The sequence below is a fragment of the Acinetobacter sp. Tr-809 genome (assembly GCF_011753255.1).
Taxonomy (GTDB): domain Bacteria; phylum Pseudomonadota; class Gammaproteobacteria; order Pseudomonadales; family Moraxellaceae; genus Acinetobacter.
In genome coordinates this window covers 115,344-346,029 of the sequence record NZ_VWVZ01000004.1, presented here as the reverse complement: position 1 = coordinate 346,029, position 230,686 = coordinate 115,344, and the positions used below count along the sequence as shown (strand labels likewise).

Genomic DNA, 230,686 nt, shown 5'->3' with positions numbered 1-230,686 from the left:
CACCTTGAATACCCAGAGAATGATGATAAACCACAGGCGCTAGCATATCTTCGCGCTTGGCCATCTGAATCACATAGCCCCCCGTTAAGCACTGCCCTAACATACCTAAACGACCATTTGATCTATGATCGGTCTTTAAAGCATCTAACAAGACATGAATTTCTTGATTAACTTCACTGTCCGCTGCATTGATACGTCCTGCTTTGCTCACCATTGCCCGAATACAGTACTTCACTGCGCCACCACTAAATAGATTAGGCACATAAACCAAATAGCCACGATCAGCCAAATCTTGTGCATCTTCTCGATAGGCATCGAGGATACCAAATAACTCGTGTAGCAATAATATAGCTGGTGCTTTTTCAGAGCTATGTTTAGGTGCATACACTTCAACTTCTATTTGACGTGTCGGTAATGTGATTGTTTTTATTTCCATTGCAGTCATCCGTTACATTCGAATGATTTCCATACTATTTCTGACAATACTGATTGTCAAATAAAAAAGAATGTCTGACGACATCCTTTTTTATTCATTAAATTTGTAGATTAAATACTGAGTAAACTGTTCAATGTTTCAGCTACATTTTTAGATTTTACTTTAGGTTGCAATGCCTTAAGTGCTTGTTGAACCTGACTACGCTGTGGTTCAGCTAAGGTGTACCAACGTGATAGCACTTGTAATAAACGCGAACCTAAAATTGGGTTTTTCTCATCCAGATAAGCTGCAAGCTCAATAAAATGATCAACACCAAAGCTCCACGTATTGACTGGATTTGCAGCCAGACCACCACTCACAGCACGGATACGGTTTGGTGTACCCAAATCATAATCCGCATGTTTGGTAAGATACTGAATGGTTTCCGCTGTCGCACATGGATTCGAAGCTTGGATGCTAAACCATTGATCTAAAGACAAGGCTTCATCTTTAAAGCGGTTATAGAAATCAGCCAATGCTGCTTGGGCTTGTGGTGCATCATTCCAGACCAAAACACGTAATGCACCTAAACGTTCAGACATATTACCTGTTTGTTGATATTGGCTATCAGCCAGATCAAATACGGACTCATCACCTTGACGTGCCAACATATTCAAGGTGATATTTTTCAATGAACGCACGCCCATTGCCAAAGAAAACTCTTTTTGCTGGTCAGGATCTAAGGCTAAATAGGTCTCTTTCCAGAACGAACCTAGGTCACGCGCTAAACGATCCAGCACCGCTTCACGCTTTTCACGAATCAGTTCAGGCTCATAATCTTGATCAATACGGCTACCTAAATAGTTTTCGCTTGGTACATCAAATAAACGCGATGCCAATAACGGATCTTTATTCACTAAGTCTGGCAAGGTATTTTTAATTGCCTGAATATAGGTGTCCACCTTATGGTCTTCTAAAAGAATACGTTCCAATAAAGTTTGTGTCGCTTGCCATTGGTTAAAGCCATTGGTTTCGTGCTGAATCAAGAAGGCAAGATCATCATTGGAATAATCAAAAACTAAATTCACAGGGGCAGAAAAATTACGCAATAACGAAGCCACAGGTTGCTCTGTCACCCCTGTAAATTCAATTGTTGCTTCATCTTGATCAAATAAATACACACCATCTTTGACCTCATTCACAAACAGATCAGTACTGTGCAAGGTATATTGTTCACCGGTATTGGCATTAAATAATGCGAGAGCCACAGGAATTGGTACGGCTTTGAGGTTTGGATATTTTGGATGTGCTTTCAAGCTTTGTTTAAAGCTTAAACGATAAGTCTGTGCAGCAGCATCATATTCACCCGTAGCTTCTAACTTTGGTGTACCAGGTTGGTTATACCAGGTGAGGAAGTTAGATAGATCAACACCTGAACCTGCGCTCAATGCCGCAACCCAATCTTCAACTGTGACCGCTTGCCCATCATGGCGTAGGAAATATTCATCTGTGCCTTGACGGTATTTTTCTTTACCCAATAACGTTGCCATCATACGGTTGATTTCAGCACCCTTCTCATACACTGTCGCGGTATAGAAGTTGTTGATTTCGACAAAATGGTCTGGACGTGGCGGATGAGACAATGGGCCTGCATCTTCTGGAAATTGATGCGACTTTAATACCGCAACATCATCAATACGTTGTACCGCTGCTGATTGTAAATCTTCAGAGAAAGACTGATCACGGAAAACCGTTAGACCTTCTTTTAGACACAATTGGAACCAGTCACGGCAGGTAATACGGTTACCTGTCCAGTTATGGAAATATTCATGTGCAATAACTGACTGTACTCGCATGATCGCAGCATCAGTGGTGTATTCTTCATCAGCAAGCACACAAGACGTATTAAAGATATTTAAACCTTTATTTTCCATTGCACCCATGTTGAACTGACTGACCGCGACAATCATGTAGTTATCGAGATCGTAAGGACGACCATAGTGTTCTTCGTCCCAACGCATTGAATGCTTTAACGCCTCCATTGCGATGTGACATTTCGGAATATCTTTCTCGATTGCATAAATTTCTAAAGCAACATCACGACCTTCCGAAGTGGTATAACGATCTTTAAGTACCGCCAAATCACCAATCACACAGGCAAATAAATAGCTTGGTTTTTTGGTCGGATCTTGCCAGATCGCAAAATGACGACCTTCACCAGCTTCACCTGTTTCCAATAAGTTACCATTAGCAAGTAAAACTGGATATTTTTTATCGGCTTCTACACGCGTGGTAAATTCAGCCAATACATCAGGACGGTCTGGATAAAAGGTAATTTTACGAAAACCTTCTGGTTCATTTTGAGTGACAAATAAATCACCAGCCTTATATAAACCTTCAAGTTGAGTATTCGATTCCGGATGAATGATCACTTGCGTTTGTACAATGACCTGATCTGGTGCATCAGTGATCAGCAATTGTTCACTATCTAGGTCATATTGCCCAGCACTCAGAACTTGACCATTCAGTTGAATCGATTTTAGTTCCAGATCACGACCTAACAGAACCAATGCACCTGCTGTCTGACGTTTCATCACCAGTGTTGAGTCTACAAGCGTATGATCATCATAGACTTGAATATCTAAGTTAATTGATTCAACCAAGAATGCTGGCTTTTGGTAGTCTTTTAAATAAATCGTTTGATCTGCTTGTACAGGGGGCTGAGCCGCAATATTCATCGGTATTCCTTATCTTTCATCATGTCGTTTAGATGGTCTTGTTGGCAAGACTTCTTGATTAGTCGATCATACGCCAACTTACAAAACCTGTCTTTAGAGCCACGTACCAGTTTTAAGAATTTTATTGGGTTTACTTTTCACGTTTTCAAATTTATTTAGCAAATGGCATGCCGTTTAGACAAAATTACAACATAGTTTTCCATTCTTAAATAAATGCTACAGAATCGAATGGGTTTTATCGCTCAACTTACATTTTTTTCCCGAGTTTTACATTTTGTGCACGGTTATTGCTTAACCTAATATGCCAATGTAGGTAAATACAATAAAACGCACGAGGGTAAAGACGATGGAATTAAAAGCACACCTATATCGTTTAGAAAATATCAAAGCGATCCATGACCTCGCTAAAGCTGGTGTGGATCATCATGTAATTTCAGTTTTTTTAACAGCAGAGGGAATTGAACTGACAACTTTAGAAGTAACCAATATTGTCAATACATACGATGCGCTTGGTAAAGAAAAACTACCAAGCAAGAAAGTACAAGCACTTATTAATGCAAAAAAAATCGGTCAGGAGGACGAAAACTTGCCATGCCCTGTTTAACACTCACTTTAACCATAAAAAAACCTCGAAGCGAATTCGAGGTTTTTTTTATAAATATTCGATTATGGTGTTGCGTTATCAGTACGTAGCCAAACGACAGTACGACCCAGTGCTGAAACGCCCATATAGCCGCGCATGCGTAAACGTTTACCTTCGCCAGTGACGACACCTTTACCTTTGTAGATACGACCTGAAGTCGGTTCTAATACACGCCCATCGATATAAGAGTCAGGTTTATTTGGATCTTCTTTAAAGCCTGATAAAATTTCTAGCCCAAGAATTGGCTTATTGGTATTCGGTGCAGCACATTTGGTGCAATTGGTGAGCGCAATACCATGTGAGTTTGGATAGCGATAAACAATCTTCCCATGATAACGGCCGTCATTTCCTTTACGGATTTCTACGATTGAGAGTTGTTCACCAGTACGTTCTTCGATACTTTTCCAGTACCCTTCAATAGAAGCTGCGAAAGTCATTGCGCTTGCACAAGCAATAGTGAGCCCCATGATTCCGTTCATGAGCATACGATTTAGCATATCAACCCCGTCTTAAAAAAAGTAACCTATTCATCTTTATAGGTTTAATGCACGGAAATTATCACACTTTTACCCAAGTTACACTGTACGCTAGCGTTCATTTGTATAAGAAGTAGCTAATCTAGCTGCTTGATTTCACAGCATCTTGTACATTCTTTAGCTTAAATAAAAAAGCCCAAACGAGTCGTTTAGGCTTTCTTAAAAAAACAACGACTATTTAAGGATTCGCACTGTCGGTACGAATCCAGACTTGGGTGCGTCCCAATGCTGAAATTCCCATATAACCACGCATACGCAGACGCTTTCCATCCGAACTCAGTTGCGCTTTTCCTTTATAGATATTACCTGTTTTAGGCTCTAATACCCGACCATCAATATATTGATTTGGATTCTTAGGGTCTTCTTTCAATCCCCACGCAATTTGTAGCCCTTGAATCGGTTTATTTTTAAAAGGTTCAGGACATTTCACACAGTTGGTGAGTACCGTCCCACCACCTAAAACGGGATAACGATAAACAATCGTTCCTGTATAGGTGTTATCTGGTTTTTTCTTAATTTCTACGATTGAAAGCTGCTCGCCAGTACGATCATCAATACTTTTCCAAAATCCTTCAGGCGTAGAGGCAAAACTAAGCGTCGTGAATACAGTCAAAGAAATGCCCATGATTCCTTTCATGAGTGTGTTTTTTTGCATAATAAGCTCCGTAATGCAAAATCGATCCATCTATCCCTTCATTTTTATGCGAATGTATAGAAACAGTCAACACAAGCAAAAGATATTTAATTGTTTAAAATCAAATAAAATTTTAATCAATTCACACAATTAAAAATAAATGATTAAGGATTGGCACTGTCCTTGCGAATCCACACCACAGTCCGACCTAAAGCAGAAATTCCCACATAACCACGCATATGCAAACGTTTACCATCGGCCGTCAAACGTGCTTTACCTTTATACACTTTGCCAGTTTTGCTTTCGACTATTCGACCATTGATAAAGCTATCGGGCTTTTTCGGGTCTTCAACCAGCCCTGTTAATACTTCTAAGCCCAGTCGTGGCTTTCCAGTATAGGGTGGCGGGCAATTCACACAATGTGTGACCACAACGCCTTGTGCATTCGGATAAATATAAACAATTTTGCCACGATAGGTATTGTCAGGGGCTTTTCTTATTTCAATGATGGTCAGTTGTTCTCCAGTTCGATCATCAATACTACGCCAATACCCTTCGATTGGATCTGCGTATGTGAAAATACTGCTCAAACACATCATTATGCCAATAACAGATTGTATCCAAATCCGATTATTCATGTTTTCCCCTTTGCTTTAACTTTGTTCAATTCATATTGAGTTATGATTCTAATTGGCGCAGAAATTTACCATAATTTAAAAAATAGCAAAGTTATAGGATTATCTTTTATATAAAATTCAGTCAATTAAGTCTCATTTTGTTCTTAATTTTTATCTATATATAATCTTTGCATCACTCCTAGGATTGAGCATGTATAATTCTCTATTTAACGGTTATAGGCTTAATATCAATGGATTTACAGATTCTACAAAAACAGTTAGATGAAAGTAGCCATTGCCCCCTATGCCAAGCCTCTATGTTTTGGGTTGAGGCTGAACAATACAACCAAGAGTTTCAATTTCACGAATGCAGCCACTGCCAGCATCGTGTCTTTAAAAGTGATAGCAAACTGAATTGTCACTGCGCCCAATGTACAGCCTTGCGGAAAAAACAGACCCAACAAACAATTTTGCAAGAGCAACGTAAATATAAAATCAAAGACGAAGTGATTTATAGCCTGAATCAACTTAGTTTTTTACATAAATTATTCTTACTCAGCTTGCTAGACAGCTATGCACGTGAGGATGTACAACATGATGAGCTGATTCATTGGCAGAATATTAAATATCGAGAATTTACCCCCAACTACTTATTTCAGAACCATTTGGTTCAAGAATTACTTAAATTGGGAGTATTTAAGCCAAAAGATACGGCTTTGGAAACGGAACATTATTATTTGAATATCCGTCTGGATGGTTATTCAGACCCTAGCTTGTTTAGCATAACTCAGCAATTACGCCATTGGTTCTATGAAAACCTGAGTCAAGGTATTCCATTTAAAAGCACCGATGAAGTCAAAGATGCACTTTACCTTGTGCTCTATCAAGAAATTGTGCAGTTTATGCAGTTCTATTGTCGGACTTGGGGCATTCAAATTGCGGGCAATCGGCCATTTCAAGCCTTTTGCTACCGTTTAATGGAAGGTTTGGCTGTAGGTCAAATTTTTTATTTGATTCAAACCGCTTTAGAATATTTACATAAACAAAATGCTTTGCAGCCAAGAAATGATAAGTTTATCAATACCAACTTATTAAAAAAGACCTTGGAACAATATCGTGAGCGTGCTTTAGCTGAGCGATGGGAAACCACCACCTTACCAAGACCTTATACCATTCCATTTAGTAAAATGAGTGAAGTCCTGCTGTTTAAATTTTTGGGTTATGACGAAAGTATATTTATTCAGCCAGTTTGGAAATCTTGGCGAAAAATCGAACCTCGCTTAAGTTTCTACTCGGTTAAACGTTGTATGTACTGCGGCTCAAATGATTTGATCGTGGATTATGATGCGACAGATTATGTGTCATTGATTTGTCGCAGATGCAAGCATCAAGATCATTATTTCACTCGCTAAGATATCGATATTAAGGATGTGCCATGTCACACAAACAACAACTGATTGATCAAGTCATCGACGCCTGGCGTGCCTTACAACAACAAACACCGTTAGTGCAATGCATGACCAATAGCGTTGCCAACAATTATGTGGCGAATATCTTACTTGCAGCAGGCGCCTCGCCTGCCATGATTGATAATCCATTTGAGGCTGAAGACTTCACCAAAATCAGTGCTGCCTTAAGTATCAATATTGGAACACCGACGACAGAACAGACTCAAGCCATGTTAATTTCGGCTCAAACAGCCCAACAACATCAGGTCCCTTGGGTGCTAGACCCTGTTGGTTATGGCGCAGTGTTAAAGTGGCGTAGTGAAACGGTCAATCTATTATTAGAATTTCAACCCAACATTATTCGTGGCAATGCCTCTGAGATCAGTACCTTAGCAGGCAGTCAGATTCAGTCTAAAGGCGTGGATAGTACTTTGAATAGCCATGATGTCTATACGCAAGCAAAAAGCCTATTGCAGCATACTGAATGCGTTGCTATTTCTGGTGAATCAGACTTTATCATCTCCAAACAACTCGATGCTGTGATTCAAGTCAATGGTGGCTGTTATTTACAACCAAAAATTACCGCAACAGGTTGTGCTTTAGGTGCATTAACCGCTGCCTATCATGCTGTCAGCAATCCGAGCATTGCTGCACTTGCCTCACATATCCATTTTGCCATAGCAGGTAAGCTTGCCTATGAGCATGCGCAAACGGTGGGGAGCTTTAATGTGGCATTTCTTGATTATGTGCATATGCTGGATGACAATTTAATCCAGCAATATGTGGATATTGAAATCCTTTAAGCTGCAATTCTGCGAAATAAAAAACACATCAAAAGATGTGTTTTTTATTATCAAGTTTCATGATCACAATACAAATAAGTCACCTTAGCCACCTAAAAACCAATTACTTTTTCATAATGCTGTGGGTCAAGACGATTCATTAACACTGCAACAATCACCACCATACTCAAATGCCAAATCCATCCTGCATTATAAGTTCCCGTTATGTCATGCAATACTGCAAGCCACCAAGGTGCAATCGCAGCCAGTAGGAATCCTCCACCTTGCATCAAAGCTGAAAGTTGTCCTGCATGTGAGGGATCAGGCAAATGATCGAGTACCACAATCATCAATAAAGCAAAACAGCCACCCAATCCCATACCTACGGTTATGGCCCAAACATAAGCAAAGGTATCTGGCACAAAAGCCAAACCCGCAAAGCCAATCAATTGCAAGATCAGGGTTAAAGCTATCCAAATTCGACGATCTTTGTTTTTACGCGATAAATACGGTAAAACGAGCGCAGCACTGGCCTGACTAAGTGTTAGCGCAGCCATCAAATTCCCACTCGCAGTGGCAGTCCAACCATGTACTTGAAATGCAGGTGCAAGCCACGCAACAATCGAGCTATAGCCTCCATTAATCAAACCAAAACAGCAGATCAGCAACCATGTTCTTGGCTGTTTTAATAACAATATCACCGACGGCATTTTTTTATGCGGAGATACAGATTTGGTCAGGAAATAACTTGCGAATAACAGCGCAAGGAATGCAGGTAACACAAAAATAGAAAGACCAACTTTCCAATCACCACTAATACTGGTCACCATCGGGGCTAGCACGGCTCCCAGTGCCCCACCACCCATCAGCATGGCTGAGTACAGCCCCATCATTGGGCTGAGATGATCACGAAACTCTCTTTTAATCAAACTTGGAAAAACCGCTTGAACAACAGCGACACCAAAACCAATGATGGCAGCGGTTAAAATTAGAACCCATCCATTTACAGCAACAAAACGTAAGCCACACCCCAAGCCAATCAGGATCAATGCCCCAACAATGGCACGACGTTCGCCAAGCAGCTTTTGTAGAACTGGACCAACAAAGGCAACGAGCCCCATAAGCAGCATCGGCACTAAAGTTAATAATGCAATACCTTGCAAACTCAAACCCGTACTTGTCCGAATTTGACTAGCAACAGGTCCAACACTGGTCATAAATGGACGAAGGTTCAATCCAACCAAGGCAACCGTTGTCACCAAAAATATTCGGTTATTTTGCATATTCATCTTTTCTATCACACTGCTTAGGTCATGGATTTCCAGTAAGCATATAAATCTGGTTTTTCTTCTATTCGGACTGGAATATAGCGAATATTCATCGACTGCTCTGCAAAGGGTTTAGCAAGATCAGCATAAATCGCTGCTGTTGATAACCCAAACGGTTCACCATCTTCATTCGAATGTGCATAGCTCACCGCCTGAATCCCAGCTAAACGCATGGCTGCCATACACATCGGACAAGGCTGCCCACTGGCAAATATGACACAGCCTTCAAGATTGGCTGTACCCAAACGTTGGCTTGCAGCACGGATTGCCAGTAACTCAGCATGTGCTGTAGGATCGTTGCTTTTTAAAATCTCATTCACACCAGTGGCAATAACTGCTCCATCTTTCACCACTACTGCAGCAAAAGGACGACCTCCTTGCTGACAATTTTGATAGGCCAATTCTATGGTCTGACGTAGAAAATCTGTTGCTTGTTCCATCTTAATGTTCCATAAATCTTGGTTTCGCACCTGCAGCTAATAATGCTTTCTCAATATGTGTATAGCCACGAGCATGTGCATGTTCAAGCGGTGTAATTCCATCACCATCAGCAATATTGACATTGGCTCCCGCTGCAATCAGTAAATCGACAATCTGCTGATACGGTTGAGTACCATTACCTAAAATGATCGCTTCCAATAGAGCCGTCCAGCCTAAGTTATTGATGTGATCAACATCGATACCCGCTGCGATCAGCCTACGTACAGTATCCACATGCCCTCGTTCGGCGGCTGGAATCAACGCTGTACCACCATAGCGGTTGGTACTTTTTAGATCAGCGCCATGCTGCAAAGTCATATTCAATATTTTTAAATAGCCACGCGCGCCAGCATAAAGATAAGGACTGTCTTGAATGCGATCTTTGGCATTGACATCCGCACCTGCATCAATCAGAAATTGTGCAGCGTGAACATTGTTAGCACGTGTTGCGATCATTAAAGCGGTTGAGCCTGAAGCATCACGTGCATCAATCTGAATATTTTTAGCGAGTAATTGTTGAATCTGTGTCACATCATTGCGCGCAGCAGCAGTATGTAAGGCATCTTCTTGCATAGGATCTCCCGAAGTTGCATGACTACATGCCGTCACCGCTAGTGTAAATACAGCTGACATTAATGATTTGTGCATATACAAACTCCAAGAATTCGTCCTGACAAATGAAATGGATTGAATGAACAATTGCGCTTAGGATAATAAGATTTATTGATATTTAAAAATTAAATTAATTAATCAAATGTATTAAGATAATGAATAGTTAACTGATTCAAATCGCTTACCACACATGTGTTCAAGGGTTGCTTTCTATGTTCGATCCACGCTTACTCCGAGCCTTCGTCACTATTTTCGAAGCTGGTAGCTTTACCTTAGCTGCTGAACGCTTGCATATGACCCAATCCACGGTCAGTCAGCAACTCGCCAGATTAGAAGAGTCTGTGGGCAAACAATTGATTGATCGAAATGCACGCCCCCTACAACTCACAAGCTCAGGTGAATATTTAATCAGTTATGCACGGCGGATTCTAGCTTTACAACAAGAGGCTGAAAATATTCTAGGCGATCCAGCAGGTACCATTCCGATTCGAATCGGCTTGCCAGAAGATATAATGAATACCGACATGGCTTTGGCGTTGAGCGCATTTAGTAAGGAAAATCGTACTGTCAGACTGGATGTGACAGCAGGATTAAGCCGTGATCTCATGGAACGCTATCGCAGCGGACAGTTTGATATTGTGGTTGTCAAAGAAATGGCTGCAAGCTCTGATTACCATGCAACATTTCCAGAAGAAATTGCATGGTTTGAAAGCATCGATCACAGCAAACAATGGACTGACCCAATCCCATTGGTGACCTTCCCACAAGGTGGATTGTACCGTGAGGAAATGTTCGAACGTATTGAGCGCGAACGCAAACATTGGTATATCGCTTTTACCAGTAACAGTTTGGCAAGTGTACTGGTTGGCGTTGAAACAGGTTTAGGTTTATCGCTCTTGCCTGTAGCAACAACAAAAGGACATCGGGTTCGTGAACACCTTCCTTTAGGCAAGACACCCAGCATGGCTGTTTCAATCTATGCGTGGGACAAAGATGGTCTCATCTCAAAATTACTGCAACAGATGACCGCTGTGCTTCAACAGCGTTTTGACCAATCAAAAATTGAATAACAACAGCGGATAAACCATCAATTAAACGCAAATTAAACAGCGAATAACTGTCTTTAAATGCCAAGCAATATGCTTGATGTGCCAAAAGCTGCTGTCATGGCACAAGAAGTTAAATCCTATCCTCTACTGTCAAGACTGTGCCAATAGCGCTGATTACTATCGATTGAAATAGACATCTTTGATAAGTAGGTCAGCATGGCAAAACAGACAGAGAAACGATATCGCCAATATTGTCGTAATAACCTGATTTTTAATGTGATTGATTCTGGTCCCATGGATGGAAACCCCGTTATTCTCTTACATGGTTTTCCAGAAACTGCACAAAGTTGGCAAGCGACCAGTGAAATCCTCAATCAGCATAACTTCCGCACCTTTGCCATTGAACAACGTGGTTATAGCTTAACCGCTGCTCCAAAAGGTCGTTTCCAATATTCGATTGATGAGTTGGTTGCCGATGTCAAAGCTTTTATTGATTTGTTAGGAAAGCCTGTATACGTCATTGGTCATGACTGGGGTTCGATCGTTGCTTGTGAGTTAGCACTGCAATATCCAGAATTGGTAAAGCATCTGACTTTAGTTTCTGTGCCGCACACAGGTGCATTTTTAAAGTCGATGCTCAGCAGTACCCAAATCTTCACCTCATATTATATCGGCTTTTTCCAACTGCCTTTTATTCCTGAACTGCTCTTTAAACGAGCGAAATCGCTCAGTCATTTGTTGTTAAAAAATTCTGGCATGAGTGCCGAGCAAATCATCGACTTCAACCAACATTTTATTCAGGAAAACCGTATTGGCACAGCCATTAATTGGTATCGCAGTATGCCGTTGGCACCGATTCGTTCAAGCTTTAAAAAAGTAAAAGTACCTACCCTGTTTGTGTGGGGAAATAAAGATATCGCCATCGGTAAGAAAAGTGCAGAACTGAATAAACAGTTTTTTACTGGCCAATATCAAGAAGTCCATATGAATGCAACACATTGGATTCCTGCTCAAAATGCCGAGCAACTCAGCCATTATTTTATGAATGCCGTGAACTAAGGAGAAGTGTTATGCATCCCCAACAACGACTCGAAAATCATTATCTGCAACAACGTCGCGTGCAATTCGATTTTAGTAATACGCCAGAGCATTGGATCTATGACAATCCTTTTGCTACCCATTTAATTAATGCTGTTCATCTCATTTTGCCCGTAGGTGAACTGTGGATGTGCCGTTCTTTTAATGAAGCACTTCCCTACGTCAAAGATGAGAAGCTACGTGCCGACGTAAAAGGTTTTGTGCATCAGGAAGCGCATCATGCCTCTGCGCACAAGGTAGCCCAAGAATATTTACGCCATTATGACTATGACATCGATGGGTTTCTTATTTCTTTAGACAATATCTTTAAACAAATCAATACTGCGCCTTTGGGCTTAAGCCTTTCCAGTTCCTTAGAGTACCGTTGGCTTACCATTCGCGTCGGTATCGCCGCTGCGGTTGAACATTTCACGACGATGTTAGGCACATGGTGTCTCGATGATCAACCATGGCAAAATAAAACTGCTGATGAAATGATGTCTGACTTAATGACATGGCATTTGGCAGAAGAAGTTGAGCATCGAAGTGTGGCTTTCGATTTATATATGCATTTATGTGGCGAAAATAACAAAGCCTTTGCCTACCTGCAACGCCAAACGATTATGCTGGCAGTTGCTCCTCTATTCACCTTTGCCATTTATCATTGCTTTAAGAAGCTGGCACAACAAGACCAGCACGCAGATCCTTATAAAAATTACGGACTGATTCGGGCGTTAAGATATACAGCGATTGAAAATACGCGCAGTAAACAAGTGCCGAGTTTTTTCGCGATGATTTCTAGCTTAAGACACTGGGTTAAACCGAACTATCACCCTTATCATGAGGGAGATACCAACAAAGCATTACAGGTGTTAAATCATTCTCCTGCGGTACAAGCCTTAACTAAACTCCGCGCCTGTTAATGTATTGAATCTGAAACTTTCCTCTTTTTAGACACTTATTCAGTGCGTTTTTTTCGGCTAAGCAATGTAAAAAGGCCTTATACAATATAAGGCCTTTCAATATCATCTACTTGCGAAGGTATAACAATCACTATCAAATTCAGCCATATCATTTTCCATGTATTGCATGGTCCATGGATAATTGGCAACGTTCACTTGCTTGCTATCGAGATAATAACTCGCGCATCCACCTTGATTAAATACAGTGCCATTCAGTTTATTTTGCAGTTTCTGATTAAATTTCCCCTCTGCAAATGCACTGATTTCAAAACTACCCAATTGATTATCCTGAACAAAACGAATTGCTTTAATCGCATAGTCAATTTGATTTTCTGCCGCTGTAATTAATGAGTTATAGCTAATACTATTGGGCCCAAGTAACATAAATGCATTCGGCAAGTCTTTAACTACACAGCCCTTAAAAGCTTGTACTGTATTTTTTTGCCAAACATCATCCAATAAATCTCCGCTTTTAGTAATGATCCGTTTGGCAATCGGTGGTTTTGCCACTTCGAAACCTGTTCCCCAAACAATGATATCGACTTGAACTTCTTGACCATCAACCAAAATCCCATTCGGTGTAATTTCCTTTACGCCTTGATCAATCAGCTCCACATTGTTTGCAGCCAGTGCTGGATAATAAGTATTTGAAAATAAAATCCGTTTACATCCCAAAGTGAATTTTGGTCTGACTTTCTCGCGTAAAACGGGGTCCTGAATCTGATAATGCATCCAGTGAATCAAACCCTTGCCTAAGACCTCCAAGGTTTGCGGTTGATTGACACTTGAACTAAACAGATCCATGGAAACACTGGTCAATTTACGGATGGAGCTCAGCGTAAATGGTACTTTTTGCTGTAGATTTTTGGAGCTGTTGTTAATGACCATATTGGGTTTTGGAATCACCCATGGTGCCGTTCGTTGAAACACATACAGTTGCTTCACAATGGGCTGAATCGCAGGAATAATCTGTATTGCAGATGCACCTGTACCAATCACGGCAACACGCTTGTTACTCAGATCAACTGAATGATCCCACTGTGCAGAATGGAAAATATGTCCTTGAAAATGATCTAAACCAATCACATCAGGTGTGGTGGGTTCACTTAGAGGACCTGTGGCAAAAAAGATAAATTTCGCCTTATATTTTCCATTGCTGGTTTCAATCAGCCAAGCTTGTTGCTGCTGTGACCAAGCAGCTTGACGTAGCTCGGTATTGAATAAAATATGCTGATCCATGTTAAAGCGTCTTGCGACATCTTTAATATAATGCTGTATCTCTTTCTGTTTTGCGAAAATATGACTCCAATTGGGATTCGGTGCAAATGAATAAGAATAAATAGAAGATGGTACATCACACTCACAACCTGGATAGGTATTCTCTCGCCAAACACCACCCACCTCATTTGATTTCTCAATAATAATAAAATTATTCATTTTTTCTTTCTGAAGCTTTACTCCTGCTGCAATGCCTGAAAACCCTGCACCAATAATCACAACATCCAGAGCATAATCGTCCACAACAGTATCTTGATCTAAATCTGACATTTCCCACTCCAAACTGATAAAACCTTGTCAGTAGAATCTTTCAACCCTTTTCAAATGGATTAAAAGACATATCTATGGAAAATAATGAGATTCGACTATAAAGGCTTGACCGTGGATGCCAGCTTGAAATAACCAAAGTCAAATGAAAGAGTTATGGTTAAATTATGGTTTATTTTATTGATTCTTAATAAGAGCTTTTGAGATCAAAGCGCATGATTCTGTCCTTTGATGATACAAAAATTTTAAATTGCATCAGCTAAGATAAAAACGTAAATCAACAACGTGATCGCTGCGATGATTTATCTGTAATTGGGTTAAAGGATTTGACTTCGAAACGAGCAGAGCAATTATGACTGAAATTCCAAGTATTCCATCGGTTCTGTTAGAACTCATCGACAAGTATCTACAGCAACACAATATTTCGAATAATCAACTCCATGAACTCACCCAACAATATGCCAATCAATCGAGAATGCCATTACATAAATGGTGGAGTCTGCTTGAACACATCTATCAGCAACATCCAATGCCTGTGTTAGGACATTATATTGGTGAACTCTCAGAACCGCATCATATCCATATATTAGGTTACTTAGCATTATCCAGCCCGAACCTGATCAGCTTTCTGAATTGTTTTAAGAATTTCCAACCACTGTTGCAAAACTCAGCTTCATTTTCCATTGTGCAAAAAGAAGATCGCTTTTGTATGTGCTGGACACCCGTGGTGCATAAAAACTCTCAACTTTCGAATGAAGTGCTGCTTTCAGGTGTCTTGAGTACCATCCGTAAGATCTTGCAGCGACCTGAGATTTGCCCCTTAGAAATCGAATTTTCTGCCACTGCACCTGTTGATATCACACTCTATGCAGCAGTGTATGGCTGCCCCGTCAGTTTCAATTCAGATGTATTAAGATTATGGTTACCGCTTGAAATCCTACATCTACCCATTCCAAGTCGTGATCCACATCTTAAAAAACTCTTAGATCAGCAAGCAGAAGCACTACTCAAGAGCATTCCCAATCCTGATACTTTCTTAAAAGATTTACAGCTACTCATCGTTAGTATGCTCAAGATTGGTGAACCCTCTGCTGAGAATATTGCCAAACAGATGAATCTATCGCTAAGAAGCTTTTATCGCAAGCTGACTAGCTATAATTTGCAATACAGCGATCTGGTTAAAAGCATTCGTATAGAACTGGCAAAAAGCTATTTGGTCAAATCAGAGCTGTCTCTCACTGAAATTGCACTGCTACTCGGTTATGCCGAACAAAGTGCTTTTAGCCGTGCCTTTAAACAATGGGAACACCTGACACCATCTGAATATCGAAAAAGCCATCTCAGCTAAAAACCTCTCAAAAGCAAAAAGAGTAAATCATGGGCATGACTCACTCCTTCTAAAAAAGTACCAATTGGAAATTTAGAAACTAAAGCCAATATTTAAATTAATGCGGTATAACCATTGATCGCTATAGGGTGAAACCGTTGAGGTATAACCTGTGGCATTGGAAGCCCCGCCAATAATATTGGAGTTTTTACCCCAGGTATAATCAGCCCACACCATAAACGGCGAAGCAATAAACATCATCCCTGTGGTATTCATTTGTGAAGCCGACCAGTCATCACGTTTCTTGTCCATATAACTATAATCATTATAAAAACGGATGGCTTTGAGTTTGCCCATATCCTGCACAGGCAAGGTATAAGCGAGGTTTAAACTGGCAACGGTGGCTTCTGACGCAATGAAATATGCAGGTGTAAAGCCATTATTGCCCATCAAGGTCACATCATTGCTAACCCCTTCTGGATTTTTGGCATCATATTGATAATGAATCACAGAGCTTTGTAGATTAAAGCGTTTGTAATTATTATCGCTGTGCAAACCGACTGCATAATATTGGCCATTTTTATCGGTGGTTTTATTATACAATTGTGCAATAGCTCCTGACACACCAAATTCTTGCTTACCAAAATCAGTTTCTAATTTACGTACAATACGTGTGTTAAATTGATGACGCTTTTCATTTTGATAGGCTTTTTGGGTGGGAAACGCATTATCGGCCAAATCATCATAGGTGGCACTTTCAGGTGAGTAACGCAGACTGGTATCTAGCATTTGCGGATAATAACCCAGTTTAATATCCCAATCCTTGTTATTAAAATTCCAGTTCAAACCAGGTGCAATGTTGTTGCCATAGCCCAAGAAAAATGGAATATGATAGGTCCAGCCATTTTGTGGATAAGGGTAAATTGTAAAAGGTTTATACACCAGACCAGCTTCGATACTATTATTTTGATCAAGCTTATAGCCGACATAAGCTTTCTCAATCGAGCGTTTCTCTTGATCCTGAAACAGATAACTGGCATTAAAATAAGCGTCGTCAAATTTACCTTTTAGATCTACCCTGAAAATATCAAAATAAAGTTTACCAAAACCGCCATTGGGCCCTTCCCAATTTTCATAACGTTGGTTGAGTCGCACCACGCCACCGAGTTTTACCGAATCCGTTCCGTCTTCACTTTTCCATTCTAGGGCTGAGCTTTGTGCAAAAACATGGGATGTGGTACCCAAATAAAATACAGCAAGCATCGCGACCATTGATGTCTTTTTCATATTTACTTCCTTTGCTTTCGTTCCAACGATCCTGTTGGCTAGTTTTTTGTTTTACCTATAAAACATAGTTTTTATCGTTTTATGAGCAAAAAAATTTGCTCATAAAACGGTCTTCACATCAGCACGGACTGCCAATGCTCAGGGGGATTAGTACAATTTTTTCTGTGGTGGACCAGCAAAGTTTAATGGCCCAATTGAATGCATATCCAGCTCGATCACACTTGGCCCTTGAAAATCAACGGCTTCTTGAATCACGGTCTTGAATTCATCTGCACTGCCCACTTTCCAACTTTTCACACCCATTGCTTCACCTAGAACCTTATAGTCGGGGGTATGCAATTCATTGAAATACTGGCGACCGCCGAAGTAATTCTTTTGAATGCCACGCATCACGCCATAGCCACCGTCATTCATGATCATCAGCACCATATTGGTATTTTCCTGTGCCATGGTTGCGATTTCACCAATGCCTAACATCAAACCGCCATCACCGACCAAGCCAATGACTTTCTTGTCGGGATTGGCAATCGATGCACCAATCGCCGTTGCCAGACCTAGACCAATTGCACCTGCTAGAGAATGAATATTCTGGTTTGGTGCCTGTACTGGGAATAAACGGCTGCCCCAGGTACTGCCAGACATAGTAATGTCGCGTACAAAAATACCGTCTTGTGGTAATGCGGCACGTAAGTGATCGCAGATTAAAGCGTACTGATCTAACTGGGTACGAAGCGCATCGATTGCTGCCTGTTTTGCCTTCACCACAGCTGCATCATAATCTGCATCGACTTTTGAGATACCTTGTAAGCCCGTCAATACGCGTTGCAACACATCTTTGGCATCACCACAAATAAAGTTGCGAACTTTGTAATTACGCTGCTGCGCCACTGGATTGGCATCAATCTGGATAATATTGTCAGGGAACTGCACTGAATAGGTCTTGGTTTCATTACTACGTAAACGCGAACCCACCACTACCAATAGATCAGCCTCTTTAAGTAACTGCTCAACGCCAGCCGAGTTATGGAATGCACCTAAACTACGAGGATGATCATCTGCCAACACGCCACGTGCATGTGTTGATGACACTACAGGAATCCCAAGATCAGCAATGGCTTTGACTTCCGCAACGCTATTCAAGGTACCGCCACCAATCCAGAATACAGGACGTTTGGCTTTCTTCAGTTCTTCAACGATTAAGTCGACTTCGACCTGTTCAGCTTGTGGTAATTCAAGGGCTTTTACTGGACCTAAGTTCAGCGGCAAATCGATTTCTGCTGCTTGCACATCAATCGGTAACTCAACACTGACTGGTCCCATCGGTACTGTAGTGGCTACACGAATCGCTTCACGAATCACACCCACTGCATTGTCAGGGCTGGTAATACGAAATGCTGCCTTGCTTGATGCACGTAAGAAGGTGAGCTGATCTTTGGTTTCATGAATAAAACTGGCATCACGATCCAAGTATTCACGCTCCACCTGTCCCGTTAAATGCAACACTGGACTGCCTGCATTCATTGCCTCAATCAGTGAACCGACCGCATTCCCCGCACCCGCGCCTGTACTGGTAAGCGCCACACCGAGTCCTTTAAAACGGGAGTGACCATCAGCCATCGTAACTGCGCCCGCTTCACCGCGTGCCGCCACAAAACGAATTTTTTCACGACGACCAACTGCATCTGCGATCGGTAAGTTATGGATCGAAATCACCCCATAAATGCTGTCTACTTGATGTGCTTCTAAAACACGGGCGATAGCTTCGCCTACATTTACACGTTCTGTCATTGCTATATTCCTCAAAAACTTTTCATTCCATGAATGTATTAATTCGCCCAAGGATTTGGCTGCTCGCTTAATCCCATATAGATGCTTTTTTGTTGCATATAAGACAAAATGCCTAATCGACCTTTTTCACGCCCGATCCCACTTTCTTTAAAACCACCAAATGGTGCTGAAATCGAGAATTTTTTGTAGGTATTGATCCAGACCGTACCGACTTCTAAAGCACGGGCAATTTGCCATGCCTTTCGATAGTTTTCAGTCCAGATGCCTGCGGCAAGCCCAAAACAGCTGTCATTGGCTTGCTGAATCAAATCAGCTTCATCGTCATATTTCATCACCACCAACACAGGGCCAAAAATCTCTTCCTGACAGGTTTGTGCTGAATTGCTTAAACCCGTGATAATGGTTGGCAAGTAATAGCTCCCTTTGGCAAACTCACCTTCGGTTAAGGCATGACCACCCACAAGGACTTGACCACCTTCTTGTTTCGCCAGCTGTACATAGTCATCGACAGAAGCCAAATGTTTCGGATTAATCAAAGAACCGAGATGTACACCCGCAGTTTCAGGATGTCCAACATGCAAGCCTTTGGTGATCTCAACCAAACGACTTAGAAATTGATCATAGATGCTGCTGTGCACGAATAGACGTGAGCCTGCAATACAGGCTTGTCCAGCCGAACTAAAGATGCCGTAAGCCACACCTTTCGCTGCCAATTCGATATCTGCATCTGGCAACACAATCGTTGGAGACTTTCCACCAAGCTCTAAAGATGTGGTGATCAGTTTGTCAGCTGCTAAATGTGCCAGATGACGACCCGTAGTGGTTCCACCCGTAAATGAAATCTTACGCACTAGAGGATGCTTCACGATCGCATCACCAATCACCGAACCACGCCCAACTAGGACACTCAATAAACCTTTCGGTAGGCCTGCTTCTTCAAAGATTTTGGCGAGTTCCAATGCGATCAAAGAAGTGACTTCTGCTGGTTTTAGAATCACCGCATTACCACCCGCAAGTGCAGGTGCTAATTTCTGTACTTCACTGGCAATCGGTGAATTCCACGGGGTAATTGCAGCGACCACGCCCACAGGTTCATGCACACTCATGGTCATAAAATCTGCGGCACGTTGCGTGGTTAGCTCATCATTCAAGGTTTCGCAGGCTGCTGCTACATAACGCGCTGTTGCTGCTGCACTCATGGTCAAGGCGCGGGTTTCAGCCAACGGCTTGCCATTATCACGGGTTTGTAGTTTTGAAAGCTCATCCACACGCGCTTCAATAATGTCGGCCACTTTATATAAAATACGGGCACGTTCATGTGGCATGCTGTTGCGCCACTCGGCTTTGCGCCAAGCCGCATCTGCCTTTTCAATGGCTTCATTGACATCGTCTAAACTCGCCGTTGAAATTTCAGCATTCACCGATTGATCTGCTGGAAATAAACTTTGAATCGTAGCACCTTTGCCTAATCGCCATTCACCAGCGATATAAATTTCCTTTACCATGATCAAATCCTTTTAAATCTGAATTGCTTCAACACTATTGCGGCAAGCGCGAATCACACTTAATGCAGCCAAGGTTGAGGTTTTCGGGTTACTCGCCAATGGCACACCCACCAATTCAATGGTCATTTCACCGAACACACCTTCTGCCACAATGGTGTGCTTGTTTTTGTTGATGCTCGGATCAACCGTCAACTCAACCATGGTGTCATCCATACCCAATCCAGCCAGTGCAATCGTGGCTGCTACATTGGCATTGGCTGGAAACTTCAAAGCTGCTTCTCTGGCTGTACCACGGAAAAAAACCGTTGCTTCGCTAACCTGATCAAGGTCCACCAATTGTTCCGCATAACTGCCACGCCAGCTTTTTGGACTTTTGCAGCCCTTATAAGTAACCTTTTCCAGACCACCTTCTTTGGCCGCAGAGATCCCATCAATCCCTGCAATTGCACCCGCTAAAAGGTGCAAATGCGCATCGTGTTGTTCTGCGGTTAATTTCAGTTGAATTAAAAATTCGTTATCCGCCAAAGTGCCCACTGAAATCAGGCCAATGGTCCAGCCTTTTTCGAGAACTTTTTGCGCGTGTTCTTTCACCGCAGCCTGGCCTGCCACTTCAATCACGTAGTCAGGTGTCCCCTGACATTCATCAATTGAAGAAATCACCTGTACATCAGCAGCAACCTGCGCCTGTACTTTTTCGATACTGCGAGCAGGTACCACAATCCATTTAAGTTGCAGGTCTTGAGGCATGTGGGCATACACTTCTGCCGCCATCGCACCGAAACCAATCATCATCAACTGTTTCATGTGAACACCTTATAAATGTTTGTTAAATCCACCAGAGACATCGAGTGTCGAAGCTGTGGTATACGAAGCTAAAGGTGATGCCAAGAACACCAAGGCACGTGCTGGTTCTTCTGGCTTGCCTAGACGTTGCATTGGAATGCCACGGTTTTTGGCGATATTGCCTGTCCACTGTTCCCATGTTGCATTTGGATCAGAACGGGTTTCAAAACGGCGTTTCCATTGTGCTGATTCCACCATGCCCAAAAGAATTGAATTGACACGAACACCGTACTGGGTAAATTCATGTGCCAGTGAATGGGTTAGATTCAGCAATGCTGCACGTGCAGATGAAGTTGCGATCATGTGTGGTTCAGGTTGCAGTGCCAGCAAAGAATTGACATTGGTAATCGACCCGCATGCCGAATGTTTTAAATCGTTTAAAAATGCCCGTACTGGATGTAATACACTGAAATACTTCAGTTCAATTTCTTTCATCCAGTCTTCATCTTGGGTATTTTCAAAATTAGACACACGCCCCTGACCTGCGTTATTGATCAGCATGTCGACATTGCCCAGATTTTGGTTTACCTGTTGTGCAAAGCGTTTTACATCTTCTTTATCCAAAACATTGCAGATACTGGTGAAGATATTGGCATGCGGATATTTTTCTAAAATATATAGTTTTGATGAAGCTAGACGTTGCTCATCTCGACCGCACCATGCCACCTTGGCACCTTCTGCAACTAAAATTTCGACTGCAGCCAAACCAATGCCTGACGAGCCACCTGTGACAACTGCTACTTTTCCTTCAACTTGGAAGCTCATATCCATATCTCTCGTTTAAGTCTTAATGTACCGATAGAACAATGTCGTTAAACTGTTCAGGTTGATCGACATAACTCAAATGACCTGCATCTGTAATGAGATGACATCGGCTCAATTGCATTTCTACAGCAAGCTCCTTGATCGCTTGTGCAGGTGTAATTCCATCCTTGTTACCCGCAATCACCACACACGGAACAGTCAGTTCTGTTAAATAATTTCGAATTTCGTCATAGGCCAACAAATAAGATGCTCGGGTAAAACCATCTAATGTTAGTTGCCCCATCACCTCACTGACCAAAGCCAGTGCCAGAGGGTCTTGTTTATAAATCAAATGCGGTCCACGGCTGGCAGCCATGCCTGCATTGCCTAAGCTTTTCAACATATCTGGGCGTTTTTGATAGACCTGTGCTTTGGTATCTTCATCGGAACGTTGGTAGCCTTGTGCTACGTTGGCAAGCACTAAAGTCTGTACCCGTTCAGGATAAAGATGGGCAACCGCACTGGCCTGTAAGGCACCCAATGAATGACCAATTACAACGGCTTTTGCAATGTTCAATGCATCCATCAATCCCAATACTCGCTCCGCATAATCGGCTGCATTGGGTTGATCTGTGTTTAAACCATCGGATAAGCCATAACCAGGTGCATCCCAAGCAATCACATGGAAATGCTGACCAAGTGTCTCTAGCTGATTGATCCAAGAAGCAGAACCCGAGCTAATCCCATGCAATAAAATCAGCGGTTGGCCTTGACCTGCCTCACGATAGGCTTGCATCTGACCATTTACTGCAATAGTTTTGACTGGGTATATGGCTAAGCGCTCAATCAGTGTCATCATTTCATTCCTTTTATTTGGCTTAAATCATTCGAATTAACGTTTGATTTGAGACAATGGATGCTCAGGTGGATAGTTCGGAATTGTCGGTTTTCCTGCACCCAACATCACACACATCAAGGCATCTTCCTGACCTGGATTAAATAAGCCACGATAAATACCCGGTGGAATCGAAATCAGATCACGCTCTTTCAGTCTGGTCTCGAACTTTTCACCGTTATGTTCAATGAACAGGTCAATCTCGCCACGTAACATGAAAAACACTTCTTCTACATCGTGATGAATATGCAAAGGTCCTTCACACTGTGCAGGTAAAACCATGGTTGAGAAGGTAAAGTTTTCTGCTGGAACCGTATTACCATCATTGACTACACCAGTCGCACCAGTACCCATATAACGCATTTGTGCACGACGATATTTCGGGTCGTAGTCCGCTTGGAACTTCAAAGCATCGAAATCATATTTACGTGTTTCAAAGCGTGCGATTCGTGTATTCAACCAGTCTTGTAAATTTGTACCTTCAGGTTGTGTCCATGATTCGAATTGTTGAGTAGTCATGTTTTAACTCCTAGGCTTTTGTTCAATAGTTTGATTAATAACGTTTCAATAAAGGAAGCAAGAAGAACGATCCAATCACAGCGACGGCTGCCAAGAAGGTAATTCCTAAATTAAAACTATGTGTTTGCATCACGATATAACCGATCAGAACAGGTGCAATTGCACTGGCAAAATTCCCCATCCCGTTGAAAATTCCACCCGCAGTTGCACCAACATCGGCAGTTGTTACACGGGCAAGTAAAGCGAATACTGCTGCGACACCAAAGCCCCAAGCCATTGCGCTTAAAGACATTGCCGCGATCACGAGAATCGGGTCAGTCATAATGACCATGACATACATAAAGATGCCTGCCACCAATAAGCCACTGAAGACCTGAATCGCACGGCGACCTAACTTGTCCGAAAGGAAAGCACCAATCACTTCACCAATCAGCATGGCAATGAATGGCAAGCTGGAATAAACACCGAACTCTTTCAGGTTAAAGCCCTTGTCCTGAATCAAATAAGAAGGTACCCAGCTATTTAAACCCCATAGATAGGTCATCAAGGCAATATTGAAAATACACACCAACCAAAATGCGCGGTTCTGTAGTAGTACCTTGGTGTTATGAATGTGCCCTTTGAAATTGACGCGTTTGCTGGTCGATTCCAATTCAATGGTTTTCTTAAGTTGTAAATGACGTAAACCAAATGCAATCGCAAGTAATGCAATGACTGTTAAACCTGCCATAACAAAGAATGTGGTATGCCAATCATGCTTTGCCAAGACTGCTGCGGTAATTGGAAAACCAAGGAATGCACCGATCGGGGTTCCTAATAAGAACATGGTCGAAGCTCGTGCTTGCTGGTGGTCGGTATAGGTTTGCTTCACAATGGCATAGGCCAGTGCAAACAATGGTCCCTCAGCCAGACCAAGCAAAACGCGCAAGATCAACATGCCTGTATAGTTGGTGGTAAAACCCATACAAAACATGAGCAAACCCCATGATGCGACGCTCCAAAACAGCATTTTCTTCGGGTTAAAAATATCGCCCAAGAAGCTCAAAAATACCGAAGAGAAACCATAAGCCAACAAGAAGCTGGTCATCAGCCATCCGAGTTTTGCCTTGTCTTCCGCAATTCCCATGGCACCTTGGAAGTGCGGGTCAGCAAATAACACTGCGATACTAATTTTGTCGAAGAATGCCAGAACGACACATACCATCAGGACGAAAGCAGGAACCCAATGCTTTAATCCACTTTTCTCTTCATTACTCATACTTCATTCCTTCGATTGAGTCATGAACCGGATCTAGGGTCTGTTGACATTTCATAGATACTTGAGACAACAGACCCTAAGGTTTATGGTTTTAATTTCATTACATTAAATTCAGGGTCTGCTAATAGTTTTGGGTCTAACTCGGTATTGGATTGCATCCAACGCTTTGCCAGCTTGACCAGTTTTGAATCATTAATAGCAATCATGTTGAGTAAACGGTTTTGATCATCTAAGTACAAATAACTGCATTGATCATCACCGCTTTTTCGAACCACGATCTGCTCGGTTTTTTCAGCTTGATAGGTGCCCAATATCTGAATATTAAAGTGATACTGATCTGACCATAACCATGGAATATCGCTATATTCAGTCTCTATTCCCAGCATTGATTTTGCAGCGGCAATCGCCTGATTCTGTGCATTTGCCCATGACTGGATGCAATAGCCAAGCCCGGGATGAATTGCAACATCACCTGCGGCATAAATATCCTGATCAGAAGTTTGACCAAAACCATTCACCACAATGCCATCTTTCACATCCAAGCCTGCATTCACGCCAAGCTCTTTGGCAATATCAGCACCAGCCCCAACCACAACACAGTCAAATAACTCACTCACATTGGGATGATTGACCACTTCAACTTTTTGCTGACCCGCTTCAATCAAATGCAGATTTTTACTATCTAAATGAATCTGGGTACCCTGCTGCTCATGCATGTTTTTTAGAAAAGCAGATACGTCAGGACTGACGCTACGTGCACACAGACGATCACCATATTCAAAAATATGAACTTCTTTACCTTGTTTACGTGCGGTCGCTGCAATTTCCAAACCGATCCAGCCACCACCAATCACGGCTAACTTTTGCGAATGCTGCAAGATTTCGGCTAAACGCTCACAATCCTGAACATTACGTAAAGTCACCACATTGGGAATAAACTGCCACGTATTCACAGGAACACGGGCACGGCTACCTGTGGCGATCAACAATTTGTCATACGGTAAAACCTGACCGCTTTCTAGAACCACTTGTTTCTGCTGGCGATCGACTTGCGTTGCCACCGCTGGCTTATGCCATTGGATATTAAAGTCCTGCACCTGTTCTGGAGAAAACAGATGTAGGCTTTCATAGCTCGCTTCTTTAGATAACACTTGTTTTGACAAGGGTGGGCGTTCGTAAAACACACGGTCTTCATTTGAGACCACATGAATTTCACCTGAATATCCATTTTGGCGCAAAGTACTGACTGCCCACCCCGCTGCTTGTCCTGCACCAACAATTACGATTCTGTCCATAGCTTATTCTCCCTGCTGATCTGTACTTATGCAGGTTTGACTTGACGACGAGTATGATCATCTAAACCACCTTCAATCGCCCATTCTGTAAAGAGTTCCAGACGATGTTCTTCGATGCGTGGCTGCCATTCTTCGGTCAGGTAGTCATCGTTGGTGTAATACTCAAACGCACCACCAAGCGGTGAATTGACATACCAGAAGTAAGCTGAAGAAATCGGATGACGTCCCGGGCCAATGAAAGTCGACCAATCAGAACGGTTCATATGCAATCCACCACCAATCACCTCATGGATATCACGCACCACGAAGGCGACGTGATTGAGTCCAGCAGGTTTATTTGGCACCGAAAGCAAGAACAGATCATGGTGGAAACCTTTACCGCGACAGCGTAAGAATGCACCACGATTGCGATAAGCATCAGATAGGAAGAAACCCAGTTTTTCGATATAGAACTGTTCAGTCTTTGCTAAATCTGGGGTAAAAAACACCACATGACCAATCGCAACAGGTTGTCCTTTTTCATATACAGGACTTGCTGCATTGACACGTTGTACATTGCCGTATTGGTTAATGCCTTCAGTTTGCAAAGCCGGCAGCTCTTGCGTAAAACTCTTTTGAAAACGGATGGTCATACCATTCGGATCTATGCATTGCACCATATCCGTACTGGCTTGATAACCCTCTACATCATTCAGACGGAGTGCTAAATTTGCCAAATCTTGTGCCGCATCATCTAGCCCCCAAGTCACTTCACGTAGCGTTGAACCTGACTCGATTGCTTTAGGTAAGCGGATATCATCGCAATCAAATAAATAGATCTTGCTGCCATTTTGTGTCTGGTAAAGATCAGTCCCTTCAATATCCGACTGGCTTTGCTTGAGACCAAAATCTGCCAAGAACTTATTCGAAGCAGCTCTGTCCTCAACACCAAACTTTAAAATCTCAATCCCTGTAATCATGAGATCACTCCTTAATTAAAGACAAAACCACCATTTACTGGGATATTTTGTCCTGTCACAAACGAGGACAAATCTGATAGTAAATAAAGGGCTGTTCCGTTCAAATCCTGTGGTAATTGCTGACGTTGAATCGCACGACCATTCACATATAAATCATGGCGTTCTTGCGGCACATAAGCAGTTGCTTCAACCAAAGTTAATCCTGGTGACAACGTGTTAATACAGATATTGAATGGCCCAAGTTCCCTTGCCATCGAACGAGTCATTGCAGTCAACGCGCCTTTGCTTGCCACATAGGCGATAAGATTCGGTGCACCCCATAAGGCGGTATCTGAAGCGACGTTGATGATCTTGCCTGTATGCGACTCCTTGAGATAAGGTACACATGCCTTGGTCACCAACCACGTGCCTTTCACATTAATGTTCATGACGCGATCCCACAGATCCTCGTCATAATCCATCATGCTTTTACCACCCACATTGGTTGCAAGTGCAGCACAATTCACTAACCCATCGATGCCACCTAAATGCTCAGCAGCCTGTTGAACCGCCTGTTCAATTGAGTTCGCATTTGCAAGGTCAATGGTTACTGCATCAACTTTTAAGCCTTGTACCTGTAAGGTAGTGGCCTCTTTTTGCACCAAATCAGACAAAATATCAGCCATCACCACATGCGCACCTGATTCTGCAATGGCCTGAGCAAAGTCTCGTCCCAAGCCTCTTGCCGCACCTGTGACAAGGACTTTTTTACCCTGCAACAATGCGACATTAACCATGAACTTCTTCCTGCATTTCAATACGGTTTGAGCTATTGAGTGCTGCAATTTTCTTTAACTGTTTTTCCGCTTCTTTTTTCATTAAGCGGCGTAAACGAGATAGACCGACATCATGTTGATAGAGGAATTCGTGTTGACGTGCATTCGGTGCAAGATGTTCTAAAATAATCCGATCTTGCTCCAACACATCCCAGTGCAATTTTTCTAAATGGTTACGGTAAAGGAAACGCCAAACATTACGTTGCCAGCCACTAACTTTACGACAGCGCCAGAAGAACACACGGGTATTTTTCTCATCAATTGGCGTTGCATAACCAACAATCCAGAACTCGCCACCTGGGCCAAAATCCTTACGATACGGAATCGAAAGACGTAGCCAGCTTGCACCTGTATTGGCATATTCAACCCAGTCAAAATTGACACCGACTTGACCTTCTTTTTCAAAAATAAAGCCATTTGAAGTTGAACGGTGTTTCATTTCCGCAGTACGATCACCCTCTGCCATTGAGTGTGATGTGCAATGCAAATAACTACCGTGCATCGGGTCCATCACATTATCAATTGCGTACTGATGATTTACTTTCCAGTCCGCCTGACATAAAAATGAGCTCCACTCTTCACTTGCCAATTGTTCTGGAAAGTCAAGAGGTTTAGGTGTTTCATTGGCATCAATGCCAAACCACATAAAAATCGCACCATGTTGCTCAATCACTGGATAACTTTTTACACATGAGCTGCCTTTCATTGGACAATCATGTACCGCAGGCACATCTTCCACCACGCCATCATGACGGACTTCGACACCGTGATACCAGCAAGCCACACGATTGCCCAGATTCCAACCTAAAGAAAGACGTGCGCCACGATGCGGGCAGCGATCTTCTAAAGCATGCACCTGACCTTCCGCATCACGCCAAACCACGATATTTTCACCTAAACGGGTAATACCGACTGGATTCGCCGCGACTTCCCAGCTTGCTAACACTGGATGCCACTGATCACGTAAACCTAAATCTAAATATTCTTCTACACTCGGTGCCACTGATACTGCTGCGTTCATCACTATTCTTCCTTGAATTAATAACCTAAACGTTGCATTTCTTCTGAAAAAGTTTCAGAAGTCCAAAGCTCACCAGATTCACAACGGAAGCCTTGTTGATTTAAAGACTGCACTAAATCACCAAGTTCTGTTACACCTGCTGCAAAGGCTTTAATTAAGTACTGAACAAAATCTTGCTCATAGACCGTTGGCGCTTTATACCGTGTCTGCCAAACCAGAAGCTCAGCTTGACCTGGTATCTGAATATTGTTAATCCCTGCTTCAGTCGCTGGCGTGGCATGAATCCAGTTCGCTAGCTTCTTATTAAATGTTTCCATGAGATTCCATCCTTATAAATAAGACTTATAGTTGAATTTGAACGTCCTGCCCTTCAACACGTACTGGATAGGTACATAGGTCACGACATCCTGGTCCACTTTTCAACTCACCTGTTTGAATATCAAAAATGGCCTCATGTAACGGACATTCCACGGTTTGATCTTCAATAAAGCCTTCTGTTAATAAGGCAAAGGCATGTGGGCAAACATTCTCGATGGCAAAGTAATTATCATCGATGAAAAATACGCCAATTTTCTTACCATCGACTTCTATGGCTTTCGGCTCGTCTTCGGTAACGTCGTCTTGCTGACAAACTGAGATCCAACTCATCCTTGCATCCTCATTTGTTTTATATATAAAACAATATTTGATATAACAAACTTTAATAAAGAATACTCCTATGCTGTTTTTTATGTCAAACACTATATTTTGTTTAAATTCATATATTTGATATTTATTACACATTCTTTTACGTTTTACTTTGGAAATTTTGTTTTATATATAAAACTATCTTTTCATTATGCTTTGCAGTTAGAATAGAATCCTAAGAAAATTAAATTTTTATGATTTGCGTTTTTTGTAGGAAAATTAAACTGATGAATTCAAGCATTGAAACAGACTCTCAAGAATCTGAACTCACAAAAAATGATGATCGCTATTTAGTCCCTGGCTTAGTGCGTGGCTTGGCAATTTTGCAAGCCTTTAATCAACAAACCCAAGAAATGACCATTACCGAGATTGCCGAAGTTCTCGATGTCAACCGGTCTAGTGCATTTCGACTTATCTATACTTTGGAGTCTTGTGGCTTTCTACGTAAAGCTTCACAAAAGACCTATGCACTCGATTCAAAGGTCATGGAACTTGGTTTTAATAGTTTGTCGAAACAGTCCTTATTAGATTTAGCCACACCATTGATGAAAGAACTGCGTGATCAAACCCAACTGGCGGTGCATTTATCCATCTTGGAAGGCACGTATATTGTCTTTATCAACAACATTCAATCGAATGGCACATTTACCAGCAATATTGGTTTAGGCACACGCTGGCCTGCACACGCCACCGTGATTGGACAAATGATGTTGGCCGATCTCAGCGAAACTGAAATTCGTGACCGTTATAAAAACTTTAATCAATGGGATACATTCTCAGAACTTACACCTAAAAACCTCAAGGAGCTGTTACAACGCCTCAGTTTTGTCAAAACACAACGCTCTATGGTCAGTTGGGGGCATTACAATCATGATATGGCGGCATGTGCTGCACCAATTTTTAAACAATCTACTCATAAAATGGCAGCTGTGTTATCTGTGAGTTGTCCTTTAGGCAGTTATGATGAACATTATTTTAGAAATGAAATTGCAGATACAGTGATTCAAAGTGCAGATAAGATTTCTCAATTTATCTATTAAGGGATAACAAAAAAGCAGCTTTTGCTGCTTTTTTAGATTTTCAGACTTCAATCATCAGGCTTGATCTGTCTTTAATTTATTTTTTAAACGTTTATCCATCGCATCAAACAAAGGACGTGACAAATTCATCATCCATGTGGGTACGGTATTCAATACCGCATTGGCAACCAAACCTGTTTTACTGCTGACACGATAGGATTTTTCTTGAATCGCTTTTACAATCCAGCCTGCAGCAGCAGGTGTATCCAACATTTTCATGTGTTTGTAGATTGCGGTCTTGGATGACATTGGTGTTCTGACCATTGGAAAATACACAATACTGACGTCAATACCTTTACCTTTGAGTTCCATGGATAATGAACGGGAAAAGGACTCGAGTGCAGATTTACTGGCCAGATAAGCCGAGAATAATGGAATTGGCACTTGAGTAGACATGGTCGAGATATTGACAATATGCCCTGCACCATTGGCTAAGAAATGTGGCAATAAACCCAGCGTCAAATTCACTGCTGCAAAATAATTAATCTGCATGGTACGCGTATAGTCGTGCAGGCGATCAAGCGATTCAAGAATCGGACGGCGAATGGAACGGGCTGCATTATTGACTAAAACATCCACTTGCTTATGCTCTGATAAAATCTGAGTGATACAGCTTTGCGCTTGTTCTAGCTGGGTCAAATCAGCTGGATAAATAGAAACTCGCCCACCTTGTGCCTGAATGCTACTCTGAATGCGTTGCAGCTCATCTAGCCGACGTGCAATGAGGCAAACTATAGCACCTGCTTGCGCCAGTTGTATGGCAGCTTGTTCTCCGATCCCACTTGAAGCACCTGTAATAATGATGGTTTTATCCTTTAAATCCATTGTTTTCTTCCTAAAATATTCTGTTTTGATCATCTAACCATTATTAGACAACATCGTGGCTTAGTACCTTTTTTACGATTTTTTGAATAGCCAAATGACCTTGAAGGCCCCTATTTGGCAGGCTTCAATCTGAACTTGATTCATAACTGCTGTAATAATCAGCCCACATTTTACTAGCATATGTAACTGTATGAATGTTATTTCTGTAAGCTTGGCTATTGAGCATTACAGTCAAAGGTGTACGGTAAATGTCTACGAGTATCAATTTTTCTGAGTGAAGCCTTCCTCAATAGTAACAGTGAGTAAGATTTTGAGAATTTTATATGCGACACCCTCTATCAAATAGATTTTATTTTTCTATTGAATATAGCTTAAACGAACAAACTTAAGTATTAATTAAATTAAAGATCATAATTTCCCAACTATGATTACAACCACTTTAAAGCACACCATTACTTATTAAGATAAATATTGTTAGTTTTTATTTTTATAAAATAATGAATTAATCTCAAAACAAATATAGACCACCAACAATATTTTTTATTTTAATTTTATAAATTTTCACAATTACAACCCAACCAAAACTCCATTACATTAAATAATTAGCACTCGCAAACCCCAAACATATTATACACAAAATACACTGGCGCATCTTCCGGATAAACATCAGTATCTTTAACTGTAAATAAAAGACCATTACTTAGTATCATCAGGACATCATCATTTCGGCTTACAACTGAACCCTTATATATTATTTCAGTTACTTTACCCATATTATCAGCTTCCTTTTGTATAAAGAAAACTTTTCGACCTAATTTAATATTGCTTGGAACAATTCGCTTATACAAACCACATTTCTTGCAAACCCACTTCTTCACTATCAACTCTCAAAACAAAAGAGTTATTATATTAAAAACACAACCAACTGAGTGAACACAAAAAACCTAATAAATTAACAATATAGTCTTTATTCACATATCAAAAACGCTCCAAACTCCAAACCAAAATTAAGATGTGAACACACAAAGACAATCCATCAAATATAAAAATATCATATAGATTAAAATTTAATTATAAAAAATTAGTAGACATAATCAGGCCTAAATAAAAACCTCATAAACTATAATAATATCCCACCCATAATATCCTCAAGAATTTCAATAAAAACAATGTAAGTACTAAATTAAAAAAGCATCCGCACTATTTACTCCATTTTGCCGTTATATCCGAGATCTGTTTTTATATGAGTTTAATCATGATACTGGGCTGCATCTGGTGCTTAAATTAGCTGATCATGCCAATAGTGTTGCAATCTCTGCACTCGCACTTTCTCGCAGGGATCAATGTTCACCCATTGTCACAATATTATTCAGGTGTCGATACCCCCATTCAATCGGGTATATTGCTAGGATTTGCCTGTGTTCAAGAACAGGACATGACTTTTGCTTTTAGTATTTTAGGTCAATGCTCGATTGAAAATGATGTTGAGCTTTTCCCCAGAGCCGTTGATCGCAGTAGAACAGCACTTGGTTTAGAAGGTCTAGGCAACACCCCTTGTATGGATTCACACCTCAACCAAGTGAAACTGAATCAGCATTTCAATCCAAATTAAAAACAAAGATCTAAACTGACTTTGACTCGATCTAAAACAATTAAAGTCCGATAGGTTTTTACATCCTGATTGTCTGCAAAATGCTTTCTTACTGAAGCTTCAAAGTGAGATAAGTTATTGGAGATCATAATCATGATAAAAGACACACCACCATTGACGAAATAGCATTGCTGGATTTCTTCAACTGCCGCAAAGTATTGCTTTGCTCGATCCATTACGATTGAGCGATCTTCACTTAAACGGACCTCAATAATTGATGTCACTTTTTCCCCAAAACGCTTTGGATTCAGTACCGCACAATTTTTTTCAATGATCGACTCCTGTTCCATTCGAATAATACGCCGTTGTACCGATGCCTGAGACAATCCGATTTGTTCAGAAATCTGACGATGTGAGGTCTTATTGTCCTGCTGCAATATTCTTAAAATTGCATAGTCAAAATGATCGAGTGAAATTTCTGCCATGAATTAATTCCTCATTTTTCTTCGATAATAGAGTGAATTACTCATCCACTTCAATCAATAAGCACTATTTAATCATCATTCTAGAACTAAAATCTCATGATCAATCCATTGGTCACCAACATGATTCATTCTGCACACAATAAGCAAGAATTTGCCTTAGCCGCAGCATGCCTATCGCTTGCCTCGGTACAAATTGGGGCAGCGATTGCCAAAACTCTATTTCCGATCTTTGGTGCCGAAGGGGTTGCATTGATTCGTTTAAGTTTCTCAGCCCTATTGTTATGGATGATTTTCAAACCTTGGCGCAACGTCAACAGCCAGATGGATTGGAAAAATCTGATCATTTATGGACTGATTCTGAGTTTAATGAATCTTTTGATCTATAAGGCTTTTTCCCATTTATCGATTGGTATTGCTATTTCAATTGAAGTCTTGGGTCCACTCACCGTTGCCATTTTGATGTCAAAGCAGAGGCAGGATTTACTATGGGGTGCTTTGTCGTTTGTGGGGCTAATGCTGTTACCGCTAGGCAATGCCAATCAGAATTTTAGTTATATCGGCATGTTTTATGCGCTTGCCGCAGCATTCTGTTGGGGCATGTATATCATTTACGGTACGAAAGTCGCAAAAGGCGGCAGCAATACAGTGGCAATTGGCATGTTGGTCGCAACTTTATTTGCGCTGCCCTTTGGCATTTCTGATCTGAATCAGCTATTTCATTCTTATTGGATTTTACTGCTCTGTGTTTTAGTGTCGCTACTTTCCAGTACCATTCCATTCTTGTTAGATATTTTTGCAATGAAAAAACTAGAACCAAAAGTGTTTGGAATTTTACTAAGTGCCTCTCCTGCTGTCAGTGCCCTTGCAGGTTGGCTGATCTTGAATGAGCATCTTAATTCTTATCAAATCCTGGGTATTGCCATCATTATGCTCTCATGTGCGGGTTGCTCCTATTTCTCTTATAAAAACAATAAGGACTAACCGTCAAAGCATAGCTCTTATCATGATATTGGATAAGTTTAGATGGAGCGCTACTACTCGATTACTTTTCTTGTTTCGGGTGACGATCAGTCCACAAAGCATCACAATAAAGGTTGCACTCGAAGATAAAGTGGTTTCAAAGTCGATGAACTAGGCCCATCGACTTTGTTTTATAATTAATGATGTATTGCTATGCTTCGCCTGTTTCAGCAATGTCTGTTGCTGGATTGACCGTACTTCTACTGCCACTATCCGACTCATGCCGTTTCAGCACCAACACCGCAAAAATCGCAATAATCGCTGGGATGGCAATCATGACAAAGTTCAACTTATGCGGTAAGCCTAAGGTCAGTAGCATCCCTGTTAAAATCGGTCCAACGATGGCACCAATTCTTCCAACCGCAGACGCACAACCAATGCCTGTCGAACGCACACTCAATGGATAGTATTGGGCCACATAACTATAAAGTAAGATAGATGTACCAATGGTTGCAGCCCCTGCAATCGTCACCAAACCATATAAAATATAGGCTGGGGAGTTATAGCCTAGCCCGACCAAGGCAAATACCCCTGCTACAAACATAGTTAAAATCACAGGCTTTAAGTGGAATTTATCTGAAAGTATGCCACCAAAAATTGCCCCAATCATGGCCCCAACATTCAGTGCCAGTAAGAATAAAATACTTTTACCCAATGAATAGCCTGCTGCCAGCATCAATTTTGGCAACCAACTACTCAATGCATAGACCATCAACAAACACATAAAGAATAATAGCCAGAACATCAAGGTACTTAATGCACGACCGTGTTGAAATAAGGCTTTGGCAGAACTGCCTGTATCCAGATGATCCTCATTCAAGCATAAACGCGTCTCACTGCTGAATGCCTGTTCTGGTGCAAGTTTCTGAATAATGGCATGGGCTTGCTCGGTCTTGCCGCTTTTCACCAAAAAGGTCAATGACTCAGGTAAGAACTTCCATAAAATCGGTAACAACAACAATGGAATACCGGCAATCAAGAACATGATTTGCCAACCTTGGCTTTCGACTAAATAACTGCCCAACAATGCCGAAATAATTCCACCAATGGCATAGCCACTAAACATACTGCCAACTAAAGTGCTGCGTATCCGTTTCGGTGCATATTCAGAGGTCAAAGCTACCAGATTCGGCATCACCCCACCAATGCCTAAACCCGCTAAAAACCGTAAAATACCAAACTCAAAAGGCGTCGATGCAAAAGCGCCCCAGAAAGTAAAACCGCTAAAAAAAGTCACGCAGATCAAGATCACTTTTTTGCGACCAATTTTATCTGCCAAAGCCCCGAATAGCATGGCACCAAACATCATGCCACATAAGGCAGTACTAGCCAGCATACCTGCCTGTACCGCGGTGAGTGACCACTCCTGCATCAATACAGGTAAAACCACACCATAAATAACCAGATCATAACCGTCAAAAATAATAATCAGTAAGCACCAAAGCAAAATGCTCCAGTGAAAAGGGGTAAATTTTGCCTGGTCAATAATTGCATTGACATTCAACGTCGATGTTGCCATTTCATCATCTCCTCTATGAGATAAATTCTTGTTCATTTTTAAAACGACATACTGCACCCTAAAGAAAAAACAGATTATTCAAGGTCTTGATTAAAAATCGTAACTCGCCATCATATTGAAGCGGTTATCAATCCCGTTACGGCCGTCAAAGGTTTCGCGCTCGCCATAGACATACTCCACGCCCAAGGTAATCGGTTTATACGGGCTGTACATGGCATTGATCCAACCCTGCCAAAGCTGCTTGTTTTGAGTTGCATTATTTTTTTGAATTTCAGCAAAAGTATTGTCATCCTTGGCTTTCATATAGCCATAGCCCAAGGTTGAGCGAAGCTTCGAATTAAACTGATGGGTTAGACCTGCTGAAATGGTGTCGAATTCATTGCTCTGAATATGATTTTTATCATCAATTACATAGCTGTTATTGCTCCAAAGTAGGAAGCGGCCATCACCTTTAACATGGTAATAATCGGCTTTTAAGAAAGTTTGTGGTGTCAGCTGATATTTACCCCCTAGGCCTACACCCCATGCCCATTCCTCATCATTACTGGTCTTTTTCTCGGCCATAAAAGTACGACCTGACAACAGTGAACCATTGACAAATTTATGGTTCAACCGCCCAACTAAAGCAGGCAAACGCATTTCATTATCAGGGTCGGAAGTTGCGGTATATTTAGGATCTTCAATCGCGACAGCAAAACTGGTATTGGCTGATAAATTATCGCTATAACGTACCAACGGAGAGCGTTGTAATGCGCCACCGACATAGGTTCCCGCATCAATGGTTTCTGGATAATATTCAGGCGCAATAAAAGTGGACCAAGTCTGACCAATCAACCATTTATCAAAGGTTAAATAGGCATGACGAATACGGAATTGATCGCGTGTGCTGCCACCAAAGAAATCCGTTTCCAGCTTGCCGCCAACATCGCCTGCCGCCGTCGGTGTTTTAAAATTCAAACCTAAACGGGTGACGTTGACGGTTGAATGCAAGCGGTCTTTTTGCTGAGCTTCCTCGGCAGTATGTTCTAGTGGTACGCCACTGATATTGTTATACATGGTCGATGCACCTTTGGCCTGATACGAGGCATCAGCACGGATATAACCATATAAATTCACTTCAGCCCCACCTTTGCTGATGTTCAATTTTGGGGCTTGTGTTTCAGTTACTTGTGGCGAAGCAGCAACCGCGACTTGAGCCGTCGATTGAGAAGAAACAGGTTGCTTTACATATTGTTGCAGCATGGCGCGCAACTCTTGTACTTCTTGTCTAAGCTGTGCAATTTCAGCACTCTCAGTTCCCGAATAAGCAGAGGACATAGCCGTTAAAACTGCCGCAGCCAGCATGCTTTTTTGTACCGTTAAAATAAGCTTTTTCATTAAAATCAATTTCCTTTTCGGCTGATCTTAAAACCCGTTTTAAGATCATTCTTTGTTTGTGTTGTTCCTTTGTCGTACCGATGTACCACATCACATTTTTTATTCTAAAAACTTCAAAGCATTGATTTATCTAGTTTTCACCTCCTATTTAAATAAATAGCCACTTTTTTTAAAGACAACACAACCTAGCAGCGGCAATTGCAGCCACTGTTAAAAACTTCAGTTAAAAGCTAAAAATTAAGTTGCTGTTCTAATGTTGAATTCCTTGTTGAGTGAAAACTGCCTTACCAGAATGTTCCGAGGTCAAGATATCCTCTTGTTTTTTCTGAGCAATCAGTCCTTGATAAGTTAAAACTTGGCTAAAGCAACGCGCCTGTTCAAAACCTGTGCACTGAAGTAGTTGCTGATAAGCGTCAAAAGAGAGCGTGAAAAAATCTTGCTCTAAACGTTCCATCATGGCTTGGCTCTGCTCGACACTCAGGCCATTGTTCTGACACAGCAGTGGCAAAGCTTTGAATTGTTGAGGAGCTTCACAGGCCATCAGGTCATAGGTCATGAGCAACCCATCCGCTTTTAATCGCTGTGATATTTCAGCAAAGAAACTCGGTTTAAGCGCATGCGGCACAAAATGCGCAACTAAAATTGACAAGGCCGCATCAAATTTTGGCTGTGTAGGTAATGCTGCTGTTTCGCCATGAACAAATTGCACCCGCTCGGACTGACCCAGTCCCTGAATCAAGGCTTGTGCTTTCTGCAACATACTCAAAGAAGGATCAACAGCCGTAAAGCGCCAAGTTGGATGTCTGTTCAGTAGATATTCAAGCTCATAGCCTGTGCCACAACCGACAATTAAAATCTCTGCGTCTGCACTTAAAGCTGACTGTAAAATCGCATCCACTTGTTGATGCATCAGCTCATAACCTGGAATCAGACGACGAATATGATCGTCATAGCGTTCCACCACTTTTTGACTGTTAAAATCTTTCGCCATTTGATCCTCTACTTTTAAGTCTTAAACAGTCAGCATTGCATCAACAGATAACTGCTTTATAGAAGGTTTACTCGCTTCAATACTCAAACCCAATTTTTGAAATAAAGCGTGATCACGATTTTCGCCCGCATTGGCAGTGGTCAACAGTTTTTCACCCGAAAAAATAGAATTGGCACCTGCCATAAATGCTAGAGCTTGATCTGAATCGGTTAATGCTTCACGGCCTGCGGAGAGTCGAATATAACTTTTGGGCATAATTAATCGTGCCACCGCAATGGTCCGAATCCACTCAACAACATCCAGTTTTTCGACTTGAGCCAACGGTGTTCCTTCAATCGGTACCAACATATTGATGGGCACGGATTCTGGATGTAGTGGCAAAGTCGCTAACTCGTGTAAAAGACCAATCCGATCCTCGCGGCTTTCACCTAAACCGACAATCCCACCACTACAGACTTTCAAGCCTGCCTGACGAACATGGTCTAAGGTATCCAGTCGATCATCAAAGGTTCGGGTGCTGATAATGTGGGAATAATATTCCCGCGAGGTATCCAGATTATGGTTGTAATAATCTAGACCAGCATCTTTTAAACGCTCCGCCTGAGAAGCATTCAGCATGCCCAAGGTCATACAGGTTTCCAGTCCCAAAGCTTTGACCTCACGCACCATGTCCAGTACATAAGGCATATCGCGCTCGTGTGGATTGCGCCATGCGGCTCCCATACAAAAACGAGATGCACCTGAGGCTTTAGACTTTTGTGCCTCTTGAATGACTTTCTCGACGGCAATGCGTTTTTCTGCTTCCAGTTTTGAATCATAACGTGCTGATTGCGAACAATACTTGCAATCTTCTGGACATTTCCCAGTCTTAATAGACAGCAAAGTACTGACCTGAATCGTATTCGCAGCAAAATACTGTCGGTGTAACTGTTGTGCCTGAGACAGCAAATCTAATAAAGGCTGCTCATACACAGCCTGTATTTCTGCACGTGACCAATCATTTCTAATCTTCATTTATTGATCCTGACATTCTATATTTAGACAACCACGACATCAAAGCTCCTCCTCAGTCTCAATACACTGAGGAGGAATACAGTTTTAATCAAAAATTTCAGTAGTCAAATTCAGTTCTACCCGCATGATTTCCTGCAATTTAAATTTCTGTGCTTTGCCTGATGCGGTCATTGGGAACTCATCAAAAAACTTAACGTAACGTGGCACTTTATTATGTGAAATATGCTCTTTGCAGAAGCTGCGGATAGTGTCTTCATTGCTTTGATGATGTTCATGCAAAATAATGCAGGCGCAGAGTTCCTCACCATAACGCATGTCGGGTAGACCAATCACTTGCACATCACAGACATCGGGATGGGTATATAAAAAGTCTTCGATTTCTTTAGGAAACAGGTTTTCACCGCCGCGAATGACGACATCTTTAATCCGACCTTTGATTTTGACAAAGCCTTCACTGTCCATTTCAGCGATATCCCCAGTATGCATCCAGCCTGCAGTGTCGATGACTTCTTTGGTTTTTTCAGGCTCATCCCAATACCCCGCCATTACGGAATAACCACGTACACAAAGTTCACCCAGTGTTCCTTGTGGCACAATTTCGTCTTCTAAATCGACAATTTTAACTTCTAAATGTGGATGAACATGTCCCACTGTGCTAACGCGTTTATCAATTGAATCATCAATATAACTCTGCACACTGACTGGAGAGGTTTCGGTCATGCCATAACAGATGGTGATTTCTGACATATGCATACGGTCAATCACACGCTGCATGATTTCTCTCGGACATGGACTACCTGCCATAATGCCCGTACGTAAACTGCTCAAATCAAATTCAGCAAATTGCTCATGTTCCAAAATGGCAATAAACATGGTCGGCACACCATAAGCTGCCGTACATTTTTCCTGCTCAATGGTTTTTAAGGTTTCCAATGGATTAAATACAGAAGCAGGATAAACCATGGTTGCACCATGCGTGATACAAGCCAGATTGCCCATCACCATGCCAAAACAATGGAATAAAGGGACTGAGATACAGACTCGATCTTGGGGGGTTAATCCAATCCCTTCACCGACAAAATAACCATTATTCAAAATATTATGATGCGTCAACATGGTCCCTTTCGGATTGCCTGTTGTGCCTGAGGTAAATTGGATATTAATGGTTTCATCAAACTGCAACTGCTTGGCTAAGCGTTGCAACTCATCAAGCTGAGATTGATTTGGGGTTTCGAGTAAATCGCTAAAACGATGAATACCAGTATGCTGCTGCTCATCAATTTTAATGACATATTTTAAATGTGGTAACCGAGCTGCATTCAATACCTTATCAGGGCTGGATGCTAATTCTGGGGCAATCTTGCACAGCAATTCTTGATAATCTGTGGTCTTGAATTGTGAGGCGATAACCAAGCCTTTGCAGGAGACTTTATTGAGTACATATTCCAGTTCATGACTTTTATAGGCGGTATTTAAGTTCACCAAAATGATGCCTGCTTTAAATGCGGCAAATTGGGTCACGGTCCATTCCACACAGTTGGGCGACCAGATCGCCAATCGATCCCCTTTTTTCAAACCCAGCTTGAGCAGACTACAGGCAAATGCATTCACTTCATGCTGTAGCGCTTTATAGCTTAAGCGTCGGTTCTGATGTGAACTGACAATCGCCTCTTGCTCAGCATATTGCTGGCAGACTTGATCAAATTTATCTCCAATCGTCATCCCCAACAGGGGCTGCGAACTGGTTCCAGAGGCATAGCTTAACCGTACATGTTGCATTGAATCATTCTCCTTGATTCTTTTTTAATTCTGTTCTTACCTGATCTAATTGTTGTAACTGCAACTACTTTTCAAACTGCCTGTTATTGTGATGTTAAACCGTTTTGTCTGCCCTACTTTTTCTGTACTGCATCCACACAAAAGTCAGCAATCTGTTTGGAAAAATAGTCTTTATGCGCATGATCAAACTTGGTATTTTGCGCTGGATCCAACGGTTCGACCACCACATAGGTCATCGCCCCAACCACACACATGGCTGTTGTGTTTAAGTCATCCAAAACAAATTCACCACTTGCATTTCCATCCGCAAGGATTTTTTTAATACTTTGTTTAATCAACTGCTTTACCCGAAAACGCTCATGTTCAACAGTTGAATCCACTGGTTCAAACATAAGTGCATATGCCAGCTGCGGACTATTCAAGGCCCGTTTTACAAAGGTCGCGACTGCCTTATGCAATTTTTGTTGTGCTGTCAGATCACTTTCTGTGATGGCATCAATCACCAACAGCTCGGTATTGATGGCTTCTGACAAGACTTCAATTAACACCTGACTTTTATTGTCAAAGTAGCGATAAACCAGACCACTTGAGACCCCTGCTTGCTCAGCAATGGTTTGTATCTGTGCGTCTTTGAACCCTCCCTCTGAAATTAATTTTCTGGCTGAACTCAAAATCGATTTACGATTTTGCTCCATCCGCTCCTGCATTAAAGTTGATCGTTTATAGCTCATAAATTTTATTCTCTAACAAATAAAGTGAATTGTAAATCATTTTATGAATCACTATTCACTTTTTTAAAAATTCATTGTAAGGTAGTTCCTAAGCACACACAACAACGCTTAATGGAACAACAAATATAATCACTGGGATGACAACATAATGAACCTACGTAGCTTGAACTTTGGTCTGGATGAAACGTTAATTGCTCTACAAGATTCGGTTGCTGCATTTTGTGCAAAGGAAATTGCACCAATCGCTCAACAAGTCGATCAGGACAATGTCTTCCCTGCTCATCTTTGGAAAAAATTTGGTGATATGGGGCTGATGGGCTTAACCGTTTCTGAGGAATATGGTGGCACCAATCTAGGCTATCTGGCACATATCATCGTGTTGCAAGAAATTTCGCGCGCATCCGCATCTATTGGTCTTTCTTACGGTGCGCATTCTAACTTGTGTATTAACCAGATCAACCGTAACGGCAGTGAGCAACAAAAGCACAAGTATTTACCCAAGCTGATTTCAGGTGACTTTGTCGGTGCCTTAGCGATGTCTGAACCCAATGCTGGTTCGGATGTGGTCAGTATGAAACTCCGTGCTGAACAAAAAGGCGATCATTTTGTTCTCAATGGTTCAAAAATGTGGATCACCAATGGCGGTGATGCTGATGTACTGGTTGTTTATGCCAAAACTGATCCACATGCGGGTGCCAAAGGCATGACTGCCTTCCTGATTGAAAAAGACATGCCCGGTTTTAGTCATGGTAAGCACCTAGATAAGTTGGGTATGCGTGGCTCTAATACATATCCGTTGTTTTTTGACAATGTTGAAGTACCTGCTGAAAACGTACTCGGTGGTGTTGGCAACGGTGCCAAAGTACTAATGAGTGGTCTGGACTATGAACGTGCAGTTTTAAGTGCTGGCCCTTTAGGCATTATGGACGCCTGTTTGGATGTGGTGATTCCCTACCTACATGAACGTGAACAATTCGGTCAGGCCTTGGGTGAATTTCAATTGATGCAAGGCAAACTGGCGGATATGTATTCCACTTGGCTGGCTTGTAAAGCCTTGGTTTATGCGGTTGGTGCAGCCTGTGACAAAGCCGACCATGACCGTAGCTTACGTAAAGATGCTGCCAGCGCGATTTTATATGCAGCAGAAAAAGCCACGTGGATGGCAGGCGAAACCATTCAAACGCTCGGTGGTAATGGGTATATCAATGAATTTTCGGCTGGTCGTTTATGGCGTGATGCCAAACTTTATGAAATTGGTGCAGGAACTTCGGAAATTCGCCGCATGCTGATTGGCCGCGAACTGTTTAATGAAACCAAATAATAACCATAATTCAGGATGCAGCTTATGAACCAATTACACAGCAAAATTAATGTTCGAAGTGAAGACTTCAAAACCAATCAACACGCCATGCAAACATTGGTCAGCGATCTGAAACAAGTGGCACAAAAAGTCGCACTTGGTGGTGGTGAAAATGCCCGGCAAAAACATTTGGCCAGAGGCAAACTTTTACCACGCGATCGTATTGATCAACTGATTGATGTCGGCACTGCTTTTTTAGAAATTGGTCAGTTGGCTGCTTACAAGGTATATGAAGATGACATTCCTGCTGCGGGTGTGATTGCAGGTATTGGTCAAGTCAATGGTGTAACCTGCATGATCGTCGCCAATGATGCAACCGTCAAAGGTGGCACCTATTATCCATTGACAGTAAAAAAGCATTTACGTGCGCAGGAAATTGCTGAGCAAAATCACTTGCCGTGTATTTATCTCGTCGATTCAGGCGGTGCATTCTTACCGATGCAAGATGAGGTATTTCCTGATCGAGATCATTTCGGGCGTATCTTTTATAATCAGGCACGTATGTCGAGCCAAGGTATCGCCCAAATTGCGGTAGTGATGGGCAGCTGTACCGCTGGTGGTGCTTATGTCCCTGCCATGTCGGATGAAACGATTATTGTCCGTAATCAAGGTACGATTTTCCTCGGTGGTCCGCCATTGGTCAAAGCCGCGACAGGTGAAGTGGTCAGCAGTGAAGATTTGGGTGGTGGTGATGTACATACCCGCCTGTCAGGGGTTGCCGATCATTTGGCTGAAAATGATGAACACGCGCTTGCGATTGCCCGTAACATCGTCGCCAATCTGAATAAAAAGCCCAATGAATTAAACAAACAGATTGATGAACCACTATTTGATGCCAACGAACTCTATGGCGTAGTGCCAAGTGATGCGCGTAAACCTTTCGATGTCCGTGAAGTGATTGCCCGCATCGTAGACGGCTCGCGCTTTGATGAATTTAAAGCACGTTTTGGCTCAACTCTGATCACAGGTTTTGCTTCTTTGTACGGTATGCCTGTTGGCATCATTGCCAATAACGGTATTCTCTTTTCCGAATCTGCACAAAAAGGCGCTCACTTTATCGAGCTGTGCACTCAGCGCAATATCCCATTGCTGTTTATCCAAAACATCACTGGCTTTATGGTTGGCCGCCAATACGAAAATGAAGGCATTGCCAAGCATGGTGCTAAATTGGTAATGGCAGTTGCTACAGCCAATGTACCGAAACTCACCCTGATTATTGGAGGGTCTTTTGGTGCAGGTAACTATGGCATGTGCGGACGTGCTTATTCACCACGCTTTTTATGGACATGGCCAAACTCACGTATTTCGGTGATGGGTGGTGAACAGGCTGCCAGTGTGTTATCAACCTTGAAACGCGATCAGATTGAGCAAAAAGGCACGCAATGGTCAGCACAGGAAGAAGATCAATTTAAACAACCGATTCGTGAACAATATGAGCACCAAGGGCATCCATATTATGCCTCTGCCCGCCTCTGGGATGACGGTGTGATTGACCCTGCTCAAACCCGTCATGTGCTGGGTCTAAGTCTTGCTGCTGCGCTGAATGCACCAATTCAACCGACCAAGTTCGGCGTGTTCCGCATGTAAGAGGTGTTTATGAGCTATCAATTTTTACAACTGGAACAACAAGGTCAAGTGGCCTATGTGTGGCTAAACCGACCAGAACTGCACAATGCCTTTAATACTACGGTGATTGAAGAATTACATACCTGCTTTACCAGCCTCAACACACGAGATGATGTGCGTGTAGTGGTCTTGGCAGGACGTGGCAAAAGTTTCTCAGCAGGTGCCGACCTGAACTGGATGAAACAAGCTGGTCAAGCCTCTTCAGCAGAAAACGAAGCCGATGCGCTCAAACTTGCACAGATGCTCAATGCACTCGCGACCTTAAAGCAACCGACACTTGCTCGTGTGCATGGTATTGCCTTTGGTGGTGGCATGGGTTTGGCCTCGGCTTGTGATATTTGTATTGCCAGTACCGATGCCAAATTTGCCACTTCGGAAGTTCGACTCGGTCTTGCGCCATCCACTATCAGTCCCTATGTGATTCGTGCCATTGGTGCTCGACAAGCTTCTCGTTACTTCTTAACAGCTGAACGCATTTCAGCACGGGAAGCCAAACAGATTGGCTTGGCTCATGAAGTCGCAGATGCAGAAGACTTAGACCAAAAAGTTCAAGAGATTATCGATACACTGTTACTCGGTGGACCACAGGCACAGGCTGCATCGAAACAGTTGATTCAGATGGTCAGCCACCAAACTATGAGTGATGATTTGCTCAAGCAAACAGCACAACATATTGCTCAAGTTCGTCAAGGCAGCGAAGCCAAAGAAGGACTGAATGCCTTTTTAAATAAACAACAACCTGCGTGGACTTCCACCTCCCAATAACAACAATTCAGGACGATCACAATGTTTGAAAAGATTTTAATTGCGAACCGTGGCGAGATTGCCTGCCGTGTGATTCGTACTGCAAAAAAACTCGGTATTGCAACGGTTGCGGTGTATTCAGATGCAGATGCCCATGCACAGCATGTCAAAATGGCTGATGAAGCGATTTATATTGGGCAATCACCTGCCACACAAAGCTATTTACAGGTGGATCGTATTATTCAGGCGGCGATTGATACGGGCAGCCAAGCGATTCACCCAGGTTACGGCTTCTTGTCCGAAAATGACCAATTTGCCCTCGCTTGCCAACAACACAATATTTGCTTTATTGGCCCGCCAGTAGACGCCATTTTAGCTATGGGTCTCAAAGCCACCTCTAAAGCCTTGATGGAAAAAGCAGGTGTGCCATTAACACCAGGTTATCACGGAACCAATCAAGAGGCTGAGTTTTTAAAACAGCAAGCCGATGCAATTGGTTATCCAGTACTGATCAAAGCCAGTGCTGGCGGTGGTGGTAAAGGCATGAGCTTGGTTGAGCGTAGCGAGGATTTCTTGCAATCCTTAGCCTCATGTAAACGTGAAGCCAAGTCTAGCTTTGGCAATGATGATGTCCTGATTGAACGTTATGTGATTCAACCGCGTCATATTGAAGTACAAGTCTTTGGTGACACGCATGGCAATTATGTGCATCTGTTTGAACGGGACTGTTCAGTACAACGTCGTCATCAAAAAGTACTTGAAGAAGCCCCTGCACCGCAAATGCCTGCTGAGAAACTGGATGCCATGCGCCAAGCGGCAATTGATGCTGCCCGTGCGGTGGATTATGTCGGTGCGGGTACAGTGGAGTTTATTGTGGAACAGGATGGTACTGCCTATTTCATGGAAATGAATACCCGTCTACAAGTCGAACATCCTGTCACCGAAATGATTACTGGTGAAGATCTAGTGGAATGGCAACTGCGTGTCGCCGATGGTGAACCGCTACCAAAACTGCAACATCAATTGCAGATTCATGGTCATGCCCTTGAAGCACGTATTTACGCTGAAGAACCTGAAAAGGGCTTTTTACCTGCCATCGGCAAAATTGACTACCTACACTACCCAACGCAAAACCAATCTGTTCGTGTTGACAGCGGCATTGTTGAAGGTGATGAAATCACCACCTATTACGACCCAATGATTGCCAAATTGATTGTATGGGGCAAAAACCGTGAAGCGGCTTTAATCCAAATGCAGCATGCCTTAAGTCAATTCCATGTCGATGGCTTAGGGAACAACATTGCCTTTCTGGAAAAGATTGTACGCTGTGATTCATTTAAACAGGCCAAACTGGATACCAACCTGATTCAGCGTGAACATGATTTTTTGTTCTCTCCTGAACAGATTAAGCCTGAGTTGGTGGTCGCCACAGCCTTTATCGAATTTTTAAGTAAACTTAATAGTAACCGCTCTAGCCAAAAACAGTTATGGCAAGCACAACCGCTATGGCGTTTAAATATTGCCTTTAAGCAAACCGTCAAACTGAACTATCTAGATCAGAATATTCAAATCAAGATCAGTTCGGCAGAACACGGTTTTAATGCAGAATATAACGGCGAAAGTTACCAGATTTCTGGACAATTGCTGGATGCGCATACAGCGGTGATTCATCTCAATGGTACCCAGCAAAAACTGTCTTTCAACCAGAGTCCGCAAGGCATTACCCTATTCCATACGGGACAAAGTCATAAATTTGCCTATATTCGCCAAGATTATCATCAAGACGATAGCCAAGCAGATCAAGGCCACCTCAAAGCACCCATGCCGGGTGTGGTAACACAGGTTCTGGTCGGTGCTAATCATAATGTAAAAAAAGACGATATCCTGATGACACTTGAAGCCATGAAAATGGAATACACCATCCGCGCACCACAAGATGGCGTGATTGTTGATGCCTATTTCCAAGTCGGTGATCAGGTGAAAGCTGGCGATGAACTGGTGGAATTTCAGCCTTTACAGGAGGAAGTTGCATGAGTGAGTTTGTCAAAATCGTGGAAGTTGGACCCCGAGATGGTCTGCAAAACGAAAAACAGGCGTTGACCGTCGAGCAACGGTTAAACTTCATTCATGATCTGATAAATGCAGGACTAAAATCAATTGAAGTCGGTTCCTGTGTATCTGCCAAATGGGTGCCGCAAATGGCACAAAGCGATGAGTTGTTTAAGCAGCTGCCACAAGGTACTGATCTGAATTTAAGCCTGCTCACCCCCAATATCAAAGGTTTTGAGGCTGCTCAGGCGGTGGGATGCAAGGAGGTTGCGGTATTTACCGCAGCTTCTGAAAGCTTTACCCGTAAAAATATCAACTGCTCAATCGACGAGAGCTTTGAAAAATTCGCTGATGTGCTAAGTGCAGCCAAAGCACAGCATATCCGTGTGCGTGGTTATGTCTCTTGTATCGTGGATTGTCCTTATGAAGGTGCGATTGCACCAGAGCAAGTGCTAAAGGTGGTTAAACGACTCTATGACATGGGCTGCTATGAAGTCTCTTTGGGTGAGACCATCGGTACCGCCACACCTGATCGAGTTAAAAAAGTTTGGCAAACCTGTCTGGCAGAAATTGATAGCAAGGTTTTGGCAGGTCATTTCCACAACACCTACGGCATGGCGATTGCCAATATTTATCAGTCCTTACAACAAGGCATTCGTGTGTTTGATTCTTCTCTTGCTGGACTGGGTGGCTGCCCTTATGCCAAAGGCGCTTCAGGCAATGTCTCGACCGAAGATCTGTTCTATTTGCTATCGCATATGGGCTTTGAAACAGGCATTAATTTAGAAAAACTGATGCAGGCCAGCCAAAATATTAGCCATGTACTCAACCGAAAAAGTTTGTCGAATTATGCCAATGCATATTGGCAAACAAAGTGTGCTTAGTGATACCTAGATTCCGATTCACTGATCATTTGGCAACAAGCTTAATCAATGAAGCTTGCTCAGCTGATTAGGTCTCACCTTTTTCTCGTTCCATGTAGATATTGGGACGAGACTCGTCTATGCGATTTATTTCAATATGATAGAGCTCTTTCAATAGTCAAAAATAATCAATAATTGGTGTTGAAAGTCCCTTCTCCATTGGTGTTGGTGATGAGGACTATAAGTCCGCAAGAGGATGAGGGGGATTCTTATAAATCCTCTCCCTAGCCCTCTCCTTTAAAAAGGAGAGGGAACTTTCATTGCGAATTCAATACAGCTCAAAAATGACTTATACAAGAACTCTAATAATTATCTCTGTACAAAATGCCTCCTTTTAAAGAAGCATTTTTTATTTTAATCCTTGTTATTCTTTTTCTAACGCTCTCTCAGATTAGTTATAAAAAATAATCCGTATCTTGCTGTATTTTTGGCGAAATATGCTGCTCGACCCACTCCAGCCATGCCCGTGTTTTTGCATCCACAAAATGACGCGATGGCAATAAGGTATACACCCCGATATCAGGTGATCGCCAAGCAGGTAAAATACGACGCAGTCGCCCTGCCCGAATCGCATCAATCGATGAGAAAGTCGGTAATAAGGCAATGCCCATATCCTGCTGTACCACATCCAGCAACAATTCAGGGGTGTCAGCAATCAACGGTCCATTAATATCAATCTGATAAGAGCAGCTGTTTTCACTGACTAGATGCCATTGTGGGGTAATTGAGGGATTGACCAAGCGTAAGCAGGCATGCTTTTGCAAATCATCCAAGGATTGAGGCTCCCCATATTTTTCTAAATATGCAGGTGATGCACATAGCACCGAAAAGATGGTACCAATTCGACGTGCCACAAACCGTGAATCTGCCAATGACTCGGTGAGATATAGACTGACATCAATGCCCTTACCTAATAAATCAGGCACATTTTGCGAAGTCCGATATTCAACCGTCAGGTCGGGATAGGTTTGACAGAATTCTGCCATCATTGGTGCCAGATAATGATGGCCAAAACTGGCCATACTCAACACCCGCAATCGCCCTTGTGGTCTGGCGGCCATGCCCATGGCTTGTGCTTCAGATTCCTCCACCATCGCCAGTACTTGGCGACACTGCTCGGCATAGGTTTCACCAATCTCGGTCAAGGCATGCTGGCGGGTTGATCGTTGTAGTAGTTTTGTACCTAAACGCCCTTCTAATTCGCTAATTAATCGCGAAACTTGCGCAGTTGTCAGTTCCATCTGTTCAGCGGCAGCCGTGAAACTCCCGCTATCAATCACTTTCAGGAAGGCATGCATTGCATGTAACAGTCCACCATCAAGATTTTTGCGCATAACGTAAATATCTTTTTCTAAATTACGCATTGTTGCACCAGTCTGGATCAACCACAATGACAAATATGTACATTGATTGAGCAGTTTTTTTTAGCGAACGCCGCTGATCAATCTTTTTAAAATATGTACTTACTCCAAATATTCAACCGGATGTTGAAAAAAGAAAGTAGTCAAAACTACACACAATTCTAAGGAGACATAAATGAATATAGCGACAAAAGTTACTCCAAAAATGATCGCTACTAAAGATGTATCACTGGACGATAAATATATCAGTGATCACGGTTCAGCCTACATGACAGGCATACAAGCACTGGTTCGGTTACCTCTAGCACAGACTCGCCGTGATGAATTGAACGGGTTGCACACTGCCGGTTTTATTTCAGGTTATCGCGGTTCCCCTGTTGGGAATTATGATAATTTCCTTTGGCAAATTGGAGGCATACTCAAAGATCATCATGTCGTCTTTCAACCTGGTATCAATGAAGACCTTGCAGCGACTGCCATTTGGGGCACGCAACAAGCCAATCTTGCAGGTCAAGGCAAGTATGATGGTGTGAGCGCATGGTGGTATGGTAAAGGCCCAGGTGTAGACCGCTCAGGTGATGTACTCCGCCATGCCAACCTTGCAGGAACTGCCAAACATAGTGGCGTAGTTGCCCTGTTTGGTGATGACCATTCCTGTAAATCGTCTACCGTTCCTCATCAATCCGAACATGTGATGATGGGTTGTGGCATTCCAATTTTCTATCCAACTTCAGTTCAACATATTCTCGATTTGGGTGTGCATGCCATTGCCATGTCACGTTTTGCTGGGGTTTGGACCTCAATGAAACTGGTCAGTGAAATTGTTGAGACTTCGGCTTCAGTCATTGTCGATCTAGATCGTGTCACACCTGTTTTACCTGAAATCGAGTTGCCTGCCGACGGCATCCATATACGCTGGCCAGATCATGGCATCCAACAAGAACAACGGCTGTATCAATATCGCTTACCTGCAGTATTGGCCTATGCCCGCGCCAATCAACTGAATCAGATTACATGGCCATGTGAGCATGCCCGTGTCGGCATTGCTGCCAGTGGTAAAGGTTATCTGGATACGATTGAAGCCTTGCGCATTCTCAGCATTGAAAATGAAACAGCGCAACAACTTGGTCTGCGGGTCTATCAAGTCGGTTTAATCTGGCCTTTGGAACCACAAGGTCTACGTGAATTTGCTGAGGGTTTACAAGAACTGATTGTGGTCGAAGAAAAACGTCCGATTCTGGAAGCACAAATTAAAGATGAATTATATTCTCTGCCTGATGAGCAACGTCCACATGTGATCGGCAAAGCGATCCATGGTAAAGGTGAATGGAGTACCTCATTTGAAGAAGCACCGCTGATTGGGCATTACGAGTTCCAACCAGAACCGATTGCCAAAATGCTGGCAGCACGATTTTTACAGTTGGATTTGCCTGAAAGCTTAAGACAGCAAATCCAGAGTCGTGTTGATTTACTGCATAAAGCTGAGCAAGAATCACGCCGCGTACTGGATTTGGCCGAGCGTAAACCGTATTTCTGTAGCGGTTGTCCACACAATACCTCAACCGTCGTACCAGAAGGCAGTCGTGCACTAGGCGGCATCGGTTGCCACTATATTGCAGTGTCACTGGATCGCGGCACCGAAACCTTCTCGCAAATGGGTGGTGAAGGAGTGAGTTGGGCGGGTGCCTCGCACTTTACCAATGAAAAGCATATTTTTGCCAATCTTGGTGATGGTACCTATTTCCACTCAGGCTATTTGGCGATTCGACAAGCCATTGCTGCCAATATCAATATCACCTATAAAATCCTCTATAACGATGCGGTTGCCATGACCGGTGGTCAGCATGTCGATGGACATTTAAGTGTCGCGCAACTGACCCGCCAGCTGGATGCAGAAGGCATTCAAAAACAGGTCATTGTGACCGATGAGCCTGAGTTGATCCATGCTGAAGAACACCTTGCACCGCATGTCGAAATCCGTCATCGCAATGACCTCGATGCCGTGCAACGTGAGTTACGTGATATTTCTGGTGTGACCGCTTTAATCTATGTGCAAACCTGCGCCAGCGAAAAACGTCGTCGCCGTAAACGTGATGCTTACCCAGATCCTGCTGAACGCCTCTATATCAATAGTGATATCTGTGAAAGTTGTGGTGATTGTTCTAAAAAATCAAATTGCCTGTCGATTGAGCCTGTAGAAACCGCTTTGGGCACCAAACGTCAGATTAACCAAAGCAGCTGTAATAAAGATTTCACCTGTGTTGAAGGTTTCTGCCCAAGCTTTGTCACCGTGCATACCCGTGATATGAAACGTCCCGCAAAATTTGAAGGTTTTGCGACAGGTTGGCCTGAACGTCCTTTGATTCCTCAACTGATTGATACACCAAATCGTATTATGGTCGGTGGCGTTGGCGGTACAGGTGTGGTCACCGTTGGGGCTTTACTGGGGATGGCTGCACATCTGGAAGGTAAAGCAACCCGTGTGATGGACATGGCTGGACTGGCGCAAAAAGGCGGTACGGTTTATTCCTATATTCAAATTGCCGCAGACGATGCACAAATTTCATCGACCAAAATCCCTGAACATCAATGTGATCTATTGATTGGTGCCGATGCCATTGTGGCGGGTAGCAAAGCTGCGCTATCACGCTTAAAACAAGATGCGATGGTCATTGTCAATGAAGATGGTTCACCCACCTCTGACTTTATTAACAAACGTGACTGGTATGCACCGATTCATGATTTAATTGATCGTCTGCGTGGCCGTGTCCACAAAGAAAATCTGCTCTCCTTACCTGCTGCACGAATCGCAACACAGGTTCTAGGTGATGCGATCTATGCCAATCAACTGCTCTTAGGGATGGCATGGCAATCAGGACAAATTCCACTGTTACGTGAAAGTATTGAAAAAGCGATTCAACTGAATGGTACGGCAATTGATAAAAACCTTGAAGCCTTCCGTATTGGATGTCACCTTGCCAGTGATCCGAGCCTAATTACCCGTTTACTCGACAGCTTGCCAAAAAGTAATGCACCGCAAACACTGGCTGAACTGATCCATGATCGCACAATACGTTTGCAAGACTATTGGAATGAAGCCTATGCCAATCAATATCGTATGTTGTTGGAACAGGTTGCTAAATTACTACCTGAAGCACTGGCAAAAACCATAGCCACTCAACTGTATCGTGTTATGGCGTATAAAGATGAATATGAAGTTGCACGTTTACTGACAGGCACTAACTTTAAGAAGTCCATTGAATCGCAATTTGGTCTTGGTGTACGTTTATCCTATCATCTCGCTCCACCGACACTGGGGACCAATGTACGTAAACGTATCTTCGGTTATTGGATGCGTTTTCCAATGATGTTACTTGCTCGTTTACAATGGCTGCGCGAAAGTTTCTTTGATCCATTTGCACGTCAACAAGAACGTCAACATGAGCATGCATGGCGTGATCGCTACATCGCCTTTGTTGAAACTCTGATCTCATCACCAAACAGCTATAATCTGGCTGTTGCTGAACAGATAGCTGAACTACCTGCTGAAGTCCGTGGCTTTGGGCATATCAAAATGCAAGCCATGCAAGGTGCAAACCAACGCTGGGATGAACTTTCAAGCAAGCTTATCAATAAACCTTAATGATTCATTCAACCGCTGGCTGAGCCGATCCAATACAAAAGATCGCTCAGTCAGAGCTCATCCCAATTTGTTTCTATCCCAATCGAGTACTGTACTTTGATTAAATTGAACAAAACGATGCAATTCAAGCTCTAATGCCTGCAAAAATTCATCGCGATCCTGCATATTGGGATCTTCTAAATGCAAACTGATCACTTCTAATCTTTTTTCGCTGCGATGCACTTTACAATCGATGCGGCCCACCAAACGATCAGCATAAAGCAGTGGTAAGCAAAAATAACCATATTGCCGTTTCGCGGCTGGTACATAACATTCAATGCGGTAATCAAATCCAAACAAGCTACTTAAGCGCTCTCGATGAATGACCAGATTATCGAATGGAGACAATATTTTTACCTCAGCAGCGATCGTTGGTTCATCCTCCAACACCGCACTGGCAACATAAACAGTTTGTCCATTCTCAAGTTTGAAAACTTGGAACACACCAGCATCAATCTGCTCATCGAGTAATTTACGCATGATTTCACGTAAATCCTTATTGGTTTTCAAATGCAGCAGTTGCTTCCAGGTAAATACACCGTGCGCGCGTATGGTGGTCTTTAATAAATACTGCGCATATTCCTGTAATGTTGGCGTGCTTAAATCAATGCCTTGCGGTATGCAACGTTCAGTCAGATCATAGACTTTTTCCATGCCATTACGCTCACAGATCATTAAATCGCCTTGCATAAACAACTGCTCAAGCGCCTTGCGACTTGGTCCAGCGTTCCACCAACCTGCTGATCCTTCCCGCTTACCTTTCTCCATATGTCTGAGCCGTATGCTGCCCTCTGCTTTCACCTGCACCAGAATCTCATCCATCAGTTTCTGATCACCCCTGAAATAACGGCTTTCTCCATTACGAATTGCATTCATTAATGGCATGGCATAGCGATAATCTTGCATTGGTAAATAAGAGGCTGCATGTGCCCAGTGTTCAAAAATCTGTTTCTCTTTTACCAGTTGATTTAGATGAGACAATTGATAATCCGGTACCCGACTCCACAGCACATGATGATGGGCACGCTCCACAACGGAAATGGTATCAATTTGCACATAACCGAGATGCTCAATGGCCTTCTGGGTTCCAGATATACCCTCACCAAAGCTATTATTTTTTTCTAAACCTTGCTGCGATAAAGCTAAGCGTTTTAATAATGAAATCATAATCTTATCATGTCTATTTTTTGCAGCCATCGAGATAAATAGATGCAGAATAAAAATTGTTAATACAGCTAAATTAGCACAGGAGTGTGGGTTTCTTAATTATTTTCCTTGTAAATAAAAACGTGGAGCAGCGCCCAAAGAACGTCTAAAAGCAGCAGTAAAAGCACTACTGCTGCTATAACCCAGTTCCATGGCTACACTGGTAATAGATTGCCCCAATTCCATTCGAGTCAACGCATTGAGTAAGCAGGCCTGTTGTCGCCAATTGCTAAAACTCATCCCCGTTTGTTGCCTAAAAATTCGGGTGAAATTACGACGACTCATCCCGACCTGTGCTGCAATTTTATCCAGATCAAAATCTAAGCTCGGTGCTTTTAATAATTGCAGGCATAGCGCAGCTAAACGAGGCTCTTGAGGTAAGGGGGCATTTAATGGCAGCTCTGGCATGAGTGCAATTTCTTCAATGATTAATCGCATTAAATAATCATCTCTTCCTCCAAAGTCATATTCAGCGGGGAGATCAACTGCTGTCGACAATAGTTCATGTAATAAGGGAGAGACATTGATCACTGCGCAGTGCATCGGTAAATCTGCCTGCATTGCCGCTTCTGGAAGAATATAGGCACTGCGTGTTTTAGTGATTCCACCCATATGCACTTCATGGTCAATCCCAGCTGGAATCCAAAGCGCACGTTTCGGTGGAACCACCCAGCTTCCCGTATGGGTGATCACCGTAAGTACGCCTGTAATGGCATATAGACATTGACCTCTGTTATGGCGATGACTCGGCAACAGATGACCATCTGGATAGTCATTGCCCGTTGCCATCACATTACGCGGTACATCCTGAAAATCATTGACCTGAATATTGCGCATTGCCTTCATCCCTGAAAATGGCCTGAACTCGATACTATCTGTCCCAAATATGATTGTGGGCCGATTTCTGTTCAGTTTAGGATAAACGCACTGAAAAACAAACCTCTTTCAGCATCACCATTTAAGCTGATACAACGTGTTGGAGCAATCATGGCAAGCAATACAGGCACTCTTGAAAATGCATTTCCACAAGCGCAATTCCCACCAAATGATCAACCCCAAAAGTTCGTATTACGCGTTGTCGGCGCAGTTGCGTTTGCCCATCTATTAAATGATTCGATTCAAGCTGTGGTGACTGCAAGTTATCCAATGCTAAAAGCCGAGTTTTCATTAAGTTTTGCTGAAATTGGCTGGATTGCCTTGGTTTATCAGATTACGGCATCCTTGTTACAACCATGGATTGGTCTCTATACCGATAAACATCCAAAGCCCTATTTGCTGCCCGCAGGCATGGTTGCGACACTCATCGGTATTGGATTAATGGCAATTGCAGGCAGTTTTCAAAGTTTACTCTTTGCTGCCGCCTTGATTGGGGTTGGCTCATCGACCTTCCACCCTGAAGCCTCTCGTATCGCACGTACAGCCTCAGGTGGGCGTTTTGGTACAGCCCAATCCATGTTTCAGGTTGGTGGTAATACGGGTTCTGCGATCGGTCCATTAATGGCTGCGGCTGTCATTATTCCCAATGGACAAGGGGCAATAGGCTTATTTGTTTTGGTTGCTGCCTTAGCCATATTTGTTTTATTACGTGTCACCAAATGGTTAGTCAAACAAGCACCTGTACAACGCGCTGCCAGTCAAAAGGCGATATCGAGCTTGACCCGTAAACAAGTGATTCAGGCAATGGCCGTGATCTGTGTTTTAATGTTTGCCAAATTTATCTATATCGCTGCCATTACCAATTATTTTACTTTCTATCTAATCGAACGCTTTAATGTTTCCATTCAAACCTCTCAGCTGTATCTATTTATATTTTTAGGTGCAGTAGCACTGGGTACTTTTGCTGGAGGTCCAGTTGGAGACCGGATTGGACGTAAAGCAGTTATTTGGGTGTCATTCTTGGGTATTGCCCCATTTGCGCTGATGTTGCCTTATGTCGGCTTAACTGGCACAGCAATATTGGTCATTATTATTGGTTTAGTGATGTCTTCAGCATTTTCTGCCTTGGTGGTCTATGCACAAGAAGCGGTACCTGGCCGTGTCGGAATGGTTGCGGGTCTGATGTTTGGTCTGATGTTTGGTATTGGTGGAATTGGCGCAGCAGGTCTTGGTCATTTAGCCGATACGCATGGGATTGTCTGGGTATATAAACTCTGCTCTTTCCTACCATTATTAGGTTTTATGACTGCATTTTTACCGAATACCAAAAAATAATTATTTCCTCAGCAGATATGCGATGTACAACTACCACAGCGTATCTGCTTAATCTTCATACAATCTTGTACCCTTGATATTTTTAGTGCTAAAATTTTCAACAAATGAGTGGATTGTTAAATCCATTCATTTCCATTGTTACGATAAAAAAACCGCGAAAAATTGATGTCTTTTTTGATTTTATAAAAGAATGCATCAACACATATCCCTATCTTTAAGATTCGGTCAGCGTTCATCAGGGCTTGAGTTGTTATCAGGCATCGTTAACAGGTTCTCACAGTATTTCTGTGCCTGCTTTTTCGATAGGACGCTTTATGAATCGCTCTCTATTTATTATTTTTTCGACCATTGCTTTAGACGCAATCGGAATCGGGCTTATTTTTCCAATTTTACCCGCTTTACTTCAAGATATTACCCATAATCACCAAACTGCGCTGTACATCGGTCTGCTCGGTAGTCTCTATGCCGCTATGCAATTTATCTTTTCCCCCATTCTCGGTGCATTAAGTGATAAGTTTGGACGGCGCCCAATTCTGCTGCTGTCACTGGCAGGTTCAGCCGTGAATTATCTGTTCTTGACCTTTTCACATAGCATCATACTGCTATTGATCGGGCGAATCATTGCTGGCATGAGCAGTGCCAATATGTCTGTTGCTTCTGCTTATCTGGTAGATATCTCAAAACCTGAGCAACGCGCAAAATACTTTGGCTTAATCAGTGCGATGTTCGGTACTGGTTTTATCATTGGGCCAGTCCTAGGTGGTTTGCTTGGTGAATATTGGCTCAGACTTCCCTTCCTCGTTGCAGCCATACTGACAGCACTTAATTTTTTAGTGGCTTACTGGGTCTTAGTTGAATCGAAAACAGCAGATCTCTCTAAAAAGTCTGTAGCAACACTCAATCCATTTAAAATCTTTGCTTCGCTTCGGTCGATCCCAAATGTTCTGCCCTTAATTGCCACCTTTTTTATCTTCAGTGCCACAGGTGAAGCATATTCAGTTTGCTGGGCTTTATGGGGACATGCCGCCTTTCAATGGAATGGCATTTGGATTGGTCTTTCTTTGGGAATGTTTGGTTTATGCCAAATGTTGGTTCAGGCTTTTATTCCTCAGCATGCCTCAAAATACTTCGGTAATCGAAATACAATCTTGATTGGTATCAGCTGTAGTTGTATCGCATTAGGGGTTATGGCCTTTGCTCAACAAGGCTGGATGATTTTTACCATCATGCCAATTTTTGCCCTCGGCAGTATTGGTACACCCTCTTTACAAGCCTTAGCTTCACAAAAAGTCTCGCCTGAACAGCAAGGTCAATTTCAAGGCATTATTACATCGACTATTAGTTTGGCTTCAATGTTTGCACCGTTATTGTTCTCAACCTTGTATTTACAATTCCAGTCCGACTGGCCAGGTGCAATCTGGTTAAGCGTGGTCATGATTTACATCCTATCCCTACCTATCGTGCTTCGTAGCATAAAGCCAAGTCTTTCAGCATCTAAATGACAAAAACGTAATTTGCTTGTCGCTCAGATGTCTCGATATATCTTTGATAATAAACGATGAAACCTGATGCTGTCTTGCACATCATCTCTAATACATCATGCTTCAAAGAGGACAAGAAATGCGTTTTTTCCAAGACAGTAAAACTGCTCTATGCAATATTCTAATCGGCACGACGATGGTAATTGCGACATCCACCACAGCCTTTGCACACGTTAGTTTAATTAGTGCTACACCAGCAGCAAATACGACTGTTTCAACACAACCCAAAAAACTAAGTCTTAATTTTGGTGAAGAGGTCATGTTAATGAAAATTCAAGTTTTAGATGAACAGCGTCGAGAACTTCCATTGAATTACAAGGTTAGTCATGACCTGAAGAAAACATTTGATGTTGCTCTACCGACATTGAAACAAGGCAAATATAGCGTGTTATGGAGCACCATGGGTAAAGATGGACATAACATGAATGGTGAATATAGCTTCACCATGAAATAAACCTCAACTCATTAAAATAGATGAATAAATTGCCAACATAATCCGTTGGCAAGTTATTTAGATAAGGAATAAAAATAATGTCTGAATATTGGATGTTTGCCGCTTGGTTCAACAAAATCAGTCTCTATCTAGGTACTGCCATGGTCATTGGCGGCGCTTTCTGTCACTTCCTCTTAGCCCGTTATAGCGCAATCAAAAGCAGCTTAATCCAATATATGACATTGGGTGCAGTTTTAGGATTGCTTTCAAGCGTATTGGCCTTTTTACTTTTAATTGGTAGCTTTTCTAATACAGGTCTACTGGGCATGTTTAATTGGACCTATATCAATATTATAATTAATACTGCTACAGGACATACTCACTTCATTCGAATCTTCAGCTTTGCACTGATTCTGTTATTACTCATCTTTAAGCTCAATCAAAAAAACATTCGAGTTAGTATCTTTGAAAAGATCTTTGGGGCGATTTCTATATTCCTAATCACTTATAGTTTTTCTCAATTGGGTCATGTCACGAACCTGACCTTTTTTGCTCAGATTTTATTGACAGTGCATGTCCTGTTAATGTCTGTTTGGATGGGATCTTTGTACCCATTATGGAGAACTAGCCACAGCATAAGTGGACTACCGTTAAAAGAGTCTATGCATTTATTTGGACGCATTGCGACCTTTGTTGTGGCGATTTTAATTGCATGTGGTCTAAGCATTGCCTTACTCCTGTTTAAGGATATCAACGATTTAATCGCGACACCCTACGGACAAGGTTTTATCCTTAAACTTTTATTGGTTGTCAGTATTTTACTACTGGCTGCATTCAATAAATGGTACTTTACCCCTCGCTTGCAACAACCTAAATTTTCGAAACAGTTGGGTTATGCCATCCTGTTTGAAATGACACTCGGCTTGATGATTTTAATGACAACTGCCTACATTACGACAGTCGTTGGAATCGAGTAAGGGACAAAATATATGAAATATCATTTAGTATTTTGGTTCTTTGCTAGTCCACTACTTTGGGCCGTTGAACCCAATAATTACCAAAAAATGCATCGTTTAAATGAGCTAGAACTACGTAACATCACAGACCATCAACACGATCAAAAAGGGACTGCTAACCTTGCAAATCATCATGCCAAAACCAAACAACAGACCAAAGCAGACAGCACACAAAATAAAGCTTTAGCTCAACTGATCTTGCCCAGTCATCCACAATACAAATCTTCATTGATCCAACAAAATCGTTTTAAATAATCACCAAACACCATCAGTAAGAATAGATTGTGCCGAGTCACACTCTATTCTATTTAAGATTTCTCGTTCGCCACCAAAACAAGAATGCGATGAGACTTCCACAGGCACCCAGCAGGCAAACGCCATACCATCCTGCTTTGGCATAAACCATAGTGGTACTGATCGCCCCCAATCCACTGCCTGCGGCATAGAACAACATATACAGTCCAATTAAGCGGCTTTGATTGTCATGTCCAGTTTGTAAGATCATACTTTGATTGGTGACGTGTAATGCTTGTCCACCTAGATCAAGTAATAAAATACCGATGATTAATGCCACAATTGAATATTCAATTTGAGTGAATGCCAACCAAGATAACAAGATGACAACCAGCGCAAAAGCACTGGTTCTTTGCGCAAAGCCTTGATCTGCCCATTGACCAGCTTTTGTAGCCATTAATGCACCCAGTACACCAACCAAACCAAATGCACCAATCGCTGTATGGGAATATTGATAAGGAGGTGAACTCAACAATAATGCCAATGCACTCCAAAAAATATTAAATACTGCAAACATTAGCAATGCCAATATTCCGCGTATTTGTAATAGCTTATTTTGATAAAGCAAAGTCAACATCGACAAAATTAAGTGAGGATAACCCAGCGTATTTAGTGTATTGGATCGTACTGGTAGGGATTTCCAAAGTGGTAATGCAATCATTAACATCAGTGCTGCAGCACAAAAATATACACTCCTCCATCCCGCTAAATCGCTTACGCCCCCCGCAAAAACACGTGCTAACAGCAATCCAATAAACACACCGCTTTGTGCAGTACCTACCACATAACCTCGTTCATGGGATTCAGCAACACTTGCAGTATAAGCAATCAGTCCCTGCGTCATGGCAGTCCCTAACATACCAACAGCAAACATACTTGCAAATAATCCCAGAGTAGTTTGAGTGATACTCACAGCAGTTAATGCAAGCGCCAGTCCAAATAGTTGTAATAGCATTAAACCTCTGCGATCGACTCGATCCCCCAATGGAACTAACAACAATAAAGCGATCGCACAGCCAATTTGAGTTACGAGAATGACACTGCCAACAGCGGCATAACTGATTGCCAAATCCGTTGCAATTGCATCAAGCAATGGTTGTGCATAATAAACATTGGCGACACTGAGCCCACTCGCAATTGCAAACAACCACACCAAACTGGTCGGTAATTTTTTTGATTGCATTAAAAGATGCTTTTCATTTTTGGATAAAGAGGACGCACAGGGAATATTCATATACGAATCCAAACTAGTTTCAAATTAAAACCAGTTGAACCATAAGCGATCTAGTTTTAAAATGCAACTAGTCTGATCTACCTGTTCCGAGAATACGATGCCACAAGATAAAATTTCCCATTATGAGCCTTGCCCTGTTGCACGTTGTGTTGATGTAATCGGAGATCGTTGGTCACTACTGATTGTGAGAGATATTATGGATGGGAAACATCGCTTTGGTGATCTGCAACGTAGTCTGAGTGTTGCGCGTAATATTTTGTCCAACAGACTACATAAATTAATTGATGCTGAAATTCTGGAATTGCAAGGTGCTTCAGATGGCACGGCCTATCAAGAATATATTTTGACAGATCAAGGTAAACAGTTGTTCCCTGTGATAGTTGCACTACGCCAATGGGGTGAACAACATCTATTTGGGAAACAAGAGCCGCATTCAATTCTGATTGAAAAATCTACTCAAAAACCTGTGCCATTAATGAGACTCACCTCAAGCGAAGGAGATAGCTTAGACGCTGATACAACAGAAGTATTAAAAGTGAATCTATAGCGGCTATAAAATATGTGTTAAAAATTTATGCTTTTTTTACGCATAATTTACGATATTTTTATTATTTATCAATAAATTAAAACCTAATATACATCACATCAAATTTAACTCATATGCTGAGGATGTTATGAAAGGTTTGCATCGATTATTGGTTTTGATTACAGCGTGCTCGTCAAATTATGCATTGGCATCAGATCAACCCACTACACCAAATTTCAATCTTAGTGGAAATGTCGCTTTGGCCAGTGAGTACCGCTGGCGTGGGCAAACCCAAACCAAAAACGATGCAGCGTTCCAAGGAAACTTTCTTTTAAACCATTCCTCTGGCTTTTATGTCGCGGCTTTTGCATCAAATGTTGATTTTGGCGATGAAGCACACTTAGAACTGGATCCTTTTATTGGCTATACCACTCCGATTAGCTTAGGGAACTTTCGACCTACACTTGATATCGGTATGCTGCGTTATAATTATGTCGGCAAAAGTGACCTAAATTATAACGAATACTATCTCAAAATGATCATCAACAATGCCTTAAACGATAATGATAGCTTCAGCCCAAGTATCAGCTATACCGATCAATATGGCGGAAAAGCAACACGCCAGAACATCGGTCAAGATGTCAATAATTGGTATTTTAATCTTTTATACACCACACCGATTGCCCAAACTCACTTTGGGGCAGTTGCAAGCCTAGGCTACTCAAAAGCAAGCCAAGCAATATATGGTGGAGATACCAAAGATCATTTTATCGACTGGAAAATCGGAGCGAATTATAATTACAAACCGATGAACTTAGTTGCTGAGTTAGCTGCAATCGGAACAGATCTTGATACTACAGGTTATTCGGAGACAAATAAAAAAGGCGTTAAAACAGCAGCAGTATTAAGCCTGACCAAGTCTTTTTAGAATGAAAAATTTTTAGATGAAAAAATAGACAGTAAGCATCAATAAATATTGCGGCTTGCTGTCTAAGATTTTGGTTCTATTTTGGCTCACTTGTTCTAATTAGATTTACGCTGAAAGCCTTGTTGCTCCAATAATTGAGCCCGTGTTTCATAATCTACGACTTCAACGACTTGATGCAATAACCACATGTATCCAAACGGATCTTTAAACATGGCATTTTTAATGCCCATTTTAGGCATATCTTGCACCGTTTGAATCACCGCAGCACCTGCATCAACTGCTTGCTCTAAGGTTTGCTCGATATCAGTGACCGTAATATTAAACCAAATCGGAATATAGCTTTCTTGGGTAGGTGCAAGCAATTGGAAATCTGGGTTTTCATCCAGCATATGAAAATGAACGCCATGAATACTCATAATCACACTATTTTGTCCAAGCACAAAATCACCGACTTCAATTCTTACGACCTCAAAAACCCGCTCATAAAACGCCAATGCAGTCATGGTGTCTTTCACAATAAAATCTATTTCTGTACTTTGCATCTGCTTTTTCTCTGTGTTTTTTTCATTCTAATCGGCAGTTTTTTTGTCCACTGTCTATACTTTGTAATACACATCGGTTTACAGCTATAAAAAAGCCAAGCAAGATTCAACATCGCTTGGCTCTTAGATCATAGAAAATGATTATTCAATAATTAAATCTTTAGCAGGAATACCATCACCATAAACAGGTTTTAAAGTCTTTTCATAAGCCTGATGGATCACGCCTTGTTTGGCTAATTTCTCTAGATCTTGATTTAACCAATCCAATAACTCTTTATTGCCCTTCTGTACCGCTGGTGCAATCAAATCCTGCTCGCCAAGATTAGTAATGCCAACCGTATAGTTTGGATTCTCTTTTGCCCAAGCTAAGACTAGAAGATTGTCATGTGCCAACGCTACACCACGACCATCTTTTAAGGCATCAAACGTTTCAGTATTTTGCTCATACTTTTGCAGTTTAATTTCTGGATGTTGCTTACTAAAGAATGAGTCGGCTGTCGTACCCTTATTCACCAATAGAATTTGATCCTTTAATTGGGCAATATCAGTAATCGGCTTGTCTTTAGGAGACACTACACCCAAGGCGACTTTTAAATACGGTTTAGCAAAATCCACCACCTGTTCACGTTCAGGTGTCACCGTGAAATTGGCAAAAATAATATCGACTTTATTGGCTTTGAGATATTCAACTCGATTGGCAGCTTCAGTCAGTACGAACTGAACTTTGTTTTCATCGCCCAATAAATCTTTGGCCACATGTTTGGCAATCTCAACATCAAAGCCCTGATTTTTACCTTGTGCATCAAGATAACCAAACGGTGGCTTGTCACTAAATACACCAATACGTACCACACCGTTTTTCTTGATCTGCTCAATACTGGAAACCTGCGTTGAGGGCTCAGCCGATTTCTCTGCTGACTGTGGATTTTTATTACACGCTGTCAGCCCTAAACTGAATATAGAAGCCAGCAGTAATTTTTGAATATTTGACAATGTTATTGTTTGCATACGTTCACCTTTTTTAGTGTTTTAAAAATCTGTTATTGCTTGGTGCTATCAACATCCAAAAAGATATTGGGATTCACTTTTTCACCATAAATCGGCTTCAAGGTTTGGTCATAAATATTCTGAACCTCACCTGTCGCCCTAAGCTGTTTGATTTCATCATTGAGCCAGTGCAGTAATTGGATATTGCCCTTCTTCACGCCCGCTGCAATAAAATCTTGATTACCAATTTGTGGAATACCCGCCACATAATTTGGATTCTTGGCTGCCCATGCCAGTGCGTAAGTGCTGTCTTGGGAAATGGCATCACCCCGACCATCGATCAATGCATTGAAAGCATCGGTATTTTGTCCAAATTTCAATAAATTAATTTTCGGATAGTTTTTACTGAAATAGATCTCCGAGCTTGAGCCCTTATTCACAATTAAAGTTTTGCCTTCGAGACTTTTAACATCGGTAATGGCTTTGGCTTTCGGTGAGACAATCCCTAAGGAGGCTTTTAAATAAGGCTCTGAAAAATCGACCACCTGTTGCCGTTCTGGCGTCACCGAAAAGCTGGCAAAAACTACATCAACTTTATCTGACTTTAAAAACTCAACCCGATTGGCAGCTTCTGCCACCACAAACTGAATTTTATTTTCATCACCCAGTAAATCTTGGGTGACACGCTTTGCCAAGGCCACATCAAAGCCCTGATTTTTGCCTGCGCTATCGACATAACCAAATGGTGGATTGTCTGCAAATACGCCAACCCGCAATACACCATTTTTCCGAATTTGTTCCAGTGAAGTATCTTGTGCCGTAGCTTTGGCTTCAGTGGAAGCTGGTTGATTACAGCCCGTCAACACGCCTGCCATCAGTACACAGGTGATGCCCAGACCAAACATTTTTGTTTTTGAAGAATGGTCATATTGCCCAATTGCTAAATTCAATTTCATAAACTCCTCATTTTCATTTTAATAATTCAAAATATTTAAAAAAGTTCTCGCACGTTCAGTCTGTGGATGCTGAAAAAATGCTTCAGGTGAGCTTTGTTCAATGATCTTGCCTTTATCCATAAAGATAATGCGATCCGCCACTTTGCGCGCGAAGCCCATTTCATGGGTCACAATCAGCATGGTCATGCCTTCCTGCGCCAGTTTCAGCACCACATCTAGGACTTCTCTTACCATTTCAGGGTCAAGGGCCGCAGTAATTTCATCCAGTAAAATCACTTTCGGTTTCATCACCAGAGCACGGACGATGGCAATCCGCTGCTTCTGACCGCCTGATAAATTGGAGGGATAGTCATATTTACGATCAAGTAAACCCACGCGCTGCAACAACTGATCTGCCAGTTGTTCCACTTCTGCGCGTTGGCGTTTTTGTGCTTTTAGAGGACCTAGCAAGATATTATCAATCACATTCATATGCTTGAATAACTCATAGTTCTGGAACACCATCCCGATCTGTTGACGTACGCTATCCCATGACAAATCCTGCCCCAATACACCAACATCTTTGAGATGAATCTCCCCCTCTTGGATGGGTTCTAACCCATTAATACAGCGCAACAAGGTACTTTTACCACAACCTGATGGCCCTAAAATCACCACAACTTCGCCTTGTTGTACGTCTAAATCAATGCCATGCAAAATATGACTTTGTTTATAAAACTTATGTAAATGCTGTATCGATAACAAAGTCATGCGTTCTCCCACACTTTTTCTAAATGCGCTGCTAAAAGCGATAATGGATAACAAATCAGGAAATAAAGAATAAAGATGAAACCGTAAATCCACAGCGATGCGCTAGGTACAGTCAATAATGAGTTTTCAATAATCTGCTGCCCCACTTTCAGGACTTCTACCATCCCGATCAGTACGGCTAATGAACTGGTTTTAATCATGCGGGTAAACAGGTTCAATGCACCGGGGGTCACTCGTTTTAAGCTTTGTGGGAAAATCACAAAAGTTAAAGCTTGTAGATGATTCAAGCCCACTGCATAAGCTGAATCTCGTTGGTACTGATCAATTGAAGTGATCGAAGCACGTACCAGATCACCCATTTCCGCAGTTCCCCATAAGGTAAATACAAAAATACAAACCCAAAATGATGACAACTGCCAGTTAAACCACGTTGCGAAACCAAAATAGAAAACAAACAATAAGACGAGGATTGGCACAATGCGTATACTTTCCAAATAGAAACGGCACAGGATTTTAATCAGCATATTTTTTGAGGTCATGATCACCCCAAAAATTGTCCCAAAAATGGCGGATAAAAATACGGACAAAAATGCAATTTCGATGGTTTGCAACAAGCCATACAGTAAACGTTCGATATGGCTCGGTTGAAATAAATATTCAAGTCCCATGGCTCACCTTCCGACTGCGGTATTCCAAATAACTCGTTAAAGCTGATACAGGTAACAAGATAATCAGATAGGCCATGATTAATAGAAATAAAGCCTCTGTGGTTTTGTAATCCATCCCAATCAGGTCTTTGGTCACAAACAGGAGTTCCACCACTGCAATAGCACTCAAGATGGAGCTTTCTTTAATCAGAAATAAGCAGTTCGCACCAATGGCTGGGATAGACAGCGACAATGCCTGTGGAAATACCACATATTGAAAGACTTGCACGGCGTTTAAACCCACACTTCGAGCGGAATCAATCTGCCCTTGAGCAACTGACTGCAAGCCTGCACGAAAGGCTTCTGCCATATAGCTGCCACCTAAAAAAGTCAGACCAATCACGCCACAAGTAAATCCATCGAGTTTGATCCCGATCTTGGGCAAGCCGTAGTAGAGAAAGAATAGCTGAATGAGCAAGGGTGTATTGCGTGAAACCTCGATATAGACTTTGACAATTTTATTGAGTACTCGAACCTGATAAGTGCTAATCACACTACAGAGCAACCCTAATAAAATAGATAACACGATACCGATAGAGGAGATTTTTAAGGTCATGAGGGTTGCCGCATAGAACTGCGGCAGCACACTCTGTATATACTGCCAATCCAAAGAAAACATCCGAATAAAAATTGATTCTTTTGATAAATACGTTGTTGTTATTTATCTTTGGATGAGTCTATGCTGATTGAAATTTCACATGAAATATTATTATTTGCTAAGCTTTGCTGAAATTTGGATGACGGGTTTTATCGCAATTCAGTTTATAAAAAATTATCATCTGCCGCTTTAAACCAATATAGTCATTTTCCTTTAATAAGATTTAATCAGTCCAAATTGATTGATAGTTCACAACAAATATTTCCCGATGCAAACGATGATGATACTGCTATTCCCTCCACTCTTTATCTCAAATTCTCCCCTGATACAGTCATTGATGGAAACACCTTCACCCTTACCAATAAAAATGACCAAGCCTATGCGATTGTACTAGACCACTCTCCTCGTGTACGGATTACCAACAATACCTTTAATGGTTTTAAAGTCCCAATTCTGATGGATCAATGGAATTCAATCGTTGATGAAAAAGGTAATGAAATTAAACCTCTACAATTCACTGGTTATGGAAACGTTATCAACCCCAATAAATATGCTGGTGAAGTAACCATGAATCGCAAAGGTGAAATTGTCATGGCAAAATGAATAAGATTTATGTTTGTCTATAACAAAAAAGCTATCTTAAAAACAACGCTTATCGCGATAAGGAAGCAGTTAATGATTAGAGTAAATTCCGTACTTCATAAATCATACTCTAATCCTCTTTCCAAACTAGTCGATCTCCTCACGATCCATTACAATCACTTCTTTTTTGTTCAGCGCAGCGTATTTTGAGTAATTCCTCTCCCCAATTAAAACGTGGACTAAAAAACCGCCATATCCAATTGATTGCGATGGGTGGTGCTGTGGGTACAGGTCTGTTTTTAGGCTCAGCTCAGGCAATCCAGTCCGCAGGCCCTTCGATTATTTTAGGCTATGCCATTGTCGGTTTGATCGCATTCCTTATCATGCGACAAATGGGTGAAATGATTGTAGAAGAACCTGTCGCGGGTTCATTCAGCTATTTCTCACAAAAATATTGGGGAAACTTTGCTGGCTTCTTATCGGGTTGGAATTACTGGGTGGTTTATATTTTAGTGGCAATGACTGAGCTGACAGCGATTGCCAAATATATCCATTATTGGTGGCCACATATACCCGCGTGGATCTCGACTTTGTTCTTCTTCATTGTCGTCACCTGCTTAAATCTGGGTAATGTGAAGTTTTATGGTGAATCCGAATTCTGGTTAGCCATTATCAAAGTTGTTGCCGTTATTTCCATGATTGCCTTCGGTTTGTACCTATTACTGACTGCTGGCGCTGATTCAACCGCAAGCTTTACCAATTTATGGCTACACGGCGGATTTTTCCCGCATGGCTTCTCAGGCTTATTTTATATGTTAGCCTTTTTAATGTTTGCCTTTGGCGGCATTGAATTGATTGGTATGACTGCCGCTGAAGCAGAGAATCCAGAAAAAAGTATTCCACAAGCCATTAATCAGGTGATTTTCCGAATTTTGGTTTTTTATGTGGCATCACTGGCGATCATCATGTCATTGATTCCTTGGAATCAACTTGATCTGGGTGGTTTGGACAAAAGCCCTTTCGTCATGATTTTCAGTCAATTGGGTATAAATTGGGCTGCACATTTACTTAATTTTATTATTTTGACCGCTGCACTCTCTGTTTATAACAGCGGAATGTATGCCAATAGTCGTATGCTGTTTGGGCTTGCAGTACAAGGTAATGCACCTAAGATTTTTGCAAAAGTCACAAAACAAGGCGTACCTATGCCCGCAGTGATTTTTTCTTCAGTTTTGATTTTTGGCTGTGTATTACTGAACTATTTTGTTCCAGAACAAGCATTAAGCCACCTCATGTATATGGCTGTAGCAGCATTGGTTTTAAACTGGGCGATCATTAGTTTTACTCATTTAAAATTTAAACGCGCTGTTCTTCAAAAAGGCAAAACAGTCAAATTCCCAGCAATGTTTTCACCCTTCAGTAACTATTTGGTTCTCGCATTTATCGTGATGATTTTATATATCATGTGGACACAAGGCTTTAAGGAATCTGTGATTCTGATTCCTGTCTGGATCTTGTTTATGTTCGGACTATTTAAAGTTTTGAAATGGAATAAATCACTTTAACATTTGAACCACTACACGCATCTACAGTAATCTGTAAAAATAAACTGTGGATGCGTATCACTCAGCACAAAATAAATAAAAACAATATAGGCCTGATTTGTTATCAGGTTGATCCATTTGCTACTATAGCAAGATCACTTTCATCATCTGATCCAATGTCTGAATCTCAACTTTCTCTAAGCGACTACCTCGCAACAGTACAGGAAATCATTCGCCTGACGTTTGATGAACCTGTATGGGTGAAAGCTGAGATTCGAAACCTCAATATCAAAGGTGGGCATTACTATCTAGAACTTGCTGAAAAAGAACAAGATACCGATAAAGTGATCGCAAGCTGTAAAGCCACGATTTGGAAATTCACTGCGGCTAAAATGGTGCTTAAATTTGAGCGCGAAAGTGGTATTGAACTATCAAAAGATTTAAATGTACTAATTAAAATCAGGGCGCGCTTTGACCCTCAATATGGTTTTTCGGTCAATATTGAAGATATCGATTCAAGCTTTACCTTGGGCGATATTGCGAAGCGCTATCAACAGATTCTTGCTCGATTAAGCAGTGAAGGATTGGTTCAGCTTAATAAACAACTCCCCACACCATTTGATATTGAAAATGTGTTGGTGATTGCACCAGAAAATGCAGCAGGTTTAGGTGATTTCAAAAAAGATGCCGATGCCTTACATCAAGCAGGCGTCTGCCATTTTGTTTATCACACCGCGACTTTCCAAGGTAATACCGCTGCACATAGTATTATGGAGTCTTTAAGCTCAGGTCTACGCCAATGGGCAAAAGATTATACGCGACCACCAGATCTAATCGTGATTATTCGCGGCGGTGGTGCAGTCAATGATTTAGCTTATTTAAATGACTATGATCTGGCTGCCCTGCTGTGTAAACGCAAAGTCCCGATTTGGGTGGGGATTGGTCATGAAAAAGACCGAACTATTTTGGATGAGATTGCACATCGTTCCTTTGATACACCTAGTAAAGTCATTGCAGGAATTCGGAATCTAATTGCAGAACGCTCACAAGATGTTATAAGTCATCTTCAAACCATCAAACTATTATCCCAACATCAGATTACGGCCTATCAAAGTCAAAATGATCAGTTGATAAATATCATCAAAACACTGGCACAAAATCAAATCACGACCAGTCACTTGCATCTTGATACCGTTAAATCAACGCTACAATATTTTGCAAAACAGCAGCTTAAAACAGCCTCGACCCAAATCGAAGCCTTACTGCGGGAAACATTACTGCAAAATCCAAAGCATGTTTTAGCCAAAGGCTATGCCATTGTGCGTAGTGAAAATAAAGCGATTCGTTCAGTCCAGCAAGTGGCAGCGACGGTCTCAATCGAAATGCAAGATGGTTATATCCATGCCAATGTAAGTGAGGTTACACATCATGAGTAAAAAAGAGTTAAGCTTTCAGGAAGGTTATCAACTGTTAAAAAAGAATGCGGAACTGTTAGAAGCACAAGACGAGCCTGATATTGATAATCTCATGAAGATTGTTGAAGAATCAATGAATGCATACAAAGCATGTAAATCACGTGTAGATGCCGTGCAACAAGCATTGAATGAAACCTTTAAAGAGAGTTAATTTTTAGTATAAAGAAGTCAGTTTGATCATGAATCGTATAAAACCATGACAAGACCGAAAAACGATGCTGCGCTGACTCAGCCTCTTTATTTTAATTTTTGAACAATCTCATGAACGAACAAGTGCTGTAGCAACAATACTGACAGCACCTTCATATGTTCTTGATTTATGAAACAGACTTTAAAGGTCTGCCATAGGTTTAAATACCAAAATCACTGCGCTTTACGTTCTTTATTCACTAAATATTCAACAACTTGAACAACTTTATTGTCTCCACCTTGAACAATATACTTGCCATTTACTACAACTGCTGGAACACCCGTAAGTTGATATTTTTGCGCCAATTGGTTTGATTCTGCAATTTTTGCTGTGATCGGAAAAGAATCATATGTGCTGTTAAATTTTGCCTCAGAAACGCCATATTGCGTAAAAAACTTGGCAAAGGCCTCTTTTTGTAGAACCTTTTCCTTGCCTGAGAAATTGATATGGAATAATGGTAGATGGGTACGTTTACGTACACCTAAAGCCTCACTCACATAATATGCACGCGCACCTTGTTCCCACATCGGGTTCATTGCCGCTGGCGTACGCAGAAAATAAACATCTTTAGGGATACTTTTCAACCAAGTTTGCATATGGGGTTCTAATTTAAAACAATAAGAGCATCCATACCAAAAAAACTCTCTCACTTCGATTGTATTGGCAGGTGCCGATGTTTTTACTGGATTTTGAACCACGGTATAATCTTTACCAGCAACAAAATCTGCAGCCATACTATGTGTTGAACATACAGCAACAATTGCAGCCGCACCGGTTAAAATAAAATTTTTCATTAAATTTATAGCTCTTACAGTCAATTATAATCCAGTTAATATACGCATCAAAATAAATATTTTTATCATAAATTAACTCAGATTTAATGATCACTCATTTAAAAAATCCCAAACACTTTTCAAAGTGAATGGGATGACGATATAAATATTTCACTGGAGGAATGTATATCGTGAAGTTGATATTTTTATCATAAAATCAATATCAAAATAAATACCACATCACAAAAATATACATATTCACCAGTTTAATTAACCTTACTCACAATATTCGAACAAGTCGCCAGCATATCCGTTTCAACATCAATAACTTTTGTTTTTATATCTAACAAACTCAACATGGTTGGAAATAAATTATCCTGACTCAATTCATTATTATTTTGTTTCGACAAACATTTTATCTGCTCAGGATTGGACTGTTTCCAACGTGCAGAAAACCACATGATCATCGGAATATGCGTTTGCTGTTGAGGTGCGATCAGATAAGGTGCGCCATGTAAATACATACCGCTTTCACCTGTGGACTCCCCATGATCAGACAAATACCATAAGCCAGTTTCATACTGTGTATTCTGTTTTAGCGTTTCAACCAGTTGGCTCAAGATATAATCGGTATATAACAAAGTATTGTCATAGGTATTTTGCAAAGCTTCACGGCTACATCCTTGAATGGCATTGGTATCACATGTGGGTCTAAAGACTTTAAATTGGGCTGGCACTCGCTTGTAATAGGCTGGGCCATGACTCCCTAATTGATGTAATACAAGCAAACGAGGTTGTGTATCCCCTTGAGGAATAGATTGCAGATAGGATTTCAAACTATCAATTAGGATCTCATCAAAACATTCCCCGCCTTTACACCACTTTTTCTGAATCGGTTCTGCAATCTTATACGTCTCAACCCGATCACAAACGCCCTTACAACCAGAATTATTTTCAATCCAAGTGACCTGATAACCAGCACGTTGCGCAATATCAAGCAAGCCCTCTCTACGGATGGCTAAGCGCTCATCATAGGATTTACGTGGCATTCCCGAAAACATACATGGAACAGAAACAGCCGTTGCCGTTCCGCACGAACTCACTTTAGAAAAATTCAATATGTCCTGTTGAGCCATTTCAGGATTGGTGAGTTTGTTGTATCCATTTAAAGAGAAATTTTCCGCTCTGGCTGTTTCACCCACAACAAGTACCATCAGCTTGGGTAATGCATTTTCACGCTGTAAAATCCTCGCATCTTCACCATAACTGATCAAAGCTTGGTTCTTTTTGGGTGCCTTCTTTTTGTAATATGAAATAAAAGAGCCAATCATGTTTTGAGGCGAAATCATTCCTTTTAAACTACGATTTTCACGGAAAATTGCTGCAAAATCGACATAGAAAATAAACAGCATAACGATGACAATGGATAAAGAAACAACAGCAGTTAGAATTTTTTTGGTAAATTGAAATATAAATGGCTTAGTTTCAAGTCTAATCTTAACCATCGCAACAACAAAAATAGGGAGAATAATCAGCCCAAATATCCAGACCAAAAGATACCAAGACCAAAGGTCTCGTGCTTCTGTAAAGTTGGTTTGCATCAAATTTTGGATTTGATCAGAGGTAATCCACACACCAAGTGAAGTCACGGTATAAGATGAAAATCCACCAATTAAAATAAGACAAATCGCAATGGGTTTTGCTGTCCAACGCCAATTAAAAATTTGAAATACGAAGTTATATGTAAAAATCACCACCAATATAGAAGCAATTAGAAATAAAAAGCGTTCAAAACCGGAATAAGGGGTTAGGTCTTGAATTTTTATAAAGAATGAAAAATTTAAAAAAAGACCTAACCAGATTGCCAGTATAAAATTAAACCTTAATAGTGAAATATCTCTTCCAAATATTTTTTTAAGCCAAAGCATTTTAAAATCCCAAAAATAAGATACCCCACCCTTTTAAAAAAATGAATAAGAATTAAAAACTAAAAACACATTAATCTACTTAAAAAATTATATCTCAAATTCAATCTATTTTTAGAATATGACAAAAATGTAATTTACGCGTCATAATAAGTTTAATTCAAAATTAACTTTAAGAATGAATAAAAATTTTTATATCTCAACCAAGTTAACCATGATGAATAAATGTATGCAGAGCTGTATAAAAAGTCTAGACAGCAAAAATTGGCATAAAAAAACCACATCTGAGGATGTGGTAAAAGGTGTAGCTATGCTTGTACGGCTTTACTGTCCTTCTAGAGTAAAACGGTTTGCTTAAATGAAACTGAAATGAAAGCATCATTCTTGAACATTCTCATATTGAATATCATGCTATTCCTTTAGGCCAGTTTTAGCCCCCATGATGATTGAAAAACACAAGCAAGAAAAAGCCCTTGTCATCACAAGGGCTTTTTCCGCTTGGTTAAATTAATCACAATTAAACTAGAAGCTGAGAATACAATTTTTTAGATTTCGATCTGGCTACCCAGTTCCACCACTCGATTAGTCGGGATTTGATAAAAATCACTGACTGGGCTGGTATTACGTTGCATTGAAATAAATAAATGCTCCCGCCAAGGGGCCATGCCATCCCCCACACTATGCATAATACGTTCACGCGAGATAAAGAAGCTAATCTGCATCAAATCATATTCAAACTCAAGTTGTTCATAGGCTTGAGCCAATGCACGAGGTACATTCGGCTCATCTTTAAAACCATAGAAAATTTTAATGCGATAAAACTGCTGATCTAGAGTTTCAACATGAATGCGTTCTTCTTGCGGGACAAAAGGAACATCTTCAATCACCACAGTCACCAAAATATTACGCTCATGTAAAACTTTATTGTGCTTAATATTGTGCAACATGGCATGTGGAACCACATTTGGCGTACCTGTCAGGAATATGGCATCTCCTGGTACACGATATACACTATCACCGATACTTTTTAAGAATAAATCAAGTGATAATGTGTCATGTTCAAGCTTAGCGAATGTGAGCTCACGACCCCGCTTCCAAGTCATGAGGATAACGATTGCAACAGCACCAATTAATAATGGTACCCAACCACCTGCGAATATTTTTAAAGATGCAGCAGCAACTAAAACAGACTCGAGAATGAAGAATGGAATGATGAGTAAAAATACCTTTGGTAAGCTCCATTTCCAAGCATAGTAAATAAAGACAGCAACCAAAATCGTATCGCACAGCATGGTTAATGTCACAGCTAGACCATAAGCACTGGCAAGGTTTGAACTGGTTTGAAAAATTAAAATCAGAATTAAAATTGCAATCAGCAACAACCAGTTTAAAAAAGGTACATAAATCTGACCTTCTTCTGAGTCAGAGGTATGTTTAATACTTAATCGTGGTAAATAGCCCAATTGAATTGCTTGGCGTGCCAAGGAAAACACCCCAGAAATAACCGCTTGTGAAGCAATCACCGCTGCCATCGTTGCCAAGATAATCATCGGGTATAACGCCCAACTTGGCACCAATAAATAAAATGGGTTTTCAATCGCTGCTGGATTTCGCAGCAATAAAGCCCCTTGGCCTGCATAGTTTAAAACCAAGCAAGGTAACACCACACTAAACCATCCAAACCGAATTGGACGTGGGCCAAAGTGCCCCATGTCTGCATACAGTGCTTCTCCCCCAGTAACCGTTAACACCACGGCACCCATAATAAAGAAAGACTGAACTGGATGAGTAAAAATAAACTGTATTGCCCAATGTGGACTCACCATCCCTAGTACAACAGGTGTCTGTATCACACTGGCAATACCTAAAATGCCGAGTGACAAAAACCAGACTAAAGTTATTGGTCCAAAAAACTTACCAACAAAGGCTGTGCCATGTTTCTGCATCAAAAACAGCGTAGTCACAATCACGATCGCAATTGGCACAATGAAGGGATCAAGCACATTGGTGGCAATGGATAAGCCTTCAACTGCGGAAAGAACGGATATTGCTGGGGTGATAATACCATCTCCAAAGAATAAAGATGCCCCGATAAAACCAATCGCAATGAGATAGATCTTTTTTGTATCTGATAATTTCGCTTTACGCAGGTTCAAGGCCAATAAAGCCATGATCCCACCTTCACCATTATTGTCTGCACGCATAACGATCGCGATGTATTTAATACTGATGATCAGCATTAAGCACCAGAAAATAATAGACAAAATGCCTAATACATTTTCAGGTTGAATTCCTAAACCATGAGCGGCATGGAAGGATTCCTTTAACGCATATAGAGGACTTGTTCCGATATCTCCAAAGACCACCCCAAGCGCTGCCAACGCTGTGGCAGGCAATGCTGCTTTTTTTGTAGTATTTTGCATAATGAGCTTTCTTTAACTGTTATAGGGCAAGACTTTGGTCATTTATTTTCTTTAAGCATATGCTCTATTTCTCGCGAAGAATACCCTCTCTCTTTAAGAATCTGAACAATAATCTGCTGTATTTCTTTCGATGCACCGACATATTTCTCAACCAGCACATCTACGCTATATCCCATCAGTATGTCTTTTTTATTAAGCAGCAGGTTATGAACATGATTGTCTTGATCAGATGTATTAAAGAAACCCATTAACCTATCCATAAGAATGATTGCAAAGTGTATTTTAATAAACTTAAAAAAATGGCCGCGTAAAATTTGCGTAAATTTTTAGGCTATGCCTTCTAAGCGCAACATGTCCAAGCTCTCCTAAAACTACAATCAAAGTTCTAGCTTTAAGAAATAAATTTAAGTTTGGGGTATTTGGCCAGATAGTACTCAAGTCAATATTCTAGACGCTTGTTTTTTAATAGTTGAACTTGTTCGATATCATGTAGCGTAAGAAAGATGGTCTTTACTCATATTCCCAATTTAAATGGGATTAACACAGATAAGAAAAAAGCCCTTGTTTTCACAAGGGCTTTTTTAGATATTTGGCGGAAGCGGTGTCCGTCTAACAGCAGTCCTAAACAATCCAAACCATTAGTATAAACATATATTTTACAATAACTTAGTATTTTTATTATCCTAACCAGTCTTGTCTTATCCTACCATTTCCATTATTTTATGAGGGGTAAGTTGTGGGGTAAAAAAGAACATGCCAAAGAAATCTAAAGAACTTTCTGCACTCAGTGTAGCAAAAATTAAGGAGACTGGGCGACATTCTGTAGGGGGTGTCGATGGCTTATGCTTGAATGTGGAAGGCAATTCCCGTGTCTGGATTTTACGTGCTGTGGTAGGTAAACGTCTGGATAAAAATGGAAAGTTAAAACCTCATCGCCGTGATATAGGGATAGGTCCCTACCCTGAAGTTTCTTTAGCTGAAGCGCGCGCTAAGGCCACTGATTTAAGACTACAAATACGAAATGGCATCGATCCTATTGCCCATAAACAGGAACAGCTTGAAAAGCTTCACATCCAACAACTACGGAACAAAACATTTATGGAGTGTGCAAAAGTCGTTATTGCCAATAAAACCCGTGAACTCAAAAATGAAAAGCATATTGGTCAATGGTCATCAACATTAGAAACCTATATTTATCCAACGTTAGGTGATCTTAGTATCAGTAATATTACCAAAGCCGATGTTGTTGCGGTGCTTGAACCCATTTGGATTGAAAAAAATGAAACAGCCAAACGTATTCGTGGTCGTATAGAGACCATTTTCGATTATGCCAAGGCTATGGGATATTTTGAAGGTGACAACCCTGCTGCATGGAAAGGCAATCTTGAGCCTATCTTAGGTAACTTAAAACAGGAATCACGCCCTCATCCATCCCTACCTTACGACCAGCTGGCTGAATTTATTCAGCATCTTCGCCAGAAAAAAGGGATTTCACCTAAAGCTCTGGAATTTGCAATTTTAACTGCATGTCGTTCTGGTGAGATTTTTGGAGCGAAATGGCAGGAAATTGATTTTAAGAATAAGATTTGGATTATTCCTAAAGAACGGATGAAAGCAGATAAAGAACATCGTGTGCCTTTATCAAAGGAAGCTATAAATTTGCTTAAGTCAATTCAAGAGTATACTCAACCACAAGATTTCATCTTCCCAGCTCCACGTAGTGGTGAAATGCTTTCTGATATGTCCCTGACTACGCTGATCAAACGTATGCATGAGCAAAAGCTGAAAGAAAATGGCCTAGGTTATATAGACCCTAAACAAAACCGTGTCATTACAACGCATGGTTTCCGCTCTACATTCCGCGATTGGTCAGCTGATAAGACTGAATACCCACGTGAAGTTTGTGAGCATGTATTAGCACATAAGCTACCAGATGAAGTTGAAGCTGCTTATTTACGTGGAGCATATTTAGAAAAACGAAAAGAATTAATGAGAGATTGGGCAAAGTATTGCCATCAATAATAATTGTTATATATTACTGAATAGTAAAGTAAAAATAAGGTTCTATACGTGGCGTTAGAAGCAGGCGGTTTTGCTGAGAAATTGGGCAACTATTTTGAGACAAATTGGATTGCCAATCAATTCATTAGACTTCTTCAAGAAAAAATTGCTTATGTCACTATAGAGCCCATAGGTACTGATGAAGTAGGCGTAGACGTTATTATTGGGCGACTAGATGGCAAAACAGAACACCATCAATGCAAAGCTGGAAATGGAAGCAATGAATTTTGGACTCTTTCAGCCTTAAATAGTACAAACATATTAAAAAATGCCAAGTTCCAGATTGAGCAAGGCACTGAAGAATTTAATCTTGTTTCTCCTTTAACTTGTAAACTAATGGCAGACTTACGTTTAATTGCATTGAATTACAATGAGGTACCTCAAGATTTTTTAACTTACCAAATTAACTCTAGTGCAGAAAGACAAAAGGGTTTTTCACAGCTATGTACATATCTTGGTTTGGATATCCAACAAGATAGACATTTGGAACGTGCAATTAATTTCCTACAAAAATTTGTAGTGACCAGTTACTCTGAAGATGCCTATCAACGGAATGAGCTACTAGATAAGGCTTCTATACTCTTTTTTGACCAACCGATTAATGTGATTAATTTTCTAAAAACGTATCCTGTTGGCTTTAATAAGCTTAGGCAAAAAATTACAGCTTCTCAACTAGTAAACGATCTTGAGGCCCACGGTTTCAGTCTAAAAATCACTCCTAATGATGAAAGAATCACGACTGTTATTCGACAGCTGTCAGAAGAATTCGTTAATTCTATTGAACCTCATCTAATTACTCAAAATGTTATCCCTCGTCCTGAACTTAATGAAATTGTTCAATCAGTAAATCAAACAGCCATCACTCTTATTAAAGCAGAAGCTGGTATCGGTAAAAGTGTTGCCTTATTGGACTTACATCGCCATTTACAAGCACAAAATGTTATTAGTATCCCCATAAGGCTTGATCGAAAGCACCCTGAAAATAACATAGATCAATTCGGGCAAGATTTAGGCTTCCCCTCTTCCCCTATTAGCTGTTTAAAAAATTTTGCGAAACATCAAAAAGTCGTGATTCTTTTAGATCAACTAGATGCAATACGTTGGACAGGATCACATTCAAGTAACGCCTTAGAAATATGTCGTCAATTAGTAAGACAAATTCTTAGTTTACGTCAAGAAAAGATTCAAATTAGTATTATTCTTGCTTCTAGAGATTTTGATGCGCAGGAAGATGCAGCCCTTTCAAGTTGGATTGGTAGTCTTACCAGCCATCTTAGTGAAATTAGTATTTCCACATTAGATCAATCAATAGTTAGTAATCTCATCAAAGATTATGAGGCTTATAATTCACTGACTGAAGAAAAAAAGAAAACTTTACAGATTCCTTTATGGCTTAATATTTATTTAACGATCGCAGAAAGAATCCAATCTGCTCCCCAGTTTACAAATAAGTTAGAGTTAGTACGACTCTTTAGAGAGAATCGCATAGACCTCTTAGAAATTAGTCACCACATTTCTAAACAAGATGCTATAAATCTTATCGATATTATTGTTGAACAAATGTCTCGTAACTCACGCCTGAATGTAAATGAAAACGTTCTACCCCCTGGTAGCCAAAATACATTACATGCTTTAATTTCTGTAGGACTATTATCCAAGCAAAGCACTAGAATAAGTTTCAGACATCAAGCTCTTTATGATTATCAAATCGGTCTTAAGTTCTTTAATGAGGCTATGATATCTACCGACAATCTAATTCAAATGCTTGGAAACCGTAACGAACAAACTTTAACCAAGCGTGAGCATTTAAAATATGCTCTAAATCTTTTACTTGAAGCAGAACAAACCTCATTCTGCAATAGTATTAGAGCAATAATTTTTAATGAGAATATAAGATTTCACTTGAAATATTTAGCCCTCAATTCACTAAAAAATATAAAAGATTTAAAAAAACCCGCTAAGCTCTTGATTGATGAAATTATTGCTGAACCCAGCTTATTTATTAAATTCCTAAATAATAGTTGTTATGAGAATGTGGCAATTTTATCCTATCTTTCAGAAAAAAAATATTTGAATAGTTGGTTGAATGACCATAATCCTGAATTGCTAGATATTACTTTAAGATTACTCAGATCGATTGCAGACTATTCACCAGATCTTGTTCTCTCTGAAATGAAACCATTTATAGGGAAGTCTGAACAATGGGATAGATATGTCTATAACACCTTATGCTGGGATATCGCTAATGACTCAGTAGAAATGTTTGAAGTACGCACACAGCTTATAGCATCAGGCTGTTATGTCAATTTTGTCAACTGGAAAGATCTTTCTAGAAAGAATCCCCTACGAGCCTTAGACCTGATTGAATTAATGCTGGATCATTATCAAGATATTATAGAAATTGATTATTATTCCGAACAACGTTCTAGCAAACCCAAATTTTCGAATAGAGATAATTGGTCAATTTTCGAACTGGATGAAATTATTACACTCGCTAATGCAATTCCCCAAGAAGCTATTCGTAGATTACTTGCTCGCTTATCTAATCTCTTAAGCAGCACAACTAATGAGGAACAACTGTATCACTGGTTATCTAAAAAAACTAAGTACAATAACGATCCTGTAGCTAATTTAATTCATGGAATAATTGAATTACTCGAAAAATCAGCTGAAAAATTACATGATCAACCTAATCTTTTGTTTGAGTTAATTCATAGCTATAGCAACAACCAAAATTTTGTATTCAATCATGTATTAGCTAGAATTAACATACATCTATCACTAGATTATTCAGATTTTATCATCGAATGGATTTTAGCCAATCCAGAAATACGTTTTCAATGTGGGAATACCTACAAAGAACCAGCCTGGATATTATCAGGGAAAATAATTGAAAAGTTTTCTCCATTCTGTTCAGAAACCTTATTTCATGAATTGGAAAATCGAATTTTATTTTTTTCTTCTTTTGATTATGACGATATAAAAAGACAGCTTAAGTATAGAAGAACAGGCTATTTCTCTCATTATTGGGGAGAAACTCAGTACTTCTTGCTACCAAAACTTGATAAAAACAGGCGGTCTATCCAATCAGAACAAATGATCCAGATACTTAACCGTAAGTTTGGTCAATCTAAACCATCAGATTTTTGTAAAATATACGAAATAAATAGTGGTTGGGTCACCTCTCCTATACGCAAAGCTAATCAGCTTTCTGATAAAGCATGGACTGATTTGATTCTTACACCTGCAACAGAATTTAACTCATTTAGATTAAAACGTATTAATGGCGATACTCTAGCAGAAGCAAGTATCCATCAATTTTCTAATGCATTAATTACTGCTACAAAGAATCAACCTATTCGCTTCTGTCGATTAGCCTTATCCTTACCTAAAGATATTGATAGTCAATATATTGAAGCCTTCTTTCGAGGCTTACGTGATTCCAGTTTATCGAATGTTACTGAACCATATCGTGATAGTTGGCAATCCCCTCCTATTGAATTAATTGAGCAAGTATTAGCCCACTTTTCACTAATGGATGATGGTCACGCCTTAATTGACTTATTAGATACTCGTATAAAAACATTATCTCCACAATATATTGAAAAAATTGAATATTTAGCGATAAATTCAAAAGATCCAATACAGGGTCAGCTCAACATCTACGACCCTCAAAAGGGAAATGATCCAGAAGTAATTTCAGCTGAAGAGCTTAGGGGTAATACAATTAACTGTGTAAGAGGTAAAGCTTATTTGGCTATTGCTGAACTCTTTTGGAATGATAAAGAATATGCTTTGTCTCATAAGCATTTTGTAGATTTAGCTATAAATGACCCTCATCCAGCAGTAAAAATGGCTGCACTGGAACTCTTAGCTCCTTTGTTAAATTATGACGAAGATTTTGCCTTCACCCAATTTCTTGCTTTATGCAACAAAGACCTAAGAATGGCTTGTGGTTATGAGTCACACTATTTTTTCAATAATGGTTTTAAAGGTAAACATCAAGAAGATTTAATTTCACTTGTTTTGAAAATGTTAAGCTCAGAATATCAAGACGTTCGTAAAGAGGCAGCACGCCAAATATATGCTCGCTGGTATTTTTATAACCTCTTTCAGGATGAACTCAAAATCATTTTTAATGATGCAGGTATTCTAAAAGAAGGCTGTACATCCGTTGTAGAACAACTCCTATGTGATGGACATGGAGATGAAAATTTAGAAAAATTGCAATCATCTTTTGAGATATTAGTTAATGATAACGATGAAGGTATATTGCGTTCAATTAGTAATATCGTTGGTCATGATGAATTTTGGAACAAACCAAATTCAGCAGAACTATTTGAAATATTTGCCAACTCTAAAGCTGCTCATTTTAACCTATATGGCTTATTTCATTACTTTGAAAACAAAGGTGATAGTTACACTGAATATAGCTCATCACTTTTAAAATTAGTTATTAATATAACAACTAACTCAACCGTCAATAGTGAATTTAAAAATGAAAGGTTCCAGGACTCAGAAATTATAAAAGTTGTACAACGTCTTTATGATGAGGCAACAGATGATGAAGATAGCGACACTCTTAACATTTGTTTAGATATATGGGACTACCTATTTCAGTCAGATGCTTATTCTTCACTTGTTTTAAGAACAACCAACCATATAGAAAATGGTCTTCTAAGTTAAATGATAAGAGCACTAAATTAGGTATGAGTATGAAATCCAATAGATAAATCTATCTAATAAATTATTCACCTCACACTGGACAGAGAATACATTTTCAATATGTCTCTGTCCAAGGTGAAATACATTATCTTTCTTTATTTGATTGAGAAAGTACTGAAGCTGCTAAAGTTTTTGTAGTATCACTATATTTTTCACTTTGTAATACTTTTGAAGCTTTTGACTCCATATTACTACTTGTCTGTTTACCTGAATGTGTCTGAGCTAAAGCAGAGCCCGCAAGCTCCTTCTGAACTGCTGAAGATGAGGGATTACGTAATACTTCTGAAGCTAAAGAACCAACTTTACTAGAAGTTTGTTTTGAATTTTTTGACATAATATGAATACCTTAAATTAAGAAACTTAAATCATATCTTGCCTATCAATTTGATCAACATTTAAACGACACAGCTTGACGCTGTAAAATATTTCCCGATGAAATACGAGTAGAGACTATCCCAACTGATACAATTCAAAGCCTGCACCGACTGCTGCAAGCCTTTCTGGATATCCTGTACATAGTTAAGTTCATGCGTTTGCTGCTGCTTTGTTATCCTCTTTATAGAACTCCATCTATGCCCTTAGCATGTGCATATACTGTTAGTAAAGTTGCATTGAATGTGTCATCTCTTTGTTCAGTACAAAATTTGCTGTAGTAGAAAAGGTTATTAAAAAAAGTATGGGGAATGTGACATACATCTCTGTTCTCCAGGTGAAATGATTGCCCTTTTCCCCTATCCTATAAGCAGCTCCATAAAAAGTCTTTATCAATGAACGATGCAACACTACTGCAAGATCTAAACGTTTTGATCGACCATTACATCACTAAAAATGGCTATAAACCCAATAGGGTTCTCATCGGATATAAAGCTTATACTGTTTTAATGCACGATCAATCTTTTGCCAGAGAGTTAACTGATTCAGCTATTGAACCCAATAAACGTAAGTATAGAAAAATTAAAATAAAACTTACAAAAGATGATAACCAACTAGAATTAGAGTAACAAGTTACCGCTGAAACTCGTTTCTGACTCAAATGGGTGCATTAACAATGCTAATCGCACTCATAGATTCACCTTATCTTCTGTATAGTATTTTTCTAATTCAACAATAAGTTGCTCTTTCCCCTCTACCCCATATAATTCAAAATTAATTGCTTCTAGGTAATTCGTTATAAAAATCAATCTACTATTATAATCATTTTGCCTCCCCATTTCTTGTAGAAAGTTCTTATAGTCTACTAATAGCCTATAACCACTTTTCGTATTTCTTTTTATACGACCTGCTTTCGTTTGATATTCCATTACACATTGCTCCTTCTTATATAATAAAAAACCCACCTGAGTGGGTTAAAAAAATCAGTTAGTCTGGTGTGTTGGAAAACATAAAATTATGATTTTTTTATGTCTATACGAGCTCTTTTTTATTCTTCTCAAATGAGCTTAATAACACTTCATGACAATATAGTGACCAAATCATGTCAACCAACCTCTCGATCCATCAGATATCTCTGAGCAATATGGGCCGATTGATCCTGTTCAGGTTGACATTGTAGCCATGTCCCATCTGCTTGAAGCTCCCAGGCTCTACGATTATCTTTCAAATAATTCTTCAGGCCATCTTCAATAATGAGTTTTTTTAGCTTCTTATCTTCGATCGGAAAACAACATTCAATACGGGAGAACAGATTTCGACCCATCCAGTCTGCACTGGCGCAATACAGTTTAATCTCACCATCGTTATAAAAATAATAAACACGCGTATGTTCTAAATAGCGTCCCACGATTGAACGGACTCTAATATTTTCTGAAAGCCCTTTGACTTGTGGTCGTAAACAACAAATTGAACGGATAATTAAATCGATCTGAACACCTGCCTGCGATGCTTTATAAAGTGCATTAATCAGTTGAGGTTCAGTCAAGGCATTTACCTTGATCATAATCTGCGCTTTTTTACCAGCTTTACTATTTTCAATTTCTTGTTGTATCAATTCAATAAGTTGCGAATGTAAGGTGAAAGGTGCATGGAAAAGTTTTTTTAATTTTGCCATCTTCCCCATACCAGTTAACTCCTGAAAAACTTTATGTACATCCTCACAAATGTCATCATCACTGGTTAATAAACCATAATCTGTATAAATTTTTGCATTGGTCGCGTGATAGTTTCCTGTACCTAAATGCACATATCGTTTGATTCTATCTTGCTCTCTACGTACCACCAGAATCATTTTGGCATGGGTTTTATAGCCAACAATTCCATATACAACAACTGCACCCGCCTCTTGAAGTACATTGGCTACTTCAATATTTGATTCCTCATCAAAACGAGCTCTTAATTCAATAACCGCTGTTACTTCTTTGCCGTTTCTAGCGGCTTCTGCAAGAATTTTGACAATCTCTGAGTCTGCGCCACTCCGATAGAGTGTTTGTTTAATCGCGAGTACATTGGGATCATAAGCAGCATCTCTGAGGAGCTTGATCACTGGAGCAAAACTATCAAATGGATGATGTAACAATACATCTCCTGCTTGTAGCACATCAAAAATTGGTTTTTTGGTATAGAGTGCTTTTGGGATTTTTTGTTGGTAGGGCTGAAAGCGTAATGCTGGTAAATCAAAATTGGCAATAAAACGGGCTAGATTGACAGGTCCATCCACATGATATAAATGCTGTTTTTCTAACTCAAATTGTTCCAACAAATAGTCTGCAATATGCTCAGGACAGTTTTTATTCACCTCTAATCGAACGGCGCGCCCAAATCGTCTAGCGGATAATTCACCTTTTAGCGCAATGGCTAAGTCTTCAACATCTTCTGAGACGGTTAAATCGGCATTCCGTGTGACACGAAATTGATAGCATCCCGTGGCTTTCATACCAGGGAACAAATCTGCAATATGTTCCTGAATAATCGCAGACAGTAAAATGTAATGCTCTGAGTTACCTGAAATTTGATTTGGCAATTTAACCAATCGAGGCAATGATCTCGGCGCTGGTACGATGGCTAAATCAATTTCTCGTCCAAATGCATCTTTTCCTTCTAAGGTCACAATAAAATTCAGACTTTTATTGACCAAACGTGGAAATGGATGTGCTGGATCTAAACTAATAGGAGTAACAACAGGTTGCACTTCATTAAAAAAATAATCTTTGATCCAAGCTTTATGCTTTTCGAGGATGTCCGCATACTGGATATAATGAACACCATGACCTTGCAATTGAGGAAGAATAGAATGGTTTAATATTTTATATTGTTCTTCTACCGCTTCATGAACGACTTTCGAGATTTGCTCTAAGACATCATTGAGCGCCGTCCCTTCAGGCCCCAGCGTTTGAGTCGACATGTTCATTTGCTGTCGTAAACTAGCAACGCGGATTTCGAAGAACTCATCCAGATTGCGAGAAAAAATAATTAAAAAATTAAGGCGTTCAAGCAGTGGATGACCATCATCTTTTGCCTGTGCAAGCACGCGTTTATGAAACTCTAATAAAGATAACTCTCGATTTATATAAGTTTCCAAACAGTGTTCCTGACCATTTGTTAGTGCATGCAATGATGTCATGATTTACTCGTATACTATTTTTTTAGGGTACCCAAACTAGATCACCCAACTTTATCTAATTTTCTAAAAAATATATTGCAGATAAATGACTTTAGCCGAATAAACTCATGTAAATAAATAATCTTTTACTGTACTGTTTTTATTTACTTGAGTACAAAGGCTCATCCAGAGAAGAGTTTCCGATGAAGCCTCACTCTATCTCTGGCATATAGACAAAATAGTTTATTTAGCGACAAACTGTAAAAACAACCAATATAATCCACCTGAAAGTAAGATCGTTGCTGGTAATGTAAAGATCCACGCTGAAAGAATGGTTTTAACTGTATTAAAGTTTAATCCCGACTTATTAGCGACCATTGTTCCTGCAACAGCACTATTTAATACATGAGTTGTCGACACTGGCATACCAAAACCATCCGCTGCGGCGATCGTACTCATTGCAACCAATTCTGCTGACATCCCTTGCCCATAAGTCATATGATTTTTACCTATACGCTCTCCAACGGTTACTACAATTCGCTTCCACCCCACCATTGTTCCTAAGCCCAAAGCAAGTGCAACTGCAACCTTCACCCAGGTTGGAATATACTGAAGAAATGCATCTAAACTTTTACGATAGTCTTTTACTGTTTTTGCCTGCTCATCAGTCATCATCGGTAATTGCTTAGCTTTTTCTAACCGCTTAAATGCTGTTGTACTCAAATACATGTCATTGCGAATTACAGTAACTTCATTTTCAGGAATACTTTTTAAATCTTTATGGTGTCCAATACGTTCACCTAACTCATGTGTTACAACAGCTAAAGCAGGTAAAACTTCAGGATTAATTTCTTTCGTCTGAATATATTTTGTAATCACCCCTCGAGCTTGATCATTTGATAAATGAAATTGGTTTTGAGAGTCGAGTACTTGAACTGTTTGATTTGATAATTGCCCAAAAGTTTGCAACTGATTGGTATCAATATTCTTATTTAAAGAATAGGCCAAAGGAACTAAGCCAATCAAAATTAGCATGATTAAGCCCATACCTTTTTGGCCATCATTAGAACCATGCGCAAAACTTACTCCACTACAAGTAAAAATTAGAATTGCACGAATCACTGGCGGTGGTGGTTTATTGCCTACAGGAGGTTGGAATAATTCTATTTTTTTCTTAAAAATTGTTTTTACTAAAATGAATACAATGGCTGCAAAAGCAAATCCAATCAAGGGAGAGAAAAGTAATGCTTTCCCAACCTTGAGCACTTGATCCATATCAACATTTGAGCCGTTTCCTGATGACAATAGATAATTCATCACGGCAACACCTAAGATTGATCCGATCATGGTATGTGAACTTGACGCAGGAATCCCCAGAAACCACGTTCCTAAGTTCCACAAAATGGCAGCAATCAGCATTGCAAAAACCATTGCAAAACCAGCTCCTGAACTGACATTCATAATCAGCTCTACAGGAAGCAATGCGATAATCCCATAGGCTACAGCACCACTTGCAACCATAACCCCTAAAAAGTTACAGAAACCCGCCCACATTACAGCAACTGAGGCTGGTAATGCATTCGTATAAATTACTGTGGCGACAGCATTCGCGGTATCATGAAATCCATTTACAAACTCAAAGCCTAAAGCAACTAGTAAAGCTGCTGCTAATAAAATTATCGAATAAAGGCTTAGCGAAGGAACATTAGATAAATCCGCTGATAATTGAAAACCTATATAAATCAATGTAGCAATAAGAATTGCCAAAAATATAGGCATGAATAATTTTGGTGATGCTGTATGTACATTCGTCGATTTTTCTGACAAATGCTCCGTAGTATTTGGCACTGAAATGGAATCTGAATTCATAAGGTAGACGATACTAAAAAAGACACCTGTATTTTTAAAGTTAAATAATGACAATCCGTTGACAGTCTTATCAAACTAAAGAAACCATTTATAAGTAATTAATATTTAATCCATTTTTATATCATTTTTTTGAAATATATCTCTGTTAATTTTTAAGAAATCAATTTTATTGTATTCAAGGCTAAAGGAGAAAACGTATGACTTATCAACATATCCTTGTCCCTGTAGATGGTTCAGATAATTCAATTCTTGCCATTCAACATGCAATTCGTCTTGCAAAAGCCTTTCATAGCAAAATTACAATAGTCCAAGTCCTGACACTTGATCCTTATATTGCATATGAATATCTCAATTCTGGAGAAAGTAATCCATTAATCGAACGTGCTCGAGATTTCATTCAAAGCAATCTGCAAATGCTTTATGAAAAATTTGTTGCAGAAACAGATGTTGAAATCGAGATCAAACTACTCGAAGGTGAAAGCATTTCACATACGCTAGCGGATGCTATCGAACAATTTGCTATAGATTTAGTCGTGATCAGTTCCCATGGTCGGAGTGGCTTGAAAAAGTTGATTTTAGGAAGTATTACTCAGAACCTCATTTCTGAGCTTAATGTTCCTATTTTTGTCATTAAGCCCGAATTAATTGATTTGATATAAAATTTATATCCGAATAAGGCAAAAAATAATAGAAGTGCGGTAACTTTCAGTTACTCATCTGAGCATAAAATCTCGTATAAACGGATTTTTCCAAAGCGATTTCATTAATAGATACTAATCTGGATCAAGCGATTCTAACAGGAAAGCATAAATTTAGCGGACGTCTCATGACAAGGGACAAATTGAAACTATCTCAACGGAATCCCTTAAAAATAAAAAAGCATCCTACGATAACTAACATGACGGCAAAACATTTTTTCAGCACTACTGGTGATAAGGCATGTGCCACTTTTGCACCCAGCTTTGCGGTAAAAAAACTCATGACACTAATGCCCAGAAAAGCATAAATATGGACATAGCCAATACTATTGGGAACATTAATATGGTCTTTCATACCAAAAAATATAAATCCCAAAGCACCTGCTATAGCAATTGGTAATCCACATGCAGCTGATGTTCCAACAGCTTTCTGCATGACCACGCCATAATGGGTTAGGTAAGGTACAGTTAGGCTGCCCCCACCAATCCCAAAAATAGCGGATGCAACTCCGATGCCTGTTCCTGCACCTAACTGTTTAGCTGTAGATGGAAGTGACTTATTCTGATCCACGACCTTTTTTGCACCAACAAACATCGTGTAGGCAACCCAGATCACAAAAATACCAATAATCAATTGTAAATGTGCGCCAGACAGTAATCCTGCAATACCTGCCCCAAAAAAAGAACCAATAGCCATACCTGGCGTTAGATTTTTAAATGCTGACCAAATGACTGCACCATTTTTATTGTGTGCCATCAATGAACTAATCGAAGTCACAATAATGGTTGCCAATGATGTACCCAAGGCTAAGTGCATAATCACTTCAGGGTCATAACCCATTTGGGTAAATACGATATATAAAATCGGAACAATGATTGTTCCACCACCCACACCAAACAGCCCAGCAGCAAATCCAGCCAATGCGCCGATTGCAAAAAAAATGATTAATTCCACGATAGAGTTACTTGCTTAAAAATTGGAGGTTAAATAAAGATTAGGATCAGCGATTTCTGCCTGACACATGATGCCCTACATGATAATAAGCACGATTAAAATGAACCAAACCTTGTTCTTGCTGACTTTGTTGAATCGCAACAATACGACAGATAAAAATGCTATGTGTACCCACTTCCTGAATTTGCTCAATCTCACAATCAAAACTGACTAAGGCATCTGTTAAAATGGGTGAGCCTGTTTCCAGCTCTGTCCAAACAGCCTGTTTAAAACGTTCTTCTGGACTGATTTTAGAAGAGAATGCGTTAGAAAGATGCTGTTGATGTTCAGCTAAGACATTGACACTTAGAACTTTATTCTCAATAAAATGGATATGTGAACTTGCAGCTCTATTCATACAGACCAATAAAGTCGCAGGACTATCTGAAACACCACACACCGCAGATGCAGTAAAGCCAAAACGACCTGATGCCCCTACTGTGGTCACGACATTGACCGCACTGCTTAACAAGGACATCGCATTTCTAAAGTCTATTGCTTCAATCATCATTTTATTCCCAATAAAAATGACCTGTTTAATCCTAATCAACCATTAAACAGGTCACTTTTATATCACACTCTCAATTCTAAATTATTTGCCCAAAATTTCTTTTCGGACGATTTCCGCACCTGCACTCAACGCATGCAACTTGCCTCGGGCAACTTCACGAGATAATGGTGTCATACCACAATTGGTTGATGGATAAAGCTTATCTGCATCAACAAATTGCAGTGCCTTGCGTAGGGTATCTGCCACTTCTTCAGGCGTTTCAACCGTATTGGTTGCTACATCAATGGCCCCGACCATCACTTTTTTACCACGAATTAGTTCAATCAAATCCATTGGCACACGAGAGTTCTGACATTCCAGTGAGACAATGTCGATTTTAGACTGTTGTAGCTTTGGAAAGGCTTCTTCATATTGACGCCATTCTGAACCGAGGGTCTTTTTCCAGTCTGTATTGGCCTTGATGCCGTAGCCATAGCAAATATGCACAGCCGTTTCGCATTTCAGACCTTCAATCGCTCGCTCAAGGGTCGCAACACCCCAGTCATTCACTTCATCAAAGAACACATTAAATGCAGGCTCATCAAACTGGATAATATCCACACCAGCAGCTTCTAACTCCTTGGCTTCTTCATTGAGGATTTTGGCAAATTCCCAAGCCAGTTTTTCACGGCTTTTATAATGCGCATCGTACAGTGTATCTATCATGGTCATTGGACCTGGCAATGCCCATTTAATCGGTTGAGTGGTGTGCTGGCGTAAAAATTTCGCATCTTCCACAAAAACTGGCTTTTGACGAGAAACCTCATCAAATACAGTCGGGACACTGGCATCGTAACGATTACGGATTCTCACCGTTTCACGCTTTTCAAAATCAACGCCATTCAGGTGCTCAATAAAGGTTGTAACAAAGTGCTGGCGGGTCTGCTCACCATCACTGACAATATCAATGCCTGCATGTAGTTGTTCTTGCAAGGATAAGAGCAACGCATCACGTTTGCCTTGAATCAGGTCATCACCCTCTAATTTCCAAGGTGACCAAAGTTTCTCAGGTTCTGCAATCCAAGATGGTTTCGGCAAGCTACCCGCAGTTGAAGTCGGTAATAATATTTTCGTCATGATCAATCATCTTTTCTATAAATTGGTGAATTTAAGCGGCTTCGGTTTTATCGGTGTAACTTGCAGCCCATTGCTCAAGGATATTTTGGTATGGCTTGATAAAATGTTCTTCAGTCCATTTACCTTGTTCAATCGCCAGTCGGCTACGTTCTTCACGGTCATAGACAATTTGAGTCAGTGAAAAATCCTGATAGTTCAAACTTGGTTGATAGCATTGTGCTGCCACCGAATTGGCATTGTAAATTTCAGGGCGATAAATCTTCTGGAAAGTTTCCATGGTGCTAATCGTGCCAATCAATTCAAGGTCAGTGTAGTCACTCAACAAATCACCATGATGATAAAATGCTAAAGGTGCAACACTGTTTGCTGGCATGAAATAGCGAACCTTTAAGCCCATTTTTGCAAAATATTCATCAGTTAAGGAATAATCGTCCTGCTGATATTCCACACCAAGTATAGGATGTTGATTGGTCGTGCGCTGATAGGTCTTGGTGGTTGATACACTCAGACAAATCACAGGAGATTTGGCAAAATTAGATTTATAAACTTCTGAGTTTAAAAAAGACTTAAAGATTTTTCCATGCAACTCACCATAGTTCTCTGGTAAGCTGAATTTGGCTTGATCCTTGTTATGTGCTGGCAGTAATACGCTAAAGTCATAATCCCGTACATAAGAGGAAAAATTGTTCCCTACAATGCCTTCAATGCGTTTATTGGTTTTGTGATCAACAATATTGGTTTTTAAGATTTCAATGGTTGGGAAAGTCTCACCCTTGCCTTCCACATCAATATCAACTGAAATGATGTCAAGCTCAACCGAATAGCGGTCTGCTTTAGGGTTGTCCCAATGTGCCAAGGCATTGAAACGATTGTCAATCATCTTGAGCGTGTTGCGTAAGTTTTCCTGACGACGCTCACCTCTTGCCAAATTGGCAAAGTTGGTCGTGATTCGTGTATTGTCTGATGGACGATAATTTTCATCGAAACGAATACGCTTAATCGAAAATGCAAACTCTTTGCTCATTGTAATCCAACACCCTAATTTCTACGATAAAACTTGAATGATGTGATTTATACCTAAAGCATGACATGAATGAAAACGAGTTAATTTCATAAGAAGTTGAATTAAATTCATGTTTACGTATTCTGTAGATTACAGCCTTAGAGCATGAGCATTTTTCATCTTAAACTGAAAAAATATCAGGTTATTCACACTGTTTGACTCATCTAAATCTCTAAAATAGAATTTAGAGATTAGATTAAAGCCTTACCGTTATGTCAAACAAACTCCAACGCCAAAAACTTATGCTTCCCAAAGGGCATGACAAGTTGCTACTTCATTCCTGCTGCGCTCCTTGCTCAGGTGAAGTGATGGAGACTTTAATCGAATCTGGCATCGACTTTTCGATTTTCTTCTATAACCCTAACATTCACCCTGTGAAAGAATATTTGATCCGCAAAGAAGAAAATATTCGCTTTGCAGAGAAGCACAATATTCCATTTATTGACTGCGACTATGACACTGACAACTGGTTTGAACGTGCCAAAGGCATGGAGAATGAACCTGAAAAAGGTATTCGTTGTACCATGTGCTTTGATATGCGTTTTGAACGCACCGCACTTTATGCCGCAGAAAATGGCTTTAGCCTGATCAGTAGCTCACTGGGTATTTCCCGCTGGAAGAATATGCAACAGATTAACGACTGTGGTCATCGCTCTGCCTCGCATTATGAGGGGATTAGCTATTGGGACTATAACTGGCGCAAGCATGGTGGAGCTGTTCGTATGCTGGAAATAAGTAAAAAAGAAGAGTTCTATCAGCAGGAGTATTGCGGTTGCGTCTATTCGCTTAGAGATACCAATCGCTGGCGCATGAGTAATGGTCGTGACCGTATTCAGATTGGTGTAAAGTTCTATTCAAATGCGATGGATGACGAAAATTAAGTCTTTATCGCCAGATACCAATTTTTCCATGAACTATCTTGTCGAGTTTCAATTGCAACTGTTGGAATCAACTCTGTTTTTAACAGTTCTGTTTGTTTAACCGCTTTGGCAAGTCTGGCCTTGATTGAGTGAATGCATTCACGATCATCAAACTCACAACGATCTAAAGTCGTTCCCCCACATGGTCCATTGGCCAGACCTTTGGGGCAGGTCTCTGGACAGATATACAAGGTTTCACCCAAACGGCACTGTCCACAGCTTTCACAACCCACGATCCTATGCTTACTCAGGTGCTCAACCTTGAGCAAGAGATGATTGGCTTTCGGCCTATCCCAGAATGATGCCTTAAAAACAAAGCGTCCCATTTCGATTGCAGGACGCGAATCAAAAAAAATACTGTGCATCCAGTGCATGGTTTTATATTTCAGTAATTGTGCTGTGCTGACTTTTTTGGCAAAAGTTTCAACTTCTGGCTGAAATAAGCTCCCAGTTTCAGCCTTCCATAAAGCATTCCAAGCCATCTCACACTCTTGTAAAGAAAATGCCCGATAGTCTAGTAATGCCTGTTCCAGTTGCTGTTGTTCATTCTGCTTATAGCATGCGGACAAATGAATACCTGCATAACCCAGGTGCTGACAGATTAAAATTTGCAGAGCACAACGAGCATAAACATTTTTTTCAGCTTGAATTGGATCGACCTGATATTCCTCTTCAAGCACATGCAAAATATGTTGTGGGATAACAATACCAGCGACCTGATTTTTTATCATAAATCGCGCACGTTTTAATGTGAGTGGCATTACACATGCAATTAATGGAAAGTTTTTATAGCTTTGTGCAATCAAGGATTTAGTTTGTTTTATACGATCAAAATCAAAGCCAAGTTGGGTAATCGCAAAATCTGCGCCAGCAAATATCTTTTTATGTAATTTCAAATATTGGGCATCGTATTCGGCTTCAGCATATTTAAAGGGATTGAAGGCTACACCAATCTTAAAAGCATTACGCTGTTTTGCTACCATCACAGCACTTACAGATTCTAAATAACGAGTTCTTTGAGTAGGTATTTCTCGTCCAAAATTATGTTTTTTAAGTTTATCGCCCGTTAATAAAAGAAGATTTTTATATCCCCTCTGTTCTGCCAGATCTAAAAACTGTTCAAATTCTTTAATGTCGCGTCCCTTACCTGAAAAGTGTAAGAGTTTTTCAATCACTGAAGGATATTTTTCTGCTATATCTAATGGAGTTGTATCTTCATCACTATGCACTCGATCAGCCAAAGTCATCATTGTGGGAAAACCAGCAATACTTTGTGTAACAGCTAAAGTATTTTGAGTAGAACATAAATATTCAATCAAAAAGCAAAACTGATTTTGATCCAAACACTTAGAAAATACGGACATAATTGAGTAGAAATCAAAAGGTAAAGGAAATGCCTCAAGCTGGTATTATAGATTGTAGGATTAGAAAATAAAACTCGGAATATTTTTCCTTTATCAGCAATATTGACTTGATACCTCGTCACGACTTCAAATAAAAATCATACCGATTAAAACTAGTGAAATCTTTCTTAAAGCCTTGCAACTACAGTGTAAAAAATTAAATAAATTTAAATATTAAATCTAAATTTATTACAAATGCTTAAATATAATCTTTGGTAAAAATAAAACACACCTATTGATTTTCAAAATAAAAAACAATAATTTAAGTATGAAATCACCTCTAGATGGGTTATTTAAAACCCATAAGTTTTGCCTTGTTCTCCAGAACAAGGCTTTTTTTTAATCTAGCATTCTTAATTCAAAGCCTGCACAGACTGCTGCAACTCTTTTTGAATATCTTGAACATGGCTCAAATCATGGGTCTGTTGATGTTGCTCTTGGTTTGTTTCACCCACATAAAACTCCTCAACAATATCTAGCCCCTCTTCACTGCCAATTTCAAAGTTAGCGTTACCATAACCTTGTCGTGCCACATGGTCTAGCGCCTCCTGATAAAAACCTGCCGCTTTGCTTTGCTCATCAATCTGCTTGGCTGAAGTAATTGCATCTTTCAAGTTTGTGCTATCTCGTAAAGTTAAATCTACGTAGTAAATTGGCGTACGATAACTTTGCGTGGTGCTCTTACCCCGCAAGGTCAGTTGCAGAGGCAAACATGATAGCAAGTCACCCGAAGCTGCATGGTAATAACGAAGCCGTGCAGCTAAGGTACGAATGCTATTGAAACCTGTAGTTCTAAAGATGAATGTACCCAACTCATCAGACTCATCCAGATTGACGTAAAGACGTCCATAAGGTTTGCACTGTCCTCCTTGAGCCAAAGGACATAAATCAGGTGATGGACATGGATGTTGCTCTACCCTGTTTTGTCCAAGTCGCTGACAGGTTTCACCATTACCAGTACAGATTGGTCGGCCTGTTTGTCGGTCAAATAAGGTGTACTCTGCCCGTAAATTCAGTTCTGGATCATTAAAAATCATCCGAACAGGTATGGTTCTGAGCTTTTGACTTTGTGCTTTGGCACGTAACTGCTCATCAAGTGGATGTTTCACCCAACCATCCTTGTTCTGGATTTGGCTGGTAATGGTAAATTGATCGTCCTTTTCAGGGACACGCTTGCCATTTTTCTCGACGATCTTACCAATACTAATACGACCTAATACGGGCGGCGTGATTGCTAAACCTTTAATCATGTTGTTTTCCTCTGCGGTAATTTTTGACGATTGCCCCTTTGATATGTGTAAGAAGCAAACACTATTAAATGCATAAATTTTGTGCAGAACAGTCCATTTAGTCGTCAGTAAGTACTTCACGGTACTTGCTGGCGACGGGGGCTGTTTTGCGCTTTTTTGATGAAATGGGATTTGGGGAAGTAATGTGGAAATTCGGAAGGATTTGCTTAGGCTAATTCGGTTGGATTAATCAGCATCTGTATAAATCTGGAAACGACGTGTGCCCTGTTTGTTTTGTGGAAACTGTTGTAGAAACTCGGGATACTGTTGCAGTAAGGCTTTACTGTCTAAACTGACCGAATCTTTCGATTTCTTCCAAGTGACTGAACCTGCTTTAAATATGGCTCGTTCTGAATCCTGCATCTTGATTTGGATTTGATGCTTCAGCTGATCAAAACTGTTCTGATGTTGTTCCAGCAAATGACGTTGTTGCAGTAGTTGCTCAAAGTACTGATTGGCTGTGACATCCTCGGATAGATCAGTAGTGCTCAGTGGTATATGGGCTGGATATAAAAGTTGTAATGCTTTAGCTGCTGATTCAGATGCATCGACATCAGGCTGCACATCCTTTTCCACACATTCCCAGAAGTAACGCTCTGCATCCACAATGTATTTGATCACCGTTTCATTGCGCGTGACCTTAAAGATTCGGGTTTCATGTCCACAGATCAAAGCACAGATATGAGCGGCCTGTTTTCCTGTGACTGCCAGTTGATGTTGTACCTGGCATAAAACATAAAGCGGTACACCATCCCGCCATAGTTTTGAACCGTACTCACCTACTGTTTTACACTCCAAGATCTGGACTTCTTCATGACCCACCACGGCATAGTCCAAGTTAGCCAACATGAAGTATTTGTCTTCATCTGGGTGCTGTAGCACTGCATTGACACGACGGACTTTGTGATTGGTATGCATGCTGTAGTATTGTGCCACCAAAGGTTCCAACTGCTTACCCCAATATAAAGGGGCATAGCCTGCACTTTCATCTTCAATATTTTGCTGCATCCGACCTGTCTTGATCATCCATAACTCCAGCATAGACATATAGGGATTGAGTCCACAGGCTGTTGCTGCATCACTGCTGCCAATGCCCTGTTTTCTGACCTCCAGCCATTGTTTGTAATTCAGCTTTTTGGTGTTGGCAAGGCGTTTTGCTGAAGGTAGTTGACTGGTTTTCTTTGGCGTTTTCTTGGTTCGTGTGCCCACCTCAACCTTATGTTCAGTTTCAATCCTGATAGGGTAAGGTTGTAATGGCGGGTTGTTTAAAGTGTTTTGAATATGAGTAAGACTATTCATAATAAGTATTCCTGTATCGGTAAAATGGTAAAAGCTGAATTTCGGGCATAAAAAAAGCCACGTCGGGGATGACGTGGCGAAAAGGGTTCTGTTACTTGAAGTTTGATCTAATCGTTAAATTAAAATAGAGAGCTTAAATAAAGCTGAAGATATAATGGGTCGAGCCTGTAAATTATTTTGTGTAAGTTCGTTGTTTATAAATGATCTTTTAATCGATCATCGAATTGAATCGTAAACCAATTCATTGCTAAACGCCAATTTTGAATTGGCATTGTCCATTTCTTGGCAGCATTAGTTGTTGCCAAGTAAATGACTTTCTTGACTGAATCATCAGAAGAGAAGATCTTTCGCTTCTTGGTTGAATGGCGGATCACACTATTCAATGATTCAATTGCATTCGTTGTATAAATTGCATGACGTATTTCCGCTGGATAACTAAATATCGTTCGGATATTTTCCCAGTTTGCTCGCCAAGATTCGCCAATCTTAGGATACTGGTGATTCCATTGATCACAGAAGATATCCAGAGATCTTAAAGCATTTTCCTCTGTACTTGCTTGATAGATTGCTTTAAGACCAGCTGTAACAGCCTTGTAGTCTTTCCAGCTGACAAATCTCAGGCTATTGCGTACAACATGCACTATACACAGCTGAATGTCCGTATGAGGATAAACAGAGGCAATAGCATCAGGAAAGCCTTTTAATCCATCTACACAGGCAACAAGAATATCCTGTACTCCTCGATTTTTGAGTTCTGTCATGACGGATAGCCAGAATTTGGCACCTTCTGTCTGGGCAATCCACATACCGAGTAATTCTTTTTGCCCATCCATATTGATGCCCAAAGCAAGGTATACAGACTTGTTAATCACATTGGAGTGCTGACGAACTTTTACAACAATACAGTCAAGATAAACAACAGGATACAGGCTATCTAAAGCTCTATTTTGCCACTCAGTCACTTGTTCAATCACCGCATCAGTAACTTTGCTTATGAGGGATGCTGAGACATCCGCATCGTACATTTCTTTGAAGAAAGCGACAATTTCCCTATTGGTCATTCCTTTTGCATACAGAGAGAGGATTTGGTCATCCATACTGGTAATGCGTGTTTGATGCTTCTTGATAATTTTTGGCTCAAATGAACCTTCTCGATCACGGGGAATATCTAAAGCCAGTTGTCCATCTTGAGTTGAAACATTTTTAGAGCTAAAACCATTACGGCTATTTGAGCCTTTCTTGGGTTGGTGCTTGTCATAGCCGAGATGATCTGAAAGTTCTGTGTTGAGTGCGGTTTCAATCATGAACTTTTTAAAGACTGCTGTCATTTGGTTTAGGTCTTCTGGTGTTTTTAGACCTTTAGCCAATTCAGCAGCCATACTTCTGATTGTTGCTTCATCCATGTGAAGTACCTTTTGTAATTATCCCCTAAAGGATAAATGAAAATTAAGTACTTACACAAAATTTAGAACAGTCCCAATGGGTCTGTTTAAACCACCATTCTTAAAGCTTGTTCAAGACCCCGTTGTTTAATCGCTGCACCTGCCCCAAACCATGCAGAATCTAAACGATGATCCGTACTCATAGCTCGACGTTCATGATCACAGAACTCGGTAATTGCACAGAGCAAACCATAAGCCGTATCTTTGGCTGAGCTAAGTTCTGCTCCACGCCCATGCCCGTTAAACATGGTCATAACTTTAGACATAGCACGGCCATTTGGTTCAGTTTTATTCTCAGTTTTGCTTACTAAGGCATTCCTTTGATTTGGCATAGCAGCATTACGATAGAACTGAATAATGCTTTCTTCCTGTTCCACCGCACTCAAGTTAGTGTTGTTAAACACTGCATCAAAGTAAGCAGCCGCTTCCTGTTGAGTAACCTTACGTTGGCTCAATTGTTTCATTTCATACATGTGCTCATCCCATGCACGTACTGAAATACCTAACTGCTGCTTCACTTTCTCAGCATCAAACTTAGTGCTGTGCGGAACTTTAACCACACCTGAATTACCTTGTTGACCACGTAGAGCAATCGCCAAAGTGTTGTTACACACAACTCGAATAGAAGTAAATTGAGCTGTGGTTGCTAAGGTTCCATCGCAGGCAGTTGCCAATAAAATGTAGCCGTTACTGACATCCTTACCCTTAAGTGCTGAGGTCTGTCCTGTCTTAGCTAGTGCCCAGAATTTCTTGCCGCCTTTGAGTACCCCTGCGGTTTCTAACTCAAAACCCGATTGTTCTGTTAAGTCTCGATAAAACTCCAGAATTTCCATCGGTTGGACTTCTTGAAAGCGTTGACTCACCACAGATAAAGGCTCATGCGTGTCTGAGCGATATAAGACCCGTTGTTCCTGATACGGCAAGATCAGATTTTGCTGTTTGTGGTTTTCAGCCATATAACTGACATCGGAGGATTCAATCCTCCAATCCATACCTGCCTGCTTTGCCCAGACCTCAATCGGTTGGTTTGGAGTGAGTTGATTTCCTAAACCATGCCAAGGGGTTTGTCCTACAAATGCCATGCTTTCAACTAAATGTGCCATAGGAATAATTCCTGTATAAAAATGAGGTTGTTTAAAAATAAAATTGAATGAAGCTTAAGCAGCTACAGCAAAATCTTGTCCGCATTGCAGACAGTGGTAATGCTGAGCGGATTTATAATGTCGATAAAAATAATGCTGGCTGACCATAACCAGTGTTCCACCAACCACGACCCCAATCAGCCCACCGATATACGGAGGAATGCCTGCTTCTTTTGCCAGCTTGATACCAAGTGCAGCCATTGCAGGCGGTGAAAATGCATCTAGAATCTTTTCAAAATACTGTGGACCATTCGGCTGGGATTCTCTAAGAATCACCTGTTCAGAATGGCAATAAGGACAATGTACGGTGCTCATCACGAAAGTCCTGTAAGTAGATATGGATGTTTAAAACTTTTGATTGAGACATAAAAAAACCATGCCTCTTGGGCATGGTTGATGTATATGCTTTTGGTATGTTATTTAAAGCTATAGCTTGCTGAGCCTTGATCAGTCTCAATATCGACCTTCACCACAGCATCGTAGGAACATCTCAAGTAAAGTTGTAAAGATTGCCCAATCTGGAAATAGGCAGGTAGCTTGATCGGATCATTGTATCGGCCTGTATAACTACATCGTCCATTATTTACATCAACCTTATTTAAGGTAATCGGTTCAGAGTCCAGTGAACGGAGGGTTAAAATCACATAGGTTCGGTTATATAAACCTCCTTCGCTATATTCCGTATTGAGATTGACTTCCATGCGATCGGGATTGAAGCCTGACGTACCACAGCCTGATAAGGTTAACGGTAATGTGATAACAGCAGACAGCATTAATTTTTTAAGTATATTCACAACAATATTTCCTTTATTGGACTTACCTTGATTTGATGTTGAGCAGCGCCAAACATTTGGGTGTCGTGGCTTCGTGCTCATGCTTCATAGAGGTAATATGTATTTGAAATTTCTTTATTTTGAGAAAATGCTCATGCCAATCTGTGCTTGAGCAGACCATAGCCCTTATAAAGCACTGCTTTCCTGTTCAGGTTCAGATACAACTTGTTCTTGTTCCCGCTGTTTCTGATATTTCTTGATCAAGTCTTCAGGTGAGAGATAGTTCTCTAATCCAAATTTGAAATTCCAAAGTGGAGACTGAAGCACATCCTTGAACGGTGTAGTCTCTAACTTCTCAGTGATTTCAGGACTGGCTGGCAGCGCATGCATGACACTTTTTTGCTTAAACTCAAGGGGTTTAAATACGGGAGTAATATTCGCCCTCATTTCTACGGGGTCACCACTTCTATTGGCCTTGCTGATTTGATTAAAGTAGAAAAATACGCCTTCAAAATTCAATTTATTGTCTTGAAAGTTAAAAACATAGCCCATCTTAAGTAAGGTGAGATTTTCAACTATCAACTTGGCTAATTCAGGCTGAACTTTAAACAGGATTTTAGAGACCACCACTGAACTGCCACTTTTATTTTCTTGTTCTAAGTCTAGCGACAATTGCTCTGTATCAGGATCATAGTGATAAGCACGATTAGATAGCGCAAGGCTAATATCTTCTACACTTCGGTTGAGTGCTTTCTGTAAAAGCTCCACATCATAATCAATTGCATTATTTTCAGCGTCTTGCTGAGCCAGTTTGACTCGGTTGTCATAGTCCTGAGTTTTTTCAAATTCCTGCTTAGGCTGAATGTTGGGTGACTTTAAATAACGTACATAGTTGATCGCTAGATTATTGGCATATTTAAAGTATTCATCGGTGCTTAAATCGAGTAATACATTATTTTCCTCTGTATCTCGATCCTTATCCCCGATCACAAAAATTTGATCTCGATTTAGATTAAGTAGGCTTTTGACTCGTTCGTAGTCTTTCAGAAATGAAAAATCGTTTACTACATTCGGAGTTTCTGAGAAATCCAGTGACTCCCTCTGCTTGGGATAAAAGATTTTAGGATCAGGAAAAAGTACTTTGGATTCTGCTTGCTGCCAACTTTGGTCTGGGCTCAATTTGTCTTTGGCAACAATAACGGCTGATTTTTCATTGATCGCATCAAGACTCACTGTATCTTCTTGAGTTTGGCTTTCTACTGCTTGATTGTTCTCGTGCTTATCTTTACTTGAACATGCCGCCAAGCCAACCAATAAAATATATAGAGGTAGATACTTTAGTTTCATTGTCATGGTAAATCATTCTCTTTTATTTTGAATGAACGCTCGCCATCTTTAAGGCTATAGCGCCAATCCTTGTTTGATTCTTTATTGGAGTGCTGTGTTTTATTCAGGCGTGAATATTCATAGGGAAATGAACTTTCCACGGCTGATCAGTAAAATGATCCAAGCACACAGACAAACAGAGGATGCTCATCCTTTATTTGTTTACCCCAGATAAAATTATTGTTTTGCGTATGCTGTTATTAGTCTAGCGATGACAATGACACACAGCACTGAGGTATGTAGAGGAATGGGAAATTAAGAATTGTAGACGCATGGGCGACTCCTTGTGTAATTAAAGAAGCATTACCACATCACTGTCATTGATGGTGGTAGGAGCAATCAAGGGTTGACAGACTGGTACACAAGGACCCAGCACGCACAAGGCGTCCCTCAATCGCCCCTACCGCAACGATTGAGGAACGAACGAGTTCGCCACCAAAAAGCTAACTTTTTGGTGTCTTGTGTAAACGGTCTGTCAAAACCGACTGGCAATGTAGGCCAGCATCGAAAGGATAGCCCCCACTCTGTCTGTCGTCAAGCCAACTACATTAAATAAAATTCTATATTTATTAAAAATTAAACATATAAATTAAGATTAAAGAAGACCTTCAAATAAAAATTTTTGCTTTAGTTAAGGTCAAACTTAAATATGGATTTTAAAATTCATTGGCCCTTTTCTAAAACAGTCATGAAAATTCTATCAACTGGACTTTAAGAAAAATAAATCCTGTATCTTATTACCATCTAGATGATATATTTATCGAATAAATTTTGTTATTAAACAAATCTTATTCTCAAGGACCTAGCTTAAATGCTATCACTTTAATGAGGTTTTTTACTATTTAGGAGTAAAAACAACTAATCACAAGATTATCCGACTAAAATTTAAAATTTTCTTTAAATTCAATGTAAAACTGTTAAGTATGTGCTCTAAAAAGTGTTAAGTCTGGCATTGTTTTCTATAGGGTTTCTTATAATTTTTATATAGTGCGTTCCAATAGGGAGTAATAGGTATGACTTCTGAAAATAATTTTGTACCCTCACAAGCTGAGCTTATTAAAATAATAGAAAGTTATGTGATATTCAATATCATTAATTCCTTTACCTCTCCTAATCGTTTCAATCCAAAAATCTATAAAATAACGGATGAAATAACCCTTAAAGCAGCTATCTATCGATTACACGATGCAGGTGATTTCAGAGAAACCGAAGAACAAAGAATTAAAAGGCTAGATAATAAACCTATTGTGATTCGTTCTGCCGAAGAGTCAATGAGTGGATTTAATGATCAATATGAGAAAGACTTGTCTCATTATAAACCCAATCATTATCATGAAGTACTTACATCCATTCGTAACTTTTGGAATGCAGTTGAATTAAAAGATGAAGAGAAAATCAACATTTTTTTCAATGAAACTCTTTCAATTTATGCTAAGCATTCTGATTGCAATAATCCAAAGGTTTTTTTATTTTACTTAAAGGATTTGCTAGAAAAAAAAATCGGTTTAGAAAAATTAATTGAAATAACAAAAGAGAGAAACGTCTCTAACACAATGGCCTCATCAAGTTCAATACGATGGCTAAACTTGTTAGGCACGAAAGAGTTAAAAAAATTGCTCGTTCTCATTGATAAGAAAAACTTATTGAGTTATGAAGAAATGCAGTACATGAAAAACCTATTAGATGTGTATTCTAAAATTCAGAGAAAACATGCGAGATCTATTACTGATTACAGCTTCAATCGAATTTTTAAACAGCCTTTCTTTGATTTCGTAGAAAATTTCATAAGAACAAACAACGATAAGTTTTATAGAGTTGGAGACTTATACAAACACCTTGATCAATGTTTCCACCCCACTATAAAAAGATCTATTAAAAGTGAAATAGAACGGTTAGAACAAATAGAAAAAAATATTGGTATAAATATAAAAAATACAATTGAGTTAATTTCACTTAATCAACCAGATAGAACATCTTCCTTACAGTCTCACCCAATATTGAATATTTTTGAACCTACTTCTTTTCATCATATTGATGAGTTAAAAAATATTCTTAGATCGCAAAATTATCAATTAGAAAATTTGATAGATACAAGGATAAATTTAGAGAATCAATATAAAAAATTCGACAATGGAATTGATATTGTTAATGGTGCAGGGGAAATAATTAGAAGTCAAATCCGAGTAGTGAGAAGTCGCCAATGGTTAGAAGATAGACCTGATTTAGTTAAACAATTAAAAGAGCTTTTTATTACAAAAAAATCAATAACTTAAATTTTTCCGCCGTGGGCGAAATTTTCACTACCACTTTTTTATTATTTTTGTTCCTACCGCAACCAAAGCGGTTTATTAACCACATTAAACGTAGGTAGGTTCTATGAATACTTTATTAACACAGCATCAAATGATCAGACGTCTAGAGCTTGAACAGCTCACTGGTCTTTCACGATCATCAATCTATGATCGCCTTAATCCGAAGTCTGATCGTTATGATTCATCTTTTCCCAAACAAATCAAACTTGGACACTCTACTCGCTGGAGATTGAGTGAAGTTCTTGAGTGGATTGAATCCAAAGCGGCATTACGAAATCAACAGAAATTGGTGAGCTAACTCTGTGTTTTAACACTTCCAAAATCTTGCGCTAGTCCGCACCTTTTGGGCTTTAGCTTACGATGATGCCGTGATACTGGATATAGGTCTTATATCATTTATATTTAAATAATATTTAATATATTGATTAAATACACCAAACAATAACCAACTTATGTGTTGGTTATCGATTAATACCAATTCAGCCACTCACTGATTGATAGATGCAATGTGTACTTGATCTCACTGTACCCCTGCTCTCTAATCCATCACACATCATCAACACATATCCTTTGTGGACACTGCCTAAAACAGTGTGCTTAGGAAAAGCTATGCCTAATTTCTGTGCTGATCATGCGCCTCTCATATAGAGGAACATACGATGAGTATTAATCGTAACCTAAAAGTCAAACTGAATCAAATTCAACCCGCTCATGAGCCTTTAGCTCATCTGGCCTTATTCAATCAAATCAAAGAGGATCAGCAACTCGTCACTTATAGCGATGATGCCCAACAAGCACTCATCCAATGCCATTCTGATTATTGGACAGGGCAAATCATCAAAGCCATTGAAATAGTCCTTAAATGGCAAGATCGTGAGGATGATGTGATTCGTATCAGAGAGCATCATCTTTCTCCTCACAAAGTTGTCCACCGCTTGGAATGTGACCAAGAAACCCAAATACTTCTCAGGCATTTAGGTGAGCTTATCTATTACGTTTTGCCTACTTTTTTGATTGGTGGTGTTGAATGGTCTGCCTTTGAGTCAGCCCGTAGCCAACTCACATCTGAAGAAATTGAAGTCATTCATCTGGGTGGAAAATCCCTACATCCTGAAGATCAAAGTGGCTTAGAGTGCTACGTAAAACTCGTAAACCAATTTGCTCTCTCAATTCGTCGTTATATGAGAGGCCCCATAATCAAGCGCAAGCTTCGGGATCGTGCCGCAAATTGTCAAGAAAATAAAAGTCGGTGTATTGAGCTTACTAAATCGATTTTTGATAATTTTTCCAAAGTCCTTGTGGTTCGCTTAGATTTTGCTCTTAAACGTGATCCAGAAACTTTGCTCAAGAATTTTTATCGGATAGATGAAATTCATTCGAAAGATGACCTTGCCTATCTCAAAAAGTGCATTCAGAAGCTACTTGAAATGAAACGCTACAATCACATTCTCAAAGAAGTGATTGGCTATATCTTCCGTTTCGAGTATTCAGTACGTACGGGCTTCCACGTTCATTGTTACCTGTATTTTGATGGGAACAAACATCGTCAAGACATTTCGCTTGCGCAGGGAATTGCCGAAATCTGGAATGAAGAAATTACCAAAGGACAAGGTACAACTTATATCTGCAATATGCAAAAAGATTCATACCGTCGTTGTGCCATAGGCATGATTCATCATTCAGACAAAGTTAAACAAGAATACTTATTTCAAACTTTTGATTACATCTGTAAAGCTGATCAGTTTTTCATATTCACGAATATCAAAGGTGCCCGTCGTTTTCAGTCTAGTGAAATTCTTGGAGAAAAGTCCAAGCTGGGTCGCCCACGTAAAAAGACCAAATCATCTACAGATAACACCGACTCAACTGACAATAATATGGAGCAATCTAAATGAGTAAGAAATTCACTAAACCATTAGATAATCTAGAAACACAATCATCACTAGACTTCATCACTACGACTACCCTTACTAATCTGTTTACGCATCAACCTAGATATCTACAGATACCAACTGGAAATCATGGTAGAAGTCTTGATTACCACCTTAAAGCAGCAATGAAAGTTCAGGCATCAAAAAATTTAAGGCTATTTACCTCCCAACCAACTAATGTCCAGTTTCGGCCAAACCTCTATCTCACCAAGGCAGGACAAGAAATTTTTCCAGTTATCGTAGACTGCGCACTAAATCCATTTATTTTGGGGAATATTCCCAATATTAAAATTCACCCGATCATTGCCATTTTTGCACAAACGATTTGGAAACATCAGCTTCCTCATATACCCGTCAATGATCATATTCAATATGAATCAATTATCGATTCCTGTTTGAGTGATTTTAAAGTCACTATTACAACCCGTGACTTCCAGACACAACTCAAATCTTGGAATACTAAATATACGAGTTTAAATATGCACCATGATCGCTTCTTGGATTTGATTGCATCAGAAACTGATCTCTTTGAAGTGCATTCCCTTGTCATTCAACGCAAAAAGGTGAATGGTATGTCTCCTCAATTTGGTAATGAATATTTCATTGATCAATTAGTCAAAGATATCTTAATTGATAAAGCAAAGCCCATCATCAACAAGGTATGGCAGAATCGAAAGAATAATGATGTGCTTGGTATATTGTCGAAACGTGAAATTGATATATTCGGTACTGAAACCTTACGTCTCATTTTCTTTGTAGAAAAAGAATCATCAGATTGGCAAGATTTCAAAGAATCTAGTCTTTATACAGATCTACAGCCCTATTTCATTGACAATGCTGTTGACCGTGTTGCCTTAGGAACTATCGCATCAATGAATGCAGGAGTATTACCCTTGTACCAGTCTCAGGAGCAAAATTATTACGATCTCAATCAACTCTATGTCGGAGAACGATTGAGAGTATTAAAAGCTCAACTCATAGGTTCTGATTTTTGGGCTCGAATTGACAACCATAATCCAACAGTCAGTATAGAACGTAAACTTTATTAAAAAAAACAGTGACACTAAGTTGAATCGATCCTCAGTCTTTCTTAGAGACTGGGGATTTTTTTATGAAGAGCACCAAGAAAAATCTATTTTTTTTCATACAGGCAAAAATAAAATTTTCAGGGTCTTTCATCTTAATTTTTGTTCTATTATTTTTAGATGGAATTTCCAACTGCTTAATTCACTTTCCTATTCTGCCCTTACCAATCCAAATTTGTTGAATTTAATCCAAAACTTGATGTGGGGTAGGCTGAGGGGTAAAAACACAGATAAAAAATAAGCCCTTGCAAAAACAAGGGCTTATTTAGATATTTGGCGGAAGCGGTGAGATTCGAACTCACGGAGGACTCACACCCTCGTCGGTTTTCAAGACCGGTGCATTAAACCGCTCTGCCACGCTTCCATGTGCGTAAGAATACAAAGCTTGCCCTCGTTATACAAGAGAAATTTAACTGCAATGTATTCAAATGCATATTGTTTCATCAATTTTAGAGTTTTGCGGCTAATTCAGCACCATCACGGATCGCACGTTTGGCATCAAGCTCGGCAGCCAACTTCGCACCACCAATAATGTGGTAGTTTGCCGAAGTACTTTCGCCCTCTTTTGGCATTAAATCTTTCACTGATTCTTGCCCTGCACACACCACAATCGTATCAACACGCAATAATTGATCATGACCATTATGCTCGACCCATAAACCCTCATCAGTTACAGCTTTATATTGCACACCACGTAACATGCGCACTGCATGTTTTTTCAGTTGCGCACGATGTACCCAACCAGAGGTTTTCCCTAGACCTATACCCAATGGTGTAGTTTTACGTTGCAATAAATAGATCTGACGCACAGGAATTTCAACTTCTGGACGCTGCATGCCACCTTCAGAGATGTAATCAGGATTTGGATCAACACCCCACTCACGTTGCCAATCTGCCAAGGGTTGTGGCTGCGGCTGATGTGGCGGTTTTAATAAAAATTCTGATACATCAAAACCAATACCACCTGCTCCAATCACTGCAACCTTATGACCCACTTCTGCGCCACGTAATACTTCGGCATATGACAATACTTGAGGTGCGGTGCTGCCCTGAATCTTCAATGCACGTGGTACAACACCTGTAGCCACAACCACTTCATCAAAACCTTCACGTTCTAACTGTTCACGGTTTACACGAGTATTTAAACGGACATCTACACCCGTTTGTTTCAGTTGTACTTTAAAATAACGAATGGTCTCATGGAACTCTTCTTTTCCAGGCACCACTTTTGCCAAATTAAACTGACCGCCAACATCATTATTGGCTTCAAATAATGTCACAGCATGACCACGGCTGGCAGCAACTGTTGCAGCAGACATACCAGCAACACCACCACCGACAACCGCAATACGCTTAGGTTTTTTGGTTTTGATATAAACCAGTTCTGTCTCATGGCACGCTTGTGGATTGACTAGACAGCTTACACGCTCATTTTTAAAGGCATGGTCTAAGCAAGCTTGGTTACATGCGATACAAGTATTAATTTCATCAACACGATTGGTTGCTGTTTTATTTACCCAATATGGATCAGCCAAAAATGGACGTGCCATTTGCACCATATCGGCTTTACCCGAAGCAATAATTTCTTCGGCAGTATCTGGCATATTAATACGATTTGATGCAATCACTGGAACTGAAACATGCTGTTTTACCGCAGCGGTATAATCCACAAATGCTGCACGCGGCACAGAGGTTACAATCGTTGGTACACGCGCTTCATGCCAGCCAATCCCTGTGTTTAATAACGTAATACCAGCTTTCTCTAATGCTTTAGCAACCACGATCACTTCTTGCATGGTATTGCCATCATGTACTAAATCAAGCAAAGACAAACGGAATGCAATAATGAATTTTTCACCCACTTTTGCACGGATTGCTTTGACGATCTCTACAGGGAAACGCATACGATTATCGATATCACCGCCCCAACGGTCAGTACGCTTATTCACATGGCTACTAAGGAACTGGTTAATTAAATAACCTTCTGAACCCATGATTTCTACACCATCATAACCCGCTTTTTTCGCTAAGCTCGCGCAACGTGCATAATCCTCAATGGTTGCAAGAATCTGAGCATCCGACATTTGACGTGGCTTAAATGGATTAATCGGTGCTTGAATCGGTGATGATGAAACTGAAAATGGATGATAGCCATAACGACCAGAATGCAAGATTTGCATCAAAATTTTTGCGCCATGTTTATGTACAGCATGGGTAACTAAACGATGATGAGGAATATCCGCCAAGCTATTCATCGTTCCGCCAGCAGGGAGCAACCAGCCCTGACGGTTTGGAGAAATTCCTCCAGTAATGATGAGACCTACGCCACCTTTTGCTCGCTCGCCAAAATAAGCTGCTAGCTTAGGATAGTTAAAGAAACGATCTTCTAAACCGGAATGCATTGAACCCATTACGACACGGTTTTTAATGGTGGTAAAACCCAAATGTAATGGTTTTAAGATATTTGCATAGCTAGTCATGGTATTCCTTCTATAATTTTGGCTTTGCAACTTGTTGCATAGTACTTTAATACTTTTTTATTTATTTGGGATGACTATTTATAAAATTTTCGGTGTTGAAAGAGTCAATCCAACCTTATCCTGTGAATCTTTATGATCTAAATAAACCACAATACAAATAACTCAGCTGACAACCTATCCCCCAAATTGATCTAAAAAATAAAAAATCAGCCATATAGAACATGGCTGATTTTGTTTGAGTAAAATATTAAGCTAATGTTATTGATTACAATTTATCTCTAAGGCTTTGTAGCGAACTGTGTATATCCATCATTTAACGCTGTTGATTGCCTGAATAAGCTAAGTGATTTTTCTGTACTTTCATTTTCAAAGAACTCATTACAATGCCTAAGCAGATCAGTGCTGCACCAATTAAAATATTGAGCGTCAAAGCTTCATGCCAAATCAACGAACCAAAAAACAGACTAAGTATTGGGATACACATAATCGAAATTGAAGCCACAAAGGTATCCACCTGACTCACAATCCAATTCCAAAGCACAAAGGCAAAACCAGTGCCTACCACCGCAATATAGAATAAAGCAGATTCATTCAGCGGATTGAGCCAAACCTGAGCATCAACTGGCTCAAACAATAAGGCCATGACAAACATTAGGCTTCCACCTAGCAGAAGCTGCCAAATGGTCAGTTTAATTTTGTCATAGGTGGCAAAATTCTTTTTAATATAGACTGTAGATAATGCCCAGAAGAAACCTGAACCAATCAATAAGACTTGTCCAAGCAATGACATATTCATATGCACATGATGTAGTTGAGGCCATAAAATTGCGACGAGCCCTAAGGTCCCTAAAATAAGACCCAAGATTTTCTGCGTATTCAGCCTTTCATTTAAAAAATAATGCGCTAACACAGCAATAAAAATCGGCATGGTAAACACCAGCACAGCTGATAAACCTGAACCAACAAATTGCATTGCAAAGGTTTGTGTTGCATAAAAACCAAAACAGATCAATAAACTTAAAATGATCAAAGGCTTCCACTCATGATGTTGCGGAAGAATAGATTTCTTTAAAATCCGTTGTACTAGCATTAATGTCAATGCAGCTAAAATCAACCGTGTAGAGATAAATAAAAATGGTGGAAACACTTGCAGGCTATGTTTGACCAAGCCCCATAAAGATCCCCACACCAAGCATAGCAACGCGATTGCACTCATGACTCGAATATTCACGTGTTGTACTCAACCGATAAAAAGTAAGCTTAGTGTATAAAATAAATGACATCATGAATAATGCTATGTTTTAATAGATACATCATTTTTTTTGATGTCTAATTCAACTTATCTGTTTTGATAGCATCTTTTGCATTGAATAATTTGAAATATTGAGGACTAGTCGTGAATATTGATATTAGTGATATCCGATCATTTGTCACTGTGGCCGAGCTGAAGAGCATTACGGCAGCGGCAAATAAGCTCAATTATTTACAGTCCAATATGACCGCGAAAATTAAAAAGATTGAAAATCACTATAAACGCCAACTATTTATTCGTAAACCCAAAGGTGTCGAACTGACTGAGTCAGGTATGAATTTGTATGCCCAATACAAAAAGATGATTTTCACTTGGGAAGAAACTGAAAATAAAATCTATCAACAAGAAAGCGTTTTGCGCTTTGGAACCAATACCAGTTTGGGAGGGATGCGTTTCTATCCCTCTTTTAGTCAGCTCTATGAAGCCTACCCTGACCTTTCCATCACGATGAAAACAGGTCCAACAGGTTATCTCGAGGATGAGATTTTAGCAGGTAATTTAGATATTGCTTATGCCCTAGGACATCCTAAACATAAAAATCTGCAATATATTCAAAAGGCTGATGACCAGCTGGTAATTATTGGTAAAAACATGATCAATCATGACAGCCTAGAAGAGTGCCTAAATCATCAAAATATTTTGTTGGCTTCTGAACAATGTTGCTATGCCACCACTTTAGACAGCATCTACGCGGACTACAATCTTAAAAAAGGTGAGCTTACCCATATTTATGATCATGAGGCCTTAATACACTTTACCCAGTTAGGTATGGGTATTTCGATGATTGCCAAGTCATTAATCGACAAATACAAGATCCAATATTATCGAGAAACGCCTGAACAATATCGGGATATCGGTCTTTATCTCATTGCGCGCAATGATCATGTCTTTACCCCGATTGAGAAACAATTTATTGGGCTAAATGATTCGCTTTGAGCATATTTAAGAATTAATTCTTCGGGATTACAGTTGGCAATTGAAACGTTGAGGTTTTTTCCCATTTAAATATAGAGAAAAACAACATCACCGCTGCAATAACAGTTCCTACAGGGAACATATTAAGCATAAAAGCCGTCATTACAATAGAACCAATACGACTGCTTGTACTTCCAGTCTTAACGCTTTTCGCGCATAGGAAATGAACAGCAATTAATGCAACACGCCCCAGAAGACCGCCAACAAAGTATTTGGGCATGTGCATATATAGGTTATAAATCGCATAGACGAGATCTGAAATTAAGATAAAAGCAACAATGCGATGCAAGGTCGATAGAATTTGATTTTTCTCTGTAAACATCGTTTTCTGCTCCCCATTTATATGATTTTAATTAAATCGCTATGCTTATCGCAAAACTTTATATTTTTCCGATGTTAATCTATTTTTCAAATGAAAAAAAAAGAATTCCTTTCCTAACACAAAAAAAATCGATTTGAAAAGTGATATAGTACTGAGCGTATAAATTCTCTTTGGTCACCGATGTATTAGGGTGCCTATTTCGAAATAGTTAGGACTAGCAATGACTGATAATGCAACGATCTTGCAGCATGTACCAGTAGGTAAAAAAGTTGGGATTGCCTTCTCTGGTGGTTTAGACACTTCAGCAGCTTTATTATGGATGAAACAGAAAGGCGCAGAGCCTTATGCATATACTGCAAATCTGGGTCAACCTGATGAAGATGACTATGATGCTATTCCAAAGAAAGCTGAACAGTACGGTGCAGTCAAAGCTCGATTAATCGATTGTCGTTTACAACTTGCACTTGAAGGTATTGCTGCGATTCAATGTGGTGCATTCCACATCAGCACTGGCGGTGTTCCTTACTTCAACACCACGCCTTTAGGTCGTGCAGTGACAGGTACGATGCTTGTCACAGCGATGAAAGAAGATGACGTCAACATTTGGGGTGACGGTTCAACTTATAAAGGCAACGATATTGAACGTTTCTATCGTTATGGTTTATTGACCAACCCTGCACTTAAAATCTATAAGCCTTGGTTAGACCAAACCTTCATTGATGAGTTAGGCGGCCGTGCCGAAATGTCGCAATTCTTAATCGACAACGGTTTTGACTATAAAATGTCAAAAGAAAAGGCGTATTCAACTGACTCAAACATGTTAGGTGCAACGCACGAAGCCAAAGATTTAGAATACTTGAATGCTGGTATTAAAATCGTAGACCCAATCATGGGTGTTGCGTTCTGGAAAGATGACGTTGAAATCCAACCTGAAGAAGTAAGCATTACTTTTGAAGAAGGTATGCCAGTTGCATTGAATGGTCAACGTATCGAAGATCCAGTTGAATTCATTTTAGAAGCGAACCGTATCGGTGGTCGTCATGGTCTAGGTATGTCTGACCAAATTGAAAACCGTATCATCGAAGCGAAATCTCGTGGCATCTATGAAGCACCGGGTATGGCTTTATTACATATCGCTTATGAGCGTTTAGTAACTGGTATTCATAACGAAGATACGATTGAACAATATCGCATTAACGGTTTACGTTTAGGTCGCCTACTTTACCAAGGTCGCTGGTTCGACTCACAAGCATTAATGCTTCGTGAAACATCACAACGTTGGGTTGCTAAAGCGATTACGGGTACAGTAACTTTAGAATTACGCCGTGGTAATGACTACACCATTATGAACACTGAATCTCCAAACCTCACTTATGAAGCTGAGCGTTTGACCATGGAAAAAGGTGATTCAATGTTTACGCCAATGGATCGTATCGGTCAGTTAACTATGCGTAACCTCGACATTACCGATACCCGTGCAAAACTGGGTATCTATACTGAAACAGGTTTGCTTGCAGTTGGCCAAGGCTCTGCAATTCCTCAATTGGAAAACAAATCTAAATAAAAGATTGGTAAATTTATTTACCCATTTGAAAAGGCTGAATATTTTTATTCAGCCTTTTTTATTTTAGCCAAGAAAATACACACTATTTAATCATTGCATTTATAGAACAATATGTCGCAATTAAAGACTATTTATCTCCATTATGAATCGATAATATAAGCATCAAGCAAAACATAATAATTGGGAGATGAAAGATGAATGCTTATCTACATCGTAGTGAAAACCGTGGTCATGTCAAAGCAGGCTGGTTAGACACTTATCATAGCTTTTCATTTGGTAGCTGGTACAACCCGAAGTACATGGGTGTCAGTGCACTCCGCGTGATTAACGATGATACAGTTGCTGCTCATAATGGTTTCGGTACCCATCCCCATGACAACATGGAAATTCTAACCTGTGTACTTGATGGCACCATTTCCCATAAAGACAGTATGGGCAATGAAGGCCAGATCAATGCGGGCGAATGGCAGTTGATGAGTGCTGGAACTGGGGTCACCCACAGTGAAATGAATAAGCATGATAAAGCGGTGCATCTATTACAGATCTGGATTCAACCGAATGTACAAGATGCTGAACCAACTTATCAGCAAATTCAACTCAATCCGAAAGATCATCCAAACCAATGGCATTTGATTGCTGGTGATGAATCTGCGCCAATGTCGATCCGTCAAAATGCCGAAGTGAAAACAGCAGTCATTGAGAAAGATCAACATTTAGAGATTACAGCACGGAAAAAAGTAAACTATGTGCATGTTATTTCAGGTGAAGTGATGATTGCGGATCATTTGGTTAAAGCAGGTGATGCTTTACTTTTTGATGAGACTGCAACCGTTACGGCATTGCAAGATAGTCAAATGATCTGGTTTGACTTACCTTAAACTCGGTTTAACTTGTACCTCTTACCCTCAAGGGGTACAAGTTTTTTTTAATCATTATTGCTATTACTATCGCAACTACTTGAATCAGAGTTTGACTCGGCATTAGAACTACAATTATCTATACCTTTATCATCGTTATCTTGAAAAGAATCACAACTTGATGTCGTTGAAGAATATGGATGACTAAAGTCTGAAGTATCCTGTGTAGAATCTGTTTTCTTTGCAAAAAAGATGAATAAAAATAGGCCAATCACAATGACCAAAATAATAAACATCAGCATCACAATCCCCCTATTGCTCCACTAATCTTTATTTCACACTATAGCCTAGATTTGCTTTAAAAATAATCGACATTAAAAAAGCCCGATTAACGGGCTTTTCTACAACCTTGAACATTTTTAAAAACGATCTAAACCGTTTCGTTCGTTGTTAGCTGTGTGTTCAGGTTGTCATATCTTTGTTCATTTAGGCAAGATTTCTCTTAAATCCCAAATAGTATATGACTTCCTTATTGATTAAATTAGCACCAATAGTGAATTAGGTCAAGCAATCCTAATTTCTTAAAAATAAGATGGAATAAAAAAAACCCTAAATCGTTATGATTCAGGGCTTTGGAGTTCATGTAACTTCATAAAAAGTTATATGACTTTAATATCTTGGTAGGTATATCCAGACTCGAACTGGAGACCTCTACGATGTCAACGTAGCGCTCTAACCAACTGAGCTATACACCTAGAATGAGAAGCATCATATTCATTTTTTATCAGCTTCACAAGTTTTTTTGAGATTGTTTCAGTGCAATTGCGCAGTCTTTAAGCAAGCGCTTAAAATCTTGAGTATTTGCGCTATCCTGCTGCTCTAAAAAAACAATTTGTTGATATAACACAATCGCTTGCTCAAATACCTGTTTGTCTTCAACTTGAGCTGCCAAACGCCGCATCCACACTTGAAAAGTTTCTGCTGCTTGCTTATGTAAAGCCTTTGGCAACTGCATTTGCAACTTATTAATTGCTCTTTGAGTATTGGTCTGCTGCCTTGTTTGCTTCCACCAATAAATACCTGCATAGACCAGCAAAATAGCGAGTACACCAATAATCAAAACAATCGCGTATGCATAACTTGAATCCAGCCCTAAACGAGACAGCCAGTTTTTCTGCTTTTCTGCATCGTAACCAACGACTTTACTTTGCCATTGATAGCTTAAGTAATCACTCCAAATCCGCATATTTTTTAGAAATTTAAACTGCTGTAAACGCCAAGCCTTACTCTCATCTCCCCACACACTCTGATCTTGTGCCAGATAATCCTGCATGCCCGTATCAATTCGTTGCGGTGCAATCATTGCTGTTGGATCAATTCTTTTCCACTTTCCATCAAGATAGACCTCACTCCACGCGTGCGCATCAAGTTGTCGAACCTCCCAACTCTGCCCATCAGGTGCCAATTGTCCACCTTGATAACCTGTTACAACTCGTGCTGGAATTCCAACATAACGCATCATCATCACAAAGCTTGATGCGTAATGCTCACAAAAACCTTTCCGACTAGAAAACAAGAATTGATCTATACGATCGCCACCTAAAGTCCCTGGTGCTAAGGTATAAACAAAACCATTTTTTCGGTACCATGACAGCACAGATTGTAGATATAGTTCAGGTTGTTTCTGACTTTTTTCAAACAGCCCATGCGCCAATTGCTGCGCTTTAAGATCCCGCCCCTCATCAAAATTAAGATTTAACTCAAGCTGTCGCTGCGACAAGGAAACCCTTTCAGCCGACATCCTTCCGAGCCAACGCATTTGTATCGGTACATTACGCTTAACTAATTTAGTAGGACGAATACTATTGTCTTGATACAACTGCAAATAGCGTTCTTGAGGAATCGAATATTCCAAGCCCATGATCCAATTGGCTTGCTCATCGGCTGCCAAATATTGATAAGGAACGCTCCGTGGTGTGGACTGGACACTTTTGATTTTCTGATTAAAAAAACTGCTGGTCCATGTGGTTCCATCATATTGATCTAAAACTAAAGCTCTCCAATACAGTTCTGGCCTGCTTGGAAACTGCGACATATCCGCCACCACACGAAAAGCTAAGGCTGAGGACTGCGATAATTGTGCAATATCCCCAGGTGACATACGATCACCAATCCCAGTAGTGGCCTGATTACTCTGAATTGGAACTGCCCACAATGGCGGTAAGCGCGGAAAGAAAATAAATAAGATCAGAAAGAAAGGAATTGCAATGCCTACAAATTTAAAAATTTGCTTCACATCTTGTTTAAATTGATTGGATGATAATTTCGTCTGACTAAATAATCCTGTCTGTATGCGATAAAGACCGACTAAACACATCACAAAGGCTGTAAATACAATTAGTGCCATCCAAAAAGCTTGGCTATGTAACAATAGGCTGGCACTAACAAATAGAGCAAAATTAAAGACAATCAATAAATCACGGGTGTTTTTGGCTTCTAAACATTTGGCAAATAAACAGGTACTTAAAAAGGCAACGCCCGCTTCTACCCCTAGGATGGTTTGATAATTGATATAAACAATACCCAAGGACAATAGAATAAAAATCACCAAAAACCATTTTGGAAAAGGCAGCCAGCTCTGTTTACGATATCTCCGAACCAATAACAACCAAACCACCGCCCATAATCCCGTTAAAGCAGCAGGTGCAAAAGCGATTTGCCCAAGTAATACGAAAGCCAAGACAGCTAAAACACAGAAATAGATTTGTTTAGTCATCATTATGCCTGCGCTAATAAAAGTTTTGCTCTAATTAACTGAGATTGTCCCTGCCCGCTTTCCAAGCGTGTATGCGGCAAAATAAGTGCGTAATCATCACCTAACTGTTCACATTGCTCGACCAAACCCATCATAAAACTTAATTTATCTTCATGGCTTTGAGCTGGGATCTGCTGATAGTCAATTTCCAGATGCTGGTGATTGGCCTGAGCTTCAAACATTTTGATCAGAAATCCCTGTCCACGTGCGACCTGTTTCCATGCCACATTTTGATAAGAATCACCGTGTTGAAAGCCACGTAACTCTTTAAATTCATCTAAGCTATCTTGGGCTGAAGTCGGCTTATTTTTATGCTCTTTCTGCCAGTCATAGCCCTTTGGGGCAACCCAGACTTTATGTTTTGGATATAAATAACTCCATGCGCGGACTAATCCTAATGGATAAGTAGAATAAATTTTAACGGCACCAAATTCATAGAGTCCGCGTTTATCTGGCATAACTACAAGCTCAACACTGTGTTGTGTCTGATCGATATAAATCAATTGCTCTTGCGTTTGCCACTGAACTCTTAGATAACGTGCTGCCCCTACGGGTTGTTTCAACACTAATTTTAAGAAAAGTGTCTGATCAACCTGCCCAACCTCAGGCATCACAACATCAATTTGTAAATCATGTAATTGCTTAAAAGTCAGATAAAAACTAATACACAGAATGGCGCTGATTAAAAAACAAAATCCTAAAATTAGGTTATTGGCATAGTTAATGCCGGCAATAAAGGTAATTAGAATCAGGACCAGATATAGAAAACCTTGTTTATAGATAAAAACCAAAACATCCTTTTGTCGTAGGGTTTTACTGCGATCTACTTGGAAACGTTTTGCGATCCATTGATTGACCTGTTGTTTAAGTCCTGTTTGCATAGTCTATACTCACCTACAATGCATCAACAGACTGCAACAGTTGTTTTACCTCTATCTCCCCCAAACTTAAACGATGTGCAACCACAGCCACAAATACCGTCTGTACATCATCCGTGGTCACGAAGCTACGCCCTTCAACCAACGCATAAGCTTGTGCTGCAGCTTTCAGTGCCAATACTCCACGTGTAGACAGACCATGGCGTTGTTTACGTGTTTCCGCAGCTAAGTCTAAAATATAATTAAGTACGGCGTCACTCAGGAAGATCTGTTTGGCCAATTCACGTAAATGCAAAATATCGGCTTGGTTAAATACGGCATCTAATTGATGAATCAGGACTTGGCGTGAGCTTTGTTGTAACAGTAATTTTTCTGCTTGACGAGAGGGATAACCCAATGACAATCGCATCAAAAAGCGGTCTAGTTGAGACTCTGGCAATGCATATGTTCCACTTTGAAAGAGTGGGTTTTGCGTAGCGAGTACCCAAAAAGGTTGTGGCAATTCGTAATGCACGCCGTCTACAGTGACAGCCCCTTCTTCCATCGCTTCCAACAAAGCACTTTGAGTTTTGGGGCTACAGCGGTTAATTTCATCTGCGAGGAGGATTTGAGTAAAAACAGGACCTTGCTTAAACTCAAATACATGTTCTTTCTGGTTAAAAATATTGATGCCAATCACATCACTGGCTAACATATCATTGGTGAATTGAATCCGCTGAAAATGCAACCCAGCCAAGCGTGCCAAGGCACTGGCTAAAGTTGTTTTGCCGAGTCCTGGTAAATCTTCAAATAATACATGACCGCCTGCCAGTAAACAGGTCAGAGCCAGTTTGGTTTGTTGTGGCTTATCCAAAATAAGCTGATTAACTTCAATTAAAAAGTGCTCAACCTTTTGACCGAAGCTTTTAATATCTTGTTCTAATGCTTGGTTTTGTCGTTTTTTGTCTTGAATTGAAGCCTGATCCACGCCCCACATAATTTTATCCCCAAAATAAAACAGTGCATGTTTCAACATACACTGTTTTGGTTTTTTTTCAACGAAATCAATTGATTTCTAGCAAGGGCATTTTTTCATATTACCACCCGCAGAAGGATAACGTGCATCGATACAATGTCGATAAAAAGTCTTTGCATCCATCGGGGTTAGATCAGGATGATGCGCTTTCATATGCTGCACATAAGTTTCATAATCTGGCACACCGACCATCAACCGAAAACTCTGCTGCAAACGCTGCCATAACACAGCAATACGTGACCAATTTTTCGGTGATAAAAGCAAATGTTTTTGCGACATGATAGTGAATTTAATAATCTTCACAATCACCGCACTGCCTTGTCGAGCAATTTTAAAATCCATCGCTACTCTCCTTTGATGCTATTCGCAGTCATCGGGGTTTCTGAATAAACTGCTGGTGCCTCGTTCACTGTTGGTGTTGGACTCGCCAATGCTCTGCGTACAATACCAATCGAAGCAATGATCATCACAATCGCAACAATCATAAAGAAGCCACACAGTGCAGCATTGATCTGATTCGACATCACAATGGTTTGCATTTCAGCAATGGTCTTGGCTGGTGCAAGCACCTCACCACGCGCAATTGCATCCGAGAAACGATTCGCTTGTGCAAGGAAGCCAATTTTTGGATTTTCATGAAAAATCTTTTGCCAGCCTGCTGTCATTGAAGTAATGAACAAGAAAATCGTCGGGACAATCGTAACCCAAACATACTTCTCTTTTTTCATCTTGAATAGAATGACTGTACCCAAGATCAAAGCCATAGATGCCAAGATTTGGTTACCAATACCAAATAACGGCCACAAGGAGTTAATCCCACCTAATGGGTCAACCACACCTTGATAGACGAAGAAGCCCCAACCTGCCACCGCGACAAAGGTCCCAACCAAGTTCCCAAAGAATGAACTTGATTGTTTAATCGCTGGAACCACGATACCCACTGTATCTTGCACCATGAAACGGCAAGCGCGTGTACCCGCATCTACTGCAGTTAAAATAAATAATGCTTCAAACAGAATCGCAAAGTGATACCAAAATGCCATCATTGAGCGGTTGTTAAAAATCTCTGAAATGATATGTGCCATACCAATTGCAAATGTAGGCGCACCACCTGTACGAGACAGGATTGAACTCTCACCGACTTCCTGAGCCAATAAGGTCAACATTTCTGGACTCACCACGAAACCGAGATTACGCACGGCTTCCGCAGCAGTCTCTACCGAGGTCCCTAAAACTGCTGCTGGCGCATTAATTGCGAAGTAAATGCCTGGATCGAGTACTGTTGCACAGATCATTGCCATGATACCGACGAATGATTCCATCAACATACCGCCATAACCGATCATACGAATATTGACTTCGTTATCGACCAATTTCGGTGTCGTACCTGATGCAACCAAGGCATGGAAGCCTGAAATCGCACCACAGGCAATGGTGATAAATAAGAAAGGAAATAAACTACCCGCAAATACTGGGCCCGTACCATCAACAAAATGGGTTATTGCAGGCATTTTCAAATCAGGCATCGCAAAGATAATACCGATGGCCAAACCTGCAATCACACCAATTTTAAGGAAAGTTGATAAGTAGTCACGCGGTGCTAATAACAACCAAACAGGTAAAACTGAGGCGATAAAACCATAAATAATTAAGGCCCATGTCAATTGAGTACCACTGAGGGTAAATAGCTGCCCCCAATATGGATCTTTTGCAACGTCCCCACCATATACAATTGCCGCCATCATCAGCACAAAGCCAATAATCGATACTTCAGCAATTTTCCCTGGACGTAGATAACGCATATACACGCCCATGAATAAGGCGATTGGAATTGTTGCAGCAATACTGAACACACCCCATGGACTATGCGCTAATGCTTTGACGACGACCAATGCGAGTACTGCAAGGATAATGATCATCACACCCAACGTACCGAGCATGACAATCACACCGGCAAAAGTACCGAGTTCTTGTTTGGCCATTTCGCCTAGAGAGCGACCATCACGACGTGTGGAGATAAATAAAACCAGAAAATCTTGTACAGCACCTGCAATCACCACACCGACTAAAAGCCAGATAGTTCCAGGTAAGTAGCCCATTTGCGCTGCGAGAATTGGACCAACTAACGGCCCTGCACCAGCAATCGCGGCAAAGTGATGACCGAATAGAACAAATTTATTGGTAGGAACATAATCCAGACCATCTGCGAGACGATGAGCTGGGGTTAACCGTTTAGGATTTAATTCAAAAACTTTGTTTGCAATAAATAAACTATAGAACCGATATGCAATGCTATATACACAGACCGCGGCAAGAACTAACCAGACCGCATTAACATGCTCACCACGACTAACCGCCAATATCCCAAATGAAATTGCCCCAACAATGGCAACCAAACTCCATAGGAGTTTCGAGGGAAGTGTTGACTTTGCTTGTGTTGTCTCCATTCAAAACCTCTCAAATACATAAAGCGTGGTTAGGGTCTGTTGACATCTCACTTTACGAGCTATAGCTCTCATTGCGACAGAGAACATTTTTAGAGGACACAAAGCAGTCTTATGCAATTTAGCTATTCTAAATAATGAGTAGCGATTACAGCTACGCAAGATAATGCAGTGGCAACAAAAAATGTCAGCAAACCCTATTAGATTTCCCTTTCCATATTTTCTGTAGAAGAAATATCTTTGTAAGTTTACCTTCTAGCTTCAATTATTTATCTAATACTTTGGCATAAAAAAAGGGATGATTGTTTAATCATCCCTTCGATAATTGTATATCTTGAGTAGCTTAGCCACTCATTTACAATTATGCACGTTCTAGGTAGTCACCTGTACGCGTGTCTACACGAACACTTTCTTCTTGCTGTACGAATAATGGAACACGTACCACAGCACCTGTTTCAAGCTTCGCTGGTTTACCGCCACCACCAGAAGTATCACCACGTACGCCTGGATCAGTTTCAATAATTTTCAACACAACAAAGTTTGGTGGGTTTACGTTCAAAGGTACGCCATTGAATAACATGATCGTACATTTTTCATTAGAATCGTCTTTTAACCATTTCGCAGCATCGCCCATTGCTGTTTTGTCAGCAGCGATTTGCTCGAAAGATACAGGATCCATGAAGTTCCACATTTCGCCATCGTTGTAGAGGTAATCCATTTCAACTTCTACAATATCAGCTGCTTCTAAAGAGTCACCTGATTTAAATGTTTTTTCTAATACTTTACCAGAGCGAAGGTTACGTAGTTTCACACGGTTAAACGCTTGACCTTTACCTGGTTTTACATATTCATTTTCCATGATTGAACATGGGTTGCCATCAAGCATAACCTTAAGGCCTGCTTTAAAATCATTTGTAGAATAATAGGCCATGAAAGGCGCACTCCAAACTTAAAACTCAAATCTATTAATGCTAGACTACACGCACAGGTGTGACACTAACACTATTTTTAACGTATGGCATGATAAACTATTTACATCAAGAGCAAAACTGGCAATCGCAACTCAGTGACCTAATTACTGATCCCTTAGAGCTGTTAAATCTGCTTGAGTTATCTACCGATCAGCTATTATCAGGGGCAATCCTCGCTTCTGAACAGTTTAAATTGCGCGTTCCACGTGCATTCGTCGGAAAAATGAACATTGGTGATCCGTTAGATCCGCTATTGCTCCAAGTCCTACCACATCACCTAGAATTGGAAGAACATCCTGAATTTGTCACTGACCCCTTAGGTGAAGAAGCCGCTAATCAAATGGCGGGTGTATTACATAAATATCAATCACGGTTTTTATTGACCTTAACAGGTGCATGCGCGATTCACTGTCGCTATTGTTTCCGGCGTCATTTTCCGTATCAAGAGAATCTCCCGAAGAATGACGACTGGATCAATATAAAACAGTATATTGAGCAAAACCCACAAATCAATGAAGTGATTTTAAGTGGTGGTGATCCACTCACTTTAAATAATCGAAAAATTTCTTTATGGCTAGAACGTCTAGCATCTCTCCCTCAGATTAAGATATTGAGAATTCATTCACGTGTTCCGATTGTAATCCCCAACCGGATTGACGATGAGCTGATTTCTATATTAAAAAACAGTAGGCTACGCATTGTAGTAGTGGTACACTCAAACCACGCAGCTGAACTCGATGATTTCACCTGCTCGAAGTTGCTACAGTTATCGCTCCACCATATAACCGTCCTCAATCAGGCAGTTTTACTCAAAGGTGTGAACGATTCTGCAGAAACTTTAAATGAATTGAGTAGCCGTTTATTTGAAGCAAGAGTAATGCCCTATTACCTTCATGTTTTAGATAAAGTCAAAGGTGCTCAGCATTTTGATATAAGATCTTCAGAGATAGATCAAATATACAGTGATGTATTAGCGAGTTTGCCAGGATACCTCGTCCCAAAACTCGTTAGGGAAATTGCGGGCGAAAAAAATAAAACACCGCTTTTTGGGATTCAAACGTTCTGAGATTGATAACACAATGATGAATAATGCTTTTTCGGATATTTTCCAAATTCCAACGGTCTTAACAAGAGACAAACTGAGTTTTTGTGATACCAATTCAAAAAGTTTGAATGAATGGATCTCAAACCTATCAATTATGCAGTTGGGTGATACTTCTAAAGCATTGTTTGCTGCCCTATTAGAATTGAGTGAATTAGAGTGCTCTGAAACTTTAAGATTTGATTTAGTTCAAGTATTACATCCGACGATTGAAAACGTTTTAGGTAGTTTAGAGAAAAACTTTTTCAATCAAGGTGTGATTAGCTCCGATCGGAATGAACATATTATTGAACTCGCAATGTTATTACGTTGTTACTTTGCGGCAATCTATATCAATATCGTACGCCGTAGTAATGACCAACTTGATCAACAGAAGTTTTCAATTTTCGCACTTAATCAAAAAAAGAATCTGCAAACTGCCAGAACCTTAGCGACATTCCAGTCATTACAACAACTGACTCAATTACTGTATCAACAACACATGCTGTATAGCGAACCTGTTGCTGGACAATGGTTAATTGCTCATCAACTCTATGATGCAGCAGTCATGCATAAATATCAGCATAACAACTTGGATCAGACTCAAGGCAAACCAAGTTCTATCAGCAATATTACCCAGGCTTATGCACAATTGATTTTGATGGATATTTTTAATACCAATCAAATCCGTCAATCTGAAATTCAAGCTTTATTCCAGTGTAGTTTTGACTGGGCCAAAATGGTTCAAATTCTATCGAAAGAAACTGATTTAACTAAGTACGTAGTCGATACCACTAAAGATCATCCACCGATTTATAATAAGAAACAAAGCTCTGGCTTTAACCCAAATATTTTTATCAGCACACATAGCCTACTTGATCATGTTACGGCAACGTTGCATAAAAATGCTGAATACATTTCTAAGAACGAAAAAATATATTTAACGCCAGCACTGAAATTTCATGTGCAGACCATTTTAGGGACAACTGCTGAACGTCGTCATGAGCGTTATGAATACTCAGCTCAGTTGCATATTTGCTTTGGTTTACTGACTGCCCATTTTTATCTATCAAAAGCTAAGAATTTCGCAGAGACTTTATTGCTCGACCATAGTTATGGTCTACAAAACGAATCAAAGTTTATGTCTGCCTGGGACAAAAAGAGTGCTTCCGACAATCAAGAGTCGGCAATTCAACGGTTAAGCCGTGAAAGCAAAGCAGTTTACCAAGCTGATATTTTAGATATCAGTGTGAACGGCTATCGTATTAAGTGGTCAGGAGAAGCACCCAAAAACTTGAGAACTGGCGAATATATTTTAGTCAAAGAAACATCACATGGGCATTGGCGTGGAGGTGTAATTCGTTGGCTCAAACAATCGAGCGAGAAAAGTCTGGAGCTCGGTTTAGAAGTATTAGCACAAGAGATTTTCCCTTGTGCTGTTCGCATACAGGCTGACCGACATGTAAGTAACTATCATCCAACACTTTTATTAAAAAACCAAAATTTGGATGAAACAAAAACAACGTTAATTTTACCAGGTTCACAAATTTTTAGAGAACACCAAGCTGTTCATTTAAGATTGGGGAAAGAGGAAGTCAAAGTGTATTTATTAAACGCACAATTAATTACCCAGAGTTTTGTTCAATTTGAATTTGAACTGCTAAATGATGAGGAACATCCTGTTCTTCAAAAATATATGGCACAAAAAAATATGGACACAATTGATCAAGATTTATGGGAAGCATTGAAGTGAGAAATTCTTTACTGTCTAAGAAACTCAAACGGACAGAAACCCGTTTACTAATTATTGACGACAATCAACTTCGTTATAATCAAATTGCCGCGATCTTTAAGGCACAAGATCATCAAATTCACGCCACTTTATTAGATGATCTTAAAACATTTGAAAAGCAGCTGAATCTGCCATGGGATATCGTCGTTTTTGGTCGCGCTTATGATCTAAAAATAGAACAAACACTTTCTTTAATTCAGGCTTCATCACAACCAAGCTTGCCTGTATTATTCTTAGAACCTGATGACTATAACAAAGATCAATATCAGACCTATATTCATAAAGGCATTTATGATGTATTGAATCTTAAAGTTCCTGAAACATTCTATATCAGCATGATCCGAGCACTATCTTATAGTCGTTTGGTACAAGCTGAACATCGCCTTTTGAATGAATTAGAAGCAGCGCAGTCTCAAGCACAGTCACTCGTTGCAGAAACCCATAAAGCTGTTGCTATTTTACAAGAAGGTATTCATTTGAGTGTGAATACTGAATATGCCAATCTCTTTGGTTTTAGTAGTGAAGATGAGTTAGTTGGTTTACCCATTCTTGATGTTTTGCAACCTGAAGACTTAAGTCAGTTTAAACTGCGTTTTAAAAAGATTTCTCAAGGTCAATTCGAACAAGGACGGTTTGAGCTTCGTACGCAAAATCCAACCGTGAAGAATAACCCATTACATATTGAGTTTTTACCTTCAGGTAATGAAGATGAAATCCAACTGAATATTGAATGTGGAACATCAACACCGGCAACCATAACAACAGCAACAGCGATTACTACAACCGAAAAAGCTTCAAGCCTAAACAGCACCGTACAACAGATTAATCGACAACTCACCAATCATCCAGCCAATGCCAATGCGGTTGTGCTGTTTAGTTTAAGTAGTTGCCCAAATGAAGTTTTCCAAACTGATTGGCAGACTACAAAAGCGTATTTTGCCAACATTCAGAACTTCATCAAAGAACAAGTGAATGTGCCTGTCTATTCAATTGACAACACCCTATATGTCGCTTTATTCCAAGCTGAATCAAACAGTGTTTTAAATTCACTATTGATCGGTTTAAACAGCTTACAGAAACCACAACTTTTAACAACAGCTCAGCACACCTTCCCTTTGCATCTTAAATTGGGTTATTGCGAACTTGCAAAAGCAATTCCAGACGAAGCGGTTTTTGAGCAAATTTTGAGTAAAGCATTCACTGCAGCTTTACCAGTATTCAACAGCCCAAAAATTGATACCGATATTGGTTTAACAACTGAACATATTCCAACAAAAGTTCAGTTAAGCCTACTGCAAGAGCTTAAACAAAAACTGGATACTGGTGATATTCATCTTAAATATCAGCAACTCTATGATAAACAGGATCAACATACACATACTTATGAGGTTTCTGGTGGATTCATCCACAACAATCAATGGCAAGATTTAAGTGATTTTGCTGATCTTAAAGATGATGTCGAGCTCTCTGTTCAACTTGATCGCTGGATTTTGGTAGAAGCCTGCAAGCAATTACATAACTTCATCACGCAATATCCAAAAGCCAAACTGATTGTTAATTTGAACCATCACGTCTTATTGAACGATAAAAAACTACCAGAACTGGTTGCTAAATTACTCACCATTATTGGTAGCAAACAAGCACACCCATTAATATTGCAATTCTCTGAACAAGCACTACAACAAAATCTGTCGCAAGCACAACCACAGATTGCCTTACTCCGCCAACATGGTGCAGAAGTTTCAATTCGTGATTTCGGTGATTCACTCTATAGTGACTCTATGTTGCAACAGATTGATGCTCAATATTTGAGTCTTCACGGCAAATTAACCAGAATGCTTGCCTCTGAAAAAGATATGGCAAACTTACAAGAAAAAATCCTGCATTTTATCGGTCAAAAGCCTGTAGAAATCTTCTTGATGGAACTCAATGACATGAACTTGTTTGCAAATGCATGGAATGTTGAAGCCCGCTTCTTACAAGGTAACTATTTCCAGAAAAAACTCGATCGTTTAACCGATGTACAAGACCAATAAGGTCTTGTACATCGCAGCCTACATACCTCTTAGATAAAAGTGTAGGCACAAAAAAACGGGCATATAGCCCGTTTTTTTCTTTCTTGATATTAACGTTTAACAGAACGTGACATACCAGAGAAACGTTGTTTAAATTTGTCGATACGGCCGCCTGTATCCACATTCTTTTGTTTACCAGTATAGAATGGGTGGCAAGCTGAACATACGTCTAGGTAAATAGTTTCTTTACCAAGAGCAGAACGAGTTTCGATTACGTTACCACATGAACAAGTAGCAACTAAGTTTTCGTATTTAGGGTGAATATCGGCGCGCATGGTCGATGCTCCTATTTAGTAAGAAAGGCTTAAGCTGTTATCGCAATTGATCACTCTCAATTTGAGGAAAGCAAAGTGTTTTCACACTTGCAGATCAACACCACAACAGACCATTTCTTTTGACTCACCGAGACTCCAACGGTCAGAGCAAAGCCAACAAGTGCGGAAGATTATACGCCAAAAAATTAAATTTTGCGAACTATTCCTGATTTGATTTTGACCAACGATTCGCAATCATGCCGCAGACCATTAACTGAATTTGATGAAAAATCATAATCGGCAGTACGATCATGCCCAAAGGCTGTCCAATAAAGAGAATTTGTGCCATCGGTACCCCACTCGCCAGAGTTTTCTTTGAGCTACAAAAGAAAATCGTCACTTGATCAGCATGATTAAAACCCAACCACTTAGGGATATACAAAGCAAGCAACATCACAATGGTCAATAAAACTGAGCATGCAAGCACTAAATACAGCAAAGTTAATCCACTGACCTGATGCCATAAACCTGCCACCACAGCACCACTAAATGCACCATAGACCACCATTAAGATCGATCCCTGATCGAAAGCTTTAACGATACTTGGCATTTTGACCATATAAGGGAAAACATAAGGACGCAATAATTGTCCTAAAATAAAAGGTACCAGTAGTAACAAGGTGATTTGAATAATCGATGTGGTCGGATCAAAACCATGTTGACTTTGTCCTAAAATAAAATAGCTCACCAAAATCGGAGTAATAAACATCCCGATAATATTGGAGAAAGATGCGCTACACACAGCAGCAGCAACATTGCCCTTTGCCATCGAAGTAAATGCAATTGAAGATTGCACTGTCGATGGCAAGAAGCACATAAACAGAAAACCCCAATACAACTGCTGTCCGAGTAATGGTTCCAATACAGGTTTAGCCAGCAATCCAATCGCAGGGAAAATCACAAAAGTAAAAGCAAATACCAGAGCATGCATTTTCCAATGCAGCATGCCTTCAACGACAGCTTCACGTGATAACTTGGCACCATGCAAAAAGAACAGTACTGCAATTGCGACCGTGGTTAGAATATTAAAATAATGTGCAATCTGACCTGAGACTGGTAAAAAAGTCGCCAGTAACACCATTGCAATTAATAATATTGTAAAGCGGTCCACTGCCAGTTGCTTCAACATAACTTATCCCTATCTACTCACTTAAATTATAAAGCCCAATATGATGTTGTTGATCATTTGATCGCATCATCATACTGGGCTCTATAAATAAAGCTAGGGCTTTAGCTTAGAAATCTTGGACTAACTAGACCAAAAATTAGTTATTACGTGCGTGTTGATCTTGTTGAATCAACTCAACTTTATAACCATCTGGATCTTCAACAAAAGCAATTACTGTTACACCGCCCTTCATTGGACCAGCCTCACGTACTACTTTTCCACCACGTGCTTTGATTTCTTCACATGCTTTATAGGCATCGTCAACACCAATTGCGATATGACCATAGGCATTACCTAAATCATAGCTAGCTGTATCCCAGTTATGGGTAAGCTCAAGCACGGTGTTGTTTTCTTCATCACCGTAGCCAACAAAAGCCAAAGTAAAACGCCCTTCTTCATAATCACGTTGGCGTAGCAATTTCATACCAAGTACCTCAGTGTAGAACTTCAAAGATTGTTCTAAATTACCTACTCGTAGCATCGTATGTAACATGCGCATAGTTATTCACCTGTCTGTTGAGTTGTTTGGTTTTCATGATCGCGTAACAGTTTCGCGACCCATACCACTAAAACTAAAATTGGGATACCAATTAAAGTCGTCATTAAAAAGAAATTTGGATAACCGATATTGCTGACAATTGTTCCTGAATAACCACCCAATAATTTTGGCGTTAAAGTCATCAATGAACTGAAAATCGCATATTGAACAGCGGTAAATGATACGCTGGTTAAACTCGATAAGAAGGCAATAAATGCCGCACCAGCTAAACCAGAAGCCAAATTGTCTACAATAATGGCCAAATATAACCACAACGAACTATAACTTTTAATCACTTTACCAGACAATTCAACTGTACCTTGTTGAGCTGGGTCAACCACAGCAATCGGTTGAATATCCACATTTAAATCTGTCTCAGCATGAGATGCAGTATCGACACGATATTGTCGGGTTGCCAACAATTCACTGCCCGTATTGCTGTTTAAATTGGCCAAAGCCGTAATGGTCTTGGTCGGTGATGCCTGCAAAATTTTGCCATCAATCACACCCGTGAATAAGCCATTTTGATCAACTTTCGCCACAAACTCCTGTCCGTCTAAGGTTAAAACAACTGGGCGTTCTGCATTCAACTCTTCAGCTTTTACCCCCGCTAATTGACCTTTGATTACCAGACTTTGTTTTAGCTCTTTCGGTGTGAGTTGATCATTACCACTCATTGGTAGCAATTGAATCTGAGCTTGCTGAGTGCCTACCAAATAAGGAACTTCTAATTGAACCTTAGTGTCAGCTTGGTTTTGATACTGAGTACTCACCTGAATTGTGTGTGCTTTGGCTAAGGCTTCATTTGGGACTTGTAACTTCCAATATCCCACCTCATCAGTTTGAACCTGATAATGCTGAGCACCCACTTGGACTTCAACTTGATCCAATGGTTTGCCAGACTTCACCAACCCAATAAAGATCAAATTGGTTGAGCTTGCTAATACTGCACCCACGAACATAAGTTTCATAATGTTCATGCGTTGTGCCAATAGACCACCTAAGAAGCCACCAATCAAACTGAATAAAACACCATAAATTTTGACTGCTTCGGCAATCTGCTCTTTACTAAAATTTAGATCTTGATAAAACACATTTGAAATTACCCCTGCAATAATGTCAGAGATACGGAAGAAGCCAATTAACAGCAATAAAACGAGAGCCAGTTTCACCCCATAGCGTTTAAAGAAATCTAGAATCGGTGCGACCCATGTTTCTTTCGCCATTTGCTGATTCACCACACCTATTTTAACCAGCGCAAAACCGATCAATAAGGCAGATGCAGTTGCAGTTAAAAAGCGCAGCGCTTCTAAACCAAACAATGCAGCGGTGTCTTTAATTGCTACTGCCTTGGCAATGGCTTCTGTCACATTACCCGAATAGATATAGCTCACCACAAAAGTTGCAACGGCGATAAAGAATACAAATACCAAACGGTAGTAATCCGTGGTTTTATAGTGCTTATAAACGCGATTCACTTGCGGTTCACGAACACATAAAGTGGTAATAATACCCACCACCATCACTGCGGCCATGGTTAAATAAGTATATTTCCAAGCTTCATAAATGTAGTTGCCTTTAGCTGTGCCTAAATAGGCCGCCAAAAATAATGCACCCGCACCTGCAACAATCATCCCGATGCGGTAGCCCGCATTGTATGTTGAAGCCAATACTGTTTGCATTTCAGTTTCAGCCAACTCAATACGATAGGCATCGATCACAATATCTTGTGTTGCAGCTGAGAAGCCCAGTAAAACTGCACCAAAGGCCATTTGGATTAAATAGCTTTGTCCAAGCGCTGGATCTGAAAAAGCCATGATACAAATTGCACAGATAATTAAACATTGTGCAATCAGCAACCAAGCACGGCGACGACCTAAGCTTTTGGTTAAAAAGGGCACAGGTAATTCATCAATTAACGGTGCCCAAACGAATTTAAAGGAATAACCTAACGCGGCCCAACTAAAAAAAGTGACCGCACTTTTATCAATACCAGCCTCGCCTAGCCATAACGATAAGCTAGAAAAAATCAATAAAATTGGAATCCCCGCTGAGAAACCAAGAAATAACATAATCAGAGCACGGCGATCTAAAAATGCTTTAAATGCCGAAGCCCAACCAGAGGCTTGAGTTGTCATTGGTTATTATTTTCCATGAACATGCGTGAATGTGCTTATTCAATCGTTTCTTGCCCTTGCTTGCAAGTTGCTTTATGCAATCATTCTTTTGTTTTGTCGATAAAAAACACAAGTTCGCTTGATCTTTAGGGCTAAAACTGTATACCTTTAATTACTCAACTTTAGTTTATTTGTTGGATAGCAACAGTGACCCAAAAACTCGATCAAATGACTGCAACAACTTTATCATTAACACCAACAAACACTATCACCGCAAATATAAACTCTTTACCAAGCGCATTTGAGCAGACGGACATACAAGCAACACTGATTAAAACCGCACTACGTGCAGACCAACTCACTCATATTCCAGACTTAGCTGAAATACCAAGTTCGACCAAACGCATCAAACCGCTCAATAATTTTTTAGGGCAAGACCGTGCACGTGCCTCTGTTGAAGCAGGTATTTCACTCCCTTACTCAGGCTATAATATTTTTGCTGTTGGTACGGCTGGGCTGGGTAAACGTACTATGATCAAGCGTTTGCTACAGCAACACGCCAAAACCATGCCGACGCCTCACGATTGGGTCTATGTTAATAATTTCAAAAATCCAAGACAGCCAATCGCGCTGCACTTTCCTGCGGGCCAAGGCACCAAATTCCAAAACGCATTGCAACAAGCATGGCAAATCATTTTAAAACAGTTAGAACGCCGTTTTAGTGCAGAAAGCTATCACAACCGTATCGAACGTATTCGCCAAGATACAGGAGATGTACAGCAGCAAGCTTTGGTTGAACTTACCAAAGAAGGTGAAGAACTCGATTTAAAATTAGTTTCTCGCAATGACAAACATGTCTTTATCGCAATGCAATTGCGCAATGATGAATATCATGAATTAACACAAAATGAACTCAATGCACTCCCAACCAAAGAGCGTACAGAAATTAATTCCAATATTCGCTATATGGAGAAAAAGCTAGAGCGCCTAGGTTTACACTTAGGTGATTTAGAAGATGATGCACGCGACCAAGTTTCGAGCCTCAATCGAGATATTGCCACTCAAGTCGTTATGCCACGCATTGAGTCAATCCTAAATAAGAATAAAGAGGTAAAAGGCTTAGATTTGTTCCTAAAACATTATGCCGAAGACATTATTGATAATGTTGAGTTGATTTTAGAGCAAGAAGAAGATGACTTTACCCCTGCCTTATTTAATCGTGTCCCATCACGCTATCAGGCCAATGTAATTGTTGCCAATAAACCAAATAGCGGTGCGCCAGTTATTTTTGAGGACTTTCCAACTCACTATAACTTATTGGGTCACGTTGAGCAGTTAACGCATAATGGTACGATTACCACCGATTTCACCTTGATTCGCCCAGGGTCATTACATCAAGCCAATGGTGGCTTTCTCATGCTTGAGGCTGAACAGTTACTTGAGCAGCCATATGCATGGCAAGGTTTAAAACGTGCCTTAAAATCAGGACAACTTAAGCTCTCATCTCTAGAACACATGCTAACCTTAACAGGAAGTATTTCTATTGAGCCTGCTTCTGTTCCGCTTGATATTAAAGTCATTTTATTGGCTGAACCTGAAATTTATTATGAAATTTTAGAGCTTGAGCCAGAGCTAGGCAGTGTCTTTAAAATCCGTGCAGACTTTACCGACACATTACAACGTAATGACAGTAATGAACAAGCGTATATGCAGTTGATTGCAGATTATGTGCAAGCAGATAAACTTCTTCCATTTGATCGCTCTGCGCTCGCGGCTTTACTTACTGATTCAAGTCGCCAAGCGGAAGATCAAAGTTCGCTATCATTACATGCCTCGACATTGGGTGATTTAATTCGTGAGGCGCATCATCATGCATTTAAAGCGGATGATAAGATCGTCACAGACCAACATGTCAATCAAGCCTTACATCATCGTCAATATCGCTTAGGCTATTTACGTGAACTATATTGGCAAGATCTGTCTCGTGGAACACAGCTTATTGAGACATCAGGACACCGTCTTGGTCAAATCAATGCCCTATCCGTGATTCACTATGCAGATGTCGAGTTTGGATTACCATCTCGCCTTACTGCTTCAGTCTATCAAGGTGGTGGAGATATCCTTGATATTGAGCGTAGCGTAGAGCTTGGTGGTTCTCTGCACGCTAAAGGCGTATTGCTCATGTCGAGTTTCTTGAAAGCACATTTTGGTCGTGAGCAAATTCTACACTTCTCTGCTGCTTTAGCGTTTGAACAAAGTTATGGTCAAGTCGATGGTGATAGTGCCACGGTAGCAGAACTTTCAGCGCTTATCTCAGCGATTTGTCAAATCCCAATTGACCAATCTTGGGCAATTACAGGATCGATGAACCAGTTAGGTCAAGTACAGCCGATTGGTGGCGTCAATGCAAAAATTGAAGGCTTCTATGACGCATGTAAACTACAGGGCTTAACAGGCAAACAAGGTGTCATCATCCCACGTCAAAATATGCAGCACTTGATGTTACGTCAGGATGTAAGCGATGCTGTACAAGCAGGACAATTCCATGTTCATGCGATTGATACCATTGATCAAGCCTTAGAAATTTTAATGGCGCGTCCAGTCGGAACACTCGACAAAAAAGGTCGCTATAGCAAAAACTCAATCTATGCTGCGGTGATGGAGCAACTTGAATATTGGCAAGCAATCGAAGACGGTGAAGCAGTTGAAGATGATGAGCCAAAGAAAAAGAAAAAACGTAAAAAGACCAAAAAGGATGAAGTTACATCGAAAACCTCTGAAGAAACAGCGGTTGAAGCGAAGAGCTTAAAGCCGCTTGGCAAAAAGAAGCGAAAATAGAGCAACGAAAAAAGCCATGTTCTTCGGAACATGGCTTTTTAATTAGGCTACGCCCTGTAAGGAGCGCCCACCAGGAAGTTGAGCAAAATATTGTTTCAGCGCATCAATACAGCGATGCACTTTCATTGGATACTGTTCACGCTTAGACGTCAAAGCATGCAAGGTATACGCAGGTAATTGCCAATCTGGTAACACTTCAACTAAAGAACCATTAATCAATTCTTTTTGAATATCCATATATAAAATACGTGCTACGCCATGCCCTTGTTGACATAGTGATTTTGCGACAAAGACATTATTGGTACCTAAACGTGATTTCATATCCACATTGACGACCTCACCACTGGTGCCATGACGAAATGCAAAATGCTGATAACCTTGCATTAACGTGATTGGAAGTAATTCATGGTGACGTAAATCTTCTGGACGTGTAATTGGCTGAGCTTGGTTGAGATAGCTTGGCGAAGCCACCAACACCTGATCGACACGAGCTAAAGGTACAGCTGCTAATTGATGATCATCAACTTTCAGACTCATACGAATTGCAATATCAATACGCTCTTCGATTAAATCAATATAACGGTGATCGGCCTCAAAATGGATTGCCAAGCCTTTGTGCGCTGACATCCAATGCGAAAGTGCAGGAATAACATGTAATGCCCCCAACTCTGGTGTAGTAGCAATACGTAAATCCCCGACAAGGTCATCCCGTAATTCATTGATGCGGATTTTGCCGCGTTCAGCTGCAGCCAACATTTCTTGGCAACTTAAAAAGAATGCCTGTCCTGCTTCAGTGAGACTGAGTTTTCGAGTTGAACGATGGAGTAATGTGACATCCATTTCTTGTTCTAAAGAACGGATTTGTTGACTGACTGCACTGGTTGTAATTCCTAAGTCTCTTGCTGCTCCACTAAAAGAGCTTTTTTCCACAACACAGGCGAAGACCCCCATTGCACGCAATTGATCTAGCATAGACTTCCCTCTTACCTTAATTTATTAATATGCTTATTGTTCTAATGAAAGCAATCTAATTTCAGTATACAAGGAAGTCTATTTACGCACTAGGGGATTATTAATAAATAATTGAAATATTGTTAATAATCTTAAGGTTAATTTGGTAAAACTGTGACTGGATTCACAGGTTTTCCATCTAAGCGGACTTGGAACTCCATCATGACACGTGAAGCACCCGATGACCCCATTTCTGCAATTTTTTGTCCCGCAGTCACAGTATCACCACTCTTCACTAACATTTTGCTGTTATGTGCATAAGCCGTGATATAACCATCGATATGTTTGACTAAAACAAGGTTACCGTACTCTTTTAGACCATCTGCCGCATAGACTACTTGCCCATTTGCTGCTGCGAAGATTGGATCCCCTTCATTACCGCCATAACGTGTTCCTTTTACATTACTCGCCATATTGTAGCTTTGAATAATTGGTCCATTCGATGGTTTCACCCAACGTAAACTCGATGCCAAGGTCGTAGATGGATTCACAGGTACAACTGGAACAACAGGTCTCGGCACGACAGGTTGTGTTTTTGGGGCAACAGGCTGCTGAGTCGGCAGGTTAATACTTTGACGTTGAATTGGTGTAGTTTGTGTCATTGCTTGAGTAGAGGTTGTACGCTGAGCTACAGAACCTTTTAGACGTAAAGACTGATTGACGTAAATTCGATAAGGTGCCGCAATACCATTCAGCGCTGCAACATCCAAGTAATTTAACCCGTAACGATTCGAAATCGCACTTAAAGTATCACCAGAGCGAACCGTATAATAGTTTGGTGCTTGCACATAACGCGTCCCACCATTGACTTGCGGTTTAGATGCACAACCCGTCATAACTGCCACTGTTGCAACCGCCATAGACAAAACGATTGTTTTAATCATTTTCTGTGATAGAAAAACTGAGACATGGTTTAAGTGCATCTTCGCCCTCATCGAAAAAAACCTTAATTCATTATTACATTTGCGCCTAAGAGTACCAAAAAAGTGAGAAAAAACGAGTTCTCACTTTCTATATTCACAAAGTTATAACATTCATACGGCTAACCATTTACATGAGCATGTAAATTTTCAAGCACGGCATAATTGGTTGCATCCATCTGGATTGGTGTAATGCTGACATAACCATTCGAAACAGCAAAGAAGTCAGATTGAATCTCACTCGACATTGCCTGCGGTTCTGTAATTGCCTCACCCGCCAACCCTATCCAGTAGACTTGACGACCTCGCGGATCAACATGGCTACTAATTGGCTTCGATTGTGCACGGCGTCCTTGGTAGGTCACCTGCGCCCCTTTAATCTGTTCGACATCTGGAATGTTGATATTAAAGATATGACGAGGCGGCAAAACAGGAAGTCCTTTCGCGATAAAATCATGCACCCATTGCGCTGCCACTGCATAATGCTGTGGGTGTTCATAAGCACGTACGTTTGATCCAGCTAAAGAAACTGCAATCGCAGGATGCTTCATCAAGCGCCCTTCAAAAGCTGCGCCCACTGTACCTGAATATAAAACGTCATCACCAAGATTTGCACCACTATTGATACCGCTGACCACTAAATCAAATTCGAAATCAAATAGCCCATTCATAGATAAATAGACGCAGTCCGCAGGCGTTCCATTGACTGCCCAGACATCTTCAGAAATTTGTATAGGACGCAAAGGGCGATCAAGTGTCAAAGCACTCGAATAACCACTTCGCTCACTTTCTGGCGCCACTACAACCACTCGACCTAAAGGTCTTAACGCTTGCGCTAAAGCTTGTAGTCCAGGTGCAAATACACCATCATCATTTGCGATCAAAATATTCACTAGAATCTATTCTCTATTAGGACTGTAGGTATTTTCGGCCATAGCATCTATTAAATAAAGGCTAAAATACTTCAAATTAAGGCATGAAACTTAGGCAGTGGAGACACACCTGTCAAGTTTAACCTTAACCGAGTGAGTACAAAACACAGAATTCATTTTATATAGATCAAAAAATCAGGGGCGAGTCGCACATAATTTATACTCTAAGCATCAATAACCATGTCAATAAAGCGAGATTACTCAACAGTTTTTCCATTTGAATTATTCCTTAAATTATATATATTTATGACTTCATCGTATTAGAAATTTATACAACCATGAGACATTTATCTAATTTCATTCGAATTTTTGGGGTGAGTTTCACACTTTTAGCAGCACCCAATGTTTTTGCTGATGAAGCGGTTTCTGTAAAAGAAGCAGATGCATTGATTAAAGATGATATCGCTAATGCACAAGTGCTTGTCGAAATGTGTCCTAACTTGATTGGTAAAAATGCTAAATTTGACCAAAACATCAAAAAAATGATCGGTTCATATTTAAGTAATTATTCTGACAAATCTGCTTCTTTAGACAGCTTACAGAAAGATACTGAATTTAAATCTTTGCTAAAAGATGCACGTGAAGCAGCATCAGAAGTGGATAAAGCTGAACAAAAATCAGTATGTGATGAAGTCCTTAACTTTGAAGGTTAATCACTGGTAAAATCCAATGTGGTTTTAAATATCAAGTCGTTTAAAACCACATCCTACTTAAACCTACCCATAAAAATAAAGTTGACGCCTTTCAAAACATAGCTACCAAGCATCGGGCTCACGCACCATATGGATGATATTGGCTGGACTAAGAATCCCCCAAAATCCTTCTGATAAAGGCTCAATTGCATCACAACGAACCACACCTGCTACGTTCAAATATTCAGCAGCTTCTGAGAAATTAGGTGTTATTGCTTCTGCGCTTATAGATATTTTATGTTTTCTCGCATTGTTATTTATGCTGCTCATTCAGAATACTGCTCTTGCAGCTTCATCTATTCTTATCGTAATACTAAAATTAGATTGATCTATTTTAAATCTTTTAGCTACAAGACCACATTCAAGTGAGGCATAATTTCATTAAAGCACTGTGGTGTTTCATATTCTGAAAATTTAAAGCCACACTTTCTCCACTGTTCCTACAGCAAACATACATTTTTTAACATGCTTTTATGCTATAAGTTATTCAAATTCTTTAAGTCTTGTTCTGAGTTTGATTTATTATGCAGAAAAATGTTTTTAAAACACTAGGTTTATCATTTCTCATTGCTTCTAGCGCTTTAGCTCCTACAGCATTTGCGGCAGATAAAAAATCTACGGAAGCAGAAAAGATTGAGGTGACCCCAACTTCAGATAGCGTAACTAAACAAGAACTTGCTGCAATCTATGTTCTTTCTGAAATTTGCCCAAGTTTAATTGGCAAGGATTTAAAATTTAATAAAGCCTATGACAACCTCGTTAAAGCATATTTAAATAATGAATCTAATGCCGTTGAAAGCCTCAATAAACGCGTCAAAGGCAAAGACTTTCAAGAAGCATTAAAAGAAGCACGCGCTGATGCAAAAGCAGCTTCTGATGATGATAACCGTCAGATTTGCGATGATGTTCGTAATTATTATTCAAAATAATCCGATCAATTAAGCTTCAGGTTACAATACTGTATGAAAAAGCCGATTTCCCCCGTAGAAGTCGGCTTTGCTTTATCCTAAAATGCTAGGCTCGTCTGCTTCATACAAGATATTGGAACCACCTAGAATGACTCAAAAAAGCGCTCTTGCTGCATTACTCCTTTTGCCAAGCTTTTCATATGCAGCAACTGTCCTATCAGCTCCACCAGAATTAAATAATAAATCCTATGTATTGATGGATTACGAGACTGGACAGATTCTCGCTGCTAAAAACGAAAATGAAAAACTTGCACCTGCCTCAATGACAAAAATGATGACAAGCTACATCATTGAGCAGAAACTATTAAAGGGTGAATTGACTGAAAACGAACAAGTACGCATGAACGAATCTGCGTGGTGTCGTGGTAGCAGTTCTGAATCATGTATGTATGTTCCATTAAATGGCACAGCAACAGTTTTAGAAATGTTACGTGGTATTATTATCCAATCAGGTAATGATGCTTCTAAAGCAATGGCTGAGCATATCGCGGGCAATGAAGGTACCTTCGCCCACATGATGAACCAAGAAGCAAAACGTGTTGGTATGGTGAATACACATTTCATTAACTCAACAGGGATGCCAGCTGAAGGTCATTACTCAACTGCAAAAGATATGGCCGTACTGGCACAGCATATTATTAAAGATAGTTCTAAATACTATCCAATTTATTCAGAAAAAGAATTTTCTTTTAACGGCATTAAGCAAGGTAACCGTAATGCCCTACTTTATACTGATCCAAGCGTAGATGGCTTAAAAACGGGCCATACTGACGAAGCTGGTTTCTGTCTGACTACATCAAGTAAACGTGGACCAATGCGTTTGATCTCGGTGATCTTCGGCACACCAAGTATGAATGAACGTGCCAATCAAACACGTACATTATTGGCTTGGGGCTTTGCAAACTTTGAAACTGCAAACGTTCAACCTGCTAATCAAGTTCTTGCTAAAGCAAAAGTATGGTTTGGTAAACAAGATGAAGTTCAAATCGGTTTAGCTGAAAACTTCAATGTCACCATGCCTAAAGGCCAAGCAGACAAAATCAAAACTCAGCTTGTGGTTCAACCGAAACTCAATGCACCTTTAGCAAAAGGTCAAGTGGTTGGTAAATTAGTGGCAAGTCTTGACGGTAAAGTGATCGCTGAAAAACCACTAGTTGCTTTAAAACCTGTTGAAGAAGCTGGTTTCTTTGCTCGTATGATTGATCATATCAAAATGTTCTTTAGCAACTTATTCTAATTTTTAGACATCAGTTGATTAAGCATTCATGCTCTTGGGTATGAATGCTTTTTTATTTTATAATTACTCTAAATTTTCCAATCGAAAACCACTATGCCAAAGAACATTCGCCCCTATTTAGATCAGAAACCTGATGTTGATTCAAGCTGCTACGTGGATGAAATGTCAGTTGTAGTTGGTGATGTCAAATTAGCAGAGAATGTTTCAGTTTGGCCTTTTGCCGTCATTCGCGGTGATGTAAATTCAATTCAGATTGGCAAAAATAGTAATGTACAAGATCACTGTATGTTGCATGTCAGTCATAAGAATCAATCTAAACCGAATGGCTCTCCACTGCTCATTGGTGAAGATGTGACCGTTGGGCATCATGTGACTTTGCATGGTTGTACCATTGGAAATCGCGTCTTGATCGGGATCAATACCGTTGTTTTAGATGACGTGATCATTGAAGATGATGTGATGATTGGCGCAGGTAGTCTTGTTCCACCACGTAAGGTTTTAAAAAGCGGTTATCTCTATGTCGGCAGCCCAGTACAGCAAGTTCGTGCACTGACTGAAAAAGAAATGGAGTTTCTACCTTACTCGGCACGTCACTATGTGAAAGTGAAGGATAATTATTTAGATCAAATAGATTGTTAATCATAAACATCATAATGATGACTGATCTATGAAGTAAAAATTAGAGAGCAAAATATGAATATAACAATTGCTCTCTAAATATCAAAATTAAAAAGTGGTACCTAATATGGAAAACAAAAAGAAGCTTATTTTAACTTTGTTTTTAAGTACAACCTTGCTCGTTACAACTAACCTATTCGCAGGTAATTCTAAAGAAATAAGAGCGTTAGCATTACAAGACTTTGATTTAGGAGTAACTTATCTACTAGGTCAAAATGTACCTCAAGATTATATGCGGGCTATTGGGCTATTTCAAAAATCAGCCGATCTAGGCCTTGCTGAAGCACAACATAATTTAGGTGTTATTTATGCAAAAGGTCTGGGCGTAGCTCAAAATTACCCGCTTGCTGCAGAATGGTATCAAAAGTCAGCTCATCAAGGATATAAGGAGGCTCAATTTTCATTAGGAGCTCTATATGCTGAAGGTTTAGGCGTTCCTCAAGATTATAAGCGCGCAGAAAAGTTATATAGAAAAGCTGCTACTCGCCTAGATTTAGCTCAATTTGCTCTAGGCCAAATGTATCATTTTGGGAAAGGAGTTCAGCCGAATTATGCGATAGCAAAAGGGTGGTACACCCGAGCAGCAAAGCAAGGATTCGCATTAGCTCAAACAAAATTAGGTTTGTTATATGCTACAGGCAAAGGTGTTCCTCAAAATTATACCATCGCTAATGAATGGTGGTTAAAAGCAGCCGACCAAGGAGATGCCGAAGCTCAAAATAATTTGGGCTATTCATATGCAAATGGCTTTGGTGTTCCTAAAGATACTAATATTGCAAGACAATGGTATCTAAAAGCGATTGCTCAAGGGGATAAAACAGCTCAAATTAATCTACATAATTTAGAATAATATTAACCTTATTTTTTTAATTAATTATATTAAATAGTTCAGGAGTTTATATGAGCAAAAAAATAACCTATTTATGTTTTTCTATATGGAGTTGTCTTTTTTTATCAGCTTGTAATAAAACAACATTGGATAAAGATACTTTAGATGACTCTTCTAGCACCCCATCACTTAACCCAGTTTTTAATTCCATAGTAAATGATATAGAAAACCGAGAAATTTTTAGAAATAATTTACAGAAATGCCCAGCGAGCTCCTCTCCCATAATACAAATATTGCTTGCGAGTGCTTCTAACAGCACAACAAATATTTGCGAAGATAATCCATCAAAATGTTATGAATTATGTTTAAAAAATGACGCCATTGCTTGTTACTTTTCAGCCTTATCATTACAAGAAGCGAATTATAAACTTCCAGCCGAACAATTATTTCAAAGAAGTTGTGAGCTAGGGGTCGCCTCTGGTTGTACCAACAGGGCTGCTGGAATGTTGAGTTTCACAGAACAATTAACTGCTGAACAAAAAAAGTGTATTTTTTCAACATTTGAAAAAACTTGTGACTGGCGTGATCCTTGGGGATGCACCATGTTCGCAAACCAATTAATTTCTGAGGAAAATACTGAACCTAACTATAAAAAAGCTTTAAATGTTCTCAATTATAGTTGTAAATATGGAAATGCTGATCCAGCATGCCAATCAGCAAAAGAACTACGAAAATTTATTAATAGTAAAATTAAACCTGAATAAAAGCCATTGGCGGTTAAATCTATCATTCAGCCACCATAGCCAAAAACTCTCAAATTTTGTAGAATACGTTTTTTAAAACCATGGTGCTTTCTATGACCGCTTGGACACCTCATGTCACTGTCGCCACTGTTGTCGAAAAAGACGGACGTTTTCTGTTTGTTGAAGAACACAGCGAAGGCTTTGTACATACCGTGTTTAATCAACCTGCGGGACATGTAGAATGCGATGAGACCATCATTCAAGCAGCCATCCGTGAGACCTTAGAAGAAACAGGTCATCACATTGAAATTGATCATTTGCTCGGTATCTATACCTATACCCCACCGATGTTTCCTGACCGCACTTATTACCGTTTTTGCTTCTTGGCACATGTGACGGCAGTTGAAGAAAATGCGCAGCTGGATACAGGTATTGTTGGTGCAGTATGGATGAACTTGGATGAGCTACAAGAAACAGCACGTGCGCGTAGCCCACTGGTTTTAAAAGCTGTTGAAGATGCCCTTGCTGGCAAAAAATATCCCTTATCGCTTATTTATGAGCACCCTTTTTCTCCCTCATTAACTTCTCATTTGGACGCTTAATTAGATGCAACAACGTGTCATCGTCGGTATGTCTGGTGGTGTAGACTCCTCTGTTTCTGCCGCATTATTACTTCAACAAGGATATCAAGTTGAAGGTCTTTTCATGAAAAACTGGGAAGAAGATGATGGTACGGAATACTGCACAGCACTGGAAGACTTGGCAGATGCTCAAGCCGTTGCAGATAAAATTGGCATCAAGCTACACACTGCCAACTTTGCAATGGAATATTGGGATCGTGTATTTGAGCACTTCTTAGCTGAATATGCTGCAGGTCGTACCCCAAACCCAGATATTCTGTGTAATAAAGAAATTAAATTCCGCGCCTTCCTCGATCACGCGATGACCTTAGGTGCAGACTTTATTGCCACAGGTCACTATGCACGTCGTGGTGCAAGCACACAAAACTCGCGTGGCGAGACTTATGCCCCATTGCTCCGTGGTGTCGATAATAATAAAGACCAAACCTATTTTCTACATGCGGTACATGGTCGTGAAATTAACAAAACCCTGTTCCCTGTGGGGGAAATTGAAAAGCCAGAAGTTCGTCGTATTGCAGAACAACTTGATTTAGCAACAGCGAAGAAAAAAGACTCAACTGGTATTTGTTTTATTGGTGAACGTCGCTTTACCGACTTCCTTAAACAATACTTACCTGCACAAGCTGGAAAAATTGTTTTGGAATCTGGTAAAGAAGTTGGTGAACATCATGGCTTGATGTACTATACGCTGGGTCAACGCGGTGGTATTGGTATTGGTGGTATGAAAGGTGTACAAGAAGGTGCATGGTTCGTATTACATAAAGATATTGCCAATAACCGACTGGTGATTGGTCAAGGACATGAACATCCATTGATGCAAAGTACACAACTTTGGAGCGAGTCAATTGATTGGGTTGCAGGTGAACAGGACATTCCATCGGCTGGATTCCGCTGCACAGCGAAAACTCGTTATCGTCAGCCCGATCAAGCGTGTACAATCTATCGCGATGAACAGACTGAAAATGGAATTCGTGTTGAGTTTGACGAGCCACAGAGAGCTGTGACTCCAGGACAAAGTGTAGTGTTCTACTCCAGTGAGGTCTGCTTAGGTGGTGGTGTCATTCATCATACCAATGCACCTGAACCAGATTTTATTTAAGGAAATTGGGAAGCGAAGCATGGTCGAGTTACCCTTTCAGCACACTCAAGCGTTGAATGTTAGACAAAACCGTGCTCTAGCATTGGCTGCAGTCTTTCAGGCAACACAGCTGACACATATGACCGCAATGGCGGGACAGCAAAGCATTGGCGATAGTGGTAATTTCTATTTTGAGTTATTGATTAAAGCCAGCCTGAATATACGTCCTAGCGCCAACAATGCCACTCAAACCTTAGATTTTTTTAATCAACTTGCAGACATTTCACTCGGTTTAAAAACATTAGAAGGCTGTATTACCCAGCCTTTTAATACTGCACCGAAATCCCGTGTTCCGAAGATGTCCACTGCCAAACTGCCAATGTCCTATGCGATGGCCTTATTGCAGTTGGAAAAGAAAGTCTACAGCAACCCCGAATACGTCAAAATCATAGAAAGCTCACAACAAAAAATCTTAAAACAGCTTTCCTTTTTCGATAATAACTATTTACACCCAAGCATCATTGCCAACCTCGCACAAACCTATGTAGAAACTGCAGGACAAATCAATCCGCGTATTCTGGTTCGTGGTAATGCCGAAGCATTTAAAGACATCAATCATACCAACCGTATTCGTGCATGCTTATTTACGGGCTTACAGCTTGCACATTTATGGAAGCAGCTCGGTGGTAGCTCTTGGAGTATGATCTTTAGTAAACGCAAATTATTGCAAGATATTCAAGCTCTCGCTCGTTTGCAGTATCAGGTGGTATAGACCGATGCGACAAACGAATTTATTTTTTATACCGTTTTACAACCTCTCTAAATCTCTCCTATAAGGAGAGACTTTAATTTAAGGAATCTGTATGAATGCTTTAACCGCACTCTCACCACTTGATGGTCGTTACGCTAGCAAATGCGATGCCCTACGTCCTTTTTTGTCTGAGTTTGGTTTAATCCACGCTCGTGTCACGGTTGAAGTGCGTTGGTTACAAGCACTTGCAAATCGTGCAGAAATCATCGAAGTTGCGCCGTTTTCAAATGAAACCAATGCCGCTTTAGATGCAATCGTTTCAAACTTCTCTGAAGAAGATGCAAACCGCATTAAAGAAATCGAACGCACTACAAACCACGATGTAAAAGCGGTTGAATATTTCCTTAAAGAAAAAATTGCCAACATTGATGAATTACAAAATGCAGGTGAATTCATTCACTTTGCTTGTACTTCTGAAGACATCAATAACTTGTCTCATGCGCTTATGCTGAAAAATGGCCGTGAAGTTTTAGTTTCAAGCATGAAGCAACTTCTCAATGCAATTTCAGCTTTGGCAACAACGCATGCTGAACAACCGATGTTGTCTCGTACGCACGGTCAAACAGCAAGCCCAACTACGTTGGGTAAAGAGATGGCAAACGTTGCTTATCGTTTAGCACGTCAAATCAAGCAATTTGAAAATGTTGAGTTACTCGGCAAAATCAATGGTGCTGTAGGTAACTATAACGCTCACCTTTCTGCATACCCAGAAATTGATTGGGCTGCACATGCACAAGCATTTGTTGAATCTTTAGGTCTAAGCTTCAACCCATACACCACACAAATCGAGCCACATGATTATATGGCTGAATTGTTTGATGCTTTACGTCGCTACAACACCATCTTGATCGACTTTAACCGTGACGTATGGGGTTATATTTCGCTTGGTTACTTCAAACAAAAGTTAAAAGATGGCGAAGTTGGTTCTTCGACTATGCCACACAAAGTAAACCCGATTGACTTCGAAAACTCAGAAGGTAACTTGGGTATTGCCAATGCTGTTTTAGGTCACTTAGGTGAAAAACTTCCAGTTTCTCGTTGGCAGCGTGACTTAACTGACTCAACTGTATTACGTAATATGGGTGTTGGTTTTGCTCAAAGCTTAATTGCTTTTGATGCTTGCTTAAAAGGTGTTGGTAAACTTGAACTCAATGCTGCTCGTTTAAATGAAGATTTAAACCAAGCACAAGAAGTTCTTGCAGAGCCAATCCAGACTGTTATGCGTCGTTATAACGTTGAAAAGCCATACGAGAAATTAAAAGCACTTACTCGTGGTCAAGCAATGACACGTGAAATGATGGTGAACTTCGTCAATGGTGATGAACTTGCACAAGTGCCAGCAGACGAACGTGCTCGTCTAGCTGAGTTAACACCTGCAACTTATACTGGTAATGCAGCTGAACAAGCAAAACAAATCAATGATTTGATCAGCAAGATCTAAAACTGATTGGCTTAAAAAAGCAGAGCTTCGGCTCTGCTTTTTATTTGTAATTTTTTGATTCCAATATTACTTCCGTTGAATTATTCTCTTTTCCTCCTTCAACTCCTCTGGCGTACAGTATCTTGGGACAACCTTCATAGCTTTTACATCAAAATATTCATCACATACCTCCTTACCAGTTTCATCTTTGCTTCTATATAATTGTTTTTTTTGCTCTTCGGTCATCGAATCTAAATAATTATAAAAATACATGTGATCAATCACTTCGGGATCATTAAAACTGGTACTTAACTCAATTCCAAATGATTCACCTTTTTGATTTTCATTACAATCTGCCGTAAGGTTGTAGCTCACCCGTGTTTTTGAATGGAATTTACTTCTAATTTCATCATGCATTGGATAAGCACCGACAAGTACACCATCTACATCAATCGCATCTTTAAATATACTTCTCACTTGTTCCGTATCAAGTTTCTTCAACTCTTCTTCTATTTCTGCATCTGTTTCTTTCTTTATATCGTGCTCTGGTCGTTCTAAACGGAAACGAAAACTATCTATTTGCTTATCATTTTTTCTCTCAACCAATCGCACCCCTATATCATCATAGATATATAAATTGGTTAAGTTAGCTCCATCCGTACTATCCACTTTTCTATAGTTTTTACCCAAGGCTTTAATCCAAGGTTCAACAGTCGAGTTCATATAGAGATCTGTACCATTATAATTAATTGCACAGCCATGAACCTTAAACTGATGTTGTGGATTTAATTTCTTGATAAATCCCTCAGTATCTTCATTAGCCTGTGCAGCTGACTGACCATTACTGCAACTGATACATAAGATAATAGGTAAAAAACTGCATAGAATCTTTTTAGAGTAACTCATAACTTTTTATTGCCAAATACATTTGCTGTATTGCTCACGCTCCTTTACACAAATAATTTATTGAGAAAGGGCTATTTATGAGCATTTTTCTTTTCCTCCTCTAACTCCTCTGGCGTACAGTAACTTGGAACAATTTTCATAGTTTTTACATCCATATAATCACCACAAATTTCTCTACCATTTTCATCAGTTCTACGTCCTAATGCCTTTTTTTGCTCTTCGGTCATCGAATCTAAATAATTATAAAAATACATGTGATCAATCACTTCGGGATCATTAAAACTGGTACTTAACTCGATTCCAAATGATTCACCTTTTTGATTTTCATTACAATCTGCCGTAAGGTTGTAGCTCACCCGTGTTTTTAAATGGAATTTACTTCTAATTTCATCATGCATTGGATAAGCACCGACAAGTACGCCATCTACATCAATCGCGTCTTTAAATATACTTCTCACTTGTTCCGTATCAGGTTTCTTTAGCTCTTCTTCTATTTCTGCATCTGTTTCTTTCTTTATATCGTGCTCTGGTCGTTCTAAACGGAAACGAAAACTATCTATTTGCTTATCATTTTTTCTCTCAACCAATCGCACCCCTATATCATCATAAATATATAAATTGGTTAAGTTAGCTCCATCCGTACTGTCCACTTTTCTATAGTTTTTACCCAAGGCTTTAATCCAAGGTTCAACAGTCGAGTTCATATAGAGATCTGTACCATTATAATTAATTGCACAGCCATGAACCTTAAACTGATGTTGTGGATTTAATTTCTTAACAAACCCTTCACCTTCAGTATCTGCATTAGCCTGAGCAGCTGACTGACCATTACTACAACTGATACATAAGATAATAGGTAAAAAACTGCATAGAATCTTTTTAGAGTAATCTATCATTTTACACCAGTGATGAAGTTTATTGAGAAATCTTCTCTGTATTAAATGCCAAATTGCTGCCACCGTCCTCAACTACTTTTTCCACCAATATCCATGTAGTTTCTACTTCTTCTGAATTCTCAATTGTATCTGGTGTCGTAAAAAGGTCTGGATTAGTTTTAAAACACTGAACCGCTGGAGCTAATTTCCAGTCTTCAGGATGCTTGGCAGACATTTTTGTTTCATGCATCAGAAACTTGCACGCTGAATATGGTTCAGTAGAACGATAAAAACCTGTCACCATAATTGGCTCATCTGTTTTTACACTTATATTAGGATTTAAATAATATTTAGGTAATATTGGAGGATACTCCATACCCACATCTCTTTTATATACATCATTTTTTAATAGATCTTTATAGTCCCATTGCGAGTCATAATAGTCACTTGCAATAAAAGTATTATTTGCTCTTATAAAAACAATATCTTGCTTAGCCTTATACTCAGCAACTGCACCTTTCTCTACTTGTTCCATCCAATCATAGGGATAATCTCTCCCTTGAGCAATCAAATCATTTTTTATACTACTCATTCTCCTTAATATTGGTAAAAAACCATGTTGTAAGTCTTCAAGACCACCTATTAAATGATGTAGTGTACTCTTAAAATTTGGTAATACGATTATTCCCCAGACATAATCGGCTTGATAAGATGGGTGCTGAGCACGGTGAACTCGTGCTAAGTTGGCACTATATTTATCTAACAGCTCTTCAGCATATTGAATCAACTCCTCCCATAACTTTACCGTTTCGTAGTAATACTCATACGAAAGAAATTGTTCCAATAAATAAATTTCTTTTGGAAATAGTTCTAATTTCTGCTGATCAATCATTTAAATTATATAAATCTCAAAGTTTTAAATTCCCCGAAGGGCACTTTAGTTATTCTTCACCATCAAACTGCCAATATACTTCACCCCAGTCAGATTTTATCTCAGGTAAAATTTCACCTTCCTTAAAGTATTGACGAGAATTTTCTTGTGCAACTGTAAACCAATAACCTGTTTTCAGACAAATCTGACCTGAACGTATACTCAGTTTCTCTGTAAAGTTTACATCTGCATGAGCATTTACGTTACCAACATTTTCAATATCAAAGATATAAAATTTTTCTTCTTCCGGAATTGTTCCATCTAGATAACGCTTATCTTCCCAAATTAAATACCATTCGGTAAATTTGGATTGATGTATATCCCCTTCACTATATTTAGGTGCAAGCGTTCCTTGATAAAAATAATTAGGACAGCCTCTCTCCTCATTATCTAGTTTTGCTTCATAAATACCAGTTATCGTTATTTCCTGTTCTGTCTCTATCACAATTGAATCAAAATTCTCATCTACTAGTGATTCACTCACTTGATTTATAATATTTTTCTTATATAAAGGCCAATAAGTTAACTCAAACATCGAATCAAAATTCCATTTTTGAAATAACTTATCCAACCTTTTAGGTAAAAAATATTGTGCATACTTATAATCTGCTGAAACTGTAATCTTAGCTATATCCAACATTTCAGATGCTATAAGAAGTTTTTTAATAGCACCAATATGATAGGGTTCTTCAAAAAGACTACCGTCTCTTCCTCTCATACCCAATTCAATATAAAGCGGATCATTAGCTAAATCTTTTTCATCTCCGTAACGACCAAATATTACACTTTTTATTCCATCTTCAAAAAATAAAGGATATATTTCATTTTTATAGGGTGTTTTAAAAAAAAGCTCTAATGCTTTCTCTTGATCATTCAATACATTTAAATACATGATGTATTGTTTTTCATAGTTTTCACTATACTTTGCTTTAATCTCATCTGTAGGGTTTCTTAAAAAGTGCTCAAAATTACTAACAAATTCAGCATGCATTTCATATATTTTTTTAAAAAAGGAATAGCTTGAATACATTTTATTTAAGTTCACAGCCTGACTTCTAAATATATTAGTTTTCACGTTTATTTTAACTCCTCATTTCGACTATTTGCTCGCCCAGTAGTTGAAGTACTTCTCGCTGTTTGCCCTTGCTGTACTACTTTTTTAGATTGCTCCAATTTCTTTAAATACTCTACAGTTATTGAGTTATCTGTTGGTAAAACAGCATCAGGCCAATGCGTTTTCTTATAACCTTGCGAAAGCTTCTCAATATATTGCTTTATAGGAATGTTACTTGGGTGATAAAAATCAATCACTAGTTGTGTTGCACCACCTGGTAGTAGCAATCCTGTCCCAAGTTTATTTTCTAAATCTACTTGCTCTGCAATTTTTCCTTCCCAAACTTTTAATCCATCCCAATTTTTCGGTACATCTATCCCCATAGCCTTTAACTCATTTACGGTAGGAATCCTCTCCAATTCAATATAAATTCCATTTTTTGACCATTCTGATTTAACAGCACAATCTAACCTCCACTCTGTGCCATTTTTAGGTAGTTTATCCCCCCAAAATAATCCAAAAGGTTTGGGATCAGAGGAATCTAATACTCTGTTAATATTTATTTTTTTTCCTGGCTTAAACGTCTTCGCTTCTATTGCTGCCTTTTCACTAAATGTACTAATAACCCAACTAAGATTTTTCCTTAAATCTGTATAGCCATCTACTGGTTCAAAATGACTCAAAGGTGCAGGTGTATGGCCCTTACTTGCAATCACTTTAGAAGCAGTTGAACTTAAACGGGCTTCTGTTGTCATGACTTTGGTTTGAGTACCACCAATCTTTGCTCCCGCTTCATTCATCTGACGAATGATTTCAGAACGCACTTTATTTAAGGCTTGATCTAACTCTTTGACAGCAGAAGGAATCATCTTGTCCGCAAGACGTCCCAGCTCATCCAATTTTGGCCCCATTGAATTTACATAAATTCTAACGCTTTCAGGTAATGCTTTACCCATTTTTTGATTAATAAAGGCAAAGCCTCCTTTCATACGTGAGAGGCCATTCTTAAATTCAGCTAAAATTTTAGCTTGATACTGAGCAAAATTTAGTTTTTGAATAAACGCTACTGAGTTTCCATAGCCCATTTTTCTTAAAAAAGCGAGAATCGCAGCGGCAACTTCAGCAACTTTAGTTGCATCTTTCATTACAGTAATTAAGAGACGACCTACGCCTTTTAAAATACCGCCAAAAATCGGAATAATAGGTAATAAACATAAGATGATTTTGACCCAATTAATAACTTCCGAAGCTTGTTTCTTGTCATCAGCCATCTTCAATAAGACTGCAACTAAATCTCGTGCCGCCGTTACCTCACCAGCAACTGGAAACATACTTATTGCAGCGTCAGTAAAAATCTGACCTACCGTTGCTTTATCATTAAACTCACCTTGTAGAGCTCCACCAATCCATTTTCCACCACTAACCACACCATCTTTAACTTGTTTAGCACCATCGGCTATTTGATTTCCCGCTTTTTTCGCTCTATTCCAGATATCATTACCAATTTCAATAACGGCAATTTTTTTTTCTGCACTATTCATTTATTCTTTTCCTCTAGTGCTTGCTGATATGATGCTTCAAAATCATCAATTACCCAGGCCGATTTATATTCTGGGTTTTCATCTGCTGTTGCAACAACTTGATATGGTCTTTGATCTTCACCAAAAATAATTCTTCCTTCGCCTTCGGGAGCATCTGTAATATCTGCGATTCCTTTATTATTAACAATTCCAGAATATTGCTGTCCATTGTTATACCTTATTGTGAAGTTAGCACCTTGAACAGGCTCTTGATCATGATATTGTAGTAATAGTTGTTTTCTGATTTCATTTGGCATTAGAGGGATATCCATAGGAACTTTCGCCCCACCCATAAACAAATGCTGCCCCGCCTTCGCCTCAAACTTGCCACCTGTGGTTGGGAAAATACCTGAACCATTCAGCTTGATCTGAGAACCACCCGCAGTAATCACAATTTCTTTCGGACTGGCAATCTCAATACGATCTTCAGTTGAAATAATCTGAATCCCTTGCTTGGCAAGTAAATCCATACCATCCGACTGAGCATGCGCTTCAAATTTACCTTTAGCAGCCACCTGTTTAATCCCATTCTGCGCTGCAAACACACTGATTCTGTTTTGCGCATGCGTAATCAGATTTTTCTGTGTGCTTAGATTGATACTGTCGCTCGCAAACTGGTTAATCTGTCCATCTGTAGAAACATGAATATCTTCACTGGTACTTAGACCGATCCCTACAGGTGAGCTTAATAGCAATAAGGCTTTATTAAATTTAGCAATTTTTCCTTCAATCTGTTCTGCAAACGCTTTCAATTGTTCAACGGATTCAATCTCATCGGTCTGCTGGTTTTTGGCAACCTCACTCAATGCCTTGGCATTACTCTGGTTGCCTTCAAGCTGTTGCTTGGCAGGTTGAGCATCGAGGTGTTCACCTTGCGCTTGATCCTGTTTGTGCGTTGAAAGTAATAAACCTTCACCTGCCCGCACGGTACCCCATTGATCGGTACGTAGTTCAAAACCTTCACCCCGATCTTCACTTTCTGCTGTTGCTTTAGGGTGACTCAGTTTACCGAGATTGAGTTGACTGGCTGCATGGCTGCTTTGTAGTTGTGCACTGATCTGCCCTGTGGTGTCATCAAAGCGGAGTTGGTTAAAACCTTCACCTAGATATTCTTTTGACTTGATCCCTGCCAGTTTTTTGGTGTCTGGCAGTTTACCTGCATTGTCGAACTTGGTTGGGCTGCGTTGTGCTTCGTGAATGCGTCCCACTACAAACGGACGGTCAATATTGCCATCAAAGAAGTCGATCACTACGATTTCATCGATACGTGGCAAGAAGCGTGCACCATAGCCTTCACCAGCCCAAGGTGTCAGTACATCGACCCAAGCAGAATCAGTGTCATTGTCATTAGCACCTGCACCACCATCATGGCTATGATCGTCATTGCGGGTAAATAAGAAACGGACTTTGATGCGCCCCCATTCATCCACATGGATTTCTTCACCGCTTGGTCCAACCACTTTGGCGCGTTGTGGTGAAGCAGCTGGACGGTGTTGTAACGGATTAAATTCGGGTACGGTTTTGATATTGCGGCGTTGCAGCGTCAGCTGGTTGGCTTGGCGTTCTTCTGTGTTGCTTTGTTGGGTTGGTTGCCAATTACTTTGTGCTAAGAGTTGATTGATCTGTTGATATAGATCTTTAGGTAAATTATTTTGGTTATAAAAGTTTTTGCCTGTGATCAGGAATTCTTTGTCTGCACCATCATGTTGATCAATTTCAGGGTGTTCAGCTAATTCAAACCAGTAACCGACATGAGTATCGCGGACTGTGGTATTGGCTGTAAATTGCTTTGATTGTAGGTCGTAGTATTGACCGAGATTTTGATTCAGTTTTTCGATCTGTGCATTGCCCGATTGGGTAGCACCGTCTTCACCATTGAGGTCTTGCATCCACGCTGGTGAAAAGTGCCATGCCTGTTCTAATCCTAGACTGGCATTGTCATACTGATCACTGTGCGTATGTGTGCTCTGCACACTGCCTGCACCATCTTCCTGTTCAAGTGCATCTGCTTGCCAGCGTTGTACATGGACGCTGCTGGGTTGTAATGAACGTTGTCCAACCAGACTGGTCATGCTGTCGTATTGTTCAGTGGCACTGCTGCGGTGGTAGCGAATATGTCTGCGATCGAGTGCTTGATACTGGCTATTGTCATCAATCAAACGTAGTTTTTGCGGCTGAATCGCAGCACTACTGAGTGCAACGATTCGCTCAGCTTCGTCAATAAGCCAATTCATCCCTTCACTTCTCATCAAACGGGTGAGAAAGTCATAATCGCTTTCATTAGACTGCATAATAAAGGGACGGACATCATAGTCCTGACTGAGTCCACTTAAATCTAAACTTAAGCTTGATGCAAAGAGTGGACTCTTTTGTTGCCACTCTTTGAAGATGATTTCCACCACATCACGCACGCTCTTGTTCATAAACACGCGGCTGTTACGGCGTTGTTTCCACAGTGCTGTTGGGTCTTCTAAAGTCAGCTTATATAAGGTTAAGCTACCGTCGGATTGTCCTTGTAAGGCTTGAGTGATAATGCCTGTGACACGGGTCAATTGACCTTGATCGGTCACGCTATCTATCGCTGCTTGGCTACCAATAAATTGTTTCAGCGGAATGGTGGCATTGGTCGATAGGCAGATCAATTCTGCCTTAAATCCATCATTCAGTTGATGCTGACCATCAATACGTTGCAGAAAAACCTGCGAATTTAAATTTTGATTAGAAAATTGAATATGAATCGCACGTTTTTGTGCGCTAAGGCCGAGACTTTCTAAAGCTTGAAAGATGTTGTTCAACATTTTTATAGATTTTTTTGCTTAAATTTATGGCATTTTAGCGATAGCAATACACCTCTGTCTATACAGTATTGTCTGTTTATGACGTTTTTCGTCACCATTATTTCTTGGTTTAAAATAATACTTTTGATATTCATAGATATAAAACATTCTTCAAATACTCTAACTCTAAAAATAATGTAAAAAAGCAAAGCCGAAGCTCTGCTTTATTTAATATGAGTCAGAATGTAGTAGTAAATTAATTCCACTTAAACATAATCAGCTCTAGTTGCCTTTAAGATATCCAGTTCTAACATCTTTTTCTTTTTATAACGATAAGCGATCAACAAACCAATAAACCACACTGGTGAAAGCCCCAATGCAATAAGGGTATCGTGGTCTAAAGCAAGGATCACAATTGTAAATACCAAAAATAGCATCGTCAGCCATGCCATGACCAAACCGCCAGGCATTTTAAACTTAGACTGTAAATGTAACTCTGGAAATTTTTTACGATAGCCAATATACGACAGGATAATCAGCATAAAGGTAAATACACATAGAATTGAAGTCAGTGCTGAGATAATCGTAAACGCTGTCATGACATTCGGCACAATAAATAAAATAGAAGTCCCGATGGTGACACAGGTCATAGAAAAGATAAGACCTCGAATAGGTACCTTTTTCTTCGATAATTTACTAAAACTCTTTGGTGCATCATTATCCAACGCCAAACCATAGAGCATACGACTGGTCGCAAAGATGCCGCTATTTGCAGAAGATAAGGCAGAGGTTGCAACGACAAAATTAACCAGTCCAGCAGCAATCGGCAAACCAATCAGTGTGAACATTTCAACAAATGGACTTTTTTCAGGTGAAATTTTTGCCCAAGACGTGACCGCGATAATGCATATCAACGCGCCAACATAGAATAGTAAAATACGTAATGGGATCGAATTGATGGCTTTAGGCAGAGATTTATGCGGATCTTTAGTTTCAGCAGCTGTGGTTCCGACCAATTCAATTCCCACAAAGGCAAAAATCGCAATTTGGAAACCCGCTAAAAAGCCTGTGACGCCATAAGGAAACATCGATTGAGTTTCAAATACATGGCTCATAGATGCCTTAACGCCATTGGGTGAGGTAAAGCCAGTACTGATTAAATAAATACCCGCAAGGATAAACAGAATAATGGCGGAGATCTTAATTAACGAAAACCAAAACTCCAGCTCACCAAACATTCGAACAGCAACAAAGTTCAGTATGGTCAGAATAGCCAACGAGGTAAATGCAGGTATCCAGACTGGAATATCAGGATACCAGAACTGCATATACCCCCCAATCACGATGACATCGGCTATCGCAGTAATAATCCAGTTACACCAATAAGACCAACCGAGGAAAAAACCTGCCCAAGGACCGATATAAGCCGTCGCAAAATCAGCAAATGTTTTGAAGTTGGTATTTGCCAGCAGCAGTTCACCCATTGCCCGCATAACAAAGAAAAAGAAAAAACCAATAATTAAATAAGTTAAAACAATTGAGGTACCTGAAATACTTAGGGTTTTACCTGAACCCATAAATAGACCTGTACCAATTGCACCGCCAATTGCAATCATTTGAATATGACGATTGGTCAGCGAGCGTTGTAATTTTTCTTCATCTTGCGAACTTTCCTGCAAATCTTCATCCAGAAGTTGCGTTCCTTTATTCTGACTCATGTCATCCTTACTCCAGTTTGCAGCAACCGTTATAAATGCTTCATAAAAATAAAATATTTTTAAAATGCTTTAATTTAAAAGTTCCATTTTTTCTAAAATTATTTTGAAATTAATAACTTAATTAATACACCTCACTTGTAAATGGTTCGTATTAGATCGCTTTTCTAGGCACTAAAATCTGTTGTTATTGATCAAAAGTATTTTAGCCGCAAGCATCATATCTCACCCCCAAACGAGTTAAAGATGATGCTTTCCATTTATGCTTAATTACCACCCAATTAACATGAAATATACTCTATTATCACAATCTCATTCCATCTAAGAAAGATATAAATATCGAGGATAGTAAAAAATTATGCATCGATATAAATAAAGAATATGGCTAAAAAATACAGTATAAGTGCTGTGAATTAAGATCTAAATCTGTGAATTTTCTACTTATACACAGCCCATCAACGCTTGTTCTGATTTGCAATATTGATATTAAGCAAACGTACCGATGCACCCTCTTTCACATGTAACTGATGGGCTTGTTCTACACTCAACGTCACTTGATTTGAGTCTGGCTGACTATAGATCAGAATAGCGCGATAATTTTCATAATCATCATTAGCAACAATATAAGGCTCATCACCGGGCATAATCAGATCAGATTGCTCTATATGGACAGTTAACACATGGCTGTCTTTGATGGCTCTTAGATTTTCGATATCAGCCTGTAAGGTTGCACCCGCATCAAAGATATCGACATAGCCCTTATAACGTAGCCCTTCTTCAATCAAAAGGTTATACGCAGGTTCGGTGTTGGGATGAACGGCTCCTATCACTGCCTTCGCTTCATCAGGCAGCATATCGACATAGAGTGGATGCCGTGGCATGAGTTCCGCTATAAAGGCTTTTTTGCCCGTACCGCTTAGATAATCTGCTTTGGTAAATTCCATATCAAAGAATTTATGACCGACCGCATCCCAAAATGGTGAACGGCCATTTTCATCTGAAAACCCGCGCATTTCAGCCACAATGGTTTCTTCAAAATACTGTCTAAACGCTGATAAAAACAAAAATCGAACCTTAGACAAAAACTTACCATTTTTATTTAAACGGTAATCGGGATCTAAAAATAAGGTACATAGCTCACTACAGTTGGTGTGGTTATTACTCAGATATAAGGTCGGCAATGATTTATAAACATTCAAGGGTTCGGAAGAATGAACTTGTGTGCCGATATGAAAATTATACCAAGGTTCTTTTAGGCCTAAGGCAACCTCGATTCCACAGACACCAACCACTTTATGCAGCAAGGTATCTTCCAATACAAATAAATAGCCCTGCTCTGACTTATCCAGTTTGCCTTCAACCGTTTTAATCGCTCGATCAATCCGTGCAGCCAATATTTCCATATCTGGTTGTAAAGAGGTTAAACCAAAGCCTGCTTTTTGCGCCAAGTGGTAAAGATCATGAATATCTTTTTGTTTGATATAACGAATCATCATCATGTCTATTCCCCCTCATTCTCAATCAGAATAAACGAGACACAGGCTCCGCTGATTGTACTCTTGAGTAAGACATCCAATTCATTTTTTCTATGCTGAACCATGCACAATACAGACATTTGTTATTCCTTAATTCTTAAATTTTTCCCTAGTCTCAGCTCATTAATGACCGAGCTGGCTTTATTTATGTAAGTCTTTTTTATGACTTCTTTCATTAAGCTGAAATCTAACTTGAATAATCTAAATCGATAAACAGCTCTGCTGATTACTCTATTATTCAAAAACTAATTGGCACAAAAAATTTTAAATTAAGCAAAAAATGAGCTGTTTTTTAGCATTTTATTTATTGACAGTGACAATATGAAAATTATTTTCCACTTTTGGAATGAATTAAAATTTAAATCGTATCTCAAAGGTTTGAAATCAAAAAACAAGACACCAAGTTCAAACCAAAGTTTACTCGCACGCTAAGCAATAAAAAAATATAAGGAATCGTTCGAAAAATAGATCTTATCTAAGATAAATTGCAGAGCATAAAAAAGCCCTTGTTTTCACAAGGGCTTTTTTATTTATTTGGCAGAGGATCAAGGACTCGAACCTTGACGAACGGTTTTGGAGACCGTCATGCTACCATTACACCAATCCTCTAAACTGCATGATTAAATCATATTTGACTTAATCATAAGAAAATAAGAAATACTTACCTTCTTAAATATGGTGGGGGCGAAGAGACTCGAACTCTTACACCTTGCGGCGCTGGAACCTAAATCCAGTGCGTCTACCAATTTCGCCACGCCCCCGATGGGTGTGTATATTAGAGATAAACCTTTCTACTGACAAGCCCTTTTTATAAAAAAACTATGTTTATGAAAGCTAATGCTTTTTTAATATACAGATAGAAACAGCAGGCACAAAAAAAGGAACTTTAAATAAAGTTCCTTTGAATTTGGCAGAGGATCAAGGACTCGAACCTTGACGAACGGTTTTGGAGACCGTCATGCTACCATTACACCAATCCTCTATAACCACATGATTAAACTCTGTTTCGTTTAATCATAAAAAAAGCAAGATACTCTTGCTTTTTAAATATGGTGGGGGCGAAGAGACTCGAACTCTTACACCTTGCGGCGCTGGAACCTAAATCCAGTGCGTCTACCAATTTCGCCACGCCCCCGATGGGTATGCATATTAGTGAGAAACATACTTTCTGACAAGTCTTTCTATTAAAAAAACCATTCAAATGAACAGATAATATTCAAATCACGCATTTATGTTTACTTTTACAACATTTCTAGTCGTTTTAGGCAATCTTTTGCCTCTAAAACTGAATTAAAGCGTTGTTTAATATGCTTTTGCGTGAGGCCAATAAGTAAAGGAAAAAAGCATTGCAATGTAGATAGAAGTCGAATGTGTAGTTGTTGGCAATGCAATACTGCCCAATCGTGATAAGTGCTCGCCTTTAATCGAGATTGGGTGAGCCATTCATAGACAATAATCCCCAAGGCATACAAATCACTTTGAATACTTTTCCCAGCCCCCTGAAAAAGCTCTGGCGCCATATAATGTGGTGTTGCATCTAGAGTGTGAATCGGATGCCCGATCCGAAAAGATTGCTCAAAATCAATCAGCCGACATGAGTTTTCATAGAAACGAAAATGTTCTGCTTTCAAATCGCCATGTACCCACCCGACTTGATGCAATGCATCCAGCGCATCTAAGGCCAAAAATATCTTTTGTTTGATTTCTTCAATATTCTCAAAAACAGGAGCATCAGCAAAAAAATCATGCGCATCAACTGTGATCAGCCCTATTCCATCCTGATCTAATTCATTTACAAAATGACGCAATGGAATCATTTGGAATGGTAATAAAAACTGTTGTTCTGATTGCTGACAGTGCTGATAAAAAGCTAACTCTCGTTGGAAAGCCTGTGCCAAAACAGGCTGATCATTGGTTGCATGAAATTTCAGCCAATACAATTGTTGATCAACTTGGAAGGTATAGACACGTCGCCCAAAGGCATAACTTTGCGCTTTGGTCACTAAGTTTAGATCGTTAAGTTGAATCTTTGGATTAGAGGTCCACGTAGTAAAACTCATTCTGCTGCTTTTCTTCCTGCTTCCGCAACGATATTAGACAATGCTCAATGGTTTTCCCAATTCGTGCATGTATTTCAATAGAAGCAATTTTCGGCCATGTGGCACGCTCACCTTCTTGCTGCAAGATTTTAAACAATTTTGGCCGTGGGTTTTTCAGCATATAGCTATAATGTCTGAGTCCATATTTGGCAATAATATTGACGTCGCCATAATAACGTTGCCCCAAAATGCCATAACCATGATCCAATACCCGACGAATCGGGAAGAAACTGCCCATATGGCTACGTGTTAAATCCATGACTTCCATTGCAATGGCTTTACCTTGACGCCGAACAATCCGTTCAGGCCAACTGAGTACATCTCTGCGGAAACGTTCGGTATCACTTTGCATAAACGGCACGATATGCGGATTGACCTGACTGGCAATGGTGTAATTAATATTATAGAGCCGAGCCATCTTTTCCTGCGGAAAATCACTGCGCATACTACCATCCACCCATTTGGTATTGGCGAGATATGGCGTATGTTGCCCATCATAACGCTTACTGGTCAGATGCACAGGTGGAAATAACACTGGCACCGCACAAGAAGCCAAGACTGCACTCCACACCAATACATTCGGTGCAGTCAGTGCATTCATAATACGTGGATTTTGGGCTGTGTTATAGGGTGCAATCACGATATTAATATGACGTTTGGATTGCTGGTAAGCTTCTGAAAAAGTGACATCACCCAAGTTTTGCATCAGGAATTTTTTCAAATACATCACATCGGCAATACCACCATTCACCTTCAATAGCTCAGTAACTTTCCTAAATTTAAATGCATCACTAAAAAAATGTTCTCCTTGCAACAATTCAGGAACTTTATCTGGTGTAGAAACACCTAACATTCCCGTCATGATTGCCCCTGCACTCGAGCCTGATAAAACCTGCGGCATGAGATCTTGTTCGATTAATGCTTTACACACCCCTGTATGAAATAAACCTAGCGTTGCGCCTCCAGAAAACATCACCGCAGGTTGACCATAGGCCTTTTGACATTCTTCAAAAAACTGGATTTTTTCTTTTAGTTGAAAGGTAATACATTCACTCGAAGCCAAGTAACGTAAGCAATCACTCATTTCCTCAACATAGTTTTCAATGATTTTTTTAGTGCCTATATAGGTCTGTGCAAATAACATCGGATGCCCAATATTGGCAAAGTCATAAGACAGCCCTTCTCGTAATACATAAATCAAATCGAGGGTCCGATGTTGCATACGATATTTTTTTAATAAGTTATAGCGTTTAGATAAAATTTCCGCATCATAATAAGGCGATTCATTGTCATATTTCCATGCTTCATGACCTGATTCTTCATCCAGTTTAAGTGCAATTTCTTTCCATTCGGTATAAGAACTGGCATGTCTTAAGCGTTCTTGCAACACATCAACTCTATGTGTCTGATATGTATTCTTTTTCTCTTGAACTCTATTGAACATTCGCGATCCTGATTTTCAGCTTATTTTTTATCTTCTTGCACCTATACAATGCAAAAAGCAGCCACAACAATCAAGGGTAAAATCGATTTATTTCGATATTTCTGATGATATTTTCTTTATTTCGGTAATAGCAGTGATAGTATCCCTATTCATCATTGAGTTTGGTTTATATGTATGGCTATCCTTGATTTACCCGAATCTATTCTTCAATCGCTATCGAGTGTTTTAACACAGCTTCAGCAAGTTCTCCCTGCACCAAAGCAACCCACTGACTTTTCAGCAATCGCATTCCGTTGGGAAAATCAGCAACTGGTCGCCATACAACAACCTAAAAAAATGCATTTGGAAGATTTAAAAGGCATTGAGCGCCAAAAAGACAAGATCATCCAAAACACCTTACAGTTCCTGAACGGCCTGCCTGCCAATGATGTTTTACTGACAGGTTCTCGTGGTACTGGAAAATCATCGATTGTACGTGCGCTCCTCACCGAGTATTCCACTCAAGGCTTACGTTTGATTGAAATTGAGCGTGATGATTTATCTGATTTACCCAAAATTCAAAAGCTGATTGAACATCGTCCTGAAAAATTCATCGTTTATTGTGATGATCTGGCCTTCAATGCCGAAGATGAAAATTATCGTAGTCTAAAAAGCGTTTTGGATGGTTCATTACAATCTGGCTCAAGCAATTTTATTATCTATGCAACCAGTAACCGTCGTCATTTACTGCCTGAGTTTATGCACGAAAACACACCAGTACGTAAGGTGGATGTACCGCAATACACAGAGTTACATCCGCAAGAAGCAATCGAAGAAAAAATTTCGCTCTCGGATCGATTTGGGATGTGGCTCTCCTTCTATCCCATGGATCAGCAGTTGTATTTACAAATTGTAGAGCACTACATTGTGAAAGCAGGCCTGGAATATAACGATCTGGTTCGTGGTGAAAGTCTGAAGTGGTGTCAAGCACGTGGTCAGCGTTCTGGGCGCGCAGCCTATCAGTTCTCAAAGCACTGGATTGGCTCGCAAAATCTAGAAAAATTGTCGAACAAAGCCTCTGCATAAATGTCCTGAAAAGCCGTAGCTTTGTCCTTATTTCCGCTTAGCATTGGCAATTGTTTCTCATAATCTAGCTGTCACAGCATGGATTGAGTTTAGGAAACAAGATGAAGAAACAATTGCCACCGACATCCCTGACCAGCAAAATTTTGGGTAAAAGCCTGCTATTGGCACAAGGTACGCTTGATAAAGCCGTAAAATATTCAACAACACCATTTTCAGAACCAGACATCATTCGCCCACGCACTGATGGGAATTTTTATACCTGGACACATTATGGAATTTTCTTTCCTCTGCTGCCTGAGCCACATCGTTATTTAAATATTATGATCTTACTGGGAACACCAGGAGCACTTGCATTTGACCATGATGATATTACTTTAGGTGACCCAAGAAAGACTGCAACGTTTTTCTCCAGCACTGCGGCGCTAGATAAACATCTATTAAAAGCCTATATCATTCCAGAACAGACCAATATTCAAGACAATGGAACAACCATTGAGCTCGGTGAAGAAGTTTCTATCCAAGGAACTCTACCAAATATTCATCTCAAAGGTGCCTACCATGGGCTCAGCTTTGAATTTAATTTAGATGTCACCGATAAAATCTCATGGTTTATTAAAACCCCGATTTATGATCATTTTAGTTTATTGGCAAACTTCAAGGGTCAGCTTGAGTATCAAGGGAAAATCACGCCTGCCGAAGGCTTGTGTACCTATGAATATGCCCGCGCTACAGGTGCACATGGCGTGGTGAAAAAGCTGTTACCGGAACCGTATAAATTACCACTCGATTTCTTTACCTATCAAATTATCAACTTAAGCGATACCACCCAATTATTACTCACCAAAGCGGATATTTTGGGTCAACCAGCAGCCTATACCTTGCATGTTCGACATACCGACAAGCCTGCTGAAGTCTATACCAATGTCGAATTCAAGGTGATTGCACATCAAGTTGATGATTATGTTTCACCAAGTGGTAAGAAAATGCGCTTACCGCAATTGTTCTCTTGGTCTGTCAAAGATGATGCTGATCAGAAAATTTTAGATATCACTGCAGAAATTGATAGTCCGTTCCGTTATGGTCATGGCATTGGCTATGCCAGTGCTTATACCTTCACAGGTGAATATTTAAATGCCCCTGTTCAAGGTCGAGGTTATATCGAATATGTGGATGTAGAAGATCAAAGCGCATTTAAACAGTAAATAAGAACAGTAAGCCTTTGTAATTGATCAAAGGCTTACTCACATACGATAGAACAGTTTCCCGACTAACCTTTAAAGTGCTGCTGGATCAAATACATCAATCATTTGATTGACTGAATATTTAATCTCCGCTGCCACTTTTGCATCATAACCTTCGACCAAAAAACGGCTAATGAGTCCTTCAATTAGCGTATAAGTCACTTCAACCAACATCTCTGCCTTTGAATAAGATTGCAAATATTCTGTGATCAAGTTTCTAATCCAAACTTTATGTTCTTTAGATACGGAGATGATGTCTTGATCACCCAAATGCGACTCAGCCACAGCTCTGACGAATAAACATCCTTTAAAGTTATCTTCTTGAAACCATAATAAGTGCCAATCGATCAACCTGTTCAATGCCTCTCGCCCTGTTGCCTCCGCCACATAATCCAATAAACGCTGCCTAAACTTTTCATCCCGTGCTTCCAAGACCGACTTCACCAATTGATTTTTATTTTTGAAATAGGTGTACATCGTAGTTTTTGAACAGCCAGATTCATCTCGAATAAGGTCAACCCCGACCCCAACAAAACTATTTTCATAAAATAATTTTTCTGCGGTATGCAAAATTTTATCAGCAGACTTCGACATAAAAATTTACTCATTCAAAATAGTACAGATCTGTACTATTTATAATTTTAGTTCTATTATCGCCATAAAGCAACCTAGTCGTGAGATCACCATGTTATCTTTATTCAACGGTAGAGAACATCTTGCCCCCTTACCTCAATTCATTGATATTATAAGAAGTTTAATTGGCGGCACATTAAGCATTTTGATCTTAATCCTGCTCAGTAAATTCACCCACAATCTATTTATTATGGCTCCTTTTGGCGCAACCTGTGTCATCTTGTATGCAGTTTCTCAATCCCCCTTAGCTCAACCTCGTAATGTAATATTGGGTCATTTTATCTCAGCATTTATCGGCCTACTGTTCCTTAAAGTTTTTGGCACATCAGCTTTGAGCATCGCACTCTCTGTCGGTTGTGCAATTGCAGCCATGCAACTTTTACGTTGTGTTCACCCCCCTGCTGGAGCAAATCCATTAGTAATTTTGCTAACAGCCAATACTATTCAATACCACTGGAGTTTCTTATTTTTCCCCGTGCTATTAGGTTCAATTGCTTTGGTGCTGGTCGCATGGCTGGTCAATAACCTTAAATCAGAAAAGAAATGGCCTGTGTATGGATTGGCTTTTATCCACAGTAAGAAAAATATCGAATAATCCATCTATCGATTAAAGCGCAATTTCAGCGTTTTAATCGATGCCCCCTCTTAATCAAGTTTCAATGAAATTCCAATTTCTCCTTGCAAATAATTTACTTTTCAATAAAATTAGGTAGGTCGGTATATATAAATATATTTTCTTATGAGCTCGAAATCAGCAAAACAAAAAATCTTGGATGCAGCTTCGACATTGTTTTATAACGATGGCATTAGCAATACAGGCATCAATAGCATTACAGAGAAAGCCAATGTGGCAAAAATGTCGCTGTACAATAACTTTGCCACCAAATCAGATCTAATCACCTGCTATATCGAAGCACGCCATCAAGAATGGCTGGATTTATACGAAAAGAGAAAAGTTCAAATCCAAACCCCAATCGATGGTATTTTGGCGGTTTTTGATGCTTATCAAGATCATGCCGAATTTGCTTATGAAAAAGGTTTTCGTGGTTGTGGCCTACTCAATGCAGCCGCAGAATTCCCTGCACATAGCCCTGAACGTTTGGCGGTTAAACAGCATAAAGATGAAATTGAAGCGATTTTAGCGGGTCATTTACAGCAACTCAGCACCAACCCACACCGAGTCAAAGAACTGGCGCTGATGCTTTCATTTATCTTGGAAGGCTCGATTGCCCGTGCAGGTTTAGAAAGTTCAAGCGATAAAGTATTTGCCGCAAAACAAATGGTTAAAAATCTATTAGAACAAGAGGTTTCAAATTGAGTACCACTTCTTCTAACCTGAGTACACATTCTGGCTTTATCGCTGTCCTCATTGCCTCTATTTTATGGGGAACCACAGGCACAGCCGCTTCTTATGCCCCAAATCTAAGCCCTTTAGCGATTGGCGCATTCGCAATGGGTGGTGGTGGTTTATTACAAGCCCTATTAGCCCATAAAAATATCCTCAGTCATTTACCTCAAATTCGCTCTTACTACCCATTACTGTTGATTGGCATGGTCTCTGTTGCGATTTATCCATTGGCTTTCTATTCGTCGATGCGTATGGCGGGGATCACCATTGGTACGGTCGTCTCAATTGGCTCAGCCCCTTTATTTACGGCACTACTGGAAAAGTTCTTTGATAAAAAAGCACTCTCTGGAAAATGGTTTATCAGTTTTGTCTTCGGCGTAGCTGGGGTCTTACTATTATCGATTGGCGAATCACATTCTCAAGCATCTGCACACACAATTGAAACAGACCAAAAAAGCATTGGCATTATTCTTGGACTTATCGCAGCACTCACTTATTCTTTATATTCTTGGGCTGCAAAAAAGATGATAGACCGTGGCATTGACTCAAAAGCCTCAATGGGATTAATTTTTGGCTTCGGTGCTTTAATCTTATTACCAACATTATTTTTTACTGGCTCAAATCTTTTTGATGAGCCTGTGAATTTGTATGTTGTCGGTTATATGATGCTAATCCCAATGTTTCTCGGTTATCTGTTATTTGGCTATGCCTTAAAGACCATTTCAGCTAGTACCGCGACCACGCTAACGTTATTTGAACCTTTGGTTGCAGCTTTGTTTGCCGTTTTGCTGGTTGGCGAGCAATTAGCACCCATTGGTTGGGTTGGTATGGTGCTGATTTTTGTTTGTCTAGCTGTACTCTCTAAAACCGATAAAGCAAATTAATTTTGTGAAACTAAGTGGGCTAAAATGTGTGAATGTCAAAATGTAAAATCTTTTTTTGCATGTCCCGATGAATTTACCAATCTTTTTAGTTTTGATTTTGAAGCAAGCAACAACTTTCCACACTACTTCAGAGAGGAAAGTCCTACATATGAGACTACTCCTTCTTTTGACTACTCTAGAACTTGCTATCAATGTTCAGAATGTCAACAATGGTGGTATTTTGAGTGCTCGCCTACTGAGGATGCTTGCCCAATTCTAGGCATAAAATTAAATGCTGCTAATCATCTCTTATCAGAACAAGAGGTTAAAGCAGTAAAACAATTCCTAGCAGTTCTTAGCCATGCAGGATTTTCAGCAGAAAAATGTATTCGTCATGGATGCACAAACTTATCGCTTAAAAAGATTAAGTTATGCGTCAACCATTTTATTTAATACAACAAAGATGCCGTCCTATTTTCTGCAAAATACAACCTAGGCACTGGATACAGACTTTTTATAGATGCAGAGAAATAGATTTTCTCTGCATCGCTTCTAGAGCTTAAATATCAATACTCTTTTGCTAACTTCTCTAAGGTCGTGAGCATTTTTCTCACTACGCTTCTTTTATGATGCAACATGTTTTTAATGTTACTTGGATTAAAACCAGTCAACTTTGCAATACCACGACTAGTCATGTATTCACCAGTTTTCGCAAAGTGCTTTTCACTTAATTCGGTTTTCGCATTTGAGAATCGAACGGCTAGCTTATAATCATTAAACTCAGACCATGCACCTGTTTTATATTCGTCTGCATCAAAGCTGCTCTTCTGCTGAGTAGGTTTTTCTCGAAGAATATTACTTAAGCGGTTAATGACAATTTTTTCTTCACTTTTCTCAATTATTTGATAAAGTTCAGTTTCTTCAAAAGGACGTCCTAAAGCGATGTCTTTTCTATATTGTTCAACGACCTTTTCTTTTGACTCGACCTTTTTCTCACCTTGTTGAGTGAGGCAGAGAATCTTAAATAAAGACTCTAATCGGCCACATGTAAAAATAAAAGAAATTTTCAACTTACAACTCCATTATGAACGTTAGTTCATAAAAATATTTTCAAAAAAAATTTTGACCTATAAATTCACTATAGAATTCATTTAAAGGCAAATCAAAATCAGCAACTAACTGCCTTCTTGTCGTTTGTGTAATTTCACCAGTTTTCGGATTCAGACCTGTTTTTTCAACGTCTTTCCAATAAACACCTGTACCACGTTTTTGCCATGCAGGAAGTTCATTAAAATTAATCTGCTGTGAAAAGAGTAAATCATGCTTTTCTTGACGATTTAATCCTTTCACTTGCTCCGTTGCTTCACCTACTGCATGCCCCAATTTTCTTAACATCCAATAGCAGTGTGCATTTAATGCATTTCGATGCGCATCCTCTTGTCTCCAACGGAAGTAGTCATCTACTAATTGCGAATTGGGTAAAACACAAACTCGAGCATCAAAAGTAGCAATTTGACCATGCATAACAGAGAATTTTGCACTGGCTTCACCTGCTAAAATAGAAAGAATTTTACGTTCCTTACGGTTGAAACTTTCATCGCGGTAATGGAATAAAAGAGAAATTTCATCGCTTTGGGTATAACCATAGACGATATTAAAGCCACACTGTAATAAATGGGTTGTGGTTTCTACCATTAAATCTCTAAAATGTACATCAAATGGCACTTCGAATTGCCAGATTTCTTTGGTTAACCGTGTAAACCCACGACCATCCAACCTTACGACAATATAATTTTCAGGCGGAATACAGAAATCGTAAGCCGTCTCATATTTTCTTAATCTTGTATCTAAATCTTCAAATCTCATTATTGTTCTCTTTGATACAGCAAGCTCACATTAAAGTCATTTTCTTGATCAATTGAAACGCGGTAAACTTCATCAAAGCCTTCATTAAGCTCAGGGATTTCTAACTTTTTAAACGTAGAAATCACACCAACTCTAGGAATTTTCGCCTTACCTTCTCGTTGTTCATTCCGCAAAAGAGCATCATCCAGACCACTATCAAAATAGTAAGCGATCACCTTAAAGTGAGCATTTTTTGCATCTTGAACATATATCTTTCGATCTAGTTTACTCGGATTGGTATTATCAACAACAACCTTCTGTTTTGCGTCCAAACAGGCCTGAAACAATATTTTCTCACGATGTCTGGTTTTCAACATATCAAGATTGAGACGAATATGCGTATCAGAGAAATATTGCTTAAAAAATGTTGATTTACCTGAAGCTTGCCCACCTACAAAAATGATCAGCTCCATTTTAGGTCGGCTGTAACTCAGTCATTGGCCATCTTGGTGTGGTGGTCACCGCCAATCCATCATGTTGCCCAGCTTTTAAACGCTGATATCCAGCAAAGGCAATCATGGCGCCATTATCTGTACATAAAGCAGGTTCAGCGTAATACACTTGTGCCTTAATCTTTGCCAATGACGTTTCTAATTGCTCTCGCAATCTTAAATTGGCACTGACACCACCCGCAATCACCAAACGTTTTAAACCTGTTTGTTTTAAAGCTTTTACTGATTTTTTAGCGAGCGTATCGACAACAGCCTCTTGGAAAGATGCAGCCACATCCGCATCACGATTTTCATCGCCTAACTTTTTCAGTTGTACTGAAACCGCAGTTTTAAGACCGCTAAAAGAAAAATCCAAACCTTGATGCAATATTGGTCGTGGGAATTCAAAAGCTTTGGCATCGCCCTGTAACGCCAATTTCGCAATATTGGGACCACCCGGATAAGGCAGTTTCATCATTTTTGCGACTTTATCAAAGGCTTCACCCGCTGCATCGTCAATCGATTCACCGAGCAATTCATATTGACCAATTCCATAGGCTGCCATTAATTGAGTATGACCACCTGAAACCAATAAAGCTACAAACGGAAATTCCGGTGGAGTTTCTGAAAGTAATGGGGCAAGCATATGACCTTCCATATGATGCACACCAATTGCAGGCTTATTAAAAGCAAAAGCCAAGGTACGACCGAATAAGGCACCTGTCATCAATGCCCCCATCAGCCCTGGGCCACGAGTATAAGCAACCGCATCAATCTCTTGTTTTTTGACACCACTTTGCTCAAGCAGCTGATTAATCAAAGGAATCATCTTGCGAACATGGTCACGAGAAGCTAATTCGGGAACGACACCACCATATTCTGCATGCAATTTGATTTGGCTATATAGAACCTGTCCACGTAAGCCGAGCTCGCTATCATAGAGTGCTAACCCAGTTTCATCACACGAAGTTTCTAAGCCCAAAACAATCATTAAACTGCCTTTACAACGATCAAAAATAATAACAGAGCTATTATAGACTTGTGATCTGAGTTGTAAATGAGTAAAATACTGACCTTCACTTGCGATCTAGTGCAATAGTGCGTTAGATCTTATCCATCATCTTAGAGGATTTTACATGCCACAAGTTAAGTTGAAAGAAGGCGAACCAGTAGACGTAGCTATCCGTCGTTTCAAACGTTCATGCGAAAAAGCGGGTGTTTTAGCTGACGTTCGTAAGCGCGAATTCTATGAGAAACCAACTCAAGAACGTAAGCGCAAAAAAGCTGCTGCAGTTAAGCGTTATCAAAAGAAATTGACTCGCGAATCTGTACGTACTACTCGCCTTTACTAATTAATTTGTGATTGACTGCTGAAAATACTATGAATACTTTAAAAAACCAAATTACTGACGTGTTAAAAAACTCAATGCGTGCCAAAGATATGGCAACAGTAACGGTTATTCGTGGTGTACAGGCAGCAATTAAGCAAATCGAAGTCGATGAGCGCATTGAGCTTGACGATGCTCAGGTTCTTGCGGTCATTGAAAAGCAAATTAAACAACGTAAAGAATCGATCAAGGCCTTTTCTGGCGCTGGTCGAAATGATTTAGCTAGTAAGGAACAAGCCGAAGTTGAGGTTATTTCTCAATTTCTACCAGCAGCTATGACTGAGGAAGAACTTGATTCCATCATTGAGCAAACGATTGCTGCTCAAGAAGCTACTAGCATGAAAGATATGGGTAAGGTGATGAATTCTCTACGTCCGATCATAGCCGGGCGTGCCGATCCTGCACATGTATCTGCTAAAATTAAAGCAAAATTAAGCTAATCTGCTTAACTCCTTTTACACTCCCCTATTTTTTAAATTGGATTCATTTTAACAATGAACCCAAGGTCTTTTTATTATCTAAATTCACACTGAACATTATATTTTGCCAGCATTTGCATCTCTTTTGATTCAACCACTTGCTTGATTAAATCTTGCTTGGTCATACTCGCGTATTGCGCTGGTAATGATGAGCGATTTTGTTCAATCGCATCAGACATATCCTGAATATAACGCTGATTAATCTGACAGTACTTTGCTTGCTGCTCAGGGCTAAATTGTGATGTTTGTGGATTCAGGCTCCGTAAAAAACCACGTATATCCTGTGCATACACACTACGAATTTTATCGACCGAGTTTGCATACTGCTCAATCGATGCTGCTGAGCTGATCCCCACACTGCTGATCGCAAAAATAAAAACTAAAATTTTGTTCATAATGTTCTAACTTCTTAGCGATTCCTTACGCACGTCATCTTATCTTAATTCAATAAATTTTGGTTTATGCTCTAGAAAAAATTCTTCCTTTGGCACTGGTATCTCTCCTGCTGTTACCGTACCGAGACGTAAACGAATAATATTGGGTAAATCCATACGATAGGAATAAAGTGGACTGGCACAGTTTTGACAAAATACCCGTGCCTTATTTGGTGTATGAAAATATTCTTTCAGTTGCTCACGCCCAGAAATCAGCTCGAATTTGTTTCGCTCAATTGGACTATTCCAACCCGCGATAGAACCTTGTGCCTGCTGGCAATCAGTGCAATAACATAGAATACTATTTTCAATTTCCCCATGATATTGATACTGCACAGCACCACACAAACATTGTCCTTGAATCATAACAGCCTCCCCCTCAGTTTTATAAATATAAGTCGTCTTTAAGTTTTATAGTTTGATTGAAGTTAAATAAGGCTTTGCTTTAGCTCAAGTATTTCACCAGCAAGCCCATCATAATCTTTGAACTCTGTATGAACGAATCCCTGACTTGTTAAAATTTTACGTGATGCGATATTCTGAGGATCAATAATCGCAAAGATTCTATGAATTGAATTTTGTTTTTTTGCATCACTCAGTAGCTGTTGACTAACTTTTCGCGCTATACCCTTACCCCAATAACTTGGTAAAAGCATATAACCCAACTCAACCTCACTGTCATTCAAGTTTTTGATTTCTAATTTCGCTAAGCCTATATATTCATTAGTATTCACATCTAATATTTTAAAATGACCAAAGTTAGGGTGTAATTGATTATTTATTATAAGCAACTGGAAATCTTTCTTCGCCTCTTCTTCAGGAATCGCTCTTTCTGTAATCATCGCCATAACTTTTTCATTTCCAACCAGTTGGTAATACAAATTAAAGTCATGCATATGAAATTTTTCTAGCTTAATTTCCATATCGTTATTGCTCTTTCTAAACTTAATAGGTTCCAAATAAATACCAACTAAAAAGTCTGATTACAGCCTCATACGGCGTTCATCTTGCATCTGTTTTAAACGTGCGTCAATTTTTGCGGTCATGGCTAGATTTCCTTTCGCAAGGCGTTGCGCATGTAACATAGACTTAATAGCATTTTCTTCATAGCCCGACCAATATTCTGCCTCTGCACGATAACCTAATACATTAACTGCTTGTAATGGCGAACTCTTATCTAAATTGGTGGCTTGCTGCAGCAATTGCCAACCTTCAATATCACGTTGGTTTTTATGAATAAAACGTTGTACCAATGCTTGTGCCTGTGCAACTTGACCTTGTCGAATCAGCACTTCTGCTAACTTATAAGATAAGGCTCGATTCTCAGGCATGGTTTTCTGAATTGGATTGATACTATTGTAAGCCTGTTCGAACTTATTTTGCCCCAAATAAATATCGGTTTGGATCAGCGGCACAAGCACATGATTTCTAAGTTTAGGCTTCACCAAGTCTAAGTTGGCTTGTGCTTGAGCGTAATCTCCCTGCTCCAGATAGAACTTACTTAGTGCCAATTGCGCTGCGGTATTTTTCTGATTTGCCAGTGACTGTAATTGAATTTCAGTCGCCTGATTAGACACTACTAAGGTATACAGTTTTAAAATCTCAAAATCGAGATCGTAAATTTTAGACTTTACTTTAGGAAGTTGATTGGCACGCAAACGTGCCTCACTCATCCGTTCTGTTGTTAAAGGATGGGTAAACCAAAAGTCTGGTAAAAAGCTGACTCGACTGGTGGCACGATGCATGGTTTCAAAATAGTCTGCCATGCTCTGCGGGTTATAACCTGCAGCGTACATAAACTGCATGCCGATACGATCTGCTTCACGTTCCTGATTACGACTATAACTCAACTGCTTATCCATCAATGCCGCTTGAGTACCCATCATGACCGCTGCACCCGCATTGCCGTCAGCTTGAGATGCAATCGCGGCTCCGACAAGAATACCTGCCAATGCAAGCAAGCCTTGTCCCTTAAATGCTTCTTGAGAACGGCTATAGTGACGCTGTGATACGTGTGCAATCTCATGCGCCATGACACCAGCAATCTCATCCAGATTCTTAGCTGAAGTAATCAAACCTGTATTCAATGCAAATAGACCACCAGGAACAGCAAAAGCATTAATTTGAGGATCTTTGATAATCACCAAGCCAATCGGTTGACCCAGTTGAGTCTGGCTGAGAATGCCTGAAAAAACCTGTAAAAATTGGTCTTCCAACCATGCATCTTGCACTGTTGGCATTTGACGATGCACTTCACGATAAACTTTTTCACCGATAAATTTTTCTTTTTGTTGATCGAGTAAACCTATACCACTGCCAATTTCAGGCACTTCTGTTTGCCCAGCCGTATGGGAAGGTAAAAAGACCTCAGTGTGACTCAATTGAGTTGTGGCCAATAAGCCACAGGCGAGCAGCAACGATCTCAAGTGGTTTCTCTATGATTTTAATAAAGAAATTTACTATAACATTGAAAATAGGAGAAATTTGCAACAAAGTGTTATAAAAGGCAGAGAAATCCTGCCTTATCTTATGATTTTTGAAATCAGCCGGATTACTCTGCCGCAACGTAACGTTGATCTACACTAAATTTTTCTGGGAATTTGGCATTGATGTTTGCATAAAAAGACATAATTTCAGTCATATCTTTTTCATAATCACCTGTAGGGTAAACAATTTTCCCTACACCCGTTTTTTTCTTGGCATAATCCATATACGCAAGTGCAATCGGGACACCCGCTGTTATTGCAACATGATAAAAACCTGTTTTCCATTGCTCTTGTTTAGCACGCGTCCCTTCAGGAGTCACAAGCATGACTAACTTAGGATGCGTTTTAAACAAGTCACTCATCAGCTGGACCATACTTGGTCGCGCTTGCCCTTCTTGTTTGACAGTACGATCAATTCCGATGCCGCCCATTGCACGAACAAATGGCCCAAATGGAAATTTCATATAGCTATCTTTGATGGTCAGGCGCACATTAACACCCAACGCTTTTAACGCCAAACGTGCATATAAAGCATCCCAGTTGCTGGTATGCGGGGCAGCAATCATGACACATTGGTCAATGTTTAAATCCCAATGATTGTCAATTTCCCAACCCATTAAGCCCAAACTTTGTTCAGCTAATTTCTCAAACACCAGACGCCCCAAGACGAAGTCACAAAGGGCGCAAGTGTACCAATATTAATCAACTTAAAAAGATGGAGCCGCACAATAATGCAGCAATTAAATGATCAGCATTGTAAGCAATTATTCGAATTTCGGATTCACCAAATAGCGAGGTGTACGATCTTGCAATGCATCAATTAAATTCTGATAAGCCAGATCTACCATTTTCTGACGTGTTTCTGCTGTTGCAGAACCCAGATGCGGTACAGTCACTGCATTTGGTAATTCAAATAAAGGAGAGCTTTGTAAAGGTTCTTTGGTATAAACATCTAGCCCAGCTGCAAAGATTTTGTTTTGCTGTAAGGCTCCAATCAGTGCATCTTCATCCACCACCGAACCGCGAGCAATATTCACAAACACTGCATGTTTCTGCATTAAATCAAACTGTTCTACACCAATCAGTGCTTTAGACTCAGTATTTAAATCAACCGCAACCACAATGAAATCTGACTGTTGTAACAACTGATCTAGATCACGATATTGCGCATTAAAAGCTTGTGCTACTTCAATTTTTTCACGGCGATTATGGTACAAAATATTCATATTGAAACCATAGAAACCACGACGAGCAATGGCAGCTCCAATATTACCCAAGCCAATAATGCCTAAAGTTTTCCCAAAAACATCGACACCGAATTGTTCAGTTGAAACGGTTCGTTTCCATTGGCCCTGCTTGGTCCATACATCTAAAGATGGAATTTTACGTGCCGCACTGAGCAACAATGTAAATGCGAGATCAGCGGTCGTTTCTGTCAGTACATGTGGGGTATTGGCAAGCCAGATTTTCTTTTGATTGAGATAACCAACATCGTAGTTATCATAACCAACCGAAACAGTAGAAATGACTTTGAGTTTTTGTGCGGGAGCTAAATTGCTTTCATTCAGTAAACGCCCTGCGCCAATCATGGCATCGGCATCAACTACTTCGGTTCGAATCTGCTCATTGATATCACCAAGTTTCGGGTTCAACACCACCACCTGATAATCTTGCTGTAACTGCGCTAAAACATCCTGATCTATTTGGCTGAATACAACGACTTTCTTCATTATTAAATTCCGATATTTATTGCATAAGTTGCCACAACCGTTTTTTCAATACAGGTTGGGCAATCATTTCTTCTAAACTCGCTAAATGTAATATATTAGAATGCTGGATAAAGTCCAGTTGACCTAAGCATAATATCTTTTTATTGGTCGCGCTGGCATCGATAAAACCTTGAATATACGAAGACAGCCCTCTGCTTTCCTGAAAAGCAGCCAAAGGAAATGGCCATTTCAGCTCTGCGTATTGACCCAATCTTGCCTTTTGAATATTTTGCCAGAGTTGGCGTTGTGTATCACTAAGCTGACTACTTTCCAATAAAATGGCGCAGTTGTCTAAAACATACATTTGCAATTCAAATGCTTGAATCTGAGCCGTAATAACAAGCTGTTCTTTTTCAACAACAGCTTCTTTCACAGCAGGTTTTGCAATAATTTCTGTAGGCTGAGGAATTTGTTTTTCAACGACTGGTAATGTTTGTACAGGCGTAACAGGAATATCTTGAACAATCGGTGCTGAATCAAATGCAAGCGCTGTCGATTGCGAAACCTCATCAACTATTTGATCTCGCCATAAGCTCGGTGCAGTATTTTTTTGACATACCACTTCTCTAGGAATCCAAACATCGATTCCCAAAGTTGCCAATATGTTTCTCTGCTGCCCGATCATCTTACCTACTCATTCCCATTACTCACAGTCATTTGCAATACTGTAACATCACATAGTCTAGCATAAACCAAGTCCCCCTAAATGACTTCCTTTTGCTCAATCACTTCTATATAAATCCAATTGCATGATCAGAAATGCATTTCTCGTTAGTTTAGGCAAATATTCAATAACAATAGGCAAGTTTTCATTCGTCGACTTTTAGACAATATTTCATCATTTTGTCGCTTTTACTTTTTATTACTGTTGTATCGAATGCTCAAATGAAAAGGTTGACGCTCTCTATGCTTATTCTTTTTGCTATCGCTGTCGTTCTGCTCATTGCTGGCAGTGCCATGTATGCCCAACAACCCCTATTTGGTAAAATCCCTTCTGGTGAACGACTACAAACCATTGAAAGTTCTCCCAACTATCGCCAAGGTCAATTTCGAAACTTAATTGAAAAATCAGGCATGAGCGAAGGCTCAAATATTGCGGTAGAACTCTACAAAACCTTTATCAAAACCATTCCAAATCGTAACCCCATCGACCCAATTCCTTCCATTAAAACCAATCTACTCGCTCTTGATCCCAAACAGGATGTCATTATTTGGTTTGGTCATTCTTCTATATTTATGCAACTGCATGGTAAAACTTTCTTGATCGACCCTGTCATGAGTGGCAAAGCTTCCCCTTTCCCTTGGGGCACTCGTGCTTATAAAGGGACAGATATTTATAAGGTTGAAGATTTACCAGACATTGATTATTTGCTGATTTCACATGATCACTATGATCATCTGGATTACGAAACCACGCTTAAACTTAAAGACAAAGTCAAATATGTAATTACAGGTCTAGGTGTTGGTGAACATTTTGAATATTGGGGTTATCCCAAAGAGAAACTGATTGAAAGAGATTGGGGTGACAGAATTGAGTTTGATGATGGGATTACCATTATCACTGAAACTACTCATCATGACTCTCGCCGCGCTTTAGATGGTGGTAAAAATCTTTGGGTCTCCTTTGTCATTCAGTCCCCACATAAAAAGATTTTCTATACAGGTGATGGCGGCTATGGAAAACACTTTGTCGAGATTGGACAGAAATACGGTCCCTTTGATTGGGCCTTGATGGAAAATGGTCAATACGATGCTGCTTGGCGTTCAGTGCATTGCCATCCTGATGAAGTAGCTCAAGCTACGGAAGAACTGAATGCACGTAATATGATTCCCGTACATCATTCAAAATTCAGTTTGGCTAAACATGCTTGGTATGAGCCAATTACCCGCATTGTTGAATACTCGCAAAGCAGGAAATATCGTCTTGCTACACCAATGATCGGTGAGTTGGTTGAACTGGATAATGATCGCCAATCCTTTAAACAGTGGTGGAAGAATATTCGTTAATCAAACAATCCCTTTCAATTAAGAGCCTCATTCACATATGAGGCTTTTTTTATTGAGCACATTGAAAGAATGAAAAATAAAGCTGATCAAATTAGGCAAACAACTGAGCATTTCAGGTCAATCAATGTCGTATTTTTAGGCTTAAATAGAAACATCGAAGATCAAGAAAATGACATCTACAGGTCTTTTCTTAAATGATGAATCTTAAACAAAGGTCGTTAAAAATGAAAAATGTATTAGTGCTTGGTGCATCAGGTCAAATTGCTCAATGGGTCATTGAGATGCTGGCAAATGAACCTAACTTGACTCAAACGTTATTGGTACGTGATACAAAAAAATTAGGTGCCGATTTGCCAGCCAATGCAAAAGTCATCGAAGCTGATGTTTTGAATCTGGAGCAATTAAAGCAGGCCGTACAAGGACAAGATATTGTCTACGCCAACCTTGCTGGTGAATTAGAGCAACAAACACAAAATATTATTTCAGCCATGCGCAGCGCAGGTGTTCAGCGGATTATTATGATTAATTCACTCGGCATCTATGATGAAGTCAAAGGTAAATTTGGCGAATGGAACCGAAAAGAAATTGGTGCGTATCTTGGTCCATATCGTAAAGCAGCCGATTTATTAGAAGCGTCAGATCTGGATTACAGTATTTTGCGTGCGGCTTGGCTCATGGACGAAGATGAAATTGATTATGAGACAACAGAACGTGATCAAGATTTTAAAGGCACGGTTATTTCACGTAAAAGTGTCGCAGCCTTCGTCGTTAAAATTATCCAAACCCCAGAATTTTCCTCTCGAAAAAATTTAGGGCTTAATAAACCGAACTCAGATGCCGATCAACCTTATTTTATGTAATGATGAAAAGATCGGACAATCAGGCACCTGATTGTCCGACTCTGCCAATGTCGGCAGTAAGGGGTCGCAGATTGTTAAATAGCAATCTGTTGTGCTTTTAGGTGCGCCTGTTTTAACGCATCAACTTTTAAAGCAGATATGTCTAAACCTTCTGCATATACAAATTTAACGTCATGAATTCCCATCAAACCTAAAACAGACTGAAGATAAGGCGTAACTGCATCCGTTACCTGCCCAAGATGAATACCGCCACGACTGCTCATTACGATTGCCTTTACGCCTTCAACTAAGCCTTGTGGATAGGTTTCGGTATATCGAAAGGTATGACGGGCACGCGCCACCAAATCAAACCAGTTCTTCAACTGTGTTGGCACATTCAGGTTGTACATTGGTGCACCAATCAGCAATAAATCTGTTGCTTTAAGCTCTGCAATCAATTCATCTGATAACTGAATAATTTTTTGAATCGGTGCTGAAACATGTGCTGCGCCACGCAATGCATGGAAAATTTCCGCATCCAATACAGGCAAGTTAAGTGTTGTTAAATCACGGATGATTACCTCATCCTGTAAGCCTTTTTCAGCACGTTGTTTTAAAAATACATCGATCAAACGGCTGGTCTGTGATTGATCACCCATAATGCTTGATTTCAACACCAACACTTTCGCCATGTTTGTTCTCCATATCTTGATGGAGCCATGTTACTACTACAACCAAATCACCAGTAGTGATAATATTTCTATCTATTGATTCCTAAAAATCTACAATCATGCAAACTGAACTGAGTACGATTTCAATCTTTGTGACAGTGGTCGAGGCAGGTAACTTTAGTAATGCCGCAGAGCAGCTGCATCTAACCCGCTCAGCTGTCAGTAAAAGTATTGCGCGTTTAGAGCAACGCTTAGGTGTCGCTTTATTTAAACGCACCACCCGAACTCTGAACTTAACAGCGGAAGGTACGCTATTCTATGAACACAGTCAGCGTGCGATTGCTGAAATCCATAGTGCTGAGAGCTTACTAGAGCAAGGTAAAATCAGTGCAACTGGCTTATTAAGAATTTCGGCACCAGTTCTGTTTGGTCAACTCTATATCGCCCCACTAATCGTTGAACTCGCACAACAGCATGCTGCTTTGCAGGTAGAACTTTCATTAAATGATCGAACTGTCGATTTGGTCGAAGATGGTTTTGATTTAGCGATTCGTATCGGCACTTTGCCTGATAGCCATCATTTAATTGCGAGAAAGCTAGGCGATCATCGGATGTTACTCTGTGCTACACCTGAATATATCCAGAAATCAGGTCCAGTAAATCATTTAGATGAACTGCAACAACACACCACGATTGCCTTTCCCTATTCAGGGCATTTGCCAAAATGGCAGCTACAAGATGAGAACAAGCAGCTTTATGCAATCAAGCCCAAAGCAAAATTGATGTTGAATGATATGCTGGCGATTAAAAATACAGTGTTGTCACATCATGGCATTGCGTGGCTCCCTGACTGGCTTATTCATAAAGAGTTACAAGATGCTTGCTTGGTTCAAGTCTTAGCCGAATTTTCCAGTGTCGACTTTCCTATTCATGTAGTCTGGCCGAGTTTGCCTTATATGCCATTAAAAACCCGTTTGGCGATTGATCAACTCATTCAGCACTTACCACCCGCTCTATCAAACAATCAAAATGTGGTTTAAGAAAAAATAAAGGCTAAATAAATTTAGCCTTTGCTTCATATCAATACCGAGATCTATTTCTACTTACAACAATGCAACCTGTGGAAAAATTGCATCTTTGAGTTCAAACTCATTGTTAGGATTGACTATCCCTACGGTTTTATCACTTAAATAAAGTTGATAAGCACTTTCAGCAAGTTGTTCTGCTGTCATTAAAACTGCACCGTTATACAATTCATTGATATCGATCCCACTACCATCTGCGGCAACGTTATGAAACTCACTTTGCGTTCCAGCGGGAGCAAGTACTTTAGCTCGTAATTTTTTCCCTTGGGTACGCAGGCTAAAATCGACACCCTCTGTGAATGAAGAGACATAGAATTTAGTGGCACAATATGGAATCGCTACATCAACTTCAGCATATCCCCCTACAGATGACACATTGATTAATACCGCATCTTCATCCACATAGTCTTTGATATAACGCAAAGACAAATCCGTCAGCGCACGAACATTCAAATCCACCATATTCATCACTTTACTTAGATCTGCATCCCAAGCTAAGTCATAGTCACCAAAGCCTGCATTATTAATCAGTACATCAATTTTATGATGCTTAACCGTGTCATATAACTCAGCCGTTTGCCCTGATACGGCTAAATCAAAGATCTGATTTTCTACTTGGATTGAATAACGACTTTCTAAATCCTGCTTGATCTGTTCCAGTGCCTCTTGTCTACGAGCAACCAAAATTAGATTAAAGCCTTGTTGAGCGAATTGATAAGCAAGTGCTTTACCAATACCCGCACTTGCACCTGTAATTAAAGCTGTTTTCATTTTAAGTCTTACCTATTGAATTAATAATCAGTACTTCGAGTTAAAGCTTCGTGCTGCTTAATTTCATCTAAATGAGACGTCAAGGTTGGCATCACATAGTCAATTGCATCATTGCCAATCAATAGCTGTTTCGGTGGATTATCCATTGCAGCCACTTGCATCACCACTTGTGCCAATTTGGCAGGACTGCCTTGTTGCTGCCCATCCGCAGCCGACATCAATGCCTTGGTATTACCCAATGCTTCATAATCGTCATGTAAATGCGTCCCATATTGTGTTGAACTTTCACTTAAAAATTCAGTACGGAAAAAGCCTGGCTCAATCGCAGTAACCTTAATTCCAAATGGTGCAACCTCATCTAATAAAGCCAAACTAATCGCTTCGACTGCGAACTTTGAAGCTGAATAAAACACCGCATTGGCAACTGCTTTTACTCCAGCAATTGAAGACGTATTGATGATATGACCTGAACGTTGCTGGCGCATGATCGGCAAGACTGTACGGAGTACGTTGGATGTGCCAAAAACATTGGTGGCAAATTGCTGTTCAATTTGTGCTGCGGTTACTTCTTCAAAACGTCCCAATAACGGATAACCAGCGTTATTGACTAAGACATCTATACGACCAAAACGCTTTAATCCAATCTCTACAGCGGTTTTAACCTGCTGTTCATCACGAATATCAAGTTCAACCAACTCAATCTGATCACTCGGTAAATTTGAATAAAGCACCTTGAGTTTGCTTAAACTTCTCCCTGTCGCAATAACTGAGTCCCCTTGCTGAATCGCTGCTTTAACAATTTCAACACCCATTCCGCGTGTTGTACCTGTCACAAACCAAATACGTTTCATTGTGCTACTCCAACATCTCGAAAAAAAACAGGCCACTTTAAAGTGACCTGTTGAGTTACTTTAAGTACAGTGTGATTAAAGTTTTGTGCTAAAGAATGGAACCAATTGGCCTACCGCTTCATCAACAAAATTTAGTTTGTCGTAGAGAGACATATGGTTGGCTCCGACTACAACATAAAGTTGTTTATCGGTACTTGCTGCACGATTAATCAAGTCCTCACTCATCCACTTACTGCCTGCTACACTGCCTGCAATCGCCAATAAGGGCTGAGTAAAAAATGCTTCAGCTTTGTTATAGGCATCGTAAGTAATGATTTGAGTTAAACTGCGTGCAGTAGCAAAACCCGGTGCATTTGGATGTTCCGCACGTGGGGTATGGTAATACTCCCATGCTTCACGCAATTCTTCATTTGGTGCATCTTCTTCTCTTAATGGTGCAAGTGGAATTGTTGCAATCTCGGCACCACTGGCATCTGAAGTTCGAGCATCTGTACCTGCTTGGATATAAGGGATCGCATCTGCATCTTTGACATTGTTCTCCCAGCCATTACGGAACATTTGACCAATGTTAACTGCACTGACCATACCCACCGCTTTAATACGGCGATCATTGATGGCTGCATTTGCGGTATAACCTGCACCTGCACAAATCCCCATCGCACCAATACGGTTATTGTCGACATAAGGCAAGGTAGTTAAATAATCAATCACAGCACTGACATCTTCAGTACGGATATACGGGTTTTCTAACTGACGTGGTAAACCTGTACTTGCACCTTGATATGAAGCATCGTAGGCAATTGTTACAAAGCCATGCTCAGCGAGCTTACGCGCATATAAACCAGCCGTTTGCTCTTTGACGCCACCACCTGGATGACTCACCACCACCGCAGGATAGGTTTTGCTCTCATCAAAACCTTCAGGGAAGTTAATTACTGCTGCAAGGGTAATCCCCTGACCATTATGATTTTGGATACTGATTTCTTTTGACATTTTGATTTCCTTTTAATTCAATTTTCTTAAATGCAATGATTAAAGATGTTCTTTAAAAAATGGGATTGCTTTCGCCAATGCTTTAGCAACAGGCTCAGGTTGATCGTACAACTCGTAATGTGACGTATTTTCTAAAACAAGCAGCTCTTTTTGTTTCGATGCTGCACGACGTACAATTTCATGGCCATCACGATATGCACCAAATGCTCCTGGCTTGTCGCCGATCACGACTAAGATCGGTTGTGTTAATAAAACTTCAGCCAAGTGAAATGCATCCCAACCCAAAGCCACACTCATACGAGAAAATAAGGCACTGGTTGCACCATTCGGTTGCTGACCGCGCGCAGTTTTATAGTAGTCAGTTGCTTCGAGAGGATCGATATCGGTAATTCCCGCTTTTTTACCTTCCTCTACGGATGGTGGTAGTAAATTATTCACCAACAATTCAGCACCACGTGCTTCAGCAGTACGTTGCTGTGCAATTGCTTCAAGCCCTTCGATCAAAGCTGCACCTGTTCCACCGTAACCTTCACGGGTCATACGACCAAAGTTCACACCCGTAATTGAAGTCACGGCTTTAATCCGTTTCTCCGTCATTGCTGTGTTGAGTACATAAGCACCACCACCACAGACGCCTAAAGCACCAATACGATTCTCATCAACAAAATCTTGGGTGACCAAATAATCGACGGCATAACGAATATCTTCAACACGGTGATATGGATTTTCTATAAAACGTGGTTCACCACCACTTTCACCTTGGAATGATGCATCAATGACCAGCACCACAAAGCCTGCGTCAGCTAATGCTTGACCATAAATATTGCCAGAAGTCTGTTCTTTACAGCTACCAATTGGATGAACGCTGACGATGGCTGGATACTTTTTACTTTTATCAAAATCATTTGGGAATAAGATATTGGCTGCTGATTCCCATGCTAGGTTTTTATATTTAACAGTTTGCATATTGAGTACCTCACTCGTGAATTATGCGTAACGACAATCCGTTTTAGATTGAATCTCTTTCTTTCTATGTATTCAGTATAGGATGATAAAACGTGATTGAATTGCCTATTTCAACAGGATTTTTGCCTATTTTGTTAGTCTTGTTTTACTTCTAATTTATATATGTTTTTCAACAATATGAAACAAAAAAAACCCATCATCCTGAAGAGAATCTGGGTTTGTTTTTTATTTGTAAAGATCTTGATTAAACCAGCTGTAAATCCTGAATATCACGTTGTGGTGCATTCCCAAATAAGCGCGAATATTCACGACTAAATTGTGATGCACTCTCATAACCAACCAGCCCAGCGGCATGGCCTACATCAAAGTGTTGATTCAGCATTAAATGTCGAGCTTCCTGTAAACGCAGCTGCTTTTGGTACTGCAACGGACTCATACCTGTAATTTCCCGAAAATGTTGCCTAAAGGTTGAGGGACTCATATAAACCTGCTCAGCCAAATCATCCATACGGATCGCCTGAACGAAATTGTGCTTTAACCAAGCGACAGCTTTAGCAATTTTTTGACTGACTGAACCGGTTTTAATCAATTGACGCAGATACACCCCATTGGGGCCAGTCAATAAACGAATCATGATCTCTTGTTGCAAGATTGGCGCAAGCTGCGGCAATAACACGGGCTCATCCAGTAAATTCACCAAGCGGCTAATCGCCTCGATCAACACATAGTCAACAGGCTGCACCCCGAATGAAGGTTGAGTTTTTTCTTTCAAGTTTAGCTGCCCCATCTCACTAACCATTTGAGTGACCATCGGGATATCCAACAATAGCATCAAACCAAGGAAAGGCTGATGCTTAGGAGCAGTACGCGTATGACTGATCACAGGTAGATCAATGGTCGTTAACATGGTTTGACCTGCTGTGTAGGTCAGCATTTGATCACCCACCATCACTTGTTTTTCACCCTGTAACACCACACCTAAACCCAAATTATAAATACAATGAGTGGCACTGGCGGTTGAGCGGCGATGCAGAGATAAAGATGGGATTGCAGTATCATGATCACCATCTGTTCGAATCAGATGATCAACTGTCTGTGCCAATGATGCAATCACTTGTTGGGTATCTTCATATTCAATCATTGCAATCCCTCTTTAATCATTACAGCAAATGAATTAAACACTTTCAGCTTGTTTAACAGGGAACCAACCTGCTGTTGCCTGAATAACATCTTGCAGCTTGTGAGGAATACTGAGCTCGGAAGCCTGTTCGAGATCTAGCTGTAAATTGATTTCATCACCACGACCACTCTGGGCTAACTCAACCCAATTCGGATTCATAATCAATGCTTGGCCAATGGCAACAGATGACAAACCTAAATCTAAAGCCTGCTGAGCTTGTTCGGGTGTCTTGATCTGTCCTGCCGCAATCACAGGCACACGTTGTGCGACATACTCAGCCACAACTTTTGCAATAACCCCAAGCTCTGGATCATTTACTGGAGTGGCATTCAAGACATTGCTTAATGACACATGCAGATAGTCAATCTGCTCATCAATCAAATGATCAATCAATTGCAAACTGTCTATAATACGCAGACCAGCTGCATCATATTCTTCCACCGAAATACGGTAACCCAATAAAAATGGACCTTTTGCATGTGCTTGGATTACGCGTTTAACTTCTTTCACGACAGCTAATGGAAATTGCATGCGTTTTTCGAGTGAACCGCCCCATTGATCATTGCGCTGATTAAATAAAGGCGAGAAGAAGTTCTGAATTAAGAAGCCATGCGCACCATGTAACTCAATGCCATCAAACCCAGCCTCAATTGCACGACGTGTGGTTTCTCCAAAGGCACGAATCGTTTCCAAGATTTCCTCATGGGAGAGTGCACGACTTTGTAATTGTCCATCATTAAATGGCCCCGCAGGTGCCTTTAACTCACTTGCACTGACCAGATCTGCGTGTGGAATCAAACTGGGAACAGCTTTATTACCTGCATGAAAGATTTGTAGAATTGCAGGGGCACCACCACTTTTTGCAGCCTTCGCAAGTTTTGCCAAACTATCGGTAAAACGGTCATCATAGGCTGCAAATTCATGGCTAAAACCAATACCGTTTTCTTGTACATGCGTACATCCCGTAATGACCAGCCCAACAGCTTGTGCACGATGGCGTATATAGTCCAACTCTTGTGTTGAAACAGTGTAGTCGTCATTACTCGACCAAGTGGTCATGGGAGCCATAATCACTCGATTTCGTAAGTGAATGCCTTGAGCCAATTGGAATGATTGAAATAACGCAACATTTGTCTTAGACATGGAAACATCCCACAAAATAAACTTCTCTTCTCATAAAAAGTATATGGGATGCACTTTTTCTCAGTTGCCTAAACTAAGCACTTATTTGCCTATTTTGCTGTTTCTCTTACTCAGAATTTATAAACTTTGTCGCATGCGCTGAACATCACGTTGTGGGGATTCACCAAACAAACGGCTATATTCTCGACTAAACTGTGATGCACTTTCATATCCAACTAAACCCGCTGCTCGCCCAGCATCAACATTCTGATTGAACATCAAATGACGGGCCTCCTGTAAACGCAACTGCTTTTGATATTGTAGAGGGCTCATCCCCGTCACAGCGCGGAAATGCTGTCTAAATGTCGATGGGCTCATAAAGGCTTTTTCTGCTAAATCATCCATACGAATCGGTTGTACATAATTATGTTTTAACCAGTTCACCACTTGATGGATCTTTTGATTGGTCGACCCCGATTTCACCAACTGACGTAAATATGCACCATGAGGGCCATTGAGAACCCTTACGATAATTTCTTTTTGAATTAAAGGGGCCAAATGAGTAAGCATCATTGGTTCATCCAATACTTTGACCAGCCTCAAAAAAGCATCAATCAAAGGCGTATCAACCGATTCCACACTAAATGAATGCTGTGGTAAATCTGCTGTAGGTGAGTCTACAACAGGCATATCGGCAACTACCTGATTTACCATCTGCAAATCAAGCAACAGCAAAACAGCTAAAAAGGGTTTCTGCGTGGAAGCATGGACAATATGAGATGTTACAGGTAGATCAATTGTGGTCAACATGCTCTGTCCAGCATGACAATGGTAGACTTGATCCCCAATAACGACTTGTTTTTGCCCCTGTAAAATCATGCCAACACCCAAATTATAGATACAGTGGGTACTATCTGTCGGGCTCATTCGACTGTGAAACGAAAGTTGTGGCAGTACTGAACAATGATCTCCCTGCACTTCAGCAAATCGTGAAACGATATGCGTGAGTTGATCAATATTTAATGTTCTTTCAACAGGACTTGCCATAAATGATTTCTTTATTCCAATAAAAAATTAAATTCACATACCACCATCAATCTTTCAATGCCTTAAAAAAGTCGATATGGTCTTGCATAAATGCTTATTCTATCTTCAAGATTTATCACGCGATCCTTCATCAGTAAATAAAGGTTTAGTAATCAATTTAAATAGATCTATCATCTTAAATAACTTTTAACACCTCATCCCATTTGGTGAGGTAACTCGGTGATTTATGATTTTGCGTCATCTGCCATGCACGTCCATGCGGACTAATCAAACGCCCTAGCGTCATGGTATCACGCCCAAACTTTTCATTAATACCATCAAAAGCCATAGACAGATTACGTCGGGCAATCAGCTCATCTGTATCATGGAATAAATCCACAGCATGACGATGCTGTGGAATAATATCCAACAAAATCACTTCCGCTTTTTTATAACGATGTCCCGCTTGAAAAATGCGATCAAGCCCCTGCTGTACTGCTTTGATAATTTCTAAACGATCGTCACTGTAGTCAGATAAATACACCACTGTATAAGGGCGATAATATTGATCTTTATTAAAGCGATTAGTACGGATGCTTACTCCAATGGCTTTACACAGTAATTTTTGCTGTCTCAAACGTTCAACCGCGCGTAAGCAAAATTCAGTCAATGCACCGCTTAAATCACTTTTATCTTGAATGGGTTGCCCAAATGAACGACTACTCAATACCTGTTGGCGGTCCGTTACTACATCCTCAAGTTCTAAACAAGCCATACCTTGCAACTCTTTGACTGTATTCTCCATCAGCACTGAAAAATACTTTCCCATCATTTTCGCATCCGCTTGCAACAAATCCATCACAGAGTAGATATTCATTTTTTCCAAGCGTTGTCGAATCTTACGACCAACGCCCCATACTTCTCCCACAGGCATATGCTGCAACAAATCTTCAATCACGCAGGGATCTTCAGCAATGATATTACACACGCTATTAAAGCAGGTATGAGTCTTGGCTAAATGATTGGCAAGTTTAGCTTGGGTTTTGGAATAGCCAATGCCGATACAGCATGGCAAGCCTAACCAGTTTTTGACGGTATCTAAAATCTGATGCGCATACGCAGTCAAATCATAACTTTGATGGTAGGCAGTTAACTCTAAAAAACACTCATCTATCGAATACACTTCCTGCTCACATGGGTCAACAAAACTCCCCAATATATTCATAAAGCGACGTGACATTTCCGCATACAGGGCATAATTACTGGAGAAAACCTCTACTTGATGCTGCCGAATAATTTCCTCAATTTGAAAAAAAGGCACCGCCATTCGAATACCAAGCTGTTTCGCCTCATAGGAACGGGAAACCACACAACCATCATTATTTGACAAGACCACCACAGGACGATTTTCTAGCTTTGGATTGAACACACGCTCACAACTGACATAACAGTTATTCACGTCAATCAAAGCAAAAATACGTTGTGGCAGGCTCATGGGCTTATCTCATTGGTTTTAGGTTATAAGTCACAACACCCCAGATCAGTAACTCTTGTCCCTCAGTAATATAAATATTTTGGAAGTCAGGATTCTCAGCTTTTAGCCATACTTTAGGTGGGCTAAAATGGTGATCAACCATCAACCGCTTCACGGTAAAATCATTATCAATCAAAGCAATAACAATATCTCCTGACTTGGCTGAAAGACTTCGATCCACCACCAACGGATCATCAATATCAATGCCAGCATCTAACATCGACAAAGAATTAGCTTTCACAATGAAAGTAGAATTTTCGTTACGAATTAAAAATTCATTTAAATCTAAAGCTTGTTCAACATGGTCTTGGGCAGGCGACGGAAAACCTGCAGCAACACGTTCCGTTGCCAGTGGAATGTGATAAAGTCGATCATTCTTAGCTTGGACATTCTGTATTTTCATTGATGTCGTCAAATCAGTTTGAGTGCCAGTTTTGACATTATTCAGTAACCAACTTTTGATGAAATCAACTTGGGATTCGGGAACACGGATGACTTTGGTCGGCTCACTAAATTGTGCCTTCCGTCCTGCATTGGTTCTTGCACCACCATGCTCAAATTCAATTTTTTTGGACATAATTTCCCCCTACCCAAGCTTAAAATACTTTCAATTAATTTAACTTGAAAAAGTTACAAATTCAAGTTGACGTACAATAAATTTTGCATAACAATAAATTCCATAGATCAGATTTTAGCTTGTTTAACTTAGACAAGGATGTAAAACAAACTAAAATTAATGTTTTAAATTAATAACTTATGAATTTTTAAACAAACATTAAAATATTAAGTTATTGATCTAATTCACTAATATTTTTGATTTTCGGCAGTTAGGTTTTATTCAAATATTTTTGATGTGGAGACATGAAAAATGAACAATCGACGTGATGCTATTCTTGGTTATGCTGACGAACAACATGCTTTCTTTATTCGCCTTATAGAGAACAATACCGTTCTAGGTGAAAGCTATGGATTATTTTGTGAAAATCAAAATAGTGAAGCCGCAGAAAGTATTATGACCACACTTTTTTTAAAGAAATCTTTTTGGCTCAATGGTTCAGAGTTTAATGACATTGTGAAAGGGCTTAACCCAATCCACTGATAAAAGGCATACCCCTCTTATGCAAGACGGATACTCAAAGAGCTTGTACAAACAGATCTAACATACAAGCTCTTTTCTCGTCACTCTAGCCTTACCCTTATATCGTTTTTCCAAAAGCGTTTGCATATCTCAAAGAAAACCCACCTATTTGAACATCCTTTGTGGGCCTTTTGTATAACAGTGTAATCGCTTTAATTTTAAATAAACCTTTTGTCGTTAACAGGTGCAACCAGTCGATAAATTTTTCCATCAGGTTCACTTTCAAACAGTAGATCCATATTTGGAAAAATAATATTACCTTCAACCTCAATATGCTCGACACGTTTAAAGAAAGGAATATTGTTATCTTCCAAGTCATTTAACTGTGCTACTACAACTGACTCATTCTCTTCTTGATCTTTAATAATTACTGTAATCTTATCCATAATAATTCTCCCAATAATATCGTTCATAGCACTATGGGAATTTTTTTTAAGCTTGTCGACTAAATGGTTGTAACAAGAGTTATAAGTATTATATTTTTATTAATTAGGGAATTAAGTACTTGAAATTATCGCCAAATTGACAAATTTCATTAATATTTAATTAACTAAACAGTTACAGTGATACCAAAAACGTTTCAAAATAATTCATCACTTGCTTCTTGTATCTTTCAAAAACTAATACATTACCAACGATCATATCAATTAGCATCATAAATCAAAGGTCATCTATTTAGTTGTTATATCAACAGATACTGGTTTGGGTGCTTGGTTCTTTTCTAAAGATTTATCACTACTTTTTTCGACTTCATTTTTTAATTCAAGATATTGCCTTGCATCTTCCCGACGATGAATTCCGCCTAGTTTTAAAGCCTGCGTATCAACCTCATCATTGATGTCTGCTTGTTTAGTTGATTGGCGAATGAGTGACTCTTTTGTTTTCTCTATTAACAGAGGAGCAGATGTTTTTTCTACTTCCTTCACTGTAGCGATTTCAGTTGCTCCAATAAACGTCGATACAACCCCAATAGACATCAAACATAGTGCTCGCCTCATTCTCTATCTCATCCCTATTTTAATTTTGATACATCACTTTAACATGTTAGCTTAAGTAGATTGATTTAAATTTTATCCAACACTTTTCAGTACTAATCAGATCTATCCAGACATAAATAGTCTAGCGTAAGTTGATACTTATATTTAAAAATACCATTTCCTTACAATTCTATAGAAGTAATTTACTTCGTCGCTGTTCCTATGACTGGCTTATTTGAACCAGATTCAGAACCTGTTGATGAAATCGGCAATGTAATCACGCAGTACAATCTGATCTATACGAGTTGCAGATAGATAGTGACCGACAGCAATAATGCAACATTTATGCATAAATACCCAAAATATGAATCATCAATACATCAGATCACCATATTGATTTGAATTAGTACTCAAATAGGTTTAGTTTTTCGAATTTCTTCCAAACTGCTCAATATTTCCAGTTTAACTATATGACCAACCTGCAACTGACCTATGGTTCAGCTTGTTGGTCAATTTATAGAAATATTTGAATGAAATACTTAATGCGCTCTTCCCCATGTACTAATCAATGCTCTCATTTCATACGGTAAAATATTTTATTGACCACTAAATTTTTATATTTTTCAATATCTTTCTTAGGATAAAATTAGAATATTAATCACTCCTCTGTAGAGTTTTTAATGCTTATAAAAAGAACAGCAACAGACACCAAACATATTGTAAATAAATTTAGCAGGCGCATCTATAGGATATACATCTTGATCTCTTAAATAAAAAATTTCTCCATTATTCAATATTTTCAAAATATTATTTTTCCTTTTTAGTACCACACCTTCTCTTATTATTTTATAGACTTCTTCTGCATCAATTTCAAATTGATAAAAGAAAACAACATCACCCTCCTTAAAATCTTTCGATTCAAACCTCTTATATTTCCTACAACTTAAACAAATCCATTTTTTCATTATAACTGCTCTAAAAAGCAAAACCCATTATATAAAAGACGCCTGTTTAAAAATTAACAGCAAAGTATTAAAAAATTATCATTTAGTGAAAATTAAAATAACTTGTTGATTTTTATTATTATTTATAAAACATCAATATGCTTAAAATATCGAAAGCGTTTTGAGAAAAAATACATCATTTAGATTTCATGCAATGACAAGCCCCCTGATTGAACTTTGACTCAAACACAAATTGATATATTATAACATTACAATTAATTTCTTTTGTACAACCTTAGACTCATGCAAATTCCCCCTCAACGCTTACAAGCAATCGATGCTTTAAGAGGTTTAGTTATCCTCATTATGATGGTGGATCATGTTCGAGAAACCTTCTACCTCCACCATCAAGTGCCCGACCCCATGCTCATTACGCATACTGATGAATCACTGTTCTTGAGTCGAGTCTTTGCTCATTTATGTGCACCAGTGTTTGTCCTGTTAACAGGCTTATCCGCGTACCTCTATCAAGCCAAGAATAATATTGCGATGACACGCGATTTTTTGCTCAAGCGTGGGTTATTTCTGATTTTTCTTGAACTGGTTGTGATCAACTTTGCTTGGACGGGAAGCTTCCCACCCGATGTGATTTATTTACAGGTTATTTGGGCCATTGGTTTGAGTATGCTGGCTTTGGCAGCGCTAGTTGGCTTACCACGGCAAGCTTTATGGGCAGTCAGTCTTATTATTATTTTTGGACATAACCTGCTCGATCAGGTCTCGTTTGAAAATATCCCTATCCTACAAAATCTATGGATGGTTTTGCATGAACGAGGCTGGATTGAATTTGGAGAATTTATTCGATTTAGAACATCATATCCAGTTTTACCTTGGATTGGTGTGATCACACTTGGTTATTGTATTGGTACGATCGCATTTAAAGAAAATCGAGATACAAAACAAAGGAATCTGATATTACTCAACTTTGGTTTATGTAGTATTGGCTTATTTCTGGTCTTAAGATGGATCAACGTGTATGGCGATCAAGCATGGATTGTAATGCCAACAATTACCGAAACAACCATGAGCTTTATCAATTTAACCAAATACCCTCCATCTCTGCTCTTCATTCTATGGAATGTTGGTATAGGACTGCTGCTATTAGTGTTATTACAAAAATTTGAAGCTAAGCAATGGATCAAACCATTAATTGTCTTTGGCTCAGTACCGATGTTTTTCTATATTGTTCACCTATATGTACTGAAGGCTTTATACCTGATTGCCGTCAATATATTTGGAACAAATCAAGGAGAATACTTTGGTGTAAATCATGTTGCATCGCTTTGGTTGATTGCAATCTTGCTCAGTATCCTACTTTATCCATTGGTCCTTAAATTTTCAGACTTTAAGCATAGAAATAAGCATATTGCTTTGCTTAAATATTTTTAGAGCCCAAAGAAATGTTAAATCCGTACAGTTGTTGAAAATAAACCTAACATCTGTACAGATTTAACAGGCCCAAAGCTTAGCTACAGCACAATGCTATAACTAGAATTTTTGAGAAATACTAAATTTATAGTCGCGACCAGTACCCGTCATATATTCCCCTAAGTACATTTTATATTCACGATTAAACAGATTGTCGATTGAGAAATTTAATGTTGGTCCTTTTTCACCTACAGGTTGCCAGTCAGCATAAACTCCATGTAGTGAATAGCCTTTTGTCTTTGGTAAGGAAAAAGAAGAAGCTGCTATCGATTTATCATTATCAGACAAACTTCGATCTTGTGCCGCCACAAAGATTCCTCTCCAACCCATAGTTAAGTGATGCTCTGGCACATTTACACCCAAAGTCGCTGTGGCTTTTTTAGGAGGAATATCAGTCATCCATGTTTTTTGGTCAAGCCAAGGATTCACAGGTGAATTATCACGCTGCCCACGAATATATGAATAGGTTAAGCCGGTAAACCAAGTCGGTTGATTATAGAACACCTCAGCTTCATAGGCCTTGATCGTATAATCATTTACATTGCGATAAAAACCATGATGATAGTTACCATTACAGTCATTAATGCTGCCATTTCCACCATTGGCATTATTTTCTGCTTGCACCTTACAAAAGGTTGAAAGGTTGCGAAAAATTTCATCGGCCCCACGATTGTGATGATAAGTGAGACGAACTTGTAAATGATCTTGTGATGCAAAGACATCATCAAAATTCATTTCATTACCCAAACGGATCGCGAGCATCTTTTCAGGGTGTAAATAACGACTAGTCGCAGGCACTGATGTCACCGCTGATTGCACATAATACTGCTCGTCTACACGCGGGGCACGCCATGTCTTACTGATATTGGCAAACCAAGTCAGATAATCAGCCTGCTTCCACGCCAAGGCTAAACGTGGCGACCAACCTGTATAGGTTTTACTTGAATAATCATGTCCAGCACTAGGATCATTATAACGTGGCGCTCGGTTCGGATTACCTGTATTGGTAATATGATCGTAGCGAAGTGATGGCGTAATGGTAAAGTTATTGATCTGATATTGGTCCTCAACAAATGCACTCAGCATCTGCTGGTCCCCAGAGGGCATATAATAGGGTTCATAATAACCAAAGTTATAATCAGGCTTTTTGGCATTGTTCTTATCGTAAATGAGCGAGTTCTGCTCCATCTTTTGATATTGCGCCCCTACTTTTAATTTATGCGTCCCATAACCAGTTGTGATATCACTAATATTACTGAGCTTAAAAGCCGTATTGGTATAGGTTACCCAGCTTTCATTGCCCAAGGTTGCTGCAGAACCACTAACACTTGGTAATCGTTGGTCGTGCTGATCCGTCTTTGAATATGAAGCGGTTGCTTTGAAATTCAAATAAGGATTAGATTCTGGATTAAACTCATATGCAAGTGAATAACTACTATCGTTTTGATCACGATAAACTAAGCGACGCTTCCAAGCTTCTTCATATCCATATTTCTTGATATCAGCTTCAGTTGGCACTGCATCTTGGTCACGCATAGCAGCGAATGGTTCCCACCCTTTATGCCCACTTTGCATCGCATTCAAACTGATTTTCTGGCTTTCTGTCGGGTGAAAGTTCAACTTCGCTAAATAGGTATCTTGTTGCTGTGCGGAATATAAAAATTTACTGCCATCGGGGCGTTTAACATCACCGCTGTCACGATTGGTATAATACAGCATTGCATCTGCTAAGCCGTTATCTGTCTTACCATATACAGCCCCTGTATAGGTATTTTGTGTATTATTGGAAAAGCGTGAGTATTTAGCAAAAGCACCGACTTTTTTGTCACCAACCAATAAGTCCGTTGCATCTTTAGTTTCTAAGGTGACTTTACCACCAAAGCCCCCATTACCAACTTCAACATTATGTGGACCTTTATCAACGGTAATCTTTTTTAAAATTTCTGGCTCAATAAAAACCGAACCTTGACGGTATTTATCAAAACTTTTGACAGAATCATCTAAGCTGATCGGAACATCCTCAACTCCCCCCATACCAAGAATATTAATCGTTTGTCCACCAGGTCTTGGCGATCCTGCAGAACCAACACTTGGCATGTTATCGAGCAATTGTGCCACGTTGTTTGCTTGATAACGGTCAATCGCTTTTTGATTTAAGACACTCTGCCCAAACTGAATCGTGTCTTCTTTTTCAGCTTGTACCGTAATCGGTGTCATTTGATAAATTTGGTTCAAAGCATTCGCGTTCGCTGCACTTGCAGGCGTTTTTACCACTACTTTGGCTGGTGTTACGCTGCTATCTGCAAATGCCTGTGACATAAGCCCCATAGATAGAGCAATTGCGACTGCCAATACATGAGGTTTGATAATCATTTGAGATGAGAGAGATCTGGACATAATGTTCACTAAAAATTAAAACGAACCATGAGCCTAAATAGGCGCTAAAAAGAATAGAAATCTAAGCAATACAATGTCATTCATAAACAAATATGCAATGTACGCGGATTCACCGTGAAAGTTTGCTTAAACTACGCATACAGCCCTATCACGATGAGGAAGGAACAAGTTTTGAGTCAATAGCATTACAGAGAGTATAAATGGTGCATCGATCATTCAACAAAACAACACAAATAATAGTAATTATCATTTACATTTAAGAATTTGTAAATGGATTGTTACAGATTTTTCAAATCGCTCAAGAACTCAAGCTGCATTCAATCTTAGATCGCCCAATTCCTCTGAGTGAATAAGCTGAGTAACACCATGCTTTGAGTCCCAAGATTTATTTTTATAAATAGCAGTAGAAATGAATTCAGATCAATTTTAATAGATACTTTAGACATAGGACTTAGTTTTAAAGATATAAAAATAAGCCCGAATTGATCAAAAATAATAGTAAAAAAGGACATTTTAAAACTAAGATTTTACAAATAAGTATCCCATTAAAGTTAAGAACGCTGATTTAAAATCCTTTTCTTTCGATACTGCAAAGGACTCATCCCCGTCCAACTTTTGAATGCACGAATAAATGATGTTTGCTCTTGGTATGCTAACAACATCGATATGTCTAGAATACTCAAATTAAGGTCTGCAAGATAATCAAAAGCTAAATCTCGACGAACTTGATTCAGTCTTTCTTTAAATGTATATCCTTGTTGTTTTAATTTCAGTTGAAATATACGGGATGGTAAGCCTAACTTGTTGGCAACATAATCCACACTGATATTTCCTTTATGTACAGCCTGAATAATTGTTTTTTGGATGAGCTCATCAAAAACATCAAGCTTAGGTCGTTTTGAGAGTAGTAAATTTGCTTGTTTAATTAAAATATCATTCAATACCGGGTCAGCATTCGATACGGTCAGATCAAGACTAGTCATCGGAATATATATTTCAACATCTTCGCCTTCAAACTCAACTGGACAGCCGAAAAAACTTTCATAATTACCAAGAAATTTTGTTTTTTCTGAGCTAAAGATAATTTTATATACTTCAATTTTATCAGGATGTACCAGTTTTCCTAAAAATGTATAAAGTACCCCCATCAATAATTCATCTACCAACTGATTATTTTTAAGATAAGGATCTCCGCCCCAACTAATCACAATAAATTGATCAGAAATAGACATCTTCGCTGGTTTTGTTTCACAAAAAAGCCGTTGATATTTTATAAAAAGATTTAACACCTCTAATATATTTTCACAAGAAGAAGCAATATAACCCAAAATACCGAGATGTTTAGGTTGAGTATAACTTGATATTTCCAACCCAAGTGCTGGTTTAGGTTTTTTCTGATTAATTTCTTCCAATAATTCTATCCACTCCCCAACTGGAATTAACTCATTTGTTTTATAATCACTCAAATATTTTGCATTTTTAAGGTTATTTTTTACACAAAAATAAATCAATAAATTAAGCATCGAACTAGACACTAATTTCACTTGATTAGGATTACTCAGAACCATTTCTACCCACTCATATCATATCCAAAACCGTACATCAGAGAAGGAATCAAAAAACTAGCAGTGCAAGTACATTATTTAATCAATCTTAAAAGTTAACGATAATCTAGTTTTCCATTTTTCTTACTAATACGGCAAAAAAATCCATTTTTTGTGATATTAATCACAGATAATGCTAAAAATCTACTTTAAAATTTAAGAAAAAAATTATCATTTGTATAAAAAAACTTATCATTTCAAGGAAAGTTTTAAGATTGTGAAAGTGTCTGCACAAAAGAAGTGCTTAAAAGTGATTTTTATTCTATATTCAAAGCCTTAAACACAATTATATCGCTGTATCATTTTTAATTATTTTTTCCTGCTACTATCATCAATCTCAGCCATTTCAATAGACAAAAGCGATCATAAAAGAGGTTTTTTTCGCAGATTCATCATTTGCGTCATATAAGATCACACTGCCAAGCTTTATGAATAAAATAATCAAATAGGGTTGAGAAACATTTAAAGACCATTATATTAAATATCGTTTAATTGATAAGTTTAAATAGAACTACATAAAAAACAGCTCCAAAAAAAACAGAAAAATAAATAATATTAAGATAATAATAAGGCTAAAAATTATAGAAAAAACAACGAAAATATACAAATCAACCATTTTTAAAAAAATAAAATATATGAAATATATAAATAAAGAAACGTAAGCTATATTTATCCTACCCAGACACATCAGCAGTAAGAACAGCTCATTTCTTATATAGATATTTTTTGATCCAACCTGACTTTTTCCACTTAATTTTTGAAAACTGGATAATAGTTTCTTTTTATATACCACTTTTATACCTTGGTTATATAATATGAAACGAAAAGTACCCCCTTTGAATATAAAATAATTAGCATTTAATTCATAAAAATTATCTTTTTCTACATGATACGAAGCATTCTGTCTAATATCCAAGAACAATGACTTATCAAAAAAATATATAGATTCATTCTTTATGTTGATTTTTTCTTCTTTTTTAAGATGGATATACAATCAAAAAACCATAGATGTAAAATAAAATTTATTAAAAAATGAAACATTCATGATATCCACCAACTTTCACAACATAAATTGGTTTCATTTTTATTCTATCACTATGAAATATTTATCTATTTTATTGCCAATCAGAAATAGCTCCAAATATTTTTGAAAAATTTCATCAAGACCAAAGATTGCCTGATCAAAAGGGTTATTCAGGAAAGTTTGATCTTGATCGTTAAGAGAAATGTTTGGTTTTTAAACAATCTTAGCAATACTTGTTTCTGCCTGACACGTTATGCCTTGCTCGACGAGGATTTTAAGCGTTCCACTTCTATGTGCAAGCACAGGCACTTCCATTTTCATGGCTTCCATAATCGCGACAATCTGTCCTTCAGTCACTTGCTCATCCTGAGTGACTTTCCATGAACTAATTACACCATTGATCGGAGCCAACAAGTGCTCTGCACTCACCTCAAGCTCGGCAGTTTGTGCTTGTACTGCGGTTGCTGGGCCTTGTGCAAACATACCCGCAGGTAAACCTAAACGATGTAATTTCCCATCAATTTCAATGTAGCTGAGCAGCATCGGTTGTTGATGATTAGGAATGCTTCGTTTGATTGGCTTTAATTCTTGTTTGAAATCATTTTCAATCCAACGAGTATGTACCTTAAATTCATCGCTAAAGTCAGGTTCATTGAGTACTGCACGATGAAAATCTAAAACTGATGCGATACCTTCAATTTTAAATTGCTTTAACGCACGTTTAGCACGCGCAATAGCAACTTCACGGGTTGGACCAGTCACAATCAGTTTTGCCATCAGTGAGTCGAAATGACTCGACACCAATGACCCAGTTCGAACCCCTGTATCGACACGCACACCGTTGCCAAATGGCGCTTCAAATAAGCTCAGCACACCAAATGCTGGAATAAAACCACGTGCTGGATCTTCGGCATTAATACGAAACTCAATGGCATGACCTTGTGCTTTTGGTGTTTCTTGAATCGACAATGTATGGCCTTGTGCGACACAGATTTGTTCTACCACCAAATCGACTTTTGCTGTTTCCTCTGTGACAGGATGTTCAACTTGCAAACGAGTGTTCACTTCTAAAAATGAAAGCTTTCCATCTCGACTCAATAAATATTCAACCGTCCCTGCACCAACATAATTGGCGGCCTGACAGATATTTTTTGCTGAACTCAAGATTTGTTGATAGATCTCATTACTGATAAACGGTGCTGGCGCTTCTTCAACTAACTTCTGGTTTCGACGTTGCAAAGAACAATCACGTGTTCCGAGTACTACAATATTTCCATGTTGATCGGCAATGACTTGTGCTTCGACATGACGTGGTTGATCTAGATATTGCTCGACAAAACATTCACCCCGTCCAAATGCAGCCTTGGCTTCTCGAACAGCGGATTCATATAGCTCTTTTACTTCTTCAAGCTTCCATGCCACTTTTAAGCCACGACCACCGCCACCAAATGCCGCCTTAATCGCAATCGGCAAACCAAATTGTTTGGCAAATGCTAAAGCTTCATCAGCATTATTCAATGGGTCTTGAGTACCTTGTACCAAGGGTGCACCCACCGACGCTGCAATTTTGCGGGCTTCAATTTTATCGCCTAATTTTTCAATGGCACTCGGTGATGGCCCGACCCATTTTAAGCCTGCATCAATCACTGCTTGGGCAAATTCAGCACGTTCAGATAAGAAGCCATAACCTGGGTGTACCATTGTGGCTTTGGATTTCTTTGCAACTTCGATAATAGCTGGAATATTTAAATAGGTCTCACTGGTAGTCGCACCAGCCAAGCCCCATGCTTCATCTGCAAGCTCGACATGCATGCTGCCCATATCGTCATCTGCATAGAGTGCGACCGATGCAATTCCCATATCACGGCAAGCATGGATAATTCGAACGGCAATTTCACCACGATTCGCAATCAATAATTTTTCAGTATTCATCATTTATTCTCAAAATCTGTAAATTCGGCAATTTTTTTAAATTTGATCTGACATCCTGCAGGAATCTGCGCCACCAAGTCCCAATGGTGTTTAGCAACAGCGGCAATGACTGGATATCCACCCGTTAAAGGGTGATCATTCATAAATAGAACTGGCTGACCGCTCGGTGGAATTTGTAAAGCACCAATACACGTGCCTTCACTTTCCAGTTCATGGGTAATTTTTCGGGTTAAAGGTTGCGCACCTGACAATCTGAGTCCGACTCGGTTACTTTCATTGGTCACTGACCATTCCTGCTGGCAGAGCAGCTCAATACTGTCTTGCTCAAACCAATCAGTACGTGGACCCATCACAATATCTAGCTCAACCACCTCGCCAGCTTTGGGCAAATCGGTTTTGCCCACTTCATTGACACTAATGTTAGCCGCCTTCACTTGCCCTTGATAAAGGGTATCCCCAAGCTTTAAAGGTTCTGGTCCTAACATCGCTAAGCTGTCAAACGAGGTACTATTCAGTACAGGCTGAATATCGATACCACCACGAACGGCAACATAGTTTCGTAAGCCTGCCGTTGGTGGCTGAATTTGAAACTCATCGCCTAAGTCCAGATCAATCGGTTGATAGCTTGCAAAGTCTGCGGTTTGACCGTCGGCAAATTTCACACGAATATTTGAAATAGCTCCAGCCACTGCAATAACGCCAGCATGCTGCATTTTGGCCTTTAAGCCACCGTTTAAAACTTCAATCACGGGGGTATCGATTGGATTTCCCACAATACGATTGGCACTGTGCATGGCAGATAAATCCATTGCACCCGCCACTCCAACGCCAATATTGGTCTGATTGAATCGCCCTTCATCTTGAATCAGCATTTGTAAACTTGGCGCAATAATCGTAAACACCGGCACCGATTGTTTCGGTTCAACAGTACGCGTGATTTGCTGCAGTACATTTACAGTGATTGGATGATGCGTGACATCTTCAAAATGTACGGTCATGCCCGGTAACAAGAGTGCTGGATTTTCCCGCTCTAAATCCCACATTTTTTCCGATGTTGTGCCAATCAACTGCCAACCACCCGGACTGTCTTTTGGGTAAATACCAGAGTATTTTCCAGCTAAGCCTAAAGCGCCTGAGGGAATTTTTTTTCGCGGAACTGTTAAGCGCGGAATATCAGTAAAAGGTTGATCGGGACTGCTCATATAAGCAAAGCCTGGTGCAAACCCAATAAAAGCCACATTCCAGACGCTTTGCTGATGTTTTCTAATCACATCAGCTACAGACAAGCCTTGTAACTCTGCAACTTGAGCAAGGTCTTCGCCATCGTAACGAATCGGCACAACTACTTCTTGGCTACTACGCTCAAATCCAGAATCTACTTTTAGTCCCTGAATCGAAGTAAGCAGCGTTTTAAAGTTGGTTTCGATCTCGTTAAAAAAAACCAAAATTGTTTTTGCAGCGGGGACTAAGTCTTTAATTCCATTCAATTGCGTATGTTGCAATTTATTGTACAACGCCAATGTTTCTTCGAGGCTCGTAAGCTCAATCAGAAAACAATCGGCGTTTACCGATAAAAAACGCATTTATTTATCCTTTTTAATTATTCTTTAGTCCAATTAGCCCATCCATGCGCGATCAGGAATGTCGGTAATCAACATATGACCCGGTGCATGACTAATCGCAAAAGGAATTTTCGAGTTCATGACTGCCGCTTGCGGGGTGACTCCACATGCCCAAAACACGGGGATTTCACCCGCTTCAATACGAGAAGCATCGCCAAAGTCAGGCTTATTTACATCTAAAATTCCTAGGCTTTCAGGATGACCAATATGTACAGGTGCGCCATGTACACTTGGCATCCGTGCTGTAATTTTTACCGCTTCACTAATTTGATGCGATGGAATTGGTCGCATTGAAACCACCATATTCCCTGAAATACGCCCTGCTGGCTGGCACTGAATATTGCTTAGATACATCGGCACATTGGTGTTGTCATGAATATGGCGAACTTCAATCCCTGCTTCTTGCAAAGCGGTTTCAAAAGAAAAACTGCAACCAATCAAAAAAGTCACTAAATCAGGGTGAGCGTTATAAATCTCACTGGCATCGGTCACTTCCTCAACCATTTCTCCATCTTTCCAAATGCGATAGCGTGGAAAGTCGGTGCGGATATCTGAATCTGCCGCAAGCTGAGTTACATAGATGCCTTCTTCAAGCACATCAAGTACTGGACAGCTTTGCGGGTTACGATGCGCATAGAGTAAAAAATCATATGCCCACGCTTTTGGCACCGAAATCATATTCACCTGCGTCATGCCTGCTGCCATTCCTGCTGTTGGCTGGTCAAAGCCTGCACGGATTTTTAAACGCGCATCTAAAGCAGCGTCAAGCTGAGCTGGATCGACTTTAATATCCTTATACATGGTGCTCATCCTTATGCTTTGTTTACAAATGGGCGGATTTCAATCTTGTTTTTTACAAGCTCGGCTTTAATGGCTGCCGACATTTCTAATGCACCGTCGGTGTCGCCATGTAGGCAAATGGTATCGGCTTGAATTGGGGTAAATACACCATCAATTGACTCGACTCCACCCTGTTTAAGCATAGACACCACACGACTCGCAACAAATACCGAATCATGTAAAACAGCACCGTCTAGACGACGCGAAACCAGTGAACCATCACGGTTATAAGCACGATCTGCAAATGCTTCTGACACCACGTTTAAACCAGCGGCACGCGCCTGCACGACCAAGCTTGACCCCGCCAAAGCCACTAAAACCAGTTCAGGGTTGTACATCTTAATCGCATCAATCACTGCGGCTGCCTGAGCTTGATCATGGGCAATGGTGTTATACAGTGCACCATGTGGTTTAACATATTGCACTTTTGAGCCTGCCACTTTTGCCAAACCGTCCAATGCTGAAATTTGATACAGCACATCGGCAATCAGTTCGTCACGTGATAGATCCATGTTACGGCGGCCAAAACCAACCAGATCTGGATAAGACACATGCGCCCCAATCGTGACGCCCAATTCAACAGCTTTACGAACTGTTTTTAAAATACCAAGTGGATCACCTGCATGAAAGCCACATGCGATATTGGCACTGGTCACTACAGGTAAAATCTGGTCATCATTGCCCATTTTCCATGAGCCAAAGCTTTCGCCCAAATCACTGTTTAAATCAACAAACATGGCATCATTCCTTTTTCGCTGTACGATTATCTGGCTTAAAGTTTGGTCAAATAGTTAAACACGGTCGTAAATGACATATAGCCCATCCACCACGTCAATACACAGGTGACTGCACCTAGAACAATTAACCATTTTGGATAATTATAATTGCCCATCAAGTCTCTACGGCAAGCCGCAACATACACAAAAATGGTAAGGCCAATTGGCAACACTAAACCGTTAAAACCACCGACAAAAATGAGTAGACCTGCTGGTGTTGCCCCCAATACCACATAAAGTAATAAGGCTAAGGCAATAAAAGTGATGGTGGTATAGTTGCTTTGTTTTGGGGTTAAATTCTTTTTAAATGCACTAAAGAATGAAACCGAGGTATAGGCTGCACCAATGGTGCTACTAATACCCGCTGCCCAAAAGATCAGGCCAAATAATTTATAACCAAATGTACCCGCAGCATACTGGAATGCTTGTGCCGCTGGATTGGCATTATGGCTGGCTAAATCAATATTCGCTCCGCTCACCACCACACCCAAGAATGCTAAAAATAAGACATAGCGCATGATCCCAACTACAACAATGCCCTTGGTCGCAGCTTTGGCCACTTCATCAATATTTTCGGGGCCAACAGCACCTTTATCCAGTAAGCGGTGTGCACCTGCATAGCAGATATAGCCACCTACCGTGCCACCGACAATGGTGGTAATAATGGCAAAGTCAATCTGATCTGGCGCAAAGGTTTGCTGTACCGCCTGCCCAACAGGAGGCATCACAATCACAGCCACAATGATGATCAGGATAATTTTCAGCAATCCCAATACGATCATGCTTTTATCCATCGCAAGCGTGGCTTTTCTAGATGCGAAAATCAAAATCGCCAATGCACCACTGAGGATACCGCCCCATTTGGTATCCAGACCAAATAGCGCATTCAGCCCCAATGCAGCACCTGCAATATTTCCGATGCTAAAGAAGAAACCGCCTAGAATCACCAGAAAAGCAAGTAAATAACCACTGCCTGGTAAAGCCTTATTGGCAATATCGGATGCACGCATTTGCGTGAGCGTCACTACACGCCAAATATTTTGCTGCACCACATAATCAATCAAAATTGAAACTAAAATGGCAAAACCAAATGCAGCACCTAGTTTTACTGTAAATACAGCAGTTTGGGTTAGAAACCCGGGTCCCATGGCAGAGGTTGCCATCATAAAGATCGAGGCGACAATGGCCCATTGGCGATCTGATAGCAAAGAAGATTTCAGTAAAGACATATTGATGCGTTCCTCATCCATTTGAGCTCAATAACGCTATTTTTGACTTGATCCAAGAGCATCATTTTATTGACAAACGATCTTCTTTAATCCTTTTTAAATCACAAAGATTCCCTGTTCTCCCACTCAGCGATGGGTAATCAAATCTTCTCGTTCAAATAAAAACATATGCTAGCCAACTGAACAATACGCCTTTTTAGATATAAAATTAAAACCAATATATTGAATTTAATTACTTTTTATTTGTGATTAGTTCGAATATAAATTTTACTTATCACTCCTGATAAGCTGCTTTTATAATTTTTTAGCTCAGCAGCTGTTGGACTCCACATACACGGCTCTTACAGAAGCTTGCTTTAACCAGCTCAAATTTTTATTTTCTCATTCAAGCTTTTCATCGCGCTTTCAGAAACCATCACGGCGACATCGGTTAATTTTTCTTTCAATGCAGCATCATTGCCTTGAATATAAATCGAGGTAAAGTGGAAGGTCTTTAACTTAATTGGCGTATTTAATATTTCTAATCGACCATCGGTAATTTCTTTTAAAGCAGTTAAGGTCGGCACCACAGCGATCCCCAGACCTTGCTCGGCAAGACGTAATAATGTCGCCAAGGAATAACTGGTGATCGAAAGCGGCTCATCCAGCCCCTGTTCCTTCATTTTGGCTTTCAGCTCTTTATAAGGATAGGTAATTTTTGGATAGGTTAAAATAGTATGTGACATTAAGGTCTTAAATGACATTTGAGCAATCCCCCCTTTAAATGAAGGTGAAGCCAAGAAGCTGAGTTCAAAATCACACAATGCCTGTTCAATACATTCAAAAGCCAGCGTTGGTCCGAGTAAAAAGGCCATATCCAGATCACCTGTGCGTACGCCTTCTTGTAAATTCGGAGTCAAATCAACCACGATTTCTACAGAAACTTTAGGAAATTCCTGCTGAACTTTCTCTATATATTCTACCAACCATGTGTAGACAATGGTTTCCGAAACGCCCAAACGAATTGTGCCAGTCAAATGCTTATTTTCAGTTAATTCTGCGATGAGCTCAGTTTCTAAACGCATCAACTTTTCAGCATATTTAAATAAGGTCATCCCCTTATGGGTGGGTTTCAGTTGACGAAAACTTCGATCTAAAACTTTAAATCCTAAGTCATTTTCAATAGCAGTGATTTTCTGTGATACCGCAGGCTGGGTGGTTTGTAATTTTGTCGCTGCCTTATTAAAACTATTCAGCGTCACCACCCAGTAAAATGCTTCCAGATTCTTTAAATTCACGTTCAATCCTGAGTTAAATGTCCCTTTCTAACTCGATAGTATGAGAGTGAAAAGCCTGATTAAGCTACTCATTTATTGATTTTTGTTGCAGTCATTTGCAAATTGGCTCATTTCACTCTCACAAAAATGATATCCAAATCCTGTTTGGGAACGAAGTTACGTTTGGTCATCTGAAATTGAGTTGGACTGATTTTTTCGACTTTGCCATTCCAGCAAAATGAAACCAATTCATTCTTATCACGCTCAATCGTCAATTTAAAATTTTCAATCGGTTTAGCCCAATTTGCCCCTGTGGTCAGAATATAGCTTAAAGCATTAAACGGTGAATTCTCTGCTTTGGCTTTTTTTAAGCCCTGTTTAAATTGAGCATCCATACAAAAGTTCTGATTATATTCATCAGGATATAGGGCAACCGCACCACCCACCAAAGGTTGATATTGATGCTGAATTTTGGTCAGAGCATTGGCTTTAAAGGTTTGCTTCCAACTGTAAATTACTTGAGATGACCATGGAATTTCATCATCTTTTTTAAAGTTCGCTAATATTTTCTGTATTTGTGGCTGCTTACATTGCTTTAATTTATCGACAAAATAGCTATAGTCATCATTGTTGCGCATCCAAGGATTAAGCATCTCTGTTTGGCTAAAACCACATTGTTTAAATACATCTGTTGCATCAATCAACGGTGACTTTTCATCCCTTTGAATAAAAGTACGTACATGCATTTCTGGCTGAATATTTTTACCATCAACAATAATTTTAAAGCTTTTTAGCAGTGCTTCGGTATGGGCAAAATCCGAATCAAAGAAGTTATCAATACGTGGTAAGGGAAACAAAACGGTTTCCGTCACATCTTTATTGCTTAAATTTTTATAAAGGTAATCCACTTTAATCAGCTTCTTGCTAATAAATAAGTCTTCACTTTGCATCGCAACATGCGCATTTTTAAGATAGGACACTCCCCCAGTACCCACATAACCCGTTGAATCATTAGCTAGGCTATACGCGGGTATTTGCATCAAAATAGAAAATGCCAAGATGATTTTTTTCATTTTTAAGCGTCCAATTTAAGATTGTCATTATCAGAATCAATCATAGCGGCTCGAAGACGTAGATGTTCACTTTTTTACTTATTGCATATTTAAAAAAAGAGCAGCCTGTTGATCACAAACTACTCCCCTGATTCAGACTTTTACACTCAAGTTCAAAGCTTTATCAAACCATGAACGCTACTTTTAGCAAGATGATTTACTTTAATCGAATCATCACCGTTTTAATCCGATTGCTCTCCATCTCCACCACCTCAAATTGTAAGTCTTGATAGTCCAGCATTGAGCCGACTTCTACTTGGCCGTTACTTTTGTCGAGGATAAGTCCCGACACGGTAATATAAGCTGTCTCTTCATCGACTAAATCAACACCTAACTGCAATTCAAGTTGATACAAATCTAATGTGCCTGTAGCTTTCCAAGTGCTTTCATCAACTTGGATCAAATCAAGCTGTTCATCGGCATCTGGAAACTCACCCGCAATCGCTTCAAAAACGTCTAAAGGCGAAATTACACCCTGCACATTTCCAAACTCGTCATTGACGAGCACCAATGAACCTTTGGAAGTCCGCAATGTATTGATCACATCAATCACTTTCATTTTCTCAAAAATAAAAATCGGACGTTGTGCTTTGATCAAAGATTTTAATTGCGTTTCATCATCCAGCACATCCAGAATTTCCTTGGCGCGAACTACACTCAGAACTTTATCTAAGCTGCCTCGACAGAGTGGAAATAAACTATGCGGTACGGATAAAACCTGCTCTCGAATTTTCTCTGGCGTTTCATCAATGTTAATCCACGAAATTTGACTGCGTGGCGTCATGATTGATGCGACAGATCGTTCTGCCAGCATTAATACACCACCAATCATATAACGTTCTTGATCATCAAAGGTCTCTTGCGCTTGCAAATGTTGTAGCGGATTTGTCGCTGTGGTTTCTGCTTTGCCACCCATAAGCTTTAAAATCGTATCTGCTGTTCGATTCCGTAACGGGATCTTCGACTCATGTTTAGACCTGTTCCGCTGCGTGAACTGATTGAATGCCTCAATCACAATTGCAACACCAATACCCGAATAGATATAACCTTTAGGAATATGGAAACCAAAGCCTTCGGCAATCAAGCTAATACCAATTAACAGTAAGAAGCTTAAGCAAAGAATGATGACGGTTGGGTGTCGATTCACAAACTCAGTTAATGGTTTAGAAGCAAGTAGCATCACCAGCATGGCCACAACCATCGCCACCATCATGACGTAGATATTATCCACCATACCAATTGCGGTAATGACCGAGTCTAATGAGAATACGGCATCCAATACGACAATTTGGGCTACGACTGCTGTGAAGCTCGCATACACTACATTAGTGGTAATTTTGACTTCGGCTTTGCCTTCCATTCGTTCATGCAATTCACTTACCGCTTTATAGAGTAAGAATAAACCACCGAATAAAAGAATCAGATCTCGACCCGAAAAAGACCAATCAAAAATGAAAATAAGCGGTTTGGTTAAAGTGACTAACCAAGAAATGGCGAACAATAAGCCCAAACGCATGATCAATGCGAGAGACAAACCAATGATTCTGGCTTTATCGCGTTGGGAAGGAGGAAGTTTATCTGCCAAAATGGCAATAAAGACGAGATTATCAATCCCTAAAACAATCTCTAAAACGATCAGAGTAAGCAAACCTACCCAAATCCCTGGATCTAATAAAAATTCCATTACTTACTCCTTAAACAAAAACAAGGAGTCATGAAATTGTATTTTAAATTTGTACCCGGCGAGGGATCCATTTATGTTAACCTTTTTGACAATAGTTGCTCTGATTATGCCTAATCTTTCAGGATTGAGTTTATTTTTTTAAAAAACATATACAAGCTGAGCAGATCAATACAAATATATTAAATATCAATATATTACACACAATTAAAGTTTATTATTTAATTCAATTTTGAACAATTTGTTACATATTTTAAAAGCGCGATAATCACAACATAGCGCTATTAACAAAACAAATCAGGACATTATTTTCAGATTTAAAAGAAATCCACACAAACAATCTAAGCTCTTTTTGCTTACCAGTTTTAATGCTATGCCGACGCTTGGCTGATTACACAAGCAAATCAAATAATTTTCTTTTTGCTGTTTATTTCCGCATACATCTTAGGATTCCTTTTTGTGAATCTTTCTCAATTTGTTAAGATGACTATACCGAGGAAGTCATTCAATTTCTCATACACTGTTGACTCAATTTTGACAGAAAAGAAGTCCTTAGAAAGGTATACTTCCTTCGCTATTAAGTCGAATTTTACAGTGCTTGTTAGAATTGGCGAGACAGCCAAAAGTTCAAATTAAACTTATTTATTATTTAAATTTAAGGATTTAACATACATGAATAGCGCTGAAATCATGGCTGACCTTTCATCTCATACGCCGATGATGCAGCAGTATCTCAAAGTCAAAACGGATTATCAGCATGCATTGCTGTTCTACCGTATGGGTGACTTTTACGAGCTATTCTTTGAAGATGCACACTTAGCAGCCAAACTTTTAGGGATTACCCTGACCCATCGTGGTAAAGCCAGCGGTCAACCTATTCCTATGGCTGGCGTTCCTTATCATGCAGCTGAAGGTTATCTCGCGCGTTTAGTCAAAGCTGGGCGTACTGTCGCGATCTGCGAACAAGTCGGTGAAGTTACAGGCAAAGGTCCTGTAGAACGTAAAGTTGTGCGTATTTTAACACCGGGAACCTTAACCGATGATGCGCTGCTTGGTAGTTACCAATCCTCAAATCTGGTTGCACTGTGTATTCAACAAAATCAGATTGGTTTTGCTTTGCTCGACTTGAGTGCAGGTATTTTTAAAGTTCAGCAACAAGACTATAAACCTGAACAGCTCCCAATCGAACTGGCTCGTTTAATGCCAAGCGAAATTTTGATCGATGAAGATCTAGTGGATCAAAATATTATTGAACAGATTAAGAAAAATCTGGACTGCCCTATTACCAAACGTCCAAACGTTGATTTTAATTTAAATAATGCACAAAAAACCTTATGTGATCAGTTTAGTGTTTCAACTTTATCTGGGTTTGGGCTAGATCCAATTCCCCTCGCGAAAGCAGCGGCAGCAGCGTTAATTCACTATGCAAAAGAAACCCAAAAAACAGCCTTGCCGCATATTCGTTCAATTCAAATTGAGCAAAGTACAGACTTCATTGCACTTGATCCAATCACCCGTCGCAATTTAGAAATTATCGAACCGTTGTTTGATCATGGTACTTCGCTGTTCCAATTGATTAATGATTGCCAAACAGCGATGGGCGGACGCTTACTGAGCCGCACGTTAATGCAGCCTATTCGTGACACTGCTGTTTTAGATGCACGTCTTGATGCAACCGAGCAATTGTTAAAAGGCTACCATGAATCACCGCTTCGCTTAGTTTTAAAAGAAATTGGCGATATTGAACGCGTACTGAGTCGTGTTGCGCTCGGCAGCGCGCGTCCACGAGATTTGGTGCAACTACGTCAAGCTTGTGCACAGATCCCTTTCTTACGCCACGCCTTAGATCCTGTGCTGAAAACTCAGCAATCTAAGCTATTAATTCAATTAGATGAAGAACTTGGCGACTTTAAGAGTCTGCATCAACATCTGATGGCTGCAATTGTTGAAAGTCCGCCGGTATTGTTACGTGATGGCAATGTAATTGCAGAAGGTTATGATGATGAACTGGATGAGTTACGTAAAATTCGTGATCATGCTGGACAATTCTTGATTGACTTGGAAATTAAAGAGCGCGAACGTACGGGGATCAATACCCTGAAAATCGGCTATAACCGTGTTAGCGGTTATTATATTGAACTGACCCGCGCCCAAGCTGAACAAGCTCCAGCTGACTATATTCGTCGTCAGACTCTCAAAAATGCAGAACGTTATATCACGCCTGAACTCAAAGGTTTTGAAGATAAGGTCCTTTCTAGTGAGTCACGTGCCCTCTCCCGTGAAAAGCTTTTGTTTGAATCATTATTAGATGCATTACGTCAAAACATTGCGCATTTACAAATGATGAGTGCTGCGATTGCCTATATTGATGTGCTTGCAAACTTTGCACATCAAGCTCGACTCAACAATTGGGCAAGACCCGAATATACCCCTGAAACCAGTATCAAAATTCAGGCTGGCCGCCATCCTGTGGTTGAAGCTTTAAATAAGGCGCCTTTTACACCGAATGATACTTTCCTAGATGCACAGCATCGTATGGCAATTATTACAGGGCCAAACATGGGGGGTAAATCGACCTTTATGCGTCAGACTGCATTGATCAGTTTGCTCGCCTATTGCGGTAGTTTTGTACCGGCCAAAGCGGCAAAACTGGGATCAATTGACCGTATCTTTACTCGTATTGGTTCTGCTGATGATTTATCAACAGGCAAATCAACCTTTATGGTAGAGATGACTGAAACCTCACAAATTTTGCATCATGCAACCAGTCAATCTTTAGTGCTGATGGATGAAGTGGGTCGTGGCACCAGTACCTATGATGGTCTTTCTTTAGCTTGGGCCTGTGTGGTTGATTTAACCAAACGGGTGAAATGCCTCTGCCTATTTGCAACACATTACTTTGAGTTAACCGAATTGGGCGGTGAAGCTGGTATTGATAACTATCATGTTACCGCCCAAGAACTGAACGGTAATTTAATTTTGCTGCATAAAGTTCAACATGGCCCTGCCAGCCAAAGTCATGGTTTACAAGTTGCCAAGTTAGCAGGTATTCCAGCTAACGTGATTAAAGAGGCGCAAAAACGCTTAAAGATTCTGGAAAAGCAGCAACATCAACACTTACAGAGCAGTGTGCAGAATGATCTATTTAGTTCAGTTGAGCACGAGATCGAAACTCAAGTCGTTGAGAAAGTGATTGAGGTTGAAAAACCATCACCTGCTTTGGAGTTATTACACCAAATTGATGTTGATGATTTAACGCCACGTCAGGCATTAGAGCAGCTCTATTCTCTAAAAGCCGCACTGAAATCTTAAATACACTTTTTGGAACAAGTTGCTCATTTCAGCTTGTTCCAAAACTATTTTCCTGTCTATTTTTGACTTAAATTAATCAAGTTAAAAAGACTAAATAGCTTCCTACTCAGTATCTAACTTAAGGGAAAACACAATTAATATTCGGTTTAAGGCATTAGAACACTCAGAAATTGATCTGATCTGGCAACAGATTAGTCGACGTGAACTGATCACTCAAATGTATGTACAACAAAGCTCAGGTTTACAATTAATTGATTGTTTTTATGATGAGCAAAACTGGGATACCTATCATCTGGAAAATGACCCACCTTTGCTCAAAAAGTTGCATCAACAAGGAGCATTATGCGTAGGTGGATTTGATTCAGACAATCAACTCATCGCTGTACAGGTCGTTTCCAATCAGCATATTGCGGACTATCCTGAAGCCAAATTATTGCAATATTTTTATGTAGATGCCGATCATCAAGGTTTAGGTATCGGTGCTCAGTTGATGCAGTCTGCTATCACATCAGCAAAGCAACTCAATGCGAAACAACTCTATATTTCTGCCACGCCAAGTAAACGCACTGTAGACTTTTACTTTAAGCAAGGGGCTCAGCTTTTAATACAACCTGATCTAGAATTATTCGAAAAAGAGCCTGAAGATATTCATCTACTCTATACACTTTAGTGTCTCTTGCATCAGGGTACCTGAGATTAACAACAATTGAATGCTAAAAGTTATGAATGAAACCATTTTCAGTGTCTTAATTGCATGTTTTAACTGAAAATAAAAATGAGATTCTGTCTCAATAATTGACCTAATCAAGCAGACAATCACATTTTTTTTAGCAAAAAACAGATACACCCTCTGAACATCTTATTTATTATCAATACATTAACTTATTTTTCATATGTATAAATAAACAATATCAATAAAAGCAATTGTTTGTTTACCCCTTTTTTGCCTACAATACCCCATTCCAAACAAAAAACCGTATTTTTAGGTAGCTGTCGCCATGACCTTTGTTGTCACTGAAAATTGTATTAAATGTAAATATCAAGATTGTGTTGAAGTTTGCCCAGTAGACTGTTTCTATGAAGGTCCAAACTTCCTTGTTATCAATCCAGATGAATGTATCGACTGTGCTCTATGTGAACCAGAATGCCCAGCAAATGCAATTTTCTCTGAAGATGAGTTACCAGAAGGTCAAGAAGTCTTTATCGAGCTCAACGCTGAATTATCAGAAAAATGGGCAGGAAATAACATCACGCAGATTGGTGAACAACCAGCCGACCGCGAAGAGTGGAATGGTAAGCCAGACAAGCTACAATATTTAGAAAAATAATTGAAAAGACCAGTTTTACTGGTCTTTTTTATACCTGAACCACACATTTCTTTGCAATTACATCATTATTCATGCGCTATTTTGCATTAAAATAGTACGCCTACAGATTTTGAACTGCCTTTTTATGATGCGAAATAAATTACAGGGTCTATTATCATTATTTATCATCCCTGTGATGATGGTGGGCTGTAGTAGCTCAACGACAAAAGTAAATCAAAACCAAGGTAAAAGAATTTACATTCCGCAAGAACAAGTTACTTTTACACGTCCGATTCCAAATAAAGTTGAACCTTCTTCATATCGCCAATGGCTAAATCAAGGTGAAAACTATGCTCGTGTGCGGGAATATGAACAATTTCTAACCCGCAACAATGTCGCACACATCATTCCAAGTTTTGAATTATTACGTACCGCACGTGACTGGCAAAAATGTGGTCGCTCTGAATATATGGTACCGAACCGTGAGTTATGGGGTAACTCCCTATCAACACTCCGTGTATTTAAATATTTAATTGCAGCCAAAATCTTGACCGATTTTGAAGTGACTTCTGTCTATCGTGACTTACCGCTTAATCAATGTGCTGGTGGTGCTGGTTCATCAAAACATTTATTCAATTCGGCCATCGACTTCCGTATTGGGCCTGAATACCCGCAACCACAAGACTACGCCTATATTGAACAGACCAAGTTTAAGCTATGTCAGTTTTGGGCGCAGCACGGTCAAAGTCTAGATTTAGGTATTGGTTTATATAGCTCTGGTCAGATCCATATTGATACCCAAGGCTATCGTACTTGGGGACCCGATCTTACCCGCAATAGTTCAATGTGTAATTTCTAAGCGAAATATCGCAATAAAAAGAGATCAAAATGATCTCTTTTTTGTTTCAATCATCCAGATTCATTCAGCAATAAAATTGCACTCTGAGCATAAATGTTTAAAATGCAGAGCTAACAAATTGGTAGGTAAACTTGATTATGCAACAGATGTGGACCGAGATTGATGACTATATCAATTCACATTTAATTCCCACAGACCCAAGACTTCAACATGCATTAGATAATACTGATACTCAGGGCTTCTCTAATCATTTGGCTGTTGCGCCTAATCAAGGCATGTTTTTGCAAATGCTGATTCAGATGAATCAATGCAAACGTGTATTAGAACTCGGTACATTCGGTGCATATAGCACCATTTGGCTTGCCAAGGCCCTACCTGAAGATGGTTATCTACTGACGGTTGAAGGACGTGATACGCACGTCATCATTGCGCAGGAAAATATTGATTATGCCAATATGCCGACCAACATCGAACTCAAAAAAGGTCGTGGTGCAGATATCATGAATCAGCTGATTGCTGAAGGCAGTGAAGCATTTGATTTGATATTTATTGATGCCGATAAGCAGAGCTACCGAGAATATTTTGAACTCAGTCTAAAACTGTCTCATCCAGGCACAATCATTGTATTAGACAATGTGATCCGTGCAGGTGCGATCATTGATGAAAATAACAAGAAACCAAGTATTGAGGGAATCCGTGAAGCATTCACTGCTTTGAAAGATCATCCTCAGTTGCTTTCTTGCACGGCTTTGCAAACGGTTGGTTCAAAAGGCCATGATGGTTTTGCCATTGCAATCGTAAAATAGAGATTAAAAAACAACCTATTTAATTTAGTTGTGTAATATCAACAAATTATATTTATCTCCAGTGCTTTTCCATACAGTTATCCACAGGAATTGCGGATAACTATATGGAATAAAATGAATCACTTAGCAACTAATAGTGGAACATTGGCATTACGGAAGATCGTCGTCGTGATACTACCTAAGAAGAATTGGTGAATTTTACTGTGGCTAAATGCACCTAATACAATCAATTGAATATCATGTTCTCTTTGATATTCAAGAATATTTTGTGCTACATCACCATAACGATAAACTGAGACCACATCCAAACCAGCATCAGTCAGATACTTTTCAGGTTCAGTCAACATTTCTGGGTGATCACCCACATAGAGCAAATGGCATTGCAATGTTTTCAACAAGTCACTTTGAGCAATGCGTTGCAACATCTTTTGGCAGGTCGGTGAATATTCATAAGCAAAGATAAAGCGTTTCGGTGGCTGGAAATGCTCCCCAACGGTAATCACCGTACAATTTGCACCACGAATAAAGTTTTCAACATTACTTCCAATCGGCTTGTTCTTCTCAGCAGCACGCTCACCCACTCGACCGATAATCACCACATCATTTTCATTGAGAAGATTAAAGCTTTGTTCTAGGAAGTCGCCTTTTTCCTGAATTTTGGTACTGCTTAGACCGTATTGTTTTTCGATCAACTCAGAAATGTGTTTGAGTAAATTATTACTATAATCGAGCGCTAACTCACTTTGTTTCTGTTCCAATTCTGCAAGTTCTTTGAGCAGCATGGCATTACTTTCAAAGCCAATCACGCCACTGATTTCACCTAAATGATAACTAGCTGGGTAATAGTCCAAGATTTGCAACAGTACCAACTCTCTTTGCGTTTGTTTCGCAACCCATACTGCTGCTTCCGCAACAGCGTCAATGCAGGGTGAAGAATCAATACATGCAATTACACGGTTCATTTTCGCCTCTCTCTAGGTATGTACCTTAGGTCTTCTACTTATTTTTAACTTAGCATAGATAAAAGCATGGTGGGTTAAATTTATGTATCGAATCTCATACGCTTTTTTAATCGCTTCGATAACGAATTAATTTTGCGGGGTTCCCAGCAACCACTGCATAATTCTCAACATTTTTGGTCACCATACTGTTCATTCCAACTACAGCATGATCGCCAATTTTGATTCCATCTTTAATTCCGACATGCGCTCCTAGCCAAACATCACGCCCAATCTCAATGCCTTTAGAAGTAACAGGTTGTTGATAGATCGCACGATCCATTTCCATGCCATGATCAAACGCATATAGATGACTATAAGCCGCAATTCGAACTTGATCATGTAACTTGATCCCGCTACGTCCCCCATCCAAAATGCAATGATGGTTAATTGCAACTTCATTGCCAATTTCTAAAGGACCATGCAAAGTACAATCAGCAGCAATAAAGGTATTATCTCCAATACTGATCTTGCGACCACGTTCAGCAAAGATATGAGCCAAGGGTGAAATAAAGCAGTTTTGACCAATTTCTACCGTTTCCATTTCCATCAGATAGGCTTGGTACTCGGCTTGCCATGCTTCAGCCCATTCGCGATGTTTGGGTTTTAAAGTCCAATATAACCACGGCATATAATTCAAACGCTGTTTATGCTGCTCTCGGTATTTTAATAAAGGATCATGCGTCATGTTCTTGTGCCTCTATGACTTTAAGCAATTCCCGTCCTCGACTCACATCCTGTAATTTCAACCTTAACGGTTCAATTTGATGCACTTGTAGTCGTGCTTCAATGATGACACCTGTTTCAGTATATTGTTCCTGATACTCGATCTGCTGCTGCATCAGCTCATATTGCATAATCGCCCATTCATTGAATAAACATGCAAAACGAATTTCCTTCTTTTCAATCAATTCAACTTTTTCAGCCAAGAGCAAGCATTGTCCTGCGCAACCACCGTAGGCACGCACCAAACCACCTGTACCCAGTTTAATTCCACCATACCAACGATTCACCAATACAATCACATTGGTTAGATCATTACCTTCAATGGTGGCAAGTATTGGCCGCCCTGCTGTTCCTGAAGGCTCACCATCATCATTAAAACGAACATGATGGCCGATCTTCCATGCCCAACATTGATGCGTCGTAGATAAGTCTTTATTGTCTTCTAAAAAAGTTTTCACTTGTTGTTCATTTTCAACAACTGCTGCAATCGCTTGGAAACGACTTTTTTTAATGTCTTCTTCAAAAGTTACCGAGCTGGCAAGGGTAAATGGCATAAAACATAAATAAAAATTTAAAACACGATTATAGCTTTTTACAGCACAAATAAAAAACCTCGCCTGATGCGAGGTTTTTTATTAACAGAAAATTAGCGTTCGCGTAAAGCTTCTTTGGCTTTATTAAACGGTTTCAGCAAGTAGTCCATAATGGTCTTTTGTCCAGTACGAATATCAACGGTTGCTACCATACCCGGTGTAATGCTGAATGCCTTACCAGCCTTGTTATATAAACGATCAGAATCGGTACGAATATATACACGGTAATAGAACTGATCTTGCTTCACCTCATCACGAATAGTATCGGGTGAAATCACCGTCACTTTGCCATCCAAACCACCATAGATCGAGTAATCATAAGCCGTGATTTTCACTAAAGCTTCTTGTCCAGGGCGGATGAAAGCGATATCACGCGGTGAAATACGTGCTTCAATCAGCAATTTATCCTCTAAAGGAACAATAGTCATCAACTTACCATTTTGGGGAATAACTCCCCCTAAAGTTGTGACATCAATTTCTTTCACCACCCCGCGTACAGGTGCTTTAAATACGGCACGTTCTAAACTGTCATTTCGACCATTCACCACTTGTTGCTGCGTCTGAATATCGGTATTCGCCTTAGACAATTCTTCACGTGCTTTCACATAATATTGATTCCGCGTGTCATTGATTTTATTGTTTAAATCATTGGCCTCACGTTTTAAACGCAGTACTTCAACTTCACTAGCCGCACCTTTTGCGACCAAAGGCTCTGTCATTGCCAGTTCTTGCCGTACCAGTTTTGCTGCTTGCTCATATCCTTGGATTGACTGTTCCAGATTTTCACGGCGTGACAAATATAGAGCTGTTTCTTCTTGTACAAGTTTAGGACTCTTTTGCACTTCTTCAGGGAAGCTTAATGGAGAACCTGTCACTTCAGCACGTAAACGTGCGGCAGTTGCCTGTGCTGAAATCAATAATGACTTCGACTCCCCGACATTTGATGCAAGACGTGTTGGATCAAGCTGTGCAAGGATTTGCCCTTTTTCAACGACATCCCCTTCATTCACATCCAGTTTTGTCAAAATTCCACCTTCAAGCGATTGAATAATTTGCTCTTTCGAAGATGGAATGACTTTCCCCGTACCCGTTGAAACTTCTTCTAAATTAAATAGCCATGCCCAGATTAAGAGTGAAAGTAAACCAATCCCAATCATCCAAACAACGAGTGTCGAACGAGGTAACTTTGGCTCCTTATAAGTTACATTCATAGGACGACTGCTGCTTTGTTGTTGTTCACTCATAAATTTTCCTCAAAGTATTAAACTATTTTTTGTTTTATCGTTGATTGTTGTAAAACTTGTTCTACTGGGCCATCCATGACGATTTTGCCTTCATTCATGACAATAATTCGGTCAACTAGCTCCAAAACGGCACGTCGATGTGTTGCAACAACTAAAGTCCGATAGCCTAACCAAGTTCTTAAATGATCAATCAATTGTTTTTCAGCCACATCATCAATCGCAGCTGTCGGTTCATCTAATAGCAAAATATTTGGCTGACGAATTAACAATCGTGCCAATAATAAGGCTTGTCGCTGACCACCAGAGAAACCAACGCCCCCTTCTAAAATTAAATGGTCTAGACCTTCTTTTTTCTCATGAACAAAACTAAGCGCTCCTGTGACTTTCAATGCCTTTAAAATATCTTCGTCACGAGCTAAGGGCGCACCCAGTGTTAAATTTTCGCGGATGGTGCCATAAAACAGATGTGAGTTCTGATTCAGCAACCCCATATCACGACGTACATCAGCAGGGTCAATTAGACTGATATCCAAATCATCTAAATGTACTGAACCTGCATTTGGAAATTGCATTGCCGATAAAATTTGTAAGAGTGTTGATTTACCTGCACCATTACGCCCTAAAATCGCAATCCGCTCGCCAGCACGAATTTTAAGATGAGGAATCGCAAGACTAGGTCGTGAATCATCTTCAGTATATTGGAAGGAAACATTTTTCAGCTCATAGTCACCATGTAATACTTCCTTATGCACCAAGTGCGCATGATCTGCCTGATCCACAGGTTTTTTCATCAGCTCATCAAGACCTTTTTTCGCCACCTTCGCTTGTTGTAAACGGCCTAAGATACCTGTGATCTGTGAAATTGGTGCCAGCATCCGTGAAGATAAAATCGAACAGGCCACCAAGGCACCTGTGGTCATCTCACCCTTCATTACGGCAAAACATCCAACCAGAATAACCGCTGCATAGGTTAAACCCTGAATTTTCTGTGTCCATGCCGTGAGTACACCTACAATCTTACGTTGTTGCATACTGATATCAGCAGATACTTCATTCATATGGTTCCACTGGTTTTGGAAACGAGATTCAGCGCGTAATAATTTAATGTCCTCAATACCTTGTACTGCTTCGACTAAAATTGCATTACGAATCGAAGATTCACGCATCCCTTCTTGCGCCAGCTGTGCCAATTTTTTTTGCGCTAAAATCGCAGGCAAGATCATTAAAGGCACGACCAACAACATCACCCAAAATAAATTACCGCCAATAATTGCAAAGATAATCAGGAATAAAAAGAAGAACGGTAGATCTGCAATCGCCCCCATCGTTGTTGAGGTTACTAACTCACGGACACCTTCTAATTCACGAACTTGGGAAATAAAAGTTCCTGTTGATTTAGAGCGTTCGCTATTCTTAATTCGCAGTGCATGCCCAAACACCCGATCAGAAATACGTAAATCTGCACGTTTACCTATAATGTCCGAGATATAAACCCGAGAAAGTCTTAACACAAATTCAAAAATAGCAGCAATCAGTACACCACCTGCCAATACCCAAAGCGTAGGAATAGACTGCGATGGCACTACTCGGTCATAAACTTGCATTGAAAAAATAATCGTCGCCAGAGCCAAAATATTAGCAATCATCGAGGCCAACATGATATCGATATAGCGTTTCCAGTCTTGTAATACAATTGACCAGAACCAACTTGGCTCATAAGGTTTTATATATTCATCAATACGTGCATCGGGGACAGACTGCTCGGGGCGAAGCACATAAACATTTTTAATAATATGCTTTAGGGCCCCAACAGCAAATTTTTGAGATAAGCCTTGATCACCACTCAATTGAACACTGACATGACCTACACCATCTGCCTTATCAATAACGCCTACTTGACCATCTGCCAACTCTACAAGAACAGGCAATCGCCAAGGGTTAATCACTTCATTGGTAAAAGCAACCTTTCTGAGATTTAAACCAATCTGTCGGCTGATGAGCACCAAGACTTCATCCAAATTTTGGTTCTGGTTCCAGTCAAGTTGTAAACGAATCCGTTCCTCAGAAGGCTCAATTCGGTAATGCTTGGCAATGGTTAAAATTGCTTGTAACCAAGGCTGATAGTTTATTTTTGTTGTAATCATGGCTGTACCTCAAATCCTTGGATTTTTATATTATTGAGGTCATAGGCTTGGCGAGAACGTCCTGTCGCAGCAATATATTGAGCAATACTGCTGTAAATGTCATAACGTGCTGTTTCTGCCTCTGAATTCGCACTATGAATCGCCTGTTCTGCATTTAACAGATCGACCAGAGTTCGTGTTCCCAACTTATATTGTTCTTGATAAAGTTCTCGGGTTCGTATTGTTGTTGCTTGTTGTCCTGCCAAAACCTGCATTTGGCGTTGTTTATTTTCAATTTGTTCTCGGCTGGTTCGTATCTGATCCAACACCTTTAAATAAACCGCATTAACTTGTGCTTTTGCTGCCTCTTCAGCGAAACTCGCTGCCCTAGTTTTTGAAGATGTTGCCCCGCCTTGATAGAACTGGCTAGTGGCTTCAAACATTATGGCACTATCAAAGCCACCCTCTTTGTCATTGCCAGGGTTCCTACCGTGCAAAGCTTGGCTCAGTTCTCCTTTTACAGATAGTGTCGGATAATTACTGATCTGTGTCTGTAACTTTTGATTACGTGCAACTTCAATTCCAGCCTGAGCAGCAATCATTTGCGGAATAGTATTGAATTGCGGTGCGGCATATAAATCAGACTGTTTCACGAAATCATCTGAAATTGCCCATTGTACATTTCGAGTATCAAACCCCAACAAAGTATACAAATGTTGCTGATATTGGCTGAGTAAGGATTGTTGAGCAATCATCGCTGATTGAGCAGATTGTAAATAGGATTGAGCCTGTATCGGGTCAGCCTGACTACTAATTCCCGCATTGGCACGCAGATTTGCCATCTCTTGGATACGCTTAATTCCTGCAATCTGCTGATTCGCAATTTGAATAAGCTTTTGATAACGCTGAATATTAACAATTGTTTGTGCAACATCTAATGAAATATCATCAATTTTCACTAACACATTGGCTTGTCCAACCACTACTTTAGCTTTTTCGACATCAACACCCGATTTAACTTTACCAAAATCATAAAGCATCTGTGCAGCACTTAAAGTGAGTAACTGTTGGCCCCGCGTACTTTTCTTGCCTAGATCGCCAGTACTAACGCCACCGCCAATTTGAGGATAATAGCCCGATTTAGCGACATCAATATTGGCATTTTGCGAAGCCAGAGCTGCAATCCCTTGAGAGATTTCAGGATTACGCTGTACCGCAATCTGTACTGCATCTTTGAGTACTTTCCTCTGATTCTGCCAGAAAGCGCTTGGAACTGTATCTACTTGAGGGCGGCCTGATCCAACTACAGGCAAATCACTACCAAGTGAGGCATCGACAGAAAAATTACTCAATTTCTGCATTTGTGCCACTTTAAATTCATCACTGCTTTTGGGTACAAAGAGCTTAGAAATATTGTTCTTTAAAGTGTGATACTGTTCACTCGGTGTTGTTGCATGTGTCATTGGTACAGACAGTGTTGCTACATAAAGTAACCACTTAAAATCCATACTTTTTTTCCATGATCCATTATTCACTTTTATATCGTTGTTCAAGTTCATATTTTTTTCGTATTGTTATCATTCAGCACTTTCATTTTAAGCATTTTTTTATCAAAAACACTACGTTCCACATACAATTTAGTCGCTAGATATGTGTGTATTTTTGTAAATCAGTTCACACTTTTATAGATTATGCCAAGATAATCAAACTTATAAAATATTTATCTATCAATATGTTATTTAAAAACCAACTTATTCCCATTTATATAATTTAAGATTTTTAAAATTTTGCCATAAAAAAAGAACCTGACGGTTCTCCTTTTAAAAGTGACAATCGGTTGATTTAAACGACGAAATCATCACCTAAATACACTTTACGCACTTGCTCATTATCTAAAATTTCTTGTGGCGTTCCTTCTGCAATCACAGAACCTTCACTCACAATATAAGCTTTTTCACAAATTGCTAAAGTCTCACGTACATTATGATCGGTGATCAGAACGCCAATGCCACGATCTTTAAGCGTTTGAATAATTTCTTTAATATCACCAACAGAAATTGGATCAACACCCGCAAATGGCTCATCCAGAAGCATAAACTTAGGATCGGCAGCCAAAGCACGTGCAATCTCGGCACGACGACGCTCACCACCAGATACACTCATACCAAGCGAATCTTTGATATGGTTGATTTTAAAGTCATTTAACAACTCGTTTAGACGCTGCTGACGTTGTTGTTTATTCAAATCTTTACGGGTTTCCAAAATTGCCATGATATTTTCAGCAATTGTCAGCTTTCTAAAGATTGATGCTTCCTGTGGTAAATAGCCAATCCCCTTACGTGCACGCTCATGCATCGCAAGGTCAGACAAATCAAGACTGTCTAAATGAATCTCGCCTTTGTCCATTCGCACTAAACCAACCACCATATAGAAGCTTGTCGTTTTACCTGCACCATTTGGTCCAAGTAGACCCACGATCTGCCCACTTTGCATGGTAAAAGAAACATCTTTTACCACCCAACGTTTACTATAGTTTTTAGCCAAGTGTTTGATACAAAGCGTCTGTGGCTGCTGCACTGATTGTTCCATTAATCACGCGCCCCTGGAAAAGTTTTTGAACTTGAAGGTGGAATAATAATTTGCACACGATTTGTTGAAGATCCTTGTGCCTCTACATCACCTTTATTCATACTGTATTTTAAGCTATTACCACGAATGCTTGAGCCATCCTGATAAAGATATGCTTTACCCGTTAAGGTAAGAATACCTGTGTCTGCATTGTACACGATGGTCTGTGCTTCACCTCGGGCTAAGCCTTTGTTCGTGTCCATTTGCTGCTGAAACTTTGCTGGCTGGCCTTTGGCTGTAATGATCTGAATCTCTTTTTTGCTATTTAAATTTGCAACAAGTGAATCAGCTTGAAGCTTCATTGTGCCTTGTTCGATTACTACATTACCAGTATAGGTCGTAATACCTGTTTTATCGTTATAGGTTGCACGATCCGCAACCAATGAAAGCTGTTGGTTACGATCCGATGGCAAAGCAAAACTGGTCGCAGAAGAAAGTGTAACTACAGCAACACAGCTTAGTTGTTTAAGGAAAGTAGAACGAGATTTGAAATTAAGAACTTGGCGCATACTTTCCTCGAATTTTATAAAACTCATATTGACCATTATTTAAATTAGCCTTGAGACCCTGACTCACAAATTCAGCAGATGGTGATTGAACGATCACTTGGTGTTGTGTTTCAAGCTCTCTTGTTTTTGGATAACCAGTAAGTTCATCTGTATGAAACTCTAATTTGTTACCCTGATCGGACAGTTTCGTTGCAACAACATCTCCAAGCAAAATGACTTTACTATTATCATCATAGCCATTTGCTTGTTTTGCATAGAATGTTGCATCAGGTTTGCCCTGTTTGTACATAACCGCATTCAGCTGCTCAAGCATTGACGTTTTTTGTTGCATATCCTGCTGTAGCTGTTTAACTTCAGCTCGCATATACAAATTGCCCTGCTCGTCAGTTTGGGTTAAATGAACACCTTGCGCTGAATAGGTCATATTCTTTGCTGAATCAACATCCAATTTTTTTGCTTTGCCACTAAAATAATAATAGCCACCACTGATCGAAGCGACTACCACAGCAACAACATATAAAACTTTGGTATCCATAAACAGGGTTACCTAACCTTTGAGCCAATCAACACTCTATTAATGTGGTACAGCAAGATATTTTTCAAGAAGTTCTTGGTAAACACCTTTTGCCATCAACAACATATCGCATACTTCTCGTACAGCACCACGACCACCCATCGCTTGGGTCACTAAATTTGCACGACGACGTACTTCTTCATGTCCATTCGGCACAGTGACTTTCATACCAGCAATAGCAAACGCAGACAGATCAGGCCAATCATCACCCATATAAATACAATCTTCAGGTAATAAATTTAACTGAGCACACGCTTCACGCAATGCTAGCCCTTTGTCCTCGCGCCCTTGAAAGACGAGATCAACACCAAGATCAGACATCCGTTTTTCAACAATCTGACTTTTTCGACCTGTGATAATAATCACTTTCATACCCGCTTGTTGAACCAGCTTCATTCCCAAGCCATCTCGGATATCAAATGATTTAATCTCATCGCCTGAATTGGTTAATGTAACAAAGCCATCGCTCAAAATCCCATCCACATCAAGTACCAGTGCTTTTAAATGACGTGCTTGTTCTTGTAAAGCATAAGATGCCATGGCTTAATTTACTCCTGCCTGAATGAGGTCATGCATACTAATCACACCAATGACTTTATTGGTATCATCAACAACTACAAATTGATTCACTTTTCTCTCATGCATTTTTTCTAATGCTTTTACTGCACGAGCTTCTTGAGAAATCGTTAGTGGATTTTTAGTCATTACTTCAGAAACAGCCAGATTCACATTAAAACCTTGTTGCTGGTCAATCATACGACGTAAATCACCATCGGTAAAAATACCCAATAAGGTATCATTTTCATCAACAATCGTGGTTAAACCCAGACGTTTATCCGAAATTTCATATAACACTTTATTCATTGGTGTATCAGGTCGAACTTTAGGTAGTTCATCACCTGTATGCATTAGATGCTTAACATGCAAAAGCAAACGTTTACCTAATGCTCCTGCAGGATGTGAACGTGCAAAATCATCTGCGGTAAATCCACGTGCTTCCAATAGTGCAACAGCTAGAGCATCACCCAAAACTAAAGTTGCAGTTGTACTTGAGGTTGGTGCCAAACCAAGAGGGCACGCTTCATCTGCCTCGCCTAAGGTCAGGGCAACATCTGCATTTTGTGGCATCGGCCCTTTATCATCGCGACTAATGGTAATTAATGGCACTTCTAAATGTTTGATTAATGGCATCAACATCATAATTTCATCACTCTTCCCCGAGTTAGAAATTGCAATCAATACATCACCACGTACCAACATCCCAAGATCACCATGCCCAGCTTCGCCAGGATGCATAAAGAATGATGGAGTACCTGTCGAAGCAAAGGTAGCAGCCATTTTACGGCCAATATGACCAGATTTTCCCATACCCGTAATCACAACACGCCCTTTGCATTGCAAAAGTATCTCGCATGCAGCATCAAAACGTTCATCAATTTGTGCAGCAAGAACATCTATGGCTTGTTGTTCGACACGCAATGTTTCTAATGCGCTTTTCTGGAAATCTATGGCTTGTGACATATGAGTTTGACTCAAAATAATACTCTATCCACCTGATGGTAGATGATTTTAATCAAAAGAATGTTGCAGATTCTAGCATATTTGCACATCCTACACGTTTCTAAATGTATAAGTTTTCTTAGAAAATGAAGGAAAATAACGATTTCTTTTCGGTTCGCCTAGCCAACAAAAACACTATATTCGAGTAAAAAATAGATTCCACAATTTTATTTCATAACTTTAATCACCAACTTACTTTGACACTTCGGATTTCTTTATCTGAATATGCAATCACATTTGCCTGACCTGAGTTTTCAGAAATAGAAATACTGGAAACATAGTACTGAAACCCATTTCCCAGTTGTTGCCTAGCTAATTCTTTAGCTTTCTTTTCTGACTCTCCACTTCCTATTAAGATAAACATCCCAAGCATAAAGATGAATAGAAAAGCACTCGATAAATAAGCTGATATTGGCTTCCCTGTTGGATAGCCAGACTGAGCGAATAACCTCAATACTTCTGGTGTAGAAAGCTGACGATAAACCCAAATAAGGAATAAGAAAAAAATAACAATGAACAGAAATGTGCCTAATGCAGACCAAACATTGAGTTTTAATTTAAGGAGCAACAAGTCAAAAGGCATTAATAGGCTTACCCCTACAACAATCCCAATTAACATAATAGAAAAAAATACACTAAACCATCTTGCTATACGTGCAGTTTTTATACTCCCCTTGATCAGAAAAATTCCAATAATCACAGAAAAAATATTAAAACTTGATGAATATGCAATTTTATTTATTATGCAATAGAGCATCAAAATGATATCAAGAATACCGATCACAAATAATACAATACCGACCTTCTTAAAAGGATTTTGTGTAGAATCCATATAATTCTTAATCACTACAAATTTTATAAGCATCTTGATTTATAGCAGATTGATTTTCAAATTAAATTTTTACTCTGTTTTCGATGTTTCACTCAAATTGCTTAATTTTACTTATCCTTTTCAAAGTCCCACAATGATTTCAGACAAACTACACTCATCATAGACACGAAAAAACTATCTTATGCCTCATCTTTTTTCTACTGATAACTTTATGAAATATGGTGCATACGTTATGATGAATAACGATTTTTGTAGAGTGTTTGAAAACCCTTATGCAACCTTTTGTTCTATATAATTCTGAGCAACGTAAAAAAGTTGAATTTGTCCCACGCAAAGAAGGTCAAATCGATATGTATGTATGTGGTATGACAGTTTATGACTACTGTCATATCGGGCACGCTCGAGTTATGGTTGCATTTGACTACATCATTCGCTTCTTACGTAGCCAAGGCTGGAAAGTTCGCTATATTCGTAACATTACCGACATTGATGACAAGATCATTGCGCGTGCAAATGAAAATGGTGAAAGCATTCAACAGCTCACTGCACGCTTTATTGATGCAATGAACGAAGATGCAGCTAATTTAGGCTGTGCCGAACCTGATGAAGCGCCTAAAGCGACTGAATATATTGATCAAATGCAAAATATGATCGGCACATTAGTCGATAAAGGTACTGCTTACCCTGCTGCTAATGGTGATGTCTATTTTGAAGTAACAAAATTCGATAAATATGGTCGTTTATCAGGCCGCAAACTTGATGACATGCAAGCAGGTGCATCTGAGCGTGTCGATGTAGAAGTACAAAAGAAACATCCTTTTGACTTTGTTCTATGGAAACATGCCAAAGAAAATGAACCTGCTTGGGCATCACCTTGGGGCAATGGCCGTCCAGGTTGGCATATTGAATGTTCTGCAATGTCAACCTGCTGCCTAGGCAATCATTTTGATATTCATGGTGGTGGTTCAGATCTGATGTTCCCGCACCATGAAAATGAAATCGCACAAAGTGAGGCATCGACTGGCGAACAATATGTAAACTATTGGATGCATGTTGGTTTCATCAATGTAGATGGCGAGAAAATGTCTAAGTCTTTAGGCAATTTCTTTACCATTCGCGATGTCATGGAGAAATTCCATCCAGAAGTGATTCGCTACTTCATCGTGTCTTCACATTATCGTAGTCCAGTCAACTTCTCCGATGTGGCCCTAAAAGAAGCTAAAACCGCTCTGAGCCGTTTTTATCATTCATTTAAAGCTTATCAACAGGTATATGGTCAAACAACTGTTGATACCTTAGAGCAGGGCTTTGTTGAACGTTTTAACAATGCCATGTGTGATGACTTCAATACAGCTGAAGCAATGGCAGTACTTTTTGAACTGAATAAAGAACTAAACCGTGCAGTGAAAGATGAACAAGCTGAACAAGCCACGCTGCTTTACTCTACGCTACGCCATTTAACTGACATTCTTGGCTTGGTTCAGCATGATGTTGATGAATTCCTCAAATCAGATATTGGTCAGGAAGCACTTACCCTATCCGATGCTGAAATTGAAAATTTTATTCAACAGCGTGTTGATGCGAAAAAAGCCAAAGACTTTGCTCAAGCCGATGGCATTCGCCAGTCTTTATTGGATCAAGGTGTGGTTTTAGAAGATACGCGTCAAGGTACAATCTGGCGACGTGCTGATTAATTAAACACTTAGCATTATAAAGAGTTGACACTTGAATGAAACTCTCTATAATGCGTCCTATTGCGGGAATAGCTCAGTTGGTAGAGCATAACCTTGCCAAGGTTGGGGTCGGGAGTTCGAGTCTCCTTTCCCGCTCCAGATTCAAAAAAGCCCTTATCGAAAGATGAGGGCTTTTTTTCTTATGTGCACTACCCACCCAAAAGTCAGACAAACTTTACACATTTAATTTAATGTAATATTATAACATAACATTTAATATGGAGACTCAACATGAAAGTTTGCTCATCCCTTAAAAGCGCAAAGCGCCGTAGCCCTGATTGCCAGATTGTAAAACGTCGCGGCAAGTTATTTGTCATCTGCAAATCCAATCCTCGCTTCAAAGCAAGACAAGGTTAACTTGTCTTGCTTTACCAAAGGTTAAACAACCCTTACATTCCCTTACTACCATTTCTCCTTTAAATTTCATAACTTAGATATTACTGTTTTCACGAGGTTATATCTAAGATGAAAAAATCACTAATCGCAATTTCTTTGGCATCTATTTTTCTAGTTGCATGTAACAAAGCAGAAACCCCTAAAACAGATGAACAAACCCCTCCTGCAACCACAACAGAAGCAACATCTGAAGTCGTTGCTGATAGTGCACATACAGCAGAAAACTCACTAGACTGGAATGGCACATACAAAGGTGTTCTGCCTTGCGCAGATTGTGAAGGGATCAAAACTGAGCTTGAACTCAACCAAGACAAAACTTATGAGTTAAAAGAAACTTATTTAGGCAAAGGTGATGGTAAAACATTTGAAAGCAAAGGTAGTTTTAGCTTTGATAGCACCAACACCTCTATCATTGAGTTAGACAAAGCTGGTGATGGCCGTAAGTACTTTGTTGCTGAGGGTTACTTAAAAGCCTTAGATATGGAAGGCAAAGAAGTTACTGGTGAATTAGCCGACAAATACGAACTTAAAAAAGAAGCTGAATAATCAGTGACGCCTTAAAAATCCATGAGTCAAAATGAGATTTT

The 230,686-nt window shown here is 39.8% G+C and carries 209 protein-coding genes, 7 tRNA genes and 2 pseudogenes (1 of these 218 running past the window's edge); 75 read left to right on the top strand and 143 right to left on the bottom strand.

What is annotated here, in order from left to right; translation table 11 throughout:
• On the bottom strand, positions 1-436 hold the 5' portion of the coding sequence (locus F3J02_RS11435; protein WP_167249401.1) for a dienelactone hydrolase family protein. Its footprint begins 251 nt before the window's first position; 436 of the gene's 687 nt are visible here — the first part of the coding sequence; the start codon lies at positions 434-436; the stop codon falls past the left edge of the window.
• 110 nt (positions 437-546) lie between these two features.
• Positions 547-3,153 carry an aminopeptidase N gene (pepN, locus tag F3J02_RS11430; protein WP_167249399.1) on the bottom strand — a complete coding sequence of 869 codons (2,607 nt, stop codon included), beginning with the start codon at positions 3,151-3,153 and terminating at the stop codon, positions 547-549.
• Positions 3,154-3,499: 346 nt separating this feature from the next.
• Between pepN and F3J02_RS11425 the strand changes: the two genes are divergently transcribed.
• Positions 3,500-3,757 carry a hypothetical protein gene (locus F3J02_RS11425; RefSeq protein WP_167249397.1) on the top strand — a complete coding sequence of 86 codons (258 nt, stop codon included), beginning with the start codon at positions 3,500-3,502 and terminating at the stop codon, positions 3,755-3,757.
• Positions 3,758-3,819: 62 nt separating this feature from the next.
• Here the strand turns inward: F3J02_RS11425 and F3J02_RS11420 are convergent, their stop codons facing one another.
• The 3 genes from F3J02_RS11420 to F3J02_RS11410 all read right to left on the bottom strand — a co-directional run bounded on the left by F3J02_RS11420 (position 3,820) and on the right by F3J02_RS11410 (position 5,604).
• Complete coding sequence (locus F3J02_RS11420) at positions 3,820-4,293, bottom strand: DUF2147 domain-containing protein (RefSeq protein WP_167249395.1); 474 nt, start codon at positions 4,291-4,293, stop codon at positions 3,820-3,822.
• 217 nt (positions 4,294-4,510) lie between these two features.
• The gene (locus F3J02_RS11415) at positions 4,511-4,987 is read right to left on the bottom strand and encodes a DUF2147 domain-containing protein (RefSeq protein ID WP_167249393.1); all 477 of its coding nucleotides are present in this window, start codon (positions 4,985-4,987) and stop codon (positions 4,511-4,513) included.
• Between the two features lie 143 nt (positions 4,988-5,130).
• Positions 5,131-5,604: a DUF2147 domain-containing protein gene (locus F3J02_RS11410; RefSeq protein WP_167249391.1), complete on the bottom strand. Its 474-nt coding sequence runs from the start codon at positions 5,602-5,604 to the stop codon at positions 5,131-5,133.
• Positions 5,605-5,834: 230 nt separating this feature from the next.
• Here F3J02_RS11410 and F3J02_RS11405 point away from each other — a divergent pair, with 230 nt between their 5' ends.
• On the top strand, positions 5,835-6,995 hold the full coding sequence (locus F3J02_RS11405) for a hypothetical protein (protein ID WP_167249389.1): 1,161 nt from the start codon (positions 5,835-5,837) through the stop codon (positions 6,993-6,995).
• Between the two features lie 23 nt (positions 6,996-7,018).
• Positions 7,019-7,834, top strand: coding sequence for a hydroxyethylthiazole kinase (gene thiM, locus F3J02_RS11400; protein WP_167249387.1), 816 nt, complete (start codon positions 7,019-7,021; stop codon positions 7,832-7,834).
• A gap of 92 nt (positions 7,835-7,926) precedes the next feature.
• Here the strand turns inward: thiM and F3J02_RS11395 are convergent, their stop codons facing one another.
• From F3J02_RS11395 to F3J02_RS11385, 3 genes are read right to left on the bottom strand one after another with little or no spacing between them, the layout of a single operon-like run.
• Positions 7,927-9,096 carry a cyanate transporter gene (locus tag F3J02_RS11395; RefSeq protein WP_167249535.1) on the bottom strand — a complete coding sequence of 390 codons (1,170 nt, stop codon included), beginning with the start codon at positions 9,094-9,096 and terminating at the stop codon, positions 7,927-7,929.
• Between the two features lie 23 nt (positions 9,097-9,119).
• Positions 9,120-9,581 (bottom strand): nucleoside deaminase, encoded by a 462-nt coding sequence (locus F3J02_RS11390; RefSeq protein WP_167249385.1) that lies wholly within the window; start codon positions 9,579-9,581, stop codon positions 9,120-9,122.
• Between the two features lies 1 nt (position 9,582).
• The gene (locus F3J02_RS11385) at positions 9,583-10,269 is read right to left on the bottom strand and encodes an ankyrin repeat domain-containing protein (protein ID WP_167249383.1); all 687 of its coding nucleotides are present in this window, start codon (positions 10,267-10,269) and stop codon (positions 9,583-9,585) included.
• Between the two features lie 176 nt (positions 10,270-10,445).
• On the opposite strand from F3J02_RS11385, the gene F3J02_RS11380 reads away from it, so the two are divergent.
• The 3 genes from F3J02_RS11380 to F3J02_RS11370 all read left to right on the top strand — a co-directional run bounded on the left by F3J02_RS11380 (position 10,446) and on the right by F3J02_RS11370 (position 13,282).
• The gene (locus F3J02_RS11380; protein ID WP_167249381.1) at positions 10,446-11,303 is read left to right on the top strand and encodes a LysR family transcriptional regulator; all 858 of its coding nucleotides are present in this window, start codon (positions 10,446-10,448) and stop codon (positions 11,301-11,303) included.
• Positions 11,304-11,498: 195 nt separating this feature from the next.
• Positions 11,499-12,341 carry an alpha/beta fold hydrolase gene (locus tag F3J02_RS11375; protein WP_005213105.1) on the top strand — a complete coding sequence of 281 codons (843 nt, stop codon included), beginning with the start codon at positions 11,499-11,501 and terminating at the stop codon, positions 12,339-12,341.
• An 11-nt stretch (positions 12,342-12,352) separates the two neighbouring features.
• Positions 12,353-13,282 (top strand): metal-dependent hydrolase, encoded by a 930-nt coding sequence (locus F3J02_RS11370; RefSeq protein ID WP_167249379.1) that lies wholly within the window; start codon positions 12,353-12,355, stop codon positions 13,280-13,282.
• 102 nt (positions 13,283-13,384) lie between these two features.
• Here the strand turns inward: F3J02_RS11370 and F3J02_RS11365 are convergent, their stop codons facing one another.
• Positions 13,385-14,869 (bottom strand): flavin-containing monooxygenase, encoded by a 1,485-nt coding sequence (locus F3J02_RS11365; protein ID WP_167249377.1) that lies wholly within the window; start codon positions 14,867-14,869, stop codon positions 13,385-13,387.
• 349 nt (positions 14,870-15,218) lie between these two features.
• Here F3J02_RS11365 and F3J02_RS11360 point away from each other — a divergent pair, with 349 nt between their 5' ends.
• Positions 15,219-16,214, top strand: coding sequence for an AraC family transcriptional regulator (locus tag F3J02_RS11360; protein ID WP_167249375.1), 996 nt, complete (start codon positions 15,219-15,221; stop codon positions 16,212-16,214).
• A gap of 72 nt (positions 16,215-16,286) precedes the next feature.
• On the opposite strand, the gene F3J02_RS11355 is transcribed toward F3J02_RS11360, so the two are convergent.
• The 14 genes from F3J02_RS11355 to F3J02_RS11290 all read right to left on the bottom strand — a co-directional run bounded on the left by F3J02_RS11355 (position 16,287) and on the right by F3J02_RS11290 (position 29,770).
• Complete coding sequence (locus F3J02_RS11355; protein ID WP_167249373.1) at positions 16,287-17,480, bottom strand: hypothetical protein; 1,194 nt, start codon at positions 17,478-17,480, stop codon at positions 16,287-16,289.
• A gap of 147 nt (positions 17,481-17,627) precedes the next feature.
• Positions 17,628-19,268: a thiamine pyrophosphate-binding protein gene (locus tag F3J02_RS11350; protein ID WP_167249371.1), complete on the bottom strand. Its 1,641-nt coding sequence runs from the start codon at positions 19,266-19,268 to the stop codon at positions 17,628-17,630.
• Positions 19,269-19,306: 38 nt separating this feature from the next.
• A complete protein-coding gene (locus F3J02_RS11345) occupies positions 19,307-20,773 on the bottom strand; it encodes an aldehyde dehydrogenase (RefSeq protein WP_167249369.1) in 1,467 nt (488 codons plus the stop codon).
• A gap of 12 nt (positions 20,774-20,785) precedes the next feature.
• Positions 20,786-21,577 carry an aspartate dehydrogenase gene (locus F3J02_RS11340; RefSeq protein ID WP_167249367.1) on the bottom strand — a complete coding sequence of 264 codons (792 nt, stop codon included), beginning with the start codon at positions 21,575-21,577 and terminating at the stop codon, positions 20,786-20,788.
• Positions 21,578-21,586: 9 nt separating this feature from the next.
• The gene (locus F3J02_RS11335) at positions 21,587-22,381 is read right to left on the bottom strand and encodes an SDR family oxidoreductase (RefSeq protein WP_167249365.1); all 795 of its coding nucleotides are present in this window, start codon (positions 22,379-22,381) and stop codon (positions 21,587-21,589) included.
• A 22-nt stretch (positions 22,382-22,403) separates the two neighbouring features.
• Positions 22,404-23,219, bottom strand: coding sequence for an alpha/beta fold hydrolase (locus F3J02_RS11330; RefSeq protein WP_167249363.1), 816 nt, complete (start codon positions 23,217-23,219; stop codon positions 22,404-22,406).
• Between the two features lie 33 nt (positions 23,220-23,252).
• The gene (locus tag F3J02_RS11325; protein ID WP_004652930.1) at positions 23,253-23,774 is read right to left on the bottom strand and encodes a cupin domain-containing protein; all 522 of its coding nucleotides are present in this window, start codon (positions 23,772-23,774) and stop codon (positions 23,253-23,255) included.
• 34 nt (positions 23,775-23,808) lie between these two features.
• Complete coding sequence (locus tag F3J02_RS11320) at positions 23,809-25,032, bottom strand: MFS transporter (RefSeq protein WP_167249361.1); 1,224 nt, start codon at positions 25,030-25,032, stop codon at positions 23,809-23,811.
• Positions 25,033-25,115: 83 nt separating this feature from the next.
• Positions 25,116-26,327, bottom strand: coding sequence for an NAD(P)/FAD-dependent oxidoreductase (locus F3J02_RS11315; protein ID WP_167249359.1), 1,212 nt, complete (start codon positions 26,325-26,327; stop codon positions 25,116-25,118).
• A 26-nt stretch (positions 26,328-26,353) separates the two neighbouring features.
• Positions 26,354-27,286 (bottom strand): VOC family protein, encoded by a 933-nt coding sequence (locus F3J02_RS11310; protein ID WP_167249357.1) that lies wholly within the window; start codon positions 27,284-27,286, stop codon positions 26,354-26,356.
• A gap of 11 nt (positions 27,287-27,297) precedes the next feature.
• The gene (locus F3J02_RS11305; RefSeq protein ID WP_167249355.1) at positions 27,298-28,062 is read right to left on the bottom strand and encodes an SDR family oxidoreductase; all 765 of its coding nucleotides are present in this window, start codon (positions 28,060-28,062) and stop codon (positions 27,298-27,300) included.
• Entirely contained in the window at positions 28,055-29,122 is a 1,068-nt protein-coding gene (locus F3J02_RS11300; protein WP_167249353.1) for an aromatic ring-hydroxylating oxygenase subunit alpha, read from the bottom strand. The genes F3J02_RS11305 and F3J02_RS11300 overlap by 8 nt, the downstream gene beginning before the upstream one ends.
• Before the next feature lie 17 nt (positions 29,123-29,139).
• Positions 29,140-29,439, bottom strand: a complete 300-nt coding sequence (locus tag F3J02_RS11295; protein WP_167249351.1) for a recombinase-like helix-turn-helix domain-containing protein — start codon at positions 29,437-29,439, stop codon at positions 29,140-29,142.
• 25 nt (positions 29,440-29,464) lie between these two features.
• Positions 29,465-29,770, bottom strand: a complete 306-nt coding sequence (locus F3J02_RS11290; RefSeq protein WP_167249349.1) for a non-heme iron oxygenase ferredoxin subunit — start codon at positions 29,768-29,770, stop codon at positions 29,465-29,467.
• A 266-nt stretch (positions 29,771-30,036) separates the two neighbouring features.
• On the opposite strand from F3J02_RS11290, the gene F3J02_RS11285 reads away from it, so the two are divergent.
• Positions 30,037-30,849 carry an IclR family transcriptional regulator gene (locus F3J02_RS11285; RefSeq protein ID WP_167249347.1) on the top strand — a complete coding sequence of 271 codons (813 nt, stop codon included), beginning with the start codon at positions 30,037-30,039 and terminating at the stop codon, positions 30,847-30,849.
• Between the two features lie 54 nt (positions 30,850-30,903).
• Here F3J02_RS11285 and F3J02_RS11280 read toward each other — a convergent pair whose 3' ends face one another.
• Together F3J02_RS11280 and F3J02_RS11275 are read right to left on the bottom strand one after the other, a co-directional pair.
• Entirely contained in the window at positions 30,904-31,713 is an 810-nt protein-coding gene (locus F3J02_RS11280) for an SDR family NAD(P)-dependent oxidoreductase (RefSeq protein ID WP_167249345.1), read from the bottom strand.
• 602 nt (positions 31,714-32,315) lie between these two features.
• On the bottom strand, positions 32,316-32,591 hold the full coding sequence (locus F3J02_RS11275; protein WP_167249343.1) for a hypothetical protein: 276 nt from the start codon (positions 32,589-32,591) through the stop codon (positions 32,316-32,318).
• 358 nt (positions 32,592-32,949) lie between these two features.
• Between F3J02_RS11275 and F3J02_RS11270 the strand changes: the two are divergent.
• Positions 32,950-33,214 (top strand): annotated as a pseudogene (locus F3J02_RS11270) (PLP-dependent aminotransferase family protein); the annotation flags it as partial.
• 107 nt (positions 33,215-33,321) lie between these two features.
• On the opposite strand, the gene F3J02_RS11265 reads toward F3J02_RS11270, so the two are convergent.
• The gene (locus F3J02_RS11265; protein WP_167249341.1) at positions 33,322-33,789 is read right to left on the bottom strand and encodes an Lrp/AsnC family transcriptional regulator; all 468 of its coding nucleotides are present in this window, start codon (positions 33,787-33,789) and stop codon (positions 33,322-33,324) included.
• Between the two features lie 120 nt (positions 33,790-33,909).
• Here F3J02_RS11265 and F3J02_RS11260 point away from each other — a divergent pair, with 120 nt between their 5' ends.
• Positions 33,910-34,770: an EamA family transporter gene (locus F3J02_RS11260; protein WP_167249339.1), complete on the top strand. Its 861-nt coding sequence runs from the start codon at positions 33,910-33,912 to the stop codon at positions 34,768-34,770.
• Positions 34,771-34,960: 190 nt separating this feature from the next.
• Here the strand turns inward: F3J02_RS11260 and F3J02_RS11255 are convergent, their stop codons facing one another.
• From F3J02_RS11255 to F3J02_RS11230, 6 genes are all read right to left on the bottom strand, one after another.
• Positions 34,961-36,328, bottom strand: a complete 1,368-nt coding sequence (locus tag F3J02_RS11255; protein ID WP_167249337.1) for an MFS transporter — start codon at positions 36,326-36,328, stop codon at positions 34,961-34,963.
• Between the two features lie 90 nt (positions 36,329-36,418).
• Entirely contained in the window at positions 36,419-37,705 is a 1,287-nt protein-coding gene (locus F3J02_RS11250; protein WP_167249335.1) for a DcaP family trimeric outer membrane transporter, read from the bottom strand.
• A gap of 250 nt (positions 37,706-37,955) precedes the next feature.
• A complete protein-coding gene (locus tag F3J02_RS11245; RefSeq protein WP_167249333.1) occupies positions 37,956-38,696 on the bottom strand; it encodes an SAM-dependent methyltransferase in 741 nt (246 codons plus the stop codon).
• A 21-nt stretch (positions 38,697-38,717) separates the two neighbouring features.
• Positions 38,718-39,710 carry a biotin synthase BioB gene (gene bioB, locus F3J02_RS11240; protein WP_167249331.1) on the bottom strand — a complete coding sequence of 331 codons (993 nt, stop codon included), beginning with the start codon at positions 39,708-39,710 and terminating at the stop codon, positions 38,718-38,720.
• A gap of 84 nt (positions 39,711-39,794) precedes the next feature.
• The gene (locus F3J02_RS11235) at positions 39,795-41,489 is read right to left on the bottom strand and encodes an AMP-binding protein (RefSeq protein ID WP_167249329.1); all 1,695 of its coding nucleotides are present in this window, start codon (positions 41,487-41,489) and stop codon (positions 39,795-39,797) included.
• 113 nt (positions 41,490-41,602) lie between these two features.
• Positions 41,603-42,220 carry a TetR/AcrR family transcriptional regulator gene (locus F3J02_RS11230; protein WP_004652888.1) on the bottom strand — a complete coding sequence of 206 codons (618 nt, stop codon included), beginning with the start codon at positions 42,218-42,220 and terminating at the stop codon, positions 41,603-41,605.
• A 148-nt stretch (positions 42,221-42,368) separates the two neighbouring features.
• Here F3J02_RS11230 and F3J02_RS11225 point away from each other — a divergent pair, with 148 nt between their 5' ends.
• The 5 genes and pseudogenes from F3J02_RS11225 (at position 42,369) to F3J02_RS11205 (ending at position 48,883) form a co-directional block, all read left to right on the top strand.
• Positions 42,369-43,541 carry an isovaleryl-CoA dehydrogenase gene (locus tag F3J02_RS11225; protein WP_167249327.1) on the top strand — a complete coding sequence of 391 codons (1,173 nt, stop codon included), beginning with the start codon at positions 42,369-42,371 and terminating at the stop codon, positions 43,539-43,541.
• Between the two features lie 24 nt (positions 43,542-43,565).
• The gene (locus tag F3J02_RS11220; protein WP_167249325.1) at positions 43,566-45,167 is read left to right on the top strand and encodes a carboxyl transferase domain-containing protein; all 1,602 of its coding nucleotides are present in this window, start codon (positions 43,566-43,568) and stop codon (positions 45,165-45,167) included.
• 9 nt (positions 45,168-45,176) lie between these two features.
• Positions 45,177-46,011, top strand: a pseudogene (locus F3J02_RS11215) (enoyl-CoA hydratase/isomerase family protein).
• Positions 45,993-47,984: an acetyl/propionyl/methylcrotonyl-CoA carboxylase subunit alpha gene (locus F3J02_RS11210; RefSeq protein ID WP_167249321.1), complete on the top strand. Its 1,992-nt coding sequence runs from the start codon at positions 45,993-45,995 to the stop codon at positions 47,982-47,984. The pseudogene F3J02_RS11215 and the gene F3J02_RS11210 overlap by 19 nt, the downstream one beginning before the upstream one ends.
• Positions 47,981-48,883: a hydroxymethylglutaryl-CoA lyase gene (locus F3J02_RS11205; protein ID WP_167249319.1), complete on the top strand. Its 903-nt coding sequence runs from the start codon at positions 47,981-47,983 to the stop codon at positions 48,881-48,883. Before F3J02_RS11210 ends, F3J02_RS11205 begins: the two co-directional genes overlap by 4 nt.
• Before the next feature lie 434 nt (positions 48,884-49,317).
• Here F3J02_RS11205 and F3J02_RS11200 read toward each other — a convergent pair whose 3' ends face one another.
• Positions 49,318-50,256: a LysR family transcriptional regulator gene (locus F3J02_RS11200; RefSeq protein ID WP_167249533.1), complete on the bottom strand. Its 939-nt coding sequence runs from the start codon at positions 50,254-50,256 to the stop codon at positions 49,318-49,320.
• A 202-nt stretch (positions 50,257-50,458) separates the two neighbouring features.
• Between F3J02_RS11200 and F3J02_RS11195 the strand changes: the two genes are divergently transcribed.
• Positions 50,459-53,926, top strand: a complete 3,468-nt coding sequence (locus F3J02_RS11195; protein WP_167249317.1) for an indolepyruvate ferredoxin oxidoreductase family protein — start codon at positions 50,459-50,461, stop codon at positions 53,924-53,926.
• 57 nt (positions 53,927-53,983) lie between these two features.
• Here F3J02_RS11195 and F3J02_RS11190 read toward each other — a convergent pair whose 3' ends face one another.
• Both F3J02_RS11190 and F3J02_RS11185 read right to left on the bottom strand, forming a co-directional pair.
• Complete coding sequence (locus F3J02_RS11190) at positions 53,984-55,132, bottom strand: winged helix-turn-helix domain-containing protein (RefSeq protein ID WP_167249314.1); 1,149 nt, start codon at positions 55,130-55,132, stop codon at positions 53,984-53,986.
• 99 nt (positions 55,133-55,231) lie between these two features.
• Positions 55,232-56,008 (bottom strand): AraC family transcriptional regulator, encoded by a 777-nt coding sequence (locus tag F3J02_RS11185; protein WP_167249312.1) that lies wholly within the window; start codon positions 56,006-56,008, stop codon positions 55,232-55,234.
• A 150-nt stretch (positions 56,009-56,158) separates the two neighbouring features.
• On the opposite strand from F3J02_RS11185, the gene F3J02_RS11180 reads away from it, so the two are divergent.
• The 5 genes from F3J02_RS11180 (at position 56,159) to F3J02_RS11160 (ending at position 60,627) form a co-directional block, all read left to right on the top strand.
• Positions 56,159-57,382 (top strand): MFS transporter, encoded by a 1,224-nt coding sequence (locus F3J02_RS11180; RefSeq protein ID WP_167249310.1) that lies wholly within the window; start codon positions 56,159-56,161, stop codon positions 57,380-57,382.
• Between the two features lie 314 nt (positions 57,383-57,696).
• On the top strand, positions 57,697-58,884 hold the full coding sequence (locus F3J02_RS11175; protein WP_167249308.1) for a TCR/Tet family MFS transporter: 1,188 nt from the start codon (positions 57,697-57,699) through the stop codon (positions 58,882-58,884).
• A 118-nt stretch (positions 58,885-59,002) separates the two neighbouring features.
• A complete protein-coding gene (locus F3J02_RS11170; protein ID WP_167249306.1) occupies positions 59,003-59,377 on the top strand; it encodes a copper resistance CopC family protein in 375 nt (124 codons plus the stop codon).
• A gap of 77 nt (positions 59,378-59,454) precedes the next feature.
• Entirely contained in the window at positions 59,455-60,333 is an 879-nt protein-coding gene (locus F3J02_RS11165) for a copper resistance D family protein (protein WP_171526099.1), read from the top strand.
• A 12-nt stretch (positions 60,334-60,345) separates the two neighbouring features.
• The gene (locus F3J02_RS11160; protein WP_167249304.1) at positions 60,346-60,627 is read left to right on the top strand and encodes a hypothetical protein; all 282 of its coding nucleotides are present in this window, start codon (positions 60,346-60,348) and stop codon (positions 60,625-60,627) included.
• Positions 60,628-60,676: 49 nt separating this feature from the next.
• On the opposite strand, the gene F3J02_RS11155 is transcribed toward F3J02_RS11160, so the two are convergent.
• Positions 60,677-61,900 (bottom strand): MFS transporter, encoded by a 1,224-nt coding sequence (locus F3J02_RS11155; protein WP_167249302.1) that lies wholly within the window; start codon positions 61,898-61,900, stop codon positions 60,677-60,679.
• A gap of 97 nt (positions 61,901-61,997) precedes the next feature.
• Between F3J02_RS11155 and F3J02_RS11150 the strand changes: the two genes are divergently transcribed.
• Together F3J02_RS11150 and F3J02_RS11145 are read left to right on the top strand one after the other, a co-directional pair.
• On the top strand, positions 61,998-62,447 hold the full coding sequence (locus tag F3J02_RS11150; protein WP_167249300.1) for a winged helix-turn-helix transcriptional regulator: 450 nt from the start codon (positions 61,998-62,000) through the stop codon (positions 62,445-62,447).
• Between the two features lie 127 nt (positions 62,448-62,574).
• Positions 62,575-63,354, top strand: a complete 780-nt coding sequence (locus F3J02_RS11145) for a TorF family putative porin (RefSeq protein WP_167249298.1) — start codon at positions 62,575-62,577, stop codon at positions 63,352-63,354.
• A 95-nt stretch (positions 63,355-63,449) separates the two neighbouring features.
• Here F3J02_RS11145 and F3J02_RS11140 read toward each other — a convergent pair whose 3' ends face one another.
• From F3J02_RS11140 to F3J02_RS11115, 6 genes are all read right to left on the bottom strand, one after another.
• Positions 63,450-63,896, bottom strand: coding sequence for a VOC family protein (locus F3J02_RS11140; protein WP_167249296.1), 447 nt, complete (start codon positions 63,894-63,896; stop codon positions 63,450-63,452).
• A gap of 141 nt (positions 63,897-64,037) precedes the next feature.
• The gene (locus tag F3J02_RS11135) at positions 64,038-64,904 is read right to left on the bottom strand and encodes a cysteine ABC transporter substrate-binding protein (protein WP_167249294.1); all 867 of its coding nucleotides are present in this window, start codon (positions 64,902-64,904) and stop codon (positions 64,038-64,040) included.
• Between the two features lie 32 nt (positions 64,905-64,936).
• A complete protein-coding gene (locus F3J02_RS11130) occupies positions 64,937-65,839 on the bottom strand; it encodes a transporter substrate-binding domain-containing protein (RefSeq protein WP_167249292.1) in 903 nt (300 codons plus the stop codon).
• Positions 65,840-65,857: 18 nt separating this feature from the next.
• The gene (locus tag F3J02_RS11125; protein ID WP_005213207.1) at positions 65,858-66,589 is read right to left on the bottom strand and encodes an amino acid ABC transporter ATP-binding protein; all 732 of its coding nucleotides are present in this window, start codon (positions 66,587-66,589) and stop codon (positions 65,858-65,860) included.
• Entirely contained in the window at positions 66,586-67,257 is a 672-nt protein-coding gene (locus F3J02_RS11120) for an amino acid ABC transporter permease (RefSeq protein ID WP_167249290.1), read from the bottom strand. The genes F3J02_RS11125 and F3J02_RS11120 overlap by 4 nt, the downstream gene beginning before the upstream one ends.
• Complete coding sequence (locus tag F3J02_RS11115; protein WP_216076277.1) at positions 67,247-67,906, bottom strand: amino acid ABC transporter permease; 660 nt, start codon at positions 67,904-67,906, stop codon at positions 67,247-67,249. Before F3J02_RS11115 ends, F3J02_RS11120 begins: the two co-directional genes overlap by 11 nt.
• A 225-nt stretch (positions 67,907-68,131) precedes the next feature.
• On the opposite strand from F3J02_RS11115, the gene F3J02_RS11110 reads away from it, so the two are divergent.
• The 4 genes from F3J02_RS11110 (at position 68,132) to xseB (ending at position 71,646) form a co-directional block, all read left to right on the top strand.
• Positions 68,132-68,497 (top strand): hypothetical protein, encoded by a 366-nt coding sequence (locus F3J02_RS11110; RefSeq protein ID WP_167249288.1) that lies wholly within the window; start codon positions 68,132-68,134, stop codon positions 68,495-68,497.
• A gap of 185 nt (positions 68,498-68,682) precedes the next feature.
• Positions 68,683-70,041, top strand: a complete 1,359-nt coding sequence (locus tag F3J02_RS11105; RefSeq protein WP_167249286.1) for an amino acid permease — start codon at positions 68,683-68,685, stop codon at positions 70,039-70,041.
• Between the two features lie 155 nt (positions 70,042-70,196).
• Positions 70,197-71,456 (top strand): exodeoxyribonuclease VII large subunit, encoded by a 1,260-nt coding sequence (gene xseA, locus F3J02_RS11100; RefSeq protein ID WP_167249284.1) that lies wholly within the window; start codon positions 70,197-70,199, stop codon positions 71,454-71,456.
• Positions 71,449-71,646 (top strand): exodeoxyribonuclease VII small subunit, encoded by a 198-nt coding sequence (xseB, locus tag F3J02_RS11095; RefSeq protein WP_167249282.1) that lies wholly within the window; start codon positions 71,449-71,451, stop codon positions 71,644-71,646. Before xseA ends, xseB begins: the two co-directional genes overlap by 8 nt.
• Positions 71,647-71,858: 212 nt before the next feature.
• Here the strand turns inward: xseB and F3J02_RS11090 are convergent, their stop codons facing one another.
• The 4 genes from F3J02_RS11090 to F3J02_RS11075 form a co-directional block, all read right to left on the bottom strand.
• A complete protein-coding gene (locus F3J02_RS11090) occupies positions 71,859-72,479 on the bottom strand; it encodes a thiol:disulfide interchange protein DsbA/DsbL (RefSeq protein ID WP_167249280.1) in 621 nt (206 codons plus the stop codon).
• 245 nt (positions 72,480-72,724) lie between these two features.
• Positions 72,725-74,386: a phosphoethanolamine transferase gene (locus F3J02_RS11085; RefSeq protein ID WP_167249278.1), complete on the bottom strand. Its 1,662-nt coding sequence runs from the start codon at positions 74,384-74,386 to the stop codon at positions 72,725-72,727.
• Positions 74,387-74,928: 542 nt separating this feature from the next.
• Complete coding sequence (locus F3J02_RS11080) at positions 74,929-76,806, bottom strand: potassium transporter Kup (protein WP_167249276.1); 1,878 nt, start codon at positions 76,804-76,806, stop codon at positions 74,929-74,931.
• A 38-nt stretch (positions 76,807-76,844) separates the two neighbouring features.
• Positions 76,845-77,054, bottom strand: coding sequence for a hypothetical protein (locus F3J02_RS11075; protein WP_023270098.1), 210 nt, complete (start codon positions 77,052-77,054; stop codon positions 76,845-76,847).
• A 505-nt stretch (positions 77,055-77,559) separates the two neighbouring features.
• Here F3J02_RS11075 and F3J02_RS11070 point away from each other — a divergent pair.
• On the top strand, positions 77,560-78,828 hold the full coding sequence (locus tag F3J02_RS11070; RefSeq protein ID WP_167249274.1) for a tyrosine-type recombinase/integrase: 1,269 nt from the start codon (positions 77,560-77,562) through the stop codon (positions 78,826-78,828).
• Between the two features lie 48 nt (positions 78,829-78,876).
• Complete coding sequence (locus F3J02_RS11065; RefSeq protein ID WP_167249272.1) at positions 78,877-83,553, top strand: hypothetical protein; 4,677 nt, start codon at positions 78,877-78,879, stop codon at positions 83,551-83,553.
• Positions 83,554-83,677: 124 nt separating this feature from the next.
• On the opposite strand, the gene F3J02_RS11060 is transcribed toward F3J02_RS11065, so the two are convergent.
• Entirely contained in the window at positions 83,678-83,926 is a 249-nt protein-coding gene (locus tag F3J02_RS11060) for a hypothetical protein (RefSeq protein WP_167249270.1), read from the bottom strand.
• Positions 83,927-84,359: 433 nt separating this feature from the next.
• On the opposite strand from F3J02_RS11060, the gene F3J02_RS11055 reads away from it, so the two are divergent.
• On the top strand, positions 84,360-84,593 hold the full coding sequence (locus tag F3J02_RS11055; RefSeq protein ID WP_167249268.1) for a hypothetical protein: 234 nt from the start codon (positions 84,360-84,362) through the stop codon (positions 84,591-84,593).
• Between the two features lie 60 nt (positions 84,594-84,653).
• On the opposite strand, the gene F3J02_RS11050 is transcribed toward F3J02_RS11055, so the two are convergent.
• From F3J02_RS11050 to F3J02_RS11040, 3 genes are all read right to left on the bottom strand, one after another.
• The gene (locus F3J02_RS11050; protein WP_167249266.1) at positions 84,654-84,893 is read right to left on the bottom strand and encodes a hypothetical protein; all 240 of its coding nucleotides are present in this window, start codon (positions 84,891-84,893) and stop codon (positions 84,654-84,656) included.
• 176 nt (positions 84,894-85,069) lie between these two features.
• Positions 85,070-87,148 carry a polyphosphate kinase 1 gene (gene ppk1, locus F3J02_RS11045; RefSeq protein WP_167249264.1) on the bottom strand — a complete coding sequence of 693 codons (2,079 nt, stop codon included), beginning with the start codon at positions 87,146-87,148 and terminating at the stop codon, positions 85,070-85,072.
• A gap of 222 nt (positions 87,149-87,370) precedes the next feature.
• On the bottom strand, positions 87,371-88,996 hold the full coding sequence (locus F3J02_RS11040; RefSeq protein WP_167249526.1) for an inorganic phosphate transporter: 1,626 nt from the start codon (positions 88,994-88,996) through the stop codon (positions 87,371-87,373).
• Positions 88,997-89,193: 197 nt separating this feature from the next.
• On the opposite strand from F3J02_RS11040, the gene F3J02_RS11035 reads away from it, so the two are divergent.
• Positions 89,194-89,655 carry a universal stress protein gene (locus F3J02_RS11035; protein WP_167249262.1) on the top strand — a complete coding sequence of 154 codons (462 nt, stop codon included), beginning with the start codon at positions 89,194-89,196 and terminating at the stop codon, positions 89,653-89,655.
• Positions 89,656-89,848: 193 nt separating this feature from the next.
• Here F3J02_RS11035 and F3J02_RS11030 read toward each other — a convergent pair whose 3' ends face one another.
• The 4 genes from F3J02_RS11030 to F3J02_RS11015 form a co-directional block, all read right to left on the bottom strand.
• Complete coding sequence (locus F3J02_RS11030; protein ID WP_167249260.1) at positions 89,849-90,649, bottom strand: sulfite exporter TauE/SafE family protein; 801 nt, start codon at positions 90,647-90,649, stop codon at positions 89,849-89,851.
• A gap of 46 nt (positions 90,650-90,695) precedes the next feature.
• Positions 90,696-91,196, bottom strand: coding sequence for a flavin reductase family protein (locus tag F3J02_RS11025; protein ID WP_171526097.1), 501 nt, complete (start codon positions 91,194-91,196; stop codon positions 90,696-90,698).
• Positions 91,197-91,280: 84 nt separating this feature from the next.
• Entirely contained in the window at positions 91,281-92,315 is a 1,035-nt protein-coding gene (locus tag F3J02_RS11020) for a methionine synthase (protein ID WP_167249256.1), read from the bottom strand.
• Positions 92,316-92,346: 31 nt separating this feature from the next.
• A complete protein-coding gene (locus F3J02_RS11015; protein ID WP_167249254.1) occupies positions 92,347-93,339 on the bottom strand; it encodes a DUF1852 domain-containing protein in 993 nt (330 codons plus the stop codon).
• A 251-nt stretch (positions 93,340-93,590) separates the two neighbouring features.
• On the opposite strand from F3J02_RS11015, the gene F3J02_RS11010 reads away from it, so the two are divergent.
• A complete protein-coding gene (locus F3J02_RS11010; protein ID WP_167249252.1) occupies positions 93,591-94,259 on the top strand; it encodes an epoxyqueuosine reductase QueH in 669 nt (222 codons plus the stop codon).
• Here F3J02_RS11010 and F3J02_RS11005 read toward each other — a convergent pair.
• The 8 genes from F3J02_RS11005 to F3J02_RS10970 all read right to left on the bottom strand — a co-directional run bounded on the left by F3J02_RS11005 (position 94,256) and on the right by F3J02_RS10970 (position 102,999).
• Positions 94,256-95,662: a methylenetetrahydrofolate reductase C-terminal domain-containing protein gene (locus F3J02_RS11005; RefSeq protein WP_171526096.1), complete on the bottom strand. Its 1,407-nt coding sequence runs from the start codon at positions 95,660-95,662 to the stop codon at positions 94,256-94,258. The genes F3J02_RS11010 and F3J02_RS11005 overlap by 4 nt on opposite strands.
• Before the next feature lie 392 nt (positions 95,663-96,054).
• Positions 96,055-96,951 carry a hydrolase or metal-binding protein gene (locus F3J02_RS11000; protein WP_167249250.1) on the bottom strand — a complete coding sequence of 299 codons (897 nt, stop codon included), beginning with the start codon at positions 96,949-96,951 and terminating at the stop codon, positions 96,055-96,057.
• 225 nt (positions 96,952-97,176) lie between these two features.
• The gene (locus tag F3J02_RS10995) at positions 97,177-98,289 is read right to left on the bottom strand and encodes a YqaJ viral recombinase family protein (RefSeq protein ID WP_167249248.1); all 1,113 of its coding nucleotides are present in this window, start codon (positions 98,287-98,289) and stop codon (positions 97,177-97,179) included.
• Positions 98,290-98,483: 194 nt separating this feature from the next.
• A complete protein-coding gene (locus tag F3J02_RS10990) occupies positions 98,484-99,692 on the bottom strand; it encodes an IS256 family transposase (protein WP_167249246.1) in 1,209 nt (402 codons plus the stop codon).
• Between the two features lie 86 nt (positions 99,693-99,778).
• Positions 99,779-100,834, bottom strand: a complete 1,056-nt coding sequence (locus F3J02_RS10985; RefSeq protein WP_167249244.1) for a DUF932 domain-containing protein — start codon at positions 100,832-100,834, stop codon at positions 99,779-99,781.
• 54 nt (positions 100,835-100,888) lie between these two features.
• Positions 100,889-101,188: a hypothetical protein gene (locus tag F3J02_RS10980; protein ID WP_005147527.1), complete on the bottom strand. Its 300-nt coding sequence runs from the start codon at positions 101,186-101,188 to the stop codon at positions 100,889-100,891.
• Positions 101,189-101,289: 101 nt separating this feature from the next.
• Complete coding sequence (locus F3J02_RS10975) at positions 101,290-101,667, bottom strand: hypothetical protein (RefSeq protein ID WP_005147529.1); 378 nt, start codon at positions 101,665-101,667, stop codon at positions 101,290-101,292.
• A 165-nt stretch (positions 101,668-101,832) separates the two neighbouring features.
• Positions 101,833-102,999, bottom strand: a complete 1,167-nt coding sequence (locus F3J02_RS10970; RefSeq protein WP_167249242.1) for a hypothetical protein — start codon at positions 102,997-102,999, stop codon at positions 101,833-101,835.
• Between the two features lie 1,046 nt (positions 103,000-104,045).
• On the opposite strand from F3J02_RS10970, the gene F3J02_RS10965 reads away from it, so the two are divergent.
• The 4 genes from F3J02_RS10965 (at position 104,046) to F3J02_RS10950 (ending at position 108,324) form a co-directional block, all read left to right on the top strand.
• Positions 104,046-105,305, top strand: coding sequence for a hypothetical protein (locus F3J02_RS10965; protein ID WP_167249240.1), 1,260 nt, complete (start codon positions 104,046-104,048; stop codon positions 105,303-105,305).
• A 103-nt stretch (positions 105,306-105,408) separates the two neighbouring features.
• A complete protein-coding gene (locus F3J02_RS10960) occupies positions 105,409-105,642 on the top strand; it encodes a helix-turn-helix transcriptional regulator (RefSeq protein ID WP_167249238.1) in 234 nt (77 codons plus the stop codon).
• A 361-nt stretch (positions 105,643-106,003) separates the two neighbouring features.
• Complete coding sequence (locus F3J02_RS10955; RefSeq protein WP_167249236.1) at positions 106,004-107,239, top strand: YagK/YfjJ domain-containing protein; 1,236 nt, start codon at positions 106,004-106,006, stop codon at positions 107,237-107,239.
• The gene (locus F3J02_RS10950) at positions 107,236-108,324 is read left to right on the top strand and encodes a hypothetical protein (RefSeq protein ID WP_167249234.1); all 1,089 of its coding nucleotides are present in this window, start codon (positions 107,236-107,238) and stop codon (positions 108,322-108,324) included. The genes F3J02_RS10955 and F3J02_RS10950 overlap by 4 nt, the downstream gene beginning before the upstream one ends.
• A gap of 310 nt (positions 108,325-108,634) precedes the next feature.
• On the opposite strand, the gene F3J02_RS10945 is transcribed toward F3J02_RS10950, so the two are convergent.
• The 3 genes from F3J02_RS10945 to F3J02_RS10935 all read right to left on the bottom strand — a co-directional run bounded on the left by F3J02_RS10945 (position 108,635) and on the right by F3J02_RS10935 (position 112,071).
• Positions 108,635-108,724: transfer RNA gene (locus F3J02_RS10945), tRNA-Ser, on the bottom strand.
• A gap of 85 nt (positions 108,725-108,809) precedes the next feature.
• Complete coding sequence (locus tag F3J02_RS10940) at positions 108,810-110,840, bottom strand: NADPH-dependent 2,4-dienoyl-CoA reductase (protein WP_167249232.1); 2,031 nt, start codon at positions 110,838-110,840, stop codon at positions 108,810-108,812.
• Between the two features lie 313 nt (positions 110,841-111,153).
• Positions 111,154-112,071: a DMT family transporter gene (locus F3J02_RS10935; RefSeq protein WP_167249231.1), complete on the bottom strand. Its 918-nt coding sequence runs from the start codon at positions 112,069-112,071 to the stop codon at positions 111,154-111,156.
• Between the two features lie 165 nt (positions 112,072-112,236).
• Here F3J02_RS10935 and F3J02_RS10930 point away from each other — a divergent pair, with 165 nt between their 5' ends.
• Positions 112,237-113,088 carry a LysR family transcriptional regulator gene (locus F3J02_RS10930; RefSeq protein WP_167249229.1) on the top strand — a complete coding sequence of 284 codons (852 nt, stop codon included), beginning with the start codon at positions 112,237-112,239 and terminating at the stop codon, positions 113,086-113,088.
• A 13-nt stretch (positions 113,089-113,101) separates the two neighbouring features.
• Here the strand turns inward: F3J02_RS10930 and F3J02_RS10925 are convergent, their stop codons facing one another.
• Complete coding sequence (locus F3J02_RS10925) at positions 113,102-113,449, bottom strand: hypothetical protein (RefSeq protein ID WP_167249227.1); 348 nt, start codon at positions 113,447-113,449, stop codon at positions 113,102-113,104.
• 220 nt (positions 113,450-113,669) lie between these two features.
• Between F3J02_RS10925 and argG the strand changes: the two genes are divergently transcribed.
• Together argG and F3J02_RS10915 are read left to right on the top strand one after the other, a co-directional pair.
• Positions 113,670-115,013 carry an argininosuccinate synthase gene (gene argG, locus F3J02_RS10920; RefSeq protein WP_005295454.1) on the top strand — a complete coding sequence of 448 codons (1,344 nt, stop codon included), beginning with the start codon at positions 113,670-113,672 and terminating at the stop codon, positions 115,011-115,013.
• A 194-nt stretch (positions 115,014-115,207) separates the two neighbouring features.
• The gene (locus tag F3J02_RS10915) at positions 115,208-115,891 is read left to right on the top strand and encodes a pirin family protein (protein ID WP_167249225.1); all 684 of its coding nucleotides are present in this window, start codon (positions 115,208-115,210) and stop codon (positions 115,889-115,891) included.
• 47 nt (positions 115,892-115,938) lie between these two features.
• On the opposite strand, the gene F3J02_RS10910 is transcribed toward F3J02_RS10915, so the two are convergent.
• The 8 genes from F3J02_RS10910 to efp form a co-directional block, all read right to left on the bottom strand.
• On the bottom strand, positions 115,939-116,172 hold the full coding sequence (locus F3J02_RS10910) for a hypothetical protein (protein WP_167249223.1): 234 nt from the start codon (positions 116,170-116,172) through the stop codon (positions 115,939-115,941).
• 376 nt (positions 116,173-116,548) lie between these two features.
• Positions 116,549-116,625 (bottom strand) — tRNA-Val (locus F3J02_RS10905).
• A 35-nt stretch (positions 116,626-116,660) separates the two neighbouring features.
• The gene (locus tag F3J02_RS10900; RefSeq protein ID WP_167249221.1) at positions 116,661-118,646 is read right to left on the bottom strand and encodes a transglutaminaseTgpA domain-containing protein; all 1,986 of its coding nucleotides are present in this window, start codon (positions 118,644-118,646) and stop codon (positions 116,661-116,663) included.
• Between the two features lie 2 nt (positions 118,647-118,648).
• Positions 118,649-119,566: a DUF58 domain-containing protein gene (locus F3J02_RS10895; RefSeq protein ID WP_167249219.1), complete on the bottom strand. Its 918-nt coding sequence runs from the start codon at positions 119,564-119,566 to the stop codon at positions 118,649-118,651.
• Positions 119,567-119,579: 13 nt separating this feature from the next.
• On the bottom strand, positions 119,580-120,539 hold the full coding sequence (locus tag F3J02_RS10890) for an AAA family ATPase (RefSeq protein WP_167249217.1): 960 nt from the start codon (positions 120,537-120,539) through the stop codon (positions 119,580-119,582).
• Positions 120,540-120,617: 78 nt separating this feature from the next.
• Positions 120,618-120,920, bottom strand: coding sequence for a YbdD/YjiX family protein (locus F3J02_RS10885; RefSeq protein ID WP_004770453.1), 303 nt, complete (start codon positions 120,918-120,920; stop codon positions 120,618-120,620).
• 2 nt (positions 120,921-120,922) lie between these two features.
• The gene (locus F3J02_RS10880; protein WP_167249215.1) at positions 120,923-123,025 is read right to left on the bottom strand and encodes a carbon starvation CstA family protein; all 2,103 of its coding nucleotides are present in this window, start codon (positions 123,023-123,025) and stop codon (positions 120,923-120,925) included.
• A 358-nt stretch (positions 123,026-123,383) separates the two neighbouring features.
• On the bottom strand, positions 123,384-123,953 hold the full coding sequence (gene efp / locus F3J02_RS10875) for an elongation factor P (protein ID WP_004808248.1): 570 nt from the start codon (positions 123,951-123,953) through the stop codon (positions 123,384-123,386).
• An 89-nt stretch (positions 123,954-124,042) separates the two neighbouring features.
• On the opposite strand from efp, the gene epmB reads away from it, so the two are divergent.
• The 3 genes from epmB to F3J02_RS10860 are packed head-to-tail and all read left to right on the top strand — an operon-like array spanning position 124,043 to position 128,902.
• Positions 124,043-125,059, top strand: a complete 1,017-nt coding sequence (gene epmB, locus F3J02_RS10870; RefSeq protein WP_167249213.1) for an EF-P beta-lysylation protein EpmB — start codon at positions 124,043-124,045, stop codon at positions 125,057-125,059.
• 13 nt (positions 125,060-125,072) lie between these two features.
• Positions 125,073-126,827 carry a GTPase gene (locus F3J02_RS10865; protein WP_167249211.1) on the top strand — a complete coding sequence of 585 codons (1,755 nt, stop codon included), beginning with the start codon at positions 125,073-125,075 and terminating at the stop codon, positions 126,825-126,827.
• Positions 126,809-128,902: an EAL domain-containing protein gene (locus F3J02_RS10860; protein WP_167249209.1), complete on the top strand. Its 2,094-nt coding sequence runs from the start codon at positions 126,809-126,811 to the stop codon at positions 128,900-128,902. The genes F3J02_RS10865 and F3J02_RS10860 overlap by 19 nt, the downstream gene beginning before the upstream one ends.
• A gap of 89 nt (positions 128,903-128,991) precedes the next feature.
• Here F3J02_RS10860 and rpmE read toward each other — a convergent pair whose 3' ends face one another.
• The 4 genes from rpmE to F3J02_RS10840 all read right to left on the bottom strand — a co-directional run bounded on the left by rpmE (position 128,992) and on the right by F3J02_RS10840 (position 133,099).
• Complete coding sequence (gene rpmE, locus F3J02_RS10855; protein ID WP_004808257.1) at positions 128,992-129,216, bottom strand: 50S ribosomal protein L31; 225 nt, start codon at positions 129,214-129,216, stop codon at positions 128,992-128,994.
• 199 nt (positions 129,217-129,415) lie between these two features.
• Positions 129,416-130,384 carry a bile acid:sodium symporter family protein gene (locus F3J02_RS10850; protein WP_167249207.1) on the bottom strand — a complete coding sequence of 323 codons (969 nt, stop codon included), beginning with the start codon at positions 130,382-130,384 and terminating at the stop codon, positions 129,416-129,418.
• A gap of 136 nt (positions 130,385-130,520) precedes the next feature.
• Positions 130,521-130,922, bottom strand: a complete 402-nt coding sequence (gloA, locus tag F3J02_RS10845; RefSeq protein ID WP_167249205.1) for a lactoylglutathione lyase — start codon at positions 130,920-130,922, stop codon at positions 130,521-130,523.
• Positions 130,923-130,924: 2 nt separating this feature from the next.
• Entirely contained in the window at positions 130,925-133,099 is a 2,175-nt protein-coding gene (locus F3J02_RS10840; protein ID WP_167249203.1) for an AmpG family muropeptide MFS transporter, read from the bottom strand.
• Positions 133,100-133,285: 186 nt separating this feature from the next.
• Between F3J02_RS10840 and F3J02_RS10835 the strand changes: the two genes are divergently transcribed.
• Positions 133,286-135,916, top strand: coding sequence for a Lon protease family protein (locus F3J02_RS10835; RefSeq protein WP_167249201.1), 2,631 nt, complete (start codon positions 133,286-133,288; stop codon positions 135,914-135,916).
• 42 nt (positions 135,917-135,958) lie between these two features.
• Here the strand turns inward: F3J02_RS10835 and F3J02_RS10830 are convergent, their stop codons facing one another.
• From F3J02_RS10830 to surE, 3 genes are all read right to left on the bottom strand, one after another.
• Positions 135,959-136,888 carry a LysR family transcriptional regulator gene (locus F3J02_RS10830; RefSeq protein ID WP_004808267.1) on the bottom strand — a complete coding sequence of 310 codons (930 nt, stop codon included), beginning with the start codon at positions 136,886-136,888 and terminating at the stop codon, positions 135,959-135,961.
• A gap of 137 nt (positions 136,889-137,025) precedes the next feature.
• Positions 137,026-137,850: a peptidoglycan DD-metalloendopeptidase family protein gene (locus F3J02_RS10825; protein WP_167249199.1), complete on the bottom strand. Its 825-nt coding sequence runs from the start codon at positions 137,848-137,850 to the stop codon at positions 137,026-137,028.
• A 119-nt stretch (positions 137,851-137,969) separates the two neighbouring features.
• Entirely contained in the window at positions 137,970-138,740 is a 771-nt protein-coding gene (gene surE / locus F3J02_RS10820) for a 5'/3'-nucleotidase SurE (protein WP_167249197.1), read from the bottom strand.
• A gap of 317 nt (positions 138,741-139,057) precedes the next feature.
• Between surE and F3J02_RS10815 the strand changes: the two genes are divergently transcribed.
• The gene (locus F3J02_RS10815; RefSeq protein ID WP_167249195.1) at positions 139,058-139,432 is read left to right on the top strand and encodes an MCR_0457 family protein; all 375 of its coding nucleotides are present in this window, start codon (positions 139,058-139,060) and stop codon (positions 139,430-139,432) included.
• A gap of 102 nt (positions 139,433-139,534) precedes the next feature.
• Here the strand turns inward: F3J02_RS10815 and F3J02_RS10810 are convergent, their stop codons facing one another.
• Positions 139,535-139,741, bottom strand: a complete 207-nt coding sequence (locus tag F3J02_RS10810) for a hypothetical protein (RefSeq protein ID WP_167248865.1) — start codon at positions 139,739-139,741, stop codon at positions 139,535-139,537.
• A 254-nt stretch (positions 139,742-139,995) separates the two neighbouring features.
• On the opposite strand from F3J02_RS10810, the gene F3J02_RS10805 reads away from it, so the two are divergent.
• The 9 genes from F3J02_RS10805 (at position 139,996) to purB (ending at position 147,897) form a co-directional block, all read left to right on the top strand.
• The gene (locus F3J02_RS10805) at positions 139,996-140,400 is read left to right on the top strand and encodes an MCR_0457 family protein (RefSeq protein WP_167249193.1); all 405 of its coding nucleotides are present in this window, start codon (positions 139,996-139,998) and stop codon (positions 140,398-140,400) included.
• Positions 140,401-140,527: 127 nt separating this feature from the next.
• Positions 140,528-141,676 carry a D-alanyl-D-alanine carboxypeptidase PBP5/6 gene (gene dacC / locus F3J02_RS10800; protein WP_167249191.1) on the top strand — a complete coding sequence of 383 codons (1,149 nt, stop codon included), beginning with the start codon at positions 140,528-140,530 and terminating at the stop codon, positions 141,674-141,676.
• Between the two features lie 93 nt (positions 141,677-141,769).
• Complete coding sequence (locus F3J02_RS10795; RefSeq protein WP_167249188.1) at positions 141,770-142,315, top strand: gamma carbonic anhydrase family protein; 546 nt, start codon at positions 141,770-141,772, stop codon at positions 142,313-142,315.
• A 106-nt stretch (positions 142,316-142,421) separates the two neighbouring features.
• Positions 142,422-143,204, top strand: coding sequence for a tetratricopeptide repeat protein (locus tag F3J02_RS10790; protein WP_167249186.1), 783 nt, complete (start codon positions 142,422-142,424; stop codon positions 143,202-143,204).
• A 50-nt stretch (positions 143,205-143,254) separates the two neighbouring features.
• Positions 143,255-143,947 (top strand): sel1 repeat family protein, encoded by a 693-nt coding sequence (locus F3J02_RS10785; protein ID WP_167249184.1) that lies wholly within the window; start codon positions 143,255-143,257, stop codon positions 143,945-143,947.
• Between the two features lie 92 nt (positions 143,948-144,039).
• The gene (locus F3J02_RS10780; RefSeq protein WP_167249182.1) at positions 144,040-144,528 is read left to right on the top strand and encodes an NUDIX hydrolase; all 489 of its coding nucleotides are present in this window, start codon (positions 144,040-144,042) and stop codon (positions 144,526-144,528) included.
• A gap of 4 nt (positions 144,529-144,532) precedes the next feature.
• Entirely contained in the window at positions 144,533-145,666 is a 1,134-nt protein-coding gene (gene mnmA / locus F3J02_RS10775) for a tRNA 2-thiouridine(34) synthase MnmA (protein ID WP_167249180.1), read from the top strand.
• Positions 145,667-145,685: 19 nt separating this feature from the next.
• Complete coding sequence (gene hflD / locus F3J02_RS10770; RefSeq protein WP_167249178.1) at positions 145,686-146,417, top strand: high frequency lysogenization protein HflD; 732 nt, start codon at positions 145,686-145,688, stop codon at positions 146,415-146,417.
• Between the two features lie 91 nt (positions 146,418-146,508).
• Positions 146,509-147,897: an adenylosuccinate lyase gene (gene purB / locus F3J02_RS10765; RefSeq protein ID WP_005202605.1), complete on the top strand. Its 1,389-nt coding sequence runs from the start codon at positions 146,509-146,511 to the stop codon at positions 147,895-147,897.
• Positions 147,898-147,963: 66 nt separating this feature from the next.
• Here purB and F3J02_RS10760 read toward each other — a convergent pair whose 3' ends face one another.
• The 14 genes from F3J02_RS10760 to F3J02_RS10695 all read right to left on the bottom strand — a co-directional run bounded on the left by F3J02_RS10760 (position 147,964) and on the right by F3J02_RS10695 (position 162,792).
• Entirely contained in the window at positions 147,964-148,782 is an 819-nt protein-coding gene (locus tag F3J02_RS10760; protein WP_167249176.1) for a hypothetical protein, read from the bottom strand.
• Between the two features lie 71 nt (positions 148,783-148,853).
• Positions 148,854-149,678 carry a hypothetical protein gene (locus tag F3J02_RS10755; RefSeq protein WP_167249523.1) on the bottom strand — a complete coding sequence of 275 codons (825 nt, stop codon included), beginning with the start codon at positions 149,676-149,678 and terminating at the stop codon, positions 148,854-148,856.
• Positions 149,679-149,697: 19 nt separating this feature from the next.
• Entirely contained in the window at positions 149,698-150,549 is an 852-nt protein-coding gene (locus tag F3J02_RS10750; protein WP_167249174.1) for a hypothetical protein, read from the bottom strand.
• 49 nt (positions 150,550-150,598) lie between these two features.
• Positions 150,599-151,663: an Imm72 family immunity protein gene (locus tag F3J02_RS10745; RefSeq protein WP_167249172.1), complete on the bottom strand. Its 1,065-nt coding sequence runs from the start codon at positions 151,661-151,663 to the stop codon at positions 150,599-150,601.
• A 2-nt stretch (positions 151,664-151,665) separates the two neighbouring features.
• Positions 151,666-153,183, bottom strand: a complete 1,518-nt coding sequence (locus F3J02_RS10740) for a hypothetical protein (protein ID WP_167249170.1) — start codon at positions 153,181-153,183, stop codon at positions 151,666-151,668.
• On the bottom strand, positions 153,180-156,020 hold the full coding sequence (locus F3J02_RS10735; protein WP_167249168.1) for a type VI secretion system Vgr family protein: 2,841 nt from the start codon (positions 156,018-156,020) through the stop codon (positions 153,180-153,182). Before F3J02_RS10735 ends, F3J02_RS10740 begins: the two co-directional genes overlap by 4 nt.
• Before the next feature lie 245 nt (positions 156,021-156,265).
• Positions 156,266-157,717 (bottom strand): amino acid permease, encoded by a 1,452-nt coding sequence (locus F3J02_RS10730; protein WP_167249165.1) that lies wholly within the window; start codon positions 157,715-157,717, stop codon positions 156,266-156,268.
• Between the two features lie 452 nt (positions 157,718-158,169).
• Positions 158,170-159,213, bottom strand: a complete 1,044-nt coding sequence (gene astA, locus F3J02_RS10725) for an arginine N-succinyltransferase (RefSeq protein WP_167249163.1) — start codon at positions 159,211-159,213, stop codon at positions 158,170-158,172.
• A gap of 571 nt (positions 159,214-159,784) precedes the next feature.
• A tRNA-Trp gene (locus F3J02_RS10720) sits at positions 159,785-159,858 on the bottom strand.
• A gap of 67 nt (positions 159,859-159,925) precedes the next feature.
• A tRNA-Leu gene (locus tag F3J02_RS10715) sits at positions 159,926-160,010 on the bottom strand.
• Positions 160,011-160,157: 147 nt separating this feature from the next.
• Positions 160,158-160,231, bottom strand: a tRNA-Trp gene (locus F3J02_RS10710).
• Between the two features lie 68 nt (positions 160,232-160,299).
• A tRNA-Leu gene (locus F3J02_RS10705) sits at positions 160,300-160,384 on the bottom strand.
• Positions 160,385-160,490: 106 nt separating this feature from the next.
• Positions 160,491-161,309 (bottom strand): protein kinase domain-containing protein, encoded by an 819-nt coding sequence (locus F3J02_RS10700; RefSeq protein ID WP_167249161.1) that lies wholly within the window; start codon positions 161,307-161,309, stop codon positions 160,491-160,493.
• Positions 161,284-162,792: a DUF3336 domain-containing protein gene (locus F3J02_RS10695; RefSeq protein ID WP_167249159.1), complete on the bottom strand. Its 1,509-nt coding sequence runs from the start codon at positions 162,790-162,792 to the stop codon at positions 161,284-161,286. Before F3J02_RS10695 ends, F3J02_RS10700 begins: the two co-directional genes overlap by 26 nt.
• A gap of 174 nt (positions 162,793-162,966) precedes the next feature.
• Here F3J02_RS10695 and F3J02_RS10690 point away from each other — a divergent pair, with 174 nt between their 5' ends.
• The gene (locus F3J02_RS10690) at positions 162,967-163,857 is read left to right on the top strand and encodes an ATP-binding protein (protein ID WP_005183333.1); all 891 of its coding nucleotides are present in this window, start codon (positions 162,967-162,969) and stop codon (positions 163,855-163,857) included.
• 101 nt (positions 163,858-163,958) lie between these two features.
• A complete protein-coding gene (locus F3J02_RS10685) occupies positions 163,959-165,059 on the top strand; it encodes a DUF6670 family protein (RefSeq protein WP_167249157.1) in 1,101 nt (366 codons plus the stop codon).
• A 72-nt stretch (positions 165,060-165,131) separates the two neighbouring features.
• On the opposite strand, the gene F3J02_RS10680 is transcribed toward F3J02_RS10685, so the two are convergent.
• The gene (locus F3J02_RS10680) at positions 165,132-165,692 is read right to left on the bottom strand and encodes a TetR/AcrR family transcriptional regulator (protein WP_167249155.1); all 561 of its coding nucleotides are present in this window, start codon (positions 165,690-165,692) and stop codon (positions 165,132-165,134) included.
• A 91-nt stretch (positions 165,693-165,783) separates the two neighbouring features.
• Here F3J02_RS10680 and F3J02_RS10675 point away from each other — a divergent pair, with 91 nt between their 5' ends.
• From F3J02_RS10675 to F3J02_RS10660, 4 genes are all read left to right on the top strand, one after another.
• A complete protein-coding gene (locus F3J02_RS10675; protein WP_167249152.1) occupies positions 165,784-166,326 on the top strand; it encodes an HPP family protein in 543 nt (180 codons plus the stop codon).
• 144 nt (positions 166,327-166,470) lie between these two features.
• Complete coding sequence (locus tag F3J02_RS10670) at positions 166,471-167,049, top strand: TetR/AcrR family transcriptional regulator (protein ID WP_167249150.1); 579 nt, start codon at positions 166,471-166,473, stop codon at positions 167,047-167,049.
• Positions 167,046-167,963: a DMT family transporter gene (locus F3J02_RS10665; RefSeq protein WP_167249148.1), complete on the top strand. Its 918-nt coding sequence runs from the start codon at positions 167,046-167,048 to the stop codon at positions 167,961-167,963. The genes F3J02_RS10670 and F3J02_RS10665 overlap by 4 nt, the downstream gene beginning before the upstream one ends.
• Positions 167,964-167,987: 24 nt before the next feature.
• Positions 167,988-168,395, top strand: coding sequence for a hypothetical protein (locus F3J02_RS10660; protein WP_167249146.1), 408 nt, complete (start codon positions 167,988-167,990; stop codon positions 168,393-168,395).
• 113 nt (positions 168,396-168,508) lie between these two features.
• Here F3J02_RS10660 and F3J02_RS10655 read toward each other — a convergent pair whose 3' ends face one another.
• The 4 genes from F3J02_RS10655 to tsaD are packed head-to-tail and all read right to left on the bottom strand — an operon-like array spanning position 168,509 to position 171,269.
• Positions 168,509-169,012: a hypothetical protein gene (locus F3J02_RS10655; protein ID WP_167249145.1), complete on the bottom strand. Its 504-nt coding sequence runs from the start codon at positions 169,010-169,012 to the stop codon at positions 168,509-168,511.
• Between the two features lie 40 nt (positions 169,013-169,052).
• A complete protein-coding gene (locus F3J02_RS10650; protein WP_167249143.1) occupies positions 169,053-169,808 on the bottom strand; it encodes a tRNA(His) guanylyltransferase Thg1 family protein in 756 nt (251 codons plus the stop codon).
• A complete protein-coding gene (locus F3J02_RS10645; RefSeq protein ID WP_167249141.1) occupies positions 169,808-170,260 on the bottom strand; it encodes an AAA family ATPase in 453 nt (150 codons plus the stop codon). Before F3J02_RS10645 ends, F3J02_RS10650 begins: the two co-directional genes overlap by 1 nt.
• A 1-nt stretch (position 170,261) precedes the next feature.
• The gene (gene tsaD / locus F3J02_RS10640; protein WP_167249139.1) at positions 170,262-171,269 is read right to left on the bottom strand and encodes a tRNA (adenosine(37)-N6)-threonylcarbamoyltransferase complex transferase subunit TsaD; all 1,008 of its coding nucleotides are present in this window, start codon (positions 171,267-171,269) and stop codon (positions 170,262-170,264) included.
• Between the two features lie 145 nt (positions 171,270-171,414).
• Between tsaD and rpsU the strand changes: the two genes are divergently transcribed.
• Together rpsU and F3J02_RS10630 are read left to right on the top strand one after the other, a co-directional pair.
• Positions 171,415-171,630, top strand: a complete 216-nt coding sequence (gene rpsU, locus F3J02_RS10635) for a 30S ribosomal protein S21 (RefSeq protein ID WP_004652785.1) — start codon at positions 171,415-171,417, stop codon at positions 171,628-171,630.
• Between the two features lie 29 nt (positions 171,631-171,659).
• The gene (locus F3J02_RS10630; RefSeq protein WP_167249137.1) at positions 171,660-172,106 is read left to right on the top strand and encodes a GatB/YqeY domain-containing protein; all 447 of its coding nucleotides are present in this window, start codon (positions 171,660-171,662) and stop codon (positions 172,104-172,106) included.
• 74 nt (positions 172,107-172,180) lie between these two features.
• Here the strand turns inward: F3J02_RS10630 and F3J02_RS10625 are convergent, their stop codons facing one another.
• From F3J02_RS10625 to F3J02_RS10595, 7 genes are all read right to left on the bottom strand, one after another.
• Entirely contained in the window at positions 172,181-172,540 is a 360-nt protein-coding gene (locus F3J02_RS10625) for a hypothetical protein (protein WP_167249135.1), read from the bottom strand.
• A 39-nt stretch (positions 172,541-172,579) separates the two neighbouring features.
• Positions 172,580-172,945 carry a GFA family protein gene (locus tag F3J02_RS10620; RefSeq protein ID WP_167249133.1) on the bottom strand — a complete coding sequence of 122 codons (366 nt, stop codon included), beginning with the start codon at positions 172,943-172,945 and terminating at the stop codon, positions 172,580-172,582.
• Positions 172,946-173,007: 62 nt separating this feature from the next.
• Positions 173,008-173,502, bottom strand: a complete 495-nt coding sequence (locus F3J02_RS10615) for a GNAT family N-acetyltransferase (protein WP_167249131.1) — start codon at positions 173,500-173,502, stop codon at positions 173,008-173,010.
• Between the two features lie 60 nt (positions 173,503-173,562).
• Positions 173,563-174,975 (bottom strand): M48 family metalloprotease, encoded by a 1,413-nt coding sequence (locus F3J02_RS10610; RefSeq protein WP_416224651.1) that lies wholly within the window; start codon positions 174,973-174,975, stop codon positions 173,563-173,565.
• A gap of 155 nt (positions 174,976-175,130) precedes the next feature.
• Entirely contained in the window at positions 175,131-175,718 is a 588-nt protein-coding gene (locus F3J02_RS10605) for a 1-acyl-sn-glycerol-3-phosphate acyltransferase (RefSeq protein WP_167249127.1), read from the bottom strand.
• A gap of 111 nt (positions 175,719-175,829) precedes the next feature.
• On the bottom strand, positions 175,830-176,795 hold the full coding sequence (locus F3J02_RS10600) for a 2-hydroxyacid dehydrogenase (protein WP_167249125.1): 966 nt from the start codon (positions 176,793-176,795) through the stop codon (positions 175,830-175,832).
• Positions 176,796-176,811: 16 nt separating this feature from the next.
• A complete protein-coding gene (locus tag F3J02_RS10595) occupies positions 176,812-177,459 on the bottom strand; it encodes a hypothetical protein (protein ID WP_167249123.1) in 648 nt (215 codons plus the stop codon).
• 281 nt (positions 177,460-177,740) lie between these two features.
• Between F3J02_RS10595 and F3J02_RS10590 the strand changes: the two genes are divergently transcribed.
• Positions 177,741-178,841 (top strand): MBL fold metallo-hydrolase, encoded by a 1,101-nt coding sequence (locus F3J02_RS10590; protein ID WP_167249121.1) that lies wholly within the window; start codon positions 177,741-177,743, stop codon positions 178,839-178,841.
• Between the two features lie 224 nt (positions 178,842-179,065).
• On the top strand, positions 179,066-179,701 hold the full coding sequence (locus F3J02_RS10585) for an SDR family oxidoreductase (RefSeq protein WP_167249119.1): 636 nt from the start codon (positions 179,066-179,068) through the stop codon (positions 179,699-179,701).
• 74 nt (positions 179,702-179,775) lie between these two features.
• Here the strand turns inward: F3J02_RS10585 and F3J02_RS10580 are convergent, their stop codons facing one another.
• Complete coding sequence (locus F3J02_RS10580; RefSeq protein WP_167249117.1) at positions 179,776-180,372, bottom strand: FMN-dependent NADH-azoreductase; 597 nt, start codon at positions 180,370-180,372, stop codon at positions 179,776-179,778.
• Positions 180,373-180,470: 98 nt separating this feature from the next.
• Between F3J02_RS10580 and F3J02_RS10575 the strand changes: the two genes are divergently transcribed.
• Positions 180,471-181,391, top strand: coding sequence for a LysR family transcriptional regulator (locus tag F3J02_RS10575; RefSeq protein ID WP_167249115.1), 921 nt, complete (start codon positions 180,471-180,473; stop codon positions 181,389-181,391).
• Positions 181,392-181,454: 63 nt separating this feature from the next.
• Here F3J02_RS10575 and F3J02_RS10570 read toward each other — a convergent pair whose 3' ends face one another.
• The 9 genes from F3J02_RS10570 to F3J02_RS10530 form a co-directional block, all read right to left on the bottom strand.
• Positions 181,455-182,207: an SDR family NAD(P)-dependent oxidoreductase gene (locus F3J02_RS10570; protein WP_167249113.1), complete on the bottom strand. Its 753-nt coding sequence runs from the start codon at positions 182,205-182,207 to the stop codon at positions 181,455-181,457.
• A 20-nt stretch (positions 182,208-182,227) separates the two neighbouring features.
• Positions 182,228-183,058, bottom strand: a complete 831-nt coding sequence (locus tag F3J02_RS10565; protein WP_167249111.1) for an SDR family NAD(P)-dependent oxidoreductase — start codon at positions 183,056-183,058, stop codon at positions 182,228-182,230.
• Positions 183,059-183,133: 75 nt separating this feature from the next.
• Positions 183,134-184,051 (bottom strand): alpha/beta hydrolase, encoded by a 918-nt coding sequence (locus tag F3J02_RS10560; protein WP_167249109.1) that lies wholly within the window; start codon positions 184,049-184,051, stop codon positions 183,134-183,136.
• Positions 184,052-184,090: 39 nt separating this feature from the next.
• Positions 184,091-185,017 (bottom strand): alpha/beta hydrolase, encoded by a 927-nt coding sequence (locus tag F3J02_RS10555; protein ID WP_167249108.1) that lies wholly within the window; start codon positions 185,015-185,017, stop codon positions 184,091-184,093.
• Between the two features lie 244 nt (positions 185,018-185,261).
• Positions 185,262-186,158, bottom strand: a complete 897-nt coding sequence (locus F3J02_RS10550) for an AraC family transcriptional regulator (protein ID WP_167249106.1) — start codon at positions 186,156-186,158, stop codon at positions 185,262-185,264.
• 33 nt (positions 186,159-186,191) lie between these two features.
• Complete coding sequence (locus F3J02_RS10545; protein ID WP_167249103.1) at positions 186,192-187,340, bottom strand: NADH-dependent flavin oxidoreductase; 1,149 nt, start codon at positions 187,338-187,340, stop codon at positions 186,192-186,194.
• A 117-nt stretch (positions 187,341-187,457) separates the two neighbouring features.
• Positions 187,458-188,366 (bottom strand): AraC family transcriptional regulator, encoded by a 909-nt coding sequence (locus tag F3J02_RS10540; protein ID WP_167249101.1) that lies wholly within the window; start codon positions 188,364-188,366, stop codon positions 187,458-187,460.
• Positions 188,367-188,541: 175 nt separating this feature from the next.
• Positions 188,542-189,840: a Y-family DNA polymerase gene (locus F3J02_RS10535; protein ID WP_167249099.1), complete on the bottom strand. Its 1,299-nt coding sequence runs from the start codon at positions 189,838-189,840 to the stop codon at positions 188,542-188,544.
• Positions 189,841-189,844: 4 nt separating this feature from the next.
• Positions 189,845-190,456: a LexA family protein gene (locus F3J02_RS10530; protein ID WP_167249097.1), complete on the bottom strand. Its 612-nt coding sequence runs from the start codon at positions 190,454-190,456 to the stop codon at positions 189,845-189,847.
• Between the two features lie 291 nt (positions 190,457-190,747).
• Between F3J02_RS10530 and F3J02_RS10525 the strand changes: the two genes are divergently transcribed.
• Positions 190,748-190,978 carry a hypothetical protein gene (locus F3J02_RS10525; protein WP_167249095.1) on the top strand — a complete coding sequence of 77 codons (231 nt, stop codon included), beginning with the start codon at positions 190,748-190,750 and terminating at the stop codon, positions 190,976-190,978.
• A 197-nt stretch (positions 190,979-191,175) separates the two neighbouring features.
• Here the strand turns inward: F3J02_RS10525 and F3J02_RS10520 are convergent, their stop codons facing one another.
• The 3 genes from F3J02_RS10520 to F3J02_RS10510 all read right to left on the bottom strand — a co-directional run bounded on the left by F3J02_RS10520 (position 191,176) and on the right by F3J02_RS10510 (position 192,959).
• The gene (locus F3J02_RS10520; RefSeq protein ID WP_167249093.1) at positions 191,176-191,403 is read right to left on the bottom strand and encodes a hypothetical protein; all 228 of its coding nucleotides are present in this window, start codon (positions 191,401-191,403) and stop codon (positions 191,176-191,178) included.
• Between the two features lie 285 nt (positions 191,404-191,688).
• Entirely contained in the window at positions 191,689-192,015 is a 327-nt protein-coding gene (locus F3J02_RS10515) for a hypothetical protein (RefSeq protein ID WP_167249091.1), read from the bottom strand.
• A gap of 656 nt (positions 192,016-192,671) precedes the next feature.
• Positions 192,672-192,959, bottom strand: a complete 288-nt coding sequence (locus tag F3J02_RS10510) for a hypothetical protein (protein WP_167249089.1) — start codon at positions 192,957-192,959, stop codon at positions 192,672-192,674.
• 282 nt (positions 192,960-193,241) lie between these two features.
• Between F3J02_RS10510 and F3J02_RS10505 the strand changes: the two genes are divergently transcribed.
• Positions 193,242-194,387, top strand: coding sequence for a DUF1624 domain-containing protein (locus F3J02_RS10505; protein ID WP_167249087.1), 1,146 nt, complete (start codon positions 193,242-193,244; stop codon positions 194,385-194,387).
• A gap of 99 nt (positions 194,388-194,486) precedes the next feature.
• Here F3J02_RS10505 and F3J02_RS10500 read toward each other — a convergent pair whose 3' ends face one another.
• The 10 genes from F3J02_RS10500 to F3J02_RS10455 all read right to left on the bottom strand — a co-directional run bounded on the left by F3J02_RS10500 (position 194,487) and on the right by F3J02_RS10455 (position 209,902).
• Positions 194,487-196,823, bottom strand: a complete 2,337-nt coding sequence (locus F3J02_RS10500) for a TonB-dependent hemoglobin/transferrin/lactoferrin family receptor (RefSeq protein ID WP_167249085.1) — start codon at positions 196,821-196,823, stop codon at positions 194,487-194,489.
• 551 nt (positions 196,824-197,374) lie between these two features.
• A complete protein-coding gene (locus tag F3J02_RS10495; protein WP_167249083.1) occupies positions 197,375-198,391 on the bottom strand; it encodes an AraC family transcriptional regulator in 1,017 nt (338 codons plus the stop codon).
• A gap of 1,273 nt (positions 198,392-199,664) precedes the next feature.
• On the bottom strand, positions 199,665-201,383 hold the full coding sequence (locus F3J02_RS10490; RefSeq protein ID WP_167249521.1) for an acetyl/propionyl/methylcrotonyl-CoA carboxylase subunit alpha: 1,719 nt from the start codon (positions 201,381-201,383) through the stop codon (positions 199,665-199,667).
• Complete coding sequence (locus F3J02_RS10485) at positions 201,383-202,966, bottom strand: urea amidolyase family protein (protein WP_167249081.1); 1,584 nt, start codon at positions 202,964-202,966, stop codon at positions 201,383-201,385. Before F3J02_RS10485 ends, F3J02_RS10490 begins: the two co-directional genes overlap by 1 nt.
• A 33-nt stretch (positions 202,967-202,999) precedes the next feature.
• A complete protein-coding gene (locus F3J02_RS10480) occupies positions 203,000-203,815 on the bottom strand; it encodes a putative hydro-lyase (RefSeq protein ID WP_167249079.1) in 816 nt (271 codons plus the stop codon).
• A 2-nt stretch (positions 203,816-203,817) separates the two neighbouring features.
• Entirely contained in the window at positions 203,818-204,582 is a 765-nt protein-coding gene (locus F3J02_RS10475) for a LamB/YcsF family protein (RefSeq protein ID WP_167249077.1), read from the bottom strand.
• A 35-nt stretch (positions 204,583-204,617) separates the two neighbouring features.
• A complete protein-coding gene (locus F3J02_RS10470; RefSeq protein WP_167249075.1) occupies positions 204,618-205,871 on the bottom strand; it encodes an NRAMP family divalent metal transporter in 1,254 nt (417 codons plus the stop codon).
• 344 nt (positions 205,872-206,215) lie between these two features.
• Positions 206,216-207,127: a LysR family transcriptional regulator MumR gene (gene mumR / locus F3J02_RS10465; protein ID WP_167249073.1), complete on the bottom strand. Its 912-nt coding sequence runs from the start codon at positions 207,125-207,127 to the stop codon at positions 206,216-206,218.
• Positions 207,128-207,234: 107 nt separating this feature from the next.
• Positions 207,235-208,179: a DUF4424 family protein gene (locus tag F3J02_RS10460; RefSeq protein WP_167249071.1), complete on the bottom strand. Its 945-nt coding sequence runs from the start codon at positions 208,177-208,179 to the stop codon at positions 207,235-207,237.
• A gap of 196 nt (positions 208,180-208,375) precedes the next feature.
• Complete coding sequence (locus F3J02_RS10455; RefSeq protein WP_167249069.1) at positions 208,376-209,902, bottom strand: TerC family protein; 1,527 nt, start codon at positions 209,900-209,902, stop codon at positions 208,376-208,378.
• Positions 209,903-210,571: 669 nt separating this feature from the next.
• Here F3J02_RS10455 and mutS point away from each other — a divergent pair.
• From mutS to F3J02_RS10430, 5 genes are all read left to right on the top strand, one after another.
• Positions 210,572-213,211 (top strand): DNA mismatch repair protein MutS, encoded by a 2,640-nt coding sequence (gene mutS, locus F3J02_RS10450; protein WP_167249067.1) that lies wholly within the window; start codon positions 210,572-210,574, stop codon positions 213,209-213,211.
• Positions 213,212-213,305: 94 nt separating this feature from the next.
• The gene (locus F3J02_RS10445; protein WP_167249519.1) at positions 213,306-213,881 is read left to right on the top strand and encodes a GNAT family N-acetyltransferase; all 576 of its coding nucleotides are present in this window, start codon (positions 213,306-213,308) and stop codon (positions 213,879-213,881) included.
• A gap of 328 nt (positions 213,882-214,209) precedes the next feature.
• Positions 214,210-214,539, top strand: a complete 330-nt coding sequence (gene fdxA / locus F3J02_RS10440) for a ferredoxin FdxA (RefSeq protein ID WP_004652744.1) — start codon at positions 214,210-214,212, stop codon at positions 214,537-214,539.
• 124 nt (positions 214,540-214,663) lie between these two features.
• A complete protein-coding gene (locus F3J02_RS10435; RefSeq protein ID WP_216076276.1) occupies positions 214,664-215,377 on the top strand; it encodes a D-Ala-D-Ala carboxypeptidase family metallohydrolase in 714 nt (237 codons plus the stop codon).
• Between the two features lie 137 nt (positions 215,378-215,514).
• A complete protein-coding gene (locus tag F3J02_RS10430; protein WP_005183472.1) occupies positions 215,515-216,183 on the top strand; it encodes an O-methyltransferase in 669 nt (222 codons plus the stop codon).
• A 119-nt stretch (positions 216,184-216,302) separates the two neighbouring features.
• Here F3J02_RS10430 and F3J02_RS10425 read toward each other — a convergent pair whose 3' ends face one another.
• From F3J02_RS10425 to F3J02_RS10370, 12 genes are all read right to left on the bottom strand, one after another.
• Positions 216,303-217,145, bottom strand: a complete 843-nt coding sequence (locus F3J02_RS10425; protein WP_167249065.1) for a universal stress protein — start codon at positions 217,143-217,145, stop codon at positions 216,303-216,305.
• 106 nt (positions 217,146-217,251) lie between these two features.
• Positions 217,252-217,869: an acyltransferase gene (locus F3J02_RS10420; protein ID WP_167249063.1), complete on the bottom strand. Its 618-nt coding sequence runs from the start codon at positions 217,867-217,869 to the stop codon at positions 217,252-217,254.
• Positions 217,859-218,461, bottom strand: a complete 603-nt coding sequence (locus F3J02_RS10415; RefSeq protein ID WP_167249061.1) for an IMPACT family protein — start codon at positions 218,459-218,461, stop codon at positions 217,859-217,861. Before F3J02_RS10415 ends, F3J02_RS10420 begins: the two co-directional genes overlap by 11 nt.
• A 92-nt stretch (positions 218,462-218,553) precedes the next feature.
• Positions 218,554-219,744, bottom strand: coding sequence for an HlyD family type I secretion periplasmic adaptor subunit (locus F3J02_RS10410; RefSeq protein ID WP_167249059.1), 1,191 nt, complete (start codon positions 219,742-219,744; stop codon positions 218,554-218,556).
• 17 nt (positions 219,745-219,761) lie between these two features.
• Complete coding sequence (locus F3J02_RS10405) at positions 219,762-221,885, bottom strand: type I secretion system permease/ATPase (protein ID WP_167249515.1); 2,124 nt, start codon at positions 221,883-221,885, stop codon at positions 219,762-219,764.
• Positions 221,885-223,375, bottom strand: coding sequence for a TolC family protein (locus F3J02_RS10400; protein ID WP_171526093.1), 1,491 nt, complete (start codon positions 223,373-223,375; stop codon positions 221,885-221,887). Before F3J02_RS10400 ends, F3J02_RS10405 begins: the two co-directional genes overlap by 1 nt.
• Before the next feature lie 334 nt (positions 223,376-223,709).
• A complete protein-coding gene (gene lptB, locus F3J02_RS10395) occupies positions 223,710-224,456 on the bottom strand; it encodes an LPS export ABC transporter ATP-binding protein (RefSeq protein WP_167249055.1) in 747 nt (248 codons plus the stop codon).
• The gene (gene lptA, locus F3J02_RS10390) at positions 224,456-225,004 is read right to left on the bottom strand and encodes a lipopolysaccharide transport periplasmic protein LptA (protein ID WP_167249053.1); all 549 of its coding nucleotides are present in this window, start codon (positions 225,002-225,004) and stop codon (positions 224,456-224,458) included. Before lptA ends, lptB begins: the two co-directional genes overlap by 1 nt.
• The gene (gene lptC / locus F3J02_RS10385; protein WP_167249051.1) at positions 224,988-225,539 is read right to left on the bottom strand and encodes an LPS export ABC transporter periplasmic protein LptC; all 552 of its coding nucleotides are present in this window, start codon (positions 225,537-225,539) and stop codon (positions 224,988-224,990) included. The genes lptA and lptC overlap by 17 nt, the downstream gene beginning before the upstream one ends.
• Before the next feature lie 39 nt (positions 225,540-225,578).
• Positions 225,579-226,118, bottom strand: coding sequence for a KdsC family phosphatase (locus F3J02_RS10380; RefSeq protein ID WP_016163100.1), 540 nt, complete (start codon positions 226,116-226,118; stop codon positions 225,579-225,581).
• A 3-nt stretch (positions 226,119-226,121) separates the two neighbouring features.
• The gene (locus F3J02_RS10375) at positions 226,122-227,099 is read right to left on the bottom strand and encodes a KpsF/GutQ family sugar-phosphate isomerase (protein ID WP_167249050.1); all 978 of its coding nucleotides are present in this window, start codon (positions 227,097-227,099) and stop codon (positions 226,122-226,124) included.
• A 223-nt stretch (positions 227,100-227,322) separates the two neighbouring features.
• Entirely contained in the window at positions 227,323-227,970 is a 648-nt protein-coding gene (locus tag F3J02_RS10370) for a hypothetical protein (protein ID WP_167249048.1), read from the bottom strand.
• A 272-nt stretch (positions 227,971-228,242) separates the two neighbouring features.
• On the opposite strand from F3J02_RS10370, the gene cysS reads away from it, so the two are divergent.
• The 4 genes from cysS to F3J02_RS10350 all read left to right on the top strand — a co-directional run bounded on the left by cysS (position 228,243) and on the right by F3J02_RS10350 (position 230,645).
• Positions 228,243-229,664, top strand: coding sequence for a cysteine--tRNA ligase (gene cysS, locus F3J02_RS10365; protein ID WP_167249046.1), 1,422 nt, complete (start codon positions 228,243-228,245; stop codon positions 229,662-229,664).
• A 62-nt stretch (positions 229,665-229,726) separates the two neighbouring features.
• Positions 229,727-229,802, top strand: a tRNA-Gly gene (locus F3J02_RS10360).
• A 132-nt stretch (positions 229,803-229,934) separates the two neighbouring features.
• Positions 229,935-230,060 (top strand): type B 50S ribosomal protein L36, encoded by a 126-nt coding sequence (ykgO, locus tag F3J02_RS10355; protein ID WP_081401646.1) that lies wholly within the window; start codon positions 229,935-229,937, stop codon positions 230,058-230,060.
• A gap of 108 nt (positions 230,061-230,168) precedes the next feature.
• Positions 230,169-230,645, top strand: a complete 477-nt coding sequence (locus F3J02_RS10350) for a copper resistance protein NlpE (protein WP_167249044.1) — start codon at positions 230,169-230,171, stop codon at positions 230,643-230,645.
• The last annotated feature ends 41 nt before the right edge of the window (positions 230,646-230,686 follow it).

Excerpts from the sequence above, each read along its gene's own strand:
- F3J02_RS10950 (WP_167249234.1), top strand. The coding sequence starts at position 107,236 with ATGAGTAAGAAATTCACTAAACCATTAGATAATCTAGAAACACAATCA.
- F3J02_RS11040 (WP_167249526.1), bottom strand. The coding sequence starts at position 88,996 with ATGAATTCAGATTCCATTTCAGTGCCAAATACTACGGAGCATTTGTCA.
- F3J02_RS10490 (WP_167249521.1), bottom strand. The coding sequence starts at position 201,383 with ATGAATACTGAAAAATTATTGATTGCGAATCGTGGTGAAATTGCCGTT.
- pepN (WP_167249399.1), bottom strand. The coding sequence starts at position 3,153 with ATGAATATTGCGGCTCAGCCCCCTGTACAAGCAGATCAAACGATTTAT.
- fdxA (WP_004652744.1), top strand. The coding sequence starts at position 214,210 with ATGACCTTTGTTGTCACTGAAAATTGTATTAAATGTAAATATCAAGAT.
- F3J02_RS11060 (WP_167249270.1), bottom strand. The coding sequence starts at position 83,926 with ATGTCAAAAAATTCAAAACAAACTTCTAGTAAAGTTGGTTCTTTAGCT.
- F3J02_RS10350 (WP_167249044.1), top strand. The coding sequence starts at position 230,169 with ATGAAAAAATCACTAATCGCAATTTCTTTGGCATCTATTTTTCTAGTT.
- F3J02_RS10415 (WP_167249061.1), bottom strand. The coding sequence starts at position 218,461 with ATGCCATTTACCCTTGCCAGCTCGGTAACTTTTGAAGAAGACATTAAA.
- F3J02_RS11155 (WP_167249302.1), bottom strand. The coding sequence starts at position 61,900 with ATGAATATTCCCTGTGCGTCCTCTTTATCCAAAAATGAAAAGCATCTT.
- F3J02_RS11170 (WP_167249306.1), top strand. The coding sequence starts at position 59,003 with ATGCGTTTTTTCCAAGACAGTAAAACTGCTCTATGCAATATTCTAATC.
- F3J02_RS10995 (WP_167249248.1), bottom strand. The coding sequence starts at position 98,289 with ATGAATAGTCTTACTCATATTCAAAACACTTTAAACAACCCGCCATTA.
- F3J02_RS11080 (WP_167249276.1), bottom strand. The coding sequence starts at position 76,806 with ATGCAAAATACTACAAAAAAAGCAGCATTGCCTGCCACAGCGTTGGCA.
- F3J02_RS11350 (WP_167249371.1), bottom strand. The coding sequence starts at position 19,268 with ATGACAGAACGTGTAAATGTAGGCGAAGCTATCGCCCGTGTTTTAGAA.
- F3J02_RS10760 (WP_167249176.1), bottom strand. The coding sequence starts at position 148,782 with ATGAGTTACTCTAAAAAGATTCTATGCAGTTTTTTACCTATTATCTTA.
- F3J02_RS10545 (WP_167249103.1), bottom strand. The coding sequence starts at position 187,340 with ATGTCTAAGACAAATGTTGCGTTATTTCAATCATTCCAATTGGCTCAA.
- F3J02_RS10600 (WP_167249125.1), bottom strand. The coding sequence starts at position 176,795 with ATGAAGAAAGTCGTTGTATTCAGCCAAATAGATCAGGATGTTTTAGCG.
- F3J02_RS10895 (WP_167249219.1), bottom strand. The coding sequence starts at position 119,566 with ATGCAAACAGGACTTAAACAACAGGTCAATCAATGGATCGCAAAACGT.
- F3J02_RS10980 (WP_005147527.1), bottom strand. The coding sequence starts at position 101,188 with ATGAGCACCGTACATTGTCCTTATTGCCATTCTGAACAGGTGATTCTT.
- mutS (WP_167249067.1), top strand. The coding sequence starts at position 210,572 with ATGAATAGCGCTGAAATCATGGCTGACCTTTCATCTCATACGCCGATG.
- F3J02_RS10780 (WP_167249182.1), top strand. The coding sequence starts at position 144,040 with ATGACCGCTTGGACACCTCATGTCACTGTCGCCACTGTTGTCGAAAAA.
- F3J02_RS10925 (WP_167249227.1), bottom strand. The coding sequence starts at position 113,449 with ATGTTTACAGAGAAAAATCAAATTCTATCGACCTTGCATCGCATTGTT.
- F3J02_RS11125 (WP_005213207.1), bottom strand. The coding sequence starts at position 66,589 with ATGACTTTGTTATCGATACAGCATTTACATAAGTTTTATAAACAAAGT.
- F3J02_RS10755 (WP_167249523.1), bottom strand. The coding sequence starts at position 149,678 with ATGATAGATTACTCTAAAAAGATTCTATGCAGTTTTTTACCTATTATC.
- F3J02_RS10960 (WP_167249238.1), top strand. The coding sequence starts at position 105,409 with ATGAATACTTTATTAACACAGCATCAAATGATCAGACGTCTAGAGCTT.
- F3J02_RS11015 (WP_167249254.1), bottom strand. The coding sequence starts at position 93,339 with ATGAGCAAAGAGTTTGCATTTTCGATTAAGCGTATTCGTTTCGATGAA.
- F3J02_RS10525 (WP_167249095.1), top strand. The coding sequence starts at position 190,748 with ATGAACAATCGACGTGATGCTATTCTTGGTTATGCTGACGAACAACAT.
- argG (WP_005295454.1), top strand. The coding sequence starts at position 113,670 with ATGACTGATAATGCAACGATCTTGCAGCATGTACCAGTAGGTAAAAAA.
- F3J02_RS11415 (WP_167249393.1), bottom strand. The coding sequence starts at position 4,987 with ATGCAAAAAAACACACTCATGAAAGGAATCATGGGCATTTCTTTGACT.
- rpmE (WP_004808257.1), bottom strand. The coding sequence starts at position 129,216 with ATGCGCGCCGATATTCACCCTAAATACGAAAACTTAGTTGCTACTTGT.
- F3J02_RS11005 (WP_171526096.1), bottom strand. The coding sequence starts at position 95,662 with ATGTCCGTATTTTCTAAGTGTTTGGATCAAAATCAGTTTTGCTTTTTG.
- F3J02_RS10910 (WP_167249223.1), bottom strand. The coding sequence starts at position 116,172 with ATGCTGATGTTTATTATTTTGGTCATTGTGATTGGCCTATTTTTATTC.
- F3J02_RS11020 (WP_167249256.1), bottom strand. The coding sequence starts at position 92,315 with ATGACGAAAATATTATTACCGACTTCAACTGCGGGTAGCTTGCCGAAA.
- F3J02_RS11340 (WP_167249367.1), bottom strand. The coding sequence starts at position 21,577 with ATGAAACAGTTGATGATGATTGGTTTCGGTGCGATGGCGGCAGAAGTG.
- F3J02_RS11195 (WP_167249317.1), top strand. The coding sequence starts at position 50,459 with ATGAATATAGCGACAAAAGTTACTCCAAAAATGATCGCTACTAAAGAT.
- F3J02_RS10485 (WP_167249081.1), bottom strand. The coding sequence starts at position 202,966 with ATGCGTTTTTTATCGGTAAACGCCGATTGTTTTCTGATTGAGCTTACG.
- F3J02_RS10430 (WP_005183472.1), top strand. The coding sequence starts at position 215,515 with ATGCAACAGATGTGGACCGAGATTGATGACTATATCAATTCACATTTA.
- F3J02_RS11205 (WP_167249319.1), top strand. The coding sequence starts at position 47,981 with ATGAGTGAGTTTGTCAAAATCGTGGAAGTTGGACCCCGAGATGGTCTG.
- F3J02_RS11385 (WP_167249383.1), bottom strand. The coding sequence starts at position 10,269 with ATGCACAAATCATTAATGTCAGCTGTATTTACACTAGCGGTGACGGCA.
- F3J02_RS10865 (WP_167249211.1), top strand. The coding sequence starts at position 125,073 with ATGATGAATAATGCTTTTTCGGATATTTTCCAAATTCCAACGGTCTTA.
- F3J02_RS11395 (WP_167249535.1), bottom strand. The coding sequence starts at position 9,096 with ATGCAAAATAACCGAATATTTTTGGTGACAACGGTTGCCTTGGTTGGA.
- F3J02_RS10625 (WP_167249135.1), bottom strand. The coding sequence starts at position 172,540 with ATGAACAAAATTTTAGTTTTTATTTTTGCGATCAGCAGTGTGGGGATC.
- F3J02_RS10380 (WP_016163100.1), bottom strand. The coding sequence starts at position 226,118 with ATGGCATCTTATGCTTTACAAGAACAAGCACGTCATTTAAAAGCACTG.
- bioB (WP_167249331.1), bottom strand. The coding sequence starts at position 39,710 with ATGAAGATTAGAAATGATTGGTCACGTGCAGAAATACAGGCTGTGTAT.
- ppk1 (WP_167249264.1), bottom strand. The coding sequence starts at position 87,148 with ATGACATCATTGCATGCACTAACAAATGGTCAGGAACACTGTTTGGAA.
- F3J02_RS10985 (WP_167249244.1), bottom strand. The coding sequence starts at position 100,834 with ATGGCACATTTAGTTGAAAGCATGGCATTTGTAGGACAAACCCCTTGG.
- F3J02_RS11055 (WP_167249268.1), top strand. The coding sequence starts at position 84,360 with ATGAACGATGCAACACTACTGCAAGATCTAAACGTTTTGATCGACCAT.
- F3J02_RS10580 (WP_167249117.1), bottom strand. The coding sequence starts at position 180,372 with ATGGCGAAAGTGTTGGTGTTGAAATCAAGCATTATGGGTGATCAATCA.
- F3J02_RS11285 (WP_167249347.1), top strand. The coding sequence starts at position 30,037 with ATGAATTCAAGCATTGAAACAGACTCTCAAGAATCTGAACTCACAAAA.
- F3J02_RS10840 (WP_167249203.1), bottom strand. The coding sequence starts at position 133,099 with ATGACAACTCAAGCCTCTGGTTGGGCTTCGGCATTTAAAGCATTTTTA.
- efp (WP_004808248.1), bottom strand. The coding sequence starts at position 123,953 with ATGGCCTATTATTCTACAAATGATTTTAAAGCAGGCCTTAAGGTTATG.
- F3J02_RS10615 (WP_167249131.1), bottom strand. The coding sequence starts at position 173,502 with ATGGAAATTAAGCTAGAAAAATTTCATATGCATGACTTTAATTTGTAT.
- F3J02_RS11235 (WP_167249329.1), bottom strand. The coding sequence starts at position 41,489 with ATGCAACATGTACGGTTAAGCTATGCCTCTGGAACCAGTTCGCAGCCC.
- F3J02_RS11090 (WP_167249280.1), bottom strand. The coding sequence starts at position 72,479 with ATGAAAAATTTTATTTTAACCGGTGCGGCTGCAATTGTTGCTGTATGT.
- F3J02_RS11360 (WP_167249375.1), top strand. The coding sequence starts at position 15,219 with ATGACTGAAATTCCAAGTATTCCATCGGTTCTGTTAGAACTCATCGAC.
- F3J02_RS10685 (WP_167249157.1), top strand. The coding sequence starts at position 163,959 with ATGAAGAAACAATTGCCACCGACATCCCTGACCAGCAAAATTTTGGGT.
- F3J02_RS11245 (WP_167249333.1), bottom strand. The coding sequence starts at position 38,696 with ATGGCGAAAGATTTTAACAGTCAAAAAGTGGTGGAACGCTATGACGAT.
- F3J02_RS11295 (WP_167249351.1), bottom strand. The coding sequence starts at position 29,439 with ATGGAAACATTTAATAAGAAGCTAGCGAACTGGATTCATGCCACGCCA.
- F3J02_RS10420 (WP_167249063.1), bottom strand. The coding sequence starts at position 217,869 with ATGACGCATGATCCTTTATTAAAATACCGAGAGCAGCATAAACAGCGT.
- F3J02_RS10880 (WP_167249215.1), bottom strand. The coding sequence starts at position 123,025 with ATGGAGACAACACAAGCAAAGTCAACACTTCCCTCGAAACTCCTATGG.
- epmB (WP_167249213.1), top strand. The coding sequence starts at position 124,043 with ATGATAAACTATTTACATCAAGAGCAAAACTGGCAATCGCAACTCAGT.
- F3J02_RS11075 (WP_023270098.1), bottom strand. The coding sequence starts at position 77,054 with ATGGGTTTCTTTAATACATCTGATCAAGACAATCATGTTCATAACCTG.
- F3J02_RS11210 (WP_167249321.1), top strand. The coding sequence starts at position 45,993 with ATGTTTGAAAAGATTTTAATTGCGAACCGTGGCGAGATTGCCTGCCGT.
- F3J02_RS10850 (WP_167249207.1), bottom strand. The coding sequence starts at position 130,384 with ATGTTGAAGCAACTGGCAGTGGACCGCTTTACAATATTATTAATTGCA.
- F3J02_RS11145 (WP_167249298.1), top strand. The coding sequence starts at position 62,575 with ATGAAAGGTTTGCATCGATTATTGGTTTTGATTACAGCGTGCTCGTCA.
- F3J02_RS10510 (WP_167249089.1), bottom strand. The coding sequence starts at position 192,959 with ATGAAAAAATGGATTTGTTTAAGTTGTAGGAAATATAAGAGGTTTGAA.
- F3J02_RS11280 (WP_167249345.1), bottom strand. The coding sequence starts at position 31,713 with ATGGATTTAAAGGATAAAACCATCATTATTACAGGTGCTTCAAGTGGG.
- F3J02_RS10750 (WP_167249174.1), bottom strand. The coding sequence starts at position 150,549 with ATGATTGATCAGCAGAAATTAGAACTATTTCCAAAAGAAATTTATTTA.
- F3J02_RS10555 (WP_167249108.1), bottom strand. The coding sequence starts at position 185,017 with ATGCAAACTGTTAAATATAAAAACCTAGCATGGGAATCAGCAGCCAAT.
- F3J02_RS10645 (WP_167249141.1), bottom strand. The coding sequence starts at position 170,260 with ATGGAGCTGATCATTTTTGTAGGTGGGCAAGCTTCAGGTAAATCAACA.
- F3J02_RS10480 (WP_167249079.1), bottom strand. The coding sequence starts at position 203,815 with ATGAGCACCATGTATAAGGATATTAAAGTCGATCCAGCTCAGCTTGAC.
- F3J02_RS11135 (WP_167249294.1), bottom strand. The coding sequence starts at position 64,904 with ATGCAAACAATAACATTGTCAAATATTCAAAAATTACTGCTGGCTTCT.
- F3J02_RS10515 (WP_167249091.1), bottom strand. The coding sequence starts at position 192,015 with ATGAGGCGAGCACTATGTTTGATGTCTATTGGGGTTGTATCGACGTTT.
- F3J02_RS11335 (WP_167249365.1), bottom strand. The coding sequence starts at position 22,381 with ATGAGCTTCCAAGTTGAAGGAAAAGTAGCAGTTGTCACAGGTGGCTCG.
- F3J02_RS11255 (WP_167249337.1), bottom strand. The coding sequence starts at position 36,328 with ATGGCAACATCGACGTTGAATGTCAATGCAATTATTGACCAGGCAAAA.
- F3J02_RS10540 (WP_167249101.1), bottom strand. The coding sequence starts at position 188,366 with ATGGCAAGTCCTGTTGAAAGAACATTAAATATTGATCAACTCACGCAT.
- F3J02_RS10790 (WP_167249186.1), top strand. The coding sequence starts at position 142,422 with ATGGAAAACAAAAAGAAGCTTATTTTAACTTTGTTTTTAAGTACAACC.
- xseB (WP_167249282.1), top strand. The coding sequence starts at position 71,449 with ATGAGTAAAAAAGAGTTAAGCTTTCAGGAAGGTTATCAACTGTTAAAA.
- F3J02_RS10400 (WP_171526093.1), bottom strand. The coding sequence starts at position 223,375 with ATGGATTTTAAGTGGTTACTTTATGTAGCAACACTGTCTGTACCAATG.
- F3J02_RS11380 (WP_167249381.1), top strand. The coding sequence starts at position 10,446 with ATGTTCGATCCACGCTTACTCCGAGCCTTCGTCACTATTTTCGAAGCT.
- lptC (WP_167249051.1), bottom strand. The coding sequence starts at position 225,539 with ATGGATACCAAAGTTTTATATGTTGTTGCTGTGGTAGTCGCTTCGATC.
- F3J02_RS11175 (WP_167249308.1), top strand. The coding sequence starts at position 57,697 with ATGAATCGCTCTCTATTTATTATTTTTTCGACCATTGCTTTAGACGCA.
- lptB (WP_167249055.1), bottom strand. The coding sequence starts at position 224,456 with ATGGAACAATCAGTGCAGCAGCCACAGACGCTTTGTATCAAACACTTG.
- F3J02_RS11225 (WP_167249327.1), top strand. The coding sequence starts at position 42,369 with ATGAACCTACGTAGCTTGAACTTTGGTCTGGATGAAACGTTAATTGCT.
- F3J02_RS10900 (WP_167249221.1), bottom strand. The coding sequence starts at position 118,646 with ATGACTAAACAAATCTATTTCTGTGTTTTAGCTGTCTTGGCTTTCGTA.
- F3J02_RS11390 (WP_167249385.1), bottom strand. The coding sequence starts at position 9,581 with ATGGAACAAGCAACAGATTTTCTACGTCAGACCATAGAATTGGCCTAT.
- F3J02_RS11250 (WP_167249335.1), bottom strand. The coding sequence starts at position 37,705 with ATGAAAAAGCTTATTTTAACGGTACAAAAAAGCATGCTGGCTGCGGCA.
- F3J02_RS10520 (WP_167249093.1), bottom strand. The coding sequence starts at position 191,403 with ATGGATAAGATTACAGTAATTATTAAAGATCAAGAAGAGAATGAGTCA.
- F3J02_RS10630 (WP_167249137.1), top strand. The coding sequence starts at position 171,660 with ATGAATACTTTAAAAAACCAAATTACTGACGTGTTAAAAAACTCAATG.
- F3J02_RS10530 (WP_167249097.1), bottom strand. The coding sequence starts at position 190,456 with ATGTCCAAAAAAATTGAATTTGAGCATGGTGGTGCAAGAACCAATGCA.
- F3J02_RS11260 (WP_167249339.1), top strand. The coding sequence starts at position 33,910 with ATGATTCATTCTGCACACAATAAGCAAGAATTTGCCTTAGCCGCAGCA.
- purB (WP_005202605.1), top strand. The coding sequence starts at position 146,509 with ATGAATGCTTTAACCGCACTCTCACCACTTGATGGTCGTTACGCTAGC.
- F3J02_RS11370 (WP_167249379.1), top strand. The coding sequence starts at position 12,353 with ATGCATCCCCAACAACGACTCGAAAATCATTATCTGCAACAACGTCGC.
- F3J02_RS10970 (WP_167249242.1), bottom strand. The coding sequence starts at position 102,999 with ATGACAATGAAACTAAAGTATCTACCTCTATATATTTTATTGGTTGGC.
- F3J02_RS10535 (WP_167249099.1), bottom strand. The coding sequence starts at position 189,840 with ATGAGCCTGCCACAACGTATTTTTGCTTTGATTGACGTGAATAACTGT.
- F3J02_RS11190 (WP_167249314.1), bottom strand. The coding sequence starts at position 55,132 with ATGATTTCATTATTAAAACGCTTAGCTTTATCGCAGCAAGGTTTAGAA.
- F3J02_RS10955 (WP_167249236.1), top strand. The coding sequence starts at position 106,004 with ATGAGTATTAATCGTAACCTAAAAGTCAAACTGAATCAAATTCAACCC.
- F3J02_RS11425 (WP_167249397.1), top strand. The coding sequence starts at position 3,500 with ATGGAATTAAAAGCACACCTATATCGTTTAGAAAATATCAAAGCGATC.
- F3J02_RS10680 (WP_167249155.1), bottom strand. The coding sequence starts at position 165,692 with ATGTCGAAGTCTGCTGATAAAATTTTGCATACCGCAGAAAAATTATTT.
- F3J02_RS10740 (WP_167249170.1), bottom strand. The coding sequence starts at position 153,183 with ATGAATAGTGCAGAAAAAAAAATTGCCGTTATTGAAATTGGTAATGAT.
- F3J02_RS11150 (WP_167249300.1), top strand. The coding sequence starts at position 61,998 with ATGCCACAAGATAAAATTTCCCATTATGAGCCTTGCCCTGTTGCACGT.
- rpsU (WP_004652785.1), top strand. The coding sequence starts at position 171,415 with ATGCCACAAGTTAAGTTGAAAGAAGGCGAACCAGTAGACGTAGCTATC.
- F3J02_RS11185 (WP_167249312.1), bottom strand. The coding sequence starts at position 56,008 with ATGCGCAATATTCAGGTCAATGATTTTCAGGATGTACCGCGTAATGTG.
- F3J02_RS10500 (WP_167249085.1), bottom strand. The coding sequence starts at position 196,823 with ATGTCCAGATCTCTCTCATCTCAAATGATTATCAAACCTCATGTATTG.
- F3J02_RS11355 (WP_167249373.1), bottom strand. The coding sequence starts at position 17,480 with ATGAAAAAGACATCAATGGTCGCGATGCTTGCTGTATTTTATTTGGGT.
- F3J02_RS11025 (WP_171526097.1), bottom strand. The coding sequence starts at position 91,196 with ATGATTGAAGCAATAGACTTTAGAAATGCGATGTCCTTGTTAAGCAGT.
- F3J02_RS10455 (WP_167249069.1), bottom strand. The coding sequence starts at position 209,902 with ATGGAATTTTTATTAGATCCAGGGATTTGGGTAGGTTTGCTTACTCTG.
- F3J02_RS10660 (WP_167249146.1), top strand. The coding sequence starts at position 167,988 with ATGTGTGAATGTCAAAATGTAAAATCTTTTTTTGCATGTCCCGATGAA.
- F3J02_RS10575 (WP_167249115.1), top strand. The coding sequence starts at position 180,471 with ATGCAAACTGAACTGAGTACGATTTCAATCTTTGTGACAGTGGTCGAG.
- F3J02_RS11320 (WP_167249361.1), bottom strand. The coding sequence starts at position 25,032 with ATGAGTAATGAAGAGAAAAGTGGATTAAAGCATTGGGTTCCTGCTTTC.
- F3J02_RS10860 (WP_167249209.1), top strand. The coding sequence starts at position 126,809 with ATGGGAAGCATTGAAGTGAGAAATTCTTTACTGTCTAAGAAACTCAAA.
- F3J02_RS10915 (WP_167249225.1), top strand. The coding sequence starts at position 115,208 with ATGAATGCTTATCTACATCGTAGTGAAAACCGTGGTCATGTCAAAGCA.
- F3J02_RS10475 (WP_167249077.1), bottom strand. The coding sequence starts at position 204,582 with ATGTTTGTTGATTTAAACAGTGATTTGGGCGAAAGCTTTGGCTCATGG.
- F3J02_RS11345 (WP_167249369.1), bottom strand. The coding sequence starts at position 20,773 with ATGGTAAAGGAAATTTATATCGCTGGTGAATGGCGATTAGGCAAAGGT.
- F3J02_RS10695 (WP_167249159.1), bottom strand. The coding sequence starts at position 162,792 with ATGTTCAATAGAGTTCAAGAGAAAAAGAATACATATCAGACACATAGA.
- F3J02_RS11230 (WP_004652888.1), bottom strand. The coding sequence starts at position 42,220 with ATGAGCTATAAACGATCAACTTTAATGCAGGAGCGGATGGAGCAAAAT.
- mnmA (WP_167249180.1), top strand. The coding sequence starts at position 144,533 with ATGCAACAACGTGTCATCGTCGGTATGTCTGGTGGTGTAGACTCCTCT.
- F3J02_RS11265 (WP_167249341.1), bottom strand. The coding sequence starts at position 33,789 with ATGGCAGAAATTTCACTCGATCATTTTGACTATGCAATTTTAAGAATA.
- F3J02_RS11200 (WP_167249533.1), bottom strand. The coding sequence starts at position 50,256 with ATGCGCAAAAATCTTGATGGTGGACTGTTACATGCAATGCATGCCTTC.
- F3J02_RS10810 (WP_167248865.1), bottom strand. The coding sequence starts at position 139,741 with ATGAGCAGCATAAATAACAATGCGAGAAAACATAAAATATCTATAAGC.
- F3J02_RS10670 (WP_167249150.1), top strand. The coding sequence starts at position 166,471 with ATGAGCTCGAAATCAGCAAAACAAAAAATCTTGGATGCAGCTTCGACA.
- F3J02_RS11315 (WP_167249359.1), bottom strand. The coding sequence starts at position 26,327 with ATGGACAGAATCGTAATTGTTGGTGCAGGACAAGCAGCGGGGTGGGCA.
- F3J02_RS11130 (WP_167249292.1), bottom strand. The coding sequence starts at position 65,839 with ATGAAATTGAATTTAGCAATTGGGCAATATGACCATTCTTCAAAAACA.
- F3J02_RS11310 (WP_167249357.1), bottom strand. The coding sequence starts at position 27,286 with ATGATTACAGGGATTGAGATTTTAAAGTTTGGTGTTGAGGACAGAGCT.
- F3J02_RS10460 (WP_167249071.1), bottom strand. The coding sequence starts at position 208,179 with ATGAAAAAAATCATCTTGGCATTTTCTATTTTGATGCAAATACCCGCG.
- cysS (WP_167249046.1), top strand. The coding sequence starts at position 228,243 with ATGCAACCTTTTGTTCTATATAATTCTGAGCAACGTAAAAAAGTTGAA.
- F3J02_RS10990 (WP_167249246.1), bottom strand. The coding sequence starts at position 99,692 with ATGGATGAAGCAACAATCAGAAGTATGGCTGCTGAATTGGCTAAAGGT.
- F3J02_RS11325 (WP_004652930.1), bottom strand. The coding sequence starts at position 23,774 with ATGACTACTCAACAATTCGAATCATGGACACAACCTGAAGGTACAAAT.
- F3J02_RS10435 (WP_216076276.1), top strand. The coding sequence starts at position 214,664 with ATGATGCGAAATAAATTACAGGGTCTATTATCATTATTTATCATCCCT.
- F3J02_RS11410 (WP_167249391.1), bottom strand. The coding sequence starts at position 5,604 with ATGAATAATCGGATTTGGATACAATCTGTTATTGGCATAATGATGTGT.
- F3J02_RS10410 (WP_167249059.1), bottom strand. The coding sequence starts at position 219,744 with ATGAGTGAACAACAACAAAGCAGCAGTCGTCCTATGAATGTAACTTAT.
- F3J02_RS10595 (WP_167249123.1), bottom strand. The coding sequence starts at position 177,459 with ATGATCGGGCAGCAGAGAAACATATTGGCAACTTTGGGAATCGATGTT.
- astA (WP_167249163.1), bottom strand. The coding sequence starts at position 159,213 with ATGATGATGATTCGTTATATCAAACAAAAAGATATTCATGATCTTTAC.
- F3J02_RS10375 (WP_167249050.1), bottom strand. The coding sequence starts at position 227,099 with ATGTCACAAGCCATAGATTTCCAGAAAAGCGCATTAGAAACATTGCGT.
- F3J02_RS11300 (WP_167249353.1), bottom strand. The coding sequence starts at position 29,122 with ATGAACGCAGCAGTATCAGTGGCACCGAGTGTAGAAGAATATTTAGAT.
- F3J02_RS11405 (WP_167249389.1), top strand. The coding sequence starts at position 5,835 with ATGGATTTACAGATTCTACAAAAACAGTTAGATGAAAGTAGCCATTGC.
- F3J02_RS10495 (WP_167249083.1), bottom strand. The coding sequence starts at position 198,391 with ATGGTTCTGAGTAATCCTAATCAAGTGAAATTAGTGTCTAGTTCGATG.
- F3J02_RS11085 (WP_167249278.1), bottom strand. The coding sequence starts at position 74,386 with ATGCTTTGGCTTAAAAAAATATTTGGAAGAGATATTTCACTATTAAGG.
- F3J02_RS11330 (WP_167249363.1), bottom strand. The coding sequence starts at position 23,219 with ATGATGACACTGATTGAGCGCTTAGCCATATACCCAGTCAAAACTATT.
- dacC (WP_167249191.1), top strand. The coding sequence starts at position 140,528 with ATGACTCAAAAAAGCGCTCTTGCTGCATTACTCCTTTTGCCAAGCTTT.
- F3J02_RS10675 (WP_167249152.1), top strand. The coding sequence starts at position 165,784 with ATGTTATCTTTATTCAACGGTAGAGAACATCTTGCCCCCTTACCTCAA.
- F3J02_RS10965 (WP_167249240.1), top strand. The coding sequence starts at position 104,046 with ATGACTTCTGAAAATAATTTTGTACCCTCACAAGCTGAGCTTATTAAA.
- F3J02_RS10470 (WP_167249075.1), bottom strand. The coding sequence starts at position 205,871 with ATGGATGAGGAACGCATCAATATGTCTTTACTGAAATCTTCTTTGCTA.
- tsaD (WP_167249139.1), bottom strand. The coding sequence starts at position 171,269 with ATGATTGTTTTGGGCTTAGAAACTTCGTGTGATGAAACTGGGTTAGCA.
- F3J02_RS10620 (WP_167249133.1), bottom strand. The coding sequence starts at position 172,945 with ATGATTCAAGGACAATGTTTGTGTGGTGCTGTGCAGTATCAATATCAT.
- thiM (WP_167249387.1), top strand. The coding sequence starts at position 7,019 with ATGTCACACAAACAACAACTGATTGATCAAGTCATCGACGCCTGGCGT.
- F3J02_RS11220 (WP_167249325.1), top strand. The coding sequence starts at position 43,566 with ATGAACCAATTACACAGCAAAATTAATGTTCGAAGTGAAGACTTCAAA.
- F3J02_RS10730 (WP_167249165.1), bottom strand. The coding sequence starts at position 157,717 with ATGAGTCAGAATAAAGGAACGCAACTTCTGGATGAAGATTTGCAGGAA.
- F3J02_RS10735 (WP_167249168.1), bottom strand. The coding sequence starts at position 156,020 with ATGTTGAACAACATCTTTCAAGCTTTAGAAAGTCTCGGCCTTAGCGCA.
- xseA (WP_167249284.1), top strand. The coding sequence starts at position 70,197 with ATGTCTGAATCTCAACTTTCTCTAAGCGACTACCTCGCAACAGTACAG.
- F3J02_RS10550 (WP_167249106.1), bottom strand. The coding sequence starts at position 186,158 with ATGATTGAATATGAAGATACCCAACAAGTGATTGCATCATTGGCACAG.
- F3J02_RS11365 (WP_167249377.1), bottom strand. The coding sequence starts at position 14,869 with ATGTCAGATTTAGATCAAGATACTGTTGTGGACGATTATGCTCTGGAT.
- F3J02_RS10560 (WP_167249109.1), bottom strand. The coding sequence starts at position 184,051 with ATGTCAAAAGAAATCAGTATCCAAAATCATAATGGTCAGGGGATTACC.
- F3J02_RS10590 (WP_167249121.1), top strand. The coding sequence starts at position 177,741 with ATGCTTATTCTTTTTGCTATCGCTGTCGTTCTGCTCATTGCTGGCAGT.
- F3J02_RS11420 (WP_167249395.1), bottom strand. The coding sequence starts at position 4,293 with ATGCTAAATCGTATGCTCATGAACGGAATCATGGGGCTCACTATTGCT.
- F3J02_RS11160 (WP_167249304.1), top strand. The coding sequence starts at position 60,346 with ATGAAATATCATTTAGTATTTTGGTTCTTTGCTAGTCCACTACTTTGG.
- F3J02_RS10650 (WP_167249143.1), bottom strand. The coding sequence starts at position 169,808 with ATGAGATTTGAAGATTTAGATACAAGATTAAGAAAATATGAGACGGCT.
- F3J02_RS10825 (WP_167249199.1), bottom strand. The coding sequence starts at position 137,850 with ATGCACTTAAACCATGTCTCAGTTTTTCTATCACAGAAAATGATTAAA.
- F3J02_RS10370 (WP_167249048.1), bottom strand. The coding sequence starts at position 227,970 with ATGGATTCTACACAAAATCCTTTTAAGAAGGTCGGTATTGTATTATTT.
- F3J02_RS10565 (WP_167249111.1), bottom strand. The coding sequence starts at position 183,058 with ATGAAACGTATTTGGTTTGTGACAGGTACAACACGCGGAATGGGTGTT.
- F3J02_RS10700 (WP_167249161.1), bottom strand. The coding sequence starts at position 161,309 with ATGAGTTTTACTACGTGGACCTCTAATCCAAAGATTCAACTTAACGAT.
- F3J02_RS11050 (WP_167249266.1), bottom strand. The coding sequence starts at position 84,893 with ATGGAATATCAAACGAAAGCAGGTCGTATAAAAAGAAATACGAAAAGT.
- F3J02_RS10890 (WP_167249217.1), bottom strand. The coding sequence starts at position 120,539 with ATGTGGGGCGTGGATCAGGCTTCAATTCAAGACAAAAAACGACAAAAC.
- F3J02_RS10940 (WP_167249232.1), bottom strand. The coding sequence starts at position 110,840 with ATGACTAGCTATGCAAATATCTTAAAACCATTACATTTGGGTTTTACC.
- F3J02_RS11180 (WP_167249310.1), top strand. The coding sequence starts at position 56,159 with ATGGCAAGCAATACAGGCACTCTTGAAAATGCATTTCCACAAGCGCAA.
- ykgO (WP_081401646.1), top strand. The coding sequence starts at position 229,935 with ATGAAAGTTTGCTCATCCCTTAAAAGCGCAAAGCGCCGTAGCCCTGAT.
- F3J02_RS11165 (WP_171526099.1), top strand. The coding sequence starts at position 59,455 with ATGTCTGAATATTGGATGTTTGCCGCTTGGTTCAACAAAATCAGTCTC.
- F3J02_RS11070 (WP_167249274.1), top strand. The coding sequence starts at position 77,560 with ATGCCAAAGAAATCTAAAGAACTTTCTGCACTCAGTGTAGCAAAAATT.
- F3J02_RS10805 (WP_167249193.1), top strand. The coding sequence starts at position 139,996 with ATGCAGAAAAATGTTTTTAAAACACTAGGTTTATCATTTCTCATTGCT.
- F3J02_RS11010 (WP_167249252.1), top strand. The coding sequence starts at position 93,591 with ATGTCAAACAAACTCCAACGCCAAAAACTTATGCTTCCCAAAGGGCAT.
- F3J02_RS10570 (WP_167249113.1), bottom strand. The coding sequence starts at position 182,207 with ATGAAAACAGCTTTAATTACAGGTGCAAGTGCGGGTATTGGTAAAGCA.
- F3J02_RS11120 (WP_167249290.1), bottom strand. The coding sequence starts at position 67,257 with ATGGGACTTGAATATTTATTTCAACCGAGCCATATCGAACGTTTACTG.
- F3J02_RS10690 (WP_005183333.1), top strand. The coding sequence starts at position 162,967 with ATGGCTATCCTTGATTTACCCGAATCTATTCTTCAATCGCTATCGAGT.
- F3J02_RS10585 (WP_167249119.1), top strand. The coding sequence starts at position 179,066 with ATGAAAAATGTATTAGTGCTTGGTGCATCAGGTCAAATTGCTCAATGG.
- F3J02_RS11290 (WP_167249349.1), bottom strand. The coding sequence starts at position 29,770 with ATGAGTTGGATCTCAGTTTGTCAGCAAGACGACGTTACCGAAGACGAG.
- F3J02_RS10785 (WP_167249184.1), top strand. The coding sequence starts at position 143,255 with ATGAGCAAAAAAATAACCTATTTATGTTTTTCTATATGGAGTTGTCTT.
- F3J02_RS10815 (WP_167249195.1), top strand. The coding sequence starts at position 139,058 with ATGAGACATTTATCTAATTTCATTCGAATTTTTGGGGTGAGTTTCACA.
- F3J02_RS11375 (WP_005213105.1), top strand. The coding sequence starts at position 11,499 with ATGGCAAAACAGACAGAGAAACGATATCGCCAATATTGTCGTAATAAC.
- F3J02_RS11305 (WP_167249355.1), bottom strand. The coding sequence starts at position 28,062 with ATGGTTAATGTCGCATTGTTGCAGGGTAAAAAAGTCCTTGTCACAGGT.
- F3J02_RS10425 (WP_167249065.1), bottom strand. The coding sequence starts at position 217,145 with ATGAACCGTGTAATTGCATGTATTGATTCTTCACCCTGCATTGACGCT.
- F3J02_RS10830 (WP_004808267.1), bottom strand. The coding sequence starts at position 136,888 with ATGCTAGATCAATTGCGTGCAATGGGGGTCTTCGCCTGTGTTGTGGAA.
- F3J02_RS11140 (WP_167249296.1), bottom strand. The coding sequence starts at position 63,896 with ATGCAAAGTACAGAAATAGATTTTATTGTGAAAGACACCATGACTGCA.
- F3J02_RS11035 (WP_167249262.1), top strand. The coding sequence starts at position 89,194 with ATGACTTATCAACATATCCTTGTCCCTGTAGATGGTTCAGATAATTCA.
- lptA (WP_167249053.1), bottom strand. The coding sequence starts at position 225,004 with ATGCGCCAAGTTCTTAATTTCAAATCTCGTTCTACTTTCCTTAAACAA.
- F3J02_RS10885 (WP_004770453.1), bottom strand. The coding sequence starts at position 120,920 with ATGGATTTTAAAATTGCTCGACAAGGCAGTGCGGTGATTGTGAAGATT.
- gloA (WP_167249205.1), bottom strand. The coding sequence starts at position 130,922 with ATGCGCATGTTACATACGATGCTACGAGTAGGTAATTTAGAACAATCT.
- hflD (WP_167249178.1), top strand. The coding sequence starts at position 145,686 with ATGGTCGAGTTACCCTTTCAGCACACTCAAGCGTTGAATGTTAGACAA.
- F3J02_RS10795 (WP_167249188.1), top strand. The coding sequence starts at position 141,770 with ATGCCAAAGAACATTCGCCCCTATTTAGATCAGAAACCTGATGTTGAT.
- F3J02_RS10505 (WP_167249087.1), top strand. The coding sequence starts at position 193,242 with ATGCAAATTCCCCCTCAACGCTTACAAGCAATCGATGCTTTAAGAGGT.
- F3J02_RS11000 (WP_167249250.1), bottom strand. The coding sequence starts at position 96,951 with ATGATTAAAGGTTTAGCAATCACGCCGCCCGTATTAGGTCGTATTAGT.